The organism is Hyunsoonleella pacifica, from assembly GCF_004310335.1.
Taxonomy (GTDB): Bacteria; Bacteroidota; Bacteroidia; order Flavobacteriales; family Flavobacteriaceae; genus Jejuia; species Jejuia pacifica.
This window is the reverse complement of the sequence record NZ_SIRS01000006.1, coordinates 93968-307864: the sequence shown is the minus strand read 5'-3', so window position 1 is coordinate 307864 and position 213897 is coordinate 93968. Positions and strand designations below refer to the sequence as shown.

Here is a 213897-nt window from a genome sequence, read left to right as displayed (position 1 = left end):
TATCGTCTACGGCATTGACTGTGACATCAACTACGGCTGTAACACAATCGCCATCTGCATCACAGATCTCATAGGTAATCTGGTCAGGACCGTTATAATCTGCGGTTGGTGTGTAATCTATGGTATCGTCGGTTGGGTCGTTGGGGGTACCGCCATCATTTACTGTTGCTACTCCATTGGTTGGGCCACTTGTTATGCTTATGGTACCAGTACTTGGGCCGTCGCCTCCAAAATTGTCATCGTCTAATACATCGATGTTTACTGTATCGTCTTCATCTACACTGGCTGTATCGTCTACGGCCGTTGGCGTAGAATCCAAAAAACAAAAACTAATATCTTGAATAGCCGAGCCATGAACTGTTCCGGGATTACAAGCTGTACATTCATCCCAAATTAAAGTTATAGAATTTATACCATTACTACTTGAAAAATTAACCCCAACTTCATCATTATCTCCAACAGTACTATTATCATTTGAATCAACAAAACCTGAAGTATTAGTTGTGTATGATGGATTAGCAGATTCAGTAAAAACTGGAAAAAGTGTACCTCCTCCAACTTCAGAAGCAGTAATTGTATAAGAATCACCATTTGGTCCTTGTCCGTTTACATGAGCTAGGTTAAATTCTACTTCATTTACAGGTTGAGAAAAGGCTAATGTAATTGTAATACCTGTGGCATCGAACCCTGTAGTAAAAAACTGCAAAGCTTCCACTCCATTATCTGTGTTTACTTCTGGTGTATCTCCTGCACCAAAATTCCACCCAGCTAGAGTACCAGTATCCCCTGTAAAAGAAATAGTTGTATTTAAGCTTGTTCCAGAAATATTATTAAAAGTATTGGATAATGCTCCATCTGGTGTCCAATCAAATTCACTATTATTTGTTGGCACAGTTTCCCATACCAACGTTCCTGAAGTTCCTCCAACGCATGGATCAACAAGAGTTATTTGCAAATTGCCTTGATTTGAGCCTACGCCTAAATCATCTTCAACACTAAATAAAATAGAGGCGTCTCCAACATAATCTAGCTCTGGAACAAACACTACATTACCAGAAGTATCAACTGTATAAGTTCCCACTCCTGAAATAATAAGAGGATTTCCAACAGTACCTTGATTACTTGGGTTACTAGGATCTATTAAGCGTACTGTAGTTTGGTCTAAATTTCCATCTGGATCACTAGATCCATTCAGTACATTGCCATTGAATTGGGAATTGGAGCTAATTGTATTTCCTAGATTATCAACTACTACTGGAGGACTATTAAGTGTAGTGATAGACGGATTTATAAAATTAACTTCACCTAAAAAACTTACGGAGTTTTGACGTTGTCCTCCACTTGTTGCACGGCCATTTCTAAACCTAACCGTACTAATATTATTGTAAATAACAGAAACCACAAACTCTGTTCTAGCAGCGTTTATACCTGCTGAAAAATCTGAATCACTTTGAAAGCGTGTAAAAATACCATTTGTGGATACCACTAAATCCGTGGGGCAACCAATATTATTATTTGTGGCACCTGAACCTTGAGGGCAACCACCAGGAGTTGGCGTATTTCCTGCCTCAAGTGTATAGCTATCAGGAACTGCAACCTCAAAAAATTCATTACCATCAACATCAATCGCTTCCAAAGTATAAGAATCAACTAAAATTGGTACCCCATTGGTAGATGCATTAGCTGTGCCATCTTCTACAAATTGTATCTCCCATTCTACATAGCCACCCGCTGCTGTGGTTGTTGTTGAAGGTTCAAAGCGATTATCCACTCCTAACGTAGTATCTACATTATTGACTGTAATATTATTTAACTCTATTATGGTAACAACAGCATCAGCATTTGAAGCAGATCCATTTACATTTACAACAACATCCGTATATAAATACCGAGACCCTTGTTGGTTCTGTGTTCCAGAAAGTAATGTTGGACCTTGAGCCCCCCCAAATGTTGGTGTTGCCTGTGAAAAAACAGTTAAAGCACTAAAAAACATGCTTAATACTAAAAATAATTTCAAATTAATTCTTTTAGTCAGGTAAAGATTTGTCATGATATTCTTGAGCTATACATTAGTTTTCAATTCAATACAAAAATTTAGTATTTAAAAATGAGAGTTATGTTTTATTGAAAGTTTTGTTGAGATGATATTTGAGAGATATTTTGTAAAATTAACATTTGTTAACAAAAAAACAAGTTTTTTTATAATTTGATCAATGAAAAATATTTTGCCTTAATTTATAAAATTGAACAATTGTGAATAAGTGTTTCTGGTACTCAATTGCTACGCAAAGCAAAATATTAAAGATTACTTGTTTTATGCTTAGATACGACTTAATTAAAAACTGTTACCTTTCACTTAAACAAACACAATAAGTTTATCTAGTATTAGTATTTAATAACTTTTATATTTGCCGAAATTTAAATTTTTATGTCTTTCATTCAAGAAATACAACGTAGACGCACTTTTGGCATTATCTCTCATCCTGATGCTGGTAAAACTACTTTAACTGAAAAGCTATTACTTTTCGGTGGGGCCATTCAAGAGGCTGGTGCCGTAAAAAGCAACAAAATAAAAAAAGGAGCTACGAGTGATTTTATGGAAATTGAGCGCCAACGTGGAATTTCTGTTGCAACATCGGTTTTAGCTTTTGAATACAATGGCATAAAAATTAATATTCTTGACACACCTGGCCATAAAGATTTCGCTGAAGATACTTTTAGAACTTTAACTGCTGTGGACAGTGTTATTGTTGTTATAGATGTAGCAAAAGGTGTAGAAGAGCAAACTGAAAAATTAGTTGAAGTTTGTAGAATGCGTAACATTCCTATGATTGTTTTTATAAACAAACTGGATAGAGAAGGTAAAGATGCTTTTGATTTATTAGATGAAGTTGAACAAAAATTAGGATTGACAGTTACACCTTTAAGTTTCCCTATTGGTATGGGGTATGAGTTTAAAGGTATTTATAATATATGGGAAAAGAATATTAATCTATTTAGTGGAAATAATAGGAAGGATATTGAAGAAACTATAGAAATTTCTGATTTATCTTCTTCTGAGTTAGATAATTTAGTAGGAGAAGATTCTGCAACTACATTAAGAGAGGAAATTGAGTTAGTAGAAGGAATTTATCCTTCTTTTGATAAGAATGAGTATTTAAGCGGAAATCTCCAACCTGTATTTTTTGGTTCTGCTTTAAATAATTTTGGTGTTAGAGAACTATTGGATTGTTTTGTAGAAATTGCTCCAAAACCTAGACCTAAAAACAGTGAGGAGCGACTTGTTGAACCTGATGAGAAGAAATTTAGTGGTTTTGTATTTAAGATTCATGCCAATATGGACCCCAACCATAGAAATCGATTAGCCTTTGTTAAAATAGTTTCTGGAGAGTTTAAGAGAAATACACCTTACCTACATGTTAGACATAATAAGAAGGTGAAATTTTCAAGTCCGAATGCTTTTTTTGCTGAAAAGAAAGAAATTGTTGATGTATCTTATCCTGGTGATATTGTTGGCTTACAAGACACAGGTACTTTTAAAATTGGAGACACTCTAACTGAAGGAGAACTTCTTAGCTATAAAGGTATTCCCAGTTTCTCTCCTGAGCATTTTAGATATATTAATAATGCTGATCCTCTAAAATCAAAACAGCTTTATAAAGGTATCGATCAATTAATGGATGAAGGTGTTGCACAATTGTTTACTTTAGAATTAAACGGTAGAAAGGTAATTGGTACTGTAGGAGCACTTCAATATGAAGTAATTCAATATAGGTTAGTGCATGAGTACGGTGCGAAATGCACCTATGAAAATTTAAATGTACATAAGGCATGTTGGGTAGCTACTGAGGATGATAAAAATGAAGAGTATAAAGAGTTTTTAAGAGTAAAGCAACGCTTTTTAGCTAAAGACAAACAAAATCAACTTGTGTTTTTTGCAGACTCCGCTTTTTCTTTACAAATGACACAACAAAAGTATCCAAGTATAAAGTTTCATTTCACATCAGAGTTTGAATAAACCCCTTGTATTTCATCGAAAATCATTAGTTAGTCCCTCTTTTTAGACGATTTAACGATTTTTTAAATATTAAAAATGATGAATATATAATTTTAAACTAATCAACCCCAAATTGATATAACCATGGAAATAGAATCTAAAGAATTTAGTAACAAAGATATTACGGTTATTTACGACCCTTGTATATGTCAACTTTCAAGAAAATGTGCTAGAGAACTATCAAATGTATTTAGTGATAGTGTTATCCCTTGGGTAAATTTAGATGATGGCAAAACCGAAAATATTATTAAACAAATAAGAAAGTGCCCTTCTGGTGCATTACAATACCATGAAAAACACCAAAAACTAACTATTTAATTATAAATAAAAAATCCTTTGAAAATAATAATTCAAAGGATTTTTATTTTTTATATCATGCATCTCTCAACCTTAATGTTGTTAGGATAATATAAAGATATTAAGCTTGCCCAGTAGGCCCAAAATTAAGAGGGATTGGTGGCTGTTCATAATCTTTAATCTCTCCATGAGCATTTTCAAATCTCGCCACATTATCTCCTAAAGCTTTTAATAAACGTTTTGCATGTTGAGGAGTTAATATAATTCTAGACTTTACTTTATTCTTAGGAACTCCAGGCATAATATTAACAAAGTCTACAACAAACTCTGAAACAGAGTGGTTGATAATTGCTAAATTAGAATAGGTGCCTTCAGCAACTTTTTCATCTAACTCTATATTTATTTGCCCTTGTTTTTGATTATCTTTTTCGTCTGCCATAATTAAAATATGAAATAAAAAAGCCTTCAAGGTTTAATACACATGAAGGCTTTTTATGTTTTAAATTCCTGCCTTCGCAGGAATAATAATTAATTAAAATTCATTTCTTGTTTTACCTGCATCATCTCATCAAACTCTTCTTTAGAACCTACGATAATGTCAGTATAATTTCTCATACCTGTACCTGCTGGAATTCTATGCCCAACAATTACATTTTCTTTAAGTCCTTCTAAAGTATCAACTTTACCTGCAACTGCCGCTTCATTTAACACTTTTGTTGTTTCCTGGAACGATGCCGCAGAGATAAATGATTTCGTTTGAAGTGAAGCTCTAGTAATACCTTGTAATATAGGTGTTGCCGTTGCTGGCTTCGCATCTCTAGCTTCAACAAGTTTCTTATCTTCTCTACGTAAAATAGAGTTCTCATCTCTTAATTCACGAGGTGATATAATCTGACCCGCTTTTAAGTTAGCAGACTCACCAGCATCTTCAATAACTTTCATACCAAAAATTTCATCATTTTCAGTAATAAAGTCACTCTTATGTACTAACTGATCTTCTAAGAAAATGGTATCTCCAGAATCAATGATTCTAACTTTACGCATCATCTGTCTTACAACTACCTCAAAATGCTTGTCATTAATTTTCACACCTTGTAAACGATAGACTTCTTGTACTTCATTAACCAAATATTGCTGTACAGCAGATGGTCCTTTAATATTTAATATATCGTTTGGTGTAATAGAACCGTCAGATAAAGGCATTCCTGCTTTTACAAAATCATTTTCCTGTACTAAAATCTGGTTAGATAATTTTACTAGGTACTTTTTGATTTCTCCTAATTTAGATTCTACTATAATTTCACGATTACCTCTCTTAATTTTCCCGAAAGATACTACACCATCAATCTCACTTACCACAGCTGGATTAGATGGATTACGTGCTTCGAATAACTCAGTTACTCTAGGTAAACCACCAGTAATATCACCTGCTTTAGCTGATTTACGAGGTATTTTTACTAAGATTTTACCAACCTTAATTTCCTCACCATCATCAATCATTAAGTGTGCTCCAACTGGTAGGTTGTATGAACGAATAGTTTCGCCTTTACTATCTTCAATATGTAATGTTGGTATTAATTTCTTATTTCTAGATTCAGAAATTACTTTTTCTTGGAATCCAGTTTGCTCATCAATCTCAACTTGATATGTAACACCTTGTTCGATATTTTCATACTTCACTTTACCAGCAAATTCTGAAATAATTACACCATTATATGGATCCCATTGACAAACTACATCTCCTTTCTTTAATTCTTGACCATTCTTTATAAAAATAGTAGAACCATAAGGTATGTTGTTTGTACTTAGAGTAATACCTGTTTTCTTATCTACAAGTTTTACTTCAGAAGTTCGAGAAATTACAATATCTGCAATATTACCTTCACTATCTTCTCCCTTTACAGTTTTAAGATCTTCAATTTCAGCAATACCGTCAAATTTAACTGCAAGCTTATTATCTTCAGAAATGTTACCTGCAATACCACCTACGTGGAACGTACGTAATGTTAACTGAGTACCAGGTTCTCCAATAGATTGTGCTGCCACAACTCCTACTGCTTCTCCTCTTTGTACCATTTTACCTGTTGCTAGGTTACGTCCATAACACTTCGCACATATACCTTTAGTAGCTTCACAACTTAATGGAGAACGTACTTCTAAAGTTTCTATAGGAGAATCTCCAATAGCTTTAGCAATATCATCATCAATTAAATCTCCAGCTGCTACTATCAATTCATCTGTATGCGGATTGTAAGTATCATTTAAAGCTACACGCCCTACAATTCTTTCTTCTAAAGTCTCAACAACTTCATCATTTTTCTTTAAAGGCGCTACTTCAACTCCTCTTAATGTACCACAGTCTACACTGTTAATAATTACATCTTGTGATACATCTACTAAACGTCTTGTTAAGTAACCTGCATCTGCTGTTTTAAGAGCGGTATCTGCAAGACCTTTACGTGCACCGTGAGTAGAGATAAAATATTCTAAAATTGAAAGACCTTCTTTAAAGTTAGAAAGAATAGGGTTTTCAATAATCTCTCCTCCACCTGCATTAGATTTTTTAGGTTTTGCCATTAATCCACGCATACCTGTAAGCTGACGAATCTGTTCTTTAGATCCACGAGCTCCAGAATCAAGCATCATAAACACCGAGTTAAATCCTTGTTGATCTTCTCTAATACGCTTCATAGACAATTCTGTCAACTCTGCATTAGTTGATGTCCAAATATCAATTACCTGATTATAACGCTCGTTATTAGTGATAAGCCCCATGTTATAGTTTCCAGTAATACCGTCAACTAATCCATTAGCTTTATCAATCATCGATTGTTTTTCTTGAGGAATAATAATATCTCCTAAACTAAATGACAATCCACCTTGGAATGCAAATTTAAATCCTAACGTTCTAATTGCATCAAGGAATTCTGCTGTTTCAGGGACTGAAGTCACTTTTAAGATGTTTCCAATAATATCTCTTAATGACTTTTTAGTTAATACCTGATTGATATATCCTGCTGCTTGAGGTACGTGTTGATTAAATAACACACGCCCAACAGTGGTTTCAACAATCATTCTATCAAGCTTCCCATCTTCATTAATATCGATGGTTCTTACTTTTATTCCAGCATTAAGATCTACACGCTTTTCGTTAAACGCAATTTCCACTTCCTCTGGAGAATAGAATGTTAAGCCTTCTCCTTTAATTGGTAATTCTGGAGTAGACTTACGTTCTTTAGTCATGTAATACAATCCAAGTACCATATCCTGAGAAGGTACAGTAACTGGAGAACCATTTGCAGGATTTAGTATATTATGAGATGCTAACATTAACATTTGACACTCTAAAATAGCTTCAGGCCCAAGAGGTAAATGCACCGCCATTTGATCTCCATCAAAATCCGCATTAAATGCTGTACACACTAACGGGTGTAACTGTATTGCTTTACCTTCAATTAATTTAGGCTGAAATGCTTGAATACCTAAACGGTGTAATGTAGGCGCACGGTTTAGTAATACTGGATGTCCTTTAAGTACATTTTCCAAGATATCCCAAACCACTGGCTCTCTTTTGTCTATAATTTTCTTTGCAGACTTAACTGTTTTTACAATACCTCTTTCAATTAATTTTCTAATAACAAAAGGTTTGTATAACTCAGCTGCCATATTTTTTGGCAATCCACATTCAAATAATTTTAATTCTGGACCAACAACAATTACAGAACGTGCAGAATAATCAACACGCTTACCAAGTAAGTTTTGACGGAAACGTCCTTGCTTACCTTTAAGTGAATCTGATAACGATTTTAATGGTCTGTTAGAATCTGTTTTTACTGCTGAAGATTTACGTGTGTTATCAAATAATGAATCTACTGATTCTTGTAACATACGTTTTTCATTACGTAAAATTACTTCTGGTGCTTTTATCTCTACCAAACGCTTTAAACGGTTGTTACGGATAATAACACGACGGTATAAATCATTCAAATCAGATGTCGCAAAACGACCTCCATCTAGAGGTACTAACGGACGTAATTCTGGTGGAATGATTGGCACAACCTTCATTATCATCCACTCAGGACGATTTTCACGGTTGTTGTTAGACTCACGTAAAGATTCTACAACTTGAAGACGCTTTAAAGCTTCTGTTTTACGTTGCTTAGACGTTTCAGTATTAGCTTTATGACGTAATTCATAAGACAAGCCTTCTAAATCAATACGTGCTAATAAGTCTATTAAACATTCAGCACCCATTTTAGCAATAAACTTATTAGGGTCTGTATCTTCTAAATATTGATTGTCTTGAGGTAACTCCTCTAAGATATTCAAATACTCTTCTTCAGTAAGGAAATCCATTTTTTGTAATGGTTCTCCTTCTTCATTTTTAGCGTTACCTGGTTGAATTACTACATAACGTTCGTAGTAGATAATCATATCTAATTTCTTAGATGGCAGGCCTAATAAGTAACCTATTTTGTTAGGTAACGAACGGAAGTACCAAATATGTGCTACAGGAACTACTAAGTTAATATGTCCTACACGGTCTCTACGTACTTTCTTTTCAGTAACTTCTACACCACAACGGTCACATACAATACCTTTGTAGCGAATTCTTTTATATTTCCCACAAGCACATTCGTAATCCTTAACCGGACCAAAAATACGCTCACAGAACAAACCATCACGTTCTGGTTTGTGAGTTCGATAATTGATAGTTTCTGGTTTTAAAACCTCACCTCTAGATTCTGCTAAAATAGATTCTGGTGATGCTAAACCAATTGAGATTTTATTAAATCTCTTAACTGCATTTTTATCTTGTTTTCTTGCCATGTTTTTTAGTCTTTAGTCTTTAGTCTTTGGTCTTCAGGTTTAAGTTTTTCAACTGCTTACTGATGACTTATGACTGCCAACTTTTAATGTTTTACTCCTCTAATCTGATGTCTAATCCTAAACCTTTCAATTCATGCATTAATACATTGAAAGATTCTGGTAAACCTGGATCTGGCATTGGCTCGCCTTTAACTATACTTTCGTAAGTTTTAGCTCTACCAATTACATCATCAGATTTCACAGTTAAGATCTCACGTAAAGTACTTGATGCACCGTATGCTTCAAGTGCCCAAACTTCCATCTCACCAAAACGCTGACCACCAAATTGTGCTTTACCACCAAGAGGCTGTTGCGTAATTAATGAGTAAGGTCCAATAGAACGTGCGTGCATTTTATCATCTACCATGTGTCCTAATTTCAACATGTAGATTACACCAACAGTAGCGGGTTGATCGAAACGATCTCCTGTTCCACCATCATATAAATAGGTGTGACCATATCTTGGGATTCCAGCTTCATCTGTAAATCCATTAATTTGATCAATTGTAGCACCATCAAAAATCGGAGTAGCGTATTTGCGACCTAATTTTTGACCTGCCCATCCTAATACTGTTTCGTATATCTGCCCGATGTTCATACGAGATGGTACACCAAGTGGATTTAATACGATATCTACTGGAGTTCCATCTTCTAAGAATGGCATATCTTCTTGACGAACTATACGCGCAACAATACCTTTGTTACCGTGACGTCCTGCCATTTTATCACCTACTTTAAGCTTACGTTTCTTAGCTATGTAAACTTTAGCAAGCTTAATGATACCTGCTGGTAATTCATCTCCAACAGAAATGGTAAACTTCTCACGACGTAACGATCCTTGTAAATCGTTTTCCTTAATCTTGTAGTTGTGAATTAAATCAGCAACTAACTTGTTAGTATGTTCGTCAGTAGTCCATTTTCCTGATACCAAATGCGCATAATCATCAACAGCATTCAACATTTTTAAAGTGAACTTCTTACCTTTTGGTAATACTTCCTCGCCTAAATCGTTAAATATACCTTGAGCAGTTTTACCATTTACAATTGCAAAAAGTTTTTCAACTAAAACATCTTTTAATTCATCAAACTTTCTGTCATATTGTGCTTCAAGAGCCAAAATATCATCTTTATCTTGTGCTCTTTTACGCTTATCTTTTACTGCTCTTGCGAATAGTTTCTTATCAATTACAACCCCGTTTAATGAAGGAGAAGCTTTTAAAGAAGCATCTTTTACATCTCCTGCCTTATCTCCAAAGATTGCACGTAATAATTTCTCTTCTGGTGTTGGGTCAGATTCTCCTTTAGGCGTAATCTTACCAATAAGTATATCTCCAGGTTTAACTTCAGCTCCAACACGAATCATTCCATGCTCATCCAAGTCTTTCGTAGCCTCTTCAGAAACATTAGGAATGTCGTTAGTTAACTCTTCATTACCTAGTTTTGTATCTCTTACCTCAAGAGAATATTCATCAATATGAATAGATGTAAAGATATCTTCACGAACAACTTTTTCAGAAATTACAATTGCATCCTCAAAGTTATACCCTTTCCAAGGCATAAAGGCTACTTTCATATTTCTACCAAGTGCTAGTTCTCCTTTTTGAGTAGCATACCCTTCACATAAAACTTGACCTTTAGCTACCTTGTCTCCTTTAACAACAATTGGTTTAAGGTTGATAGAAGTACCTTGGTTTGTTTTTCTAAATTTTACTAATTGATACGTTTTTATATCAGAATCAAAACTTACTTTAGCTTCGTCATCAGTACGGTCGTAACGTATTTTAATTTCATTTGCATCTACATAAAGGACCTCTCCATTTCCTTCAGCATTAATTAATACTCTAGAATCTGATGCTACTTGACGCTCTAAACCTGTACCTACAATTGGAGCATCTACTCTTAATAATGGTACTGCCTGACGCATCATGTTAGATCCCATCAAGGCACGGTTCGCATCATCATGCTCCAAGAATGGAATTAATGAAGCCGAAATAGACGAGATTTGGTTTGGTGCTACATCAGTATAATGCAAATTATTTGGTTCAATCACTGGGAAATCCCCTTCCATACGTGCAATTACCTTGTCATGTAGTATCTTACCATCTCCATCAACTTTAACTGTTGCTTGAGCTATTAGCTTTTCTTCTTCTTCTTCTGCACTTAAATATGTTGGTGCATTTTTAATATCTACAACACCATCGGTTACTTTTCGGTAAGGCGTTTCAATGAAGCCCATTGAATTTACCTTAGCGAATACTGAAAGTGATGATATCAAACCAATATTTGGTCCTTCTGGTGTTTCAATAGGACAAAGTCTTCCGTAGTGTGTATAGTGTACATCACGTACCTCGAACCCTGCACGTTCTCTTGAAAGACCACCTGGCCCTAATGCCGATAAACGACGTTTGTGTGTGATCTCTGCTAATGGATTGGTTTGGTCCATAAACTGAGACAACTGGTTTGTACCAAAGAAAGAATTAATTACAGAAGATAAGGTCTTCGCATTAATCAAATCTATTGGTGTAAATACTTCGTTATCACGTACATTCATACGCTCACGAATAGTACGTGCCATACGTGCTAAACCAACACCAAATTGAGATGATAATTGCTCACCTACTGTACGTACACGACGGTTAGATAAGTGATCTATATCATCAATCTCTGCTTTAGAGTTGATTAACTCAATTAAATATTTTATGATGGTAATTATATCTTCTTTAGTAAGCACTTGCTTATCCATTCCAATATCAAGACCTAATTTTTTATTCATTCTATAACGACCTACTTCTCCTAAAGAGTAACGTTGGTCTGAGAAGAATAACTTATCTATAATACCACGCGCTGTTTCTTCATCTGGCGGCTCTGCATTACGTAATTGTCTATAGATATGTTCAACAGCCTCTTTTTCAGAGTTTGTTGGATCTTTTTGAAGCGTATTATGGATAATAGCATAATCTCCTTGCTCATTACTTTCTTTGTGTAATAAGATAGTTTTTACACCAGCTTCAAGAATTTCTTCTATATTTTCTTTATCTAAAATAGTATCACGATCAAGCACAATCTCATTACGCTCGATAGATACCACCTCACCTGTATCTTCATCAACAAAATCCTCATGCCATGTGTTTAACACACGTGCTGCTAATTTTCGCCCTAAATATTTCTTTAAACCTGTTTTAGAAACTTTAGCTTCTTCTGCTAAATCAAAAATTTCTAATATATCCTTATCACGCTCAAATCCGATAGCACGGAATAAGGTTGTAACTGGTAATTTCTTCTTTCTATCAATATAGGCATACATTACCTGATTGATATCTGTTGCAAATTCTATCCAAGAACCTTTGAATGGAATTACCCTAGCTGAATATAATTTTGTACCGTTAGCATGGAAAGATTGCCCGAAGAAAACCCCTGGAGAACGGTGTAATTGAGATACTACAACACGCTCTGCTCCATTTATAACAAAAGTCCCACTTGGCGTCATGTAAGGAATAGTACCTAGATATACATCTTGAACTATAGTCTCAAAATCCTCATGCTCAGGATCTGTACAATATAGTTTTAATCGTGCTTTTAAAGGCACACTGTAAGTTAATCCTCTTTCAATACACTCTTCAATAGCATATCTTGGTGGATCAATAAAGTAATCTAAAAATTCTAAAACGAATTGATTACGCGAATCTGTAATTGGAAAGTTTTCCATGAAGGTGTTATATAACCCTTCATCTCCTCTTTCTTCAGATTTTGTTTCTAATTGGAAAAAATCCTGGAAGGATTTAATCTGGATATCCAAGAAATCTGGATATTCCGTTCTATTTACAATAGAGGAGAAATTTAATCTTTCAGCTTGTGTTGACAACATCAATGGACGAAATTTTGATTAAAAAATATTTTGATAGTGCTTTTAAACACTAGGGAAACAGCCAAAATTTTAAACCTACTAAACAGACTGTTTTTGCAATTTATTTACGGATATGGTTATATACGCAAAATGGTCTAGGTGTTATCACGCCAATGGCGTGATAGACCTAAACCTTTGTATTGTTGAGTAATTAAGCTTACTTAAGCTCAACCTCTGCTCCTGCTTCTTCTAATTGAGATTTTAGAGCTTCAGCTTCATCTTTAGCTACACCTTCTTTAATTGGAGATGGTGCATCATCAACTAATCCTTTAGCTTCTTTTAAACCAAGACCAGTTAATTCCTTAACTAATTTTACAACTGCTAATTTAGAACCTCCTGCGGCTTTAAGAATTACATCGAATTCTGATTTTTCCTCAGCAGCTTCACCACCACCAGCAGCGCCTCCACCAGCAGCAACAGCTACAGCTGCAGCAGCAGGCTCGATACCATACTCATCTTTTAATATAGTAGCTAACTCATTAACTTCTTTTACTGTTAAGTTAACTAATTGTTCTGCGAAATCTTTTAAATCTGCCATTTTTCTATCGTTTTAAAAATGTTTTAATAATAATATAATTGTAAAAAGTGCGTACTTATTTGATTATCCTTCTTTTTCGGATAATGTTTTAATGATACCTGCTAATGTTCCTCCACCTGATTTAAGTGCAGAAATAACATTTTTAGCAGGAGATTGAAGCAACGTAACTATTTCTCCAATCAATTCATCTTTAGACTTAATGTCTACTAATGCATCTAACTGCTCATCACCAATGTAAATAGCTTCTTCTATAAAGGCACCTTTTAATAAAGGTTTCTCTGATTTTTTTCTAAAAGCTTTAATTACCTTAGCTGGTGCATTACCAGTTTCAGAATACATCACTGAAGTGTTCCCTTTTAAAACAGTAGCAAGGTCTCCAAATTCTTTATCTGAAGCTTCCATTGCCTTTTCAAGTAATGTGTTCTTTACAACTGCCATACTTACATTTGCTTTAAAGCAAGCACGACGTAAGTCTGAAGTAGATCCTGCATTTAATCCTGAAATATCAGTTAAATATATATTTGCATTTTCGGCTAATTGTGCAGTTAAGTCTTCAATTACTTGTGATTTTTCTTCTCTTGTCATAATAAAAGTTTTTAACTAATTAACCAATTTTAGGATCTACAGCAACACTAGGACTCATTGTAGAAGACATAAAAATGCTCTTTACATAAGTACCTTTTGCAGTAGTTGGTTTTAATTTCATTAATGTTTGTAATAATTCATTTGCATTACCTGCAATTTTATCAGCACTGAATGATGCTTTTCCTATAGCAGCATGAACGATACCTGTTTTATCAACTTTAAAGTCAATTTTACCAGCTTTAACTTCTGTTACTGCTTTTGCAACATCCATAGTTACCGTACCTGTTTTTGGGTTAGGCATTAAACCACGAGGACCTAATACACGTCCTAATGGACCTAATTTACCCATAACACTTGGCATAGTAATAATAACATCAACATCGGTCCATCCACCTTTAATTTTATCAAGGTATTCATCTAAACCAACGTAATCAGCTCCAGCTTCTTTAGCCTCAGCTTCTTTGTCTGGTGTTACTAATGCTAATACTTTCTTATCTTTACCAGTACCATGAGGAAGAGATACAACACCTCTTACCATTTGATTAGCTTTACGAGGATCTACTCCTAAACGTACAGCTAAGTCTACAGACGCATCAAATTTAGTATTGGTAATTTCTTTGATTAATGCAGACGCTTCATCAACAGAATACAGTTTACCTTTTTCTATTTTCGCTAAAGCCTCTTTTTGCTTTTTTGTTAATCTTGCCATTTTCTAATGTCTTTAATCGATTAAGAAGGGAATTTCCCTGTTACAGTTATTCCCATTGATCTTGCGGTACCAGCAACCATTTTCATAGCAGATTCAACTTCAAATGCATTTAAATCCTGCATTTTGTCTTCTGCGATTGCTCTTACTTGGTCCCAAGACACTTTAGCTACTTTTTTTCGGTTTGGTTCACCTGATCCTTTTTTCACTTTGGCCGCTTCTAATAATTGTACTGCAGCTGGAGGCGTCTTGATTACGAAATCGAAAGACTTGTCTTTGTAAACAGAGATAACAACTGGTAATACTTTACCTGCTTTATCTTGGGTTCTAGCATTAAATTGCTTACAGAACTCCATAATGTTTACACCAGCAGCACCTAGAGCGGGTCCAACCGGTGGCGATGGATTCGCTGCACCTCCCCTAACTTGTAGCTTAACTACTTTACCTAACTCTTTTGCCATTTTTTAAAATTTAAATTTGATAAGATTTAGTTTTGGAAGCTCTAAACTTATCTGGATATGTAACAATTATTAAATTTTCTCTACTTGCATGTAGCTTAACTCTAATGGTGTTTTTCTTCCAAAAATCTTAACCATTACTTCAAGCTTACGTTTTTCTTCATTAATGTTTTCAATAGTACCATCAAATCCGTTAAATGGTCCATCGATAACTTTAACTGTTTCTCCTTTAGTAAACGGAATAGCTACATGTACATTTTCATCAACTGCTAATTCATCAACCTTGCCTAACATTCTGTTTACTTCAGATTGTCTTAATGGTACTGGATCGCCGCCTTTAGTCTCTCCTAAAAACCCAATTACATTGGTTATACCTTTTATTATATGTGGTACTTCTCCAGTTAAATTCGCTTGAATCATAATATACCCTGGAAAGAACACTTTCTCTTTTTGAATTTTCTTTCCGTTACGAATCTGAATTACTTTTTCTGTAGGCACTAATACTTGATCCACATAATCTTGCATCCCTAATCGAGCTATTTCATTCTCAATGTAAGTTTTGATTTTGTTTTCTTGACCACTTACAGCCCTAACAACATACCATTTTTTCTCACTTACTTCTGACATAAATCTTATTTTTTATTCTTGTTTAAAAAAGAAGAAAGCCCGTAAAAAATAGCGCCTGTTAATACAACAAACCATACTATACGTAATACACCAAAAAAACCTTTTCCGATGTACTCTTCATATGTTGACATTTTAAATAGATCTCCAGTAATTAATTCAGAAAAATATATATCCAATCCCCATATGACCAAGGAGAATATAATTGAAAACATAGCTACTAAAACTGTTAAACTTTGTGCTTCTGCCCATGAAGGCCATGACACATTATTTTTTAGTTCGTCGAACGATTCTTTTACGTATGTTACAATTCCAGCCATTTATAATTTCTTTTTAGGATTACATCCTATTTAAACTCTTGGGTAAATTATTACCCGATTTTCTTCGCACGGGTTGAGAGACTCGAACTCCCGACACCTGGTTTTGGAGACCAGTGCTCTACCAACTGAGCTAAACCCGTAGACTTAGAAATTCTAAAACTCAAAAAAATAAATTTCAAAATTTCCAAACTCTTAAATATAAGTCAAAAGGCATTACGCCTATGGCGTAATACCTTGAGTCTTTATTTATATTAAACCAGTGTTTAGTCTAAAATCTCAGTTACCTGACCTGCACCTACAGTTCTACCACCTTCACGGATAGCGAAACGTAAACCAATATTCATTGCAATTGGTTGGATTAGCTCAACAGTAATTGTTAAGTTATCTCCAGGCATTACCATTTCAACACCATCAGGAAGCGCAATGTTTCCAGTTACATCAGTTGTACGAACGTAAAACTGTGGACGGTAGTTATTATGGAATGGAGTGTGACGTCCACCTTCTTCTTTTTTCAAGATATAAACCTCAGCTTTAAATTTAGCGTGAGGAGTTACTGAACCTGGTTTAGTAATAACCATACCTCTTGAGATTTGAGTTTTCTCAATACCTCTTAATAAGATACCAGCATTATCTCCAGCTTCACCTCTATCTAATATTTGACGGAACATTTCGATACCTGTAATAGTAGATGTTAATTTCTCAGCACCCATACCGATGATTTCTACAGGATCTCCAGTGTTTGCAACACCTGTTTCAATTCTACCAGTTGCTACAGTACCACGACCAGTAATAGAGAATACATCTTCAATAGGCATTAAGAATGGCTTATCCATATCACGAACTGGCTCTTCAATCCAAGAATCACAAGCTTCCATTAATTCTAATACAGTATCAACCCACTTTTGTTCTCCGTTTAATGCTCCAAGAGCAGAACCTGAAATTACAGGACCGTTATCTCCATCGTACTCATAGAAGTTTAATAAATCTCTAACTTCCATATCTACAAGCTCAAGAAGCTCTTCATCATCAACCATATCAACTTTGTTTAAGAAAACAACGATACGAGGAATTCCTACCTGACGACCTAATAAGATGTGCTCACGAGTTTGCGGCATAGGACCATCAGTTGCAGCAACAACTAAGATAGCACCGTCCATCTGAGCAGCACCAGTTACCATGTTCTTTACATAATCGGCGTGACCTGGACAGTCAACGTGAGCATAGTGACGGTTAGCTGTTTGATATTCTACGTGAGATGTATTAATTGTAATACCTCTTTCTTTTTCTTCTGGAGCGTTATCGATTTGATCGAAATCCTTAGCCTCAGATAAACCTGCATCAGCCAATACTTTTGTAATAGCAGCTGTTAAAGTTGTTTTACCGTGATCTACGTGTCCAATAGTACCTATATTTAAGTGCGGTTTTGAACGATCAAAAGTTCCCTTTGCCATGTTAAAATAATTTAATCTTAGTTATATAATAATATTAGTGTATTCTTTTTCTCTTTTTATTTTGAGCCAACGACGGGATTTGAACCCGTGGCCTCTTCCTTACCAAGGAAACGCTCTACCCCTGAGCTACGCCGGCGTAAAGTGTTTACATCCTCATTTAAACAAAATGAGATTCCTGCCTTCGCAGGAACTTTATTGAGCGGGAGACCAGGTTCGAACTGGCGACATTCAGCTTGGAAGGCTGACGCTCTACCAACTGAGCTACTCCCGCATTTTGCAAGCTTTGAACTTGCTTGGTTTTTATTGAGGATATCGTGTTGCGCACGATGATCCTGGATTGGTAACCCAATCCAAATAATTTCTAAACACAGCTTTACAAAAGTTAACTTTTGACAGCTCTTTATCAGAAATTATATGTGGGAAGAGCAGGATTCGAACCTGCGAAGGTAAAAACCAACAGATTTACAGTCTGTCCTCGTTGGCCGCTTGAGTATCTTCCCAAATGTTTAAAACTCCAATATTTTAAAGAACAAATTCCCAAAATAAAAATTTTGGGAATCCTGCTTTTGCAGGAATTTTAAGAGCCGATAGAGGGACTCGAACCCACGACCTGCTGATTACAAATCAGCTGCTCTAGCCAGCTGAGCTATATCGGCTTTTATTACTTTTTTAGCATAAAAAAGTCCGCTATTTCTAACGGACTGCAAATGTATATATTTATTTAATTATTCAAAACATTTTTTTAAAAAAAATTATCATGTGTGTGCTCTTAATTTTTCTTTACGCTTTTTTAACTGTCTTTCCAGAGATGCAACTGCTGTATCTGTTCCCTCTTCAAAGGTTTTACATTGCTTTTTTACAATAAAACTATCTCCAGGAACACTAACCCTTGCTTCAAATATTTTATTTTCTTTATCACTTGTGTTTTCAACCTTAAGATATACATCAGATTTTATAACCTTATCGTAATACATATCTAACTTGTCCATTCGCTTTTGAATAAAGTCTATTAACTTCCTATCTGCATTAAAATTAATGGATTGTGTGTTTACTTTCATGTGCTCATTACGTTTTTAAAAATAGTTTGAATGTAATTTGGCTTGATTTGAAATGATTTGAATACCATCTTTCGTACAAGACTCATTTCATATAATACTATTTTGGTTAGACAATGATTTAAAGGTGCTACTTTTTACTTCTAGGGTGCGCCTTTAAATGTACTTTTTTTAATTCGGCTATACTATTATGTGTATAAACCTGAGTTGCTGCTAAACTTGTATGACCAAGAAGCTCTTTAACAGCATTTAAGTCTGCTCCCTGATTTAATAAATGTGTGGCAAATGAGTGTCTTAGTATATGAGGACTCTTTTTTACCTTCGAAGAAGCCTGACTAAAATACTCATTTATAATTCTGTAAACAAGTGTTTCGTATATTTTAGCTCCTTTTTTAGTTAAAAATATATATTCTGAATCTTCAATATAGGTTAAACTGTTTCTTTTTTCTAAATACTTTTTTAGTGTTTCTTTTACTGAATTCAACAACGGTACTATGCGCTCCTTATTTCTTTTCCCGAGTACTTTAACAGTTTTTTGCTCAATATCTACAGTGTTTAATTTTAATTCAACAAGTTCTATACGCCGAATACCTGTTGAATAGAACAATTCTATTATTAACTTATCTCTTAAGCCTTCAAAAGAATCGTCAAAATTAAGCGTATTCAGCACTGTATCAATTTCTTGCTCTGAAAATGGTATCTGAACTTTTTTACTAGTTTTTAAAGCTTTATGTTTAATTAAAGGGTTTTGTTGAATATCGCCTACTTTTAACAAGAACTTATAATAGGTGTTTAAAGATGATATTTTTCTATTAATGCTCCGGTTGGTTAACCCTGATTCAACTAGATGTACAATCCACGACCGTATTAGAGTGTAATTAACTTGTTTAACAGATTCTGAATTATACTCTTCTTCTATAAAATCTTGAAATGTTTCTAAATCTGACTGATAGGCTTGTACTGTGAGTTTAGAATAGTTTTTCTCTAAAAGCAAGTAATCTATGAATGATTTGAATGACATACATTGGATTGAGGTTCTAATATACAATTTTTTGACCTTATGATGAAAGCATAATCTTATACCAAATTGAATCAATCATGCATTATCAAATATATAATAGAATTAAAAAATCCCGCGACTTGCGGGATTTTAATATTTAGTAAACAAAAAACTAGATGTTTTCTGCATCTCTTAATGTTTGAATGTATTGCGCTTTTTGAATTTGCGCTCTACGTTCTACAGAGGGTTTTAAAAACTGCTTACGAGACTGTAATGCACGTTTTCTTCCTGTTCTATCGAACTTTCTTTTGTAACGCTTTAGCGCTCTATCTATATTTTCTCCTGCTTTAATTGGTATAACTAACATAGACCTTAACCTCCTCTCTTTTAGAATTTTCGGGTGCAAATATAAAAACTATTTTAATTATTACAATTTGTAACTTCTATTTTTAAACAACACTAATTGAATATATAAAAATATTAAGAAATGTTTTTAAAAAAAGAAAACAGTTTAGGTTACGACAAGAGCTAGCAAATTTACCCGCTTTAGGGATTGAGGCGTTTATTTGAGCTGCTCGCAGAGAACGACCGCCAAAATCCTGTCTGCCGGCAGGCAAGCCCAACCCTCTTGTGGGTAACGCCCAAAACAACATTTCAAATTTAAGTTGCTGGTTTGTATGATTTCTTATCAATAATAATTTTAGCGATAATTTCTCTTAAAATTTCAGAAGTCCCTCCTCCTATAGGTCCTAACCTACTATCTCTAAACAGTCGTGCCATAGGATACTCTTCCATATAACCGTAACCACCTAAAAATTGCAAGCATTGGTAGATAACCTCATCGGCCATTTTGGTAGATTGTAGTTTTGATATTGTAGCTTCTTTAACTACATATTCGCCTTTATTTAAAGCATTGGCTACTGTGTAATTGTAATGCTTACACACATCCATTTCTGCGTACAAATCGGATAATTTGTGTCTCAGGGCCTGATACTTATCTATTGTTTTTCCGAAAGCTGTACGCTCGCTCATGTATTGCTGTGCATACTCTAAAGCAAATTCTGCACGAGCATGGGCATTTACCCCCATTATTAAACGTTCTAAAGAAAAATGCTGCATAATGTATGCAAAACCTTTATTTTCTTCGCCCATTAAATTACTTGCTGGGATAGTTACATTATCAAACGCTATTTCTCCTGTATCTGATGCTCGCCAGCCTAACTTATCTAGTTTAGTGGCAGACACCCCTGGAGTTTCTCTGTCTACAACAAAAATGCTGATACCTTTGTTACCTAATTCTGGGGTTGTTTTTGCTGCAATTACTAAATAATCACTACTAACTCCATTTGTAATGAAGGTTTTTGATCCGTTTATAACATAAGTATCTCCCTTTTTTACCGCTGTGGTACGCATGCCTGCCACATCACTCCCTCCAAAAGGTTCTGTAATACATAAGCATCCTATTTTTTTACCAGTGACGCTAGGAGCTAAATATTTTTCTTTAATAGCTGCATCGCCTTCTGCATTTAAATGCGTCATTGCCAAATATACATGTGCCCAAACTGCAGCTGCAAAGCCTCCTGAATTTATTTTTTGAAGCTCTTCTAATAAGATTACGGTATAAAATAGGTCTAAATCTAATCCGCCATAAGCTTCTGGATAGTTGATACCAAAAAAGCCCATTTCTCCAAACTTTAACCAAACAGATTTATCTATTTCTCCTGATTTTTCCCAATCTTCAATATGTGGGACTACTTCTTTTTTTAGGAAATCTTGTAAACTTTTTCTAAAGAGATTGTGCTCTTCAGTGAAGTACATACTTGTCATACTTTAATTTTTAAATAAACATTAAAACTCTGTTTGGTTTGTAAAGAGTAGGAAATTTTAATGTGCTCATTTATTGAAAGTGCAAAGATAATTTAATTATCTCTAATTTACTTATAGGAAAGTCTTTTACTTTTAACAATTCATTTAAGGATGAAAAGCCTTCGTGCAGCTTACGGTATTCTATAATATTATAGGCAATTTCATAGTCTATATGGTTAATTGTTACTAGTTTGTCAACCCCTGCCGTATTAATATTTATAGTCTTGATTGCTCTAGGTGTTTTTACCGTAAATTTAGATTTAATGTTTTCTATTACTTCTGGAGTTAATCCATAGACATCATGCAATTGTACATCTGCAATAAAACCGCCTTTAAATTTATTACGGTACTTTATAATCCGCTGTGATAACTTCTCCCCAATACCATTAACAAGTTGGAGTTGTTTTTCTGTTGCTTCATTTAAATCTATCTTTTGTGCATAGGAAAGAGGTTTGCCTTTGTTGGACTTGTCATACTTTCTGAAATCATCTGCTTGATAATTTTTTGATACTCGATTTGGGTTACTAACCCAATCAGGAAATTTAAAATAAGGAGATATTTGAGCTAAAAGCGAATCTGAAACTCCTGTTACTTCTTGAAATTGCCTTGTGGAGTTTATCCATTTATTGGCCTTTCTAAAAGCTAATAATCTATCAATTTCTTCATTACTCATTCCTAAAACCTCGCCTTTGTAATCTGTAATATAGTTTGGGTTAAAGGGATATAATTTTGGTTTGCTTTCTTCTATTGCTATGCGCCTTAGGGAATCTATTTCTGTTTCATATTGCTTTAGTTCTTCTTGGTTTATAGAAATATCATCTGAAGAAAAATCTACAAAAAAGTAAATGCACTGCAACGCTACTATAACTAGTACAAATAAAAAAATCCCATTTCGTTGTTCTTTAGTGAATAGGAAATGGGATTTCATTTGATATAAATATTTAATTATTCCTTATTCGCCTTAATCGCCTCTTGGTATTTATTCATTTCTTCTTTTACTTTAGGGAATAAGAAAAATAAGCCTATCATGTTAGGAAATACTAAAGCCAATATCATAGCATCAGAGAACTTTATTACTGCATCAAGAGTTGCAGCTGCCCCAATTACCACAAATAGCAAAAATAGAACCTTATAAACTAAATCCGCTGTTTTACCCTTACCAAATAAATATTTCCATGACTGTAAGCCATAATACGACCAAGAAATCATTGTAGAGAATGCAAACAAAACGATTGCAATTGTAAGTATATATGAAAATCCAGGAATAACAGAATCAAAGGCCATTGAAGTTAAATCTACTCCCCCTACCGAACTCCCATCAGCATTTAACAATACACTACTTGAAGAATCACCTGCAGCACCATATTGAAAAACACTTTGCATATTAGTACCATCTATATTAAAGAAAATAATTACTAATGCTGTCATAGTACAAATCACTACAGTATCAATAAATGGTTCTAGTAATGCCACAACACCTTCAGAAGCAGGATATTTAGTTTTTACTGCAGAATGCGCAATTGCAGCAGATCCAGCACCAGCTTCATTAGAGAATGCTGCTCTTTGAAAACCAACAATTAAAACTCCAACCAAACCACCAAGTCCTGCCATTGGCGTAAATGCGCCTGAAAATATTAATCCAAATGCATCTCCAATATGATTGATATTAGCAAAAATTATTATCAATGCAGCAAGTACATAAATACCTGCCATAAATGGGACTATTTTCTCAGTAATTTTTGCAATACGCTTAATACCTCCTATGATAACAATACCTACTAAGATTGCTAAAACAAATCCAATTATTAATCCTGTAGCTCCTCCTTCTAAATTAAACAATGAGCTTAATTGAACCGCAGCTTGGTTAGATTGAAATGCATTACCCCCTCCAAAAGATGCACCAACACATAGTATTGCAAATAGAACAGCTAATACCTTTCCTATTACTGAAAAACCTCTCTCTTGGAGCCCCTTTGACAAATAATACATTGGTCCTCCATACACAGTTCCATCTTCTCCAACGTCTCTATATTTTACACCTAAAGTACATTCCACAAATTTAGTTGCCATTCCAATTAATCCACAAACTATCATCCAAAATGTTGCACCAGGACCTCCTAATGCTATTGCCACTGCTACACCCGCAATGTTTCCTAAACCTACTGTACCAGAAACCGCTGTTGCTAATGCTTGAAAATGGGTAACTTCCCCTTCTTGACTTTCATCTCTAATTGTATCTGGTAAATCTCCATCTACAATGTTCACTGCTACTTTTTCTTCAATACCATGACCTTCAAGCTCATCATACTTGCCCCTAACTGTATTAATAGCTAAAGGGAATCTAGTGATACTTGGGATTTTAAAATAAAATGTAAAAAACAGCGCTCCCACTACGAGAAGTATAACTACAAATGGTACATTATATCCTGTAATAGGAACAGTTGTTAACACTAGACCTTCCCACCATACCGCAATTGGCATAAAGGCATCATTTATTTTTTCATCTAATCCTTTTTCTGCTTCTTGAGCAAAAGATAATAGTGGTAAAATTATTGTAAATAATGAAAGAAGATATTTCTTCATAGTTAAAATATGTTAGTGTTTTATTGAAAAATATGTATAAGAAGATAGCAAGATGCTAAAAAAAAACGATTTTTAAAACATATTATGCCAAATATGTTTATTCTTCTAACTCAATATCGTATTCGGAATTTAACTCTTCTATTTGTTCTGGCCTTCCTAATACTATAATTTTAGATTTTGGTGCTAGTGGTAACTCGGCTTCTGGGTTGACTGTGTATTCTCCATTTTCATCTTTGTAGCCAATAACAGTACAGCCTGTTTTTTTTCTTAAATCTAAATCCTTAATTGTGCGTCGTTTTTTATTTTTTATATTAAATAGCTTTTCTACCGCTACTTCTTCAATATTAATATTGGCATCACCAACAATGGAAAGGTTATCTATAAACTCCATTAAACCAGGCACAACCACTAATGAAGCCATGTGGTCTCCCCCAATCATATCTGGTAATATAACATTGTTTGCCCCAGCAAATTTTAGTTTTTGATATGACGATTCTTGAGATGCTCTACTAATAATGTTTATTTTTTTGTTGAGTTGCCTAGTGGATAGAACTACAAATAGATTGTCTGCATCGCTTGGAAGCGCAGATATAAAATTAGATGCTCTATCAACACCAGCTAGCAATAAGGTTTCATCTTCATTCGCATTACCAATAACATAAGGTACATCGTCATATTTTAATCGTTCTTCTACTTCCTTATCTTTTTCAATCACTACAAACGATTTGTTATATGCTTGTAACTTTCTGGCTGCTTGTTTACCATTTCTACCGTAACCACAAATAACAACATGATCTTTAAAAGCATCTATTTTCTTTTGCATCTTCTTATGTTTTAATTCTTCAATGTCATTTTTACTTAAAATATACTCTGTAATAATGGATAGCGCATACCCTACTATAATTACACTAGCCAAAATTAAAAATATAGTGAATATTTTAGATTGATCGTCTAAAGGTACTACCTCACCAAATCCTACAGTAGTCATTGTTATAACCGTCATGTATAGGGCATCTACCCAAGAATAACTAGAAATAAAACGATAACCTAACACCCCAGTTAGCATGATAAACACCAACAAAATTAGGGCGGTATATATTCGTGATCTAAAAAGTCTAACTATAGGATTACTCATTAATTATAGGTCAAAAACCGATGAACGCTTGGTGTAAATTAAATCTTTTATGCGCATCCAGAATGCTAAAAACATGTACACTGCAAAACCAAAACCTACGGTTACAAAAGTGATATACATAAACGATGTGCGTACTACTTTGGCTCTAATACCAAAACGGTCTGCAATACGCTGGCATACATGGTATCCATGTTTTTGTAAAAACAGTAATATTCTGTAAAATACATTCATTAGTGCAAGTTAACCTTTAGTTTATTCTTTTAAAAGTTTAACGGTTTAAAAGTTTATTACCAATAGCACATTTTAGGCATTGGTTTTTATTGCAATATTCATTTTTTAGCTGAATTAGTGCTTGCGACTGTAATGCGTTTTCTGATACTTTTTTTATAGTATTAAATTTTTCTACAATTTTATTTTTTTCTGAAGGAATTTGTGAAATTAATTCTAATATAGCCTCTTCGTTTGATCCTCCTTTATATTTTGAATAACTAAATTTTAAAGGTATCAAGGTGTTTATAATTAATAAATCTATAAATGATTTTGAGATTATTTTTTTTGAATCTTTTGAAGATTTGTAAAACGTGTAATGTGTATTCCAAAACGCTGAACTTCCTACATTAAATATATCTTTAATATCTTCTGAAGACGTTGCTTCTATAATTTTTGAAAATAAATTTTGATGATTTGCATACAAATTAGCCAGCTGCGATAGCCTTATTGTTGGAAAATTATTGGGGCGTAATCTAAAAAAAGAAGGTGCTACTACCAATTTATTATTTAATGAAAACTTTTGTTTTAAATATTGATATTCCTGTTGTAGTGTTTGATAATAAGGTTCTTCAATGGTGTCCTCCAATAATTTTGATTGTCCGAATAAAAGAGATTCTAACAATACAGGTTTTGACTGTGATTTTCTTAATATTGAAAAATCGAAAGAATTGGCTAAACTTAAAAATGCAGTACCATTAACTTTTAAACCAAAACTTTTTGCTAACATTTTAAACAGTACGGCTTCCCAGTTATTTTTGGAGGCTTCTAAAAGCTGAACAACTTCGATAGATTTTCGTTCTAAACGTTCCAAATACAAACGTTCTAACCAGTGGGTAATGGTAAAATCATCTACATTGTCAATATCATTTTCACAATTTATCCAATTTCTATTTGCATGTATAAGCTTATTGTAATTATTTAATGCCGTGACAGACACAACCTCTTTTAAAACCAATGTTGGTATTGTGGAATTATCTTTTCTAAATACATCTGCATCATGTTCCCATACTACATGTAAAATTACATTATCATAGTTTTTATCTTGTTCATGATTGTGTAAAAACCAGTCTGAAGATTTTACGTGAATCTCTACATTACCTGCCCAAAGTTGTGTTCCAATTCTAATTTGGGCATTAAAAAAGTCTGGACCTGCATTTAAGTTATGCTGTCCGTTTGATATGATATTTATGACTTCTTCATCTGAAGTTTTTAAATTGATTGTAGAAAACTTACTATGTTTCCAGATATAATGTAGAAAATCTTCTTGCACATGCCGAAAATATAAAATCTTAATTAACTTTGAAGTAGTTTTTTTACAGAAATTATGGAAGAATTGACACTTACTACACCTGCAGTACTATTTTCGGCTATTTCGTTAATTATGTTAGCATATACAAACCGGTTTTTAGCCTACACTGCGGTTGTTAGAACGTTATACGATAAATATTTACTAAATAAAGATGCTACACTAATTGCACAAATACAAAATATAAAAAAGCGTCTTTATCTTACAAGGACTATGCAAATATTGGGAATTAGCAGTCTTTTACTATGCGTTGTTACTATGTTTTTAATTTACATACAACAACAAACGATAGCAACATGGATATTTGGTATCGCTCTATTACTACTCATAGCATCGTTGTCGTTATTAATTTTAGAGATACAAATTTCGGTAAAAGCATTTGAACATCATATTAGTGATATTGAAGGGAAATAAGATTTTTTCATACAAAAAAACAGTAACTTTGTTAAAGAATCTAAGCCTATTAACCAAAAATATCTACAAAATTCTAGTTTATTAAAACAGCTATTAAGAAACATGATTGAAGAAAAACCAACAACTAGTACTCTAAAGTCCATTTCAAATAATTTGATGGTCGACAGTGTAGATAATACTCTTGATTTTTACACTAATATTGGATTTAACGTTTTATATAAATCTACTGAAAAAGGAATTGCTTATTGGGCATACGTTAAGAGAGATAATATTGAGTTATTCTTTCAAAGCAAAAAATCATTGACTAAAGAATTTCCAGAACTACAGGAGTATAATACAGGGGGAGCGCTAACTCTATGGTGCCGAGTAGACAATATTTCTGAGTGGTACGAAGAGATTAAGGATAAAACGGATATAATTAGACCTTTTGGAATTACTGAATATAATGGGGCAAAAGAATTTGTAATGAGAGATATTAATGGATTTATTCTACATTTCTCTGATTTTGATCTGATAAGTGAAATAAATAAACTAAAAGATGAATCAAACAAATAACAAAAGCCTAACTACACAAGTAATAATAAAACGAAATTATATGAATCGTTAACAAAACTCTTCAAAAATCATTCAAACCAAATCACTTTAACTGGAGAAATCTTAGTTATAATATAAGAAGACACTAAAAGTGTTTAAACATCATATTAGCGATATTGAAGGAAATTAGATCTTAACTTTACATAAATCTTCTCGCACTTTCTGTAACTTCATATATACATCACTTTAAAAGATGAATATCCAATAAAATCACCAAACATTAACAAGACTACATTTAAATTAAACCCTTTATAATGAAAGCCCTATTAACTATTTTTATAATACTTACTTACTGTAATACTTATTGCCAAGATATTATTGAACTTTACCAGATAGAAACCGAAAACAAAATTGATTATGGAAAAATTGTAAAAAGAAAAAATAAATATGGAACTGTAAACAAAAAAAACGAAACTTTAATTCCATTTATATACGATACCATTTATAAAACGACTAAAGACACTTTATACGTGGCTAAGAAAGGTAAATTAGGTTATATAAATTATCAAAATAAAGTATTAGTCCCTTTTAAATATGATGAAGTTATTGTTTCTGCATATTCTCGACATTTTGGCTACGACAAAACCTTAACAAACAAAGGTTATGGAATATTCGATCATCGTCGAATGAAAGAAGTTATAGAAAATAAATATGATAGTTTACACACCCCCAGCTATCACCTTAACTTTAAATCTTACATAAATGAAAAAGTTGGCTTAATTACAGATGAAGGAACAATTTTGGCAGATAATAAATATGAAGATGTTTTATTTCATAACAATTATTTATATACTTCTGCAAAAAAAAATGGTTTATGGGGAGTGGTTAAAAATCAAGTTGTATTAATACCTTTTAAATATGAAAAAATTAAACCTTCGTTTTTTATAAGAGACTTGTTTATAGTTTTTGATAAATCAGACAATTGTGGTCTTAAAAGTGTTAGTGACAAAAAAATAAATATATCTTGTAACTACCAACATTTGTTTCCTTTTAAGCATGGTTCTCTAGTTAGAGCAAAGCAAAATGGCAAATTTGGATTGTTAGATTATAATGAAAAAAAGATCCTTCCTTTTTTATATGACGATATAAAACAAATACAAAAAAGGGGCTATCCACAAATTATAGTTGAGAAAGAAAATAAATTCGCTATTCTTAATGTTAAAGGAGAATTTTTAACAGATATCATTTATGATTCTATAGATTACGAAACTAATGGTTTTTATCTTACCCAAAAAGACAGTGATTATGGTTTAATTAATAGTAAGGGAGAAAAAATTCTTAACACAGAATTTTCAAATTTATATGTGTCAAAATTTAATATAGTAGCAGAAAAAGACTCAAGATTTGCAATTTTTGATCTGAATGGGAAAAAAATTACGGATTACATCTTTGATGATTTTTATAACGCTAAGATATATGAAGGCTTTAAACGGTTTTATGGATTTAGAAAAAATAATAAGTATGGTTTATTAGATATAAAAACCTGCAAGCCTACAACAAAATTTATCTATGATTCTATTACTCATAGACGACCTAGATTTTCTCACAGCAAAATTTATGGCTATATTGATGGGAAAGAAGTTTTAATAGGTAAGGATTCCTACTATGATAAAGAGTAGTAAAGACTATTTATATTGATAAGATAGCGTTAAAACACTTATTATGGGTATATAGAATAACATCACATTACTTTCTAAACACTTATTAATGAGCTACATAAATCATAAAGGCATGAAGAATATCATTAACAAAACACACACAAACTACTCAAACCGAATAGCCTTCACAGGAGAAATTTTAGTAATAATATAAGAAGGCACCAAAAGCATTAATAAACATAATAATAACGTACCGATATTTAATCCTAAAATATAACTCCAATTAATATATACTGGAGCTTCTGTAACGTAATATACATCTGGATTCATTTCTAAAACTTTAAAATATTTTTGTGCTAAAAGTATACTCACACCTAAAACATTACCCCAAAACAAACCTAATACTATTAAGTAAGAGGCATTGTATAAAAATACTTTTCTTATACTCCAATTGGAACTTCCTAAGGCTTTTAAAATACCTATCATTTGGGTACGCTCTAGTATTAGAACCAGTAAAGCCGTAATCATATTAATACCTGCTACAAGAATCATGATACCAATAATACCATAGATGTTTTTATCAAATATTTTAACCCATTCTATAATGGAGTAAAACTTTTCGTTAATAGTAGAAGTATTTAATGTTGATGGTGTATTTTGAAAAATTTCTACACCCATACGTTCTATATCATTGTAGTCCTCAATAAACACTTCAAAATTCCCTATTTCGTCCTCCTTCCATTTATTTATCCGCTGTATGTGTCTTAAATTTCCAATAAGATAAGTTTCATCAAAATCCTGAAATCTGGAATTGTAAATTCCAACAATCTCAAAAGTGATGATATTTGGTGGTTTTTCAGTATCATCTTTCAAGAAATGCATTTGAAATTTATCGCCCAAACGAAGCCCTAAACGTTTAACTAAATATTCTGAAATTAACACCTCTTCACTCCATTTCTTCTCAAAACTTGGAATGCAACCTTCTACCAAAAACGCTTTAAAATATTGCCAATTATAATCACTACCTACACCTTTTAAAACGGCTCCTTCAAAATCGATTTCGGTTCTAATTACTCCAAATTTTGTAGCTACAGCTTGTATATGAGTTATACCTTCCACTGCCTTAAACTCAGGATAAAATTCTTGTGTTTTAGAGATGGGCACTATACTTTCTTGCGAGATATTACTATCATAATTAGTAATAGTGGCATGCCCATTAAAAGCCACTACTTTTTCCCGTATTTTTTCTTGTAGCCCAATTCCTGTAGCTATAGCAATCATCATTACTAACATACCAATTGCAATGGCTGCTATACCAATTTTTATTATTGGTGCCGAAATGCTACTTTTATACGCTTTACCACCAATAATGCGTTTTGCTATAAAATACTCGTAATTCAATGCTTTATATAACGTTTACTTGTTTCAAAAATACTGTTTTATTATTTGTTTTGATGTTAATTTCTTGTGGTAATGTAAAGAAAACAAATGACGGAAAACATGAAACAGAATTAGGATTTAACAATGAGATATCTAACTCCTCCCTTAATGATACTTTAGTTACTGTTGGAGCAAATCAAACGGTATTGTATTTACCGCTTTTAAAAGGAAAACGTGTTGGGGTTGTGGCAAATCAGACTTCAGTAATTTTTACTGACCATAGACTGAAAACTGAAATACCTAGCTATAAACATATAGTAGATTCTCTTTTGAGTTTAAATATTGATGTAAAAAAAGTATTTGCACCAGAACATGGGTTTCGTGGAAAGGCAGATGCGGGTGCTAATGTTGCTGATGGTATTGATACTAAAACGAAACTTCCTCTAATTTCTCTACATGGAAAGCACAAAAAACCAACCCTTGAAGCTTTAGATAATTTAGATATTATTGTATTTGATATTCAAGATGTTGGCGTTAGATTTTACACCTACATTTCTACATTACATAATGTCATGGAAGCTTGTGCTGAAGCTGGAATTCCAGTACTAGTATTAGATAGACCAAACCCTAATGGACATTATGTTGATGGACCTACGCTTAAAATTGAGCATCAAAGTTTTCTTGGCATGCATCCCATACCTTTAGTACACGGTATGACTATTGGCGAATATGCTAAAATGATTAATGGAGAGAAATGGTTAGCTAATGCATTACAATGCGATATTACTGTGATACCTATTAAAAACTACACACGCGATACTTTTTATAGTTTGCCTATTAGGCCTTCTCCTAACTTACCTAACAATCAGTCTATAAAACTATACCCCAGTTTGGGTTTATTTGAAGGTACTAATATAAATGCAGGTAGAGGTACTGAGTTTCAATTTCAAAGGTATGGCGCACCTTTTTTAGATAAAGACACCATGACTTTTGAGTATACTCCTGTTCCTAATTTTGGAGCGAAATACCCTAAACATAAAAACACCTTGTGCTATGGAGAAGATTTAAAAGATGCGGGTGTTGAAGGAATGACATTAAAATGGGTTATTAAAGCATATGAAAGCGCAACAGATAAATCCAAATTTTTTAATACTGCCAACTTTACAACACATGCAGGTACTACAATACTTCAAAAACAAATAGAATCTGGTTTATCTGAAAAAGATATAAAAGCATCATGGCAAGAGGATTTGGACGCCTTTAAAGTGACTCGTAGTAAATATTTAATTTATCCTTAGTTGCTTTTAGGCTTTACTTTATGGTAGTGACTAAATACCCGATTTATGTATCGGCATCCATAGTAGGCTTATCATATTTTTGAAAGGGCTGTTTTAACAACTCGCCAATATGTCCATTCTTTTTTTCGTCTGGAAATACATCTACGCCATACACTATTTTTTCAGGATCTAATTTCATAAACGTACCGCACAACCTATCCCAAACCGAAAAGATGTTACCATAATTAGAGTCTGTATAAGGTAACCGGTAATGGTGGTGTACCTTGTGCATATCTGGAGAAACAATAACATAGCTTAAAATATCATCCAACTTTTTAGGTAGTTTAATATTAGCATGATTAAATTGTGTGGCTACGACCGATAGGGATTGATACAGCATTACCAAGGCTATGGGCGTACCAATTACAAGCACCCCAACTAGAGTAAATACGTAACGAATTACACTCTCAAGTGGATGATGACGATTTGCTGTGGTGGTATCTACATTATGATCGGTGTGGTGTACCAAATGTACCATCCAAAGCGGTTTAACTTTATGTTCTACTAAATGAGGTAAATAGGCGCCTACAAAATCCATAAGAAACAAACCAATAATCGTATATAACCACAATGGTATTTCGGGCAACCAATTTAAAATACCAAAGTTATTTGCGGCTACCCAATCTGAAGTTTTTAAAAGAAAAAAAGCTAATGGTAAATTAACTAAAATCGTAGTTAACGTAAAGAAAATATTGGGTACAGCATGTTTCCATTTTTTATAGGGTTTACCAAACAGTGGCATAATACCCTCTAACAGCCAGAAAAAAGTTAGGCCTCCAACAATGATGAGCGCTCGATGGAGCGATGGTATGGTTTCGAAATAGTCAAAAATTGCCTCCATAGTAAAAATTAGTTTTGCTAAAGGTACAAATCTTAAATAAACTATGCGTGCATAGTTTATTTATAACTACTTAATTTGTTGTTTCATAGCCTCTACAATATTAAACGCTGCTGGGCAAATGGCTATGTTTTTTAATGTTAAATTTGAAATTTGTTGAAACTTTTTTCTATCAGTATGTGGAAATTCCCGGCATGCTTTGGGGCGCACATCATAAATAGAACAATAATTATCTGCCCCTAAAAACGTACATGGTACACTTTGCAGTACGTAATCGTTATCTTCGTCTACTCTCAAATATTGCGCTATAAATTGTTGTGGTTTTAGCTTAAAAAATTTAGAGATGCGTTCTATATCTTTATCTGTAAATAAAGGTCCAGTGGTTTTACAGCAGTTGGCACATTCTAAACAATCGGTGCGTCTAAATTCTTCTTCATGCAACTCCTGCATTATATAGTCTAAATTCTTTGGAGGTTTCTTTTTAAGTTTTGCAAAGAATTTTTTATTGGCGTTATGCTTATCTTTGGCGCGTTTTGGAAGGCTATTTATGATGTCTTGCATAGTACAAAATTAGACATTTAGATTTATTAGATGTTTTAGATAGGTTAGATTCTCATTTTAATCTATTTGAAACTTTAAACTTGTAACTTTCTACATTCAACTATTAATAATGAAAGATATTTTCGGAAAGGCCTTATTGGATTATCATAACGGAAATTACACTGAAGACATTGTTACTTCCACCAATATTTCTTCTGAAGATATACTACCACTATCCTATTTATTTCGTTGTTATGCTGAAATGCCTAAGCTGGAACAAAAGGCTTTACAACTAGCAAAAGGGAAGGTTTTAGATGTGGGCTGTGGTGCTGGCAACCATAGTTTGTATCTACAAGAAAAAGGTTTGGAAGTAAAAGCGATTGATATTTCACAAGGTGCTATTGCTGTTGCAAAACAAAGAGGTGTTTTGCTTGCTGAAGTTTTAAATATTCTTGATGAAACCGAAACGTTTGACACTGTTTTTCTCTTAATGAACGGCACTGGTGTTTTTCAAGAATTACAACAGGTTTCTAAACATTTGAAACACTTAAAATCTTTGTTGAACACTAACGGACAAATACTAATTGATTCTTCTGACATTACATATATGTATGAAGATGAAGATGGTGGTTTTTGGATGGATACTAATGCAAACTACCATGGCGAGTTAGATTATTTTATTAGCTACAAAGGCGAAAAGGAACTCCCAATGAAATGGTTGTATTTAGATTTTGATACTTTAAAATTGGCTTGTGAGTCTGTTGGGTTACAATGTAAACTAGTTTTAGAAGGGGAGCATTTTGATTATTTGGCGCGGTTAAGTTAGGAATATTTCTGTCATTCCTGCATAGGCAGGAATCTCTAGAAAACAGTACAACTCTTTTTATCACTAAATTTCAACTTTTATTTATCAGAAAAAAAATATAATTTCGTTTCTCATTGGATATGGGATATAAGCCATTAAAAAATAATTCTTATCCGTGATACTGCTATGAGTAATTAGAAAACGACTGAAAAATGCTACTATCCATACTATCCTTTCTTTTTGCTTTTGTAATTGCCTTTGGAAGACAATCAGCCGTATTTGGAAAGATAAAGCAATCACTTTGGTTTTTTTCAAATTATGAAGTGAAACGAATTTGGTTTTCCTGCATTTCAATACTGTTTGGCGTATTGGCTCTTTGGTTATATCCAACAAACTTAACAATCCTTGTAATTTTAGGATTGTCACTTTTATTAATAATTGCCTCTTTTCTTTTCGATTTTAAATTCATATTTCCAGAAATTAAAACTGTTGAAAGAAAACTTGGAGATGCCATTGAAATTAATCAAGGCACAGAAATTATTGGAGTGGTTAAAAACGGAATTGCAGTTGCCTATCCATTAGATGTTGTAATTCCAAGACATATTATTAACGACAAAATTTTAGGGTCGCACATAGTTGTCTCTTATTGTGCTATTTGTAGAAGTGCCCTAGCTTTTAATGCTGAAATTGATGGGGTTAGTCTCTATTTTAAAGTTTCGGCAGTTTGGAGAAGAAATATGGTAATGATTGATGACCAAACTAAAAGTTTGTGGCAACAAGCTACTGGTGAGTGCATACATGGAAAACTTAAAGGAAAGCGGTTGGAATTATTATCAGGAGAAAATACCAATTGGAATTCTTGGAAACAGAAACACCCTAAATCTGAGTTTGTATTTAACTGTATTGAAGCAAGAAAAGGCTATTTAAGTAGAGAACGTATGATTAAAGCATTGAATTTTGTTACTCCAAAAATAACACCTCCTGGATTTACAAATTTAAAGGGATTACCAACAAGGGCGACCGTTTTTGGTATTACCTATAATGGAATTTCAAGAGCATATCCTATATCTGAAATTGAAAACTTGCATATTTTTGAAGACCATTTTAATCACAAAAACGTCACATTAGAATACAATAAATCAAGTGAATATTTGATCGCTATTGTAACTGAAACCAAAAAACAAATAATTGTAGAAAAGCATTGGTGGTTAGGGTGGAAAGAATTTCACCCTGATACAGAAATATGGAAAAAAAGTACATAATATTGGATATAAGTCATTAAATAACGGCGTATATCCCTGACTCTGTTAAAAGAACCGCCCAAAAACAAAATAATTTTCTCGTTTGAAAATACAACTAGCTGATAAGTGCGTTAAGGATTGAGGCATTTGTTGAAGCTCCTCGACGCAGGAGAGAGCGACTGCCGAAAGCCTGACCCGATAAGGGGAACGCCCAAATAAAAATTATTTTATAACTATTTAATTGCTTTTATGCTAGTGAGATTCATGCCTTCGCAGGAATGACAAGAGACCCTGAAACAAGTTCAGTGTAACACTGTGTGTTAAAAATCAAACTTAAACGTAGCTCCCGCTAAAAACTGAATGCCCTGCACTGGAAAATTTTGCCAACGTTGATATTCGTTATTTGCAATGTTGTTTGCTTTAGCAAATACCGAAATTTGATCATTTATATGATACCCTACATGGGCATTGGCATCGAAAAAACTATCTAAAGTTACAGTAAACGGAGAAGTTACTGTTACTCCATCATTCAAAAAGAATTGGTCTTTACGTTCGCCTGTGTAAATTAAATTTGCGCCTGCAAACCAATGTTTATTAATTTGGTAATCTAAAAACAGAGAACCCATGATATCTGGTAAATTCCACGCTTCGGCTTCGTCATCTGTATTATAAGTAAAATACTCTGCTTTTATACCTAAAGTAAAGTTTCTGTTAACATCAACATTTAATTCTCCTGCTACACCAAAGGTTGTTACATCATCATAAACAATACCGTAAGAGTTTCCGTAAGAATAAGGCTGATCTGCCATTAAAGTAATCTCATTATTTCTAAACAATGCTCTGTTTCTATCTGCTTTATACATACCATTTATACTATAACTCATATTACTAGATAGTTTTCCTTTTAAGCCTACGTATGCATTATATTGCTCATCTGTAGGGATTACGAAAAGCGTTGGAGATACAAATGGATTTTCTGATGCAAAACTGTAATAAGAATTTTGAATTAGTCCGCCTTCTATACCCCCAAAGGCAATCAGTACATCATTAACTAATCTGTATGTTGCCGTTACATTTGGGTATATGTATAGTTTATTGTCGCCTGATGCTCTATCGTTTAAGTAATTTATTGTAGCACCCAAGTTTACAGTTAAATCGTCTTGTTTTAATTCATAGGATGGAGATACGCCTATTACAAAATTGCCATATTTTAACTCGTTATTTAGGGTATAGCTCCTATCAAATGAGCCGCCTAAATAATCAAAAATAATAGCTGTAGATACTTCTTCTCCATTTAAAGGAACATCAACTGTTGCTTTGGCTACAAAACGATTTTCTCCTGAGCCTTGATTATCTGCAAAACGTCTAAAAAAGAAACTTCCTGAATTAATGTATGTATCTTCAAAATTAATATCGCCTCCAAAATGTGCATTGGTAAAAGCATGTCTCACATCTATACCATCAGTTTGGGCTTGATTAATTTGAGATGTTGGTACGCCATACCAATTGTAAATTTGATTTTGGAAACCAGCTTCTACTGTCCACGCTAAATCTCTTAGTTGAGATGAGTAGTTGGCGTTTAGTTTTGTGTTTGAAAAATTATCATCAAACTGTATGCCTTCTATGCCACCTCCAGAGGAATGATGACTAAAATAGCCCCCTACACTTTCGGTTCTACTTATGGCATGGTTTAAATATACTTCCCCTAGAAACGTAGTATATGTACCAACACCAACAGTAGCATAATTATCAAATAGTTTTACGGGTTTTGCTTTTTCTACTGTTGCCGCTTTACCTTTAGCTGGTGTAAATGTTGAGGCTACTGGAAAAGAAAAGATATTGTATTTAATCTCTTTTTTCTGAATGGCTTTATCATCTTCTGTTGATGGTGTTTCTTTTACTTTAAAAGCATCAGAAATTGATGGCGTATATGGTTTTACTACATCAATAACACCTGTATTTATGGTATCTTTCTTTCTGTTTTGAGCAAATGAAAACGTGATGTTTAATACGATTAATAATGAAAATATATGTTTGATTTGCTTTCGCATAGGATTTAATTTTTGATTCTTTTGATTAACGAACAACGATTAACAGTTTTTGATTTCTAAATACTGTGATTACCAAACTAATTTAATCTTGCGGCGCTATTGATGAATTTGTTTTTGCTTCTTCTCGTTTTATTCGGTTTAATTCTGTTTGTGCCTCTTCTACAACATCATCAAACTGACTAAAATTTTCTATTACACTTTCTAAAATATAAGTGGCTTGATACGCGTCTTTTAGTGCATAAAAGTTTTGTGCCATGACCACTAAACCTTTAGCACCATAATATTTGTAACCTGAATAATCTTTTGCTAATTTTTGTGCTGCTATGTTGGATGCCTTAAACTTGCCATCTTTATTTTTAAAATAAGCATTATAATACAATGCTTCTGCTGCGGTTTCGCCTGTTGCTACTTTTTGTACATTTTTATACGCCGATTTTGCCTTAGCTTCATCGCCAGTTTTTATAGCTGAACGCGCAATAATAATATGTGCATCACTTTTAATCTTATTATCAATTTTAGAACTTTTTAATACCTTCTCTGCATAAGCGACAGCATTGCCGTAATCTTCTAATTGATAATTGGCTTTCATTAAATTAGATTGCGCAAAAACCACGTTCTGAGGAAAATTAGCCTCAATCTCTAAACGTTGTAATAATGGAATTGCTTCATTCCAACTTTTATTTTCTAAGTGATATTGAGATAATCTTGATAATGCTTCTTCTGTAAACTCACTTTGCGATGCTTCAACCACAAATTTATAATGCGGTGCTGCATTAGCAATTAAATTCTTTTTATAATACAGTTGCCCTAAATAAAAATGTGATTGCAGATTATGAATACCGTTAGGAAAACTATTTAAATAACTATTAAATTGTTTTATTGCTGCATCTGTATTGCCTTCTAAATATTGTTTTTCTGCTGCTTCATAAGACGTATTATCTAAATCAGCATCAGTAACCTCAACATAATCTAATTGCTTTACCCAAGCTGCATATTCATCTACACGTCCTAAATCAATATAAATTAATCTTGCTGTAGATACTGCTTGTACCGCTTCTGGAGTTCCAGGATATTTACTTGCTACATTTTTAAATTTACCTAAAGCTGCTTCATTTTTATTGGCATTATAATGAATTAAACCTTGACGCAACAACGATTTTGGAACAAATGAACTCATTCTATATTCTGAGTTCAATTTGTCATACCTCGCCATAGCCTTATCGGTTTGATTTGCTTTTACATAGGAATTTCCTAATTCATACAAAGCATCATCTCGTAATTTAGATTTTGGGTATTCTCCAACAAACACTTCTAGTTCTTTTATCTTTTTTGAAGGATTACCTGCGTAACCTGTACTTATTGCCTTTTGAAAAAATGCGTAGTCAGACTCTACTTCATTCATCTTAATGGCTTTTCCATACGCATTTATTGCTTGATTGTATTTGCTAGATACAAAATAACCATCTCCTAAACGTAAATATGAATCATTCAATCTTACTTTATCATCACTTCGTTTTGAAATAAATTGATTGAAATGGTTTGATGCTTGATCATAGTTTTTCAGTTTAAAATATGTGTATGCTAAATTATAATCAATATTATTTTGCTCTGGCACATCCATCCCTGTAGATTGTTGTATAAATTGTTTAAACCCTACTAAAGCGTCCTCATAATTAGTTAAATTATAATCTGCTTCGGCTTTCCAAAACGTTGCTCTAGCAGTAAATGTTTCATCTAAAGATTCGCCTAGAGACTTATCAAATAAACTTTCAGCTTCTAAATATTGATTTTCATTATACAACTCTAATCCTCTATAAAATGCTACTTTTTGGTAGGCTTTTTTATTTTCAAAGCTTTTTTTCTTTTCTAAAAGATTAAGTGCTTCCTCATAATTTTTTGAAGTGATATAAGAATCTATCAAAAGTGTTTCAATCTCCTCTTTGTATTTTGTTTTAGGATATTTATCTAAATAACCTGCCAATACTTGCGGCACAGACTGATATGGATTCCCTATTTCATAACTAATCTTCGCATAATTTAGCCATGCATCCTCCTGAATTTTTAAATCGAAATCCATTTCAGAGGCATTTCTAAACGCATTTAACGCTTCTTGTTTTTTATCAAGATTAATGTAACTCTCGCCTAAATGATAGTATGCATTTTGGGCAATATTATTATTTCCTCCAATAATCTTATTAAATTCTGAAATTGCACTTTCATAATCGCCCTGCTTGTAATGCGCATATCCTAATTGATAAAAGTCTGTATTATTCCACTTACCTGTTCTATCACGCTTTCCTTTTTTGCCTTTATAAGCTTGCAAATAAGGAATAGCTTCAGCATATTGCTCTAGATTGAAATAACTCTCTCCTATTATTTTTGAAAGCTCTGATACTTCATCCTCATCGCTAGAATCTAATCTTGCTTTGGCTAACGCAATAGCTTTTTCAAATTTCCCTAGTTTAAAGTTTAAATCAGCTTGATAATAAGATAACTTTTCTTTGTATCGCTCTTGATCTTCAACTTGTTCAAAATATTCAGTGGCCCTATCGTAATCGTCGCCTTCATAGGCCATAAACCCGATGTAATATTTTGCTTGAGAACCATATTCTGGAGAATTCTCTACTCTACTAAGATAGGTTTTAGCATCTTTATATTGTTTTGTTATGAATGCTGTATAACCATTATTAAAATAAAACTTCTGACGTTCTTTTCTCGATAATGCTGCTTCGTCAACTTTACTATACCATTTTCTAGCATAAGCATATTTTCCATTAGTAAAATAGTAATCTGCAACATCAACAAACGCTGTGTTTCGCTTGGTACTTGTAGGATATTCTTCAACAAAATTATTGATTAACTGATCTGCATTTTGTTGATTTAATCGTACAGCACAATTAGCTATATAATATGTGCAATCGCCTTTTACACCTTCTTTTTCTGTAGACTTTCTTATTTTAGAAAATAACGATTGTGCTGCTAAATATTGCTGATTATTATACAGGCTTAATGCCTTTTGATAATCTGCTAAACTATTAGTGTAAACCGCCGATGCTTGTGAAAAAACTTGTATTGAAACACATAATACAAGTATAGAAATACTATGCTTTAGCTTCATTTAGTATTTGGTTTTTGTTTGATGAAATTCAAAGATAAACAAAGGTTTGTGATTCCCACATTTGCGAGAATGACAAATTCAATGGAAACCAAAATATTCATTTTGGAAACTTTCACAACATATAACGCAACAATCGTGCTAGAATTATAAACTAACTTATTAAATATTAAAAAACGACTCTGGTCTAACGGTTTAAAAGCAATAAATATTAAGAAAAACTGTTTAATGGTTGTTCCATTAAACGATAAGCACTAAACTTGTATATTGAAATTACTATTTTATGTCTGAAACCATTCTAGAACTTAAAGATGCTTCTATTTACCAAGGCGAAAGTTTGGTGCTTTCTGGTGTTAATGTTGAAATTAGTAAGGGCGAATTTGTCTACTTAATTGGTAAAACTGGCACGGGGAAAAGTAGTTTTATGAAAACATTGTATGGTGATTTACCTTTAAGTGACGGAGAGGGTTCCATTGTTGATTATAATTTAAAAACATTAAAAGAAAAAGATATTCCCTTTTTAAGACGAAAATTAGGTGTTGTATTTCAGGATTTTAAATTATTAATTGATAGAACTATAAACGACAATTTACTTTTTGTTTTAAAAGCTACAGGCTGGAAAGATAAAGACAAAATGAATACTCGTGTTGAGGAAGTCCTAAGCAAAGTAGGGATGAAAACTAAAGGCTTTAAATTTCCTCATGAGCTTTCTGGTGGAGAACAACAAAGAGTGGCAATTGCTAGAGCTCTGCTAAACAACCCTGAACTTATTTTAGCTGATGAACCTACTGGAAACTTAGACCCGCAAACCAGCGTGGAAGTAATGGAAGTACTTCAAGACATTAATAAAAATGGTAATACCATACTTATGGCCACTCATGATTATGCTTTACTTTTAAAGTACCCAAGCAAAACACTAAAGTGTGATGAGAATCAGGTTTATGAGGTGGTACAAAGGAAAGGATAAGTATGCTTTCAATTTTAATTCCTGTTTATAATTATGATATTACTCAACTCGTAAGTGAGATCCACAAACAAGCTATCAAATCTAATGTAGATTTTGAAATTATTTGTTTGGATGACAAATCTAACTCAAGCATATCTCAGATAAATTCATCTATAAATGAACTTAGTTATACATCTTATCTATTCTCAGAAAGTAATAACGGTATTGCTATAACTAGACAACACCTCTGTAATTATTCTAAGTATGACTGGATATTACTACTCGATGCAGATGTAGAGCTAAGGGATGATTTATTTATAAGTAATTATTTAAACGCATTACAAACCTCTAAATATGATATTGTTTTTGGTGGTATTAGTTATAAAAACGAAAAACCACAACAAAAAAGTTTACTTCGTTGGAAATATGGAAAACAATGTGAAGGGGTAACTTCTAAAGAACGTAACAAAACCCCCTATAAGATAACTTCAGCAGCAAACATATTAATTAAAAAAGAGCAATATAACCGTTTTAGATTAGATTCTGTGGGAAACTCATATGGTATGGATATCTTCTTTGGCCCGCAATTAAAATTACATAAAGTTCCTGTATTACATATAGATAATAGTGTGTATCACTTAGGCTTAGAAGATAGTGAAACTTACATAAACAAAACAGAGTTTGCTGTAAACACCCTGTTAAACTTACACTATAACGGTAAAATTAAAATACACGAAAATGATTTACTTTCTAAATTTATCTTACTAAAGTCTATAAAACTTAATTTTCTTTTTTCGTTATTTTACAAAAGTTTAAAAAACATCTTGAGAAAGCACCTATTAAGCAGTAATCCATTAATTATTTTGTTTCAATTTTATAAAATATCCTATATGTGCTATTCTGATTTAAACAGAGAATAATACTATTATATTGACTGGAAGACATCATGCCATTGCTTCATGATTTTGTTAAGTTCGTATGCTTTCATAGTATCTTTTGCAGATTTTGAAATTCTTCTTCTTTCCTCTTTATTTTCTATAAGCAAACCAACTTTATTGGCATAATCTTCGTAATCACTACCTTGAGCTAGAAATCCATTTTCTCCATCATTTATATAGCTTTTTGGACCTTGTGTATTTTCAAAAGCCACAACAGGTAATCCACATGCCATTGCTTCAGTTACAGCCAACCCAAAAGGTTCGTATCTAGAAGTATTCAACAATATTGAAGCATCTAAATACACACTCTTTATATCCTTAACTGGTTTATAAAATTGCACTTTAGATATTATTCCTAGTTTTTTTGCAAGTTTTATCAGCTCACTATTATCTCCTTCTCCATATATATGTAGGTTCCAGTCTGAGTGTTTCTTACAAACTAAAGCCCATATCTTCATTAATTTATCATAACCTTTTTGGTATGATACTCTTCCTACTGCTATAGCAACTTTATTGTTAAGAGTACTACTACTATCTGCAATATTAAATCCTATAGGGTTTGGAATTACTTGATAGTTCTTTGTTTTTTTATTTGTATTGTCAAGTCTATATACTATCACTTTCCTGTAATTACTTGACAATAGAGAGAAAATAAAAAACGACAATTTAAGCTTAATATTATCTAAAACAGATGATGCTCTGGCATTCTTACTATTATGATTTTCATAAATTAAAGGACTCTCATTATCTTTTAATAAAAGTGGTAATAAAGCGCCTTTTAACCCATTATCACAATTAATAATTATATCTGGGTTAATAACCTTTATTTTTTTGTTTAGTTTTCCTTTATAACTAATAAAATCCTTTATTTTATTTCTTTCTCTTATCAATTCATGTATTTTGATTTTTCTATTAAAATCAAAAAATAAATTATCTGAACCCCCATGAGTATTTAAAATATGTATTTCATAAGGGTATTCTTCTACTAAATAATTTAATTTTACAGCAAGTACCCTTGCAACACCTCCTGAGGTATTTAAATTAGTAGCTATATAAAGTAGCTTTATCATTTTTCAATTCCCATTAACTCAAGCCACTGCTCGCCTATTCGCTCTAAAGAAAACTTTTCAATGGTAGATAATGCTTGAGATTTACATTTATCATATAACGCTTCATCGCTCACAAACAAACTCATAGAGTTCGATAATTCATCAATATTTTGATCTTCTACCAGTAACCCATTCTCTCCTTCAATAATTATCTCTCTTGGTCCAGTTTTACAGTTAAAGGCAACTACTGGGGTGCCACATGCTAAAGCTTCCAACATTACCATCGGCATACCTTCATGAGAACTTGATAATACAAAAAACCTTGCTCTTTTTATGTATTTATATGGATTATTTTTAAACCCAAGTAAATGCACCTTGTCCTTCACTCCGTTTTTTTCAGCAATACTTAAAAGTTTTTCTTTTCTAGAACCCTCTCCTAAAATAACTAATGCAACATTCTTACTGGGAAGTATTGATTTTGAATAGGCATATATAAGCTTATCAAATTGCTTTACATTGGTATCGTACTGCCCAACACCAATAATATATTCATAATCTAAAGAGACCTTATCTGATGCTTTTTCTTTAACTTCTTGAATATTTATTGGGTTGTAAATAGTCATTACATTCTTTAAATTATGCTTTTGCTCAATCATGTTTTGCATATCTTGAGTTATAGCAACAACTTTAAAGGCATCTGAGTACATCATTCTGGTTAAAAATGATTGGTCCGGCATGTAACTATTTAATTTTGCACTATGAACCGTGAAAATGGTTTTGGCATTGTAAACATACTTAGCTACTAGTAGCTCTTGGATAGGCTTTATTCTAAACCTGAAATCTATAATAAAATCAAAAGAATGTTTTTTAAGATACTTCCTAAGCGCAATTAATCGTTTAGCCTTATTAAACACTCCATTGGTTTTATTCTTTAATTTCCCCAGATTTTCAACAGTTCCAGCATAAGGGTATGCAATATCATCTATTACTATTATATTATGGACGTCTAATCCTTTTTCATGAAAAAAAACAGATAAGATAGCCGCTACCCGTTCTGCTCCTCCTCTATTTAACCTATATCCTACTAAAGCTATTTTCATTTTTTACAACAACTAATCAGCTAAAAATTAGCATCAAAAATAATCGATTATTTTAACTAACTTAAATATTTCTTAATTATAAGAATTACATTTGTGCCCATACAACTAATTGCTAAATGACACTCTTATCTGTTCATCTTCTAACTTATAATAATGAGAAGCACATAGAGATTACCCTTGAATCCATAGTTAACCAAAAGGTAAACTTTGAATATGAAATAGTTATTGGTGATGATTGTTCTACTGACAATACTACAGATATCCTAACAAAATACGAACTCCAATATCCAACCTTAATTAAATTAGAACGTAATGAAACGCAATTAGGTATTTTAAAAAATTTTAAAACTACACTTGATAGATGCAATGGAAAATATGTTTTTGATTTGGCTGGAGATGATATAATTCAATCTGAAAACGCACTCCAAAAAATGGTAGATGCATTACAAAAGGATACCAATATAGGTTTTGTTGATTGTGGGTACGACAGGCTTGATGATAAAAACGGCCGTATAATTCGCTTTAAAAACAGAAAAATAATAACCGCTTCAAAAACAGCATACTTAAATGCTGTTTTAATGGGAAAAATAATTCCAGTTGGGCTTTGTTACAACAAAGATTTATTATACCAATATGTTGATTTTGAAACTTACTTTAAGATGAACTTGACTATTGAAGATTATCCAATCTTGGTAGATATGATCATGAATACTAATTTTAGTAGAATTATCGAAAGTTTGGTTACCTACAGAGTTCATGACACTTCGTATTCTCACAAAAAAACATTCGAAAACCACTTTTTTCTGAACAATCAAATGCGAAATTTATTTGATTACATGGCTAAAAAGTATAGCTACCCTGAAAATATAAAACAGAGTTTTCACAACAATTCCCATAAAGAACTTCTATTTTTTGCAGGATATTTTGAAAAAAAAGAACTTGGGGAGGAAGTATTCCAAAACATTAAATCTAAAAACGTTAAGGATTACATACATTATTATGCAAGTCAGAACAAATTATTCAGAAAACTAATCGCTATTATTTGATTTATTATAAGCCACATAAGTATCAAAATCATCTATATAATCCTCCGCTTTATAAACATCAGATGCTACTACCAAACAAATAGCTCCAGATGAGAAATTTTCAAGTTCTCTCCATATACCTGGAGTTATCAGTAATCCCTTAGAGGGATTATTTAACGTAATACGTTTTTTGTGATTTCCATCTTTTAGTATAACATCAAAGCTCCCACTTACAGCTATTAAAAATTGACTTAACTCCTTGTGTGCATGTCCACCTCTGTACGAACCGCTGGGAACATCAAACAAATAATATATTCGCTTAATATCAAAAGGTATAATATCCTTTTCTATTACAGAAAGATTTCCTCGGGGGTCAGTTATTTTAGGAATATCAATTATCCTTAAATCCTCTATTTTAGCCTGTTTCATTTAATCTGGACTTTTTAAATATTCTTCTAATCAGCAAAGCTACAATTATTAAATAAACTACATATCTAAGAAAATGGGCAAATACTACTCCCTCTAATCCCATACTATCAATAAAATAAACGCCAAATATATATAATAACGTATATGATATCACTTCTGTTACTATAAAAATTTTCCAATGCTTACGAGCTATAAATTGATAAGCTAAAACTACGGCAATAATTTTAACCATATCTCCCAACAATTGCCATTTAAATAAAGTCCCCATGGGTAAAAACGCTTCAGTAAATAAGAGCTTAATAATAAATTCCCTAAAAAAAAATATCAAAACAAACACAGATCCAAACAGTGGAATTACCAATTTATATATCCTTTTCAGTTCAATTTTAAACTCTTTAAAACTGGTCATCTTTGCATATCTAGGCAAAATATATAGAGAATACACCCCAGTCATAAAAGACAAGTAATAATTAGACAAACTCGTCATCGAAGTCCAATACCCTGCTTCTTCTCCAGACAGTTGTTCTATTAAATAGTTTCTGATTTTAATATCTACACTATTACTCAAAATTACAGCAGCACATGACATTATTATAAAAACAAACAACGAATTTCTATAAAACTTATGAAATGTTATCCCTTGATCGAGAAATAATTTCAGACCATCCCTTGCAAAAAGTAGCAACGCTAAAAGTTGAGCCAATGGGGTCAAGGTTATCGCCAATAACACCCCTGAAAGCCTGTATGTAGATACCAAAAAAATAATTAACAATGTCACGAAAGCATATGTTGAAAAAGTAATTATGATCGCTTTTTTATAATTTGATTTACCATTAACTATGGCAAGATTTAAATTATAAAGTGATGTAAACGGCATTGTTAATGCCAGAATCATAAAAAGATATTTATACTCATTTGTTTTAAAAAGAAATTGACTCCAATATGAGGCGCCAAAAAATAATATAATACCTATTGTAATACTCCCTATTACTCCATAAGCGATAGAAGTACTATATAACTTTTTTAACTCATTTGGGCGATTTTCATATTCTGACTGATATTTCAAAACACCTTGATCGATTCCCATTGTTGTACCAAGACTAAACAACGCTAAAAAGTTTCTTAAATTCCCAACAAAAGCAAGGCCATTAGGTCCTAAATAAATAGCTATGAGTTTTTGAGAAATGATTCCTAATATAGACCTAAGTAAAACCCCTAAGGAGTTAACTGAAAATAGTTTTATCAAAAACAAATCCTTATGTCCTTTAAAAAACCTCAATTAAAAAGAATTAATTAGGGCACAAACCTTGTGAAGACTTTCTACACTTAAACGAGGATACAGTGGAAGACTAAGTACTTCATCGTGAATCTTTTCAGTATATGGAAAACGGAAATTTGTCCATTGCTTATAGGCGGGCTGTTTGTGAATTGGTAAAGGATAGTGAATTAATGTTTGAACATTATTTTTAAGCAAATACGCTTTGAGTAAATCTCTTTTTTCACTTCTTATCACGAAAAGATGGAATACATGTTGATTTATATCATTAAAAAACGGTAATACTACATCATTATTATCTATGTTATTTATATAAAGTTGTGCCAGTTTTTGCCTCTCTTTATTATCAAGCCTTAACTTCTTGAGTTTTATTCTCAAAAAAGTAGCTTGAAGTTCATCTAATCTACAATTATAGCCCTGTAGTTCGTTTTTATAAGTACTTATCCTTCCATAATTTCTTAGCTTAAAAATTACCTCGGCTAATTGCTTATCATTTGTTGTAACTGCTCCCGCATCTCCAAGCGCTCCTAAATTTTTAGTTGGATAAAAACTAAATGCTGCTACAGCTGATAAATTCCCTGCTACACGACCATCTGTATATGTAGCGCCATGAGCCTGTGCCGCATCTTCTATTAGCAACAAATTGTATTTCTTAGAAATATGCTCTAGTTCACTAACATTATACAACTGCCCATATAAATGAACTCCTAAAATGGCTTTTGTTTTAGCATTGATATTTGCTTCTATTTCTGAAGAATCTATATTGTAAGTTTTTAAACAAGGCTCTATTAAAACTGGTTTTAAGCCAGCATTACTAATCGCTAAAACAGATGCTATATATGTATTGGCAGGTACGAGAACTTCGTCTCCTACAGATAATCTTCCTATTACTTTATATGCTTCAAAAATTAATTGTAGTGCATCAAGCCCACTACTAACCCCTATACAATACTCTGTACCACAAAATGATGCAAACTCATTTTCAAATTCAGAAACCTGGTTTCCTAAAATATAATGCCCAGACTTTAAAAAATCTTTAAATGATTTTTTAAAGTCCGTTTCATAGACCTCATTAACTAAATTTAAATCTAAAAACTTAATCATATAAAAATGTTATCCAAAAGCTTATAATTAGTCGTTTCGATTTCATAAAAATCGTGAACCAAAGCAGAAGCCCCAAAGCTTTGTTTCCAATTTAATAGCCCTAAATTTATATTTTTTCCTTGATTTTCATTGGAAATCCCAAAATCAAAGTACTTCTTATTTTTATAGATATCTGATACTAACTTATGAATAAGAAATGATAAGGCTCCTTTTTTATTATTCTTTTTAGTTGAAATATATTGTAAATGCGCAACATTTTCAGACTCAAAAACCGTACAACCAGCAAGTATTTCTTCTTTACTATAAATACTATACTGTATTATATTACTAGGAAACTTTTCCTTTAAATAGTTTATTTCTGATAATGAATGTACAGGATCTACACCAAATTTCGCTTTCAAATTAGGTGTTAGAACAAAATTCCAAAATGCTGAAAAATCATCGTTTGCAACCAATTTCAAATCTGAGTTTTCAGCTTTTTTTATCTCTCTTTTTCTTAATTCAGAATAGTTTTGTTTAAGATCGTTAGAAAGAACCATTGAAACATCTTTACGAAATACTTTTGCTCTTAAAATAAATGCCAAATAGTCTAATTCATCAGCATTTTTTTTATTGTAAATTTTAGGAATCTGTTTTATTACTAATTTTTGTACATTATGCTCCAATAAGAATTTCAGTAACTCCAAAAATACTTGAAGAACAGATTTAAAAGGTAAATTATTTGGTAATACCAAGCCACCATAACTTAAACCTTTATGAGAATACACAGTATTTATTTCCTTATTAGCTGGGAATAGAGCTGCTAGTTTTTTTCCATTGTAAAGCATTAAGGAAAAATCTTGAAATCTGTTATTGTGATATTCAATAAACTCTCTTTGAAAAAGAAAAGTAGCATTTTTAGAATTTATAACAAATTCATTCCATACTTCAAGATATTGTTCAGAGTACCTAACAATTTTAAAATTATCCATAATACTTAAGTTAATCCTAAATATTTCAATTAAGGACTATTTCTTATCAGATTCAACTCCAAAAAGGGAGCTTCCAAAGATTAATAAAATTACGCCATAATACATTAAGTAGCTTACAAAATGTGCTATTGTAGCCCCTTTAACACCATAAATCTTAATAAAGTAAATACTTGTGGTATATAAAATAATAACCAAAAAAGCTTCAGTAATAATGTAATGCCAAAACATTTTTTTTGCCAAAAACTGATAAGCAATTATCATCGATAATACTTTAACAAAATCGCCTAAAAGTTGCCATAAAAACAAACCCTCAACAGGTTGAAACTCTTCAGTAAACACCAATGTAATTATAAATGGGCGTAATAAATATATTAACAACAACCCACCTGCGAAATAGGGTATAATAGTTTTATATAAGGAAAATACTTCCTTTTTAAATTCTCTTATATCATTTATTTCAGAAAATCTTGGAATGATATATAAGCCCAATAATGAACTTACCATCATTAGATAGTATTTAGAAATTCTAAGCATTGCTTCCCAGAAACCTGCATCTTTATAACCTATAGTATCTATAATATGAGAACGAATTGCTAAAATAACTAATGGTAAGATAATAGCCGAAAATAGTGCCATCCCAGAGTAAGAACTCAATTTTTTAAAATAGGTAAAACTTATACGTTCAACACTAATTAAAGGCAATAAACTTTTTCTATTAATTATTCCAACTAGTGTTATTAAGAATATAAGGGATTCTGATATGGCAACAGATATTAATGCCCCATCTAATTTGTTTTGATATATTAATAAAAGTGCAACACATAAGCTTAAAATTTGCCCTATTATATTTATTATGATTAGGATTTTATATTTTGAAAATCCATTCATAATTGAAAACGAAAACATATTTAAGGCATAAAAAGGCAATACAATTGCAAATATTTTTATGATATATTCATAGTTATTATATGTTGGAAAAATAAGATCATTAATAGTTTCTGCTTGAAAGTAACAGAAAAATGAAACCAGTATAGTAGTAACAAAACCAACATAATACACTGTTGATAGTGTTTTGCTAAGTTGCACTAAATCCTCTTTAAAATCATTTACATACTTTACCACTCCTTTGTAAAACCCCAAAGTAGCAAATGTTTGGGCTGAGGCCACAAAATTTCTTAGATTACCTACAAGAGCTAAACCTTCTGCTCCAATAATTACAGCAATAGCTTTTGAAGTAAGTAAACCTGCAATAATACGAGTAAACACCGCAGCCGTTTTCAATGGGCCAGCTTTCACTAATACCTTACTATTAATATAATTAATTAACTTTTTCAAAAGAAATGATTTGTAGTAGCGATAACTGAAAAACCTCTGTGCTTTATAGTCATAAAGTCCTCAAATATACAAAACGAATCATAAGAGAATTATTGCCTATTATACAGAAATTCTTTTGCTTTTTAAGACATAATACAAATTTATAATCAAAATTGCTGTATTAGTAATTATAATTGGTTTTGAAATAGGTTGTAAATAAACTCCATATAATATAAATAACAAACAGCCTAATGCATTTACAAGCCTTAACTTTATAATAGATTTCAAGAGAAAAGACATTAATACTGTAGTCATTGCAGCATATCCTAACCAATCTACAATGTCAATCCCTAAAAACATTACTATATAGTTTTGTTACGCTTACGCTCTACTTCAGTGAGGAATATTTTTCGTAACCTTAAGTGGTTAGGTGTTACCTCTACATATTCGTCCTTTTGAATATATTCCAAAGCTTCTTCTAAAGAGAACTTAATTGCTGGTACAATTTTAGCCTTATCATCGGCTCCTGCTGAACGTACATTACTAAGTTTTTTAGTTTTAGTAACATTTACCGTCATATCATCCCCTCTGGAATTTTCCCCAATTACCTGTCCTTCATAGATATCTTCTCCTGGATCGATAAAAAACTTACCACGTTCTTGTAATTTATCAATTGAATATGGAATGGCTGTACCGTTTTCCATAGATACTAAAGATCCATTTTGACGCTCAGGAATACCTCCTTTAACAGGTTGATACTCTTTAAAGCGATGTGCCATAATGGCTTCTCCTGCCGTAGCGGTTAATAACTGATTTCTTAAACCTATAATACCTCTAGATGGAATTATAAATTCGCAAACCATTCTATCGCCTTTAGCTTCCATACTTAGCATTTCTCCTTTACGCATGGTTACCATTTCAATAGCTTTACCTGAAACGTGTTCTGGTAAATCTATAGTCATTTCTTCAACTGGCTCACATTTAACGCCATCAACTTCTTTTATAATCACCTGAGGTTGACCAATTTGCAACTCGTATCCCTCACGACGCATGGTTTCAATTAAAACCGATAAATGCAATACACCTCTACCAAACACCATAAATTTATCGGCACTGTTTGTGTCCTCTACTCGTAATGCTAAGTTTTTTTCTAACTCTTTTGTTAAACGCTCTTTTATATGTCTAGATGTAACGTATTTACCATCTTTCCCAAAGAATGGAGAATCATTAATGGTAAACAACATACTCATTGTAGGTTCGTCTATAGCAATGGTTTTCAACCCTTCAGGATTTTCAAAATCAGCAACAGTATCTCCTATTTCAAAGCCTTCTAAACCTACAATAGCACAAATATCGCCTGCTTTTACCTCATCTACTTTTTTGCGTCCTAAGCCTTCAAACGTATGTAGTTCTTTTATTCTAGATTTTACAATCTTACCATCACGCTTTACTAAAGAAATATTTTGATTTACTTTTAATTCGCCCCTAGTTAAACGTCCTATTGCTATTCTTCCTGTAAACGAAGAAAAATCTAAAGAGGTAATCAACATTTGTGTTGTTCCCTCTTCTATTTTTGGAGAAGGAATATGCTCAATAACCATATCTAATAAAGGTTCGATATTCTCAGTTTCATTTTGCCAATCATCACTCATCCAATTGTTCTTTGCAGAACCATATACTGTTGGAAAATCTAATTGCCATTCCTCAGCACCTAATTCAAACATTAAATCAAACACTTTCTCATGCACCTCATCAGGTGTACAATTTTCTTTATCTACCTTGTTTACTACAACACAAGGTTTCAGTCCTAAATCGATAGCTTTTTGAAGTACAAAACGGGTTTGAGGCATAGGGCCTTCAAAAGCATCCACCAACAACAATACACCATCTGCCATATTTAAAACACGCTCTACTTCTCCTCCAAAATCGGCGTGACCCGGTGTATCTATGATATTAATTTTTGTGCCTTTGTAGATAACTGAAACGTTTTTGGACGTAATAGTGATACCTCTTTCTCGTTCCAAATCATTGTTATCCAATATTAAATCGCCTGTATTTTCATTCTCACGAAATAATTGACAATGGTACATAATTTTATCAACCAATGTAGTTTTTCCATGGTCTACGTGAGCGATTATAGCAATATTCTTTATGTTTGACATAACAACTTTTGTTTTAAGCCTGCAAATGTACATGTATTTATCAGATAGTTAAAACTTTATTGCAATTAAAAGTTTGCTTAATGGTTTGGTTTACACTCAGACTTTGGACTCAATTACAACATAAAAATAGCTCTTAATTTAATTACCTTTGTAGCTTTAATAAAACGTAAATGGCACTAAACGATATTCCAAAATTAAAACACACCAATTCTAATAACTTCTTTTTATTATGTGGTCCATGCGCCATTGAAGGCGAGAATATGGCTTTAAGAATTGCCGAAAAAGTAATTTCAATAACAGATAAGCTAAATATCCCTTATATATTTAAAGGGAGTTTTAAAAAGGCAAACCGTAGTAGAATTGATAGTTTTACAGGTATTGGAGACGAAAAAGCTTTAGAAATTCTACAGAAAGTATCAACTACTTTTGATGTACCCACTGTTACAGATATCCATGAGGTTTCTGATGCTGATAAAGCTGCTGAATATGTGGATGTTTTACAAATTCCTGCATTTTTGGTGAGACAAACAGATTTGGTAGTGGCTGCTGCTGAAACAGGTAAGGTGGTAAATTTAAAGAAAGGACAGTTTATGAGCCCAGAAGCCATGAAACATGCCGTGCAAAAAGTTAAAGATGCTGGTAACAATCAAGCTTGGATTACAGATAGAGGTACGATGTTTGGCTACCAAGATATGATTGTGGATTTTAGAGGCATCCCAACAATGCGAGCTTATGCTCCTACTGTTTTGGATGTAACACATTCTCTACAACAACCAAATCAATCTGCAGGTGTAACTGGAGGACGACCTGAAATGATAGAAACTATTGCCAGAGCTGGTGTTGTAAATAATGTAGACGGCTTATTTATTGAAACCCATTTTGACCCTGCCAATGCTAAAAGTGATGGAGCTAACATGCTGCATTTAGATAATTTAGAATCATTATTAACTAATTTGGTTTCTATTAGAAAAACCGTAAATAGCTTAAAATAATAGTATTTTAGTGAGAATTAATTACTAAAAACTATGGAAAATAATAAACGAGGTGGAGACGCACCGATACAATGCGAATTAGAAGCTAATAAAAACTATGCTTGGTGTACATGTAGGCATAGCGATGAGCAACCATTTTGTAACGGATCTCATAGAGCAGCAAAAGCAACACCATCTATGGTGTTTTCTGTAAATGAAGATAAAACAGCCTATTTATGTACTTGTAAACAAACTAAAAATCCGCCATATTGTGATGGTTCCCATAATTAAACTACAGAAGTAGTCGCTGTAAAATTTACTTATTGTAAAACGATTTCCCTTTTTGTTTTTTAGCTTCTTCCAGAATAGCGATGAAAACAGCATCATCTATTTCTTCTATTGATCGATATCGTAAAGACTTTACAACTTTACGATTCTCACTAACAAGGTATGCATCGAATTTAGATAAATATGCTGAATGCCAAAACCCAATATCTACAAATTGTTTTTTATGGCTGGCGTTTAAATAGCATACAGGTGTCTCCCCCATGTAATAACAGGGAATACGCCATTTGTACTTTAGCTCAACATTAGGAATCGTATGTTCAATTATAACTTGTACATGCATTAAAATAGACCGATACGGTTCAGGTTGGTTAAGGATATATTCTTCAGCTGGATGCATTAGTAAATTTTAATAATTATAAAATTAATAAAAATTTATGTGTCGATTTTCAATTTATTTTATTTACTTTGTATTTCAAAGTACTTTTATATGGAATCAAAAGATTATCTAAAAGACATTAGTGAGATTAAAAATATGATGCATAAATCCTCTCGATTTATTTCGTTGAGTGGTTTATCTGGAATTCTTGCTGGCATTTATGCTTTAATGGGTGCTACTATTGCTTATTGGTTGGTTACAACTTACAGCAATGGCTATTTAATTCTTGACGGATGGGTTTACCAGTACTGTCTTTTTACTTTAGCCATAGTAGCTTTGTTAAGTATTGGCACAGGTATTCTCCTAACAACCAGAAAGGCAAAAAAAGATGGTGCTAGTATTTGGGATAGTACTTCTCGTCGTTTAGTTTTTAATTTTTTAATTCCTTTGGTAGCTGGCGGTTTATATATTTTAATCATCTTAAGTCAAGGTAAATATGGACAATCTGGAGGTTTAATGCTAATTTTTTATGGTCTGGCTTTAATAAATGCTTCAAAATATAGTATCGGCGATATTCAATATTTAGGGTATATTCAAATTTTTTTAGGTCTAATTGGTGCTTGGAAACCTGGTTATGGATTCTGGCTATGGGTAATAGGTTTTGGCTTTATGCATATTATCTATGGCACTTGGATGCATTTTAAGTATGACTTAAAATAGTAAACAGTTTACAGTCGCAGTATATTCAGTAACTTTAATCTAGAAACCTTGAATTAATAGAGTGAGCATCATTAACAACATAAATAAACTATTCGACCACCGTATAAGACTAGGCATCATGTCTATTCTTATGGTAAACGAGTATGCTGATTTTAATATGTTGAAAGAACTTTTAGGAGCTACGGATGGTAATTTAGCAAGTCATACCAAAGCTTTAGAAAAAGCAGAATATATAAAAGTAGAAAAGCAATTTATTGGTAGAAAACCTAATACCCGTTACTCTACAACCAAGCTAGGAAGAGCTGCATTTAAAAAACATATTGATGCTCTTGAAGCTATCATAAATAAACAGAAATAAATTTTTTTACCAATATACTTTGAATTTCAAAGTACTTTAAACAAACAATAATGGAAGATCAAAAACACACACCACAACACAACAAATTCGGACATTGGCTTAAAACCTCCATAACAGCACGTATGCTTATGGTTGGATTTCTAGTCGTTATTTTATTAGTACCACTCTCATACATTAATAGTTTAATTAATGAACGTGCATATCGACAACAAGATGTGGTTAATGAAATAAACGGAAAATGGGGCAATAACGTTTTGGTATACGGACCAATTTTAAAAATTCCTTACAAAACTTACACTGAGACAAAAACATTCAACGAAAAAACAAAAACCTATTTAAAGGAAACCCAAACCCATATAAAAAACGCCTATATATTTCCTGAAAATCTAAACTCTGTGGTTGATGTAAATTCAAAAACACTAAAACGAGGCAACTTTGAATCTGCTGTGTTTACAACACAAATGGATTTCTCTGGACATTATATCCCTGTGGATTTATCAGCAAAAGGAATAAAGGCTGAAGATATTATTTGGAACAAAGCCTCAATCATTATAAAAACATCAAACCTTAAAGGCATTAAAAGTGAAGTACAAATCACATTAAAGGATAAGGCTTATAATTTCGAGACTAATTTTAATCAAAACAACAAGAGCAATCTTGATATTTTAGAATCAGCTTTTATTAAAGACGAAAATGTATTTAAAACACAAAACACAAATTTTACATTCTCAATAAAATTCAATGGGAGTAGAAAAATAGAATTAGTACCCATAGGTAAAACAACTACGATGCAAATGACATCTAATTGGGCAGACCCAAGTTTTATGGGTAATTATCTTCCTAATGATGAAACCAAAAAAATCTCAAAAGAAGGATTTAAAGCAGATTGGAAAGTATTACATATTAATCGCGCTTTTTCACAACAACATTTAAAAAACATTCCTAATTTAAGTCAATTTGCATTTGGTACCAAGTTCATGGTAATGGTAGACGAATATCAAAAAAGTGAGCGGTCTGCAAAATATGGTTTTTTAGTCATAGGGTTAACTTTTCTTGTGTTCTTTCTAATTCAAACTTTAAGTAAAATAAACATTCATCCATTTCAGTATCTTATGGTAGGGTTGGCACTTACCATGTTTTACACACTTTTGGTGTCCATATCAGAGCACAGTAATTTTCTTAGAGCATATTTAATTGCTGGAATTTCGGTAATAGTACTCATCACACTTTACTCAAAATCTATTTTAAAAACATTTAAGTTTCCACTATTTATTGGGACATCGTTAAGCGCATTATATGCCTTTATCTATGTAATTATACAACTTGAAAATTATGCATTATTGGTTGGCAGTATTGGCTTATTCCTCATTCTTGCCATCGTCATGTTTGTATCTCGAAAAATAGATTGGAACAACGGATAATTTTATTGGTTAGTGTTTTTTATGAGGGCGTTTCCCCCGCTCCCAAAAAGCGGGGGCCGCGCTTTCACTACTCGCTCTCTGCGAGGAGCTCAAACACACCGTTCAATCGCTAACGCAAAAGACACCTATGAAAAGTTTAATAACAACAAGCAAATCCATTGCCATTATCAGCTTTTTAATCGGAACTATACTATTCGCTTTACAATTGTATAATTCACCATCAGACTTATTAATAGGTCCAGGATTAGTATTCATATTTATAGCCACGATTGTAAACACTATTTCATTTCTAGCTCTAACATTTTCATTATTAAGTCCAAAAGGGTGTAAAATAAAAATTGTTAAAACTATTGGAATCGTAATATTAAACATACCTGTAGCTGTATTATACTTCTATATTTTAATTAAATCACTATGACATTTAAATTCAGCAAAACATATCTAATCTTCACATTAGCATTTTTCCTAGCAGAAGCCCTAATCGCCATATTCCTAAAAACAGGATTCATTCGCCATACTGTTGGCGACTTTCTAGTGGTTATTTTAATCTATTGCTTCTTTAAAAGTTTCTTTAAAATAGATTCTAAAATTCTAGCAATAGCTGTATTACTTTTTGCCCTATGTATCGAGTTGCTCCAATTACTAAATATACTTAGCCTACTGGATATGGCAGACAACTATAGCGCAAAATTAATCTTAGGAAGTACGTTTCAGTTTACCGACTTGGTTGCTTATGCATTAGGTGTATTGACAATCTTACTAGTTGATTTAAAATTCATATCAAATGGATAATATAAAACACCTCCTATTTAAACAATTTAAAATTGTAGCAATGCTAACGGTTGCAATGCTATTTAGCATTATTATTTTAATGATTAGAATGAAACTCACACACTCTTTCTTTTACCTGTTTTTGGTTTGGAATTTATTTTTAGCAGTCATTCCTTATGCTATAACCACATATTTAGTCAGCCTCCCCAAACTTAATAAATTGTGGTTAGGGTTTTGGTTTGGGGTTTGGCTGCTTTTTTTACCTAATGCGCCTTATCTTGTAACAGATTTAATCCATTTAAGATTAAGTACACCAAAACTTATCTGGTTAGATATTTTAACGGTCTTATCATTTGCACTCTCAGGACTATTACTTTTCTATTTCTCATTTATAGAGATGAAAGAAATACTCAAATTACATGTAAAAAAGCAAATACTTTCCTTTTTCACTCCTTTTATTGTTTTTCTTTCAGCTTTTGGTGTTTACCTAGGGAGATTTTTACGCTACAACTCTTGGGAGGTTATTCAAAACCCTTTGGACTTATTTGAAGATATATTTCAAATTCTATTGTATCCATCACAAAACTTAGAGCTATGGTTATTCATTTTAGTTTTCGGAGCTTTTTTGAATTTAGGTTTTTGGATGTTTAACAATATTAAAAGTTCGAATTGATATGAGAGAATTAAGAATTATTACTCAGGCACTCGTAGTTTTAATATTAGGAAGTATTGCTGTAGTATTACTTTGGAGTAAAATTCCAGGAAATGACGAAGTGTGTGATGCTGGCCAAGGTTATTATATAATTATTTGGGGAATTTTTTACATAGCTTGTTTATTATTCATTATAAATTCTTGGATATTTTATGAAAAAGATTCATGGAAAAGATTTCGATTAAAAGCCATTAGGGTTACCTTTCTAGTTATTCTTCTAAGTTTTTCTTTAAAAGGCATATTATTAACTACTCTTTACGGCATTAATAATCAAACCATTATTGAAAAACCAGAAAATGGCTTTTTTACCTGCTTAAAATTGAAATTATATAATAGTGGTAAATTCTTTTGCTATACCTATGACGCTAGTTGTGAACAAGAAACTTTTGGCACATACAGTATAAAAAATGACATAGTAACACTACAATTTAAAAGTGAAACCTCAGACTATTTAGGAACAAAGTTAAAAATAGACAATGAAGATATAGTTTGTCTTGACTGTGCGTATAAAATGAAACTGATGCTAAAAAAATAAATATATCATGAAAGTAAAACTCATTTTACCAGCCTTAGCAGAAGCCGAAAGTCCTTTTTGGAGACCAATAAAATATTCGCTCTTCCCTCCTTTGGGGCTAGCCACGTTAGCTGCTTTTTTAGGTCCAGATGATGATATTGATTTACAGGACCAGCATGTTGAAAAACTAAATCTTGACGACCAACCAGATTTGGTCATCATACAGGTTTACATTACAAATGCTTACAGATCTTATCAAATAGCAGATCTATACAGAGCAAAAGGCTGTTATGTAATCCTAGGTGGGTTACATGTTACTTCATTACCAAAAGAAGCTTCAAAACATGCCGACTCTATATTTTTAGGACCAGGAGAAGAAACGTTTCCTCAATTCTTGAAAGATTTCAAAAATAAAGTACCTAAAAAAGTTTATAGTTCCTCAATAAGGACATTAACCAAGTTACCTCCAATTAGAAGAGATTTAATAAAACGATACAAGTACCTTGTTCCAAACTCTATTGTAGTTACGCGAGGATGCCCACACCATTGTAGTTTCTGTTATAAAGATGCATTTTTTCAAGGTGGAAAATCATTCTACACTCAATTGGTTGATGATGCACTGGCTGAAATTGATAGGCTACCAGGGAAACACTTGTACTTTCTAGATGATCATTTACTAGGAAATGCAAAATTCGCAAGTGAATTATTTGAGGGTATGAAAGGCATGAACCGCGTATTCCAAGGTGCATCAACAGTGGATGCTATTTTAAGAGGTAATCTTATAGAAAAAGCCGCCGAAGCAGGTTTACGTAGTGTATTTGTTGGTTTTGAAACATTTTCTCCACAAAACCTAAAACAAAGTAATAAAAAACAAAATTTAAAAAAGGATTATGAAGCCGCAGTTAAGCGGTTACATTCTTTAGGCATCATGGTTAATGGCAGTTTTGTTTTTGGTTTAGATGATGACGATAAAGATGTCTTTAAACGCACTGTGGATTGGGGTGTACAAAACGCCATTACCACATCAACATATCATGTTTTAACACCTTACCCGGGAACAAAACTGTTTAAGGATATGGAACAACAAAATAGAATTATTACTAAAAACTGGGATTTATATGATACCCGTAACGTTGTTTACAAAACCACAAATTTATCTGCAACCCAACTAAAAGAAGGGTATAATTGGGCTTACAAAGAATTCTACAAGTGGTCAAATATTTTCGAAGCCAGTTTCAATCACGAGTCACACAAACACAAATTAAAACATTTGTTATACTCTGGTGGTTGGAAAAAATTTGAACCGCTGTGGAATTTTTTAATCAAAACAAAAAACTTGAATAATATGCTTCCTCTGCTCGAATCAATTTTAAGTAAAGTTAATTACAAACCTAATCTAATTGAAATTAACAGTAAAAGCCCTTTAAAAACACAGATGTAATTAAACCTTACATCGAATAGTAATTCATTTTAATACTACAGATAAAGAAAACTCCTATATTCACGGTTGAATTCACAAAAACCAAGTTATGGCAGAAGTTCTTTACCCTAAGAGCCCCACAGATGTGCCTAAAAATATCACATCATTACCTTCGTCTTATCAGCTAAGAGCTTTTTTAGCTGTTTTAGCCATACTTTTATTTTTCATTTTATACGCAGCTCTAGTTACAGCATTAGGGTATTTGGTATACTATGCCATCATATATGATATGGGACGTGTAAACAAACTTACAATCCTAATGAAAATTGGTGCAATTGCTGGTTCTATGATGCTCTTTGTTTTTACGTTGAAGTTTATCTTTAAATTAAAAAACAACAAACCTAATAATCGAATTAAACTTAAGAAACAAGACTACCCAAAACTATGGGAATTTGTAAATAAAATTTGTGAAGAAACAGGTGCACCAAAACCTAAAAACATCTATGTTGACCCTGATGTAAATGCTTATGTTGCTTACTCCAATATGTGGCTAAGTCTTTTTTTACCTGTAAGAAAGGAACTTACCATTGGTATGGGACTTGTGGATTGTTTAAATTTTTCTGAATTTAAAGCAGTTGTGGCGCATGAGTTTGGTCATTTTGCGCAACGTAGTATGAAAATTGGTAGCTACATAATTTCTGCTAACACCATAATTCATGATATGATTTTCTCTAGAGACAAATGGGATGATTTATTAGACCAATGGAGAGCATCAGATATTAGATTATCAGCAGCAGCTTGGGCTATTACTCCTATTATTTGGATTATTCGCCAAATTCTTAATTTGTTCTATCAGTTTTTAAATATTATGCATTCATCTCTCTCAAGAGAAATGGAATTTAATGCTGATAAAGTAGCCATAAGCACTTCAGGTAGCGACTCAATTATTTCTGCCCTTTGGAAATTAGAGAGCGGTTACACACATTGGAATGACACTATGAATCATGCTTATTTGGCTTCGCAGAAAAAATTATATACTGAAAACTTATACAACCATAATGCTTTGGCAATTGAAAAAAATCTGCCTCAGCAAGAAACATTACTTAATAATTTACCAACAGATTCTAGAGGTGGGAAAACTTTTTTTTCAAGTTCAGAACATTCTAAAGTAAACATGTATGCTAGCCATCCTCCTAACGATAAGCGACAAGACAATGCCAAAACACCTTTTATAAAGTGCGAGATAGACGAAAGAACACCGTGGCTATTATTTGACAAACAAGAACATCTACAAAAGGAAATGACAAAATTAATATATGATGTCTATTTTAATAAAAAAGATATGGTGTTTTCTGAAGCTGACACTTTTGACACCTTTATAGCTACAGAAAACCAAGGTAAAACACTTCTTGAAGATTACGACAACACCTTTGAAAATAGATATTTACAAATTCCTGAAGAACAAGAACTAAAAGAAAAATCAATTTTAATTGAAACTTCTACAACGTATTTAAAACAATTAAAAACAAAACTAAAAGACTTAATGCAACCTGTTAGAGATATTGAAGCGCTAATGACTAAAGCAAGTAATATTTCTCAAGGTACCACAAAGGAAACTTCATTTTCTTTTCACAATAAAACCTTTAAAAAGAAAAATTTACAAGAAGGTTATAACTTGCTTATTACAGAACGTGAAAAATTATTTAACGAGAGTTTTAAGGACTGGGACTCATCATTTTGCACTCTTCACTATGCTTTAGCTAAAAAAGCGTCCAAGACTGATACGCTTATTAATTTGTATAAGCAGCATACCCTATTATCTAACATCTACAGAAATTGCATTCAAACCAAGAGTACTATATACTCTGAATTAAATAGATTGCAAAATAACGAAGAAGTAACACATGCCGTTATTAACAGTTTTAAACATAGAATTAACGACTTATTTGATAATTTGAATGAGGATTTAGCTAAACTAGACCATATCAATTTTGTTAAACTCCCAAACATTGACACCGTAGATGAGCTAAAAGAAGTTATTATAGCTGGTGGCAGTTTTGAAAAAGGGAGTGGTGACATCTTTGAGAATGGTGCTTTTAATAAAATGATGACCAATCTTGAGAATGCAACAGTACACTGTCAACGCATAGATCAAAAAAGTGTTGGGGTAATTTTAGCATTTCATAATGAATTACAAGATAATTTAGATTGATACTATACACTCTACTCTACACCATCCACATAATCCTGTAAATAACTAAAACGGTTAGTCAATTTACCATTTTCAGTAATTTTTGCACGGGTAAGTATGCCGTCTTTATCGTTATTAAAAAACGCCGGAATTACATGTTCTAGAAACATCTCACCAAACCCCTCACTAGCATCTTGAGGAAGCTCGCAAGGCAAATTATCCACTGCCATCACAGTAATTGCTCTGTCATCCTTAAAATCTATTTCTGTTTCGGTTTCTGGGTCGTATCCATAAATAGGGTCTGCAATGGTTGAAGCCCTTAGTGTTGTTGCTACAGGCCCATCAACATCGCAACTTATATCTGCTACTACTTTTATATTAAAATCTAGAGATTTCACATCTTCTCTTGTATAAAGATAAGGTGCACTATCGCCGTAAAAATGACCTGCAATGTAATAATCTGTTACTTTTGCAAAACGCATGAAGTTGGATTCATACTTTTCGGGATGATTGAAAAAATCAAAAACATCGGTTACTTCTGTACCATCCAATCTTTTATTGTAATCTAAGACATCTATTTTACAATATACTGGTTCGTTAAAATCCTGACTCAAATAGTCATCAACAGAAACTAATTTGACATGCATAGCATCTAGCATTTCTTGGGCACCATTCGATACTTTTCCGCTGCCAGTTAGTAATATTTTGATGTTAGGCAGTTCAATTCTCTTTAATTCTTCAATTAAAGCAGCTTGATTTGGCAACGGTCCTGCTTTTGGCAAATTCCAAGCATCATACTTTAAACCCCAAGCTCTAAATCCGTTGTAGGCTCCAACAATTCCTGCGTATCTTCCAAACCCTATGAGGCGAAATCCTTTGTCGTTTACAATGGTTTCATGGTCGTATAGCTCAATATTTTTCTCAAGTATCGCCTGTAATAACTTTCTGTTATAAGGCTGTTTTTTTATGGTATGCGAAAAGAAAAAGTATGTTTTATTGGGTATCAAAGCCTTAATTGGCACTTCTTTTACACCTATCATTACGTCGCAGTCCGTCACATCTTCAGTTACCTCAAAACCTTTATTAGCATAAGCTTCATCTGAAAATACGCGAATATCTGATGACTCTACTACAAATTCTGCTTTTGGAAACTTTGTTTTGGCTTCAATCAATTTAGCGGGTGAGAATACAACCCGACGGTCTGGTGGATTTTTACGTTCTTTTATGATGGCAAACTTCATGTGGATGCGTTTAATTGTTGATTTGTTGAACCGTATACTGCCAACTAAAACTATTGGAATAATTTTTGCTCTAAATTAATTGGATTTGGCATGATTAACAAAGATTTTTCTAAATTTGCCCTCTGCGTTAGGGATAGAAGCGACATCCTTTTGCTTTTCGCAAAAGATATAGTGGATAGCTCGACCCCTTGTGGGTAACGCTCTTACTAAAATTAACACGGGGTCGACTGGTTTTGACAGCGAGATTAATTGAACGGTAAGCACGTCGTGTAATGGCATTGAAACACGTAAAAGGCTAGACCAAATTTTAAACGGCGAGAATAACTACGCTTTAGCTGCTTAATAACTGAATTATAGTAAGTTCAAGCCCCGGCACACAAGGTGTGCAAGCTAAATGTCTCCAGAAAGCCTTGGTTAATGGCGTTCTTTTTAGAGGCATCGTAAATATTAACTAAGATGGTGTAGCGCTTTGATGCGCCTTCGAGATTTAAAAGCTAAGTTGTAAATAGGTTGTCTTTAACCAGTTTACAATCGAAAACCCAAGAATAGACTAAACGTGTAGAAAGCTCTTTGGTTACTTGTTTGGACGAGAGTTCGATTCTCTCCGACTCCACAAAAACCTGCTAACAGTTTTATACTATAGCAGGTTTTTTTATTTCCAAAATGTTATTTTTTTATTAAAATTTAACACATCTGAAATCGCAATGGTTAAATTTGAAAAAAACTATTATGACTAGCTCAAAAACCATTTTTACCTCAATTCTTATACTGTTTTTACTCTTTAACCTTAACCTCAACGCACAGAAGAACACTGGCACTGAAAAGGATTCTATTGTAACAGGTTTAAAATTTAGAAGTATTGGTCCCGCTTTTATGTCTGGACGAATTGCGGATATTGTAATTCATCCTCATAACCAAAATATTTGGTATGTTGCTGTTGGTTCTGGTGGGGTTTGGAAAACTGAAAATGCTGGTACAACTTGGATACCTTTAACAGACAATCAACCTTTTTATTCTACAGGTTGCTTAACACTAGATCCTAATAACCCGAATACTATTTGGCTTGGCACTGGAGAAAATGTTGGGGGACGACATATTGGTATTGGTCATGGTATTTATGTGAGTTATGATGGTGGGAAAACTTGGATAGATAAAGGCTTAAAAAAGTCTGAACACATCTCTAAAATTATAGTTAACCCTAAAAACCCTAATGAAGTTTGGGTTGCTTCCCAAGGACCATTATGGAGTTCTGGAGGCGAACGTGGTTTATATAAAACTACTGATGGTGGTAATACTTGGAAATTGGTTTTAAGCGACAACGAATGGACGGGTGTAACAGATATAGTAATAGATCCAAGAAATGAAAAAATACTTTATGCTGCTACTTGGCAACGCCATAGAAATGTAGCGGCTTACATGGGCGGTGGTCCTGGAACCGCTATTTACAAAAGTACAGATGGTGGAGAGTCTTGGAGTAAGCTAAAAACCGGATTACCTAAAGGGGATATGGGTAAAATTGGGTTAGCTATTTCTCCTATTAACCCTGATGTAATTTATGCTGCCATTGAATTACAAAGACGTACTGGAGCAATTTACAGATCGGATAATCAAGGGGCGAGTTGGACAAAAATGTCCAGTACTGTTTCTGATGGTACTGGTCCTCATTACTACCAAGAACTTATAGCATCTCCTCATATTTTTGATAAGCTCTATTTAATGGATGTTAGAGCGCAAGTTTCTGAAGATGGCGGAAAGACATTTTATATTATGAATGAAAAGGATAAGCACTCTGATAATCATGCTCTAACTTTTAAACCTAACGACCCCAACTATATGTTGATTGGAACTGATGGAGGCATCTACGAATCTTTTGACGGTTCTAAAACTTGGAAATACATAAATAATTTACCACTTACCCAATTTTATAAATTAGCTGTTGATGATGCCGAACCTTTTTATAACATCTACGGTGGCACTCAGGATAACAACTCTCAAGGAGGACCTTCCAGAACATTTAAAACCAATGGAATTTCTAATGCTGATTGGTTTGTACTTTTGGGTGGTGATGGGCACCAACCAGCAACAGAACCCGGAAACCCTAATATTGTATATGCGCAATCGCAACAGGGATATTTAAATAGGGTAGATAGAACTACTGGTGAAGCTGTTTTTATAAGACCTCAGGAAGGCATTGATGAACCCTATGAACGCAATAATTGGGACTCTCCTATTTTGGTAAGCCATCATAACTCTAAACGTTTGTATTTTGGTACACAACGTGTATGGAGATCTAATGATAGAGGCGATAGTTGGACTCCTATTTCTAAAGATTTAACTAAAAACGAAGAGCGTTTATCACTACCCATTATGGGCAAACAACAAAGTTGGGATGCTGCTTGGGATGTTTATGCCATGTCAACCTATAACACTATTACGTCTTTGGCAGAATCTCCTATAGATGAAAATGTGTTGTATGCAGGAACAGATGATGGAATTATTCAATATACAAAAAATGGAGGCGACTCATGGACCAAATTAATGGTAGGCAATTTACCCAACGTACCTTCTACTGCTTTTGTAAATGATATTAAGGCTGATTTACATGATGTGAATATAGCTTATTTGGCACTTGACAATCACAAATTTGGAGATTATAAACCTTACCTATTAAAAAGTACCAATGGTGGTAAAACCTGGAAACCTATTACAAATGGTATTCCTAACAACACTCTTATCTGGCGAATAGTACAAGACCATATAAATCCAAATTTGATGTTTTTGGCAACCGAATATGGTATTTATGTAACGTTTAACCAAGGCGATAAATGGATTAAATTTAGCGAAGGTTTACCAACGATACCCTTTAGAGATTTGGCAATTCAAAAAAGAGAAAACGACTTAGTTGCTGCATCTTTTGGTCGTGGATTTTATGTTTTAGATGATTATAGCGCCTTAAGAAATTGGGATGTAAATTCCACTTCTGCAACTCTATTTAAACCCAAAAAAGCTTTACAATATAAGCCTATTAACGGTGGTACATCTAGTCAAGGCGCTTCGTTTTTTATGGCAAAAAACCCTGAATATGGTGCTGTTTTTACCTATTATTTACCTGACGGATTTAAAAGTTTAAAATCTAAACGCCAGAAATTAGAAAAACAGTTAAAGAAAAACAACCAAAATATTCCGTTTCCTGGTTGGGATACTCTAGATAAAGAAAATAATGAGGAAGGAGCTTCTATTATTTTGGTTATACATGATAATAAAGATAATTTTATAACCAGAATTAATGCCCCTTACAAAAAAGGATTTAACAGAGTGGCTTGGAATTTAAAAATCCCTAAAAGTTCCTCATTATATTTAAATAAAATTCCTAAAAGTTCTTCGCAAAATTATTACGACTTGTTTGCTGATGAAGGCACATACTCTGTATCAATGTTTTCAAAAATAAATGGTAGTGTTAATCCTTTATCAAAACCTCAAACCTTTGAAGTGGTTAGAATTAGAGAAAATGTTTTGGATAATCCTTTAAAAAATAAAATAGACGCGTACGCACAGGACTATAAATCTTTCAAAACATTATTTGAATCTAAATTAAGTCAGTTTACAAGAGCTACAAAAAAACTTGAAGCTTACGATAAAGCTTTAGTTTTTGCTAAAACAAATCCAGGTAAAATTGAACATAAAATAAGTGTTTTAAAACAAGAAATGAGTGCACTTAAACAGCTACTTTATGGTAATGCAGCAAAAAAAGAAATAAAAGAAAAAGATGTACAGTCTATTTCATCAAGACTATCTGTTGCCGGACGTGGTTTTGGTACTACTTACGGCCCTACAAAAACACACATGAAAAGTTTAGAAATGGCTAAAATTCTTTTTAATAAAATAAAACCTAAGCTTACACAATTTATTGATATGGATGTTCCTAAAATTGAGAACGCTTTATCAGAAGTTGGAGTCCCTACAATTTTGGATTAACTATGTGGAACTGAACTTGGTTTTTTGAAAATAAGTAAACCTCTATGAATTTCTAATCCATAGTTTTTATCAATGAATAAAAATATATTTTGAAACACTGAATTATCAGTACTGCACAGACAGGAATTCAATATACAAGACTGGATTCCACATCAAGTACAGTATTACAAATTAGTTAGGAAAATTTATAGAAACAAAAGTGATTTTAATCAAATTGAAGGATTATAATCTATAAACTAGATAATAAAAAAACCTCAACAAATTCGTTGAGGTTTTTTAGGACTAGTCGATAATTAGTTAGTTATTCAATACATTTTAACTTATCCATAAAAAACTCTCTATACTCTATTCTTGTTATTTCTAAAGAATCTGTAGTGCCTTTAAGAAGAATAGATTTAATTGGATATTTTAACAAACTTGATATTTTGGTTTTATTAAGGTTAGCCTTGAACAAAAAGCTTCCGCATTCTATATCCCAAGAGTGGTAAAATGAAACTACTTGACCATTATCAAGAGTAATCTTAACACTAGAACGCTGGTTAGGTAAATAACTTGCGCATCCTAAATTATATTTAGACAAATTAAAAAATACATTTGTTTTTAAACCTTGCTTATAAAGTTCAACCGTTAAATGTTCTGCAATAGTGTATGCTTCAGTCCTTATAGTTCTTATGTTGTAGAACCTATCATATTCATTAACTTGATAATGACAAGAGTCTCTAAACTTTAATCGCTCCTTAGCTTCTCTTTGCTTTTGCTCTAATTCTTGTTTATTTTTATCATCCTCTGAAAGCGTTCCTACTTGAGATGTAGCATCTGTTAACTTCTGTTTTTTAAGGGCTTCAATTTGTGCAATAGAATCTCTTAATTGTTTTTTCTTTAAATCTTCTAATTGCTTTCTTGCTAATTCTAATTCCCTTGCTAATTTTTGCTTTTCTAACTCTTTTACCTGAGCTATTGAATCTAATCTTCTCTTTTCTTTTAGTGCTGCTGAACGTTGACGCTCAAGTTCTCTTTCTCGCTCTAATTGCTTTTTAGCTTCTGATTCTACTCTTGCAATAGAATCTAAGCGACGCTGTTCTTTTAAAGCTGCTGCTCGTCGTCTTGCTTGTTCTCTTTCTCTTTCTATACTTTTAAGTTCTTCCTCAACCCTCACTATAGAGTCTAACCTCTTCTTTTCTTTTATTACTGCCAAACGTTGACGCTCTAGCTCTCTTTGTCGTTCTAATTGTTTTTTCGCCTCTGCCTCAACTCTAGCTATGGAATCCAATCGACGCTGTTCTTTTAATGCTGCTACTCGTTGTCTTGCTACTTCCTTTTCTCTTTCTATACGTTTAAGTTCTTCCTCAACCCTCGCTATAGAGTCTAACCTCTTCTTTTCTTTTATTGCTGCCAGACGCTGAAGCTCTAATTCTTTTATACGTTTTGCCTCAGCTATTTTGGCAATAGAATCTTTTATCCTTTTCTCTTTTTGTTCTACTATATCTCGAATTTTCTGCTGTCTATTTTCTTCCTCTGCGATTAACTTTTGCATTTCCTGCTCTTCATAATCGTAGAACAAATCCATCATACTTTCTGTAATATCCAAAAATTCATCTCCTACATAGCCTAAAAGTTCATCATATTTAACCTTATATGTATTTTGTCCTGAATATTCTAAAACTATACATTTCTGGTTCCTTTTGAAATGAATAACTACAGAAGAGTTAGCATCTACACTTTCATGAATGACACCACTTTCAATAAACTTAGTTTTTATAACCTCGTCTTGGGCCAATAAACCAATAGGTAGAATTAATAAGGTAATGAAGAAAATAAAATGTTTCACTTTAAGATTTGGGTTTACTTTTTAATAATTTAAACATCCCATTAGAATGCAAAGTACGAAGATCAAAATAAAAAAAACAGGTTGGCTCAACCAAAAAAAAGCTATTAACCACTTATTTAGAGCGACTAATAGCTTTTCGGTATTATTTATTGGATAAAATAAGTTACCTGGAATGTATAAAAAATCTATTTCCTAACTGCTTTTACAATAGCTAGTGCATTTCTTACATCTTGCTCCAGTTTTGCATAATCTTTATTTGCAATAATATCTTTTGATATTAATTTAGAGCCCATTCCTACGCATGTTACTCCTGCATCAAACCATGCTTTTAAATTTTCTTCAGTTGGAGAAACACCTCCTGTAGGCATAATAGAAGTCCATTGTTGAGGTCCTTTTATCCCTTTAACAAATTGCGGTCCATAAATATCTCCAGGGAACAACTTTACAATTTCACAACCTAATTCTTCTGCTCTAGTTATTTCAGTAAGTGTCCCACAACCTGGAGACCATAATACCTTTCTTCTATTACATACTATTGCAATATCTTCTCTTAATACAGGAGTTACTATAAAGTTGGCTCCTAATGCCATATACAGAGATGCTTGTCCTGCATCGGTTACAGAACCAACTCCCATGATCATTCCAGGTAATTCTGCTATAGCATATTTAGTTAATTCTCCAAAAACCTCGTGAGCAAAATCACCTCTAGCTGTAAACTCCATTAATCGAGCACCACCATCATAGCAGGCTTTTAGTACTTTTTTACTTAATTCTATATCTTGATTAAAAAACAAAGGAATCATCCCAGTTTCTTTCATTGCTGCTGCAACTTCTAATCTTGTAAACTGTGCCATTTTGTAAATGTTTAATTGTTGATTTGTGTAGTTGTTGAACTGCTAAACCGATATAACTAGCGATCTAACAGATCAACAATTAAACACTATTTTATCTTGCTACACGTCCTGAAGCATCTCCGCTCATTAATTTCTTCACTTCATCTATTGTAGATAAGTTTGCATCACCTTTAATTGTATGCTTTAAACATGAAGCTGCCACTGCAAAATTTAATGCTTTTTGGTCGTCCCCTTCATATTCAATCAATCCATATATTAAACCACCCATAAAACTATCTCCACCACCTACACGGTCAACAATATCTGTAATTTGATATTGAGGAGATTCAAATAACGTTTCTCCATCGTATAAGACCCCTGCCCATGTATTATGAGAAGCTGATATTGAACCTCTTAATGTTGTAATTACTTTTTTAGCACGTGGGAATTTTTTCAACATTTGGTCACATACTGATAAAAAAGCCGCTCCTTTTACATGCTCTCCTTGCGTTGTTATGTCTAAACCTTCTGGCTTAATTCCAAAATGCTTTTCTGCATCTTCTTCATTTCCTAAAATAATATCGCAATAAGATGTTAACTCAGTCATTACTGTTTCTCTATGTGCTTCATCGCAATATTTCCATAGCTTTTGACGATAATTAAGGTCTGTAGAAATGGTAAGGCCTTTTGCACTTGCTACTTTTAATGCCTCTAAACATGCATCCGCAGCACCTTGAGAAATAGCTGGTGTGATACCTGTCCAATGGAACCAATCTGCTCCTTCAAAAGCAGCATCCCAATCTACCATGCCTGCTTTAATTTCAGCCATTGCAGAATGTGCTCTATCATAAACCACTTTACTTCCACGGTTTACAGCTCCAGTTTCAAGAAAATAAATCCCCAAACGGTCTCCACCCCAAACAACTTTATCAACGCCAACACCTCTTTTTCTCATCTCCATAAATGCACATTCTCCTATATCATTCTTAGGTAAACGTGTTACAAAATCTACAGGAATACCATAATTTGCTAGTGATACTGCTACATTACTCTCACCTCCTCCATAAATTACATCAAATGATGTGGATTGTGAAAATCTTAAAAATCCGTGTGGAGCCAATCTTAACATGATTTCTCCAAATGTTACTACTTTTGCCATTGTACTTAATTAATATTAATTATTCTTAAATTGTTCCATCGATTGAACAAAAATAGAACCAAATAAAAATAAACTTAATTTTCTTTTAATAAGATGAAACACAAAACGTTACGAAGTCAATTAAAAAAAGGAAAGTGCTCAGTTATTTTTAGTTGGTCTAGTTATAATTTGAATAAAAACAGTATATTTGTTCAAACGTTGTAACAAAAGTAAATAAAAATTGGGATATAAAAAAAAAACTACTATAAAAGATATTGCTAATGTTTTAGGAATTACCCCTTCCGCCGTCTCAAAAGCTTTAAACAACCATCCTAGAATAAGTAAAAAAACGAAAGAAGCCGTTTTACAAGTTGCTGAAAACCTTAACTATCAACCCAACCATATTGCAACAGCTCTTAGAAAAGGTAAAAGCAATTTAGTTGGTGTTATTATACCTAAAGCTAATAGTAATTTCTTTTCTTCTGTTATTGAAACCATTGAAGCTATTTTAAATAAAAAAGGATACAATGTAATTATTACCCAATCTAACGAATCTTATGTAAAAGAGTGCAAGAATATTGAAGCACTCCTGTTTACACAAGTAGATGGTATTATTGCTTCAATGGCTAACGAAACTGTGAAACTTGATTATTATAATAAAATTAAACAGAAAGGTATTCCTTTGATATTATTTGATAGAGGAGAGAATGATCTTAATGTTGATTATGTCGGAATTGATGACTATATGAGTAGTCATATAGTAATAGATCATTTGGTTGAGCAAGGTTGTAAAAGAATTGCTCATATAAGTGGTTTTAGTCATACAAGAATATATAAAAATAGAATTAGAGGATACTTAGATGCTTTAAACAAGTACAACTTACCCTTTGAAGAAAATTTAATATATGAATGTAATTTAAGACAGAGTGATGGAAGAGAGTTAATGAAGAAAATACTGAAGCTTCCTAATAGACCTGATGGTATTTATGTATCCGGTGACTATGCTGCATTAGGCGCTCTTGAAGTTATGAAAGAAAACAACATAAATGTTCCAGAAGATATAGCATTAGTTGGTTTTAGTAATGAACCTTTTTCTGCGATTGCCACTCCTTCAATTTCATCGGTAGAACAGCATAGTGAGAGAATTGGAGAATTGGCTGCCAAAACGTTTCTAAAAAGAATAAAAAATCCTCAAGAAGAAGTTAGTCTCAACAAAATGATTTTAGATGCTGAACTTATAGTTAGAGCTTCTTCCAAAAGAAAATAGCAAAAAAAAAAAGACACCTTAAGTAAAGTGTCCATATATAATATATTCTTTATTGGCTTAGCTTGCTTGTTGCTTTTCTTCTATGCGCTGTTTCATTTTTTCAACTTTCTTTTGATCTTGAGTTGCGCCATGTAAGTTTACTTTTTCAAGTCTATTTAATTCCAGCCTTATTTCCTGACTACGCTTTCTTAACTTTTCTAATTTTTCGTCTCTAGCTTTTTGACGTGCAAGACGTTCTTCTTGTCTCTTAGCTTCTATTTCCTCTAATTCTTGTTGTTGTTTTTTAAGTTTACCTTTTTCTAAAGCAACAGTACCGTATGCATAACCATACATACATAAAAACAACAATGCTATCAATCCTATAATGAGTAAGCCATTTTCCATAATTCTAATATTTCAGGGTAAAAATTATTAAAATTTCAGAATGCTATTAATTAGCATTTAAAATTTTAAATAAAATTAGGGAAAAGAAGTACTTTCCTAAAAATATAAAAGGTAAAGTACTTAAAAAAAAGATAAAAAGCTTTAAGTAAGTTAGGTCAAAGGCTTTTTACGTTTTTTATTTATATCTACAGTTTTCAAACTGATTCATAAAGTTACAGCTTACTTAATCAAACCTTACCCAATTCTTTAAGTAAAACTATTGTTTTTAGTTTTTTTCTATAATATACCCTTTCGATTTCCATTTTAGAAATCCACCTTCTAATTGATAAATAGAGTCAAAACCTAAAGCCCTAAATGTGGCTGCACTTTTTGCACTACGTTTTCCAGAACGACAATATATAAATACAGGTAGTTTAGTACGAAGTAAACTGATACTATCTTGAAAATTCTTAGAAAAGTAATTAATATTTATAGCATTTTTGATATGCCCTGAATTGAATTCTTTTGGTGTTCTTACATCTATTAACTGGACTTCTGCACTTTTAATTTTACTTTTAAAAGCTTCAGGTTTTAGAACAACTGAATTATCGTGAGAAGAAATACAACCTATTAGTATAAATAAAGCTAAAAATACAATAAGATTGAATTTCATCGAAGATCTATTATTCAAAATCTACTACATCTCCCGTCCATTGAAGCATTCCTCCTTCAAGGTTATAAGCTTTTTCAAAACCCAACTCTTCCATAATTTGGCATGCTTGCCCACTTCGGTTTCCAGAACGACAGTATACATAATAACTTTTAGATTTATCAAGTGCTTCAATAGCATCAATAAACTCTTGACCTTTATATATGTCTATATGAATAGCTTCTGGAATAATACCATCTGCAACCTCATCATCTGTTCTGACATCAAGCACTACAGCATTCTCTTCATTTGCTAATTGATCAGCCCATTCATCTTGTGTTAAATCTTCCATTATATATGTGTTTTTTGCAAAGTTAAAACTTCTCAAAAATATAGACGAAAAAAAATCCGAAGTATTACACCTCGGACTTTTATCTATTTCTTTATTCGATTTATACTTTTATAGAACAACCTATTGCTTTTGTTTTTTGAAGTTTAATTTCTTCTCCATTGAGAAGTGCATCTACAGCATCCTCAAGATAAGTTTCGCTAACAGCATCTGGATTTCTGGAACTATCATCAATTGCTCCAATATACTTTACAACCATTCCCTTTTTAGTTTTTTGAACTAAATAATTATGAGGGGTTTTTGTAGCTCCGAATTTCGGATACACTTTTTGTCCTTCATCCACCAAGTAAGGAAACGTAAACCCTTTTTCTTTTGCTCTCTGCTGCATTGCTTCAAAATTATCTCCAGGTTTAGTATTAGGATTATTTGGATTTATCGCAATTACAGGGTATCCTTTAGAAGCATATTTTTTGTCTAATGCAATTATCCTATCCTCATAAGCAATTGCAAACGGGCATGTGTTACAAGTAAAAGTGATAATGAATCCTTTTGCTTCTTTATAATCTGCTAAAGAAATAAAACTTCCGTCAATATTCTTTAACTTGAAATCTTCAACAACATCTCCAACATCATAACCTTTACCGTGTTCTAAATTATTTGTAAAAGCACTTGCAAAAATCACAATTGCTATAACTGGAATTAATTTTAATAAACTTCTCATTTTATTCTATTTTAACTGTTTCACTTCTTGTTCTAATTCTTCATACGTAAACGATTTTTCAAAAAACTTACGTGCACTTTTATTATAGATAATAGTTGCTGGAATTGAGCCAGACCAAGATTTATCTATCTCATTAATCCATTTATTCTCATTATCGTCATTCAAAACTATTACTCTACTTTTTAAATCTTTCTTTTTGATGAAGGGTTTTAATTTAGACTCATAAACGTGAGGAAAATCTAAACTTACTAAAATTACCTCAACTCCATTTTTCTTGTATTCAGTATTTAGTTTTTCAAAATATGGTAATTCTTTAACACAAGGTCCACACCAAGTTGCCCAAAAATTGATAACATAAGTTTTGTCATCGGTTTTGTTTAAAAAAGTTTTAAATTCTTCAAAATCATAAACCTCTAGATTAATATCTGACACTATCTCCACTTCCTTTGTAACCTCAGTAAGAGGTTTCCCTTCAGTACTTACCTTTTCTTTACAAGAGAAAGTAACCAACACTATAATTATTAATAATCTCAATGTCTTTAAATTCAATTTTATGTATAAAATTAAACATTACGTTTAGAGCAATAGAAGGTTTAACAAAAATTTAAATAAAACCTTATGACGTTGATTATTTTACCTACATTTGTATATACAACAATTAAAAATGCGGATTGAAGATATTTTAAAATTAAACTCTAGTATTCCGCTATCCAAAAGTGTTGTAGTAAATATTTTATATACATCTGGATTCATTAATAGTGGACTAAATCAACTGTTAAAACCAAAAGATATATCATTACAGCAATTTAATGTTTTACGGATTTTAAGAGGACGAAAAGGGAATCCTGCAACATTAAGTATCATTCAAGAACGAATGATAAACAAAATGAGTAACACCACACGATTAGTGGATAAATTGATTAAAAAAGAGCTCGTAGAAAAGCAAATAAATAGAATTAACAAAAGGAAAGTAGATATAAATATTACAACTGAGGGGTTAAACTTCTTAAACCAAGTTGATAAATTAATTGACAGTAAAGAAGTAGAAATAGTAAGCCAACTCACAGATGATGAGGCTTTAGAGTTGATACGATTATTGGGTAAATTACGGTTAATAGCAGACTAACTCTCTCTTAACTCAATAATCAATACAAAACTACCATACTATAGTATGGTAGTTTTTTGTTTAAAAAAACACATAAAGCATTGTATAATTATATTTTCATTTTTATATTTGACCCATAGTTTAAGATTGAAATGAACAAAAAATTAAATAATACTTGGTGGTGGTGCTTTCGAAACTAACATTCGTGAAGTAAAACCCTAGTATATTTAAACTTAAAATATCGAAAAAGGCTTGTCATTCACGACAAGCCTTTTTTATATAGTTTTATTGTCATTTCCGCGAAGGCGGAAACCTTAAAACCTATTTAATGTTTAACGATGAAACATATTACATATACATTATAACAAATAAAAAAGATGGTATTTTGTATATAGGGATGACAGGAAATATAAAACAAAGAATGACACAATATAAAAAAAAATACACTAGAGGATTTGCTAACAAATATGGGCTAGATATATTAGTTTATTATGAAAAATTTGAATCTATAATTGAAGCAATAAAAAGAGAAAAGCAAATCAAGAAATGGAATAGACAATGGAAAATAAACCTTATTAACGATTTAAATCCCGATTGGAATGATCTATCACATTTCTTTATCTGAACTGAAAAATTTCCGCCTTCGCGGAAAAGACAACCACTGATTTTATGAAAAAATTTAGTCTTTACACACATCACAAACGTATCCTTACTGATACCATTACGCCAGTAACGGTATATTATAAAATACGTGACAAATATCCAAACAGTATTCTTTTAGAAAGTGGAGATTATCATAGAAATCACAAAAATTTCTCGTATATCTGCTTTAACCCTATAGCCACAATTAAGGTTGAAAACGAAGTGATTTCTGAAACATTTCCTGATGGAAGTTCAACATCTATTGCAATTACTGAAGAGATAAATGTTGTTGATGAAATTTACAATTTCACCAAAAAATTTGATACTTCATCAGAAGAGAATTTTAAATTCATCAACAATGGTATATTTGGATATACAGCTTATGATGCAGTACGTTATTTTGAAGATATTCAAGTAAGTAAAAAGAATGATTCAGTAGTTATTCCTGATATCTATTATGCGGTGTATCAAAACATCATTGCCATAAATCATTTTAAAAACGAAGCTTACATTTTTGCGCATTGTTATGAAGGTATTGAAAATAACATTGATGACATTGATAAACTGATTAATGTTCAAAACTTTGCTTCTTATAAATTCAATGCAAAAGGCGATATAAAATCCAACCTAACAGATGATGAATTCAGAGCCAATGTAGATATAGCAAAAAAACATTGCCAACGTGGAGACGTGTTTCAGCTTGTATTATCTAGACGTTTTTCTCAAGAATTTACTGGAGACGACTTTAATATCTATCGCGCATTAAGAAGCATCAATCCTTCTCCCTACTTGTTTTATTTTGATTATGGCGATTTCAAAATTTTTGGAAGTTCTCCTGAAGCACAACTCATTGTAGATGATGGATTAGCAGAGATACATCCTATTGCAGGAACATTTAAACGCACCGGAGATGAGGAAAAAGACGAAATTTTAGCTGATAAATTAAAAAAGGACGATAAAGAAAATGCAGAACATGTGATGCTGGTAGATTTGGCAAGAAACGATTTAAGTCGCCATGGTAGCCAAGTAAAAGTAGAAACTTATCGCGAAGTACAATTCTTTTCACATGTTATCCATTTAGTAAGTAAGGTTACAGGACAAAAACACGATACCACCTCAACCATGCAAGTCGTGGCCGATACCTTTCCAGCAGGAACATTAAGTGGAGCTCCCAAACATAGAGCAATGCAATTGATTGAAGATTACGAAAAAACAAGTAGAGCATTTTATGGAGGTGCCATCGGATTTATGGACTTTGACGGCAACTTTAACCACGCTATTATGATACGTACTTTTTTAAGTAAAGATTACAAACTATTCTGGCAAGCTGGTGCAGGCTTAGTCTCAAAATCAAATAAAGAAGATGAGTTACAAGAAGTATACAATAAGTTAGGAGCATTAACAAAAGCTATTACACTAGCAGAAGATATTTAATTATGAAAAAAGTATTAGTAATAGACAACTACGACAGTTTTACGTATAATTTAGTACACTATCTAGAGGACTTAAATTGTGATGTTACCGTATTTAGAAATGATAAATTAACCCTAGAAGATGTTGCGCCTTTTGACAAAATTGTGCTATCTCCAGGACCTGGCATTCCTGATGAAGCAGGGTTATTAAAACCAATTATTGAAACATACGCAGCAACTAAAAGTATTTTTGGTGTATGTTTAGGACAACAAGCTATTGGAGAGGTATTTGGTGGAGATCTTGTAAATCTAGATGACGTATATCATGGGGTTTCTACTAATGTAACTATTAGTGTAGATGACGAATACATTTTTAAAGATTTAGAAAAAGACATTGAAGTTGGCCGTTACCATTCTTGGGTAGTAAGTCCAGATTTACCAGAAAGTTTAGAAGCTACATCTTTTGATGCTAACGGACAAGTCATGTCCTTAAGACATAAAGAGTATGATGTAAGAGGTGTACAGTACCATCCGGAATCTGTATTAACACCAAATGGGAAAAAGATTTTGGAGAATTGGATAAACAACTAGTAAGCAGTTTGCAGTAGCAGTAAACAGTGCTTACTCAAATAAATAAAAAAAGTAACTAACACAGTTCCCTCTCCTTTAGAGAGGGTTAGGGAGAGGCTTATGAAAGACATATTAAACAGATTAATACATCACGAAACCCTATCAACAGAGGAAGCAAAACAAGTTATTGTCAACATATCTAATGATATGTACAACCCAAGTCAAATTGCATGTTTCCTTTCGGTATATATGATGCGTAGCATAACCATTGAAGAACTAACAGGTTTTAGAAATGCTCTTTTAGAGCTATGCGTTTCCATAGATTTAAGTGATTTTAATGCGATAGATATTGTTGGTACTGGAGGTGATGGCAAAAACACCTTCAATATCTCTACACTATCATCTTTTATAACTGCTGGAGCTGGTGTTCATGTTTCCAAACATGGTAATTACGGTGTATCCTCCACATCTGGATCATCCAATGTAATGGAAAATCTCGGTGTAAAATTCTCTAACGATGAAGATTTCTTAAAACGTTGCTTAGATAAAGCAGGTATTTGCATATTACATGCACCATTGTTTCATCCAGCTATGAAAAATGTAGCAGCTATTCGTCGTGAATTAGGCGTTAAAACCTTTTTCAATATGTTAGGGCCTATGGTAAATCCTTCATTTCCAAAAAATCATGTGCTTGGTGTTTTTAATTTAGAAGTTTTAAGACTTTACAGTTTTATACACCAAAACTCAGAACATAACTACAGCATTGTTTATGCTTTAGATGGTTATGATGAAATTTCATTAACAGGGAAAGCTAAAATAGTATCCAATCATTCTGAAAAATTATTTACTCCAGAAGATTTAGGGCTTTCAAAAATAAAACAAGATGCTATTTACGGAGGCGATACTGTAGAAGATGCTGCTAAAATATTTGTAGAGATCATCAGTGGAAAAGGGACAGCAGCACAAAACAATGTTGTTTGTGCCAATGCAGGGTTAGCTATTGCAACAAGTAAACAAATTACACATCAAGAAGGTTTCGAAATAGCAAAGGAATCTCTGTTTTCAGGAAAGGCAAAAGGGAGTTTGGATAAATTAATTGAACTAAGTAGTTAGTTGTTAAGATTGAAATAAAGTTAGAAACAATAAGAAAAATAGTAGAAAAGTCAAGTCCTCAATCAATTCGAAAGAATTGATAGTCAAGGCGCAGAATAGATGAAGAAAAGCTCCGAGAACAGGAGAACGCAGTTCGACGCGGAGTTTTCAAATCGGTTTTCTTCTGTAAATCAGAAGAAAAATTCCTCGACTTGATCTTGATTTTTTGGTTCGTTTTGCATCAAGGCAAAATGAACAGAAATAAAAATTATAATGGATATACTAGAAAAAATAGTAGCCGATAAAAGAAAAGAAGTAGAATTGAGAAAAGCTTTAATCCCAACCTCTCAATTAGAACAATCTGTTTTATTTGAAAGACCAACTGTTTCGCTTGCCAACAACTTACGCAACAGTGCATCTGGAATTATTGCAGAACACAAACGCAGGTCTCCATCAAAATCTATAATTAACAACAGCCTAAACGTTCAAGATGTAGCCAAAGGTTATGAGGATGCAGGTGTATGCGGTATGTCAGTTTTAACCGATGGTAAATATTTTGGAGGTTCTTTAGACGACCTATTAACAGCAAGAGCTAGCTGTAATTTACCGCTTCTTAGAAAAGAATTTATTATAGATGAATATCAAATACTAGAAGCTAAAGCTTATGGAGCAGATGTAATTTTACTTATTGCAGCAATTCTAACCAGAAATGAGATCAAACAATTTTCAGAGTTTGCTAAAAGTTTACATCTAGATGTGCTTTTAGAAGTTCATAACGAAGAAGAGTTACATAAATCTGTAATGCCAAGTCTGGATATGCTTGGAGTAAATAATAGAAACTTAAAAACCTTCGAGGTTAGCTTAGAAACCAGTAAACTATTAAGTACTATTATTCCTGATGATTTCGTGAAAGTTTCAGAAAGTGGTATTAGTAATATTAAAGCTATAAAGGAATTACAACCTTATGGTTATCAAGGCTTTTTAATTGGAGAAAACTTTATGAAAACTGATAATCCGGGAGAAAGCGCAACACAATTTATAAAAGAAATAGAGCTATGAAGCTAAAAGTTTGTGGTATGAAATACCAAGATAATATTGAAAGTATAGCAGCTTTAAAACCAGATTATCTTGGGTTTATTTTTTATGAAAAAACACCTCGTCATTTTGACACAAAAATCCCTGAGATTTCAGACAGTATCAAAAAAACTGGTGTTTTTGTTAATGCTGAAATAGGAACAATTGTTGAAAAAGTAAACGAATTTAAGCTTGATGCCGTGCAACTACATGGCGAAGAATTACCTTATTTCTGTAGCATATTGCGGTCTACAAGTTTGTTGTCTCGACCCATTGAGATTATTAAGGTGTTTTCAGTTAAAGAAGGATTCAACTTTGAAGTTTTAGAACCTTACGAAAATGTTTGCGACTATTATTTGTTTGATACCAAAGGAAAACTTCCAGGTGGAAATGGCTACACTTTTGATTGGAGCCTTTTAAACAATTATCCATCAACAAAACCTTTTTTTTTAAGTGGCGGTATTGGGATAGACCAAATAGATGCAATTAAAAAATTTAAAGAAAGTGATGCTTCAAAATACTGTTATGCCATTGACGTAAATAGTAAATTTGAAACGGAACCTGGGTTAAAAAACAGTTCTATTTTAAAAGAATTCATTAATAAATTGCATAATAAAAAAACAATGAATTATAACGTAGATGACAAAGGCTATTATGGCGAATTTGGTGGTGCATACATCCCAGAAATGCTATATCCAAATGTTGAGGAGTTACGCCAAAACTATTTAAAAGTGATGGCTGAACCGGAGTTTCAAAAAGAGTTCGATCAACTTTTAAAAGATTATGTTGGTAGACCGTCTCCGCTTTATTTTGCTAAACGCCTTTCAGAGAAATATAATACTAAAATTTATTTAAAACGTGAGGATTTAAATCACACGGGAGCACATAAAATAAACAACACCATTGGACAGATTTTAATGGCAAAACGTTTAGGTAAAACCAGAATTATTGCTGAAACAGGTGCAGGTCAACACGGTGTTGCAACTGCTACCGTTTGTGCTCTTATGGGTATGGAATGTATTGTGTATATGGGCGAAATTGATATTGCTAGACAAGCACCAAATGTAGCTAGAATGAAAATGTTGGGTGCACAAGTAGTGCCAGCGCTTTCAGGAAGTCGTACATTAAAAGATGCTACAAACGAAGCCATTCGCGATTGGATTAATAACCCTGTAAATACGCATTACATTATTGGCTCTGCCATTGGTCCTCATCCTTATCCAGATATGGTAACACGCTTTCAGGCAGTTATTTCAGAAGAAATAAAATGGCAATTAAGGGAGCAGGAAGGACGTGAAAACCCAGATTATGTGGTGGCTTGTATTGGTGGTGGTAGTAATGCTGCTGGAACATACTATCATTATTTACATGAACCTGATGTAGGTATTATTGCTGTAGAAGCTGCTGGTTTAGGTATAGATTCTGGCGAAAGTGCTGCTACATCTGTTTTAGGAAGAGAAGGTATCATTCATGGTTGTAAAACCTTGTTGATGCAAACGGCTGACGGACAAATTACGGAGCCCTACTCTATTTCGGCTGGGTTAGATTATCCTGGTGTTGGCCCAATGCATGCGCATTTATCTAAAACGGGACGCGCAGAATTTTTGTCTATTACAGATAGTGATGCTATGGAAGCTGGCTTGGAATTATCTAAACTAGAAGGTATTATTCCTGCTATTGAGACGTCTCATGCCTTTGCTATTTTTAAGCATAAAACCTTTAAACCTGATGATGTTGTAGTGATGAGTTTATCTGGAAGAGGTGATAAGGATTTACAGAATTATATTGACTATTTTAAAATTTAAAATTTGGGCGTTACCACAAGGGTCGGGCTTTCACGAGTCGCTCTCTGCGAGGAGCTCCAACAATCGCTCAATCCCTAACGCTTCACAATACTAAATGACATATAAAGAAGAATTCATATCATATTTAAAAAACACTTTTGGAAATCTCGATGCTGAATATTCAGAAGAAACCCATGTACAGAGTACTCTTTTCTGGAATGCAATTGAACTATCAAAAAGTAGAAATCAAAATGAAAGAGTTCTTTCTATTGTTCTCTGTCATCAATCATCTATTGAATTGATGAAGAGATTGATTGTTTATTCTAATTTTTTAGTCAAGCTTTTGGTTTACCCTAGTGAAATTAAATTCAAGAAAATTAAAGATAATGACTCGTATTCTACAATAATTAATGCATTAGAAAACCATATTTCTTTCGAAAAAAAAGAGAGTCTTTTGAATCAAATTAGAAAGTTAAATAAAGTCAGAACAAAAGTTTCTCATTATTTTTTCAAGGAAGATTTTGAGATTTTCTCCTTTGAAGAGGCAAACAAAAACAGTCAATTATTTGAATCAATATTCAAGACATTTGAAATAGGAATTTTAGATTTGGGAAATAAAATTAAGTCCGCAAAATCTCGGAAAGAGTTAACAGAATTATTAAGTAATGATGAACAGAATTAATCAAAAACTAATAGAAGACAAAAAATTATTGTCTATTTACTTTACAGCAGGTTACCCTAATATTGATGATACTGTTGGTATTATTCAAGATTTAGAAAAAAATGGGGTGGATATGATTGAAATTGGGTTGCCTTTTAGCGATCCATTAGCAGATGGACCAACCATTCAAGATAGTTCTACAGCAGCCTTAAAAAATGGTATGACTACCGAGCTGTTATTCAAACAATTAGAAAACATTCGTGAAACAGTTTCAATACCACTAATTATAATGGGGTATTTTAATCCGATGTTTCAATACGGTGTGAAAGCCTTTTGCAAGAAATGCCAAGAATTGGGTATAGATGGATTAATTATTCCTGATTTGCCAGTTGACGTATATCATGAAAAGTATCAAGCTATTTTCGAAAAGTACGGTTTAATCAATGTGTTTTTAATTACACCACAAACTAGCGATGAGCGTATTCGGTATATCGATTCTATTTCAAACGGATTTATTTATATGGTTAGCAGTGCCAGTACCACAGGTGCTAAATCTGGCTTTGGCGAAGAACAAACCGCTTATTTTGAGCGCATTGGTAACATGGACTTGAAAAACCCACAGATTATTGGTTTTGGTATAAGCAATAATGAAACATTTACACAAGCAACTAAATATGCTAAAGGCGCTATTATTGGCAGTGCGTTTGTTAAGCATGTTACTAAATATGGGGCTAATAATATTGATACTTTCGTAAAAAAAGTGCTTGATGACTAAATAAAGACATGGCGCTCTAAAATGGTATCTAACCGTTTTACTAGATAATTATGCTAACTTTTCGGGTAGAGCACGTAGACAAGAGTATTGGATGTATACCTTATTCTGGATACTAACAATTTTTGCTATCAACATAGTTGCAACTATTTTAGAGGATTTTGTGTCTTATGAATGGAGTCCAATGGTAATTGGAGTTTTTCTACTAGCAACTCTCATACCGTGGTTAGCTGTAAATGTACGTCGTCTACATGATCAAGGGAAAAGTGGTGGTTATTTCTTTATAAACTTTATCCCTATAGTAGGACGTATTTGGTATTTGGTTTTGATGTGCACAAATGGGGAATATGGACCAAACAAATATGGCCCAGACCCTAAAAGTCCAGATAACAATGATGAAATTGATGATATTGGTAAACCTTTGTTAGATCAGTAACTAATAATAATGATTACTAGCTGAAGGACAAGGTATAAACTTTAAGGATATTGAAATTAAGGTTATAGATTAGCGTTTGTTATTTTCAAGCATTCTTAAATATAGTTGCTCTACCTTTGTTCTTGCCCAAGGTGTACGTCTTAAAAACTTTAGACTCGATTTTACTGAAGGGTTATGAGTAAAACATCTAATTTTTATTTGATAGCCCACATATTCCCAACCATAATGTGCTACTAAATCATTTATAATTTGTTCTAGTTTAATACCATGTAATGGGTTGTTGGGTTGTGATTCCATTAAAACTTTTCAATAAGGTTTTTGATTTTCACAGCTTTTTCAAAATGATCTAACTTATGGGTTTCTATCCACCAAGTAGCTGCTTCCATTAATAACTCTGGATTTTCATTTTTATTTTTAAAAAAAGCATAAAAAGATACTCCTACATTTTCGCCTTTATCAGCAATTTTTTTATTGCAAATTTCAATAATCTTGTCTTTTAAGATCTTTTACATAAGGTTTAATTACGCCTATCGTTGCGTTTTCTAGATTTGTTTTTATTATTTCTATCTCTGCTATTCTTGTTTCCTCTTGAGCTATTAGAATTTCTAGATTTATTTCTACGCTGCCTATTTTGCCCTGGTTTAATTGATTCAGTAGAGGCATTCGGATCTGGCTCATAACCTTCAATAATTTCCACTTCAATTTTCTCACCTATTAGCTTTTCAATATCTTTTAAAAAAGAAGTTTCATCAGCACTTACCAGAGATATGGCTTGACCATTAGCTCCAGCTCTACCAGTTCTACCAATACGATGTACATAATCTTCAGAAATATTAGGTAATTCAAAGTTGATAACATATGGTAATAATGGAATATCTAAACCTCGCGCCGCAATATCTGTTGCTACTAAAACACGAACACGTCCGTTTTTAAAACCAGATAACGCTTTTGTTCTAGCGCCTTGACTTTTATTACCATGAATTGCTGCAGCTGTAATTCCTGCCTTTACCATCTTTTCACATAAACGATTTGCGCCATGTTTAGTTCTCGTAAATACTAAAACCTGTTTCCAATTACCTTCTGAAATTAACTTTATAATTAATCCTGTTTTTTTCACTTTTGCTACACGATATACTTTTTGCTTTATCGCTTCAACAGTAGTATTTTCTGGAGTAGCTTCAACTTGAACCGGATTGTTTAAAATACCATGTGCTAACTTCTTAATATCTTTTGAAAAGGTTGCAGAAAACATCAAATTTTGACGCTTATCTGGCATCAAATTAATGACCTTCTGAATATCTCTCAAAAACCCCATATCCAGCATACGATCGGCTTCATCTAAAACAAAAATCTCTATGCGTTTAATAGATAACACCCCTTGGCTTTGTAAATCTAACAAACGCCCGGGAGTGGCAACTAGAACATCAACACCTCGTCGGATTGTTGCTATTTGAGGTTTTTGATTAACACCCCCAAATATTACAGCGCTCCGTATGTTTAAAAACTCGCTATACGCTCTAACATTATCATAAACCTGAGCTGCTAATTCTCTAGTTGGAGTTAAAATTAAAGCACGAATAGGTCTGTATTTCTGTTTAGGATTTTCAGAAAGTAAGTGCAATAAAGGCAATGTAAAGCCTGCTGTTTTGCCTGTACCTGTTTGTGCAGATGCTAACACATCCTTACCTTCTAAAACTGGTGGAATTGCTTTTTGCTGAATGGGACTTGGGGTTGTATATCCTTTTTTGCTAACTGCTTTTAGCAAGGCTTTAGATAAGCCTAGAGATTGAAATGACATATATGATGTTTATGAAGATCCGTTATGGGTTTTTGAGATTACGAAACTTAATGCATTCTATCTCTTTCTAATTTTGAGTTCAAAGGTACGCCTATTTTTTAGGATATATATTAATACTTGACTTTGTAAATAATTTCAACTATTTTCGTGCCGCTTTAAATTATTTACTAGCTTACCCAAAACTATTAAAATATTAACTAAACTTACATTATAATGAGACACATTACATTACTATTAATTTTAGTATCTACTTTCATTCAAGCACAAAAGATAAAAGTAAAAAAAGGCGAAGTTTTTGTAGACGACAATAAAGTTGCCTTGATTGAAAAAGAAAAGGTTAAAGGTGCTAATAATTATTTAAAGATTTTTGATAACGAAAAAAAACATTTGCTAAATGCAAAATTAGTAAGTGAAGAATCCTCCTTTTTTGGATCAAAAAAAATAAGCAACTATTTTATTATAGAATGTCTAGAACAGAAAGATAGTATTGGTATAGAAAAGCTTGGATTTTATCTAGGAGAAAAGCAAGTTGTAAAATACTTAACAAGTATTGGTGTTTTAAATACTAATGGCTTTGATAGTGCAAAAATTAATACTGTGCTATCTGAAACAAAATCGAAACCGAGCTTTGCTGAGGAAAAATTTCAAGAAGATCTTAATTTTATAAAAAATGTTAATTATGTAGTTGATAGAGATACATCTAACCCTATCTTTATTGAAGAAATAAAAACAGGTACGGCTTACAGTGTTATAAACAATCTTAGTATTACTCAAACTAAGTATAACATATTTCAAGGAAAGGATTTAGCAAACAAAGTTCTTATTGGTTATGCATACATTGAAAAACCAGAAATAGGAAGTGTTAATTTAATAATCGCTAACTCTAAAGATACTCCTTTAGGTTACTTTGATGGTTTTAAATATTATACTTTTTATCCATTAACAAAATTAGATGTTGAGTTGTTTAAGGGCAACCCAACTGAATCAATAAAGTATTTTTCTAAAGTCCTTATTGAGAACAATAAGTTGTAACCTTTTAGTACTTCTTAAGCTAAGCTTATTTGATTAAATAACTACTCAACTTATACTTTAATTTTTCGTTATATATATTTTCTATGCCTCTTAGGTTGCCTTGTACAAGTATATGAGTTTATCAAAAAAACTCCCGATACTGTATAATGCGAAAATCAAAAGTTGTAAAATTGGAGTTTCTAGATTTTAACTGTTTATACAGTGGCATACTACCAATGGCACGGTTTGCTGAACCTGATGCTGATGTTAGAGATACGGTTTTTATAATTCTAGATGCTTCTTTTCGTTCTGATAGATAAAGTTCAAATTCATGAATTCTAGGAATTTCATTTGATACCAATTCTAATTTAAACCCATAATCTTTGATATGTTTTCTAAAGAAATATTCGGGGCCGTTTTTACTATTGCCGCCTGTAAAAAGTAAGGTGTCTATATTTGGATATTGCTTCAAATAGCTAACAACATCTCGAAGTATTATATTTTGCATCCCCAAATCTGAGGCATCAATTTTTTCGCGTTCGGCACGTTCTACAATATCGCAAACACCAATTTTATGTTGAATCAAAAATTGTTTTCGTTGTTTAATGGCTTCATCAGAATTATCAAACCGTAAATTCAAATTATGGATTTTATCAATATACAACCATAGCGAATTATAATAGCTACCATAACAAAAATCAACATCTTTTTCTAAAAGATTTCCTGTTGAAAATCGAGGTGGCGGTAACGTACCGACGATTAGTTTCTTGGTATTGTCTTTGATAAATGGTGGATATGGATGTTGATGGATAAACAAAACTTGATTTTAAATGCTTAAATGATTATATTATTTGGAAATATAAATATAATTGAAACCATGGGAAAAGGCGATAAAAAGACAAAACGTGGAAAAATAAATAGAGGCACTTTTGGTTCGCGCAGACCACGAATTAAAAAGAAACCTAGCGTTGAACAAAAAATAAATGTAGAAAAAAAAGCTAAAGCAAAATAGCTATAAAGTTTTTAATAACTTTTGAGCTTCGGTAATTGTAGTGCCATATATTTTTCTATTGAGTTTAGTCATATGTTGGCCTTCAGATATTAACGATTCTAGAATCTCTTTTGCCTCATCCTTTTTATTAATAATTCGCATAAACCAAACGCTCATTATAGAATGAAAACCTGATATCAATAGCTCTTAAATTGTCTTCAGCTTCAACTAAATTACCTTCCTTTTCAAGAGCTAATCCATACAAAAACTGAGTTCTCGATTTTGAAAATTCAGGATGTGATTTTATTTGCTCGCCATAAAACACAACACTTTTATTATCTTCTATAAGATGATAAGCTTCAATCATATTTTTAATCACATAAAAATCGTTTTGAGAATTACCCTCTAAAGCTTCTTTATAATGTTTTATGGCATTTTGGTAATCCTTATTTTCCAAATACGCATCAGCCAAGTTTACTCTATTTTGATATGATTCTGAAAAGGCTAGCTGCTTTTCTAAATCGCGAATCTTCTTTGTAGGATTAATGATTTGTGTAATTTCAGAAGTAATTTTCTCTGCATCTTTCTTATTATATACTTGGGTTATAAAGTATATGATACATCCAATTAAGGGCAGAAAAAAAATAAGAAATATCCAATAATAAGAACTCCTGTTTTTTATAGCATGATAAATACAAAATCCTTGGAGTGCAATAATTAAATAATACCACATAAAATAATCTGCAATTAAGTTTGAATCAAACTTAATAAATTCTTTATTTCTATGTTTATTTTATCCTTTCTTTTGGAAAGAAACTTCTGCAAGATATCCTACCTAATAAACACCAAATCAGTATCAGTAGATAGCTCCTCACTGAACCCATAATCCATATAGTTAAAACCTTTTACATCTTCTGTAGTTTGGGCATTAGTATCTATAATATATCTGGCCATAGCACCACGCGCCTCTTTGGCAAAGAAAGAGATCACTTTATATTGTCCGTTTTTAAAATCCTTAAAATTCGCGGTTATCACAGGCACTTTCAATACTTTTTTATCAACAGCTTTAAAATACTCGTTGCTTGCTAAATTTAGAAATAACTCATCATCTTGTAACTCGTCGTTCAAAACTTTAGTGATGTCTCTTTTCCAAAATTCGTATAAATTCTTTTTTGTTCCTACAGGTAGTTTTGTTCCCATTTCCAATCGATAAGGTTGCATTAAATCCATGGGCTTTAAAACACCATATAAACCAGAAAGAATACGTACTGTATTTTGTAATGTATCCACTTTTTCTTCTGGAATACTATAAGCATCTAATCCGCGATAAACATCGCCATTAAAAGCGTAAACAGCAGGCCTTGCATTATCCTTTGTAAATGGTAACTCCCATGATTGATTACGTTCATAATTTAACTGTCCCAAAGCGTCAGAAATACTCATTAGCTTTGACAAGCTTTTAGCAGATTTCTTTTTAAGCAATCTATTTAAACGCTCTGATTGTTTTAAAAACTGGGGTTCTGTATGTCTTGATGTTGGTAATTCTGTTTCAAAGTCTAAAGATTTTGCAGGAGAAATAACTAACTTCATTTTATTTTTTATTTATTTACACTTATTCAATAATAGTTCAAATTTACAACTCCTTTTTAGTAAATACAGTGTAAGTCTACTATTATTTACAATGAAATTATAATCTAAATTTATAACAATTTAAATTCACATCAGATTTATTTATTCAACAAAATATTCCAGTAATATGATTGCATTTTTACACACCAACAAAGCGCATATAAGTAATTTTGAAAACTTAGTACGAGCCCAGAATGACTCTGTTGAAACACAACATTACGTAAACAAAGACATATTAGATAGTGCATTAGAAACTGGAGTTACAGATACTGTTCAGTTTGAAAAAGAAATTGAAACTATTAGAAAAAATAAGCCTTCACTTATCATTTGTACCTGCTCCACTTATGGTGCAGAAAGTGATAAATATCCTGATGTTTATAGAATAGACCAACCAATTATTACTTATTTGGTAAATAATTATACCAAAATAGGATTAGCATACACTGCCAATTCTACTAAGACAGTAAGCGAAAATTTAATGCACAGCATAGCTCTTAAAACAAAAAAAACTATTGAAATAGTGGATATTGATTGTTCTGATTTATGGCAACATTTTGAGAAAGGCGATTTAGAAAGTTACAACAAAGGCATTGCAAAAAAGACTATTAACAAAGCTTCTGAAGTTGATGTGTTTTTCCTCGCACAGGCTTCAATGGCAGGTGCGAAAACATATTTAACAAATCTTGAAAAAGAGGTATTTACAAGTCCTGAGTTTGGTATAAAAAAGTTACTTAACAAAGTAAATACTTAATTACCAAAATATTACCCCAAATGTTTTGAGTAGTTACGCCACTTCTCTATACATAGTACTATATCTTCAGGTACTGGCGTTTCAAAACGCATAAACGCTCCTGTTTTAGGATGAACAAAACCTAAAGTTTTAGCATGTAAAGCTTGCCTAGGCAATACTTTAAAGCAATTATCTACAAACTGTTTGTATTTAGTAAACGTAGTGCCTTTTAAAATAACGTTACCACCATAACGTTCATCATTAAACAAGGTATGCCCAATGTGTTTCATGTGCACTCTTATTTGGTGTGTGCGCCCTGTTTCTAGCTTACAAGATACCAAAGTAACATAACCCAAACGCTCTAAAACCTTGTAATGCGTAACAGCAGGCTTTCCTTTCTCTGCTTCATCATCTAAAAATACAGTATTCTGCAATCTGTTTTTAGGATGTCTTCCTATATTACCTTCAATAGTTCCCTCATCAGCTTCTACATTACCCCAAACCAAAGCAACATATTCCCGTTCACTGGTTTTCTCTGCAAATTGTAAAGATAAATGCGCCATAGCTTGTTCAGTTTTAGCAACCACTAAAAGTCCGCTAGTATCTTTATCTATACGGTGTACTAATCCTGGACGATCGCTGGAATTATTTGGTAGACTATCAAAACGATATATCAATCCGTTTATTAAAGTCCCTGAGTAATTACCATGTCCGGGATGCACTACCATTCCTGCTGGCTTGTTAACAACTAATAGGTAATCGTCTTCAAAAATTATATCTAACGGCATATCTTCTCCTACCAATAACGCCTCATAAGTAGGGTGAGCAAACAATACACGTATAGTATCATTTGGTCTTACCTTGTAGTTAGATTTTACAGGTACATCATTTACTAATATACCATCGTTTTTTGCTGCATTCTGTATTTTACTACGTGTAATATTCTCAATATAGTTAAGTAAATATTTATCAATACGCAAAGGCGCTTGTCCCTTATCTACTGTAAAAGTAAAATGTTCGTGAAGGTTATCTTCTTCAGGTAATTGCGGTCCGTGTGATTCCATAATATTGCATTAGTTTTGGTGCTAATGCTAAGGGCGATTACCATTACCTAGAACTAAATCTATTTTAGATGTTTTTGGTAGCTTTTCGCCTGGGTTTAGGGTTTTACCTTTATATTTAAGTTCCAGTACAATATCTTTTCCTAGATTATCTACATAAGTAATATTACCCACTTTAAACCCTAAAGCTTCTAAATTAGGTTCAGCTTGTCTAAAGGTACGCTCTCTTAAATCTGGCACTTCTACTTTTCTGTATCCTGAAGGATTTAACGTTAAATATATTTTCCTATCTTCCTTCACTTTAGTGCCAGCTGCAGGCTCTTGATCTATAACTGAGAATTTAGGATAGTCAGGATTAAAATTTGCCGAATCTTGTATTTGCATTACCAAGTTATTTTCTTTCAATTCCATATCAGCAACACTAATAGACTTACCTTTTAGTTCAGGAACAGTCTCAAAATCTCCATGGTTTGTTGTAGACTTTAACCAAGTTAGCATTAAAAAACACAATACTACCATAGCCACTATAGCTAATGCTAATTGCTTTAAAAATGTTTTACTAAACAAAAACTTTAAGAAACTCATGTGAAGGTTTTTCGGTGTGACAAATATATAATATTTTGTTTTGCTGTTTATATGATTATTTTAGCTTAACTATAATAGATACGAATTATTGTTACGTTTAGATGAACCCTAAAGAAATAATATGATTGATAAGAAAAATATCGCCATTATCATGGGCGGGTATTCCAGTGAGTACAAAATATCATTAACTAGCGGTAATGTAGTTTTTGAAACTTTAAATAGAGACAAGTACAATCCCTATCGTATTCATATTTTTAAAGATAAATGGGTTTATGTAGATGAAGATAATACGGAATTTCCAATTGATAAAAATGACTTTTCTATAAATATAGATAGTTTTAAAATCAATTTCGATTGTGTGTTTAATGCCATTCACGGCTCACCTGGAGAAGATGGGTATATGCAAGGATATTTTGAGCTATTGGGAATTCCACATACAAGTTGTCCAATGTATCAAGCACAAATTACTTTTAACAAGCGCGACTGCTTAAGTATTTTAAAACCTTATGGTATTAAAACTGCAGCATCTTATTATCTTAATTTAGGAGATACCATTGATGAAAATGCTATTATCGGCAAAGTAGGGCTGCCTTGCTTTGTAAAAGCAAATAAAGCAGGTAGTAGTTTTGGTGTTACAAAAGTACATAAAAAAGAAGATTTACAATATGCTATTGATGTGGCGTTTAAAGAAGATGATGAAATTATTATTGAATCCTTTTTAGATGGTATAGAAGTCTCTGTGGGGGTAATAACCTATATGGGAGAAACTAAAGTGCTACCAATAACAGAGATAGTCTCTGAAAATGATTTTTTTGATTATGAAGCCAAATACTTAGGTAAATCTCAAGAAATCACACCAGCACGGTTAACTCCAGAACAAGAAGATAAAGTTAACGTACTCGCAAAAAAAGTCTATGAAGTTTTAAGAATGACAGGATTTTCTAGAAGCGAATATATATTTAAGGATGGTGTACCCCATTTATTAGAAATGAATACTGTCCCCGGACTCACTAAAGAAAGTATCTTACCCCAACAAGCTGAAGCGGCCGGTATCTCCCTTTCAGATTTGTTTGATAATGCGATTGAGGAAGCTCTCAAATAAATTGAAACAAGATATTTAAAAACAAGAAGCAAGAATAAAAAGGCATAATTTCAAAAATCTGCAAATTTGGCAAGAGAGCGTTGAAATAATTACCTTACAGATTACACATTTATTTGGTTATATTTGAAACACAACATAACCAAACTTATATGATTTTTTACGGTACAAATTCTTCTCGATTAAAAAATGGACAACTTAGAGGCGTAGAATGTCCTAATTGTAATGAGCAAAGCTCTATGAATTATAGTGTTTTTGGAAAATACTTCTACATCTATTGGATTCCTATTTTCCCTATTGGAAAAGAAAATATTTTAGAGTGTAATAGCTGTAAAAGAACATTCAAACTAAAAGAATTACCTCAAAAGATTAAAGATAAGTTTGAATTAGAAAAGCATAAAGGCATTCCTTTTTTACATTTTAGTGGTCTTGCAATAATTGCTTTAGTTATTGGATACTTTAGTTACTCTAATGCCCAACACAAAGAAGCTGAAGCAGAATACATAAAGGCGCCTGCTATTGGAGATATTTATTCTATAAAATCTGAATCTCCAGGACATTTTACAACAATGAAAATTACAAAAATAGAAGAAGATAGCATTTATGTAGTTTTTAATAATTATGAAATTGATAAACGTTCTGCCATAGACCAAATAGATAAAAGTGAAAATTACACCTTTCTTACTGATGTAACTACCTTAGAGAATCTTCAATTTCTTTATGAAGAAAAGGAGATATTTAATATAGAACGTGATGAGTAAAATTATCTACTTATAAGATTTGTATATTTACAACAAATTAGTTTCTCCCTAAGCGAGTATTAAATGCAGTCGAAATAGGGAGATAAAGAGGGCTTATGAAACGTGCAATTTTCCCAGGATCTTTTGATCCGTTAACTTTAGGACATTACGATATCATTAAACGTGGTGTGACGCTTTTTGATGAAATTATTGTCGCCATTGGCGTAAACTCATCAAAAAAATATATGTTTTCACTTGAAGAACGCCAACAATTTATAATTGATGCTTTTAAAGATGAACCCAAGGTAAAAGTGGTAAACTACAAAGGCTTAACTGTAGATTTCTGCCAACAGAACAATGTAGAATTTATTTTAAGAGGTTTGCGCAACCCAGCAGATTTTGAGTTTGAAAAAGCCATTGCACACACCAATAGAGATTTAGCTCCTATTGAAACTATTTTTTTACTTACCTCGGCAGACACCTCATATATTGCATCTTCAATTGTGAGAGAAGTGATTAGAAATAATGGAGATTATACAAAATTGGTTCCCGATAGTGTTCGCGTGAAATCATAAATTTCTATGAATACTATATTAAAACTCAGTAGTTTTCTTATTGTTTTATTTGTTGTTTCATCATGCAAGCATAAAAATCCTCCAATGAAAGACACCGATTTTTGTTCAAAAATTAAAAGAGACAAGAGTATCTCTCTTTCTAAAGAACTTAAGGAATTCTCTGATGTTATAGAAGAAAAAACAGGAGTGTATGTACTTGAAGATGGCAGTGGCTCTATGGTTGCCAGAGCTTGGTTAACCGAATATGCAGAAAAAACTATAGATATTCAATACTTTATATTTTCAACAGATAATATTGGTCTCATTGCTTGCGATTATTTGGTAAGAGCTGCAGATAGAGGCGTTAAAGTTAGGGTACTTGTCGATGATATTATGGTTGATGCTGAAGCTAGGGATATTCTCGTATTTAATTCTCATGAAAATATTTCGGTTAGAATATATAATCCTGGGGTTAATCTAGGAAAAAATATTTTTCAGAAAATAGGGAAGTTTGCAACAGATTTTAAATCTGCAAATCAACGTATGCATAACAAAACCTTTATCGTAGATGACCAAGTTGTGATTACAGGAGGTAGAAATATAGCGAATGAATATTTTGATTACGATCATGAATATAATTTTAGAGACAGAGATATTCTTTTGATAGGTAAAACATCAAAAACTGTTAAAACCTCGTTTGAAACATTTTGGAATAGTGAATTAAGTCAAGACATTACTAAAGTTATAAAAGACAAACCTGAAAATATAACAGATAAAAACAGGTTTAAAAAACTACATGAATATGCTTGTAACCCAGAAAATTTCTGGCCACAAGTGAGACAACGCATTGAAAACTTACCCGAAACATTTAATACTATTAAAACATCAGGAGATTTAGTTTGGCTCGATGATGTTAGTTTTGTTTCAGATGTGCCAGGAAAAAACAACAAAGCGCATAGTTTCTTTGGCGGTGGTATTTCTACATCTACATTAATTGATTTGGTAAATAATGCAACAACATCTATTACTATTCAAACCCCTTATTTAATTACTACTAAAAAAAGTAGAGGTTTATTTGAAGATGCTGTAAATCGTGGGGTAAACGTTAGAATATTAACCAATAGTCTAGCATCTACTGATAATGTTGAAGCCTTTAGCAGTTATCAAAGCGATAGAGAAGCTTTACTAAAAACAGGCGTTAGGATATTTGAATTTAAGCCTGATGCTGAAGAGCGAAAACGCATAATGACAGGAGAATTACAAACCGAATTAGATTATACACCAACCTTTGGTCTTCATGCAAAATCTATGGTTGTAGATAAAAAAACGACTATTATTGGTACGTTTAACCTAGATCCAAGAAGCGCTAATTTAAATACGGAATGTATTGTTATTGTGAAGTCTGAAAAGGTTTCTAAAGGTGTTTTAAAAGGTATGGAACTAGAATTTCAACCTGAAAATTCTTGGGAGACTACCTTAGATTTTAATCCTGACTCTGAAGTAAGCAACTATAAACGTTTGAAAACCTTGACGCGTAGAGTAATTCCTAAAGCCATTTTATAAATGTCAGCCTTAAGCCTTTAGTAAAATTGTAACATTTTGGTAAAATTAACTACATATACATAGTTAATAACCACAACCATGTTACACCATATCACATACTTACTTTTTAAATTGAATGTTGTGCAACCTTCTGAAACTATTATTGATTCTTGGATGGAACATAAAGATGTGCTAAAACTAGAGTATGCCTTAAAACACGGTAATTACCATACGCGTAAGTTAGCTGCTGAAGCTCTAGCACATGCAGGACAATGTTCTTCTGTACCTGTATTATTGCATGCCATGAATGACAAAGTACAAAATGTATCTATCGCTGCTTTAAATACTTTAGAGGCTCTGGGCTGTGGAGATGATTTAATTATTTCTATAACCAAAAAACGGTTTAATTGGGTAAAAGAAATTAGGGATAAAGAAGCTAAGCAAATAGCTAACAAAGACAAAAAATACACTATTTACCGTTGGGAGCGTGCCAGTAAAAAATCTTTTGAGCGTGTAAAAGAACAACTAAAACGGCCTATGCGATAGGAAGAATTAGAATGTCTACTCTTAGGTTTTATAATATCGAATTATATATTTTGTAGTAAAGCCTATTTGACTTTATAAATATTTTCAGCTAACTTCGTTTACTGGCAGTTGTGCTTAATACCCAAAAATGGAAATAAACAATAAAGTTAAACCAATTCAGGCTTATTCAAATGCTTTAAGAGAGGTTTGCCCTGATTTAAATTCTGATGAGATAAACTTCCATACTACTAAAGTTACCATAACTAGGTTAAAAGCTAAAAAAAATTATCTAATAGCTGGAGATATTCAGGAAAGTTTAGGATTTGTCTTTAATGGATTATTAAGAATCTTCTACATCAATAATACGGGAGAAGAAATAACAATTGCTTTTATAAAAGAGAATTTTTATGCAGCAGATTATAACGCATTTATCAATCAAAAACCTTCTAAATATTATATTCAAACCATAGAATCTTCGTTGTTAGTAAATGTTCCATTTAAGCTAATACAAGAATCCTATTCTAAATATAAAAATTTCGAAAAATTCGGTAGATTAATAGCCGAAAAGTATTTAAACTCAAGGCAAAATAGAATTGAAAGTTTTTTATTTGAAAATGCTGAACAAAGGTATATTAACTTTATTTCGAAAAACAAAGATTTACTAAATCGTGTATCACAGACCCACCTATCTTCTTTTTTGGGTATTAAACGCCAAACATTAACACGAATTAGAAAAAAATTGGTTTAATCATATTTTGACACAAATGTGTCATAGAATAAAGAATAAAATGATAGACATTTGTTAGATTACAAATAATCTAAAAATGAATGTAAAAAAAATATTTAAAGTTCTACAGAAAATATCTTCACGACTAACAGCTACAATTGCGTTTAATTTTTTATCAAAGCCCAAAAACAAAAAAATAAGAGCCTTTGAAAAATCAATACTTGAAATAGCTACAGAAAATATAATTCGATTTAAAAAATTTAATATTAGAACTTATAAATGGGGAGATGGAGATAAAAAAGCTTTACTTATACATGGTTGGGGAGGAAGAGCTTCTAACTTTGGAGCAATTATTCCAGAATTAACAAAAATTGGTTACAAAGTAACTAGTTTTGATGGCCCCTGTCATGGAGCAAGTACAAAGAGAAAAACAAGTTTTTTTGAAATGTCAGATTTGGTAAAATTGTTCTTAAAAAAAGAGAAATACGATTTAATTATTACCCATTCGATGGGTACAGTACTTACTTTTACGGCAATGAGCTCAATAAAGTATAAAGTGAACCAAATGATTATATTAACATCTCCAAGTAAATTTTTAGAATTTATTGACTTAGCTATTACTCAATTTGGCTTGACACCTAAAACAACCAAATTACTTATTAATAAAATACGAAAAACGACAACTGAATACGACCCTATAACACTTGATGCAGAAAGCATTTTGAAAGATATTGAAATGAAAAATGTTACATTTATTCACGATAAATTTGACAAAATAATTCCAATAGAGAAAACTAAAAATGTAAGTTCATTTATTAAGAATTCTAAACTTATTGAAATAGAAGGAACTGGACATTTTAAAATACTTTGGTCTAAAAAAGTTATCAAAATTATTGAGCAACTGATTTTAAGTCACAATACTAAAGAATATAGAATTAGTTAATAATAAGTAATAAGCACAACAAGCCGTGCATAATCATTGCTAGTTATAGCCACTTACGAAAGTCCTAGCAGACTTTCTATCTGTGTTTTATTTGCTAACTTTAAGGCTTAACTACGCAACGAAATCATACATTTTACCTTTAAATGAACTTCCCAAAACACAATTACGTCTTAGGTTAAAGAATGAAGTTAGCAAACTAGCCCGCTAGGGGTTGAGGTCACACCATGGCGTGATTGAAGCTCCTTGTAGAAAGCGAATGCAAAAACTTACCAGCAATCAAGCATCAAAACAAAAAACTTTATTGCTTAAAGTTTATACTCAGAAAGTGGTTTTGTAAATGCCTCTGGATTTTCGGCGAGATGATAACGTGGGTCATCAATATCTTCTATAATTACTTCTTTAAACTTAGGGCTTGCCTTGTAAAGCAATACTTTACAATCTTCGCTTAAATGTTTTAGTTTTATGGATTTCCCTGCGGCTTCATACTTCTCTACTAAATTATAAATAGCCTCGAAAGCAGAGTGGTCACTTACCCTAGACTCTACAAAGTCTATTTCTACATATTCAGGATCGTTTTTTACATCAAATTTCTCATTAAATGCCTTTATAGATCCAAAAAATAATGGTCCCCAAATTTCGTATACTTTAGTACCATCTTCTCTCATACGCTTTCTTGCTCTAATGCGCTTTGCATTTTCCCAAGAGAACACCAATGCACTAATAATAACACCTGCAATAACAGCTACTGCTAAATCTTTCCAAACGGTTATTAACGAAACCGCAATAAGTACAATGGCATCTGTGATAGGTATTTTTCGTAAAATTCTAAAACTACTCCAAGCGAACGTACCTATAACTACCATAAACATAACGCCTACTAATGCTGCAATTGGTACTTGTTCAATAAGTCCAGATGCAAATAAAATAAAGATTAACAAGGCCACTGCTGCTACAATTCCAGACAATCTGCCTCTTCCTCCGCCTTTTATATTGATTAAAGATTGCCCTATCATAGCACAACCTCCCATACCTCCAAAGAACCCTGTAATAATGTTTGCACTGCCTTGCGCCATACACTCACGGTTTGCGTTTCCTCTGGTTTCAGTAATTTCATCTACTAGATTCAGCGTCATAAGAGATTCTATAAGACCAATAGCTGCTAGAATGAGTGCATAAGGCCCAATAAACCATAGTGTTTTTAGTGTAAATGGTACTTTACTAAAAATATCTGTTTGAAATTGTGGTAAACCCCCTTTTAGGCCTTCCCCACCTCCATCTCGAATAAAACTGCCTACTGTAGCAACATCAAGATTTCCAAAAATAACTATAGCGGATACTACTAATATTGCTATTAATGCTTCAGGGAGTTTTTTAGTTAGTTTTGGTAATCCAAACATAATACCCATTGTTAACGCCACTAAACCTAACATTATCCACATAGGTGTTCCTGTAAACCAATCTCCGTTAGCATCTTTAAAAAGGTTTAATTGCGATAGGAAAATAACAATAGCTAAACCGTTTACAAACCCCATCATTACTGGATGTGGTATTAGTCTAACAAACTTTCCTAGTTTTAAAACACCTGCTAATACTTGTATTATACCCATAAGTATAACTGTAGCAAAAAGATAGTACAAACCAAGTTGTTCTGAGGGTTCACCCATAGCATTTCCTTCTGCAACTAAATTTACCATAACTACAGCTAGAGCCCCTGTTGCTCCACTTATCATTCCTGGTCTTCCTCCAAAAATTGAAGTGATTAAACCAATCATAAAAGCGGCATATAAACCCACTAAAGGATCCACTCCTGCAACAAATGCAAAGGCTACTGCCTCTGGCACTAATGCTAAAGCTACTGTTAATCCACTTAAAATATCGTTTTTTGCGTTTTTAGCACGCTTTCTAAAAAATGCCGTCATGGTTTGTTTATTGAGGCTGCAAATTTACAGTTTATAAAGCGATGTACAAGTAAAGCGCAAACAAATTGCACACAAGCAGTTAATGCTGCTCTTGAAGAGAATATTCATGTAAACTTTCAATCCACTCCAACGCTTCTGGTTTGGTTCTAAATAGTTTTATATTCCAATTATTAGATTCGTTAATCTGTATTAATGTTTTGGTTGACATTACCGCTGCATCGGTTCCAACAATAACAGCCATGGCGTGGATCTCCTTTAAATTGGCTATTATTTTTTGCGCTTCAAAGGTATAGCTATAGGAGTTTTTCTTATTTATGATTAAGGAAAAAGGTGCTTTGAGATAGCTTAATAAAAAATCATGATATAGGTCTACCATAATTTCGTTTATCACAACACCTTCATTAATGATGACTTCTGCCAAATCATCTTTTAGTACAGTTATAGTACCAAAAGAGAGTATATACTCTTTCATATAAATATGTGCTTTGAGAGAATTATACCTGACTTGAACAGCAATTACATCTAAAATTACTGTTTTTTTTCTAACTGAAGAAAAATTTTAAACTATTACAATCTTAATTTCATCTAAATAAACTAGTAATTATATTCAAGACCTGAACTTAATTGGTCAAAAACTAACCTTTAAGTATTGAAAACTTATATTAATCTATTAGAATTTTTATATTGGCATAAGAGTTTTCCATGGCTTTTTTAATCTTCTTTTTTCCTAGCCATTTTACTTTGGTAATGCCTTCTTTTTCCTGTGGATATAATTTTCCATCAAAAGATGTTGTCATTTCAAACCAATAGGTAATTTTTATACGATACCGTCCGCGACGCTTAAAAATATGATACGTGGTTTCTAAAGGTTTAGTGATTTTTAATCCTGTAACTCCTGTTTCCTCCTCAACTTCTCGTATGGCGGTTTCTTCTATACTTTCCTTTTTCTCAATTTTACCTTTTGGTAAATCCCATTTTCCATTTCTATATATAAAAAGCACTTTACCTTTTTCATTATATACTTTACCGCCACCTGCAATTACGTTTGGAGCCTTTTTCAAAAACCGTTTCAATAGTTTTTCTTCATTCTTATGTACTAAATATGCCTCTTTTATTGAAGAATTATTCAATTTTCTAATAACATTTCTAAGAATTACCCTCTTTAACTTATAATTTTTAACCCCTTTTTTTTCATTAGGCTTAGTACTTAAAATTATAGGCTTGTCTCCAACAAATATTTTGTACATACAGCGATGATTAGCTATTTCTGTTTGGTAAAAATATCATTTTTAAATACAAACTAACTATTGTTGAAAAAAATAATTTATTCGTTTAAAACTGATTATGTAATCCTAAATATATGTTTAATTTTACATCATGATTTTTAATAAAGATATTGCCAAAAAAACAGCAGAAGTTTTATTGCAAGTTAATGCTATAAAACTAAGTCCCAACGCACCTTTTACTTGGGCATCTGGATGGAAATCTCCCATTTATTGTGACAACCGTATTATTTTATCGTTTCCTGCCATTCGCAATTATATTAGGGAAACCATAGCCAAACATATTGAACGCCAATATGGAAAACCAGATGCTATTGCTGGTGTAGCTACAGGTGCCATTGGTATAGGAATGTTGGTTGCTGAGTATTTAAATCTGCCATTTATCTATGTAAGACCAGACGCCAAAGGCCATGGTAGAAAAAACCAAATTGAAGGTTTTATAGAGAAAGGACAAAATGTTGTTGTGGTTGAGGATTTAATCAGTACTGGAAAAAGTAGTTTAAATGCCGTTAAAGCTCTACGTGATGGTGGTATTAATGTTAAAGGCATGGTAGCTATTTTTACTTATGGTTTTGGAGTTTCAAAAGAAAATTTTGAAAAAGAAGACGTAGCGCTTCATACCTTAGGTAATTATGAATCTCTTTTAGAACAGGCACTACAAACTAATTATATTACAGCAAAAGAACTTGAAACTTTAACCGAATGGAATTCTAATCCTAGTGAATGGAATGCTATTTGATACAACTGTAAAGAAGTGACGTTGTTTATGGATAGGTTATTGGACCAAAAACAGCTGAACAACAAACAATTTAAAACATCATTATGAATTTAGAATCTCCAAAAGTTAGTGTATCAAAAACTCCTGAAGACACATTCAATTTTATATCAGACATCAAAAATTTTGAGGCTTTAATGCCCGAAAACATTAGTAAATTTGAAGTATTAGGCGAAGATAAATTCTTGTTTGCTTTAAAAGGGATGCCTGAAATCATTTTAAAAAAGAAAGAAGAAACACCTCCAAATAAAATTGTTTTTGGTGCTGCTGGTGGAAAAATAGATTTTGCTTTATCTGCTATGATTTCTGAAGGAGAGAATGGAAATAGTAATGTAAAACTAGAGTTTAGTGGAGACTTTAACCCTATGATGGCAATGATGGTTAAAGGCCCTATTTCAAAATTCATAGAAACCTTAGTTACTAATTTACCCAAGACAATTTAATACATCAATGTAATATCTTTAAGTGCAAAAGATTTAGTAACATTGTCTTCTATAAGCACCTGTAAATCTCCAGAATCTTGTATAGATTTAATATAGCCTGAGAATAAGTTACCTTTATCATCTTTAAATGTGGAGGGTTTATCTTTTCTAAATAAAAAAGACTCATATTCAGATTTGAGTGCTTTCAAATCTCCATTTTCCAATTTTAAGAAATATCTTTTCATATTAAGGATAATACTATCCAAAAGCTCATCTAGATTAAAAGTACGGCCCATTATTGTTTTTAAGGACGATGCATTTGGCAATTTTTCAAATTCAGTTTGGTTAACATTTAAGCCAATTCCTATAATTGAAGCATTTATACCGCCCTGTTTCATGACATTTTCAATTAAAACACCACATATTTTCTTGTTTTGTGACAAAATGTCGTTAGGCCATTTAATATATAATTGTGGAATTAAAAACGCGTTAAGGCTATGTCTCAATGCCAAGGCTGTTGCCATACTTATATAAAACGGATATTCTATCTCTAGTTTAGAAATATCAACAAACGTACTAAACATCAAGTTTTTCGATGCTTCTGAAGTCCAAATTGCCCCCATCTGCCCTTTTCCTTTTGTTTGGTACTTTGCTGTTACCACAGTAAAATTCTCAACCAATTGCGACCCAATCATTTCTTTTAAAAATGTATTAGTAGAATCAATGGCATCAAGTTTGATTATTGGCATTTAGAGGTTATTTTTATAGTTTTTAATCTTGTGAAAATTTTAAAGGTTAAAGAACCAAAAAAATAATAACTTTGCACAAATTAAATAAATTTAATGGCGAAAGAAAAAATAAACGCAGATCAGTTAATATCAGTTATAATTAGTGGAATTGAGGATGTAAAAGGTAAGGAAATTAGCATTTTAGACCTTAGAGAAATAGAAAATACAGTTTGCGATTATTTTATAATTTGTGAAGGAACTTCAAATACTCAAGTTAACGCCATAGTTAATTCCATTCAAAAAAAGGTAAGTAAAGAACTTAAAGACAACCCATGGCACGTTGAAGGTGCAGAAAATGCTGAATGGGTTTTATTAGATTATGTAAATATTGCTGTACATGTGTTTCAGAAACATATCAGAGAATATTACGACATAGAAAGTCTTTGGGGAGATGCAAAAACAACAGTAATAGAAACTAGTTACTAAAAACAGAAGATGGCAAAAGACAATAAAAATTCAAAAGATAAGAAACCAAGATTTAGCCCGTATTGGATTTACGGTATTATTCTATCCCTATTTTTAGTATTCACACTGTTTAATAATAGTGGACTAGACAGTGGAAACTCTACAAACCCTACTCAGTTTTTTAATTTCGTAAGAAATGGGGATGTTGATAAGGTTGAAATTGTTAACAGAAGACTAGCAAAAGTTTATTTGACTAAAGAAGCATCTCGAAAAGAAGTTCATAAAAAGTCAAAACCTAATAGCTTTAGTTTATCTACAGCTAGTGTTCCTAATTATAGATTTGAGTTTGGAGAGTTAGAGATTTTTCAAAATAAACTTAATACCATCATTGAGGAAGAAGGTTTAGGTTTAGAGCCTATTTACGTTACCGAGGAAAACCATCTAGCCGATTTTTTAATTGGAATTTTACCATTTGTACTTCTTATTGGCGTTTGGATTTTCATTATGCGTCGTATGTCTGGTGGTGCTGGTGGTGGCGCTGGTGGTCAAATTTTTAACATTGGAAAATCTAAAGCTAAGCTTTTTGATCAGAATACAGAGGTGAAAACTTCATTTAAGGATGTTGCTGGTTTAGAAGGCGCAAAAGAAGAAGTACAAGAGATTGTAGATTTTTTAAAATTCCCAGAAAAATACACAACGCTTGGAGGTAAAATCCCAAAAGGTGCGTTGCTTGTGGGACCTCCAGGAACAGGAAAAACCCTTCTTGCAAAAGCTGTTGCTGGCGAGGCTAAAGTACCTTTCTTTTCATTATCAGGTTCAGATTTTGTTGAAATGTTTGTGGGTGTTGGTGCTTCTCGTGTTAGAGATTTATTTAAACAAGCAAAAGAAAAGTCACCATCTATTATTTTTATTGACGAGATTGATGCTATAGGTAGAGCTCGTGGAAAAAATGCCATGTCTGGTAGTAATGATGAACGTGAAAATACTTTGAATCAGCTATTAACGGAAATGGACGGTTTTGGCACCAATACAAATGTAATTGTAATGGCTGCAACCAATAGAGCAGATATTTTAGATAAGGCCTTAATGCGTGCAGGACGTTTTGATAGACAAATTTTTGTTGATTTACCAGATGTTAGAGAACGTAAGGAAATTTTTGAGGTACACCTAAGACCTTTGAAAAAAACCAAAGACTTAGATACAGATTTCTTATCAAAGCAAACTCCTGGTTTTTCTGGTGCTGATATAGCAAACGTGTGTAATGAAGCTGCTTTAATCGCTGCTAGAAATGGTAAAAAAGCAGTTGATAAACAAGACTTTTTAGATGCTGTTGATAGAATTATTGGAGGTTTAGAAAAGAAAAACAAAATTATAACACAGAGTGAAAAACAAGCAGTAGCATATCATGAGGCAGGACATGCCGTTGTAAGCTGGATGCTAGAACATGCTGCACCATTAATAAAAGTGACTATAGTACCACGTGGAAGATCTCTAGGAGCTGCATGGTATTTGCCAGAAGAAAGACTTATTGTTAGACCTGAACAGATGCTAGATGAAATGTGTGCTACCATGGGAGGCCGTGCTGCAGAAAAAGTGATTTTTGATAAGATATCTACTGGTGCGTTAAGTGATTTAGAAAAAGTTACCAAACAAGCAAGAGCTATGGTTACCATCTATGGACTAAGCGATAAAATAGGTAATTTAACATACTACGACTCTTCTGGACAAAGCGAATATGGTTTCACAAAACCTTACAGTGAAACAACAGCTGAGTTAATTGATAAGGAAATATCAGATATTATTGAGGAACAATACAAGCGTGCTATTAAAATTCTAGAAGAGAATAAAGATAAACTAACAGAACTTGCTGAAGTTCTTCTAGAGAAGGAAGTAATTTTCAAAGATAATCTCGAAAAAATATTTGGTAAACGTCCTTTCGAAAAAGAGACTATAGAAGCTGATGAGGAAGATAAAAAACCGGAAGAATAGCACATTATCATTAAGATTTTTTATATTTGAAAAACTCTCAACTCAAAAAGGTTAATAGCGAACACCTGAATGAATCTTTTTAAGAAAATTTTCGGATCAAAATCAAAACAATCTGAAAACGAAATAAAGTCTGATGACCGTGGTAAATACATGCCCGAACTCAAATTGCCAATAGACGAAAAGTTTACTATAAATTTTAAGGCTAATGGCGGTAAGTTTCTTTATTGCGATGATTTAAATGAGGTTTTTCTAAACTACTCGAATATAGTTCAAGAAAATAAATGGGAGGAAAAATCTGCATTGGTTATTGATGATAATCTCTTAGAAAAGTTTAAATCTTGTAATATCAATGCTACTAAAAAGTCTAGTAAATCTACTTACTTTTTAACAACCTGTGAAAACCTAATTGCTACTGATGGTTCTTTATTAATTAGTTCTAACCAAATTGCTACCAAAAAGCTTCCTGAACTACCTTTTAATCTCATTGTATTTGCTACCACTAGTCAAATAGTTGATAATATTGGTGAGGGGCTCCGTGGTATAAAATCTAAAAACAGACAACACATCCCAACCAACATAACTACCATTAAGCATTTTAAATCTGGAGAGGATAAAGATTTTTTAAGTTATGGCAGTAGTGCAAAAAACTTATATTTGCTGCTGCTAGAGGATTTATAAATTTAAGCAAACTTAGAAAATGAAAGACATGTTATTGCGATCACTATCTGGTTTGCTTTATGTTGCTGTATTAATAATCGCGCTTACACTTACCACACCTCATGTATTCATAATTTTATTTTTTGTATTTGGAATACTTTCACTTTATGAATTCAATAAATTGATTCAACTAAATAGTATCATTCCTTATTTTATTTTTATAATTTTATATCTCGTTTTTGGATATTGGAAGATGGTACTAAATGCAAATACTGGTTTAGATGAAGCTATCCAAATACTAATAGTGATTACAATTTTTGTAAATCTTTTTTTAATTAAAGATTTATTTTCACGTAAAACCATTCCACTTTTTGTAACCAAACGCTTTATTATTACTACATTTTACCTTTCAAGTGGTTTTGTTTTTGCAGTGCTCACAGCCAGTGTATTTAGTCCAAAAATACTCTTAGGCTGTTTCATTTTAGTTTGGATTAATGACTCCTTTGCCTATTTAGTTGGGAAAAATTTTGGACGACAAAAATTATTTGAAAAGATATCTCCTAAGAAAACAGTTGAAGGATTTTTAGGTGGATTATTTTTTGCCTGTATTACTAGCTATTTTATCTCTAGCTTTACTGGTACATTAAATTTTACTAATTGGCTAATGTTAAGTATCACAGTAGCTGTTTTTGGAACCTTAGGCGACTTAATAGAATCTAAATTTAAACGTCAAGCCAATGTAAAAGACAGTGGCACTATTATGCCAGGACATGGAGGGTTGCTCGATCGTTTAGACAGTATCATTTTTGCTTCCCCATTTATTTATTTATTTTTAAGAATTTTACACTATGTTTCATAAAGAAGGTCACAAAATAATTCTCTTAACACTTATAATTGTAGTTGCTTGCTTTTTGTTGGCAGATAGTTATATTTCTATCTTTTGGCTACGCACATTAATCTTAGTTGCGCTCTTAATATTTTTAATTTTAATTCTGCAATTCTTTAGAAACCCCAAACGACATACGCAACAAAACGATGATACAGTAGTATCTCCTGTTGATGGGAAAGTTGTGGTAATTGAAGAAGTATTTGAAAAAGAATTTTTTAATGAAAAACGCTTGCAAGTAAGTGTTTTTATGTCACCTATAAATGTTCATGTAACTAGGTATCCAATAAGTGGAAATGTGGTTTTTAGCAAATATCATCCAGGAAAATATTTAGTAGCATGGCACCCAAAAGCCAGTGAGGAAAATGAGCGCACAACAGTTGTGGTTGAAAATAAAACTTATGGAAAAGTTCTATACCGTCAAATAGCTGGAGCTCTTGCCAAACGCATCGTTAATTATGCAAAAGTAGACGATAATGCTACCCAAGGTGCAGATTCGGGATTTATAAAATTTGGATCTAGGGTAGATTTATTTTTGCCCTTAGATACTAATATAAAAGTAGAATTAAATCAGAAAGTAAGAGGAGGCGAAACTGTTATAGCCCAAGTGTAATGACTAATGGAGATTTAGATAAAGAATTTGAAGAAGCGGTTGCTAGAGTGAATGCGCATAAAGAACCGTTTCCTGCAGACACACTTTTAAAACTCTATGCCTACTACAAAAAAGCTACGAACGATTACGGCAGACCAAGAAGCAGAGAAGCCCTTATAAATGCTTTTAAAACCAATGCGCTTTTTCAAGTAAAAAACTTAACTGAGGAAGAGGCTAAAAGAAGATATATAGATTTAGTTGACAAATATTTTCTATACAGAGAATAACTGGTTTTTTTAGAAAGTACTTTTTTATAAATAATTTACAATTTGAAGAACACCCAATTCAAATATCCTTTCACTTTTTTTCTAATGCTTAAACTATATTTATTTAATGTTAGATATAAGAAGTTTTATTAAACGATGCGTATTCTAATTGAAATGAAAATAAAAAACCCTACCCCAAACTAGCCAAACTAGCCTTTAACGTTTCAATCTTAGCTAAAGCATCAGCTTCCTTTTTCTTTTCGCTTGCCACCACTTGCTCTGGCGCATTATTTACAAAACGCTCGTTAGATAATTTTTTCTGCACAGACTTTAAGAATCCTTCAGTATAGTTTAATTCGTCTGTTAACTTTTTAATTTCAGCCTCAACATCAATAGCGCCCGCCATTGGAATAAAATATTCATTGGATTTCACACGATAAGTAAGAGCACCATCAATAGCTTCAGAAACATAAGCAACACTTTCCAAATTCCCCAACTTCTTGATAACAGCATCAAATGTATCAGCTACATTTTCGTTATTTATTACAGAAAACGCAATCGCATCTTTAAACGCAATATTCTTTTCTTTTCTAATAGTTCTTACCCCAGAAATTACATCAGCAGCAAAATCGAATTCAGAAATTAAACTTTCGTTAGTAGATTTCAACTCAGGCCATTTAGCTACTATTAAGGCTTCTTCTGGTGTTCTTTCAGAAATTAACTGCCATATTTCTTCAGTAATAAATGGCATAAACGGATGTAAAATCTTCAAGTTCTCTTCTAGTAGACTAATAACTGCATTGTAAGTTTTAGCATCTATTGGTTGTTGATATGCTGGTTTTACAATTTCTAATAACCATCCACAGAAATCGTCATAAATTAGCTTGTAAATAGCCATAATAGCATCACTTAAACGGTATTTACTAAAATGGTCTTCAATTTCTGTTAAAGCCTTTTGAAACTTAGCTTCATACCACTCTAATGCTATTTTACTAGATTGTGGTTGTTCAATAGTTTCTGACACCTCCCATAAAGTGGTTAGATAAAATGCACTCCAAATTTTGTTTCCTAGTCCTTTTCCTTGTTGACAAAGCGCCTCGTCAAACATCAAATCATTACCGGCAGCTGCACTTAGTAACAAGCCAACACGCACACCTCCTGCTCCGTATTCCTCTATTAATTTTAATGCATCAGGAGAATTCCCTAGAGATTTGCTCATTTTACGGCGTTGCTTATCACGTACTAAACCCGTTAAATACACATTTTTAAAAGGCTTATCGTTTTTGTACTCATATCCAGCAATAATCATACGTGCAACCCAAAAGAATAAAATATCTGGCCCTGTAACTAAATCATTTGTAGGATAATAATATTTTATCTCTTCATTTTCTGGATTTCTTATACCGTCAAAAACTGACATTGGCCATAACCACGAAGAAAACCAAGTATCTAGTGCATCTGTTTCTTGAGTTAAATCTGAAGCTTTAAGCTCAACGTTTGATGTTTTTTCTTGTGCTAACTTTACAGCGTTCTCAATGTTTTCGGCTACCACAAAGTCTTCTTTACCATCGCCGTAGTAGTATGCAGGAATTTGTTGTCCCCATAATAACTGACGAGAAATATTCCAATCGCGAATATTCTCCATCCAGTGGCGGTAAGTATTCTCAAATTTCTTTGGAAATAATTGAATATCGTTGTTTTCTCCCAAAACTGCCTTTATAGCTGGTTTTACCAACTCTTCCATCTTTAAAAACCACTGATCTGATAATCTTGGTTCTATAATAGCTTTCGTTCTTTCTGAAATACCAACGCGGTTGTTATGATCTTCAATTTTAGAAATTAAACCAAGACTGTCAAGTTCTTTTACAATAGCCTTTCTAACTTCAAAACGATCTTGCCCCTCGTAATGTAACCCATAACTGTTTAATGTAGCATCTTCATTAAAGATGTCTATGACTTCCAAATTATGCTTATCTCCTAAAACCTTATCATTTTCGTCATGTGCAGGAGTTACTTTTAAACATCCTGTACCAAATTCCAAATCTACATACTCATCTTCTATAATAGGAATAACACGATTGCAAATAGGCACAATCGCTTTTTTACCTTTTAAATGTGTGTGACGTTCATCATTAGGATTGATACAAATAGCTGTATCTCCCAAAATGGTTTCTGGTCGTGTTGTAGCTATAGTGAGTTCTTCATCTGAACCTTCTATCTTGTAATTTACATGGTATAATTTACCCTGTTTATCAATATACTCTACTTCTTCGTCAGACAAGGTAGTTTTTGCCTCAGGGTCCCAATTTACCATACGATAACCACGATAAATCAAGCCTTTTTTGTACAAATCCACAAAAACTTTAATTACTGCTTCTGACATATCGTCATCCATAGTAAACTTAGTACGATCCCAGTCACAAGAACAGCCTAATTTTTTAAGTTGTTCTAAAATCACACCCCCATATTCATGCGTCCACTCCCATGCGTGCTTTAAAAATTCCTTTCTTGTCAAGTCATTTTTATCAATACCTTGTTCCTTTAACTTTGTTACAACTTTGGCCTCTGTAGCAATAGAAGCATGATCTGTTCCAGGCACCCAGCATGCATTCTTTCCTTGCAACCTTGCTCTTCTAATCAAAACATCTTGAATAGTATTATTGAGCATATGCCCCATGTGCAACACACCAGTAACATTTGGTGGTGGAATTACTATAGTATAAGGCTCTCTTTCATCTGGTTTAGAATGAAAATAATTATGTTTCATCCAGTAATCATACCACTTCTCTTCTACCTTACTAGCATCGTATTTTGATGGGATTTGCATACTTTGGAACAGTTTTTGACTTTTAATGTGCAAAAGTACTTATATTTCTTAATCTGTGAAAGGTTGATAGAAAAATGCTAAATGTTAAGATTACGGTAATTCGTCTATTAATTTTGCTCGTTGTAGAAAAAGTACCTATGTTTGAATTAAATTATAACCAATAAATACGAAAAAGATGAAACATTTATTTACACTTTTATTTGTAGGGTTAATTAGCTTTTCACTCAATGCACAAGAAAAAGTTGCTAAAATTGAGTTTAAAGAAACTACCATAGATTATGGTACTATTGAAAAAGGCGCTGATGGTGTAAGAATTTTTGAATTTACAAATACAGGAGATGCTCCTCTAATTATATCTAAAGTAAGTTCTAGTTGTGGATGTACTATTCCTAAAAAACCAGATGCTCCAATAATGCCTGGTAAAGCTGGACAAATTGAAGTAAAATATGATACTAATAGAGTGAATCCTATTAGAAAAACCATTACGGTAATGTCTAATGCTGAGACACCTACTGTAGCCCTAAAAATTAAAGGCTTAGTTGTAGACCCTTCTAAAAACAATGTTTTAGAGAAGAAAAGTAAAAGTATGGCAGAACAATAGTTCTACTTTCTTATAATATTGTAAAAAACCTAGATCAACTTGTCTAGGTTTTTTTATTTAACGATTTTACTGACTTAAAAGTACAGATACTAAAAAAGCATGATATGGAGACTTCTCCCTTAGTCATTTTAAGTCATAAATAAGAAGTTGAAATTCTTTGTAATCGCTTTGTAAATTAACCTTAGGTTTTTAAGATAATTTTTGCAACTTTGCGCACTAATTGCAATAAAGATGCCTTCAATATCTAAAAAAGGGCGAGATATGCCCGAATCACCGATACGCAAGCTTGTTCCTTTTGCTGAACAAGCTGAAGCTGATGGTAAATCTATATACTATCTTAATATTGGACAACCGGATATAAAAACTCCTGAGATAGCACTAAAAGCTGTTAAAGATAATAATGTACAAATTTTATCGTATTCTCGTTCTGAAGGTTCTGACACCTACAGAAAAAAAATTGCAGATTATTATGCCTATCATAATATAGAGGTTTCACATAAAGATATTATAGTAACCACAGGAGCCAGTGAAGCAATAGCTTTTATTTTTGGCAGCATTATGGATCCAGATGATGAAGTTATTATTTGCGAACCATTTTATGCTAACTATATCGCTTTTGCAACAGCAGCAAGCGTAAAAGTAAAGCCTATTATTTCTAAGATAGAAGACAATTTTGCGCTTCCACCAATATCTGAATTTGAAAAACTGATTACCTCTCGAACTAAAGCTATAATGATTTGCAATCCTGGCAACCCAACAGGATACCTATATTCAAAAGAAGAAATTGAACAGCTTGCCGCTTTGGTTAAAGCGCATGACTTGTTTTTAATCTCGGATGAAGTATACAGAGAATTTACTTATGATGGTAATTCTCACTACTCTATTTTAGAATTAGAGGGATTAAATGACCACACTATTATGATTGATAGCGTATCAAAGCGTTACAGCATGTGCGGTGCAAGAATTGGTTGTTTAGTTACCAGAAATGAAACTATAAGGCATACGGTTTTAAAATTTGCACAAGCTAGATTAAGTCCTCCTACTTATGCGCAAATAGCAAGTGAAGCTGCTTTAAGTACTCCACACAGCTATTTTGAAGATGTAAAACACGAATACATAACGCGTAGAGACACTTTAATTTCTGAATTAAATAAAATTGAAGGTGTTAAAGTAGCAGTTCCTAAAGGTGCTTTTTATTGTATAGCCGAACTTCCTATAAAAAATGCCGATAAATTTGCCCAGTGGCTTTTAGAATCTTTTAGTATTGATAATGAAACTGTTATGGTAGCTCCAGCTGAAGGGTTTTATTCTACCAAAGGCATCGGAGTAAACCAAATCAGAATTGCCTACGTACTTAATAAACAACACTTAATTAAAGCTGTTAATATTATAAAAGGGGCTTTAAAAGTTTATCAAGATTAATGCAACTGCAGCAAAACATATCCTTAAAAAAATACAATACTTTTGGTATAGATGTAACTGCAGCGCATTTTATATCTGTATCAAAATTAGATGAGCTAAAAAACGTTTTATCACTTAAAAACTATCCCAATAAATTAATTTTAGGTGGTGGTAGTAATATGTTATTAACACAACATCAAGATAAATTAGTAGTTCATGTAAATTTAAAAGGTATATCTATTGAAAAAGAAGATAGTAACTATGTTTATGTTAAAGCAAATGCAGGCGAAAACTGGCATGAGTTTGTGCTTTGGTGTTTAAAGCACGATTTTGGCGGCTTAGAAAATTTATCGCTTATACCTGGAAATGTTGGGACATCACCTATACAAAATATTGGAGCTTATGGCGTAGAGTTAAAAGACGCTTTTGTATCGTGCGATGCCATTAATATTGATACTTTAGAAACCATCACATTTACTAAGGACGAATGTAATTTTGGCTATAGAAATTCTATTTTTAAGAATGAAGTAAAAGGTAAATATGTGATCACTTCTGTTATTTTTAAATTAACAAAAGAGCATCATGAATTAAATATGAATTATGGTGCTATAACTACAGAATTGGAAGCTCAAGGTATTAAAACACCTACTATTCAAAGTATTTCAAAAGCTGTTATAGCCATTAGACAAAGTAAATTACCAAACCCTGATGATATTGGAAATAGTGGAAGTTTCTTTAAAAATCCAGTAATTTCAAAAGTGAAATTTGAAAAACTTCAAAAAAATTTCAAAAATATACCAAACTACCCTATTTCTGAAAATGAAGTGAAGATTCCTGCGGGATGGCTTATAGAAACATCAGGTTTTAAAGGTAAACGTTTTGGAAATTATGGTGTTCACAAAAACCAAGCTTTAGTACTTGTAAATTATGGTGGCGCCAAGGGCTCTGATATTTTAGAGCTTTCTAAATTAATTCAAAAAACAGTTTTAAAGCTGTTTGATATTTCTATTGAAGCTGAAGTAAATATCTTGTAATTTAAATAAATTTCTAACTTTGACGTTTATCAGTACTTACTAACAATCAACTTATAAACCAACTTTACATTGATTTCGAATATAGAAAGAGAAATAGTTAACTTATTAAAAAATAGTGATAAAAGAGCTATATCTCTACTCTATGAAAATTATGCTGATGCACTTTATGGCGTTATAAGAAAAGTAATTACAGACGAAGACACGGCCCAGGATGTATTGCAGGAAACATTTGTAAAAATTTGGCGTTATGCTAAAAAATATGACGCATCCAAAGCAAAACTGTTCACTTGGTTATATAGAATTGCGTATAATACAGCAATTGATAAAACCAGATCTTTAAAAAATAAAACAGAGAAAGAAGTCCAAATTGATAATTCTAGCGTATATAAAATTACAACGAACGCTTTAAACCAAGATGTTCTAGATATAAAGAAACACTTAGGCACCTTGGATGAAAAGTATCAAATAGTGATAAATGCACTATTTTTTGAAGGAATGACGCAACAGGAAGCAAGTGATGAGCTTGATATTCCGTTGGGGACTATAAAATCGAGATTAAAAATTGGATTGAGAGAATTAAAAAAGATTTACAATCCTTAATAAAACCAAGTCATGAATGAGAAAATAACTACTTTTTTAAATTCTGGTCTTTTAGATAAATATCTAATGGGAAAGACAACCGTTGCCGAAACGGAACAAGTTGAAACCTACATATCAAAATATCCTGAGGTACAAAATGCCTATAACACGCTACAGTACAACTTAGAAATTGTTGCTAAAAGTAATGCTATAGAAGCACCTAAACATATTTTAGACTCTGTTTTAGAAGAACTTGACGATGCTCCTGTAGTAACTCTTAATCAAAAAGGCAAATACAAGAAATGGTATAAATTTAGTATTGCGGCAAGTGTGACTGCTATACTATTTGCAGCTACCTCTGTTTATTTTTACAATCAAAATCAAAAATTACAAAGCGATACACTTATTGTTGATGAAGAAATTTTTGATTTAAGAAGTGATATTGAGGAAAATAACAAAAAGCTTGATGCCATTATGGAACAGTTTAAGCGTTTAAATGACCCTGAAACTTATAAATATATAATTCAAGGTAATGAGCGCGCAAGAGATCTTAAAACTGTAGCTTACATTAACCCTAAGGAAAAAACATCAATGATAGATGTGGTTTCTTTACCGCAGCTACCTGAAGAACAATGTTACCAAATTTGGGCAGATTTACAAGGTAAAATGGTTAGTTTAGGTATTTTAAGTGAAGCAGATAGGCAGCTTAAAAGAATCCCCTTTACTGAAAATGCAAAAAGCTTAAATATTACAATAGAACCAAAAGGAGGAAACGCCGTGGCATCTATAGAAAACACCGTAGCAGAAATAAGCTTACAGTAAAATATATTAGAGTATGATATTGAAAAAGCCTCTTTCCTAAAACGGAAGAGGCTTTTTACTTGCTATTAATAACTCTTATTAAAGGTTATTCTCTTTATTCCTTATTGAAAAATGCTTTATGTATTAATCCTGCTACAATAGCTCCTGCTATTGGTGCTAACCAAAACAACCATAATTGCGTAGTAAAATCTCCTCCTGCAAATAAGGCTTGGCTTGTAGATCTTGCTGGATTTACTGATGTATTTGAAATTGGAATACTTATTAAATGAATTAAAGTTAGTGCTAAACCTATAGCAATTCCTGCAAACCCTTTAGGTGCCTTAGGATAAGTACTTCCTAAAATAATTAGCAAGAAAAATAAAGTAAGTACAAATTCTGCAACAAGTACTGAAATCATATTATACCCACCTGGAGACAATTCCCCATAACCATTTGCAGCAAAACCTCCAATATCTGTAAAATCAGACTTACCAGAAATGATAAGATATAATACTCCCGCAGCAGTAATAGCGCCAATAAGTTGAGCGATAATATAACCTACCAAATGTTTTCCTTCAAATTTTCCAGCAGCCCATAAACCCAAAGAAACAGCAGGATTAAAATGTGCTCCAGAAACGTGACCAACTGCATAAGCCATAGTTAAAACAGTTAAACCAAAGGCCAATGAAACCCCTAAAAGACCAATACCAACTTCTGGAAAAGCAGCAGCATAAATAGCACTACCACAACCTCCAAAAACCAGCCAAAAAGTTCCAAAAAATTCAGCTAATAATTTTTTCATAATATAAATAGTTTAATTGATTAGTAATGAAAAATGTATCTCATTAGTAATGAGACACCTAAAAAACAGCTAAGTCACACATCCATAATTAAAAACCGAATTGCATCGTGGTTTTTTTCAAAACTTGTATCTTTGTTCAAAATTTTCACATGAAACTTCTTTTGATTACTTTAGTGTTGTTAGGTCTTGGTATTGCAGGAATCGCCATTAAAATATGGGCAAAAAAAGACGGAAAATTTGCTGGTACCTGTGCTAGTCAAAATCCTATGCTAAATAGCGAAGGAGAAGCTTGTGGTTTTTGTGGAAAAACTCCAGATCAATTTAGCGAATGTAACGAACCACAACATTCAAAATAGTTGATGATTATACTTGATATTGCTCTCTATGCTCTTATTATAGTTGTCTTAATTCAAGTTTTTTTCTTTTTACACATCTTTGGAAAATTTGCTTTTAGCAAATCAAAAAATGTAACAAACACTTCAAAAACTTCAGTTTCTGTAATTATTTGTGCTAAAAACGAAGCAGATAATCTTAGCTCTTTTTTACCTTATATTATAGAACAAGAATATGAAGATTTTGAGATTGTCTTAATTAATGATGCTTCAAAGGATAATACTTTAGAGGTTATGAAAACCTTTTCTGAAGCACATCAAAACATTAAAATTGTTGATGTAGAACCCGTTGAAACGTTTTGGGGGAACAAAAAATACCCTTTAACCTTAGGCATAAAAGCAGCAAAACATAACGTATTACTATTTACAGATGCTGATTGTAAACCATTGTCTAAATACTGGATTAAAGATATGGTCTCAAACTTTAATTCCCAAACCTCCATTGTATTAGGTTACGGTGCTTATTCAAAAGTTAAAAACTCCCTTATTAATAAGCTTATTAGATTTGAAACTTTACACGCTGCAATGTGCTATCTATCTTTTGCTAAACTGGGAATGCCGTATATGGGAGTAGGCAGAAACTTGGCATATACTAAAAGACAATTTTTTGAGGTAAATGGTTTTATGAAACATATGCGTATTCGTTCTGGTGATGACGATTTATTCGTTAATGAAGCTGCTACATCAGATAACACAAGTATTTGCGTAACTGCTAATAGTTTTACCACATCCAAACCAAAAACCTCTTTAAAAACTTGGTTTAAACAGAAAAGAAGACACGTTTCAACCGCTAAACACTATAAGTTAAATCACAAAATTACTTTAGGCTTGCTTTACATATCTTGTCTGTTATTTTGGATATTATCAATTACACTTTTAGCATTTTGGCATTTACCTATCTTAGTTGGTGCTTTAGTTTTAACAAGAATAATCGTTATTATAGCCACGTACGGCTTTTCTGCAAAAAAGCTTCGTGAAAAAGATCTAATTTTACTCTCTCCATTTTTGGAAATCTTTTTAATTATTGCTCAATTAGCTATCTTTATAAATAATATTATCTCAAAACCAAACTATTGGAAATAGACGAAGCTATCTCTCGTGCCAAGAACAACGACCAAAAGGCCTTTAATTTTTTATTGGATTTATATTGGGATAGCGTTTATGGTTTTCAGTTAAAACGTGTGCAGAATGAAAATGATGCTGAAGACATTACCATACAAACATTCTCTCGTGCCTTTGATAGAATAGACACTTTTAATGCAAAATACAAATTTAAAACATGGTTAATTACTATCTCTAAAAACATTCATATAGATTTAGTCCGAAAGGAAAAAAACTCAATAGAGCATGTTATTTCAAAAGACGATAGTAAAGCTTACCAAATTTTAGATGAATCTCCTACTGTTGAAGATAAACTTATTACAGAACAAAATTTAGCAAATCTACTTAGAGATATAAAAAAGCTAAAACCGCATTATCAAAAAGTAATTAATTTAAGATATTTTCAAGAGTTAAGCTATAAAGAAATTTCTAAGGAATTAGATGAACCTATAAACAATGTAAAGGTTAAACTTTTAAGAGCTAAAAAATTACTTGCAGAGGTAATTACTAATAAAAATGATTAAAAAACTAAAAAACCTAGGCCCAGGTTTATTATTTGCTGGTGCAGCTATTGGTGTATCGCATTTGGTACAATCTACAAGAGCTGGGGCAGATTTTGGTTTAGGCTTAATCTGGGCACTAATTTTGGTAACACTCTTTAAATACCCATTCTTTCAATATGGTCCCAGATATGCAGCTGCAACCAACGAAAGTCTTCTAGATGGTTATAAAAAATTAGGCAAAGGTACTTTAGTAGCCTACTACATACTTACCTTAGGTACAATGTTTGTTATACAAATGGCAGTTACTATTGTTACTGCAGGTATAGCATCGTCTTTATTTTACGAATTCAACCCTCTTGAAATTGGACCAATTACCATCAATAGCGTGCAGATTTGGTCTGTTATAATATTGGGCATTTGTATTTGTTTATTACTCTTAGGTAAATATAAACTACTGGATAATCTCATAAAAGTTATAATAGTAACATTATCAGTTAGTACTATTCTAGCTGTAATAATGGCGTTTCTCAACAATACATCGGCTCTTTCAATAGCGCAAGTTTTACCAGAAAACAGTATTGAAATTGCTTTTTTAATAGCCTTTATGGGCTGGATGCCAGGACCTCTTGACATATCTGTATGGCATTCACTTTGGACGTTAGAAAAAAAGAAAAATCAAACTGAATTTTCTACCAAGGGTGCTCTTTTCGATTTTAATGTAGGTTATATTGGCACCATCATATTAGGTATTGGTTTTGTACTTCTAGGTGCATTAGTAATGTTTAGTAGTGGAGAAACCTTTAGTGGATCTGCCGGTATTTTTGCTGGTCAACTTATAGATATGTATACAACTAGTCTTGGTAATTGGGCATATATAGTTATAGGAGTAGCTGCATTTACAACTATGTTTAGCACTACACTTACTACACTTGATGCGTCTCCCCGTTCTATGGACAGAACTTCCGAATTACTTGTTAATAAGAGTTTTAAAAATGGCTATTTATTTTGGATTATTTTACTTTCAATGGGTACGATATACATATTCTTGTTTTTAGCTTCTGAAATGGGGTTACTTATTAAAATCGCCACTATACTATCCTTTATCACTGCACCATTCTATGCCATCATTAATTACATACTAATTTCAGGAACACACACACCTAAAGAATGGAGACCCTCAATAATACTACACGTTTTAAGCTGGTTGGGAATTCTTTTTTTAATAGGATTTAGTATATGGTACCTTACTACTTTATAAAGAAGATTTAATAGAATACTTCGTATCTTTGTACTTCAATTTGTTTTATGGAAAAGGAAATAATTTCTAACGTATTACCTGAGCGACAAGCAAAACCAAAATGGTTACGCGTTAAGCTACCTACTGGAAAGAAGTATACCGAGTTAAGAGGATTAGTAGATAAATATAAATTGAATACCATTTGCACCTCAGGAAGCTGCCCTAATATGGGTGAATGCTGGGGAGAAGGTACGGCTACCTTTATGATACTAGGTAATATTTGTACACGCTCTTGTGGTTTTTGTGGTGTGAAAACTGGTAGACCAGAAACAGTGGATTGGGATGAACCTGAAAAAGTAGCCCGTTCCATAAAGATAATGAACATAAAACATGCTGTACTTACTAGTGTTGATAGAGATGATTTAAAGGACATGGGAAGCATTATGTGGGCTGAAACCGTTAATGCTGTTAGAAGAATGAATCCTGAAACAACTCTAGAAACTCTAATTCCCGATTTTCAAGGTATAGAAAGACATATTGATCGTATTATTAATGTAGCACCAGAAGTAGTCTCTCATAATATAGAAACTGTGAGAAGGTTAACACGTGAAGTACGCATACAAGCTAAATATGATAGAAGTATGGGCGTGCTAAAATACTTGAAGCAGCAAGGACAGAGAAGAACTAAATCTGGAATAATGCTTGGCTTAGGTGAAACCAAAGAAGAAGTAATAGAAACACTTCATGACTTAAAGAAGAACGATGTTGATGTTGTTACTATTGGTCAGTATTTACAACCAAGTAAAAAACACCTCCCTGTAAAACGTTTTGTTAATCCTGATGAGTTTGATGAGTATAAGCAAATTGGGCTTGATTTAGGTTTTAAACACGTTGAAAGTAGTGCTTTGGTACGTTCATCATATAAAGCGCAAAAGCATATAAATTAAATAAATATGCGATTTATCGATAAAAATATGTATTTTGTCGAATAAATATTTATATTTGTCGACCTATTGAATTTAAAATGTCCCAAATAAAACAGTACATATTTATTGTTTTGATGTCATTATCAATCAGTTTATTCTCTCAAAATACTATTGAGAAGGATCCTGAAATTATTCAAAATAATATAAACTACCGTATAGAACAATCTCAAAAAGATATTGAAAGCTTCAATTATTTTGAAGCTCAAAAAACACTTGATGAGGCTTTAGAACTTGCTCAAAATTCAGACAACAAAAAAAGCATTGGATTAATTCAATATATAAAAGGTAAACTACATTTAATTATTGAGGAAGAAGATGTTGCCATAAAAGCACTTACCTCTGCTATTGAAATGCAACGTATTATAAATGATAATAAAAACCTTGGTCGTTCGTATAAAACTTTTGGTGATGTTTACATGGCCAAAAATAATATATACCAAGCATTAGATTCTTACAGAGCTGCTAGATCTAAGTTTCAAGAAGAGGAAATGGATACTGAACTTGCAGAAATTTTATTGGCCGAAGGTAATGCTTATTTAGAGCTTAAAAATTATAGAAAAGCTAGAGAACTCACAGAACAAGCAGTAGCTCTTGCCAGAAAAGAAGAACTAAATAATACTTTAAGTAATGCATTAGTTAATCATGGAAAAATACATAATATTCTCAATGAGCATCAAAAAGCTTTAGATTTTACTAAAGAAGGCTTACAAATAGCAAAATCTAATGGTTTTAAATCTATTCAAAATAAAGGTCTTTTAGTATTGAGTAATATTTATGAGAGTACAAAAAACTTTGAGTTATCAACTAACTATCTTAAAGATCACATAAAATTATCTGATTCTCTAAGAGCAGTAAAAAGATCAAATTTATCACCTGAAAAAAGAATTAAGTTTTTAATTAATGATCAAATTGAAAATAATAAAAAGCAACAAGCTGAACTAGAAGAAGCAAATAGTAAAAATGATTTAAGTACTTTAATTTCAATTCTTAGTGTAGCTCTTATCACAATTCTTTCATTACTCACACTTTCTCTTTATAAGAATAATAATATTAGGTTAAAGACCAACAATATGCTTCACAAGAAAAACAACGAACTTATTGTTGCTAAAGAAAAAGCCGAATTGGCTTCTAAAACAAAAGCAAATTTCTTATCCACTGTAACTCATGAATTAAGAACACCGCTTTACGCTGTTACAGGATTAAGTAATATGTTACTTGATGAAAATCCAAAACCAGAACAAATTCAACATCTAAAATCATTAAAATTCTCTGGAGATTATTTGTTAACTTTTATAAATGACATTCTTCAAATTAATAAAATTGAAGCAAATAAAGTTGAAGTAGAGTCAGAACCTTTTAATCTTAAAAAGAAGATTAATAATATAATTTTAGCATTAAACAATTCTGCATTAGATAATAACATTACCATCCATTTTGAATACGATAAAGATTTACCTGAGAACTTTGTGGCAGATCAATTAAAGATTTCTCAGATACTTATAAACTTAATAGGTAATTCTATTAAGTTTACTAAAGACGGAGATATTTGGATAAGAGTATATAAAATAGAGCAAGAAAAAGATATTTATAATCTTAGATTTGAAGTTGAAGATAACGGAATAGGTATCACAAAAGAGAAACAAGATAATATGTTTGAAAGTTTTTCTCAGGGCTCTATACAAATTAACCGCAAATATGGTGGTACAGGATTAGGTCTCTCTATTGTAAAAGGATTAATAGAAATATTAAAAGGTAAAATTTATTTACAAAGTGAATTAGGGAAAGGTACAACTTTCTTCTTCGAAATTCCTTTAGAATATAACGAAGCAAAAGAAAAATCAGCTAATAAAGAAATTGAAAAGCTTGATACAAAACCTAATATTGATTTAAGTTTAGTTAAAATTTTAGTGGTTGAAGACAACAAAATCAATCAAATGATTACTAAAAAGATATTAACCAAAATGGGGCTCGCCTGTGATGTCGTAGATAATGGAGAATCCGCGGTTGATATGATAAAGACTAACAAATATGATATCATTTTGATGGATATCCATATGCCAGGTATAAGTGGTATTGAAGCTACAAAAATTGTTAGAACATTTGATAAAGAATTAACCATTTTTGCGCTTACTGCTGTCACAATTGAAGATAAAATGCATGAGTTTGAAGAGGCTGGTTTTACTGATATTATTCCAAAGCCTTTCAAGCAAGAAGAATTTGAGAAAAAATTATTCAATGCTTTGTCTGACAAAAAATCTGCTACTGCTTAATATTTAGCAACAAAGGCTTTTACCAAACTATCAAATTTATTATTTTCTTCTACTTTAACCTTTATTGGTAAGTAGTATAGTTTATCCTCTAAAGACTTATACTGTCTTAAACGCATAAAATCTTTCTCTGTAGTAAGTATTATTTTTTTAGATTCAAATTTAGAAATATCCTCTTTTGAAAATTCATGATGATCTTTAAAATTTAAATGTTCAAAACTTAAGTTTTTAGATTTTAAATATTTTACCAAAGGCGTTGCATTAGCAATTCCTGTTACCAGTGAAAAATCTTCTAAATCTGTTAAATTCATTTTAGAAGCTATGGATACTATCTCTTCAGAATAAGAAATAGAGCTAAAAAAAACATGCTGCTCATGCTTTGCATTAATCTGTTTTAAAAAAAGAGATTTTTCTTTTTTTGTGATACCAGAAGGACATTTTGTAACCACAATGATATTGGCACGCTTGGCTCCATTTTTAGGTTCTCGTAAATCTCCTGTAGGTAACACTATATCTTTAAAATATGGTTTTTGATATGTAGTTAATAAAATATTAAATCCGGCTTTTACTTTTCTATGCTGAAACGCATCATCTAAAAGAACGACCTCAGGAGTATTAGTATTCTGTAATAATTGTGTAATACCATTAACACGATTACTATCAACCGCTACTTGAGTTTCACTTCCAAATTTACTATAGAATTGATATGGTTCATCCCCTATATCTTCTGAAGTTACATGTTCATTAGCTAATAGAAACCCTTTAGTTTTTCGTTTATACCCCCTACTTAGAGTAGCTATTTTATAATCATCTTTTAAAAGCTGTATTAAATATTCAATCATAGGGGTTTTTCCAGTACCACCGGTACTTAAATTGCCCACACAAATTACTGGAATAGGAAATAACACAGATGTCTTAACACCAAAATCATAGAGTAAATTACGTAACCAAGTTATCAGATAATATACTGGAACTATTGGAATCAATATTTTTCTTAGGAGCTTCACAACAACGAATGTAATTATTTTATCTTTGATACTAAATACAAACCGTATGATTGTACAAGATGTTATAAATCATTTAGAAGCACTCGCACCTATAGCCTATGCCGAAGATTTTGATAATGTAGGTCTCTTAGTTGGAGATAAAAACGCAAAGTTAAAAGGTGTTTTAGTTACTCTAGATACTCTGGAAAGTGTTGTTGACGAAGCCATATTAAAAAAATGCAACCTCATTGTAAGCTTTCATCCTATTATTTTTAAAGGTTTAAAAAAACTAAATGGCAAAACCTATGTAGAACGTGTGGTAATGAAAGCTATTAAACACGATATAGCAATTTACAGTATGCATACAGCATTAGATAATGCTTATCTAGGTGTAAATGATATGATATGTAATCAACTCGAATTAAAAAACAAAAATATATTAATACCACAAAATGGTACCATAAAAAAACTAACAACTTATGTTCCCAAAAATGAAGCTGAAAAATTAAGAACTGCTCTTTTTAATGCTGGTGCAGGGAGTATTGGAAATTATGACAACTGCAGTTTTAATACTGAAGGTTATGGTACATTTAAAGGGAACGATACATCATCTCCAACTATTGGTAATAAAAATGAAGTTCATGTAGAATTAGAAACTAAAGTTACGGTAACATTTGCTAAACACCTAGAAGCTAAAATTCTAAAAACACTTTTCAATACACATTCTTATGAAGAAGTAGCATATGAAATTATTACCATTGAAAACAAAAACCAACATATTGGTATGGGTATGATTGGCGAATTAACCACTCCGCTTTCCGAAGCTGATTTTCTCAATCATCTTAAAACTAAAATGTACACAGGCTGCATCCGACATTCTACATTTTTAAACAAAAACATTAAAAAAGTAGCTGTTTTAGGAGGATCAGGAAGTTTTGCTATTAGTGCCGCCAAAGCTAATGGTGCAGATGCATTTGTAACTGCAGATTTAAAATATCACGACTTTTTCTCTGCTGAAAACACCATTCTTCTGGCAGACATTGGACATTACGAAAGCGAACAATTCACAAAAACACTTTTAGTAGAGTATCTTACAAAAAAAATTACTAATTTTGCAATCATTTTATCAAACACAAATACAAATCCTGTTAAGTATTTTTAAAGTATGGCTAAAAAGAAAGAAGTTAGTGTAGAAGAGCGTTTAAGAGCGCTTTACGATTTACAACTTATAGATTCTCGTATTGACGAAATAAGAAATGTTAGAGGGGAGTTACCTTTAGAAGTAAGAGATTTAGAAGATGAAGTTGCTGGATTAAACATCAGATTAGAAAAATTAGTAAACGACCTTGCTACAATTGATAATGATATTTCTTCAAGAAAAAACTTAATCGAAGAATCTAAAGCACTTATCAAAAAATACGGCGAACAACAAAAAAATGTTAGAAATAATAGAGAATTTAACTCTCTTTCTAAAGAAGTTGAATTTCAAGAATTAGAAATTCAATTAGCTGAAAAGCATATTAAAGAATTCAAAGCTCAAATTGAGCAAAAGAAAGAAGTAATAGCTACAACTAAAGATCAGCTTAAAGAACGTGAAACTCACTTAAAGCATAAAAAGGGAGAGCTAGACGCTATATTAGCCGAAACAGAAAAAGAAGAACAAACGCTACTTGATAAGTCTGAAGAATACAAAACTCAGATTGAAGATCGTTTGGTTGCTGCTTATGATAGAATTCGTAAAAATGTAAAAAATGGATTAGCCGTTGTACCTATTGAAAGAGGTGCTTCTGGAGGTTCTTTCTTTACTATTCCCCCTCAAGTACAGGTGGAAATTGCATCACGCACTAAGGTAATTACCGATGAGCACAGTGGAAGAATTTTAGTAGATGCCGTTTTAGCAGAAGAACAAAAGGCTAAAATGGAAAAAATGTTTGCAAAACTGTAAACTAATGTCAAAAAATATTTAAGAGCCTTCAGTTTCCTGAAGGCTTTTTTTATTTCTTATTGGGAAAGTTAAGTTCAATTTTTAGGCAAAATGAGCATTTATAATAAATTTTACATTTTACTATATAAGGTTTCCTATTTTTATACGTCTATTAGAAAAAGAAATACAATGAAAAATTACATCATCCTTTTAATTATTACACTTACTTTTAGTTGTCAAAACACAGCACAAACTAACAAAAAACAAGAAGCTGTTATAAATGCTAAACCCATTGAATTACCTCTTGAAAACGGAAAAGCAAAAGCATATTTTGCTAGTGGTTGTTTTTGGTGTGTAGAAGCTGTTTACGAAAGTATAAAAGGGGTTGATGAAGTAATAAATGGTTATTCTGGAGGCCATACAGACAACCCAACTTATGCTGCTAGTAACACGGGAAGTACAGGACATGCTGAAGCTGTAGAGGTTATTTACGATCCTAAAGTAGTTAGTTTTGCAACGCTAGTTGATGCTTATTTTGCATCACAAAACCCTACACAGGTTAACGGACAAGGACCAGATAGAGGTTCTCAATACCGCTCTATTATTTTTTATCAAAATGACTCACAAAAGAAAATAATTTTAGAAAAAAAAGAGGCACTTGCTAAAAAATTAGATGCTAAAATTGCAGCCGAAGTATATCCTTTTCAAAAATTTTGGATTGGAGAAGACTACCATCAAAATTACGAAAGGCTTCATCCTAATAATAGTTACATTCGTAATGTATCTATTCCAAGATTAAAACGGTTTCAGGCTAATTTTCCTAAAGCGTTATTAAAGGAAAAACATTAATATAGAATATTACCCTAAGTAACAACAAACTAAAAAATCACTTAGGATATTTTTCTTTAATTTCTCGCACTAAACTCTCCAACCCATTTATTTTTAACTCATAAACTTGTAAAAGCATAGTACCCAATTTACCTTTAGGAAACCCTTTACCATGATACCAAACCACGTAATATTCTGGTAGATCAATTAAATAGCGATCTTTATATTTCCCATAGGGCATTTTGGTATGCGCTAAGTCTATTAAAAATTGTTTATCAGGTAACATTTAGTCTACAGATTTAAAATAATCTAACTTTTTCAATTCCTTTTTAATAAATGCTTCCCATGATAGCTGTATCTCTATATTTCTGGAAAAATCAGTCTCAGTATCATATTTATTTTGAAACGCAGCGAGTTCCTTATTGATATTTTTATGTATTTCCCTTAAGCGTTTAGCGACATCATTGGTAGTTTTTAATAAGCTTATACGCTTTCTAAATTTTCGGGCAAATAATTCAGTAATATCAAAGTGTAACTGTTCATGGCCTAGTACATGATCATTTACACTTTCAGGCTTATACCAGGATTGTTCTGGGTAAAAATGTGCATGCACCTCTGTTGAAAAGCTTATTACACGATTATCACTCTCTCTAATTGAAAAACCAAAAGTAATCCCAGAAGCCGTTATTGCAACTGCATTAATAGTATACTTTGGCTTTGCTTTAAAATCATTCCATACTAAACGGTAGTTATCATGCCAGGACATTACTGGTTCATCATTATACTGTACAAATAATAACAAACATATTACTAAAACAATCTTATGCACAGGGTTTAAAGTTTATAACTAAACGTCAAATACAATTGCCTTATTGCTTTAGCTCTACAACCTTAAGATTGTTATACCTTACAAGATAAACAGCATCGTTGTAGAAACCTCCAAACAATTTCTTCTTATAAGCAAATTTGTTTTCCACGTAAGCTGTTAATGGAGTATCATTAACAGACATGAATAAGTCTTCAGATGTTACCATTCTAAGCACAACATCCATAGTTAAATCAAACCCCTTTACTGCACGTCTTCCTGGAGTGATATTATAGAGTTTCTTATAATTCTTAATAAAAGTATTCTCATCATCTTCACTATAACTTTTAGAGGATGTAGCGAAAGTAAATTGTAATTTTGAAAGATGTGTATTATTTACCTCATCGCCTTCAAAAGCACCATTAAATTTGGTGGTAGCCAAGATAATTTCTGATTTTTCCACTTCAGGTTTTTCAGGATCTACTTTCAAATTCAAAGCTGCTAAAATACTAGTAGCTCCAGAGATAAAGCTTTCATTTTGTGTTTCTAAAAATACCAGATTCAAACCAGGTTTTAGTGCCGTTTCAATATCTTCTTTAGTTACAAAATACTCATCTTTACCCTCTTTATTTTTTCTAGAATACACAACTGTGCTCGTATTAAACTCCTGCTTTAAAGCATTAGCAATAGGCATATTTTTAGAATCTGCAATTATTATAATATTCTTTGGTAAGCTATCGGTTTTCACATAATGGATGATTTTTGCTTTAAGTAAATCATCAGAAGGTCTAGACTGAAACACATTATCATGAAGTTTAAGTTTCGTGCCAATTGGAGATACAACAGGAACATGATATTGTCTCAATTCATTCGAAACAATATTAAAATTCTTAGTAGTTAGCGGGCCAATTACAGCATCCACATTTTCAAAATTATTTTCCAATAGTATTCTAGATACAGCCGTATTTTGATACTTGGTATCATACACATCTAACTTAATAGAAACTCCAAGTTTTTTTAAAGAATCTACTGCAAGTAAAACCCCAGAATAAAAATCTAAAGAAGCATCTAAATAAGGATCTTTCTCAATACTTTTTTTAGTTCCAGATATTGAATCAAAATCAACACGATTCAGCCTAAACGGTAACATTAAAGCAACGTGTTTTGTATCAAAATCCTTAATACTATTTGCTAAATTAATAGCACCTGCTTCTTCTGCAATAATTCCCTCGGTAGCATCAGTAAACGGTATCTTTAATATCATCCCTACCTTTAAGCCGCTTTCTGCTAAACCTGGATTTAACTCTTCTAACGTTTCTTGTTCTAAACCTAACTTAAGTTTTAAACGGTAAAATCCTTCCTTAGGTAAAACTTTATAATAACTGTATTGCTCATCAATTGCTTTCTCCTCAGTCTTTTCAATATTAGGCACCTTAATTTCTTGTCCCTCTTGCAATACCTCCCCCATATCTGGGTTAATAGTTTCTAACTCAGCAACAGTAATTCCAAATTTATACGCTATACGCCATTTTCCTTCTTTAGGAAGTACTGTGTACATCTTGTATGCTTCAACCTCTTCTTCAACCTTAGTAATTTTAAAAATTGGTATTTGCAGTTTATCCCCTTTTCTTAAATTATTTGCATATAAAAATGTATTGTGCTTTTTTATATCTTCAATCTCTACATCATATTTTTGCGAAATTCCAAAAAGCGTTTCCTTACGTTTAGTTTTATGTTTTTTAAACCCTTGTAACTCCTTAGTTTCAGTAATCTTTGGTTTTTTTGCTTTAGAAATAGGAATTATTAAAATAGTGTTAGGCTTTAAACCTTTTTTGGCATCAGGATTTAAACCATAGATATCAGAAGGCGTTACATAATAGCGTTTAGCAATTCCCTCAATAGTTTCTCCTTTTTTTACCTGATGTGTACTGTAGTTTTGTGCATTTACAGAAGTTATTCCAAAAAATAATGAAACAATTAAAACTAATAAAAATCTATGCATTGTATTGTTTGTTTAATAGCTAACCTATACTAAATAGTTTATATACGTTATTTATTGTGTAAAAAGATTAATAACCTTTAAAATATTATTACATATAACATGCCAAATTTTTATGTGGGCGTTCCCCTCCTTAGGTCGGGTCGGGCTTTTCGTTGCAAGTCCTCGCACCTCCTTCGTCGGGCTGTGGGCTTTTCTCTACAATCCCTAACGCAGTTCAATCAGCAATTATCAGTTCAAAATCCAAGATATCAGATATTCAAGCTACCAAATCACTTAAGTGTACTACTCCCACTCTATAGTAGCAGGAGGTTTAGAACTTATATCGTAGACCACCCTATTTACACCTTTTACCTTGTTAATAATTTCATTTGATGTTTTTTGAAGGAACTCATAAGGTAAGTTTACCCAATCAGCCGTCATACCATCCGTACTTTCTACAGCTCTCAAAGCTACACATTTTTCATAAGTACGCTCATCTCCCATAACACCAACACTATTAACGGGCAATAACATAGCTCCTGCTTGCCATACTTTATCATATAAGCCCCATTCTTTTAACCCGTTAATAAAAATATAATCTACTTCTTGAAGCATCTTAACTTTTTCAGCAGTAATATCACCTAAAATCCTAATACCTAAACCAGGTCCTGGGAAAGGATGACGTCCTAACAATTCAGGGTCGATACCTAAAGTAGCACCAACACGCCTTACCTCATCCTTAAAAATTGCCCTTAAAGGCTCCACAATTTTAAGTTTCATAAAATCAGGTAAACCACCAACATTATGATGGCTCTTTATAGTTGCAGAAGGTCCCCCAGTAGCAGAGACACTTTCTATAACATCTGGATATATAGTGCCTTGTGCTAACCATTTTACATCTTCTAGCTTATTAGCCTCATCATCAAAAACTTCAATAAAAGCATTACCAATGGCTTTACGCTTTTTCTCAGGGTCTTCAACACCTTTTAAAGCAGCCAAAAATCGATCAGAAGCATCAACACCTTTAACGTTAAGTCCCATACCCTCGTACTGGTTTAAAACGCTTTCAAATTCATTTTTACGCAGTAAGCCGTTGTTCACAAAAATACAGTACAAGTTTTTACCAATAGCTTTATTTAATAAAACAGCAGCTACAGTAGAATCTACACCTCCAGACAACCCTAAAACAACTTTATCGTTGCCAACTTTTTCCTGAATAGCCTCAACAGTTTCCTCAACAAAAGACTGTGGTGTCCAATCTTGATGCAAACCAGCTATGTTCACTAAAAAGTTTTCTAACACTTGCTTACCATCAGTAGAATGGTATACTTCAGGGTGGAATTGAATAGCATAAGTCTCTTCCCCATCAATTCTGTAAGCTGCATTTTCAACATCATGCGTACTAGCAATTAAAACCCCATTTTCAGGAAGCTTCTTAATAGTGTCTGAATGACTCATCCAAACCTGACTACCTGTATTCACGTGTGCAAAAAACGGCTCATTGCCTTTAATAAAAGATAAATTAGCACGTCCGTACTCCCTAGTATTAGAAGGTGCCACCTCTCCACCAGAAAAATGCGCTAAATATTGAGCACCATAACATACAGCTAAAACTGGTTTTTTACCTCTAATATTAGATAAGTCTGGATGCAATGCATCCTCGCCTCTTACAGAATTTGGACTACCCGACAGAATCACTGCCTTGTACTCTTCTAAATTTATTGGAATTTTATTAAATGGATGAATTTCGGAATATATGTTGAGTTCTCTAACCCTACGCCCAATAAGCTGTGTGTATTGGCTCCCGAAGTCTAAAATTAGTACCTTATCATGTTGCATGCGCAAAAATAGGAATTGATTTTTTATTGGAAAGTTTGGGCAGTTTATTTTTTCAACAATTATTAAATATTATTTTTATTAAAAATAAATTGTTGCCCAATATGAAAAAGTTCATTTGTTCTACGCTTTTATTACTTATTCAATTTTACTTTCTACAAGCTCAAGATAAAAAGCTTATTGACAGTTTAAAGTATGAACTTGAACAAAGAAAAACTGATGACTCTACAAAAATTAGCATCTTAATAAATCTTAATAAAAATCTTAAATACTCTAAACCTGAAGAGGCAAAAGCCTATGCTTTAAAAGGTATAAAAATCTCAAATAGAATTGATAATAAGTTTGGTATTGCTGCATGCAACATGCATATAGGCGATTATTTTTTAAACAAAAGTGAAAATGATTCTGCTTTACACTATTACGCCATTGCAAAAAGAAACTTTCAAGATATTTCATACACAAGAGGGTTAATATTTATTAATCATGCCATTTCTATTGTTAAAGAAACATCGGGAGACTTAGATGAAGCAATTGCTATTACCAAAGAAAATTTAAAACTAATTGAAGAAACCGAAGATGATGATGACCCTTCTAAAATTAAGTTTATTGGATCACATCATGATGCGTTATCCATCCGTTATGCAGAAAAAGGTAACTACAAAATAGCCTTAAAAGAAGCTCTAAAAGCTTTAGAATGTTTTGAAAAAGCAAAAGATCCTAGAAGAGCTGGTGCCTTGGAACAAATTGGTATCATTCAATCTACTCAAAAAAATTATGAATCTGCACTAAAATATTATAAGCAAGCTGCAAAAATCTATGAGACAGAACATCAGGAATGGTCGCTAACTTATGTTAATACATCTTTAGGGTCTACATATAAAAACTTAGATGATTACGTTAATGCAAAAAAACATTACGATTTAGCTATAAAATATGCTAAAGAATTTGAAGATAAATTTGCACTTTCTGATGCACTAAATGCTGTGGCGGAATTAGAAATAGAAAATGAAAACTATGCTAAAGCGAAATCACTTTTTCTAGAAGTTAAAACTATTGCAGAGGAAGAAAGCTATCAACTTAACTTAGCTAATGCACTTCACGGATTATCTAAAATTTCATATAAGAACAAAAACTACGATACAGCACTAAAGTATAATTATGAAGCTATAGAACTTGCTAAACCTAACGACGCTCTCGCCTATTTAAAGCGCTTTTATCCTTACCGAGCTAAGATTCTACAAGCACAAAACAAGCACAAAGAAGCTATAGTATACCTTGATGCATCCCGAGAAGTTAATGACAGTTTATATTCCATTACTAAAACACAACAAATTGAAGAGTTAAAAACCATTTATGAAACCGAGAAAAAAGAACAACAAATAGCCTTACAGGAAGCAGAGATTAATCTATTAGAAAAAAAAGGAGAAGTTAATACGTTATATACTATCCTATTGGGATTAGGTTTATTACTAGCATTAATTGGTTTTTATGCCTTAAGGCAAAAGTTGAAAAGAAGTAAAACCGAAAAAGAAAAACTAAATCTTGAACTTGATTACAAAAAGAAAGAATTAACTATACATGCATTGCACTTAGCAAAGAAGAATGAACTTTTAGAAAACTTAAAACAGCAAGCTAAAACTTTTAAAACTTCTGAAAACTCTCTAAAAGGGTATAATCAATTAATTCGTACCATAAATTTTGATTTAAAAGGCGACAATAATTGGGATAATTTTTCTCGTTATTTTGAGCAAGTACATACGGATTTTAATACTAATGTTAAGCAGAAATTCCCAGAAGTAACATCAAATGAATTGCGATTAATGGCTTTATTAAAGATGAATTTATCTTCTAAAGAGATAGCTAACATCTTAAACATTTCTCCAGAAGGGGTTAAAAAAGCACGCTACCGATTACGTAAAAAATTAGACATAACCACTGAAGATTCTTTACAAGATTTAGTTCTTAATCTTTAGTGTACTAAATGGTTAGAATTGAAAACTCGCCATCTAACGGTTTTAAATTTTCTATTAGCCTTGGGATTAGCGATTGTCCATACTCCAAATAAAACTCTGAAAAATTAGCGTTACGTTCCTGCAAACTCCTATTAGGAAACAACTCATTTTGAAGTTCTGTCATTCTAGACACCTCATCGGAGAGTGCTTTCTTTTGTGCTTTTAACAACCGTTTTTCCAATTTCTCAAGCCCTTTTTGCTGTTTCTTCTCTTGTGCCTTAACAGCTCCGATAAAAGACTTATCGGTTTGTTCTGCAAGTGTAAGTAGATCTTCAAATTGAGCTTTTAAATACTCTTTTTGAGACGCAAAACTCAAATCAATATTAGAAATTTCACGCACTTTTTTATTGATAAAAGAATTTCGTTTCAAGAAAATATCTTCATCAGAAATATGCAAATTTTGAAGTTTTTTAGATTGTTTCTCTGTTTTAATTAAAACAGAGTTTCTCAACAATAATATAGGAAAAGAAACGCCTACTGCTTCAAAATAAGATTTTAACTGCATCCAATAGGCCAACTCTCCTCCACCTCCAATGTAACATAGATTTGGCAAAATTACTTCTTGGTATAAGGGACGCATAATCACATTTGGCGAAAATCGCTCAGGGTGGTCTTTAAGCTCTTTTTCTATCTCACTCTTGCTCCAAACTATTTGTGTGTTTAAAACTTTATAAACATCATCCTCTAAAACAATGCGCTCTCTTAAATTTTTATTTAGATAAAATAAGTTAATCTCTCTTGGGTTTACTTGAATCTTGTAGGAGTCATCAACTTGCGTAAGGCTATCATTTGAGGCGCTAACCGTTTTATACGACACCTGATTTAGGAGCTCCTTTTCAACATATGGTATAAACATATGTTTTAAACTAGCCTCGTTTGCATCCACAATAACCAAACCATAGTTCTTGAATAATTCATTGGCCAAATATCTCGTTGCATCTGCAAGATTGGTATGGTTTACATACGCATTTTTAAAAAGTTGCTTTAAATCCTTTGCATTGTTACTACTCCCCAAATCTTGTGAGAACAATTTTAAAACCTCATCTAAACCTTCGGTAGACAACTCTCCTACAGCTCCACTAGCCTTTTTATTCCATTGGAATTTTTTTCCTTTAAAATTAAAGTAGTTAATTTCCTCAAAATCATGATCTTCTGTGGCCATCCAATAAACTGGTACAAAATTATATTCTGGATATACTTCCTTTAGTTGATTTGTAAGGTTAATTGTTGAAACTATTTTATATAAGAAATAAAGCGGTCCTGTAAATAAGTTGAGTTGATGTCCTGTGGTTATCGTAAATGTATTTTCAGAATTTAAGCTTTCAATATTGTGGCTTGTAGATTCTGAAACTTTAAGATTTTGATACTGCTGCTTCAAAGCGTTTACTAAAGTAATTCTCGACTGTACCTGAACAGATTGCTTTTTCTCTTCAATTTGAGATTTAAAATTATCAATGGATGGAAAACGATGATAAAACGATTTTAGCTCGTCTTTTTCATCTAAATAATCACAAATTAATGATGAAAAATAACCAGTAGCTCGAAATGGTATGTACTCTTGCTGCATATATCACGTAATAGTCGTGTAAATATACAGTTATTACATTTTTTAAAATCTAAAAATTAAGTTAAGGCTTTTTTAAAGCACTCTAAATTGAAATAAACTAGACTCTGAAGTGTTTCCTGTAGCATCTCTAGTAACTATTTTCCAATGATAAATAGCTCCTGAACTTACAGTAACATCTAGCTGAGTTGCAGTAACGGCACTAGCATGAATATCTGGTGTATTACTTGTTCCTAAATATACATCGTAATTAACTATATCATCATCAACATCACTACCAGACCATATAAGAGTAACCGTACCTGCATTTACAGAAGCTGCCATGTCTGGAGCATTAATTGTAGCAGGAAAAGGTGCGTATGTCTCAACCCCTGGTCCTGAATTATAGAATTTCCAAGTTTCACTCTCTGCTGTTATAGTACCGCGTTTAGATTGTACATACCAAGAATATGGAGTTGCTCTATTTATTACAATTCCTATTTTATCTTCGGTAGTTTCTTCTTCAATAGTTGATCCATCAATTAAATTTGTGACAAAAATTCTATAACCATCTGCAACATCACTCGCTTCCCATTCAAAAAAGACAGTACTTTGTGTTGGTGTTATATTTGCTCCTGTATTACACAATTCATCCTTGTGAGGAAACTGTAAACTTACAGTTAGTTTATCTATTTCGCTAGGTTCTTCTGGGTCTACACTAATTGGATCTGGCTCTATAGTGGAAGGGTTGCTACATGCAAACACTAAAAAACTAAAACAAATTACATAAATTATCTTTTTCATTTCTTAACAATTTTAAAGTTAGAAATTGAATTTTTAGATGTTATAATCACAGTATACAAACCTGTTTTAAAATGCTGAGTATTTATAGTAACACTTCTCTTATCTTTCCGCTCTATTTGTCTATTTAAAACCATTTGCCCTATATAAGAAAAGACCTGTATCTCTACAACATCACTATCCATTTCTCCCAAGTAAATATTGATATTTTCTTGAAATGGATTTGGATATACTAACATTTCATCAGACAATAAAATACTTTCCTCATGAAAACCTTGACAAGGTAAATCTGTTGAAATTCTTATTGTGTTTTCTCCCTGTTCTAATTGTAGCGTTATAGAGGAATCTATGGTTGAAAATTGTAAACCATTAAAATCAATATTATAATTACTACTTCCAGACATAGTAAACGTTACTTCCTTACCTTTTTTACTTTTACCAGTAATGACATCCAAATTTTCAGGGTGATTAATTACAACATCAAAACACCTCTCAAAATTTGGTAACTCATCCGATGTAATACATAATCTATACGTTCCCGCAAGTAAGTTTAAAATATCTATTTCGTTAGTAAAGCTATATTCTCTATCAAAATCATCTCCAACTAAATGTGCTTTATATTGATAAAATTCTTTAGTAGTTATTCTTATTTTTCCATCGTTATTATTTAAACATGTTTCACTTGTAATTAGAATGGTAAAATTATCTTCTGGTAATGCTGAAAAGGTACAGCCAAATAAATCTACTGGTTCTCCAAATGGTGTTCCAGGACATAAGTCGTCCTCATTGGCTACGCCATCATTATCGGCATCGTCACAAACCGTTTGATAATTTGTTGTAGCATCCTTAAACCAATTATCATACAAACCATTAACATTGGAGATTACAGCAACAGGATCATCAACCAAAATACAGCTTAAGTCTGGATTATCCGAAGCATTAAATATCCTAAGAGTTTCATTGGCACCATTTTGAATATTCAATTTATCTTGGAATAACAAATTTGAAATACAAATCAGCTCGGTGAGTTTCGTATTCGAAGTAAAATCTAACTCTGTTAGTAGATTAAAAGAACAATTCAACTTTTCTAAATCTAAAAGTAAACTAACATCTAATGTTGCGAATTGATTATCAGCAATATTTAAATCTATTAAACCTAAATTCGAAGCTGTATTTATTTGGGTAATATTATTACCAGCTATATTTAGATAATTTAAATCTAAAAGATTTGAGGTATCTAAATCTGTGAGTTGATTTCCTGAAGCATCAATACCTACCAACTGTACATTATTACTCAAATCGACTACTTCAATTAAATTATTACTAAAGCTTAATGTTGTTAATGCTTCAAAATCTTCTATACCAGTTAAGTCTAAAATAGCCTTACCTTCTACATCTAGTGACTGTCTGTTTTTAATATTTGCAGTGGGTACGTAATCATCTAAGGGTGCTGTATCGTAACCCAAATCTATTAAAGCCTGCTCAAAATTATCATCCGGCACATAAGTTTCTCCAAAATGACAGTTTATAGCATACTGTGTAGTTACATCTTTTAACCACGTTACTCCTCCAGGAACCGTGCCATCGTCGGTTTGGATACAAGTTAAAACTGTATTGTTCTGGGCATTTAGATTCGTTAGATTACCATTTTGCCCATTTTGTAAATTTAAAACCTCCAATGCATTTGAAGCACAATTTAGATTTGTAATTGCAGGATTAGTACTGAAATCAAGTTCTACAATCTCGTTTTGATTACAGTCCAATACTTCAAGTGCTGGGATTAGACTAACATCAAATTCAGTAAAATCATTTTCGGAGATATTCACACTAACAACACCTGCGTTATTGGTTAAATCTAGATGCGTTAAAGTATTATTAGAACAGTTAATTTCAGTTAAATTTATATTACTACCCACATCTATGGTACTTATGGTATTGTTAGAGCAATTAAAAACCCGTAAAGCAGTAAAATCTTCTATACCTGTTAAGTCTATAATGTTGTTTCCGCTTATATCTAAATCAGTTACCACTTCTATAATTATGGTTGGTACATAGTCGTCTAAAGGAGCTATATCGTAACCTAAATCAATTAATGCTTGTTCAAAATTATCATCAGGTACATAGGTTTCTCCAAATTTACAGTCTATACTATATTCAGCGCTTATATCCTTTATCCAACTTGTCCCAATATTATTTACATCATCTACTTGAATACAGGTAAGATTAGGGTTATTGGTTGCCGAGAAATTAGATATATCATTATTTATTCCATTTTGGATATTTACGAATTCTATTTGGTTACCCGACACATTTATAGTGATGGTATCTGGACAAAAGTCTAGTGGATTGTTTAAGTTCTGCGCAGGACAGGTTCCTGTTCCCAACGTAGATAAATCCAAACCACCATTAATTCCATTATTGCTACAATTAAAGTTTTTAAGCTGATTTAAATTCGAGGCAAGCTCTAAAGATGTGAGTGCATTATTACTCACGTTTAATTCTATTAAACTTACATTTATACTTGTATTTAAATCTGTGAGAGTATTGCTGCTAACTGATAAATGCTTAAGCAAGGGTAAGCTATTTAATACTGTGTTTAATTGACTTATTTGATTATTGTCTAAAATTAAACTTTCCAGAACTACTGATGATAAATCATCTACTTCGGTTAGCTGATTTTGTGATCCTGAAAGTGCTATGAGGTTAGAATTGGCAGATAGGTTTATATCAGCTAGTTCATTATCTGAAAAATCTAAAACTTCCAGGGCCGTATTAGCGCCTATATCCAGCAAGCTTAACGCATTACTTCTACAATTTAAAGTTGTTAGTGCTAAGCATCTATTTACTTGTAGGGTAGAGAGCTCATTATTGTTACAGCTTATTGTGATTAACGTAGAGTTATCAGCTACATAACTAACAAAGCTTGATATTTTATTATTGTCGCAAACAACCTCTATTAAATTAGTGTTATTACTAATATCCATTACCCCTAATTTGTTGTTTGAGCATTCCAATATTTCTAAATTAGAATGTAATGAGATATCCAAATCGGCCAAATTGTTATCCGGACAAAATAGTTTGGTTAAATTAGGTGTAGCTGAAATATTTAATACACCGTTTGGGTTAGTTGTATTTGTGGTAAGGAAAAAATTTGAACCACAGAACAAGTTTTCCAGATTAACCATACCACTCACATCCAATTCATCTAAAAAATTATCACTACAATCTAGTTCTGTAAGTGACAAGAATGCCTGTATACCCTCCAGACTTTCAATATTTTTACCGCTTATACTTAAAGATGTTAAATATTCTATATTAGCAGTTAATACCTGATTATCCAATGGGCCAGCATCTATCCCTAAATCAATTAAAGCTTGTTCAAAATTATCATCTGGAATAGGCGTAAATCTATTAGTATCACAATCAGAGTTATAATTTGAAATGGGATCAATCGTCCAGCCTGCCGGAATATTACCTATCACAGCAGCATCAACATTAATACAAAACAAACTGGAATTAATGGTGGCATCAAAAAACGTGATGCTGGCGTTATTTCCATTTCTTATATCAACAAACTCTAAGGCATTATCACTACAGTTAATACTTGTTAATAACATATTTGCCACTAAGTTTAGCTCAACAATGGTATTATTTGCACAGTTAAAGGTTTGCAGGGCATCAAAGTCCTGAATTCCTGTTACATCAGCAATATCTCTACCACTAATATCTAAATCAGTTACCCCTAAAATATTACCTGTAGGCACATAATTATCTAATGGGGCTACATCATATCCCAAATCAATTAAAGCTTGTTCAAAGTTACCATCTGGAACATAAGTCCCACAATTCGTCGCATAATTTGCCGTTGCATCTATAGCCCAATTTACTCCAGCTGGCACTCCCCCCGTATCTGTTTCAACACAAGAAAGATTAGGATTATTCACAGCTGTAAAATTTGCTAAATTCCCATTTTGTCCGTTTTGAATATTTAATACTTCCAAAGCATTAGATTCGCAATTAAAATCTGTAATTGATGGATGATTGCTTAAATCTAAAAGCTGGATGGTGTTGCTGGAACAGTTTAAATCTTCTAGAGATACGTTTGTAGTGATATCTACACTGCTTATATTATTATTTGAAATATTTAAAACGGTTAATGCTGTATTAGCACTTAAATCTAGATGCTCTATATTATTACCAGAAGCATCTAAATTGGTTAAGAGTATATTATTTGAAATATCTAATTCTAAAATATTATTACCTCCACAATTTAGGGTTGTAAGTCCTGTAAAATCTTCAATACCCAAAAGAGTATCAATATTTAAATTAAATACATCTAGATTGTTAACAGCTACAATATTTGATGTTAAAACCAGATTATCTAAAACATCATCTAGAGCTAAATCGATTAAAGCCTGTTCAAAATTACCGTCTGGTACAAACGTGTAGTCATCTGTACAGGTAGCTTCAGAATAGTAGGTCCAATCATCCTTTACCCAATTAGTATTTGGTGTAAAACCAGAATCTACCTGTATACATGATAAATCTGGATTTCCTTCGGAAGTGAACGATGTCACTAAATCATTAAAACCATTAGCTACTATTAAAGACGATAATTGATTATTTGACACATTGATAATAGAGTTACCTTGGCAAATAGTTACAGGATCAGTTTGAGGGTCTGGGCAAATAGTTGTATTGATAGTACTTAAATCTAAACCCGTAATGGCATTATTTGAAGCATCTAATACTTTTAAATCCTCATTAGAGGATAAATTTAATGTTGATATTTGATTTGATGCACAATAAAGCCTTTCTAAATCTGAGTTATTATTGACAAGTAAAGTAGATATTCTATTACCTGAAACCCTCAATGATGTTAATGCCATGTTTTCACTAACATCTATATCTAAAATTCTATTGTTAGAACAGTTTACATCCTTTAATTGGGTGTTATTTCTAATATTAATTGAGGTAATTTGATTGTTTGAACAATCTAAATCCAGTAAATCTGTATTGGGAGCAATAATTAATTCTGATAATTGATTGAAACTACACACTAAAGATTTTAGGTTGACATTTCCAGAAACATCAATATCTAACATACTATTATTGCTACATATTAATACCTCTAAACTACTAAAATCTTCAATACCTGTTAAATCTACAATACCTAAATCGCTTATTATTAAAGATGTAACTCCTTCTATCCTATCCGTAAACACAGTACTATTGTTAGCTATACCATCTCCCATACTTGTTTCATCCCCAACATCAACCATTAAGCCATTGGCTGCATGTGTTTCGAGATAATTTTCGAAGTTAGCATCAAGAACAGTTGTGGTTTGCGACCACGATAAAAAAGTTGCACTAAATATTGACAAAAAAAACAGTAAAGTGGATCTACACATAATTTTCTATTGAAACTTTAAACATGTTTAATGTTTACCTCCTTTATCAATACCTTTATGATAATGTATCTTTTTATGTAGATCGCTCTTTAGTTTATTGAAAAACTTACTTTTAAAAGTAGCATCATTTTTAAGTCTTTCTAATGGTTCTTTATATCTTTCGTACTCGCCAGAGTCACGAATCATTTCTTCAGCTAAGACCAACCCTTTTTCAAAATCATCTTCAGTAAGTTCAAAATATATTATATCCGTTTCATGAGATTCAACAATATTATATTTCCGTTGAATATGCTTTTTTGAGGTTTGTCCATTTTCATGAGTCTCTTCAATGTTATCGGCACCCATAACCTTGCCCTGCTCTAACTTAGAAATACTTGATAATATATCTTGTATTTGGTTCTTTAAATAAGCAATTTCAGCTGCTTGGTTGCGTACTTCCTCGTTTAGATTTTGTACGATAATGTTATTATCATTTCTGTTTAGCCCAACCGCTACATTAATCATATTAAAACCTGTAGTATTTTCACTTTTAGTCCACGCTAAACCTACTATGCTTTTAATCTGATTTATTTCAATTTTAGATTGAGGTATAGCAATACCTATACCATCATTTTTACCGCTTGGTATGATATAGTCACCTATATTTACTTTACCAAAAACCTTAACAGGAACCTGCCCCATAAAGGCTACTTTTTCGTATAGATGCTCTTGACTCTTTTGTGGTAATGCCCCCAATACAATTGGCTTATGAGAAATAACCATAATTTTTTCGGCTCCAGTAAGGTTTTTGGAGATTTTCCCTCCTTTAACACCAACTATATCCCCATAACTCATAGCTTCATTTGTATTTTCCCTTAACAAATACTCTGCATAATCTCCAGCTCCAGAAGCATAGGTTACCCCTCGAAATCTATTTTTATTGTAATTATATTTTACCTTATTATTTGCTGCAATACCTACACCTACTCCAGCAGCTACTACTTGAAGACCAGCTGCGATAGATTGTGCTGTACTACTAACGATAAAAGAAGGTATTGGTGCGGTTACACAGGTTCCTAAACCAACACATGGTGTAGACGATGTAGAAGAAGCTGTAACTTGTACAAATGAAGCCGCCAAATCGTAGAGTGCAAAGGCAACATCAAAACCAGCATCATAAATGTCATAATTTAATGAGGTTTGATCAAAATTATAATCTGCATTATTATCATACTCTGATGGGGTTTCCCCTTCAATACGTCCCCACATAGTTGGAGTAGCCGTTGGCAGATCTACTCCAGATATTGTTTGTCCTGGTTGTCTCCTAACACCTCCTCCTAGAGGATCTCCTCCTTCTCCATAAAGCCCATCAAGCACCGACTGTTCAAGATCAAAAGCATAACGTGTCTCACTTGTATCCCAAAAAGATATAAAGTTATTAGAATTATTTCTACCACCCTCTACTTTAATTGCTATACCTTGATTACCACCCTCAACCAATAAAGGGTAGTTATTAATATCTAAATCAGAACCATTTAATGTAGTAGTAATTTTTACCTGATTATCCTCAGAGTTTATAGCTACAACTCCTTTTAATTCTGTACTATCATTAACTACTAATGTTCTTGATTCCAAAGCTCCAAAAGTAGATTTACCTTTTACCTCTAAACTACCATTAAGTATTGTAGGGGCATCTACATCCCAATTAGGAGGGCCTGTTAATGAATCCCCAACTATTAAGGCTCCAGATAAATTAGTAATACTTTTGTTGTTTACATTTAAACCATTGTTAAAATTGGCTAAACTATCTACCTCAAGTCTTCCTGATAAATATGCTGTGTTTCCCCCATTAACATTAAACGTTCCCCCTAGATTTGTTGGTTGACTTACAACTGTTAAATCTCCTTTTAATTCAGTATTACCATCAACTATTAATGAATCTGAAGCTTTTATTGTTCTATGTTGAATATAAGGCACATAGGTTAGTTTTTCTATACTCAAATCCATAAAGCCTTCTCCATTTTTAAAATCTATTTCAACTTTTAAAGATTTTGGTCTACCATCCCAATATATCTTTTCAAAATCATCATAGTTCCCTGCTCCAATAATTAAATTTATTCTACCAAACTCATCGGTAGTTGTCTCTTGCTCTTCAGTAAACTCAACGTCCCCACTTCCTGGAGCAATTATTGAAAATCTCACAGTTATATCTGTTGTTGGCAGATAGTTACCCTCTGAATCTACACCAGGTAATTCCAAATCATCTGGTCCAATAATAACAGCTTGATAACTAATACCTTCAGTTTGCGCAAAAGTATTTATTGAAATAAATAAAAATAAAACTAGGGTAATTATGCGTTTCATAACATTTGGTTTTTTATTGGTGCTATATTTTAATAAGTTTTGAATTAAGAATTTTATCATCGGTATGCGCCTTTAAAATATACGAACCTGTGGATAGACTATTTAAATTTAATTGTATTGTTTTAGATGGAAGAAATTGACTCTTATAAACTAACTTCCCACTTACATCATGAATTTCAACAATAACTTTAGTTTTAATAGTTTCTTTAAATGAGATGGTTACACGTTCTTCAAACGGGTTAGGAAATACTAACGCTTTTAAGCTACTACTTTCCTTACTCGTTTTAATTACTATTTTACTATGAGGTTGCTGAAAACCTTGACGCAAATAGTAACCACTGGTAGAAGCTGTACCTATAACACTAGCTTGCCCAATACTTTGGCTAATAGTATACTTTCCTTTAGATGTTTGAAATGTTTTAGAAGAACCTCCAATACCCACACTAGATCTTACAACTCTATACTCTGAATTTTGAGTTTTAGACTGCCCAATAACTGATGGGGCTATAAAAATCATCAAAACTAAAATTGAAATATATCTAATTAGTTTTTTTATCATTTGTTGTTTTTTGATGCTTCGCTTTACCGAAACTATATTAAATATTACTTACATACTATAGTGTCCATACTTTGTCCACCCTAAAAATCGCAATAACACTTGGGTAAGTTAATGATGAAACCAATGCCGAATTGATGTGCGTTTAGTTTTAGTTTTTCAGCACTAATACCACTACTTATTAGAATAGAACTACCGTAATTATAGCTAGCAACAATGGCAGTACTCCTTGAAATAGGATATTGCATACTTATACCAGCCCTTAAAAACAAAATATTATTATTAAACTCTTCTTCTCCTACCAAATTAAACACATCATTATTTATAGTTTGGTTTCCCCTTACCAGAAACTCTGAAGCAACAGAACCATTGGCAAAAAACACCAAATCGTTCCATTGAAATAATTTTACATCAGTACCTCCTTTTATTCCTAAGTAGCTTATATCCCAAGCAAAATAATTATCTACACTACTCTCACTACCAATAGCTCCATAGTTATTATAATTAATACCTCCTCTTAGAAAAATAGTTTTAGCCTTATTTAAAGGATGTCTATACCCCATCCCAAAATAGGATTTAGATTGTGCTAACAAATTATTTAAACGCTGGCCTCTTGAGTTTTTATAATCAAATGAAGAAATAGTGGAGCCATATTCCATATATAATTGTTGGCAATACACTAGGGAAGTAAAACCCATAATAATTGAAAAAAGAAAAATCTTCTTCATATCTAGATACTAAAGTGTGAATTAAAATTAAACTTAATTGTTTGTCCTGATGTTGAATACGTGAAACTGGACAAAAGGGAAAAACAAAAAAACAATAGTACTAGTGTAATACTATGCATATCAACGGTTGGCATATAAATCATGTTAAGTAATACCAATGTATACATATAGACACAATAAAAAAAATAAAACTGATTATGTCCACCTTTTGTCCATTAAAAAACACATTAATTTATATTGGCTAATTAATGAAATTTTAAAAATTAACCATCTCATAACAATTCTTAACACTGTAATAACCATCGTAATATTTAGATAATATTGATAACCTTTCTATAACCCTAACTTAATAAAAGCACAGTAATCATTTAACGAAATTCTTGGAATACCATTCTAATTTTGAAAGGAAATAATAACTAAAAACAATCTAAAAAAATTATGAAAAAATTATTTAGCTTTTTATCGCTAGTAATTGCTTTAGCAATTATTCCTTTATCAATAATAAGTTGCGATATTGAAGACGGCAAAGATGGGAAAGACGGTATTGACGGTATTGATGGGCAAGACGGAGAGGACGGACAAGATGGAGAAGATTTTATGCCACCAAATCTAGACCCATTAACCACTTCAGTTGTAGATGCTAACAAAGTATTTGACGTTAAAGACGCTTCTGTGAATGTTGAAATGCTATTAACATCACAAGACATTTTGCCTTCAGACCCTAGTTTTGTTTATGGCTCTTATACTGATGGTTGCGCATTATTTGACAATGGAGATGACACCTACTCTTTCATTGTAAATTTAGAAAGAGATTTCTCTATAGCCAGAATTAAAGTGAACAAGGAATTACAACCTATGGAAGGAGACTATATTGTAAACTCTACAGCAACTGCATTTACTGCCATGTGCTCTGGTTCTGGTATTTCTAAAGAAGAGCATGGTTTTGGTCCGATGTATCTTTCAGGAGGAGAATGGGTAGGTCAAGGAGCTGGTGCTCAAGGTGTATATGTTGTTGATCCTTACAAGGATCCAGGTTTAGCGTCTTTCGCTACAAGATCTGCTGCTATGGGAGAGTGGGCTACTGAAAATGCCGTTGTTATAGGCAAAAATGCATATCCAGGAAAAACCGTAGCTATCATTGGAGATGATGATAGTAACAATTCGTACCCAGAAGGTCACTTGGGTATGTATGTTGGGGCAAGAGGAGATTTATTTGCCGGAGACTTATTTGTTTTAAAAGGAAAAAACCCTGTTGAATCTGAGCCTGGTCAAGGAGGTCTTTTATTTGAAATGGGGATGGCTGAAGGAGTAACTTATGATGCTGAGTGGGTAGAAATGACAGAAAGAACGAAAGATGAATTAAATCAAGAAGCTATAGACGCTTCTGTAATAGGTTTTCAAAGAATTGAGGATATAGATTGGAGAAAAGGTTCTGCTGATAACGAAAGAGCATTATTTTTCTGTGTTACCGGACGTTACAGAAGTGATAATCCAGATTTAGCTAAAAGAGGTACAACTTTTGGTCGCATTTATATGGTTGAATTAAATGATGATGACCCTACTGGAGATTGTAAAATAACTTGTATTCTTGATGGAGATAAAGTTGGTGGTATAGCTGATGGTTTCCATAGTCCTGACAACATTCTTGTTACAGAAAATTACGTATATATCCAAGAAGACCCTAACGGTTATTTTAACCAAAATACAGCAATTCAAGGTTGGGCAAAATTATATAAGTATGAAATAGCTACTGGAGCCCTTTCTACAGTTTTAGAGTGTGATGAAGATAACAACCCGGAGTACGGCGGAGGCGGTAAATGGGAGATTACTGGTATGATTGATGTTACAGATATTATTAACGCTTCTGAACCAACATATTTGTGTGGTGTTCAAGTTCATGGATGGGAAGTTGATAAAATTGATACTGCAATAAGAGCAGATGGTCAAGCATTCTTTGATCCTACGGCTATCGCTGAAGGTCTTTCAGATTTTGAAGGCTCTTTTTTATTCAAAATCACTGGTTTACCAAGATAGTTGTATATGATTAACATATATTTCTATAAGAGAAATAGAAGAGGAATCCTTAAAGGGTTCCTCTTTCTTATTGTAACAATGAGCATATTTTCTTGTAAAAAAGAAAGCAACATTGTTGGCCATACAATGGTAAAAACAAATTCTGCTTTTACAAAAGATTTAAGAGACTACTATTTGCAAAATTTAGACAGCTTATCTACTTACTTAAATAAACTAAACCCCACAAAAAGTTTAGAAGAAAACAAGGTTATTTTTAAACAGATAAGAAAATGGTATAAATATGCTGAGCCTTTTATGATAGCTTTTGACAACAACAGTTATCTTACCATTAACGGACCTAATCTACTCATAGTACATGCCGAAGATTATACTGATGTAAAAAAAATTAAACCTAAAAGTTTACAGGTTGTAGAAGAACTATTATATGCTGATGAAGGTCTAGACATAGATGAACTAGAATTACAGTTAACATTTTTAAGGTCTAGAGTGCCTTTTATGGCGCATAACCATATTATATATAAGCAAAAAGATAGACACTATCTTAAAATGATTAGAGATGAAATCATAACAGTTGCTACAAAAGGTATTACAGGTTTTGATTCTCCAATGCAACTGAATTCTACTGAAGAATCGGCTTATGTTTACCAGTCTTTATGGAATATCCTCAACTACATGAAAGACTCTTTTGGAAAAACTGAAGTATATAAGCAATTGCAAAATGCGTTTAAAGCTGCAGAACAATCATTGATTTCTTCAAACTTTGAAACTTTCGATCGTTATGCTTTTATCAAAAACCATACAAATAAACAATTAGTATTACTTGCTAAGGCTTTTAAAGAATGGGATATCGATATGGCAGAGAACTATGAACTCAACCCTTATGGTGAAAACTTATTTCAAAACGATTTTTTCAACCTATCTCATTTTGCTCCTCAAGGTTCGCCATCAATTTCGAAGGAACGAATTGCACTCGGTAAAAGCTTATTCAATGATGCTTCTTTATCTAATGGAAACGATATGAGTTGTGCTACGTGCCATATTAAAGAAAAAGCGTTTACAGATGGGCATAAAGTAGCTATTGGAAGAAATGGAATTAAACTTCAACGTAATTCCCCAACTCTATCTTATGCTGTTTATCAACGTACATTTTTTTATGATGGTAGAGGAGATGGACTTGAAGGACAAATTGTAGGGGTTACAAATAATAAAAATGAATTTCATACAGATTTAATTACAGTTGAAAAACGAGTAAAAGAAAATCCAAAATACTTAAAAGCCTTTCACTCCTTATATGAAGGTAAGATTACTAACAAAAATGTGAGACATGCTATTGCAACCTATATTAGAAGTTTAGCTCCGTTCAATTCAAAATTTGATAGAAATATGCAGGGTTTGGAAAATACAATCACTGAAAAGGAAGTTTTAGGTTTTAACCTATTTATGGGTAAGGCGGCTTGTGCTACTTGTCACTTCCCTCCTACATTTAATGGTACGGTACCTCCAAAATATGCTGAAACTGAATTTGAGAATTTAGGTCTAACTAAAAATGCTAATTTCAAACACCCAGTTTTAGATGACGACCCAGGCATGTACTATCCATACGAAGTTGAGGAAAGGCGAGGTTTCTTTAAAACATCATCTGTTAGAAATGTAGAATTAACAGCTCCTTACATGCATAATGGTGCTTTTAAAACTTTAGAACAAGTTTTAGAGTTCTATAACTTGGGAGGGGGACAAGGTATGGGACTAGATGTACCTTACCAAACTTTACCTCCAGATCCGTTAGAACTGAATGACAATGAAATAAATTCTATTATTGCTTTCATGAAATCATTAACCGATAGTGAATATAACTAGTAAAAAAAGTTAATTTTATTGTTAAAAAACACTGACAATTAAAACCTTACATCATTTTTTTGTACTTTTAGATTAGAACCATAACACCAAAAATTATGAAAAGAGTAATTTACTTAAGGCTAAGTTTAGCTTGTATGTTATTGTTTTGTTTTTTTATTACCCATGCGCAAAACACACAAGCTTTTAAAGAAGTAAATGGTAAAATTATTGATAAGGACACCAAAGATGAACTTGTTTTTACTGATATAGTTGTGGATGGCACTAACATTAGTACCGTTACAAATTCTGATGGCGAATTTTTATTAAAAATTCCTTATAAATATTTAGATGCAAAATTAGTTATTACCCATTTGGGGTATGAAAGAAAATTGATAAACATTGTAGATTTGGGAGATTACGAAAAAATTGTGCTTACGCCCAGTGTAACAAAACTAAACCCAGTAAGTCTAGTAGCATCTCCTAGATATGATGCCCGAACGTTAGTAGAAAAAACTTTGGCAAATAAAAGCACTGCCTACAATGATAAAAATGCTTTAATGACAGCGTTTTACAGAGAAACCATAAAGAAGAGACGTAAAAATGCATCATTATCAGAAGCTGTTGTTAAAATCCATAAACAGCCATATAGTAGTCTTCGTAACGATCATATTGAATTAATTAAGTCTAGAAAAAATATTGATTATTCCAGACTAGATACACTTGCATTAAAATTACAAGGAGGTCCGTTTAGTAATCTATATACAGATTTAGTAAAATATCCTGAATACATTTTTAATAAAGACGATATTGACTTCTACGATTTTAATTATGAAAATTCTACTAATATTAATAAAAATTTGGTGTATGTAGTTAATTTTAAACAAAAGCCCCATGTAAAATCTCCTTTGTATTACGGTAGATTATACATAGATGCAAATACGCTTGCTTTAACTAATGCTGAATACAACTTAAATGTTAAAAATAAGGAATTGTCTAGCTCTATATTTGTTAGAAAAAAACCAAGAAAGGTTGATGTATATCCTACAGAAGCTTCTTATAAAGTTAAGTATAGAACGCAAAACGGTAGATGGCACTATGCATATAGCAATATTGGTTTAACATTTAAGGTTAACTGGGAAGGAAAACTTTTTAATAGCATTTATACACTTAATAGTGAAATGGCTATCACAGATTGGGAAATTCCAAATACAAAGATTACCAAAACAAAAGACAGAATGCTAAGACCTACTACTATACTTACAGAACAAACATCTGGTTTTTCAGACCCAGAATTTTGGGGTACATACAATATTATAGAACCAGAAAAATCTATAGAAAACGCAATAAGAAAAATAAAGAAGCAACTTGACAAAAAAGAAGAAAGGAAAGAATCTTAAAACTTATCATTTGCTTTAAAAACAAAAAAGCCGATAACTAACACAATTAGTTATCGGCTTTTTTTATTTCCAATTTATCATACTACTACCTCAGCATACAAATCAAAATCCTCAGCTTCGATAATTTTAACTTTTGCAAATTCACCTGTTTTAAGATAAGTTGTTGTAGCATTAATTAACACCTCGTTGTCAACATCTGGAGAATCAAACTCTGTACGTCCTATAAAGTGATTACCTTCTTTTCTATCTATCACAACATTAAACACTCTACCTATTTTCTCTTGATTGAGTTCCCAAGAAATTTGAGATTGAAGCTCCATAATTTGATTAGCTCTATCTATCTTAACTTCCTCAGGTACATCATCTTCTAAATTATATGCATGTGTGTTCTCTTCATGAGAATAAGCAAAACAACCTAAACGTTCAAAACGCATATCTTTTACCCAATCTTTCAAAGTTTCAAAATCATCTTCAGTTTCTCCAGGATATCCAACAATTAATGTTGTTCTAATGGTTATTTCAGGTACTTTTGCTCTAAATTCTTTAAGCAATTGTGTAGTTTTCTCTTTGGTTGTACCACGACGCATGCTCTTTAAAATAGTATCTGAAATGTGCTGTAATGGAATATCTAAATAATTACAGATTTTTGGCTCACGTTTCATAACATCCAAAACATCCACAGGAAAACCTGTTGGAAATGCATAATGCAAACGAATCCATTCAATACCTTCAACTTTAACTAAAGATTCCAGTAACTCTGCTAAATTTCGTTTTTTATATAAATCTAAGCCATAATACGTTAAATCTTGAGCAATTAAAATCAACTCTTTAACGCCATTAGCAGCTAGTTTTTCTGCTTCAACTACCAATTCTTCAATTGGTTTAGATTTATGTTTCCCTCTCATTAAAGGAATAGCGCAAAATGAACATGGTCTATCACAACCCTCAGCAATTTTAAGATACGCGTAGTTTTTAGGTGTGGTAGTTAAACGCTCACCTATCAACTCGTGTTTATAATCTGCTCCAAGTGCTTTTAAAAGTCCAGGCAATTCGGTTGTACCAAAATATTGATCTACATTAGGAATTTCCTTTTGTAAATCCGGTTTATATCGTTCACTTAAACATCCCGTAACAAACACTTTATCTACATCTCCAGCTTCTTTTTTTTGCATGAATTCTAAAATAGTATTCACACTTTCTTCTTTAGCATTATTAATAAACCCACAAGTATTTATCACAACAATATTACCTTCCTCTTCATGAACCACATCTTTTCCACTAGCTTTAAGCTGTCCCATAAGTACTTCACTATCGTAAACATTCTTACTACAACCTAAAGTAACTACGTTTATTCTATTCTTTTTAAGTGATTTTGTGCGCATAACTGTTTAAAGGAGGTGCAAAGATAGGTAATGATTTACGAATTATAGAAAAATCCTTTTCCTCTCTTATGGTTAGGTTTTTAGTTTTTAAATATAAGATTCCCATTTCCACAGGAATGACAATATCAACTGAAGCTTCTATAATAAATATCGAGGAATTTCTTTTCAATTAAACCTTTTATATATTTGTATGTCCTAAATTGAAAACCTACAGTTATGAAAATCAACATTTTCTACCTTCTTATAACGATCTTTTCTCTATGTAGTTGCTCTTCAGAAGATACAAATAGTGATACACCAGAAATTATTAACGATAGCATATATTTCCCACCATTAAGCTCTGATGTTTGGGAAAACAAAGCCATTGAAACCCTGGGTTGGAATCAAAGTGAATTGCAACCACTGCTAAACTTCCTTGAAGAAAAAGACACCAAAAGTTTCATGATACTGCATGAGGGTAAAATTGTAGTTGAGGCATATATGAATGGACACGACATTACAAAACCATGGTACTGGGCAAGTGCTGGTAAAACGTTAACTACAGCAGTTTCAGGAATTGCACAAGAAGAAGGTATCATAAACATCGGTAATAAGGTATCTGATTACTTAGGTAAAGGATGGACGAGTACAGCTTTAGAAAAAGAAAACTTAATTACATGTAAGCATTTATTATCCATGAATTCTGGATTGGACGATAGCTTAGGGGATAATGTTTCTAAAGAAAATTTGCAATACAAAGCAGATGCAGGAACGCGTTGGGCATATCATAATGTATATAAAAAAATGCAAGATGTAGTTTCTGCTGCCAGCAATACTTCATGGAATTCTTATTTTGAAAGTAAGCTAAAAAGTAGAATTGGAATTAATGGTGCTTGGATTCAAAGTTCAGGCTTTAATGTATATTGGAGTAATACACGAAGTATGGCGCGTTTTGGGCTTATGATTTATGCTAAAGGTAAATGGAATAATACTCAAATTGTTCCTAAAACATTTTTAGAAGACGCGACAAACACCTCACAAGATATAAATTTATCTTATGGATATCTATGGTGGCTCAACGGAAAAAACAGTTACCATTTACCAGCAAGTCAATTAAAGTTTAATGGTAGTTTAATTCCTAATGCTCCAATGGATACTTATGCAGCTTTAGGCAAAAACGATCAAAAAATTTATGTAGTACCAAGTAAAAAATTGGTTATTATTAGAATGGGAAATAAGGCTAATAGTGGTACCCTTGCACTTTCTAGTTTTGATAATGAGTTATGGAGGAAAATTAATGCACTTATAAATTAGTTATAATTTTTGGATAGTTACACTTTTAATTTTTTATTAATAATTAAGATTACTGAAATCGCAAAATTAAATACTCTTTTACTGTTATAATCAGTTGAAATACTTACTGAGTTAACATTAAAATCAAATACCTTTAATAGCGTATCAAAATATCATATTCTATTACGTCTTTCCATAAAATTAAATATTATAGAAAAAAAATCAACACTAATGTTTGATTTTCAACAACCTATAACAAAAAATAAGTCTTTTAGTAACTAAAATTTACTAAAAAAATTGTATTTTGAGCATCCGCTTTTTATATAATTTCCCTAAATCTATAAATTAAAAATTTTTAGATATATGAGTAAGTTAGTTAATGAAATTGTAAAAATAGACAGGGATAATAACTTCCAATTCTTATTAAAACCAACAAAATTTATTTACACAAACTATTTAGGTTTAAAATCAAATATTTCTATACTAAAAGAAAGGTTAAAAGGGTTAGATTTTACCAAACAAGAAAGTTTAGAAAAACTAGGCTTATCTAAAAATAATTCTCATCATTATATGGCCGGTAGCAGTGGCAGGGTAAAGCATGTTTTAAACAACTTAAATATTTCAGAAACTGATGCTATTTTAGATTTTGGTTGTGGTAAGGGCAAAATGCTTTATGTAATATCTAAATATCCTTTTAGAAAAGTTGATGGTGTAGAAATATCTGAAACACTATCAAAAACAGCCAAAAAAAACTTAACAAAATTAAGTATAGATAAGTCTACAATATATAATTATGACGCCAGAGATTTTAAAGACTTAAGTCGCTATAACTACTTCTACTTTTTTAATCCATTCCCAAAAAACGTTATGGCAGAGGTAATTAAAAACATAGAAGATAGCTATACAGAGCTTCCAAGGGAAATTACTATTATCTATTACGTACCTTTATACGAAAATGAAATTTTAAAATCAGGTCGTTTTAAAAAGAAATTTGGCTATTGGGATGTATTTGTTTATAAAAATTTTGATTCGTAAATATTAACTTTTTCTATAAATAGGCAATAAGACTTCTGCAAGTAATGCTCGACAAATAAAAATTTTAAAAAAGTTTACCACGTTATTATAATTGAATTGTTTTATTCTTAAAACTTTGCAATATTATTTTTTCTATTCGTTAAATCTCGACTTATTCATAAAAGCAGACTCCTGTTTTCACAGGGATTGGATTACTTGAAAAACGAATCTACAAACTCATATTTATTAAACACTTGTAAATCGTCAATACCTTCTCCAACGCCTATATATTTCACAGGGATTTGAAATTGATCTGAAATACCTATTACAACCCCTCCTTTTGCTGTTCCATCTAGTTTGGTAACTGCGAGTGATGTTACCTCTGTGGCTGCTGTGAATTGTTTGGCTTGCTCAAAAGCATTTTGTCCTGTGGAGCCATCTAAAACTAAAAGTACATCATGCGGCGCATTACCCACCACTTTTTGCATTACGCGCTTTACCTTAGTAAGCTCGTTCATTAAATTAACTTTATTGTGTAAACGACCAGCTGTATCAATAATTACCACATCGGCATCTTGGGTTACTGCACTTTTCAACGTATCAAAAGCTACGGATGCAGGATCACTACCCATGGATTGTTTTACAATAGGCACATCCACTCTGTCTGCCCAAACTTGTAGCTGATCTATGGCTGCTGCTCTAAAGGTATCAGCTGCGCCTAGAACCACTTTTAAGCCTTGCTTTTTAAACTGACTTGCTAACTTACCAATGGTTGTGGTTTTACCAACACCATTTACACCAACCACCATCATCACATAAGGTTTTTTACCTTCTGGGATGGTAAAGTCAGATTCTTCTCCTGAGTTAGTCTCTGAAAGCAGATTTGCTATTTCTTCACGAAGAATTTGATTAAGTTCATCTGTGCCTAAATATTTATCTTTTGCTACACGCTCTTCTATGCGCTCAATAACTTTTAACGTAGTATTTACACCTACATCACTGGTTACCAAAACCTCTTCTAAATTATCTAAAACTTCATCGTCTACTTTAGATTTTCCTGCTACGGCCTTACTTAACTTCCCAAAAAAGCTTGATTTTGATTTTTCTAAACCTTTATCTAAAGTTTCCTTTTTTTCTGAAGAGAATATTTTTTTGAAAAAACTCATGTTTGTTGTTTACTCGTTATGGTTTACTAAAAAAGCCGTTATCGCGTTAGGGATTGAGGTATTTGTTGAAGCTCCTCGCAGAGAGCGACTGCCGAAAGCCCGACCCTTGTGGTAACGCCCAAATAATTTATAACAACTTTCCTGCCTTTAATTGGAATCGGAAATATTGTCATTTTTCTTGAGTATAAATATAAAAAAAGCTGCTGTCTTTACAGACAGCAGCTTTATATATTGTAATAATAAACGTTTATTTCTTATTTAAGAAATCGTTTACTAGGTCTGGACTCATTACTGATTCTACAAACATGTATGCTCCAGTTTTTGGAGATTTAACCATTTTTATAGCTTTGGTTAATCTTTTAGATCCTGTTTGTAACGATGCTACTGCTTTTTTTGCCATGGCTTATTTTTTTTAGCTTACGGTTTGAAGCTTATTACTTAATTTCTTTATGAACTGTCATACGCTTAAGGATTGGGTTAAATTTCTTTAACTCCATTCTGTCTGGCGTATTCTTTTTGTTTTTAGTAGTAATGTACCTTGAAGTTCCTGGTTGTCCAGACTCTTTATGCTCTGTACATTCTAATATTACCTGTATTCTATTGCCTTTCTTTGCCATTTTATACTACTTTAAGCTGCGTATTATTTTAAAAAACCTTTAGATTTTGCTTCTTTAATAGCAGCAGAAATTCCTATTTTATTGATAGTCTTTAAAGCAGAAGTTGACACTTTTAAAGTTATCCACTTGTCTTCTTCTGGAATGTAAAAACGTTTCTTTACTAAGTTAGCATCAAATCTACGCTTAGTTTTATTCATTGCATGAGACACGTTGTTACCAACCATTGCCTTTTTCCCTGTAAGTTCACAAACTCTTGACATTACTTTTAACTTTTAAATGTTGTTGCTTAAAAACGAGGTGCAAATATACTTAAATTTTGAATTATGGCAATTAAAATTTTATCAATTTTTCAAAATTTCTTTTTCTAGCATTTCTAAGGCTTTATTAACAGCTTTTTTAATAACACGTTTCCTTGCAGAGCCTAGCATAAACGATTCCGAAATCACTTTATCTTTCGTGGCAATAGCAATAAAAACAGTGCCTACTTCAGCATCTGAATCTCCTTTTGAAGGACCTGCATTTCCCGTTGTAGCTAAACCATAATCTGAATTGAATAACTCACGAACATTTTTTGCCATAGCCTCAACAACTTCTTTACTAACAACCGAATGCTTTTTAATAACATCTTCTGAAACTCCTAATACCTTAATTTTAGATACTGTAGCGTAAGTAACAACGCCACCATTAAAATACGCTGATGCTCCTGCATTTTGAGTGAATTGTTCTGCTACGTTACCGCCTGTACAACTTTCGGCAATTGCTAGAGTTTTCCCAGATTGTGTTAATCTATTAGCAATAATAATTTCAAGAGATTCAGCTTCATCTTCAAACCCAACAAATGCATCTTCTATTAAAGGCAATACTTTTTCTACTTCCTTATCAATATTTTGCCGTACCTCTTTCTCATTAAACCCTTTAGAGGATAAGCGCAATCTTACACTACCTAGTTTTGGCAAATAGGCTAACTTAACTGTTTCTGGAAGTGCTTCTTCCCAAGCTTCAATGCGTTTAGCTATTGTACTTTCACCTAAACCATAAGTAAGCAAGGTTTTATGTAAAATAAATGGAAATTGATATTTTTCCTTTAACATAGGAATTACCTTATCCACTATAAGCTTTTTCATTTCAAAAGGTACACCTGGCAAAGACACAAATGTTTTGTTACCTTTATCTAACCACATACCCGGAGCCGTACCCAATTCATTCATCAACACTGTGGCTTGCGAAGGTACCAATGCTTGGTCTTTATTTATCTGAAGCAAAGTTTGTCTAACATACTTCTTCCAGATGTTTTCTATATTTTGTGTTACATCAGCATTGCGTACTAAGGTATCGTTAAAATATTCAGCGATAGTTTTTTTGGTAATATCATCTTTTGTTGGCCCTAAACCTCCAGTTAAAATGATAATATCAACACGACTCTCAGCATCTTTTAGCGCTTGAAGAATATGTGCTCTATCATCTTGCACAGAAGTAATCTGATAGATAGATGCCCCAATACTATTAAATGTTTTAGCAATAAAAGCAGAATTGGTGTCTATAACCTGACCTATAAGAAGTTCGTCGCCAATGGTTATAATTTCTGCTAACATAGTTACAATCCAAAATCTGACTTAATCTCTGCAGTAGCATTATCTACAGCAGTAATTACGATATCTAACTTGTCTGTAATATCCATATCAGTTTTAGTAAATTTACCCCAATCCTGTACTTCAATTAAGTCTTGTAAAACGCCCAACTCAAATAAATCTATTGTTGGTTTCATTTTATGAGCCGCTTGGTAAGCTGTATGATAGTCTTTTTCAGCAACTGCTTTTTTTAAACGCTCTGCATCCTCAGGCACTTCCTCTAAAAATGTAGCGGCCAGTGCCATAATAAAATCATCATCATTATCAGCTAATTCCTTTACTCTAAATAATTTATAATGTTGTTCCATGTTATTTAACAGTTATAGAAAATAATTCGGTGTCTCCTATAAAACCTTTTAATTTGTCATTAGCAACAACCCTACCAACTCCAGCAGGTGTGCCCGTAAATATAATATCTCCAATCTTTAAAGTGAAATATTTAGAAACATATTCTATTAATTCATCAATTTTCCAAAGCATATGGCTTGTATTTCCTTTTTGTACAATAATTTCGTTCTTTTTTAGAGAAAAATTAATTTTATTAATGTCTTCAAATTCTGTTTTTGACATCCATTTACCAACGACAGCAGCACCATCAAATGCTTTAGCTTTTTCCCAAGGCAACCCTTTGGCTTTTAGTTTGCTCTGTAAATCACGAGCTGTAAAATCAATACCAAGCCCAATTTCGCTATAATATTTATGTGCAAATTTTTTGTCAATATGCTTACCAACTCTATTAATCTTTACTAAAACCTCTACCTCATGATGCACATCTTCAGAAAAATCAGGAATAAAAAATGGTTGCTTTTTTAATAAAATAGCTGTGTCTGGCTTTAAAAACACCACAGGATCTGTGGGTTTCTCGTTTTCTAACTCTTCAATATGTTCGGTATAATTTCTGCCTATGCAAATTAGTTTCATATCAAGCCTCTCCTAACCTCTCCAAAGGAGAGGAACTCTTAACGTTAAATTATAAACTTTCAATTCTGTACTCATGAGTACATTATATTTTATTTGGGCGTTACCCACAAGGGGTCGGGCTTTCTCTACTCAACCCCTCCTGCGTCAGGGATTTCAAACATGCCGTTCAATCCCTAACGCGTCACTCTTGCTCTAATAACCCGCTCCTAGCCTATTTAAGGAGGGGAACTCATACTTATAAAAAGTTATGTTTTCTCAGTTACATAGCCCAATATTACATACTCTATCTACTGCCTACTAAAACTTATTATTAAAACTTCGCAACTTAATAGCTGTAAGTACCTTTTTGGTATATAACGGAAAATCAGCATTTAACAGCCATCCAAAATAACCAGGTTCCTTTTCCAATATTTCGATAACCAATTTCCCTTTATGCTTTCCAAAGGAAAAACATTCTTCTCCTTTTTTATTATATGCAATAAAACCAGCAAAATCAGCAAACTTCTTTCTAGAACTAAACTCTGCTAAAAATTTAGCATCATTTTCTAATTCGTCATATTTTTCTATCTGTGCTTTTAACACTTCATAGGTGGCATTAGTATCAGCTTCTGCACTATGCGCATCATCTAAACTTTTATTACAATAAAATTTATAGGCAGCACTTAACGTGCGCTGTTCCATTTTATGAAAAATTGTTTGCACATCAATAGCTTGGCGGTTTTTCATATCAAAATCTATATCGGCACGCAACATCTCTTCTGCTAAAAGCGGAATATCAAATCTATTAGAATTAAACCCTCCTAAATCTGAATCCTTTATCATATTATAAATTTCCTTAGCTAATTCCTTAAACGTGGGTTTATCAGCTATATCTTCATCATAAATGCCATGTATTTCAGAAACTTCTTTTGGAATAGGCATTTCAGGATTCACTCGCCATGTCTTGCGTTCCTCATTTCCATTAGGAAACACTTTTAATATGGAAATCTCTACAATTCTATCTGAAGTTATATTGATACCCGTAGTTTCTAAATCGAAAAAACAAATGGGTTTAGTAAGGTTTAGTTGCATTAAATCTTGTTTTTACTATTTTCTTGATTGATGTTACAAAAATAAAAAACCCAACCATTAATGGTTGGGTTTCCAATTATATTTTAAACTTTCTAAATTTCTCTATCACTATCCCAAGCTTCCAAATAGTCTTTCACTGCTTTAACAAACATCCCGCCAAGTGCTCCATTAACAACACGGTGGTCGTAAGAATGTGATAAAAACATACGATAACGAATACCAATAAAATCCCCTTCCGAGGTTTCAATAACCGCAGGTACTTTTCTAATTGCTCCCAATGCTAAAATACCAACTTGAGGTTGATTGATTATAGGTGTACCCATAATGCTTCCAAAAGAGCCTACGTTGGTAACTGTATACGTACCATCACTAATATCATCAGGGTTTAATTGGTTATTTCTTGCTCTACTTGCTAAATCATTAACTTGCTTAGTTATTCCAACCAAATTTAATTGGTCTGCATTTTTTATTACGGGTACAATAAGGTTGCCATCAGCAAGAGCTGTTGCCATACCTAGATTAATATTTTTCTTTTTAATGATTTTGTCTCCATCAACAGAGATATTCAATAAAGGGTAATCACGTAAGGCTTTAGCAACAGCTTCCATAAAAATTGGGGTAAATGTCAATTTTTCACCTTCTCGCTTTTCAAACTCATCCTTTACTTTATTACGCCAGTTCCATATTTTTGTTACATCTGCCTCAATAAAACTTTGTACGTGAGCAGAAGTTTGTAAAGAATCTGTCATGTGTTGGGAAATTAATTTCCCCATACGTGTCATTTCAATAATTTCATCCTCCCCACTTACTACCATTGGTTTAGATTCAGCTTTTGATACAACAGGCTTTGGTGGACTGGATGTTTTTTGTTTAGACTCTATATTTTGCGTAGGAGTTATTCCTCTACTCTCAATGTAACTTAAAATATCATTCTTAGTAACTCTTCCGCCTTTTCCTGTGCCAGGAATACCATCTAATTCGTCTTGAGAAATCCCTTCTTGTTTGGCAATATTTTTAACTAATGGCGAATAAAAACGTTCGTTATTTGATACCAATGGTACAGTAGAACTAACGGCAGTCTTTGCTATTTCAATCTTTTCGGTAAGTTCTTTAACCACTGCTGTTGTTTCTTCTGTTTTAGAAGTTTTGATAGTTTCTGTAATAGGCATATCATCTCCTTCTGTTTCAATGATAGCTAAAACCTGACCCACTTGCACGATATCATCAACTTCAAAACGTTTTTCAATCAAAACACCTTCCACTTCACTAGGCACTTCACTATCTACCTTATCAGTAGCTATTTCTAATACAGCTTCATCCAATTCAATAGTATCACCAACATCTTTTAACCAAGATGTGATTGTTGCTTCAGCAACACTTTCTCCCATTTTCGGTAATATCAATTCAAACTTTGCCATTTATTTAAACTAAAGCCTTTATTTGTTATTTCAATTGCAAAATTAATTAAAAAACATTAATTTTTTTGAATTAAATTCAATATTTAACCTTAAAAATTTATAACCTCCCCTCTACTTATAGCATCGTCACTCCCCACAATAAAACTAGAGTTATTAGGTAATATTTTATAAGTCCATTTTTTTTGACCGGCATATTTATGCATAATCTCTATAATATTAGCATAACTTAAATAGTTAGCATCCAGTATGATTTCTGTGTCTTTTTGAAAATCACTCATAACATCTCTAACATTAAAATTTTCAGATAAAACAGCACTTAATCTTTCATTCACTTTATCTGAAATTAATATATATTGATAAATAGACTTTACTTTCTCAATCTTAGTGCCTCTAAAAAAATACACTATTCTTATCCCTAATCTTACTACTAAATCAAATAAAATATTTTTCTTAAAGTGCTTCTTATAAAAAATCTGCATTGCCCCATAAAACCTACGTGCATAATGCTTATCTCTTAATGTACTTTCTCCCTTGAAATGTACTGCCTTTATGTTTCCTAAGTAATAATTTTGAAAACCAGCCTTTATTAATTTATAAGACAGATCGATATCCTCTCCATACATGAAATAGTCTTCATCAAAACCATCAACCTTAACATAAACTTCTTTCCTTAAGAACATAAAAGCTCCTACTAAAATATTAACTTTACCAATATCATCTTTAGAGAGATGATTTGCGTAATAATCGGAGGCATCTCCAAATATTTTTTTAAAAGCGGCTCTTACATAAGGGATATTCCGTTTACTTTCTGGTAAAAAGCAACCTCTACCATCTACTAGTTTACACCCTATTGCTCCTAAATTATGCTTTCCTTCACTAAACTCTAATAACTTTTCAAAAGTATCTTCAGCAACTACTGTATCTGGGTTTAAAATACAAATGTATTCTCCTTTCGCATGTGAAACACCTATATTATTGCCTTTTGAAAAACCATAATTGTTTTTATTTTCAATTAATTTTACATCAGAGAACCTCTGCTTTACCATATCACAGCTATCATCTTGTGAATTATTATCCACCACAATAATTTCAGCATCAATATTAGCAATAGCAGCTTGTACACTTTTTAAACAGAGCTCTAAAAAGTAACATACATTATAATTTAATATAACTACAGATAGTTTCAAAAAAATAAAATTATAGTTTTAAAGAAGATTCAAATGGCACACGATTTAAGATGCTTCTACCTAAGGTAACCTCATCGGTATATTCCAATTCGTCTCCTACAGAAACACCTCTTGCAATGGTAGATGTAGTTATATTATATTCTTTAATCTGTTTAAAAATGTAAAAATTAGTTGTATCTCCTTCCATAGTAGAACTCAAAGCAAAAATAATTTCATCAATATCTCCTGATTTTACTTTTTCAACCAGAGGCGTAATGTTTAAGTCATGCGGTCCAATACCATCAATTGGAGAAATCTTACCTCCTAATACATGATAGAAGCCTTTAAAAGAACTTGTATTTTCTATAGCAATAACATCTCTAATATCTTCAACAACGCAAATCACACGACTATTACGATTAGGGTTAGCGCATATTTCACACAACTCTACATCACTAATATTATTGCATGATTTACAAAACTTAATATTCATTCTCATATCAAGTAATGCTTGAGATAATGCATTTGTTTGTTCTTTAGGCTGACGCAACAAATGTAATACCAAACGCAATGCCGTGCGCTTACCAATACCTGGTAATTGAGAGATTTCATTCACAGCATTTTCTAACAACTTTGAGGAGAATTCCATAAATGCGAAAATAGTACTTACACATCAATTTCGCTAATTTTAGAACCTGCAATCAAAATACCTATTATCACATTTTGATTTTGAATTTGAATAGTTGTATTTTCAAAACTTGAAAATTAATTTTATGAGTGTTACTCAAATCCTACTTTTAATAGCAGCTTACTTTATTGTTCTAATTTTAATCTCTTACTTCACTGGAAAAGAGGATTCTAACGATGCCTTTTTTAAAGCCAACAAATCGGCACCATGGTATTTGGTAGCTTTTGGAATGATTGGTGCTTCACTTTCTGGTGTTACTTTTATTTCAGTACCTGGTGCTGTAGAAACAAAACAGTTTGGTTACCTACAAGTTGTTTTTGGTTACTTTTTTGGGTATTTAGTTATAGCATACCTGCTCTTACCATTATATTATAAGCTTAATTTAACCTCTATATACTCTTATTTAAAAGATAGATTTGGAATTTTAAGTTATAAAACAGGATCTATAGCCTTCCTAATTTCTAGAACAATAGGTGCTGCCTTTAGATTGTTTTTAGTAGCAAAAGTGTTACAACTTTTAGTTTTTGATAAGATTGGAATCCCATTTTTCATTACAGTTATTATTACTATTGTTCTTATATGGCTTTACACTTTTAAGGGTGGTATTAAAACTATTATTTTTACAGATACACTCCAAACACTATTTATGCTAGTATCAGTAGTTATAACGATAACGTTTCTTGCATCTGCTCTTGATTTAAATAGCGTTTCTGAAATTTACACTAATGTTACCAAAAGCGCATTGAGTAAAACTTTCTTTTTAGAAGACATAAATGATTCCCAGTATTTTATAAAAAGTTTTTTAGCTGGAATGTTTATTACAATTACGATGACAGGGTTAGACCAAGACATGATGCAAAAAAACTTAACCTGCAAAAATTTAAAAGAAGCTCAAAAAAATATGGTTTCGTTTAGCATAGTTTTAATCTTTGTTAATATTTTGTTTTTGGTTTTAGGTTTATTGCTAACACAATATGCTAATCAACATGGTATAACAGCTAAAAAAGATGATTTGTTTCCAACTATAGCCATGCTGCCAGAAATTGGTACTTTAACCTCAGCATTCTTTCTTTTGGGACTTATAGCAGCAGCCTATTCTAGTGCTGACTCTGCCCTAACATCCTTAACTACCTCATTCTGCATAGATATTATTGAATTGGATAAAAAACCTAAAAAGATTCAAAAAAAGATTAGAAAAAGAACTCACGTATTAATTAGTATACTTCTAATAATAGTTATCATTCTATTTGATTTAATCTTCAAAGACGTTTCCGTTATTTGGGAATTATTTAAAGCTGCAGGCTATACTTATGGTCCTCTTTTAGGTCTTTTTGCCTTTGGCATATTTACCAAACAGAATATAAAAGATCGTTATGTTTGGATTATTGCTATTATCGCACCAATACTTTCCTATATTTTAAACAAATACTCCGTGGATTTATTTAACGGCTATCAAATAGGGTTTGAAATTTTAATTATAAATGGTTTATTTACTTTCCTAGGGTTAATATTGATTCGTAGAAAGCAAGACTAAAGTACATGCTGCTTCAAATGCAATATTATTTTCTTTTAAAATTTCATAAAACTCTGGATTTTCAGTACCCGGATTAAAAATAACACGCTTTGGATTTAAAGAAACTATGTAACTGTAATATTCTTTTTGTCGTTTTGGATTTAAATATAAAGTTACTGTGTGAATATTTTCATAATTCAATAATTCTGTATCTATAACTATACCAGATACTTCTCCTTCTCTTAATCCAAAGGCCACAGTTTCAACTTTATTTGCCACTAACCGTTGTATGGCATAATTAGAATACCTATTAGGTTTTAAAGAGGCTCCTAACACCAAAGTTTTTTTATTCATTATGTTAAAAAATTTAATTTTTTGTTAAAACAAGTAACATTATTCTAAAAGAGACGTCTCTTTGTTATCTATAATCATCATCAATCAAATCTAATCAATCCAAATGAAACGTTTTTTTTCATTAAGCATTCTCTTGTTTGCTTTATTTTCATTTTCAGCTCATGCTAATTCCACAGATCCTAACGACGTTAAAAGAGGAACTATCTCGGGTAGAGTTTTAGACGCAAAACTAAAACAACCCTTACCTTATGTAAACGTTATTATCAAAAACACTAAAGGAGAAACTTTAACTGGAGGTATTACTCTAGATGACGGCTCTTTTAAAGTCGAAAAAATAGAAGAAGGCAATATTACTGTTAGCATACAATATATAGGCTACAAGACTTATAACAAGACTGTTGCATTAAAAAAGGGCAACTACAAAGTTTATCTTGGAGATATTTATCTTGAAGAAGCGCTCGAAAGTTTAGAGGCTGTTACTGTAGTTGCCGAAGTTTCTACCATACAGCAAAAAGTAGATCGTAAAGTAATTACTGTAGGTAAAGACCTTACCACTGCTGGTCCTACCGCTAGTGATATTATGAACAATCTACCTTCTGTAAATGTTGACCAACAAACAGGTAATATTAGTTTAAGAGGCAACGAAAATGTACGTGTTATGGTAGATGGCAAATTAAGTAATGTTCCTGTCGCACAACTTTTGCGCCAGATACCTTCTACATCTATTAAATCTATTGAACTTATTACAAATCCTTCAGCAAAATATAACCCTGAGGGCATGAGTGGGATTATAAACATTAAACTTCATAAAAACACTCAAATTGGGTTTAACGGAAATTTAAATGTTGGTGTTACTAAAGAGATTTTTGCAAAATTCAATAGTTCTATAGACATGAACTATCGTAACGGAAAATTTAATTTTTATGCTAATTATGGTAATAATATTGGTAAATATGACAATTTTGGCAATATAAACAGACTTGATGATGATTCTCGTCAAGATTTCAAATTCGGAAATGACAACAAATCGCACCTTTACAAGTTTGGTGTAGATTTCTATATGAATGATAAAAATACCATTTCGGTGTTTACTAATCAAAATACATTTGATGGAAATGGTTTTGGTAATACCTTAATCGCATTCCCCGGATCTATAAATCAGACTCAATTATTTAGCAATGTAACAGATAACATATCAAGCCAATACAATTTGGCTTACAAACATATTTTTAACGAAGAGGAGGATGAAACTTTAGATGTAGAGATAGACCATAATAGTTTTGAAAATGATGAAATTGCAAATTTCAATTTTAGAAACTTCAGCTTTCCTCCAAATTATGTTGATATGGTGGACACCAAAAGAGACCAAACATTTATTAATGTGGATTACGTAAAACCTCTGAATGAAACATCTAAGTTGGAAGCTGGATTAGAAGCACGTTTTTTTAATTCTGATGTGAATTATAGTTCTACAGGACAAACCTTCGACGGACAAGGCAATGTTATTGCAACACCAAGCACAGATTTTGAGTACAACAGAGATATTTTCTCAGCTTATGTAACTTTTGCAAAAACCATTAATGAAAAATGGAACTACCAAATAGGAGCACGGTTTGAACAGGTAATAGAAGAAGCTGATGCGCTTCAATTTTTTACGGACAATACAACAACATCTATTCCTTTTGAAAATGATTACTTTCAAGTGTATCCTTCTATTTTTGTAAGTTTTAAAGCTTCGGATAAAAACACATATCAATTTAGTGCTAGCCGTCGCGTAGACAGACCTGGCTTACAACAAGTAAATCCAATAAGGGAATGGGCTACACCAAGAGTATCCTCCTTTGGAAACCCACAATTGTTCCCGCAATTCACAAATTCGGTTGAGCTAAATTACACTCGGAAATTAAAAAAGGGCAGTGTTACTGGTGGCATGTTTTTTAGATTAATTGAAGATAATATTAACCGTTTTGTACGTGTTGACAGAAATAATATCCCAGCAGGAAACGCTATTTTAACTTTTGATAATTTTGATAATACTACAGCGTATGGTGTGGAATTATCAAGTAATTATAGACCAACAAAATGGTGGAGCTTAAACGGTAGTTTTGATTTATATTCTCAAGAACAAAGAGGTATAACAGAAATAATAGATACTGATGATTTACCCAACGCAACAGAAGCAGATATCGTTACACAAAACACGAAAGTTGATAATTTGGTATGGAACTTAAGGCTTTTTAACAACTTTAAAGCTTCTAAAAAGTTAAGTTTTTCTTTATTTACAATGTATCGGGGTAAAGAAAAAGGCATACAATTTACTAGAGAACCTATGTTTATGCTTAATACAGGGATGCGCTATTCATTTTTGGAGCAGCAACGTGCTACACTCAGCTTTAATTATAGTGATATCTTTAATACTATGAATTTTGAGTTTAATAGTACCACACCTTATCCTGCAATGGGACAATTTAACTGGGAAAGCAATACATGGAATATCGCCTTATCTTACCGATTTGGAGGTGGAAAATACAGAGCATTACGTAGAAAACAAAGAGACAACAACACCAAACAAGGTAGTGGAGGTTTCTTATAAAAGACATTTTAGTAATCTAATAATAGTTGATGGTTAGTGTTATATTTAGATTATTAAATAGAACCCCCAAAGTTTAAACTTTGAGGGTTTGGTTTATAATTAAATTTGTTAAAAATGTTAAAATCAAAAACTACAGCAATATAATTTGATTCAAAACGTTATTAAGTAACCAAAAACCGTATTTAGTAATTATTTGAGTTAGTCGCTTTTTAAAAGATTCATTAAAAACGGTTAATGTGTCTAGACACATTTAAAACTCGGAATTCTACAAATTTCGAGTTTTGTTTTCATAAGAACTAGAAGAATATATAGATCTTAAAACATTTGTTTAGCTATTATCATCTTACTAAGCCATAAGAGCTTGTCTTTTCAAAATTTGTGTTAATTGAAACCAGTTGATTAATAGCATTTAAAAAACCCGAAACTGTATGTAAAATATCGGTTTCGGGTTTTTGTTTTATATAATTATTATAATAAGTGCGATATCTAAATTTAAACTGGATTCTTATTTTCTATTAGATTACCATTTCATAATTACACTTCCCCAAGTAAACCCGCTACCAAAAGCTGCTAACACAACTGTATCTCCTTCATTAATTTTACCTTCTTCCCAAGCCTCGGTTAATGCAATTATAACAGATGCTGCAGTAGTATTACCATATTTTTGAATATTATTAAAGACTTGATCATCTCTTAAACCAAACTTTTTCTGTATAAACTGTGATATCCTTAAATTAGCCTGATGAGGAATTAACATATCTATATCTTCCTTTTGCAGACTATTAGCCTTTAACCCTTCTACAATAGCTTCACTAAAACGTACAACTGCATGCTTAAACACAAATTGCCCATTCATATAAGGGTAATAGGACGTATCATTAGGATCATTAGCTTCTAAGATTTCAGGAACCCAATGTTTAATACTTGGGCCTTCAACCACAAGTTCCTCAGCATATTTACCTTCAGAATGTAAATGAGATGAGAGTACACCTTTAGAGTTATCTTCAGTTCTACTCATAACGGCAGCTCCTGCTCCATCTCCAAAAATAACGGTTACTCCCCTACCTCGTGTAGATTTTTCTAATCCTCCAGAATGATATTCTGCACCAATTACCAAAATGTTTTTATACATCCCTGTTTTTATAAATTGGTCTGCCACAGATACTGCATATATAAAACCAGAACATTGATTTCTTATATCTAGAGCTCCAACTGTAGGCATCTCCAGCATATCTTGAATTTGCACACCACACCCTGGAAAATAATAATCTGGACTTAATGTAGCAAATACTATAAAATCTATATCATCTTTGGTTAATCCTGCACGTTCTATAGCTATTCTAGCAGCCTTGGCTCCCATAACTGCTGATGTATCTGCAGATCCCTCTTTTATCCATCTACGCTCTTTTATTCCTGTACGTTCTTGAATCCATGCATCATTAGTGTCCATAATTTTAGATAAATCATCATTTGTTACCACATTATCTGGCACATATTTACCTAAACCTATTATTCTTGAATTGTACATAATTAGTTCTATTTAGTTTAACCAAATTACAAAATTAATTGCTTCTAATTTAAATATCTGGTAGCTATCTGTATTATATAAACACTAAAGAGATTCTATTTACAGCACTGTATATTACGGATTTGATTGTCTTAGGGATTGAAATAGCAGCTTTTGGTTCGGCAACAGCGAGAAACCAAAGCTATTAACGGAAAGCCTACTTTCTGGCAGGCAGGCAGTCCCTAGTGGGATAAATTACTTTATTATAAAATAATGCCAGTTTGTCATATTTACCGCCTTGGTACTTTTTTTGTCCTAAAGTCCAAAGTAAACTAGAATTAAAATTAATCAGTTTCCCTCCTTCGAGGGAATGACAAATAAATTATTTATCATGACAAAAGGAAACATTAATGTATCGGTAGAAAATATCTTTCCGTTAATTAAAAAGTTTTTATACAGCGACCACGAAATATTTTTACGAGAGTTAATTAGTAATGCTACAGATGCTACACTGAAATTAAAACATTTAACTAATGTTGGCGAGGCGAAAGTAGAGTATGGTAGCCCTCAAATAGAAGTGAAAATTGATAAAGACAATAAAAAACTTCATATTGTAGATCAAGGCTTAGGTATGACAGCTGAAGAAGTTGAAAAATACATAAACCAAGTGGCATTTTCTGGTGCTGAAGAGTTCTTGGATAAATACAAAGATTCTGCAAAAGATGCTGGGATTATTGGGCATTTTGGTCTTGGTTTCTATTCTGCATTTATGGTAGCTGATAAAGTTGAAATTATCACAAAATCTTTTAAGGATGAGCCTGCTGCACATTGGACTTGTGATGGTTCGCCTGAGTTCACTTTAGAACCAGCTAAAAAAACTGATAGAGGTACAGAAATCATTCTTCATATTGCTGAAGATTCGACTGAATTCCTTGAAGAATCGCGTATTCGTGAGCTACTAAACAAATACAATAAGTTTATGCCTATTCCAATTAAGTTTGGAACTAAAGAAGTAAACGACCCAGAGCACGAGCCAAAAACTACAAAAGATAAAGACGGTAAAGAAACTACAGAACCGCATCGTCAAATTACTGTAGATGATATCATTAATAATCCAAACCCTGCTTGGACGAAACAACCAACTGATTTAAAAGATGAGGATTATAGTGGTTTCTACAGAGAGTTATACCCAATGCAATTTGAAGAGCCGTTATTCAATATTCATTTAAATGTGGATTATCCGTTCAACTTAACTGGGATTTTATATTTCCCTAAGATGTCGAACGATATGCAAATTCAGAAAGACAAAATTCAACTCTATCAAAATCAAGTATTTGTAACTGACAACGTTGAGGGAATTGTTCCTGAATTCTTAACAATGCTTCGTGGTGTGATAGATTCTCCAGATATTCCGTTAAACGTATCACGTAGTTATTTACAGGCTGATGGTGCTGTTAAAAAGATTTCTTCTTACATCACTAGAAAAGTAGCTGACAAGTTAAAATCGTTATTCAACAATAACCGTGAGGATTTTGAATCTAAATGGGATGATATTAAAATTGTAATTGAATACGGTATGCTTTCTGAAGAAAAATTCTTTGAAAAAGCAGATGCCTTTGCATTATACCCAACGGTTGATGGTAAGTATTATACGTACCAAGAATTATACGATAAAATAAAAGCGAACCAAACGGATAAAGATGATAAACTGGTAATTCTTTATGCTTCTGATAAAGATGCGCAGCATAGTTATATTGAAGCTGCTAAAACTAAAGATTACGAGGTATTATTGTTAGACTCTCCTATTGTATCTCACCTAATCCAAAAATTAGAAACATCCAAAGAAAACATTTCTTTTGCACGTGTAGATGGCGATCACATTGATAACTTAATTAAGAAAGACGATACTAAAATCTCAAAACTTGATGAAGATCAAAAGAAAGCTTTAGATGAGTTATTAAAAGAAGTCATTCCTTCTGAAAAATTCATGGTACAATTAGAGGCTATGGATAGTAATGCAAACCCTTTCATTATTACCCAACCAGAATTTATGCGTCGTATGAAAGAGATGCAGCAAACTGGCGGCGGCGGTATGTTTGGTATGGGTAATATGCCAGAAATGTACAATTTAATAGTAAACACAAACTCTGATTTGGTTGGGGAAATTCTAAATACCAAAACCAAAAAGAAACAAGAACGCTTAATTAACCAAAGTTTAGATTTGGCAAGGTTATCCCAAGGCTTATTAAAAGGTGAAGAATTAACTAACTTTATTAAGCGTAGCTACGATATGATAAAATAGTTGATGCGCTGAAGATTCAGCAACTACTATAAATTTAAAAACCACTTTGTTTACTCAAGGTGGTTTTTTTCGTTAAAATAAAAACCGCATAATTTTGACAGAAAAATTAGTGATTAATTTTATGACTTTTATATTTTTGAACTTAAAACTAAACTATGAAGTATTTACCTATTTTATTTGTCTTTTTAATACTTTCATCATGCTCTAATGATGATAGCATCAAAGATTTTAGAGAAGAAAACGATCAAGAAATTCAAGCTTTTATTGAGAGTAATAATTTAAACGCTCAAAAAAGTAGTACTGGGCTATATTATGTTATAGACAACCCTGGTACTGGAGAAAACCCAATTCCAACTGATAGAGTTAAAGTAGTGTATAAAGGCTATTATACTAACGGAGATGTTTTTGATGAAAGTGATGCAGAGGGCTTATCTTTTAATTTACAAAATGTGATTATTGGATGGGTTGAAGGCATTTCATATTTTAAAGAAGGGGGTAGCGGAAAATTATTAATCCCTTCTCACTTAGCTTATGGCAGCAGCGACTATAGAGACATCCCAGGTGGCTCTGTTCTTATTTTCGACATAGAACTAATTTATGTGAATTATAAGACTGAAAATGAAGAACAAATTCAAGCCTACATAACAGAAAATAATATTACCACCCAAAAAACAGAAACTGGTTTACACTATGTGATGCATACTGAAGGTACTGGTAATAAACCCACTACAACAGATAATGTAACTGTAACTTACACTGGATATTTTTTAAATGAGGCTATTTTTGATGAAAGCTCAGAAGAAGTAAACTTTAATTTAAATAGTTTAATTGCAGGATTTTCAGAAGGTATGACCTACCTAAATGAAGGAGGTAGTGCTACTTTCTATATCCCAGCACATTTAGCATATGGTAATAATGGAACTTCTGGGATACCAGGTGGTGCAGTAGTAATTTTTGATGTTGAACTCATAAAAATCAACTAAACAACACTACGTTTTTAGACTATACACAAAACCACTTTGTTGCAACAAAGTGGTTTTTTTATGTAATATTGACTTTCTAAAGGTTTTCAGTTAACTTCGTTTTACCAAACATTTACTTTTACTAAAATGCAAACCAAACCTAACAACCTCAATACATTTAGAATCTTATACCTTATCAAAGGTATTCTAACCATGTGTTTTTCTTTATTTTTTATGCTTTACGCCGGCATGGGGTTTTTCTTTAACCAAGTTATTGAACATTCGCAACAGAACACCGAACTACCTTTTAATTTTGGATGGATATTTACAATTATAGGCGGTATTGGTATTGTATTCTGTATTGTTCTAGGCATCTTAAATTTATTAGCTTCTAAGTATATAAAAGACCTAAAAAACTACAATTTTATTTTTGGACTAGCTATAGTAAATTGCCTTACAGGTATACTTGGAATTCTACTAGGAGTGTTCACTTTAATAGAACTAACCAAACCAGATATAAAAGCACTTTTTAATAAATAAGTTTGGCATCTTTTTAAGCCTCACTTCATTTCAAAGGGCCAGTATCAATAAGAAAAGTATAAAACGAGTTAAAAAATTAAAACTAAAAAACACCCCTGACATAACTTGTCACTAGTCCAGATAAATTTGCATATAAGTTTAATAAACAAATCAATTTAAAAATGAAAAATGCAATTAACTGGTTTGAAATTCCAGTAAAAAATTACGACAGGGCAAAGCAATTTTACACTACTGTTATGGGTTCTGAAATCACAGACCATCATATGCCAGAGCAAAACATGAAATATGGAATGTTTGCTTATGACAATGATAATAATGGTGTTGGTGGTGGCCTTGTGGAAGGCGAAGGACAAACCCCAACAACAGATGGTCCTACAGTATACCTAAACGGTGGCGATGATTTAAGCGTGCCTTTAAATAAGGTAGAAACTGCTGGAGGGAAAATAATTATGCCAAAAACCGATATTGGCGAAAATGGCTTTATGGCACAATTTATAGATACCGAAGGCAACCGCATTGCCTTGCATTCTTGGATGTAAAACGTATAGATTATCAAAAAACGAGCAGATAGTGAATTGCTGGTCAGTTCACTATCTTTGTTTCTTATGTCACAGCTATCCCGCCTCATATCAATACTCACACTCTTAAGATCTAAACGTCTCTTAACAGCTAGCGAGCTTGCAAAAAAATATGAAGTTAGCATAAGAACCATTTACAGGGATATAAGAAAGTTAGAAGACGCTGGAATCCCTGTTACTACGATTGAAGGGCGTGGTTATTCCCTAATGGAAGGCTATGCTGTAGCTCCTGTACAATTTACAGAGCAACAGGCCAATGCTTTAATTACTGCTCAGCACCTGATTAAGCAAACCCAAGATGCATCATTTGTCAAAGACTTTGATGAAGCTCTTACCAAAATAAAATCAGTATTCCGTACTTCCGTTCAACAAAAAAGTGAACTTCTAGAGCGAAATATCTATGTCTTTAATTCTAGTCATTATGAGGATATTTCGAGTAATGCTTTATCTGAAATTCAGTTAGCAATCACAAACTTTAATTATGTAGAAATAAATTACAAAAAAGCAGAAGCTACTGAAGTATCATTTAGAAAAATTGAACCTTATGCCCTATACGCTACAAACCATAAATGGATACTGATAGCATGGTGCTACTTGAGAAATGACTATCGTGCTTTTAGAATAGACAGAATTCAAAATTTTAAAATTCTAAATAATACTTTTGAAGATAGAAAGTTTGATTTATTGACCTATTTTAGGTCTTGCCCGTATGAAGATAAATAGTATTTAATGCTGTGCGTTATGATTCAAAAGAAAATCTCTTAGTTTATCTAATACAACTACCTATGCAGTTGGTAAGCCTTAAAGTATCACGGCAGAGTATATGGGTATTGATAGTGAGACCAGCCTGTTTCAATTACTTCCAAAATCTATTTTATCAAAGATTAATGTAGTGCTTATAAGCTAAGACGATGTAGTACAAAAAATGAGGATACTACTCTTAGGAGAATTAATCGTATTCCTTTTGGTATTATAAATACTTTAAATAACGAGAATTCCGTTGTAGAATACATATATTAGCAAAAATCGAGACATTCTCTTTTCATACGTAATAAATAGTATATGAATTTTACAAACCCATTAGTCTATGGGATTCCTTGTTTTTTGGGATTAATATTAGTTGAACTCACATATAGCAAAACTCACGACCATAAAAATCTTTACAACTGGAAAGATCTAGCATCTAGCCTTACTATGGGAATTGGCTCTGTAGTACTAGCTCCTTTAATCAAGACAATCTCAGCAATTATTATCTTTAATTATTTGTATGAATTGTTTAATCCTATGGTTGATGGTGTTAGAACCAACATTATGGGATGGAAATCTTTCGGCTATACATGGCCCGTTTGGTTAGCATGCCAATTTTTGGATGACTTCACGTATTATTGGTTTCATCGTCAAAACCATATGATTCGTTTTTTATGGGCAGCACATATTGTACACCATTCTTCAGAAAATTATAACCTTGGCACCGCAGTTAGAAACGGTTGGTTTACTATTTTATATAAGCCTTTGTTTTATATGTGGTTGCCTGCTATTGGTTTTCCTCCAGAAATGGTAATTGTGTGTTTAGGTATTGAAGCGCTATGGCAATTTCAGCTACACTCATCTTATATTCCCAAAATGGGAATTATTGAAAAAATATTCAATACGCACACCATGCATCAAGTACATCACGCTAAAAACATAGAATATATGGATAAAAACCATGGCGGGTTTTTAAATATTTTTGATAAACTATTTGGTACTTGGAAAGAGTTAGATGAAGATATAGATATTGCTTACGGTGTTACTAAACCACCTAACTCCTATAACCCGTTAGTAATTTTAACACATGAGTACAAAGATATTTGGAACGACATGAAAAAGAGTTCTAATCCTTATCATAAATTCATGTATGCGTTTGGACCTCCAGGATGGAGTCATGACGGAAGCACCTTAACTATAAAACAAATGAGAGCAGTGGCTGCGAAACAAAAATCTGATTGATTTATTTTATATGAGTGCAGTTCAAAAAATTATTAATCAATTACAACTTCAGCCGCATCCTGAAGGTGGATATTTCAAGGAAACTTACAGGAGTAAAGGTATAATTACCCAAGAACATTTAAGTAAAGAATTCACTGGAAATCGAAATTATTCTACTGGAATATACTTTCTTTTAACTTCAGATACATTTTCTGCATTTCATAAAATTAATCAAGATGAAATGTGGCATTTTTATAATGGACAGCCATTAACGCTACATATAATTTCTCCTAAAGGCACATATTCAAAAATAGTAATAGGAAACAATTTAGAGCAAAACGAAGTTCCTCAATTTACAGTACCAGCTAAATATTGGTTTGCTGCAGAAGTACTAAAAAATAACAGTTTTGCACTTGTAGGTTGTACTGTATCTCCTGGTTTTGATTTTAGAGATTTTAAGATGCCTGAAAGAGCCTTTTTATTATCCAAGTTCCCACAACATTCTCAAATCATAACAAAACTTACACGCTAAATTAAAATAGAACTAAAACTTTAGAAGTAAATTAGGATCAGGACAATTCCTGATATAAAACTCCAAATCTTTCTTAGAACAAACCCCAGGATAATCTCCAAAACTATCTTGTATATCTCTAATAATCTGAAAATGTAAATGTGGTGGATAATCGCCATTTACAGAAATATTCCCCAAAGTAGCTATTTGTTCTCCCTTTACAAACTTCTGCCCTATTTTTAAAGATGTTATAGACGCTAAGCTTAAATGCCCATAAAGTGTATAGAATTTTGTGTTACTAATTTTATGTTCTAAGATAATTGTTGGCCCATAATCCCCAAGATTTTTATTGTTTTTAAAACTATGTACAATGCCATCTAAAGGTGTAAAAATTGGGGTAGCTGCATCACACCAAAAATCTAAGCCCAAATGAATATTTCGTTTTTCTCCAACAACACTAAAATGACTACTTCTGTCATAAATATTGCGAACTTCTTTATATCCACCATAAGCTACAACAGCTTCGTGCTTTTTTAAATACGCGTTAATGTATTTTGAAAATACTAATGATGAAGACGTATCTATAGTTTTTAACTCAGCATTACGTTCTGTTAAATCTATAGCAATGTATTTTTCTTTTGGTAAGGAAGCATCTAAAACGTGAAGTGATTGAGAAGAGATGCTTTTAAGAACGTTATTAAATTCACTTGAGGTCATTCATTTAAAATTTCCTCAAAGTTAAAACATCTACTCCATAATTACCTTACTGTATTTTGCGTTTACAGTAACTGTTTTATTACTCTCAGTATTACTCATAGAAAAAGAACTCGTCCCATTTTTATTATCAGTACTATTAGGGTGTGCTAAATAAGAATGTGTGCCCTTGTAATTCATATTATAATCTACATCTGGCATTACAATATAAGCCTTATTGTTTTGTAAGATAAAATTTAAATTAGTAAACGTATCAGCCACATTAAGTATTTTCACATCACCAATATTACTATCTATAATAGCGCTACTTATTACATTGTTTATCTTAACATTAGACGAGGTACAGTTAAGTACCAAATGCTTTACTGTTTTTAATTGAGCCTCTTTTACGTGATTTAGGTTTAACTCTCCCAAATTCCAATTACTAACATATACTGGTGCATAAGATGCATTAATGGAAGAATTGCTTCCATTAATGCCTTCTGCTTTAAATATAGTATGAGATAAATCTGCTTGTACATCGTCTAAAACCGATGCAAACTCTAATTCTCCATGACGTACATCTGCTTTAACCTTTGCCTTTTTGGGTATTTTAATAATAATAGTCTTCTTTAACTGTAAATGCCTACTTTTGCTTCTTAGTTTCTGCATTATCTCAGCTCTCTCTTTTGCTTGCATTGCTTGTTTTTCAGCCACTTTTTCTCTTAACTCTGCTTGCCTTTCTTGCTGCTCTACAATACGTTCAGCTTGTTTTTCTGCCTGCTCTGCTTGTCGTTCCATTTGAGCAGCAAAACGCTCACCCCAAGCCTCCATTTTTTCGGCATATTTTTCTCCCCATTCTTCACCAAACTTCTCTCCCCATTTTTCCATTTCCTTCCCGTATTTCTCACTCCAAGCCTTACCAAATTTTTCTCCCCAAGCTTCCATCTTTTTAGCATAATCTTTTCCATATTTAGACTCGAATTTTTCAGACCATTTCTCCAAATATTTATTTCCATCCTTTTTGTAAGCATCATAATCAAAAGCTACTGCTCCAGCTCCTTCTGGTAATTCTGGAAGTTCTGGCATTTCAGGCAACTCAGGCATTTCAGGAAATTCTACAACATGAACATCTTCGAAATCAAAGTCGAAATCAAAATTCATTTCTGGTAAATCGGCTAGTTCATATTTTAAACTTTGTAGTGCACGTTGCACTTCATCTGAATAATCACTTGCTGCACCAACACTAGATAAAAGTGGTGCATGCGTACCTAGTGTTTTTATAGATACTCTCCCTAAAGAACCATCTACATCTAAATGCCACGCCTTAGCAATTTCTTCTAATTCTTCTTTTGTAAGGGCATCACTCTCAAGATAAGCCTCAACACTTACTTCATTTTTATTCCAAGTATCAAATATTATATTACAATGGCTTGTACTTAAATTTATAGTAGCATCTTTATCTACTTTAAAACTCTGCGATACTTTGGCTACTCTTTCTTGCGCTCCAAGTGCTACTATTGTAAAACAACTTAGCACTAGTAATTTTAACTTTATAATTGTTCTGTTCATTTTTTGATTTTTTTACGTTGATTGTTTTACCTCGGTTGATTCGTCCGAAGTATTTAAAGTTTGTAATTGCTCTTTTAAGCGATACAATAAATCTAAACGAAATCTTAAATTATCTATTAATGCATTTATGGTTAACTCTGAAGTGTTTTCATTTAACTCTAAAGACAACCGTTTGTATTCTTGATTTAATTCTTCTAATTGTTCTAGGTATCCATCAAAAACAGCTTTAGTTTCAGTGGTAGGTTTTATTTTAGATAGCTCTAAATTAATACTAGCTAAATAATAGTCTTCCACCTTCTTTAATTCTGGAGACACTTTACCCAACCCTGAATTTTCAGTTTCAGCAAGCTGTATAGTTTGCTCCTCTCCACCTTTATTAATACCCATAAATTTGTAAGCACCAAAACTCAAACCAATTAATAACACCACACTAGCAGCAATATTTAACCAACTAAATCTTGATGGTTTTTGCGTTTCTTCAGGAAAAGCATTTTCTAGCTTATTCAAAAAACGAGCTTCATGATTTTTTGGCATTTCTTCGTGCTTCAAGTTTTCTTCTTTAAATAAATCTCTAATATCCTGTGCCATTTTTTTCAGCTTTTAATAATTCTTGTAATTTCACTCTACCTCTGGATAATTGTGTACGGGATGCTACTTCAGTAATTTTTAAAATTTCTGATATTTCCTGATGATCATACCCTTCAATTAAATACAACATTAATACATATTGATACTTTTCCGGCAGTTGATTAATTGCCTTTTTCACATCGTTTACTGTAATTGTATCATCTACTAACCATTTGCCATTATCTCCAGTATCAACAACTTTAAGGTGCACCTCTTCTAGTTCCACTAACTGATGTCGTTTTGATTTTAGAAAGTCAATACTCTTGTTCACAACAATACGTTTTAACCAAGCACCAAAAGTTACTTCTGCCTTGTATTGATGTAGTTTAGAAAACGCTTTAATAAACGCTTCTTGTACTACATCTTCGGCATCATTTGCATCCTTCAAAAATCGCTTCGCCACAATATACATCCCATTGCAGTATTGGTTGTACAACTGCATTTGCGCCTTGCGATTGTTTTGTTTACATTGTTCAATAATGTCAACTTGAAACATGCTTATACTTTTGGTTAATACCAAATGGATTTAAAATAATTGATAAAAAATTTAAGTTATCTGTTCTTTAAACAAAAGAGAAAACTTCAGCATAGTTTTAACTATAGTTACATTTTATCTTGAAGCATAAAGTGAATAGAAACAAATTTAATCCATTATTTTAAAATTTATATGGTATCCTAGTTAGTTCATTTATAAAGACGATCAAAAAAATAGAGTGTGGCAAAAAACGTTGCTTTTATTAAAAAAATGTACAGAATAACATTTCAACACAAGTAAAAACGAAAGAATAAACTTTCTTTTTTGAATATATTTATGCGTTTCAACCTTATTTATTGGTATTTCATAGATTAGTTTACTATTTTGGCACCACAATTGAATAGGTAACCAAAACCTTAAAATTTAAACCCCATGAAAAAAATATTACTTACATTATTAGTATTTGGTTTTCTACTATCCTGTAGTACTCGCAGGCAAATGGAAAAAACCATAAGCTATGGTAATTACGATCGTGCTATTAACGATGCCATTGGTAAACTAAAAATAAATAAAGACCGAAGAGGAAAAGCTGATATTATTATGCTTTTAGAAGAAGCTTATGCTAAAGCTACAGCTAGAGATTTAGAAAACATCAGTTTTTTAAAGAAAGATAACAATCCTGAAAGCTACCTGCGTATTTTTGATGCTTATACAAGTTTAGATAATAGACAAGAAGCCATTAAACCTTTATTGCCTTTATACATTAAAGGTAACGAAGTACGATTTGATTTTAACGATTACAGTAATGAGATTATTACCTACAGAAACAGTGCATCGTTGCAATTATACAATAACGCGCAAGGGTTATTAAATTCTAATAATAAGTTTGATATTAGAGCTGCTTACAATCAACTTAGGGAAATAGAAGACATTAACCCAAATTACAAAGATACACGTGAGTTGATGAACATAGCTCACCAAAGAGGTACCGATTTTGTACTTGTGGATATGATTAACGATTCTGGAAAAATTATTCCAGCACGTTTAGAAAACGATTTATTAAACTTTAGCAGCTATGGTTTAAACAACTTTTGGCTACAATTTCATAGCACGCCAGAGGAAAAGGTAAATTATGATTTTAACATGAAAGTTAACCTAAGAGACATTAACATTTCTCCAGAGCAAATTAGAGAACGCCAAATTATTAAGGAAAAACAAATTGCTGATGGTAAAGAAGATTTAATTGAAAACGGAAAAGTGGTAAAAGATAGTTTAGGTAATGCTATTAAAGTAGACCGTTTAAAAACTGTACGTTGCGAATATTACGAATTCACACAGTTCAAAGCTTCTCAAATTACAGGAAATGTGGAGTATTATAACTTAAGCAACAACCAGTTGGTAGATGCTTTCCCGATAAGCAGTGAATTTATTTTCGAACATATATACGCTACTTCCAGAGGAGACAGAAGAGCTTTAGATACGAGCCTAATTCCATTTTTAGAGCTTCGCGCAGTACCATTCCCTACCGAAGAACAGATGATTTTTGATACAGGCGAGGATTTAAAAATGCAATTGAAACAGATTATTAATTCTTATTCCTCTGATATTGCTGGTATTTAGAAAAACAAAAAACTCCCAAATAATATTGGGAGTTTTTTTATTTTTTTGGGATATGCTTATTGGTTTTGTATGAGGCTTGTTGCATTTGGTTTAGCTTAAAGTTAATAATAAGGTTTATACTTTCATTGGCAATAGTTATTTTTTTGTCAATGCCAATTTAATTCCTAGTGCAATAAATATTCCTCCTGTTGTTTTATCTAACCATTTTTTTATCATATAGTTTTTTCTTATTGTATTAGATAATTTAGATGAGAATACTGCTAAAGTCAAACACCAAATTGTTCCAGTTGTTACAAAAGTAAGCCCTAAAAATAAAAAAGGAAGAAAACTTTGCGAATAATCGGGGTTGATAAATTGAGGTAAAAAAGCAAGAAAAAATAGAGCTACTTTAGGATTTAAAACATTCGTAAGAATTCCAGAAAGATATATTTTTCTATAGTTAATTTTTTCATCATTACTTTTAAGTTTAAAATTTTCGTCCGTTTTTGAAATTAACATTTTTATTCCTAGATAAATTAAGTAAACAGCTCCCGCATATTTTAAAATTTCAAAAGCTAATGCAGATTTAGCTAGAATTACAGAAAGTCCTAATGAAGCAAAAATGCAATGAATAAGTGCTCCTGTTGCAATCCCTAACGCAGATAAAACCCCTGCTTTTTTTCCTTGGGAAATACTTCTTCCGAGAATATACATTGTATCTGCTCCAGGTGTCAGATTTAAAATAATTCCAGCTAAAATAAATGCTTCAAAATTGGTTATTCCAAACATAGTTTTTTAATTTTAATTTATATTGTGAAATTATGTTGAAAAATATTAATACTGCAATGGATTCAGTTGGCTAAGTATTATATTTTAGCGAAAACAATGGTATATAACAATTAAAACAACTGGTTATGGTTAAAGATGATTTTGATTGGAAAATAATAAACTTACTTCAGAAAAATTCACGATTCTCTTTTGCTCAAATTAGTCGTGAAATCGGGCTATCTCCATCTGCAGTAGGAGAACGAGTTCAGCGTCTTGAAGATGAAAATGTAATTACAAAATACATTAGTATAATAAACTACAAAAAGGCGGGTTATTCATTACAAGCATATATTACTTTGGCTTTTAAAGAATTTCAATACTATCAACGATTTTTAAAATTTATTGATAATTTTCCGGAAATAATTGATTGTTCTAGAATAACAGGTAATGATTGTTTAATTATGAAAGTTGTTCTAGTGGATAATTCTCATTTAGAAAATTTAGTAAATCGTTTAGCTATTTATGGAAGCCCATCCACATCAGTTGTATTATCAGATGTTATAAGTAATAATTCGTTAAAGTTTCCAGAGTTTCGTGAGTCCTAATTATTGCCAACCGTTAGATAAGGTTACGCTTTAATATTTAATAAACTATACCGTTCGATAAGCGAAGTTCGTATTTTCCTATCATAAAACAATATATACTTATAAGTAGTCATAAAGTTCTTTTACACAGAAAATTACATATATCAGAGTTTACTTTGTAGATGAAGTTTTTAAGAGTGAAGATTAAGGTTTAATACTTGATGGCTTTATCTCATCCAATATTTGAACCCATATAGTGTCTTTAAATTTTTCTTTAAAAATGCCGAAGTGACCAATTGTATTAACTTTAAAATCTATTGGTTTTAGGTGTATTGATCTCTTTTTTGCACTTTTATATTGACTCGTCATCCACTTAACCGCACTTACCGGGGCAAACTTATCATCTTCAATACTAAATGCTGTTACATCTGCACTTATGCTATCATAATACTTTTGATGTATTGACGTGTCACTTAAAATATAATCTTTGTTTTTACCCCAAGTACTCCATTGTTTGGCAACATGTCTTGGAAGGTTTTCCATCCCGCTGATTTTTTTGGACTTTAAATATCCAAATATGTTTAGAAGAATAGGAAAAAGTAGATGCCAACTACACCACATTTTTATTCTCCCAATGCCATTCCAATATTTCCAATAGCCAGATTGTGATGCAACTAATACTATTTTATCAAGTTGCATTGAGGCCTTAGAAAGCCCAATCAGTTGACCACCTATACTGTGCCCTAGAACTATTTTCTTTAATTTTGGGTATTTCGTAATTGTATATTGTATGATACTTTCCAAATCATTTTTACCCCAATCTGCTGCATTATTAATGTATTTTTTTATTGGTTTTTTTAAAGATCTACCAATCCCAGTATAATCAAATGTGAGAACCGAAACCCCGTTGTTCGCTATAAATTGAGCAAACTTTTGATAATATTCTTGCTTAACACCTGTAGCCGAAGCAATAATCAGGATTGTATCATTATGAACGCCTTCAAAAAAAGTTGCTGATAGAATTTCAGAATTAGATTTTATTTCAATTTTTTTCATTTGACGGTAATAATCTGCAATCTTCTAATGCAGCAGTTCGGTGTCCTGCATTTTTTAGATAATCTGGGTTTTGTGCAAATTCTATAAATTTCAAAACCGATTCGTGTTCAACCAATACAACAGCATCCCATTTTTCATTGTCAGGTCCAATTAGAAAATTTTGGCTCATTCCAAAATAGATAATCCTAGACCCTGCTTTCTCTAATTCTGGTAACGTACTGTCCATATACAATTGATAAGCTTTTTCTCCACTGATTTCGTTAGAAGGTTTTATTTCTTCCAAATTAGTATAGTCAGCGGTTGCTTTAAATTTCAATAAGTTCAACATCACAATCTTTCCTTTGTCGTTGAACTTTTGATAAAATTCTTTTCCTGCTTCAAAAGTTGCATCGATGTGTTTAGTCATTATTCTCCTATTTTAAGTTTTTTTAAAATTACATTTAACAGGGGCTTCTATGGTTAGCTAGAATCCCGAAAGGGTACTACGCAAGATACTAATTGTTGCGTTCTGTATTCCTGTTTTCAAATATCGATATCTATTATTTCCCTAAACCTTCCATTATAACGGCATTAAACTCTCCTGATGTATGCCTTAATGCCTTCAATGTTTTATAATCTTCACAATCGTACCACCTATTAGCCTGTTCTAAACTAGAGAATTTAATTATTACCAAAGATTGAGGATTCCATTGCCCTTCAAGAGTTCTTGGCTTTCCTGCAACAATGTATTTTCCACCAAATTTCTCTACAATAGAGGATACGCTTTTCTTGTACGTATCAAATTTTACAGAATCTGTAATTTTTACATTTTCGAATAAACAATACACAGGTTTTGATGTAGATGTATTTGAGGTGCAAGAAGCTGACATTATCATAGTACTTGTAACTAATAGGACGAATAGGAAATGAAAAAAAGTTCTTAAATTCATAAAATATAGTTTTTGATTATCGCTATCCTATTTATCATTCAAAACTTGTTCAAATAGATGGATTTTATCAATTAATTCTAGTTTTAATTCTACATTAGTAATTTGATTTTCTAAAAAAGTATCATAAAAGTTAGGTAAAGAAAAGCCTGCAATTACATTACCACCTAAAAAAGGAAAATAAGTTTTGGCAGATTCTAAAACAATAGTTCCACCCCTAGCACCTGGAGAAGTTGCTAAAAGCAATATGGGTTTATCTTTCCATACTTTAATATCAATTCTAGACATCCAGTCTAGGGCGTTTTTAAAAGCGACCGTGTATGAGCCATTATGTTCTGCTAATGCTATAACTAACCCATCCGCATCTTCTATTTGATGACTTAGTTTTACTGCATTTTCAGGAATTCCATGTGCCGTTTCATAATCAATTCCATAAAGAGGTAATTCAAAATTATTTAAATCTATAATGCTTACTTCTGTATTTTCAATTTTGTTAGCTGCATAAATGGCCAGTGTCTTATTTATGGAGTTTTTACTATTACTTCCTCCTAAAGCTATTATTTTTTTCATCTTATTTGTTGTTTAAGGATTTTTAAAATTTGATTATCTACTGAAAGTTTACCTGCACCATTTATTACCCCAGTAATTGCTAATCCAATAATTAGTAGCGAGTATTCATAACCTTCTCCTTTTTGGGCACCAAACCAATTCATAAAAAATCCATGCTCAAATTGTGCTGTAAAAATGATGCCCATGAATAGAAATAGTATCGCTAATGACCAAACTCTAGTAGCAAAACCTAGGATTAAGAAAATTGCTCCAAAAAACTCTATTATGATAACCAAAAATGCTATGATTGAAGGGAGTTGCATTTGATTGGTTAAAGCATCCATAGTTGCGGTATATCCATACCCGCCAAATAGACCCAGCATTTTTTGTGCGCCATGAGGAAATAAGACTAAGCCTAGTGTTAAACGAGCAATTAATTGCCCCCAATTTTCATTTGTTTTTAAAATTTTACGTATCATTTTTATGTTTATTTGTTAATGAATATTTTTCTAACAAAAAGCCCTACTGAGGTTTTTGTAATTGGTGTTTTGCCATATTGATCAAAATCGACAGCTAAACCGAATTGTGTTGACTTATAGGAAATTCCTGTTCTTACTTGCTGAAAACTTCTAGCGTGTATCGAAAATTTATCCCAATGGGTAAGCATTAGAGCGCTCAATAATGCGTTCCAATCGTTTTTTAAAGGTTGAAGAAATTGCATTTGGAGAAATAGCTCTCCGTTAATAAAATTAGTTAACTCCATATGAGCAATAGAAGGAATAGCAGCTATGGAAAATCGTTTTGTTTTTGTAGAAAAGAATACAGAGATTCTTTCAGAAAAACCTGCAACACTATTATAATATAGAGAAGGACCTACTGCTATGAATTTACTAAAATTCCATAGTGCAGTTGTTTGCACACCCAACTCATCAAAAACTTCATGTTCTTTTTCATGATATTTTTGAAAAAAAGCTAAAGTTGCAATAGAAAATGTTTTCTTATCGTCTATTGGTCGAATTGAAAAAGAAGTAAAATCAGTTTTCGAGATACCAGAAGCAAATTCTAATTGTGTGATTTGGGCGCATATCTTTTGACTAAAAATCAAAAGAAAGAGCATTAAAATAGCATTCGTTTTTTTCATACTACAAAGAACATGCTACTTGTAGTAGATAAAAATAATGTACATTAAGAAAATTACATTGAGGCCATTTTTTTTCGCAATACACTCAAAAATTCTGGAGTAACCCCTAAGTATGCAGCAATGTTTTTTTGAGAAATTCGATTAATTAAGGTTGGATATTTTTTGATAAAATTACGATAACGCTCTTCGGCGTTTAATGAAATATTTTGATCTGATTGTTGGATGTATGAAACCAATGACCTTTGGTATAAGATTCTATAAAAACGCTCAAACTTTGGTATTTTTTCAAATAGTAAATCAAAATTTTCTTTTGACATTAATAGTACTTCAGAATCTTCAAGTGCTTGTATAAAATAATTCCCTGGTTTTTGGGTTAAGAAGCTTGCCATATCTCCAGACCACCAGTCCTTAATGGCAAACATAGAAATATGTTCTGAGCCACTATCGTCTATTTTATAGATTTTTAAGCACCCTTTGGTAGTAAAATAATCGTATCGCGCTATTTCTCCTTGTCTAAGTAAAAATTCCTTTTTTTTAAGCTTTCTTTCTGTTAATAGAGAAATATATAATTCCTCTTCTTCTTGATTTAAATCTATAAACCGACTAATGTTTTTTAATATTAATTCGTAGTTCATTATTAATTTTATGGTCGATTTAATCTTTCTTATATTCTAACATTGCTCTTCCTTGATTAAAGAACTCTAATGTCAAATATGGTTAATTTTTTTAACTTTAAAATATTAAGTTTATAGGAAGGTTCGTTTATCGGCTCTGTATAAAGTTTGTTGCGTTGTTTACAAGCTAAAAGTAAGTAAAATATTACTGATTAGAAAGTCTGCGAAGACTTTCGCAAGTAATCAAAAAGCTAGCAATAAAATTTATACGTTGTTGTGTGGCGTTGTTATATATTACTTTAGTTTAGCTTTTAACGCATACTTTAACTCTTTGACTAAATTAGGATGGCTATCCGCTATGTTTTTGGTTTCCTTATCAACAGTTGTATGGTCATATAACTCTACAAACCCATCCTGATGAAGTGTCATTCGATGTGTTGATGTTCTAATGGTTGTAGCTTTATTTGTGTATGCTATGGCAGTATGACCAGAGGTACTAGGATTTTCCAATATTTTTTTTAGCGATTCACCATGGGTATATTGAGGAATTTCAATGCCTGTTAAATCGCACAAGGTAGGAAAGATATCTAGTGTTTCCACTATGGCATTTGTGTTAAATCCTTGATGCTTCATTTTAGGAAAGTGAATTATTAAAGGTGCATGTAAGGATTCTTCGAACAAACTATGCTTTCCCCAGATTGCGTGTTCTCCCAAGTGCCAACCATGGTCGCCCCAAAGTACAACAATGGTGTTTTTATCTGCACCTGTTCTTTTCAACTCTGCAAGGATTTTACCTACTTGAGCATCTGCATAACTAACACTTGCAGCATAATGACGACGTACTTCATTAGCAAAATCAATATCTTTGTTAGGATTTTTACCCCAACGATTATATTTCATAAACTCATTAGACCCGTGCCATGTGGTTTTTCCTGTTGGTTTTTGAGGATGTTTTATTTCTGGAAGCTCAATTCTATCGTATTTATCATAGTAAGATTTTGGTGCACCAAAAGGTAGGTGTGGTTTTATAATTCCGAAGGCAAGAAAAAAAGGTTTTTCGTTTTTGGTAGCAAGTTTTCTTAGTTGTTTCACGGCTTCATCTGTAATAGCACCGTCGGGATAGATATTATCGTCTCCTTCTGCAGACTGAAAAACATCCATATCACTTGATTTTATTCGAATCTCTCCATTCGCTAGTCCGTGCATCATTCCCCGCGGATGTTCCCATTCCCCTACTGGCATAAGATGTTTATCCCAAGCATTTGGCATTTCGATTTTAGTACTATCATTCCAATTTTTGCCACCTCTCCCCCCTGGGTGATGAGAAACTTTACCAACTGAAACTGTTGTATAACCATTTTTTTTAAACCACTCAGGCATACTTTTATCTATTTCTTGAGTGTCTTTGTTTATTTTCCTTGCTCTACGAAAAAGGGCGTCGTTTGTTGCTGGACCAAACTTACCTGTTAACAAGGTATATCTAGACGGTCCACAGCTAGGAGCATTGACGAAATGTTTCTGAAATGTCATTCCCTTTGTGGCTAATGAGTCAATGTTTGGTGAGCTAATATAATTTGTTCCAAAGCTTTTCAATTCTGGACGAAGGTCGTCTATACAAATTAGTAGAACATTAAGTCTTTCAGATTCTTGTGCATTTTTACAACTCATGATGATAAAAAAAGATAACACCGTAAAAAAAGAAGGTATTGTTTTTCCAACTCTAATATTCATATATTTTATTTATTAGTTATTCACTTCGCTAATGCCACACAACGGTTAGATATGGTTCCGTTCATAAATAACTACAGCGATTGGTAAACGAAGGTAGATGAAAACTTTTACAAATTCAAGTTCAGGAAAAATATAAAAACTCCCATATGGTATTGGGAGTTTTTGTTGAAACTTTAGTTCGTTTAGCCACCAACTACAGTAATAAATAACAAACAATGATTTATGTATTAATAGACTTATGGTAAAAATGACTATTAAAGCTATCATCAGTAAAATATTCTAAGGGTGTCTTACTAGTCAAGGATTTAAACTCTTTAATAAAATGACTTTGGTCAAAATACCCATACTTTAAAATAAGATCCAAATAATCAGAACTTTTATTGAGAAGTAAACGCTTTGTGACTTCTTGAAATCTTGTGATTTTCTGAAACTCTTTAGCTGTTATTCCAAATTGTTTTTTAAACGCTCTTTCAAACTGACGCAGACTTAAATTAGCTTTTTGAGAAATTTTTTCGATTGTATTATCACTAAAATTATAATACAAATCGTCAATAATGAAATCCCACTTATCATTTTTTATATTATGATAGTCATGAAATACATGCTCTAAGAACAATTCTATGTGTTTTATTTTATCATCAATATTGGTAAGGTCTTTTAATTTACTTAGTAATTGCTCTCCTTTTGTTTTCCATAAAGAGGTAACCGAATAATAATTATCATTAAGTTCTGAAAACGGAATTGATGTAAAATGCCTAAATGCCCCACTTTTGAAACGCACTGATATAAATGAAACCGTTTTCTCTTTATCAAAACTAAACATGTTTCGCGGACAAACAGTATGAGCTATTGGCAACTCTTTATTATTAACAGACAAAGGCTTACCCAGATAAAACACAAGTTCTAGCCCTGTTCCTGGAAGAACTGCTGGAAGTTCAAAATAATCAAAACTGGATTTTTCAAAAACATAAAGCCTGTCTATGTATTTTGATAGAAAAGAAATTGGTTTATATGACGTATTCTTACACCTCAAAATTTTCTATTAATGGTTCATTTATCAATAATGGCATTGCAGAATCTATAAAATTTTTAAAATGCTCAGATAAATAGTGGTTTTCAACAGCTTTTTCATTTTCATATTTCTCGTAAAAAACAAATTCATTGTCCTTTTTTAAATCTCTAGACAGCTTGTAAATTAAACAACCATTTTCAGATAGACTTTCGTCAACCATATTTTTAGCTAGTTTTAAAAAACTTTTTACTTTTTTTTCTTTTACACGTACTTGTACTACTATTACTTTTTTCATATTCATATATTTTATTTGGCAAATATGAAAAAGAAGAATATTATAGTATTGTAAAAAAACGACATTAATAATTTGACGTATTTACTTATCTAGCAAATAATATTGTTGGATAAACTAAGGTATAATTTCACAATTTAAAAAACAATTTATACTCGTAAACACTCCTATCCTAACTCAACTCTAAACCTTTTATAGTGCTAGAAAAGCATTCCTATACTTGAGTTACCGTCCAAGTATCTTGTCCATACTCTCTTGTGTAAACCACACCATTAACTAAATCCTTAACTATTTGTATTTGGGTATAAATAGGCTTACCTGTGGCACTAGAGCCACAATCAATGCCTTTTATTAAGCTTGCTGAATCGATTATTCGTTTACTTAAATAAACAGCCTCAGAAACTGAAGTGGGTAGATTTGCTGAATATTTTAACATCGTAGTTACTCTAGTAAATCTGGAAGTAGACATCCAATCTCCAGGTATACCATACATACCTTGCCCATGAAATTGATCCCCAGTATCTGGAAGTGTTGCACCTGGAAACCAATTTTTACAATTAGCGTAGTTGTTTTGATTTTCTAATTGAAAATTTAAATTGGGATTATTGGTTAAAACAAAAGTCTTGTTTGCAGTACAAATAACGTCTCCGTTTGCAAACTCCACAACCATACTATTGCCACTACTATCAAATAATATGTAATGGTATTGCCAATTACTTTTTATGTTTAAATTTTGGAGTAACGACGGTACAAGTTGTAAACTAGAAACCTGAGCCAACATATAATTAACAAAATCGTCTGATGAAATTGTTGAGCCACTTTTACCACTAGGATATTGTGCATTTGCCAAATTACCACTTATAGAAATTCCAACTGAGTTCATTCCTTCAAATGGTATGGGGTACGACGAACCACTTACTACTGAATCAACAGTTACCATATCGTAAGACGAAGTCCATGAAACCCCATTATTAAGTACCGAATGAAACACAGTGCCTTTTGGAGTTGATACAGTTTTATAGCTATTATCTTGATCATAGTCAAGAGATCGTCCTGTAATTGCAAATTGATTGCTTTTGAATGCTAAAAATGAGGTACACATGGTTTTTATATTTATTTTTTTCTAATGATAAGCAAGTTCGGGTTTTATTGTAAAAAAATAAATACGTATATGTACGTAATTTTACAAATTATCCTTATTTGTTTTAAAAAGTAGTTATGAAAACATCTTAAATCAAATTCAGAATACTAAAAAGTTAAAATGGGGTCTTACAAACCACCTCTAAAACTTCTTGTGTTACGGGATGATTAAACTTAAGCGATTCTGCATGTAAATATAAACGGTCTGCTTTTGTGCCGTATAAATCATCGCCAACAATGGGTATATTTAAACCATTGGAATGTGCTGCATGCACACGCAGTTGATGTGTACGACCAGAAATAGGATAAAAATGTATGCGGGTTTTACCATTTTTAGCACCAACAACTTCGTATTTTGTTTTAGCTGGCTTACCATATTCGTAACATACCAATTGTTGCGGACGATTATCTAAATCTACACGCAATGGCAAATCTACAGTCCCTGATTTGGTGGGTATTTCTCCATCTAAAATTGCTACATATCGTTTTTTAACGGTACGATCTATAAATTGCTTTTGAAGGTTTTTGTGTGTTTTTTCATTTTTAGCTACTAAAATAAGTCCAGATGTAGACATATCTAATCGATGCACTAACAATGGTCCTTTGGCTTTTGGCAAGTAACGCTTCATTCTTGTTAATACTGATTCCTGAATGTGTTTTCCTGGCACCGATAGAAATTCATGAGGTTTATTTACAAGCAATACATACTCGTCTTCGTATACAATATCTAAAGGTTTGTTATGTATAGGTATTTGAGCTATTGGACTTTCTTCAACATCTAAACCCTGCATCATATGTCCTAAAATGGGTTCACACTTGCTTCTACAAGACGGATAAAACTGTTTGTGTTTTCGTACCATAGACTTTGGCGATGTGCCCCACCAAAACTCTGCCATAGCTATAGGTTTTAGCTCGTTTTCATAAGCATATTGAAATAGTTTTGGAGCGGCACACTCACCAGACCCTGCAGGTGGTGGCACTTGCGCATCATCAAAAATATCTAACAAATCTTTGGTACTACCTTTAGCATTTAAAAAACGATATTGCTCATGCAAACGCTTCTGTAGTGATGCTGAAAGTTTTGCTCGCTTTTCTTTAAGGTTTGTTATAGGTACTTGAAAATTACTAAGGGCTATTTTTGCATTATCAATTTTAGCTTCCCATTCTTGTTTTAAATCTTTTAACCTATAATGATAGTAAATGCTTTGACTTTTTAAATCTTCCAATAACAGCTCATAGTCTTTTGAAGACAACTTATGTAAGGCTGATTCTCGCTGTTGTTTACGTTCTTTTTTTTGGGTTTTTATTTTTTGTTTATACGCTTCTAGTTCTGTTTTATAGCTTTGTTCGCATTGCTTTAAACTTGCTTCTGCTTTTAAAAACCCCGTTGCTTGTTCCAATGCTTTAATTTCAGCATTTAAACTATTTAATTCTGCTTCACCTTTTTTATAAAACCCGTGTTCATCAAGGGTATTGTATACTGTGGGCACAAAACCTTTATGGTAATTACTTTCGGCAAGTTTTCCTGAAAATGCTGCTAAATAACCCAATTTTCCGTTAGTATTCTCTACAACCATAACCCCAAACATCTTACCTATAATAAGCCCTTCTGCATAAAGTTGCAATCCAAAATTATGTTTAAAATCCGTTTGGCATTCTAAATAGTTTTGTAAATCATTAGCTGCCAGAATACTCAGTTTATGTGGCTCGTAATAAAAAGGAAATGTAAATTTTTCAGGCAAAGTGATAGCCTCGTTACCCTTCAATGGATGAAAAAAAGTATCAGTAAATTTAGGTGTTGGCATCTTTCAAAAAATCCCCTGAGATAATTTGCGGTTCATTAGTAATCTTCTGGTTGTAAAGATACACCCAAGCATTTATTCTACTACCATTTTCTAAAAAAACTTCAATTTGTTGTCTTACAAATAAACTAGACACTGTATCGTTTTCATAAAATCCCTCGTATTGATCTAGAATTTTAAAAGCATCAGGAATAGATCTCAATTTAAAAACAGTTCCATAAACTTTATCTGTAATAGCCGCACTCAAAATAGCTCCAGGAAACCAAGATACCTTGTACAATTTACCATTAAAATACCCCTTGTCGACTACTTTAGCGTTAGATAAAAGAAACCTAGACATTTCATTATCTGCCTTTGCTTGTAATGTACCATAAACAAATAAGTAATCAGACTTCAAGGTATAATACTAAACGAATCTACTTAAATCTACTTGATTAATTTGCCCATGAGAAGCATTTGCTACTAAAGTACCATTCTTAATAACAAGAAGCTGTGGAGACTCATGTATTAATTGGAATTTATATCCAACTTCATCAGAAACTTGTCTATAACTTAAAATATCTAAGTAATATAAATCTAAGTCTTTTTCGCTAAAATTATACTCACTAATAAACTGGCGTTGCACCATGTTACTAATACCACAACGTGTGGAATGCTTAAAAATAACTTGTGCTTTTATACTAGATTTTTTCTCAATATAATCTAACTGTTTTACATCGCTTAAAGGAATCCATGGTAAGACTTTTTCCTCTCGTTCTACTTTTTCTCCTCCTCCAAATAATTTATTTAGTAATCCCATGCTATGCTATTAATTCTTTTTAATTGAAACGTTAATCTTTGATTTTCATTGCTTTATAAGTCGATGTTACCTTATACATCTTACACCTGACTAAAAGTCATTCATTTTCGGGATATTACAGACATTTTGTCTTAAATTTTAGTGCTATTATAATTGGTAAGATAATTGACCTAATGAAAGCGTAAAGTTAACGAAAAAGAAAACATTATAATATAACTATGAATTTTAATAATTATACCATAAAATCTCAAGAAGCCATACAACAAGCGCAACAAATTGCGCAAGGTTATGGACACCAACAAATTGAAAATGAACACATAATTAAGGGAATTTTTGAAGTTGACGAAAATGTATTACCCTACATATTAAAGAAACTTAATGTAAACCTTTCTATACTTAAACAAGCTTTAGACAAACAATTGGAAAGTTTTGCAAAAGTTTCAGGAACAGATTTAATGCTATCTCGTGAAGCTGGTAAAAGTTTAAACGAAGCTGCCGTTATTGCTAAAAAAATGAAAGACGAATTTGTATCTGTAGAGCATTTACTTTTAGCTGTATTTAAATCTAATAGTAAAATTGCTCAGATGCTGAAAGATCAAGGGGTAACAGAAAAAAGCTTAAAAGCAGCTATTGATGAACTACGTAAAGGAGAAAATGTAACTTCACAAAGTCAAGAAGAGACATATAACGCCTTAGCAAAATATGCTAAAAACTTAAATCAATTAGCAAAAGACGGAAAGTTAGACCCTGTAATTGGTAGGGATGAGGAAATACGAAGAATTCTTCAAATTTTATCACGTCGTACTAAAAACAACCCTATTTTGGTTGGAGAACCTGGAACTGGTAAAACAGCTATAGCAGAAGGTTTAGCACACAGAATTATAGATGGTGACATTCCAGAAAACCTAAAAGATAAGCAGATTTTTGCATTAGATATGGGTGCACTTATTGCAGGTGCAAAATATAAAGGTGAGTTTGAAGAACGCCTAAAAGCTGTGGTTAAAGAAGTTACTACTAGTGATGGCGACATTGTACTGTTTATTGACGAAATACATACTCTCGTTGGTGCAGGAGGCGGGCAAGGCGCTATGGATGCAGCTAATATTTTAAAGCCAGCCTTAGCCAGAGGCGAACTAAGAGCCATAGGTGCTACAACTTTAGATGAATACCAAAAATACTTTGAAAAGGACAAAGCCTTAGAGCGGAGATTCCAAAAGGTATTGGTGGATGAACCTGATACTGAAAGTGCTATTTCTATATTAAGAGGTATTAAAGAAAAGTATGAAACTCACCACAAGGTAAGAATCAAGGATGAAGCTATTATTGGGGCTGTAGAATTATCGCAGCGCTACATTACCAACAGGTTTTTACCTGATAAAGCTATAGACCTTATGGATGAGGCTGCTTCTAAATTACGCATGGAAATCAATTCAAAACCTGAAGAATTGGACGTTTTGGATAGAAAAATCATGCAATTGGAAATTGAAATTGAAGCAATTAAACGCGAAAAAGACGAAACTAAATTAAAATCTTTACGTTCTGATTTAGCAAATTTAAAGGAGCAACGCAATGACATTAATGCGAAATGGAAAAGCGAAAAAGAAGTAGTAGACCATATACAAAACACAAAACAAGATATTGAAAACTACAAGTTAGAAGCTGAAAAAGCTGAACGCGAAGGCGATTATGGAAAGGTAGCAGAATTGCGTTACGGAAAAATTAAAGAAGCCCAAGAACAATTGGAAATTTTCCAAAAGCAATTACAAGAACAATCTGAAAACTCTTTAATAAAAGAAGAAGTAACACATGACGACATTGCTGAAGTTGTAGCAAAATGGACAGGTATTCCAGTTACTAAAATGCTACAAAGTGAGCGTGAAAAACTGCTAAAACTAGAAGATGAACTACACAAACGTGTGGTAGGTCAAGAAGAGGCTATTGAAGCAGTAAGTGATGCTGTAAGACGCAGTAGAGCTGGTTTACAAAACCCGCAAAAACCAATTGGCACATTCTTATTTCTAGGTACAACTGGAGTTGGTAAAACTGAGTTAGCAAAGGCCCTAGCAGAATATTTATTTGATGATGAAAATGCCATGACTAGAATTGATATGAGTGAATATCAAGAACGTCATGCAGTAAGCAGATTAGTTGGTGCACCTCCTGGATATGTAGGTTATGATGAAGGCGGGCAACTTACTGAAGCTGTTAGAAGAAAGCCATATTCTGTAGTGTTGTTAGATGAAATTGAAAAAGCGCATCCAGACACCTTTAACATTTTGTTACAAGTGCTAGATGAAGGTCATTTAACTGATAATAAAGGACGTGTTGCTGATTTTAAAAACACTATTATAATTATGACATCAAACATGGGTAGTCAAATTATACAAGAACGTTTTGAAGCTACAAAAGATATTGAATCTGCAATTGAAGCAGCAAAAGTGGATGTTTTAGGTTTGTTAAAACAAAGTGTACGTCCTGAGTTTTTAAATAGAATAGATGATACTGTAATGTTTACACCTTTAACAAAGAAAAACATAGTAGACATTGTTGGACTACAGCTGAAAAGCGTAACTAAAATGTTAGGACAACAAAATATTACATTTGATGCCACTAAAGAAGCCATAAGTTATTTAGCTGATAAGGGTTATAACCCTGAATATGGAGCACGTCCAGTAAAGCGTGTAATACAAAAAGAAGTGTTAAACGCTCTGAGTAAAGAGATTTTAGCAGGAAAAGTTACTACGGATAGTATTATTTTACTAGATGCTTTTGATAATATGTTAGTTTTTAGAAATCAAAGCGACTTAGTAGAAGAAATATAATGTTTAGTTTGGTTGGTTAGTTTGAAAAGCAACGGATGTTAATTTTTGACAAACGTTGCTTTTTCTTTATAATAAAATATACCGTTTGGTATATTTTATTATATTTGTAATGATGATAACTAAATCAGAGCTCACAAAACAACATATTATTGAAGTTTCTGCACCTATTTTTAATAAAAATGGCTATGCAGCTACATCGCTATCAGATATAACTAATGCTACCGGATTAACTAAGGGTGCTATTTATGGTAATTTTAAAAACAAGGAAGATTTATCTTTCTCTTGTTTTAAGTATATGGTAAAATATTTAATGCAGCCTTTATCTAACCATTTAAAATTAAGTGATTCTCCAATTCAAAAATTATTTCTCATCACTGATTTTTACCGTAATTACTATACTTTTAGTAAAAAATTAGGAGGCTGTCCTGTTATAAATATTGGAGTAGATGCCAATAATAGTAATTCAGAATTACTAAAAAAAGTAAGAGATCTTATTCAACGTATTCAGGACAATTTATGTACTATTATTGAAAATGGTATTGAAGCTAATGAAATATCTCCTGATATAAACGCTATGGTTTATGCAAAACGTATAGATACAATTATTCAAGGTGCTATATTTATGACCTATACTATGAATGATGAATTATATATGAAAGACACTATGAATTATCTAGATAGAATCATCCATAATCAACTGAAAATTTAAAAAATTTTATTATAAATTATACCAATTGGTATATTAAAACAATCAAAAAAATGAATGCATTACCGAAAGTACTTCAAAGTAAAGCTAAAATCAGATTTCAACATTGCGATCCTTTCAATCATTTAAACAATGGCAACTATATAGATTATTTTATGAATCATAGAGAAGACATGCTTATAGAGCATTACGATTTAGATATTTATAAAATAGCAAAACAAACTGGCAAAAGCTGGGTATCTGGAAGTAACCAAATTGTATACTTAAAACCTGCTTTACTAATGGAAACTGTAACTGTTGAGTCGCAACTTATTGGATATAACGATAGTGAACTATGTGTGGAAATGCGAATGTATGATGAACATAAATCCTATCTAAAATCAATGATATGGTGTAGTTTTGTGCATTTTAATTTATTAGAACAAAAGAGAGAACAACACTCAGATAGTTTCATGACAATTTTTGAGGAAGTAAACAATCCAGTACCTGAAACTACCTTTGAAGAGCGTATTAAACACTTTAAAACAAAACGAGTATATTCTTAAATTGTGATAGACTTAAAAGCTTAAAATCTTAATTGTACTTCCATTCATCGAATATTGTCTTAAAAAACATCCATAAAATATAATATTGTTTACTTTTAATGTTTATTAATATGTTGATAAAAATGTAAAACGGTTTCTCCCCGTTATAACATAAATTTTTATTTTCACAGTGCTCTTATAGTCCCTAGTAAGAACAGAAAAATATATTAATGTTTAAAGGAAACCTACTTTTATTTTATGAATTTATCTAACTACATAGACTATACGTTTTTAAAGCCAACGGCTACAGAAAGAGACATCATCAATATATGCAAAATAGCAAAAGCTAATCAATATTTTTCAGTATGTGTAAATGGTTCTTACGTTAAACTAGCAAAAGAACTTCTTATGAATACTGATGTAAAAATATGTACTGTAGTTGGTTTTCCGTTAGGGGCAATGTCCACACAAAGTAAAATTTCTGAAGCACAAAATGCTATTGAAGATGGAGCTGATGAAATAGATATGGTAATAAATCTAGGCTACTTAAAAAGTAGAAATTACGTTTCTGTTTTAAGGGATATTTCTGATGTTAAACGTGCTGTAGGGGATACTACATTAAAAGTAATCATTGAAATTTCTGAGCTTAATAAGAATGAAATTGTTAAAGCATGTGAAATTGCAGTTGATGCTAATGCTGATTTTGTAAAAACGTCTACTGGATTTGCTTCTGGTGGGGCGACATTTACAGCAGTTAAAATCATGAAAAAAACTGTAAAAGACAGTGCAAAAATAAAAGCTTCAGGCGGTGTTACTGATTTTGAAACAGCCGTAAAATATCTAGAATCTGGTGCAGATAGAATTGGTACATCAACCGTTTTAAAACCAGAAAAAGACACACTACAAAAAAGAAATTCTAAAATATATAGACGCTACATGGAAACTTCCCAAAAAAGTGAAGTTTCTCTAGATGTACTAAAAGATATAAGGGTTAATCTTTAAGCTTAAAACTAATAGTGTTTCCAGTAAATTTTTGAGCTAATACATTGATTGCAGATGTTGTTAGTTGCAATATTCTTGGATAACCTCCCGTAGTTTGGCAATCTCGCATTAGAATAATTATTTTTCCCGAAGGGGTTAATTGCACAGTGCCTGGTATAACTGGAGACGTAATTATTGGTTTTAGATTATTCTCAATATGTTCTTCAAGTTGATATGCCATTCTGTTGTTATCTTTTGATACTTTAAATGTTTTTGATAATAATTTTTCTTTTTGAATAGTAGTTAAACTATCAAATTCCAACCCTTTTAAAACTTCTAGTGTTGAGGATTTTAAATACGAATCATTAACCTTTAATCCCGAAAACTGTTTTTCATTTGAAATATCACTTTTAACAGTACTAAAAAAATCATTTTTTTTAATAATATCATATTGAGTTATACCGCTATACATACTTTTGCTTCCTAAAACAATTCGGGTTTGCAAACCTCCTGAAACAGCTAAATAACAACGAAATCCTGAAACCAAATTCCCAAAACTTAAAATATCGCTCTCACTTACTTTTAATAAACGATTATTTAAAATTTCCTTACTATTCAATTTTGGATTTAAATTAGCGCCCGTAATAGCTATTATAGCCTCTGTTTGAAACTCTAGCTTTGGCCCACTCATTGTAATTTCTAAAACAGCTTCATTTTCATTATTCCCTACAAGTGCATTAGCTATTTTTGCAGCCCTTTGGTCCATAACTCCAGATTTTGGCACCCCAAAATGTTGGTAGTTTGTCCTTCCTAAATCTTGTATTGTGGTGTAAAACCCTGGATGTAACACCTTAATCATTTATTATCTCGCTTTTTAATTGGTATACTCCAGCTGCAACTAAAGTTTTTATATCATTATACTCTTTTAGTGAAATGGCATAAAATTGAAGACGATCTCCTGATCTAGAAAAGCAAGGTTCTTCTTTTGAAACATCAAAAAAATTAATTGGAGAATTACCAATAATATGCCATCCTCCAGGGCTTTCAGATGGATAAATTCCTGTTTGTTGCCCTCCAATGGCAACAGAACCACTTGGTATTTTTAATCTAGGCACAGCTCTCCTAGGTACAAAAAGAGATGTATCTAAACCTCCTAAATACAGGAAACCAGGAAGAAAGCCTATAAAAAATATAGTGTAAACTGGTGTGGTATGACGTTTAACCAACTCTTCTATTTCAATATTTTTTCCTTTCGATATGTCATCCAAATCAATTCCAAAACGCTTATCGTAGCACACAGGTATTCTCCATAATCTGCTATTTAGATTATTCTTTATGTTTGGCTGCTTGTATAACCCATTAAGTTCTTCAATTTTTAAAGCAAAATCGAAAACGGCATCATTAAAATTCAAAAGCAATGAAGCATACGCATGATTTATAAATCCATTTGAAAATAAGTCCGATTGTTCTATTTTTTCTTTAAACACTAGAATATCATCTAAAATAGATTTTTCAATCTTTTGTGGCCATTCTATGAGAATTGAAGTTTCACTAAATCGTTTGTATTTCAATTTGTATTTCATAACTAAAGAACACTAACACCTTTAGATTCCAAACTGTATTTTAATCTATTTACCAATCCAATAGCTTTTGGATTATCACCGTGAATACAAAATGTATGGGCTTTTATTTCTAATTCTTTACCCGAAATAGACTTTACCTTTTTTTGAGAAATCATTGTGTACACATGTTGAAACACCTCATCTTCATCATGAAGTACTGCATTTTTTTTTGATCTTGAAACTAAGGTTAAATCATCATTATACCTTCTGTCTGCAAAGGCTTCATAAATTATAGGAATCTTATACTCTATTGCTAACCTTGCGATTACTGACTTGTAGGGGACATATAAATACACAGGTAAATGCATACTCTTCATTACCTCAATAATTACATTTGCAATTTTTGCATCCTTTACCGCTTTATTATATAAAGCTCCATGAGGTTTAACATGGTGTAAAACTGTATTTTCTTCATCTACTATATCAACTAAAGTATTTATTTGATCTTTTATTGATTTAAATAATGCTGCGTAAGGCATTTCCATTGGAAGTCGTCCAAAATTTTCTGGGTCAGGAAATGAAGGGTGAGCACCAATTTTTACCTTATATGCCTTAGCAAGCTTTACAACTTCTCTAATGGTATTTTTATCTCCCGCATGCCCTCCACAAGCAATGTTACAAGAAGATATTAAAGGCATTAACTGTTCTTCATTACCAATACCTTCTCCTAAATCTGCGTTTATATCAATAGAAAACTCTCTCACTAAAACACATTTAAATTAAATACTTTACTTAAACCAGCTACAGCTAAAAGCAAACTAATCAAAACAATACATCCACCCAAAATATTATTCATAACAGAATTCTTGTGAACTCCAAGTAATTTCTTTCTATTCATTATCCATAATAAAAGTACAGCTATAATAGGAAGCAACAAACCATTGGCTACTTGCGCAAATTTAATAACTTGTATGGGCTTAAATCCTGATGATGCTATAACCACACCTAATACTAAAATTAGCATCCAAATACTTCTAAACTTAAAGGACTTTAGATTTGTATCCCACCCAAAACACCCTGAAGCTACATAGGCAGCAGCTAGTGGTGCTGTAATGGCACTTGTTATTCCTGCAGAAAATAATCCAATAGCTAAAAAATACTTTGAAAAACTCCCAAATAAAGGTTCTAACCCAAGCGCTAAATCAGTCGCATTTTTCACTTCTAAATTATGAATAGCAGCACCACAAATAATGATGCTCATGGAAACTACTCCACCTAAAGTAATGGCTATAAATGTATCTTTTCTTGCATATTTTAAATCATCAATAGTATGCCACTTTTCTTTAACTAATGAAGCATGTAAAAATAAGTTGTAAGGCACAACCGTAGTTCCTATTAATCCCAATACAAGAAGTGTGCTATCTTCTGGAAAATTTGGTAAAAAAGCACCTTTGAATATTTCAGAAACATCAGGCTTAGTGAGTATAGCTGTGATTAAAAATGCCAAACTCATAAGAATTACAAGAATTACTAATACACGCTCTAGAACTTTATAGTTACCTAAAAAGAGTAAAACAAATGCAATTACTCCAATTAACAAACTGAAAATAATTTTATTACCTCCTAAAAGAGTTTCTAAACCAAGCACACCTCCGCTTATATTACCGCCTTCATAAGCAGCATTACCAACTACAATAGCTGAAAGCACTAAAAAAACAACTATATACTTAAAAAAGGAATCTTTTATCTCGGATGTTAAGACTTCAGCTAATCCTTGTTGTGATACTAACCCTAAACGAGCTGTCATTTCTTGAAGAATAATTGTGGCACCAACTGACAATACCATAGCCCAAAGCAGATTAAAACCAAATTGCACCCCGGCAAGTGTACATACTGTAACTGTACCAGGACCTATAAAAGCAGCTGCAATTAAAGGTCCTGGACCAATATATTTAAAAAGCTTATTCAAATTAAGTTAGTTCTTAAACTAAAGATACTATTTTAATTGACTTAGCAGTTCATCTACTGCCTTTTTAAGCTGCGTATCTTTATTTTTAGCTTTATCATCAGGATTATTATGTACTATGATGTCTGGTACTGCTGGACCTAACTCCATATTAGATTGAGTTGCCTTTACGTACCAACCTCTAAAAGGCATTCTAACATAGGATCCATCAATTAAACCTGTGCCTCCAGTTGAAATTACTGCTCCAAATGTTGGTATTCCTACCAATGTTCCAATTCCTAGATTTTTATAAGCATGTGAAAAGATTTCAGCATTAGAATAACTATTTTGATTACAAAGCGCAATAGATGGCTTTGTCCATGAGGCTAGAGGCAAACGTTCACTGTAGGGGTAATTTTTTATAAATTTAGTATGTTCTGTTTCTAAATTTTTAGCTGCCCCCCTTGGTACAGTATATGCATGCTGTTTTACATTCAAAACGGCCATTAAATAATCGGTAGTCCAACCACCTCCATTAAACCTTACATCTATTACAACACCTTCTTTACCTAATCCCGCAGCTGTTAATTCACGTTCAAAACGCTCAAAACTTGTCCAGTTCATACCTTGGATGTGAATGTAACCTAAACGTCCGTTTGAATATTTATCAGTTAAATGCTTTCGCGCTTTAACCCAAGCATTGTAATTTTCTGCACGATTACTGCTCTTTGGCCTGATGATAATTTCTTTTGAATTTCCCTTTCTATCTACTTCTAAGTATATTTTTTCATTCGCTGTACCTTCCAAGAATTCGTAAACGTTAGAGGATTTATCTAAATCGTTTCCATTTACCGAAGTTATAATATCTCCAATATTTATTTGACTCGCGTTTCTATCTGCAGGCATTGTAGATACCACCGATACTACTTTTAAATGCCCATTGGAAGTTGGCTCAAACTCTATTCCTAGCAAACCTGTTCTTTCACTTTGAAGGTCCTCTCTTGTTTCTACACGATACAATCCCATGTGGCTTGCATTTATTTGACCTAACATCCAATTAAAAACAGTTTGAAAATCATCCCTTGTTGATGCGTTTAACGCTAAAGGCTCGTATTTTTTTCTTAAACTCTCCCAGTCTTGCCCATGAAAATTAGGGTCGTAAAACCCATCGTTTATTGCCTTCCAAGCTTCATTAAATATTTGTTGTGATTCCTTGTTGTAATCAATATCCATCTTTGCAGAAAATGATAATGATTCACTTTTATCATTTGATAGATTAATACTAGAAAGGCTTCCTCCTCTTTTAGTGAAGTAAAGCATTGATTGCTTTTTATTAATAGAAATATTTGATGGTCGTGTACTATTCGATGTTAATGCTTTTCTATCTTCTCCGTTCCATTTTATTTTAAACAAATCAGAATCTGTATTTGCATTACCTCTACTACCATTACCTGTTGTATAATATATAGTTTTTGAATCTTTAGAAAATAATTGTCCGAACTCACCTCCAACATAAGACGTGACTTGGACTTGACGTTCGTGAATATCATCAAAATCTATAGCAACAGGTTTTACTTTTGGAGTTTTATCTTTTTTATCCTTGTCTGCTTTTTTATCTTCTTTCGTATTTTTTTCTTTAGAATCATCAATATCTTCTTCCCAATCTTCTTTAGTTTTTTCCCAATCTGCTTTGGTTAACCATGTAAACCACACATCATAATCGCTATTATTTCTGTTTGAAGAAAACATTAATTTTTTTCCATCCTGACTCCACACAGGCACTCTATCCTGTTTTGGATGCATTGAAATATTTACTGGTTTAGTGCTATTATCTGCTTGATGAATATAGATTTCAGAATTAAAATCTAAATCGCTTAAACTATATGCTAACCATTTAGAATCTGGAGACCATGATACACCTCGCGCAGTTGCCCAACCATCTAGCAACGTTTTTGTGTTTGACATTTTCCCCTTATTATCAATATTTGCAACAACCAATTGCCCTCTACCTACTGTATAAGCAATAGATTTACCATCTGGAGATAATACTAAGTTGTTTTTATCATCTTTTGTTTTAGTTAATCTTTCTATCTTATGTTTTAAGGTTTTAAACAAATCGGATTCGTTTTCATTATCAGATTTTACCAAATACATATCTTTCTGTCCATCTCTATCAGAAATAAACAGTACTGTACTATCGTTTAGCCATGTTGCATTACCATCCCTAAAAGACGATTTTGTTATATTTACTGTACGTTTTTTATCTTTTGAAGTTTCCCTAATAAAAATCTCTCCTCGTATAGTAATTGCTGCATGTTTTCCATTTGGAGAAACAGCAATATCATCAATATTACTGCTGTATGTCTTATGTACAACGGGGTCGAATCTATAATCTGAAGCAATATTTATTTTAACCTCTGTTTGGGATTTGGTATTTGCATTAATAACATAAACGCTGTTTCCTTTATTAGTTACTAAATCAGTTCCATTTCTACTAATTTGAAATGAAAAAATCCCCATATCTGAGAAGTTTGTAATTTGATATACGTCTCCCTGCTTTACACCTGAATCACTTATAGTTAACTTATAAATGTTGTACTTACCACTTCTAGAGGATTGGAAATAAATTGTGTTGTTGTCTCCCCACTGCGGATAAAAATCGTTTCCATCATAATCGGTAAGTTTTGAATAGCTATCATTTTTAATATTATATAACCACACATCTCTATTTGCAGGCCCTCTATACGCTTCTCTTTCTAATCTACAACTTCCTTTTACAAAAACCACGAATTTACCATTTGGTGAGAGTGTTGCATCAAAACCAGTAGCATCTAGATAGCGTTTTGGCGTTCCTCCACTAGCACTTACAATATGGGTTTCATATTCACGCTCTACTTGCACAAAATTTCTCCTTGTAGAAAATAGTATATCGCCATTAGGTGTGTAATCGGTAATAATATCTCTAGCAGAATGATATGTTATTCGTTTTGGAGTCCCACCATTGGTTGGCATCACATAAACATCATTATTACCAAATCGCTCACTAATAAAAGCTATAGACTTACCATCTGCACTCCAAACAGGTTTTGTATCGTAAGCTTCGTGTACTGTTAATCTTTTTGGATTTTGACCATTAACAGTTGCTGTCCAAATATCACCTTGATAGTTAAATGCAATCGTTTGCCCATCAGGGCTTATTGCTGGGAAATTAATTAAAGGGTTTTGAGCCATCCCGAAGCTTACAAACACTAGAGCAACTAGTGTAAACAGCCTTGAAGTACATTTCATTTTTATGGGTTATTTTAGTTATTCCCGTAAAAATAGAACTTGTGTACTTTAGATATGTATAAATTAAAATATGTTTAACAAAAAACAATTACAAATTGGAAGCATTCAATGCGTAAATAGCAAAACTACCTAACCAATGTCCGCCCATATAATCATCACCAAAAATACTTGGAAGCGAATAATTGATGTGCTGGTTTGCAACATGTTTTAAATGACTATATTCAGGTATATCTTCTGCTATTTTATACAAATTCCAAGCTCTAGAAAAGTTAACACCATCTAAATGCACCAAATGCCCATCTGTTCTATCAGAAACTAATCCAACTTCAATATTAAAATTTTTATTTTTCAATTGTGGTAAAAAATTATCTAACCAAACTTTATAATCTTCAAGGGGCAGCAAACGCTTCATTAATGCTGCTTCTTCTAAACAAGGTGATAAAAAATCACTCCCACTAGGTTCCCATGATATAGGACAATTTTTATCATTCTTAAAGAAAAATAATGCTCTATCTTTTATTGCTTTTTTTAAACCATCATGTCCAACAGTTTGGGCATAATCATAGGCAAAGGATAACCCAAAAGCTGTATTAGTATGTGTGCCCACTCGTAATGAGTAATTCAACTTAGGTAAATAGTCTATATATTTTTCCACGATCAAATTTGTAAGTGGCTGTAAATTTGCTTCTAACTGTTTTGCAGTTTTATCATCCCAAGTATGTAATTCTTCGGCTAGTTTTAGCAACCACGCCCAACCATAAGTACGCTCATAAGATGTATTGTGTTTCCCTTTAAAATAGGATACTTCAGCTTCTATATTTTCTTTTGAAATATTATGAAGTAATCGTTTCTTTATCTCTTCTGCATGCTCAATATCAGGAAAAGATTTTAACAAACTTACCAAACTCCAGTGCCCATGTACCGCTGAATGCCAATCAAAACAACCATAAAATGCTGGATGTAAAATTATTGGAGACTTTAAATCTTCGTCACTACCCAAAGTTTGCGAAAGTTTATTGGGATATTCTATATTGATACAATGTAAAGGTAATTCTGCTAGTTTTTTGGCTTGTTCCAAATCTAGCTTTGGTGTTTTTGTACTTATTTCAGAATTAATACTAGGTATTTCTATCGGACTGTCTTCCTTTTTTCTGGTATTGCAACTCAGCAATACAAATACTAATAATATGTAGCATACTTTCATAAGTTAAAGATAGGTATTATTGAAATTAATTGGATTAACAATTTGAGTTTAAAATAAAAGCACTTGTTTTTTAAAATGTTACCAGAAAGCATTTTATCAATTTCTTACTTTTCGACATTGTTTTTTAGTTTGTTTTTATTTACATAAAATGAATATATGTAATGACACAACAATCATAAATAATTCAACGTTCTACTTCACAAATACTATAGCATCAAGTATCTTTACGCATATTAAACCCTCAGATTTCATGAATACCTTTTTAAAGCGCATCATTTTCATATTAATAGTAGTTGCAGCTGGTATTTGCATATATTCATATTTTAACGACGGACTCCAAAAAAGAAAAAGCCCAAAGAAGAATGTAGCCTTTAAAGTTGATGACTTAAAGCTGAATGTGTTTTATAACAGACCATCAAAACGGGGAAGAGAAATATTTGGAGCCTTAGTACCTTATAATGACGTTTGGCGTACAGGCGCAAATGAAGCTACAACTTTTGAAACCAACAAACCTCTTAAAATAGGTAAAGGTTATATACAAGCTGGAAAATACACACTTTGGACAATACCAAACGATACTGCGTGGACGGTAATTTTCAACTCAAAACAATACCCTTGGGGTGTAGACCATGTAACACACAAACCTCTTAGAGAGGCGCAATTTGATGTTATTAATTATATAGCTCCTGTAGAAAATCTAGATACAACCGTAGAACAGTTTACTATAGCTTTTGATAATTCTACCGATAAACTGTTCATGACTATGGCTTGGGACGATATACGTATCAAGGTACCATTACGACAATAAAAAACACTCCTAGATTAAAATGTATTTCCTGTTAAATTATCTTCTCGTAAATACAAAAAACTAAATAAAATACTATCTTAGAGACACATACTCTTAACTTGTGGCAAACAGAAAAAAAACAGCTTTAAAACAAACCGTTGGTGTTTCTAACTTTGAAACAGTTAACACAACTTCTACATCTAAGTTTAAATCTAAACGTACGAAATTGTTGGATTCTGATAAGTTGGTTAAAAGTATATTAAATCGTAACACTACAGATTTAAGTAGAGCCATTACCTTGATAGAAAGTACAAACCCCAAGCATCAGGAACAAGCTAATACGATTTTAAAGCAGTGTTTACCACATTCAAACAAATCTATAAGAATAGGTATAACAGGAGTACCTGGTGTTGGCAAAAGTACTTTTATAGAGGCATTAGGAAAATATTTGACCAAACAAGGCAAACATGTTGCAGTTTTAGCTATAGACCCGAGTAGTTCTGTAACTAAAGGAAGTATTTTAGGTGATAAAACAAGAATGTCATCCTTAGTAAAGGATAAAAATGCCTATATACGTCCTTCCGCTTCAGGAGATTCTCTAGGTGGTGTTGCCAGAAAAACTAGAGAAACTATTATTTTATGTGAAGCTGCTGGTTTTGATATTATTTTAATTGAAACCGTTGGAGTTGGGCAAAGCGAAACTGTAGTACACAGTATGGTAGATTTCTTTTTATTACTTAAGCTAGCTGGTGCTGGAGATGAGTTGCAAGGTATTAAACGTGGTATTATTGAAATGGCTGATGCTATTGCCATAAACAAAACCGATGGCGACAATAAAAAAGCTGCAAATTTAGCTAAAGTTGAGTTTAGTAAAGCATTACATTTATATCCACAAAAAGTTTCAGGATGGACGCCAAAAGTTGCTTTATGCAGTGCATTACATAATGAAGGTATTACTAGTATATGGCAACTAGTTTCAGATTACATAGAACTTACCAAAAGCAATACCTATTTTGATAAAAAAAGAAATGAACAAAATAAGTATTGGCTCATTCAAACTATTGAAAATCGATTGAAATCAGACTTTTTTGGTAAGGAAGATGTAAAAACCGCTCTTAAAAATCAATTAAGGCTTATTGAAAATAATGAAGTTACACCTTTTGCTGCCGCTGAACTTATTTTAAACCTTAACAAATCGCTCTAAAAGGTATTGTGATAATTTATAAAACAGAAAACCTGAAATGGCTCCAAAGGTTAAGCCACAAACAATATCTAAGGGATAGTGTACTCCAACATAAATACGACTGTAGGCTACAATAGCACTCCAAAACAATAGTACAAAAATTAAATTCTTGTAATAAGACCGTAAAGCTAAACCTGCAAAAACTGCTGCTGCCATAGAATTTGATGAATGCCCAGAGAAAAAACCATATTTACCACACCGTACAGCAATAAATCGTAATTGATCTGCCAAGTCTGAAACACCACAGGGTCTTGGTCTTTCAAAACCTCTTTTAAACATATTAGTTACTTGATCTGTAAACGTTATCATTAAAGCTACAACAACCACAAAAACTAATAATGATTTTGCTCCAAACTTTTTATAAAGTAAAAATAAAAGTATAGCATACAAAGGGATAAATGTAAGCTTATCAGTTATTATCAACCAAAGCGTATCCCAAGGTTCAGATCCAAGGTTATTTAAAAATAAGAAAAGTTCGGTGTCGTATTCTAAAAGTTGCTCTATCATAAATTAAAGCTATTCGTCATATTTTGCTATTTCTGAATCATAAAAATCAGTTGCTAGTTTAATAGCATTTTCTGTCTCAGTTGCTAATTCGTTTTGGTCTTCAGCATCAAAATCCTCAAACCATTCCACTTCATCATTTTCAAGATTAATAATAAATCTTGGAAACTCAGTGTGAATTACAAAAATAGAATTTGGATACTCTGTATTATCTCCTAATATAAATTTTGGAAGTGTCATTTATTTAAATTTATTCTAGCAAAATTAGCTTTTTCGTCAAAAAATTAAATCGAATATACAATAAAATTGCTGCTGCAGTTAATCCTGCCAGTAATCCAATCCAAACACCTATACTACCATAGACATCAGCTTTTCCTAAAAACCATGAAACCGGAAAACCAATTACCCAATATGCTACAAATAATAATAGCATTGGAACTTTTACATCTTGTAATCCTCTTAATGCCCCTAAAACCATAACTTGAATACTATCACTTATTTGAAAAACTGCTGCAACAAGCAATAACTTTGCTGCAATTTTTAGTACTTCTATATTATCTAAAGCATTCTCAACATCATTATAATCTAAATATAGTTTTGGTAATTGATTATGAAATATTAAAAATAAAACAGCAAAACTAACCGCTATAATTAATCCAAATAAAAAAATTGAAAATGCTATACGTCGTAACTCCTTATATTGTTTTAACCCTTTTTGATTACCCACACGAATCATAGCTGTAACACTTAATCCCATAGCTACCATAAACGTCATGGAAGCTAGGTTTAAAGCAATTTGATTAGCTGCTTGCGGGTTCTTGCCTAACAAACCGCTTAACCAAATAGCAGCAGTAAATATTGCTACTTCAAAAAACATTTGCATTGCACTTGGGAAACCTAAATTGAATATTTTTTTAAGCATTACCTTTTCTAAAACAAAAAACTTTATGCTAGAAACGTAATATCTAGAATTTTCATCTTTCTTTAATAAAAACCATAAATAACCAACCATTATAATTCTAGAAGCCAATGTGCCATAAGCTGCACCTACAATACCTAATTGTGGTACTCCAAATTTCCCAAAAATCAATACATAATTTAATACTATGTTAACAAGATTTGCTATTAGGGTAGCATACATAGGGTATTTTGTCATGGATAGTCCATCACTAAATTGTTTAATACCTTGAAAAATAATTAATGGGATTAATGAGAATGCAACCAAATCTAAATATGGAATAGCTAGTTCTACAACTTCAATTGGCTGTTTCATAAAATACATAAGTGGTTTGGCAAAAAGCACCATTCCAAATAAAACCACACCTAGAACTGTACACAAAAACAAACCATGTTTAACGTATGATTTTCCTATTTTAAAATTTTGTCCTGTATCCGCTTCAGCTATCAATGGCGTTATTGCTGTTGAAAAGCCTATACCTAAAGACATGGCAATAAACATAAAACTATTCCCTAATGAAACAGCTGCTAATTCTGCAGTACCTAGTTGCCCAACCATAATATTGTCGATAAAACTCACGAAGGTATGCCCTAACATTCCTAGCATTACGGGAGATGCCAATTTCCAATTGTACTTAAACTCTTTAGTATAGTTTTTTAATTGCATTATGCAAAAGTAAAATTTCCAAATTTCAATACCCAATTATAGTTTATTAACAAATGTTAATAAAATTTATTTAAAAAATCTTATTTAAATTGAAGTATATTCATACATTTGAAATCAAAATAATCCTATTCTTTTTTTTAGGGTAAAGGAATATGGGTTATTGAGAAACATTTTATTTTTAGATTAGGGATTAAAGAATTAATGAACATGTTTCTAAAACTAAAAGGGGAAATTTAAATTTCCCCTTTTTAATTAACATTTTTTTCTGAAGAACAGACCTCCACTTTTTATATATTGCTTCATACCAAATTCATTTTTTATGAAGGCACATTTTATGTTTCTGTCAATATTTCTGTGTAGCATAAACTTCTTTCTGGCACAGCAAAAACCACAGCCATTTCTATCAAAAATTGTAAAACAATTTCCTAATGTTAGAGACATTGCTATTTCTCCAGATGGTAGTGAAGTTTTGTTCTCCGCCCAAAGTGTTATGGGAAACCTTTCTGCAATCATAGAGGTAAAAAAGAAAAACAATGAGTGGAGTTTACCAAAAATCACTTCTTTTTCTGGCCAATATTTTGATTTAGAACCTTTTTTCTCGAAAGATGGACTAACACTTTATTTTGTGTCAACAAGACCAAAACCAAATTCTAAAAATGAAGAAAAAGATTTTGATATATGGTATGTAACAAGAGATACGTTAAGCGATTCATGGTCTGTACCAATAAATATAGGGTATCCAATAAATACAGTACACGGAGAATTTTATCCTTCAATTGCAGAGAATGGTAATTTTTACTTTACACGAGATAACCCAGAACTTAAACGAAAAGACGATATTTATGTAAGTAAGAAAGTTGATGGAGTATATACTGAGGCGATAGCATTATCAGATAGTATTAATACTGTAAGTTATGAATACAATGCGTTTGTTGCTCCTGACGAGTCTTATCTTATTTTTGGAGGATACAATCGTAAAGATGGCTTTGGTAGTGGAGACTTGTATATTAGTTACAATACAAAAAGCGGATGGAGTAAGGCTGAAAATTTAGGTAAACAAATAAATTCTAATAAAATGGACTATTGTCCTTTTGTTGATGTTAACAATAAAACACTTTATTTTACTAGTAAAAGAGATGCTACAAATGTTGAACTAGATAAAGCACTTACTACTAAAGAATTATTATCTGAGCTCTATAAATATGAAAATGGATTGAGTAGGTTGTATATAGTTAATTTTGAAAATAAACTATAGTCTTTTATAGTTTAGACATTTCAATTTTAGCAAGCTCAAATTCATTAACTATATTAGAAACTATAGTTTTTACTGGTTTAATATCATGAATTAATCCAGATATCTGACCAATTTCTAACTCGCCCTCATCTAAATCTCCCTCAAACATACCTTTTTTCGCTCGTGCTCTTCCTAAAAGTACTTTTAGCTCTTCTACTGATGCCCCTTTTTTATAAAGTTCTTGTACATCATTGTAAAACTTATTTTTTATAAGTCTTACGGGAGTTAATTCTTTCAAGGTTAACTGAGTGCTTCCTTCTTTTGCATCAACAACAACATTTTTAAACGCACTGTGTGCGGAACTCTCTTCACTGGCTACAAATCTACTACCAATTTGTACACCATCTGCACCTAAAACCATACATGCTAACATAGCTCTTCCTGTGGCTATACCTCCTGCAGCTATCAAAGGTGTATCAATCTTTTCTTTTACCATGGGTATTAGCGTTAGTGTAGTTGTCTCATCTCTACCATTATGTCCACCAGCCTCAAAGCCTTCTGCTACAATAGCATCTACACCGGCTTCCTGTGCTTTTAATGCAAACTTAATGCTACTTACAACATGTACTACTATAACGCCTCTGTCTTGTAACCACTTTGTCCAAGTTTTAGGGCTCCCTGCTGCTGTAAAGACAATTTTCACACCTTCTTCAATTATAATATCCATTATTTTTTCAATATCTGGATATAACATCGGCACATTTACTCCAAATGGATGTCCTGTTGCTTTTTTACATTTCTGGATATGGGTTTTAAGTACTTCAGGATACATAGAGCCTGCTCCTATTAAACCCAAAATTCCAGAATTACTTGCTGCGGATGCCAAACGCCAACCACTATTCCAAACCATACCTGCTTGAATAATTGGGTATCTTATATTAAAGAGTTCTGTAATCCTATTTGGCATTATTGTTTTATAATTTTTATGGTTTTCGACACATTATTCATATCAATTTTTGCTATGTATAGTCCGCTGGAAATAGAAGATATATCAATTTTATTATTCTCAGCAGAGACTAAAAAAGAGTTTACCCTTCTTCCTAATATACTATAAATGCTAATTATAGCTGAAGCATCTTCAGAGGAAAGGTTTACAAAAAGAACATCTTCAACTGGATTTGGGTATAAACTAATATTTAAATCATCTTCTGTTTCAGATTCATCTGAAAGTGAGACATTTAAAGCTGACTGTAGATTAGGAATGCCGTATCCTAAAAAATTATCTGGTGTATTATATTGTGAAGCTGAAGCTCTTACCAACTCCATGAGCTCTGCATTGGTTTTATCAGGAAGTGCTTGCCATAAACACGCTATACCTCCAGCCAAAATTGGCGCACTAAATGATGTTCCATTAGCTCTAGCAATAGTATTGTTCTCTGTAATCACATAGCTTAAACCTCCTTGAGCTACCACATCTGGTTTTTGAGTAATCTGGAATTGTGTTCCAACAGAACTAAAACTTACGTAATTACCAGATTCATCCACCGCTCCAACAGATAGTACATTAGGCGAATCTGCAGGAGCTGTAACTCCCCAATTACCTGAATTACCTGCTGAAGTTACTAGTAAAAGCCCTTTCTCAAACGCTATATTTGCGCCTTTGGTTATAAATGCTGTATTACCATTCATATCTGATGGTTCATAATCGTATTTAGTACCATCAAAATCTGAATATCCTAAAGATGTATTTATAATATCTACCCCTAAACTATCTGCTACTTCTGCTGCTTCAACCCAATAACTCTCTTCTGCAGGAGTTTCACTAGTAGCATCTTCAGTAATAAACAAATAGTATGAAGCATCTGGAGCTGTGCCTACAAACTGGTTTTCTATGTAACCAGCTATATCACTTAACACTAAGGTCCCATGGTTACTTGTTGTTGCTGTATAGACATTATCATCTCTATTTACAAAATCATACGTTCCTAAAATAAGACCTTCATCTCTAGCTCTTTGAAACGCTGTTATTGTATTTACATTTGGAAAACCTGAATCTAATATTGCTATAGTAATACCAGAACCAGTATAATTGAGTTCATGTAACTTATCTCCGTTAAACATTTCAATTTGATTAGCAGCATTACCATAATTGAAATTTGTTAAAACACCTTCCAATTTTAATTCTTGCTTTTGATTTAAAACTTTTGTTGTATTTAAATCTCTACTTGCAAAATCAATAGTACTCACAAAACTTAAATTTGTTAGTGCTTCAATATTTATTTGGCTTCCTCTAACATGTACTGCATTAAACCACTTAGATTTAGCCAAAACAGTAATTCCATTTGCACTCTTTATTTGATCTATGTAGTTTTCATTTACTGGAACATCACGAACGTCAATTAAAATATTGTGTCTTTGCTTTCTATTTATAGCTTTTTGGGAAAGGATAGTTATAGGATTCGCTATGGAGCTGGCAACATTTTCCTTATCTGTGAAAAATACCCAAGCATCTTCTTGAGCATATAGAAACAGTTGCACAAAAAACAAC

The 213897-nt window shown here is 32.3% G+C and carries 202 protein-coding genes, 5 tRNA genes, 1 other RNA gene and 2 pseudogenes (1 of these 210 running past the window's edge); 91 read left to right on the top strand and 119 right to left on the bottom strand.

Features of this window, described 5'->3' with window-relative positions; translation table 11 throughout:
• Nucleotides 1-2017, bottom strand: a 2017-nt coding sequence (locus tag EYD46_RS15870) for an Ig-like domain-containing protein (RefSeq protein ID WP_165454399.1), incomplete at its 3' end; no start/stop codon positions are given.
• A 411-nt stretch (nucleotides 2018-2428) separates the two neighbouring features.
• Here EYD46_RS15870 and EYD46_RS15865 point away from each other — a divergent pair.
• Nucleotides 2429-4018, top strand: a complete 1590-nt coding sequence (locus EYD46_RS15865; protein ID WP_130938144.1) for a peptide chain release factor 3 — start codon at nucleotides 2429-2431, stop codon at nucleotides 4016-4018.
• A gap of 123 nt (nucleotides 4019-4141) precedes the next feature.
• Nucleotides 4142-4375 (top strand): (4Fe-4S)-binding protein, encoded by a 234-nt coding sequence (locus EYD46_RS15860; protein WP_130938143.1) that lies wholly within the window; start codon nucleotides 4142-4144, stop codon nucleotides 4373-4375.
• Between the two features lie 100 nt (nucleotides 4376-4475).
• On the opposite strand, the gene EYD46_RS15855 is transcribed toward EYD46_RS15860, so the two are convergent.
• The 24 genes and pseudogenes from EYD46_RS15855 to EYD46_RS15740 all read right to left on the bottom strand — a co-directional run bounded on the left by EYD46_RS15855 (nucleotide 4476) and on the right by EYD46_RS15740 (nucleotide 26988).
• Nucleotides 4476-4793, bottom strand: coding sequence for a DUF3467 domain-containing protein (locus tag EYD46_RS15855; RefSeq protein ID WP_130938142.1), 318 nt, complete (start codon nucleotides 4791-4793; stop codon nucleotides 4476-4478).
• A gap of 89 nt (nucleotides 4794-4882) precedes the next feature.
• Complete coding sequence (rpoC, locus tag EYD46_RS15850; protein ID WP_130938141.1) at nucleotides 4883-9184, bottom strand: DNA-directed RNA polymerase subunit beta'; 4302 nt, start codon at nucleotides 9182-9184, stop codon at nucleotides 4883-4885.
• Between the two features lie 91 nt (nucleotides 9185-9275).
• The gene (rpoB, locus tag EYD46_RS15845; RefSeq protein ID WP_130938140.1) at nucleotides 9276-13088 is read right to left on the bottom strand and encodes a DNA-directed RNA polymerase subunit beta; all 3813 of its coding nucleotides are present in this window, start codon (nucleotides 13086-13088) and stop codon (nucleotides 9276-9278) included.
• 196 nt (nucleotides 13089-13284) lie between these two features.
• Nucleotides 13285-13665, bottom strand: a complete 381-nt coding sequence (gene rplL, locus EYD46_RS15840) for a 50S ribosomal protein L7/L12 (protein WP_130938139.1) — start codon at nucleotides 13663-13665, stop codon at nucleotides 13285-13287.
• A 63-nt stretch (nucleotides 13666-13728) separates the two neighbouring features.
• Complete coding sequence (gene rplJ, locus EYD46_RS15835; protein WP_130938138.1) at nucleotides 13729-14250, bottom strand: 50S ribosomal protein L10; 522 nt, start codon at nucleotides 14248-14250, stop codon at nucleotides 13729-13731.
• A 19-nt stretch (nucleotides 14251-14269) separates the two neighbouring features.
• The gene (gene rplA / locus EYD46_RS15830) at nucleotides 14270-14959 is read right to left on the bottom strand and encodes a 50S ribosomal protein L1 (protein ID WP_130938137.1); all 690 of its coding nucleotides are present in this window, start codon (nucleotides 14957-14959) and stop codon (nucleotides 14270-14272) included.
• A 20-nt stretch (nucleotides 14960-14979) separates the two neighbouring features.
• Entirely contained in the window at nucleotides 14980-15417 is a 438-nt protein-coding gene (gene rplK, locus EYD46_RS15825) for a 50S ribosomal protein L11 (protein WP_130938136.1), read from the bottom strand.
• Between the two features lie 69 nt (nucleotides 15418-15486).
• Nucleotides 15487-16041, bottom strand: coding sequence for a transcription termination/antitermination protein NusG (nusG, locus tag EYD46_RS15820; protein ID WP_130938135.1), 555 nt, complete (start codon nucleotides 16039-16041; stop codon nucleotides 15487-15489).
• Nucleotides 16042-16190: 149 nt separating this feature from the next.
• Nucleotides 16191-16358: pseudogene (gene secE / locus EYD46_RS18030) on the bottom strand (preprotein translocase subunit SecE); the annotation flags it as partial.
• A gap of 67 nt (nucleotides 16359-16425) precedes the next feature.
• Nucleotides 16426-16498: transfer RNA gene (locus EYD46_RS15810), tRNA-Trp, on the bottom strand.
• A 123-nt stretch (nucleotides 16499-16621) separates the two neighbouring features.
• Nucleotides 16622-17809 carry an elongation factor Tu gene (gene tuf / locus EYD46_RS15805; protein WP_130938133.1) on the bottom strand — a complete coding sequence of 396 codons (1188 nt, stop codon included), beginning with the start codon at nucleotides 17807-17809 and terminating at the stop codon, nucleotides 16622-16624.
• Between the two features lie 64 nt (nucleotides 17810-17873).
• Nucleotides 17874-17945 (bottom strand) — tRNA-Thr (locus EYD46_RS15800).
• 62 nt (nucleotides 17946-18007) lie between these two features.
• Nucleotides 18008-18080 (bottom strand) — tRNA-Gly (locus EYD46_RS15795).
• A gap of 146 nt (nucleotides 18081-18226) precedes the next feature.
• Nucleotides 18227-18309 (bottom strand) — tRNA-Tyr (locus EYD46_RS15790).
• An 82-nt stretch (nucleotides 18310-18391) separates the two neighbouring features.
• Nucleotides 18392-18465: transfer RNA gene (locus tag EYD46_RS15785), tRNA-Thr, on the bottom strand.
• Between the two features lie 99 nt (nucleotides 18466-18564).
• Complete coding sequence (gene hpf, locus EYD46_RS15780; protein WP_130938132.1) at nucleotides 18565-18867, bottom strand: ribosome hibernation-promoting factor, HPF/YfiA family; 303 nt, start codon at nucleotides 18865-18867, stop codon at nucleotides 18565-18567.
• A gap of 127 nt (nucleotides 18868-18994) precedes the next feature.
• Nucleotides 18995-19885 carry a tyrosine-type recombinase/integrase gene (locus EYD46_RS15775; RefSeq protein WP_130938131.1) on the bottom strand — a complete coding sequence of 297 codons (891 nt, stop codon included), beginning with the start codon at nucleotides 19883-19885 and terminating at the stop codon, nucleotides 18995-18997.
• Nucleotides 19886-20036: 151 nt separating this feature from the next.
• Nucleotides 20037-20231 carry a 30S ribosomal protein S21 gene (gene rpsU, locus EYD46_RS15770; RefSeq protein WP_130938130.1) on the bottom strand — a complete coding sequence of 65 codons (195 nt, stop codon included), beginning with the start codon at nucleotides 20229-20231 and terminating at the stop codon, nucleotides 20037-20039.
• Nucleotides 20232-20524: 293 nt separating this feature from the next.
• Nucleotides 20525-21691: an acyl-CoA dehydrogenase family protein gene (locus EYD46_RS15765; RefSeq protein ID WP_130938129.1), complete on the bottom strand. Its 1167-nt coding sequence runs from the start codon at nucleotides 21689-21691 to the stop codon at nucleotides 20525-20527.
• Nucleotides 21692-21761: 70 nt separating this feature from the next.
• The gene (locus tag EYD46_RS15760) at nucleotides 21762-22658 is read right to left on the bottom strand and encodes a ComEA family DNA-binding protein (RefSeq protein WP_130938128.1); all 897 of its coding nucleotides are present in this window, start codon (nucleotides 22656-22658) and stop codon (nucleotides 21762-21764) included.
• Nucleotides 22659-22675: 17 nt separating this feature from the next.
• On the bottom strand, nucleotides 22676-24313 hold the full coding sequence (locus EYD46_RS15755; RefSeq protein ID WP_130938127.1) for an alanine/glycine:cation symporter family protein: 1638 nt from the start codon (nucleotides 24311-24313) through the stop codon (nucleotides 22676-22678).
• 97 nt (nucleotides 24314-24410) lie between these two features.
• Nucleotides 24411-25448 (bottom strand): potassium channel family protein, encoded by a 1038-nt coding sequence (locus EYD46_RS15750; RefSeq protein WP_130938126.1) that lies wholly within the window; start codon nucleotides 25446-25448, stop codon nucleotides 24411-24413.
• A 3-nt stretch (nucleotides 25449-25451) separates the two neighbouring features.
• Nucleotides 25452-25679 (bottom strand): PspC domain-containing protein, encoded by a 228-nt coding sequence (locus EYD46_RS15745; RefSeq protein ID WP_130938125.1) that lies wholly within the window; start codon nucleotides 25677-25679, stop codon nucleotides 25452-25454.
• Nucleotides 25680-25716: 37 nt separating this feature from the next.
• Nucleotides 25717-26988 carry a DUF2851 family protein gene (locus tag EYD46_RS15740; RefSeq protein WP_130938124.1) on the bottom strand — a complete coding sequence of 424 codons (1272 nt, stop codon included), beginning with the start codon at nucleotides 26986-26988 and terminating at the stop codon, nucleotides 25717-25719.
• Between the two features lie 54 nt (nucleotides 26989-27042).
• Between EYD46_RS15740 and EYD46_RS15735 the strand changes: the two genes are divergently transcribed.
• The 3 genes from EYD46_RS15735 to EYD46_RS15725 all read left to right on the top strand — a co-directional run bounded on the left by EYD46_RS15735 (nucleotide 27043) and on the right by EYD46_RS15725 (nucleotide 29651).
• Nucleotides 27043-27438, top strand: a complete 396-nt coding sequence (locus EYD46_RS15735; protein ID WP_130938123.1) for a DUF2721 domain-containing protein — start codon at nucleotides 27043-27045, stop codon at nucleotides 27436-27438.
• 102 nt (nucleotides 27439-27540) lie between these two features.
• Nucleotides 27541-27993, top strand: coding sequence for a VOC family protein (locus tag EYD46_RS15730; protein WP_130938122.1), 453 nt, complete (start codon nucleotides 27541-27543; stop codon nucleotides 27991-27993).
• Between the two features lie 293 nt (nucleotides 27994-28286).
• A complete protein-coding gene (locus EYD46_RS15725) occupies nucleotides 28287-29651 on the top strand; it encodes a WG repeat-containing protein (RefSeq protein ID WP_130938121.1) in 1365 nt (454 codons plus the stop codon).
• Between the two features lie 144 nt (nucleotides 29652-29795).
• On the opposite strand, the gene EYD46_RS15720 is transcribed toward EYD46_RS15725, so the two are convergent.
• On the bottom strand, nucleotides 29796-31031 hold the full coding sequence (locus EYD46_RS15720) for an ABC transporter permease (RefSeq protein WP_130938120.1): 1236 nt from the start codon (nucleotides 31029-31031) through the stop codon (nucleotides 29796-29798).
• On the opposite strand from EYD46_RS15720, the gene EYD46_RS15715 reads away from it, so the two are divergent.
• Nucleotides 31031-32308, top strand: a complete 1278-nt coding sequence (locus tag EYD46_RS15715; protein WP_130938119.1) for an exo-beta-N-acetylmuramidase NamZ family protein — start codon at nucleotides 31031-31033, stop codon at nucleotides 32306-32308. The two genes, EYD46_RS15720 and EYD46_RS15715, sit on opposite strands and share 1 nt — an antisense overlap.
• 43 nt (nucleotides 32309-32351) lie before the next feature.
• On the opposite strand, the gene EYD46_RS15710 is transcribed toward EYD46_RS15715, so the two are convergent.
• Both EYD46_RS15710 and EYD46_RS15705 read right to left on the bottom strand, forming a co-directional pair.
• Complete coding sequence (locus EYD46_RS15710) at nucleotides 32352-33188, bottom strand: sterol desaturase family protein (RefSeq protein ID WP_130938118.1); 837 nt, start codon at nucleotides 33186-33188, stop codon at nucleotides 32352-32354.
• A 66-nt stretch (nucleotides 33189-33254) separates the two neighbouring features.
• Nucleotides 33255-33746 carry a YkgJ family cysteine cluster protein gene (locus EYD46_RS15705; protein ID WP_130938117.1) on the bottom strand — a complete coding sequence of 164 codons (492 nt, stop codon included), beginning with the start codon at nucleotides 33744-33746 and terminating at the stop codon, nucleotides 33255-33257.
• 109 nt (nucleotides 33747-33855) lie between these two features.
• Between EYD46_RS15705 and EYD46_RS15700 the strand changes: the two genes are divergently transcribed.
• Together EYD46_RS15700 and EYD46_RS15695 are read left to right on the top strand one after the other, a co-directional pair.
• Complete coding sequence (locus EYD46_RS15700) at nucleotides 33856-34551, top strand: class I SAM-dependent methyltransferase (RefSeq protein WP_130938116.1); 696 nt, start codon at nucleotides 33856-33858, stop codon at nucleotides 34549-34551.
• Between the two features lie 191 nt (nucleotides 34552-34742).
• The gene (locus EYD46_RS15695; RefSeq protein ID WP_130938115.1) at nucleotides 34743-35792 is read left to right on the top strand and encodes a DUF3179 domain-containing (seleno)protein; all 1050 of its coding nucleotides are present in this window, start codon (nucleotides 34743-34745) and stop codon (nucleotides 35790-35792) included.
• Nucleotides 35793-36091: 299 nt separating this feature from the next.
• On the opposite strand, the gene EYD46_RS15690 is transcribed toward EYD46_RS15695, so the two are convergent.
• Together EYD46_RS15690 and EYD46_RS15685 are read right to left on the bottom strand one after the other, a co-directional pair.
• On the bottom strand, nucleotides 36092-37822 hold the full coding sequence (locus EYD46_RS15690; RefSeq protein WP_130938114.1) for a TonB-dependent receptor: 1731 nt from the start codon (nucleotides 37820-37822) through the stop codon (nucleotides 36092-36094).
• An 82-nt stretch (nucleotides 37823-37904) separates the two neighbouring features.
• Nucleotides 37905-40940 carry a tetratricopeptide repeat protein gene (locus EYD46_RS15685; RefSeq protein WP_130938113.1) on the bottom strand — a complete coding sequence of 1012 codons (3036 nt, stop codon included), beginning with the start codon at nucleotides 40938-40940 and terminating at the stop codon, nucleotides 37905-37907.
• Between the two features lie 280 nt (nucleotides 40941-41220).
• On the opposite strand from EYD46_RS15685, the gene EYD46_RS15680 reads away from it, so the two are divergent.
• Nucleotides 41221-41904, top strand: coding sequence for a cell division ATP-binding protein FtsE (locus tag EYD46_RS15680; protein ID WP_130938112.1), 684 nt, complete (start codon nucleotides 41221-41223; stop codon nucleotides 41902-41904).
• 2 nt (nucleotides 41905-41906) lie between these two features.
• Nucleotides 41907-42803: a glycosyltransferase family 2 protein gene (locus EYD46_RS15675; protein WP_130938111.1), complete on the top strand. Its 897-nt coding sequence runs from the start codon at nucleotides 41907-41909 to the stop codon at nucleotides 42801-42803.
• 5 nt (nucleotides 42804-42808) lie between these two features.
• On the opposite strand, the gene EYD46_RS15670 is transcribed toward EYD46_RS15675, so the two are convergent.
• Together EYD46_RS15670 and EYD46_RS15665 are read right to left on the bottom strand one after the other, a co-directional pair.
• Nucleotides 42809-43891, bottom strand: coding sequence for a glycosyltransferase (locus tag EYD46_RS15670; protein WP_130938110.1), 1083 nt, complete (start codon nucleotides 43889-43891; stop codon nucleotides 42809-42811).
• Nucleotides 43888-44970: a glycosyltransferase gene (locus tag EYD46_RS15665; RefSeq protein ID WP_130938109.1), complete on the bottom strand. Its 1083-nt coding sequence runs from the start codon at nucleotides 44968-44970 to the stop codon at nucleotides 43888-43890. The genes EYD46_RS15670 and EYD46_RS15665 overlap by 4 nt, the downstream gene beginning before the upstream one ends.
• A gap of 116 nt (nucleotides 44971-45086) precedes the next feature.
• On the opposite strand from EYD46_RS15665, the gene EYD46_RS15660 reads away from it, so the two are divergent.
• Nucleotides 45087-46016 (top strand): glycosyltransferase family 2 protein, encoded by a 930-nt coding sequence (locus EYD46_RS15660; protein WP_130938108.1) that lies wholly within the window; start codon nucleotides 45087-45089, stop codon nucleotides 46014-46016.
• On the opposite strand, the gene EYD46_RS15655 is transcribed toward EYD46_RS15660, so the two are convergent.
• The 7 genes from EYD46_RS15655 to typA form a co-directional block, all read right to left on the bottom strand.
• Complete coding sequence (locus tag EYD46_RS15655) at nucleotides 45999-46424, bottom strand: sugar 3,4-ketoisomerase (protein ID WP_130938107.1); 426 nt, start codon at nucleotides 46422-46424, stop codon at nucleotides 45999-46001. The genes EYD46_RS15660 and EYD46_RS15655 overlap by 18 nt on opposite strands.
• Nucleotides 46411-47670, bottom strand: a complete 1260-nt coding sequence (locus EYD46_RS15650) for an O-antigen translocase (protein ID WP_165454398.1) — start codon at nucleotides 47668-47670, stop codon at nucleotides 46411-46413. Before EYD46_RS15650 ends, EYD46_RS15655 begins: the two co-directional genes overlap by 14 nt.
• 33 nt (nucleotides 47671-47703) lie before the next feature.
• Entirely contained in the window at nucleotides 47704-48804 is a 1101-nt protein-coding gene (locus EYD46_RS15645) for a DegT/DnrJ/EryC1/StrS family aminotransferase (RefSeq protein ID WP_130938105.1), read from the bottom strand.
• Nucleotides 48801-49775, bottom strand: a complete 975-nt coding sequence (locus tag EYD46_RS15640) for a GNAT family N-acetyltransferase (protein ID WP_130938104.1) — start codon at nucleotides 49773-49775, stop codon at nucleotides 48801-48803. Before EYD46_RS15640 ends, EYD46_RS15645 begins: the two co-directional genes overlap by 4 nt.
• Nucleotides 49776-49811: 36 nt before the next feature.
• Nucleotides 49812-51110 carry an O-antigen translocase gene (locus EYD46_RS15635; protein ID WP_130938103.1) on the bottom strand — a complete coding sequence of 433 codons (1299 nt, stop codon included), beginning with the start codon at nucleotides 51108-51110 and terminating at the stop codon, nucleotides 49812-49814.
• A gap of 99 nt (nucleotides 51111-51209) precedes the next feature.
• On the bottom strand, nucleotides 51210-51449 hold the full coding sequence (locus EYD46_RS15630; protein ID WP_130938102.1) for a uroporphyrinogen decarboxylase: 240 nt from the start codon (nucleotides 51447-51449) through the stop codon (nucleotides 51210-51212).
• 2 nt (nucleotides 51450-51451) lie between these two features.
• Nucleotides 51452-53251 (bottom strand): translational GTPase TypA, encoded by a 1800-nt coding sequence (gene typA / locus EYD46_RS15625; RefSeq protein WP_130938101.1) that lies wholly within the window; start codon nucleotides 53249-53251, stop codon nucleotides 51452-51454.
• Between the two features lie 170 nt (nucleotides 53252-53421).
• Here typA and kdsA point away from each other — a divergent pair, with 170 nt between their 5' ends.
• Nucleotides 53422-54243 (top strand): 3-deoxy-8-phosphooctulonate synthase, encoded by an 822-nt coding sequence (gene kdsA, locus EYD46_RS15620; protein ID WP_130938100.1) that lies wholly within the window; start codon nucleotides 53422-53424, stop codon nucleotides 54241-54243.
• A 33-nt stretch (nucleotides 54244-54276) separates the two neighbouring features.
• Nucleotides 54277-54513 (top strand): CDGSH iron-sulfur domain-containing protein, encoded by a 237-nt coding sequence (locus EYD46_RS15615; RefSeq protein ID WP_130938099.1) that lies wholly within the window; start codon nucleotides 54277-54279, stop codon nucleotides 54511-54513.
• 25 nt (nucleotides 54514-54538) lie between these two features.
• Here the strand turns inward: EYD46_RS15615 and EYD46_RS15610 are convergent, their stop codons facing one another.
• Entirely contained in the window at nucleotides 54539-54907 is a 369-nt protein-coding gene (locus EYD46_RS15610) for a DUF1801 domain-containing protein (protein ID WP_130938098.1), read from the bottom strand.
• Between the two features lie 90 nt (nucleotides 54908-54997).
• Here EYD46_RS15610 and EYD46_RS15605 point away from each other — a divergent pair, with 90 nt between their 5' ends.
• From EYD46_RS15605 to EYD46_RS15570, 8 genes are all read left to right on the top strand, one after another.
• Nucleotides 54998-55606, top strand: a complete 609-nt coding sequence (locus EYD46_RS15605; protein WP_130938097.1) for a hypothetical protein — start codon at nucleotides 54998-55000, stop codon at nucleotides 55604-55606.
• Nucleotides 55607-55667: 61 nt separating this feature from the next.
• A complete protein-coding gene (locus EYD46_RS15600; RefSeq protein WP_130938096.1) occupies nucleotides 55668-55964 on the top strand; it encodes a winged helix-turn-helix domain-containing protein in 297 nt (98 codons plus the stop codon).
• A gap of 50 nt (nucleotides 55965-56014) precedes the next feature.
• Complete coding sequence (creD, locus tag EYD46_RS15595; protein WP_130938095.1) at nucleotides 56015-57385, top strand: cell envelope integrity protein CreD; 1371 nt, start codon at nucleotides 56015-56017, stop codon at nucleotides 57383-57385.
• 414 nt (nucleotides 57386-57799) lie between these two features.
• The gene (locus tag EYD46_RS15590; protein WP_130938094.1) at nucleotides 57800-58177 is read left to right on the top strand and encodes a ribosomal maturation YjgA family protein; all 378 of its coding nucleotides are present in this window, start codon (nucleotides 57800-57802) and stop codon (nucleotides 58175-58177) included.
• Nucleotides 58170-58829 (top strand): DUF1361 domain-containing protein, encoded by a 660-nt coding sequence (locus EYD46_RS15585; RefSeq protein ID WP_130938093.1) that lies wholly within the window; start codon nucleotides 58170-58172, stop codon nucleotides 58827-58829. Before EYD46_RS15590 ends, EYD46_RS15585 begins: the two co-directional genes overlap by 8 nt.
• 1 nt (nucleotide 58830) lies before the next feature.
• Nucleotides 58831-59403, top strand: a complete 573-nt coding sequence (locus EYD46_RS15580) for a hypothetical protein (protein WP_130938092.1) — start codon at nucleotides 58831-58833, stop codon at nucleotides 59401-59403.
• Nucleotides 59404-59410: 7 nt separating this feature from the next.
• A complete protein-coding gene (locus EYD46_RS15575; protein WP_130938091.1) occupies nucleotides 59411-60823 on the top strand; it encodes a B12-binding domain-containing radical SAM protein in 1413 nt (470 codons plus the stop codon).
• 88 nt (nucleotides 60824-60911) lie between these two features.
• A complete protein-coding gene (locus EYD46_RS15570) occupies nucleotides 60912-63014 on the top strand; it encodes a M48 family metallopeptidase (RefSeq protein WP_130938090.1) in 2103 nt (700 codons plus the stop codon).
• Nucleotides 63015-63025: 11 nt separating this feature from the next.
• On the opposite strand, the gene EYD46_RS15565 is transcribed toward EYD46_RS15570, so the two are convergent.
• Nucleotides 63026-64234 (bottom strand): NAD(P)-dependent oxidoreductase, encoded by a 1209-nt coding sequence (locus EYD46_RS15565; RefSeq protein ID WP_130938089.1) that lies wholly within the window; start codon nucleotides 64232-64234, stop codon nucleotides 63026-63028.
• Nucleotides 64235-64453: 219 nt separating this feature from the next.
• Between EYD46_RS15565 and ssrA the strand changes: the two genes are divergently transcribed.
• Nucleotides 64454-64850: a transfer-messenger RNA gene (ssrA, locus tag EYD46_RS15560) on the top strand.
• 113 nt (nucleotides 64851-64963) lie between these two features.
• Entirely contained in the window at nucleotides 64964-68209 is a 3246-nt protein-coding gene (locus tag EYD46_RS15555) for a WD40/YVTN/BNR-like repeat-containing protein (RefSeq protein ID WP_130938088.1), read from the top strand.
• Between the two features lie 301 nt (nucleotides 68210-68510).
• On the opposite strand, the gene EYD46_RS15550 is transcribed toward EYD46_RS15555, so the two are convergent.
• The 3 genes from EYD46_RS15550 to EYD46_RS15540 form a co-directional block, all read right to left on the bottom strand.
• Nucleotides 68511-70037, bottom strand: a complete 1527-nt coding sequence (locus EYD46_RS15550) for a coiled-coil domain-containing protein (protein ID WP_130938087.1) — start codon at nucleotides 70035-70037, stop codon at nucleotides 68511-68513.
• 185 nt (nucleotides 70038-70222) lie between these two features.
• A complete protein-coding gene (locus EYD46_RS15545) occupies nucleotides 70223-70891 on the bottom strand; it encodes a bifunctional 4-hydroxy-2-oxoglutarate aldolase/2-dehydro-3-deoxy-phosphogluconate aldolase (protein ID WP_130938086.1) in 669 nt (222 codons plus the stop codon).
• A 91-nt stretch (nucleotides 70892-70982) separates the two neighbouring features.
• Nucleotides 70983-72029, bottom strand: a complete 1047-nt coding sequence (locus EYD46_RS15540; protein WP_130938085.1) for a sugar kinase — start codon at nucleotides 72027-72029, stop codon at nucleotides 70983-70985.
• Nucleotides 72030-72249: 220 nt separating this feature from the next.
• Here EYD46_RS15540 and EYD46_RS15535 point away from each other — a divergent pair, with 220 nt between their 5' ends.
• Nucleotides 72250-73275, top strand: coding sequence for a LacI family DNA-binding transcriptional regulator (locus tag EYD46_RS15535; RefSeq protein ID WP_130938084.1), 1026 nt, complete (start codon nucleotides 72250-72252; stop codon nucleotides 73273-73275).
• Nucleotides 73276-73332: 57 nt separating this feature from the next.
• Here the strand turns inward: EYD46_RS15535 and EYD46_RS15530 are convergent, their stop codons facing one another.
• The 5 genes from EYD46_RS15530 to EYD46_RS15510 form a co-directional block, all read right to left on the bottom strand.
• A complete protein-coding gene (locus EYD46_RS15530; RefSeq protein WP_130938083.1) occupies nucleotides 73333-73659 on the bottom strand; it encodes a hypothetical protein in 327 nt (108 codons plus the stop codon).
• A 265-nt stretch (nucleotides 73660-73924) separates the two neighbouring features.
• Nucleotides 73925-74311, bottom strand: coding sequence for a rhodanese-like domain-containing protein (locus EYD46_RS15525; protein WP_130938082.1), 387 nt, complete (start codon nucleotides 74309-74311; stop codon nucleotides 73925-73927).
• A 10-nt stretch (nucleotides 74312-74321) separates the two neighbouring features.
• Complete coding sequence (locus EYD46_RS15520) at nucleotides 74322-74639, bottom strand: rhodanese-like domain-containing protein (protein WP_174719910.1); 318 nt, start codon at nucleotides 74637-74639, stop codon at nucleotides 74322-74324.
• A 100-nt stretch (nucleotides 74640-74739) separates the two neighbouring features.
• Nucleotides 74740-75357: a thioredoxin family protein gene (locus EYD46_RS15515; protein ID WP_130938081.1), complete on the bottom strand. Its 618-nt coding sequence runs from the start codon at nucleotides 75355-75357 to the stop codon at nucleotides 74740-74742.
• A gap of 6 nt (nucleotides 75358-75363) precedes the next feature.
• Nucleotides 75364-75891 (bottom strand): TlpA disulfide reductase family protein, encoded by a 528-nt coding sequence (locus tag EYD46_RS15510; RefSeq protein WP_130938080.1) that lies wholly within the window; start codon nucleotides 75889-75891, stop codon nucleotides 75364-75366.
• Nucleotides 75892-76021: 130 nt separating this feature from the next.
• Between EYD46_RS15510 and EYD46_RS15505 the strand changes: the two genes are divergently transcribed.
• The 11 genes and pseudogenes from EYD46_RS15505 to EYD46_RS15460 all read left to right on the top strand — a co-directional run bounded on the left by EYD46_RS15505 (nucleotide 76022) and on the right by EYD46_RS15460 (nucleotide 84905).
• Entirely contained in the window at nucleotides 76022-76483 is a 462-nt protein-coding gene (locus tag EYD46_RS15505) for a MarR family winged helix-turn-helix transcriptional regulator (RefSeq protein ID WP_130938079.1), read from the top strand.
• A 307-nt stretch (nucleotides 76484-76790) separates the two neighbouring features.
• Complete coding sequence (locus tag EYD46_RS15500) at nucleotides 76791-77087, top strand: GIY-YIG nuclease family protein (protein ID WP_130938078.1); 297 nt, start codon at nucleotides 76791-76793, stop codon at nucleotides 77085-77087.
• 44 nt (nucleotides 77088-77131) lie between these two features.
• Entirely contained in the window at nucleotides 77132-78538 is a 1407-nt protein-coding gene (locus tag EYD46_RS15495; protein ID WP_130938077.1) for an anthranilate synthase component I family protein, read from the top strand.
• Nucleotides 78539-78540: 2 nt separating this feature from the next.
• The gene (locus EYD46_RS15490) at nucleotides 78541-79107 is read left to right on the top strand and encodes an anthranilate synthase component II (protein ID WP_130938076.1); all 567 of its coding nucleotides are present in this window, start codon (nucleotides 78541-78543) and stop codon (nucleotides 79105-79107) included.
• Between the two features lie 99 nt (nucleotides 79108-79206).
• On the top strand, nucleotides 79207-80199 hold the full coding sequence (gene trpD, locus EYD46_RS15485; protein ID WP_130938075.1) for an anthranilate phosphoribosyltransferase: 993 nt from the start codon (nucleotides 79207-79209) through the stop codon (nucleotides 80197-80199).
• Nucleotides 80200-80451: 252 nt separating this feature from the next.
• Entirely contained in the window at nucleotides 80452-81237 is a 786-nt protein-coding gene (trpC, locus tag EYD46_RS15480) for an indole-3-glycerol phosphate synthase TrpC (RefSeq protein WP_130938074.1), read from the top strand.
• Nucleotides 81234-81842, top strand: a pseudogene (locus EYD46_RS18100) (phosphoribosylanthranilate isomerase); the annotation flags it as partial. The gene trpC and the pseudogene EYD46_RS18100, both read left to right, overlap by 4 nt.
• A gap of 33 nt (nucleotides 81843-81875) precedes the next feature.
• Nucleotides 81876-83057, top strand: a complete 1182-nt coding sequence (gene trpB, locus EYD46_RS18095) for a tryptophan synthase subunit beta (RefSeq protein ID WP_308807870.1) — start codon at nucleotides 81876-81878, stop codon at nucleotides 83055-83057.
• Between the two features lie 94 nt (nucleotides 83058-83151).
• Entirely contained in the window at nucleotides 83152-83718 is a 567-nt protein-coding gene (locus EYD46_RS15470) for a hypothetical protein (protein ID WP_130938073.1), read from the top strand.
• Nucleotides 83705-84472, top strand: a complete 768-nt coding sequence (trpA, locus tag EYD46_RS15465) for a tryptophan synthase subunit alpha (RefSeq protein ID WP_130938156.1) — start codon at nucleotides 83705-83707, stop codon at nucleotides 84470-84472. Before EYD46_RS15470 ends, trpA begins: the two co-directional genes overlap by 14 nt.
• Before the next feature lie 91 nt (nucleotides 84473-84563).
• A complete protein-coding gene (locus tag EYD46_RS15460) occupies nucleotides 84564-84905 on the top strand; it encodes a DUF805 domain-containing protein (protein WP_130938072.1) in 342 nt (113 codons plus the stop codon).
• A gap of 69 nt (nucleotides 84906-84974) precedes the next feature.
• Here the strand turns inward: EYD46_RS15460 and EYD46_RS15455 are convergent, their stop codons facing one another.
• The 3 genes from EYD46_RS15455 to EYD46_RS15445 are packed head-to-tail and all read right to left on the bottom strand — an operon-like array spanning nucleotide 84975 to nucleotide 86703.
• A complete protein-coding gene (locus EYD46_RS15455; protein ID WP_130938071.1) occupies nucleotides 84975-85202 on the bottom strand; it encodes a VF530 family protein in 228 nt (75 codons plus the stop codon).
• Nucleotides 85202-85369: a DUF6500 family protein gene (locus tag EYD46_RS15450; RefSeq protein WP_229731366.1), complete on the bottom strand. Its 168-nt coding sequence runs from the start codon at nucleotides 85367-85369 to the stop codon at nucleotides 85202-85204. Before EYD46_RS15450 ends, EYD46_RS15455 begins: the two co-directional genes overlap by 1 nt.
• A 53-nt stretch (nucleotides 85370-85422) precedes the next feature.
• The gene (locus EYD46_RS15445; protein ID WP_130938070.1) at nucleotides 85423-86703 is read right to left on the bottom strand and encodes a DEAD/DEAH box helicase; all 1281 of its coding nucleotides are present in this window, start codon (nucleotides 86701-86703) and stop codon (nucleotides 85423-85425) included.
• Nucleotides 86704-86916: 213 nt separating this feature from the next.
• On the opposite strand from EYD46_RS15445, the gene EYD46_RS15440 reads away from it, so the two are divergent.
• The gene (locus EYD46_RS15440; RefSeq protein ID WP_130938069.1) at nucleotides 86917-87735 is read left to right on the top strand and encodes a hypothetical protein; all 819 of its coding nucleotides are present in this window, start codon (nucleotides 86917-86919) and stop codon (nucleotides 87733-87735) included.
• 121 nt (nucleotides 87736-87856) lie between these two features.
• Here EYD46_RS15440 and EYD46_RS15435 read toward each other — a convergent pair whose 3' ends face one another.
• Nucleotides 87857-88531, bottom strand: a complete 675-nt coding sequence (locus tag EYD46_RS15435; RefSeq protein WP_130938068.1) for a uracil-DNA glycosylase family protein — start codon at nucleotides 88529-88531, stop codon at nucleotides 87857-87859.
• A 60-nt stretch (nucleotides 88532-88591) separates the two neighbouring features.
• Between EYD46_RS15435 and EYD46_RS15430 the strand changes: the two genes are divergently transcribed.
• Nucleotides 88592-88726 carry a 30S ribosomal protein THX gene (locus EYD46_RS15430; protein WP_130938155.1) on the top strand — a complete coding sequence of 45 codons (135 nt, stop codon included), beginning with the start codon at nucleotides 88592-88594 and terminating at the stop codon, nucleotides 88724-88726.
• Between the two features lie 127 nt (nucleotides 88727-88853).
• Here EYD46_RS15430 and EYD46_RS15425 read toward each other — a convergent pair whose 3' ends face one another.
• Nucleotides 88854-89438, bottom strand: coding sequence for a tetratricopeptide repeat protein (locus tag EYD46_RS15425; protein ID WP_130938067.1), 585 nt, complete (start codon nucleotides 89436-89438; stop codon nucleotides 88854-88856).
• A gap of 98 nt (nucleotides 89439-89536) precedes the next feature.
• A complete protein-coding gene (yaaA, locus tag EYD46_RS15420) occupies nucleotides 89537-90295 on the bottom strand; it encodes a peroxide stress protein YaaA (RefSeq protein WP_130938066.1) in 759 nt (252 codons plus the stop codon).
• A gap of 166 nt (nucleotides 90296-90461) precedes the next feature.
• On the opposite strand from yaaA, the gene EYD46_RS15415 reads away from it, so the two are divergent.
• Nucleotides 90462-91085: a hypothetical protein gene (locus EYD46_RS15415; protein ID WP_130938065.1), complete on the top strand. Its 624-nt coding sequence runs from the start codon at nucleotides 90462-90464 to the stop codon at nucleotides 91083-91085.
• Between the two features lie 11 nt (nucleotides 91086-91096).
• Here EYD46_RS15415 and EYD46_RS15410 read toward each other — a convergent pair whose 3' ends face one another.
• Nucleotides 91097-92128 carry an RluA family pseudouridine synthase gene (locus EYD46_RS15410; protein ID WP_130938064.1) on the bottom strand — a complete coding sequence of 344 codons (1032 nt, stop codon included), beginning with the start codon at nucleotides 92126-92128 and terminating at the stop codon, nucleotides 91097-91099.
• Nucleotides 92129-92155: 27 nt separating this feature from the next.
• Entirely contained in the window at nucleotides 92156-92710 is a 555-nt protein-coding gene (locus tag EYD46_RS15405) for a PASTA domain-containing protein (protein ID WP_130938063.1), read from the bottom strand.
• Between the two features lie 121 nt (nucleotides 92711-92831).
• Here EYD46_RS15405 and EYD46_RS15400 point away from each other — a divergent pair, with 121 nt between their 5' ends.
• The 7 genes from EYD46_RS15400 to EYD46_RS15370 all read left to right on the top strand — a co-directional run bounded on the left by EYD46_RS15400 (nucleotide 92832) and on the right by EYD46_RS15370 (nucleotide 98840).
• Complete coding sequence (locus EYD46_RS15400; protein WP_130938062.1) at nucleotides 92832-93812, top strand: D-alanine--D-alanine ligase; 981 nt, start codon at nucleotides 92832-92834, stop codon at nucleotides 93810-93812.
• Between the two features lie 149 nt (nucleotides 93813-93961).
• Nucleotides 93962-94570 carry a zinc-ribbon domain-containing protein gene (locus EYD46_RS15395; protein WP_130938061.1) on the top strand — a complete coding sequence of 203 codons (609 nt, stop codon included), beginning with the start codon at nucleotides 93962-93964 and terminating at the stop codon, nucleotides 94568-94570.
• Between the two features lie 95 nt (nucleotides 94571-94665).
• The gene (gene coaD, locus EYD46_RS15390; RefSeq protein ID WP_130938060.1) at nucleotides 94666-95124 is read left to right on the top strand and encodes a pantetheine-phosphate adenylyltransferase; all 459 of its coding nucleotides are present in this window, start codon (nucleotides 94666-94668) and stop codon (nucleotides 95122-95124) included.
• Between the two features lie 84 nt (nucleotides 95125-95208).
• Entirely contained in the window at nucleotides 95209-96666 is a 1458-nt protein-coding gene (locus EYD46_RS15385; protein WP_229731362.1) for a phospholipase D family protein, read from the top strand.
• Between the two features lie 78 nt (nucleotides 96667-96744).
• Nucleotides 96745-97191 (top strand): HEAT repeat domain-containing protein, encoded by a 447-nt coding sequence (locus tag EYD46_RS15380; protein ID WP_229731361.1) that lies wholly within the window; start codon nucleotides 96745-96747, stop codon nucleotides 97189-97191.
• Nucleotides 97192-97318: 127 nt separating this feature from the next.
• Nucleotides 97319-97918, top strand: a complete 600-nt coding sequence (locus tag EYD46_RS15375) for a Crp/Fnr family transcriptional regulator (protein ID WP_130938058.1) — start codon at nucleotides 97319-97321, stop codon at nucleotides 97916-97918.
• Between the two features lie 76 nt (nucleotides 97919-97994).
• Nucleotides 97995-98840, top strand: a complete 846-nt coding sequence (locus tag EYD46_RS15370; RefSeq protein ID WP_130938057.1) for an alpha/beta fold hydrolase — start codon at nucleotides 97995-97997, stop codon at nucleotides 98838-98840.
• Nucleotides 98841-99145: 305 nt separating this feature from the next.
• On the opposite strand, the gene EYD46_RS15365 is transcribed toward EYD46_RS15370, so the two are convergent.
• From EYD46_RS15365 to EYD46_RS15355, 3 genes are all read right to left on the bottom strand, one after another.
• Complete coding sequence (locus EYD46_RS15365) at nucleotides 99146-100759, bottom strand: SulP family inorganic anion transporter (RefSeq protein WP_130938056.1); 1614 nt, start codon at nucleotides 100757-100759, stop codon at nucleotides 99146-99148.
• 79 nt (nucleotides 100760-100838) lie between these two features.
• Entirely contained in the window at nucleotides 100839-101231 is a 393-nt protein-coding gene (locus EYD46_RS15360; RefSeq protein WP_130938055.1) for a DUF7793 family protein, read from the bottom strand.
• A 190-nt stretch (nucleotides 101232-101421) separates the two neighbouring features.
• Nucleotides 101422-102006 (bottom strand): NUDIX hydrolase, encoded by a 585-nt coding sequence (locus EYD46_RS15355; RefSeq protein WP_130938054.1) that lies wholly within the window; start codon nucleotides 102004-102006, stop codon nucleotides 101422-101424.
• Between the two features lie 130 nt (nucleotides 102007-102136).
• Here EYD46_RS15355 and pyrE point away from each other — a divergent pair, with 130 nt between their 5' ends.
• The gene (gene pyrE / locus EYD46_RS15350; protein WP_130938053.1) at nucleotides 102137-102781 is read left to right on the top strand and encodes an orotate phosphoribosyltransferase; all 645 of its coding nucleotides are present in this window, start codon (nucleotides 102137-102139) and stop codon (nucleotides 102779-102781) included.
• 83 nt (nucleotides 102782-102864) lie between these two features.
• Nucleotides 102865-103260 (top strand): SRPBCC family protein, encoded by a 396-nt coding sequence (locus EYD46_RS15345; RefSeq protein WP_130938052.1) that lies wholly within the window; start codon nucleotides 102865-102867, stop codon nucleotides 103258-103260.
• On the opposite strand, the gene EYD46_RS15340 is transcribed toward EYD46_RS15345, so the two are convergent.
• Complete coding sequence (locus tag EYD46_RS15340; protein ID WP_130938051.1) at nucleotides 103257-103988, bottom strand: biotin--[acetyl-CoA-carboxylase] ligase; 732 nt, start codon at nucleotides 103986-103988, stop codon at nucleotides 103257-103259. The two genes, EYD46_RS15345 and EYD46_RS15340, sit on opposite strands and share 4 nt — an antisense overlap.
• A 93-nt stretch (nucleotides 103989-104081) precedes the next feature.
• Between EYD46_RS15340 and rsfS the strand changes: the two genes are divergently transcribed.
• From rsfS to EYD46_RS15310, 6 genes are all read left to right on the top strand, one after another.
• Nucleotides 104082-104453: a ribosome silencing factor gene (gene rsfS, locus EYD46_RS15335; protein WP_130938050.1), complete on the top strand. Its 372-nt coding sequence runs from the start codon at nucleotides 104082-104084 to the stop codon at nucleotides 104451-104453.
• Between the two features lie 9 nt (nucleotides 104454-104462).
• Nucleotides 104463-106421, top strand: a complete 1959-nt coding sequence (gene ftsH, locus EYD46_RS15330) for an ATP-dependent zinc metalloprotease FtsH (RefSeq protein ID WP_130938049.1) — start codon at nucleotides 104463-104465, stop codon at nucleotides 106419-106421.
• A gap of 69 nt (nucleotides 106422-106490) precedes the next feature.
• On the top strand, nucleotides 106491-107099 hold the full coding sequence (locus EYD46_RS15325) for an LUD domain-containing protein (protein WP_130938048.1): 609 nt from the start codon (nucleotides 106491-106493) through the stop codon (nucleotides 107097-107099).
• A 19-nt stretch (nucleotides 107100-107118) separates the two neighbouring features.
• Nucleotides 107119-107937 (top strand): phosphatidate cytidylyltransferase, encoded by an 819-nt coding sequence (locus EYD46_RS15320; RefSeq protein ID WP_130938047.1) that lies wholly within the window; start codon nucleotides 107119-107121, stop codon nucleotides 107935-107937.
• Nucleotides 107927-108577, top strand: coding sequence for a phosphatidylserine decarboxylase family protein (locus EYD46_RS15315; protein WP_130938046.1), 651 nt, complete (start codon nucleotides 107927-107929; stop codon nucleotides 108575-108577). Before EYD46_RS15320 ends, EYD46_RS15315 begins: the two co-directional genes overlap by 11 nt.
• The gene (locus tag EYD46_RS15310) at nucleotides 108577-108843 is read left to right on the top strand and encodes an acyl-CoA-binding protein (RefSeq protein ID WP_130938045.1); all 267 of its coding nucleotides are present in this window, start codon (nucleotides 108577-108579) and stop codon (nucleotides 108841-108843) included. The genes EYD46_RS15315 and EYD46_RS15310 overlap by 1 nt, the downstream gene beginning before the upstream one ends.
• A 169-nt stretch (nucleotides 108844-109012) precedes the next feature.
• Here the strand turns inward: EYD46_RS15310 and EYD46_RS15305 are convergent, their stop codons facing one another.
• Nucleotides 109013-111649, bottom strand: a complete 2637-nt coding sequence (locus EYD46_RS15305) for a valine--tRNA ligase (RefSeq protein WP_130938044.1) — start codon at nucleotides 111647-111649, stop codon at nucleotides 109013-109015.
• A gap of 175 nt (nucleotides 111650-111824) precedes the next feature.
• Between EYD46_RS15305 and EYD46_RS15300 the strand changes: the two genes are divergently transcribed.
• The 5 genes from EYD46_RS15300 to EYD46_RS15280 all read left to right on the top strand — a co-directional run bounded on the left by EYD46_RS15300 (nucleotide 111825) and on the right by EYD46_RS15280 (nucleotide 116086).
• Nucleotides 111825-112250 (top strand): DUF1573 domain-containing protein, encoded by a 426-nt coding sequence (locus EYD46_RS15300; RefSeq protein ID WP_130938043.1) that lies wholly within the window; start codon nucleotides 111825-111827, stop codon nucleotides 112248-112250.
• A gap of 231 nt (nucleotides 112251-112481) precedes the next feature.
• Nucleotides 112482-113672, top strand: a complete 1191-nt coding sequence (locus tag EYD46_RS15295; RefSeq protein WP_130938042.1) for a pyridoxal phosphate-dependent aminotransferase — start codon at nucleotides 112482-112484, stop codon at nucleotides 113670-113672.
• On the top strand, nucleotides 113672-114685 hold the full coding sequence (murB, locus tag EYD46_RS15290; protein ID WP_130938041.1) for a UDP-N-acetylmuramate dehydrogenase: 1014 nt from the start codon (nucleotides 113672-113674) through the stop codon (nucleotides 114683-114685). The genes EYD46_RS15295 and murB overlap by 1 nt, the downstream gene beginning before the upstream one ends.
• Nucleotides 114686-114754: 69 nt before the next feature.
• The gene (locus EYD46_RS15285) at nucleotides 114755-115285 is read left to right on the top strand and encodes an RNA polymerase sigma factor (RefSeq protein ID WP_130938040.1); all 531 of its coding nucleotides are present in this window, start codon (nucleotides 114755-114757) and stop codon (nucleotides 115283-115285) included.
• Nucleotides 115286-115297: 12 nt separating this feature from the next.
• Complete coding sequence (locus tag EYD46_RS15280) at nucleotides 115298-116086, top strand: anti-sigma factor (RefSeq protein WP_130938039.1); 789 nt, start codon at nucleotides 115298-115300, stop codon at nucleotides 116084-116086.
• Between the two features lie 94 nt (nucleotides 116087-116180).
• Here the strand turns inward: EYD46_RS15280 and aqpZ are convergent, their stop codons facing one another.
• Entirely contained in the window at nucleotides 116181-116867 is a 687-nt protein-coding gene (aqpZ, locus tag EYD46_RS15275; protein WP_174719909.1) for an aquaporin Z, read from the bottom strand.
• Nucleotides 116868-117016: 149 nt separating this feature from the next.
• On the opposite strand from aqpZ, the gene EYD46_RS15270 reads away from it, so the two are divergent.
• The 6 genes from EYD46_RS15270 (at nucleotide 117017) to EYD46_RS15245 (ending at nucleotide 123356) form a co-directional block, all read left to right on the top strand.
• A complete protein-coding gene (locus EYD46_RS15270) occupies nucleotides 117017-117223 on the top strand; it encodes a membrane or secreted protein (RefSeq protein ID WP_130938037.1) in 207 nt (68 codons plus the stop codon).
• Between the two features lie 3 nt (nucleotides 117224-117226).
• On the top strand, nucleotides 117227-118342 hold the full coding sequence (locus EYD46_RS15265; RefSeq protein ID WP_130938036.1) for a glycosyltransferase: 1116 nt from the start codon (nucleotides 117227-117229) through the stop codon (nucleotides 118340-118342).
• The gene (locus EYD46_RS15260; RefSeq protein ID WP_130938035.1) at nucleotides 118333-118884 is read left to right on the top strand and encodes an RNA polymerase sigma factor; all 552 of its coding nucleotides are present in this window, start codon (nucleotides 118333-118335) and stop codon (nucleotides 118882-118884) included. The genes EYD46_RS15265 and EYD46_RS15260 overlap by 10 nt, the downstream gene beginning before the upstream one ends.
• Complete coding sequence (locus EYD46_RS15255) at nucleotides 118877-120121, top strand: NRAMP family divalent metal transporter (protein WP_174719908.1); 1245 nt, start codon at nucleotides 118877-118879, stop codon at nucleotides 120119-120121. The genes EYD46_RS15260 and EYD46_RS15255 overlap by 8 nt, the downstream gene beginning before the upstream one ends.
• A 47-nt stretch (nucleotides 120122-120168) precedes the next feature.
• Entirely contained in the window at nucleotides 120169-121047 is an 879-nt protein-coding gene (gene lipA / locus EYD46_RS15250) for a lipoyl synthase (RefSeq protein ID WP_130938034.1), read from the top strand.
• A gap of 113 nt (nucleotides 121048-121160) precedes the next feature.
• Entirely contained in the window at nucleotides 121161-123356 is a 2196-nt protein-coding gene (locus EYD46_RS15245) for a tetratricopeptide repeat-containing hybrid sensor histidine kinase/response regulator (protein ID WP_229731360.1), read from the top strand.
• Here the strand turns inward: EYD46_RS15245 and lpxK are convergent.
• Nucleotides 123353-124360, bottom strand: a complete 1008-nt coding sequence (gene lpxK, locus EYD46_RS15240) for a tetraacyldisaccharide 4'-kinase (protein WP_130938032.1) — start codon at nucleotides 124358-124360, stop codon at nucleotides 123353-123355. The two genes, EYD46_RS15245 and lpxK, sit on opposite strands and share 4 nt — an antisense overlap.
• Before the next feature lie 46 nt (nucleotides 124361-124406).
• Here lpxK and EYD46_RS15235 point away from each other — a divergent pair, with 46 nt between their 5' ends.
• From EYD46_RS15235 to msrA, 3 genes are all read left to right on the top strand, one after another.
• The gene (locus tag EYD46_RS15235) at nucleotides 124407-125501 is read left to right on the top strand and encodes a Nif3-like dinuclear metal center hexameric protein (RefSeq protein ID WP_130938031.1); all 1095 of its coding nucleotides are present in this window, start codon (nucleotides 124407-124409) and stop codon (nucleotides 125499-125501) included.
• 3 nt (nucleotides 125502-125504) lie between these two features.
• On the top strand, nucleotides 125505-126284 hold the full coding sequence (locus tag EYD46_RS15230) for a zinc ribbon domain-containing protein (protein WP_130938030.1): 780 nt from the start codon (nucleotides 125505-125507) through the stop codon (nucleotides 126282-126284).
• 168 nt (nucleotides 126285-126452) lie between these two features.
• Nucleotides 126453-127112 carry a peptide-methionine (S)-S-oxide reductase MsrA gene (msrA, locus tag EYD46_RS15225; protein WP_130938029.1) on the top strand — a complete coding sequence of 220 codons (660 nt, stop codon included), beginning with the start codon at nucleotides 126453-126455 and terminating at the stop codon, nucleotides 127110-127112.
• Between the two features lie 37 nt (nucleotides 127113-127149).
• Here msrA and EYD46_RS15220 read toward each other — a convergent pair whose 3' ends face one another.
• The 4 genes from EYD46_RS15220 to guaA form a co-directional block, all read right to left on the bottom strand.
• Nucleotides 127150-127377 (bottom strand): DUF3820 family protein, encoded by a 228-nt coding sequence (locus EYD46_RS15220; RefSeq protein ID WP_130938028.1) that lies wholly within the window; start codon nucleotides 127375-127377, stop codon nucleotides 127150-127152.
• Complete coding sequence (locus EYD46_RS15215; RefSeq protein WP_130938027.1) at nucleotides 127378-127920, bottom strand: DUF922 domain-containing protein; 543 nt, start codon at nucleotides 127918-127920, stop codon at nucleotides 127378-127380. It lies immediately after the preceding gene.
• A 40-nt stretch (nucleotides 127921-127960) separates the two neighbouring features.
• A complete protein-coding gene (locus tag EYD46_RS15210) occupies nucleotides 127961-129898 on the bottom strand; it encodes a PBP1 and LysM peptidoglycan-binding domain-containing protein (protein WP_130938026.1) in 1938 nt (645 codons plus the stop codon).
• A gap of 282 nt (nucleotides 129899-130180) precedes the next feature.
• Nucleotides 130181-131716, bottom strand: coding sequence for a glutamine-hydrolyzing GMP synthase (gene guaA / locus EYD46_RS15205; protein ID WP_130938025.1), 1536 nt, complete (start codon nucleotides 131714-131716; stop codon nucleotides 130181-130183).
• A gap of 101 nt (nucleotides 131717-131817) precedes the next feature.
• On the opposite strand from guaA, the gene EYD46_RS15200 reads away from it, so the two are divergent.
• Complete coding sequence (locus tag EYD46_RS15200) at nucleotides 131818-133686, top strand: tetratricopeptide repeat protein (protein ID WP_130938024.1); 1869 nt, start codon at nucleotides 131818-131820, stop codon at nucleotides 133684-133686.
• Nucleotides 133687-133690: 4 nt separating this feature from the next.
• Here the strand turns inward: EYD46_RS15200 and bshC are convergent, their stop codons facing one another.
• The 6 genes from bshC to EYD46_RS15170 form a co-directional block, all read right to left on the bottom strand.
• Nucleotides 133691-135292 (bottom strand): bacillithiol biosynthesis cysteine-adding enzyme BshC, encoded by a 1602-nt coding sequence (gene bshC / locus EYD46_RS15195; protein WP_130938023.1) that lies wholly within the window; start codon nucleotides 135290-135292, stop codon nucleotides 133691-133693.
• A gap of 72 nt (nucleotides 135293-135364) precedes the next feature.
• On the bottom strand, nucleotides 135365-136072 hold the full coding sequence (locus EYD46_RS15190; protein ID WP_130938022.1) for a hypothetical protein: 708 nt from the start codon (nucleotides 136070-136072) through the stop codon (nucleotides 135365-135367).
• On the bottom strand, nucleotides 136069-141480 hold the full coding sequence (locus EYD46_RS15185; RefSeq protein ID WP_130938021.1) for a T9SS type A sorting domain-containing protein: 5412 nt from the start codon (nucleotides 141478-141480) through the stop codon (nucleotides 136069-136071). The genes EYD46_RS15190 and EYD46_RS15185 overlap by 4 nt, the downstream gene beginning before the upstream one ends.
• Before the next feature lie 27 nt (nucleotides 141481-141507).
• Entirely contained in the window at nucleotides 141508-143823 is a 2316-nt protein-coding gene (locus tag EYD46_RS15180) for a hypothetical protein (protein WP_130938020.1), read from the bottom strand.
• Between the two features lie 22 nt (nucleotides 143824-143845).
• Nucleotides 143846-144382, bottom strand: a complete 537-nt coding sequence (locus EYD46_RS15175; protein ID WP_130938019.1) for a T9SS type A sorting domain-containing protein — start codon at nucleotides 144380-144382, stop codon at nucleotides 143846-143848.
• Between the two features lie 80 nt (nucleotides 144383-144462).
• Nucleotides 144463-145107 (bottom strand): hypothetical protein, encoded by a 645-nt coding sequence (locus tag EYD46_RS15170; RefSeq protein WP_130938018.1) that lies wholly within the window; start codon nucleotides 145105-145107, stop codon nucleotides 144463-144465.
• A 438-nt stretch (nucleotides 145108-145545) separates the two neighbouring features.
• Between EYD46_RS15170 and EYD46_RS15160 the strand changes: the two genes are divergently transcribed.
• The 3 genes from EYD46_RS15160 to EYD46_RS15150 all read left to right on the top strand — a co-directional run bounded on the left by EYD46_RS15160 (nucleotide 145546) and on the right by EYD46_RS15150 (nucleotide 150374).
• Nucleotides 145546-147141 (top strand): PhoX family protein, encoded by a 1596-nt coding sequence (locus tag EYD46_RS15160; RefSeq protein WP_174719907.1) that lies wholly within the window; start codon nucleotides 145546-145548, stop codon nucleotides 147139-147141.
• A 78-nt stretch (nucleotides 147142-147219) separates the two neighbouring features.
• The gene (locus EYD46_RS15155; protein ID WP_165454396.1) at nucleotides 147220-148998 is read left to right on the top strand and encodes a cytochrome-c peroxidase; all 1779 of its coding nucleotides are present in this window, start codon (nucleotides 147220-147222) and stop codon (nucleotides 148996-148998) included.
• A gap of 95 nt (nucleotides 148999-149093) precedes the next feature.
• Nucleotides 149094-150374 carry a carboxypeptidase-like regulatory domain-containing protein gene (locus EYD46_RS15150; protein ID WP_130938015.1) on the top strand — a complete coding sequence of 427 codons (1281 nt, stop codon included), beginning with the start codon at nucleotides 149094-149096 and terminating at the stop codon, nucleotides 150372-150374.
• Between the two features lie 77 nt (nucleotides 150375-150451).
• Here the strand turns inward: EYD46_RS15150 and rimO are convergent, their stop codons facing one another.
• Together rimO and EYD46_RS15140 are read right to left on the bottom strand one after the other, a co-directional pair.
• On the bottom strand, nucleotides 150452-151756 hold the full coding sequence (rimO, locus tag EYD46_RS15145) for a 30S ribosomal protein S12 methylthiotransferase RimO (RefSeq protein ID WP_130938014.1): 1305 nt from the start codon (nucleotides 151754-151756) through the stop codon (nucleotides 150452-150454).
• Nucleotides 151737-151925, bottom strand: a complete 189-nt coding sequence (locus EYD46_RS15140; protein WP_130938013.1) for a hypothetical protein — start codon at nucleotides 151923-151925, stop codon at nucleotides 151737-151739. Before EYD46_RS15140 ends, rimO begins: the two co-directional genes overlap by 20 nt.
• A 47-nt stretch (nucleotides 151926-151972) precedes the next feature.
• On the opposite strand from EYD46_RS15140, the gene EYD46_RS15135 reads away from it, so the two are divergent.
• Both EYD46_RS15135 and EYD46_RS15130 read left to right on the top strand, forming a co-directional pair.
• The gene (locus tag EYD46_RS15135; protein WP_130938012.1) at nucleotides 151973-153049 is read left to right on the top strand and encodes a serine hydrolase domain-containing protein; all 1077 of its coding nucleotides are present in this window, start codon (nucleotides 151973-151975) and stop codon (nucleotides 153047-153049) included.
• 342 nt (nucleotides 153050-153391) lie between these two features.
• Nucleotides 153392-154063 (top strand): class I SAM-dependent methyltransferase, encoded by a 672-nt coding sequence (locus EYD46_RS15130; protein WP_130938011.1) that lies wholly within the window; start codon nucleotides 153392-153394, stop codon nucleotides 154061-154063.
• Nucleotides 154064-154254: 191 nt separating this feature from the next.
• Here EYD46_RS15130 and ftsY read toward each other — a convergent pair whose 3' ends face one another.
• The 11 genes from ftsY to recR form a co-directional block, all read right to left on the bottom strand.
• Nucleotides 154255-155208 (bottom strand): signal recognition particle-docking protein FtsY, encoded by a 954-nt coding sequence (gene ftsY / locus EYD46_RS15125; protein ID WP_130938010.1) that lies wholly within the window; start codon nucleotides 155206-155208, stop codon nucleotides 154255-154257.
• 247 nt (nucleotides 155209-155455) lie between these two features.
• Nucleotides 155456-155608, bottom strand: coding sequence for a DUF4295 domain-containing protein (locus tag EYD46_RS15120; protein ID WP_092579066.1), 153 nt, complete (start codon nucleotides 155606-155608; stop codon nucleotides 155456-155458).
• Between the two features lie 34 nt (nucleotides 155609-155642).
• Entirely contained in the window at nucleotides 155643-155825 is a 183-nt protein-coding gene (rpmG, locus tag EYD46_RS15115; RefSeq protein ID WP_092579068.1) for a 50S ribosomal protein L33, read from the bottom strand.
• A 23-nt stretch (nucleotides 155826-155848) separates the two neighbouring features.
• Nucleotides 155849-156085, bottom strand: a complete 237-nt coding sequence (rpmB, locus tag EYD46_RS15110) for a 50S ribosomal protein L28 (RefSeq protein WP_057778512.1) — start codon at nucleotides 156083-156085, stop codon at nucleotides 155849-155851.
• Nucleotides 156086-156166: 81 nt separating this feature from the next.
• The gene (locus tag EYD46_RS15105) at nucleotides 156167-157417 is read right to left on the bottom strand and encodes a competence/damage-inducible protein A (RefSeq protein ID WP_130938009.1); all 1251 of its coding nucleotides are present in this window, start codon (nucleotides 157415-157417) and stop codon (nucleotides 156167-156169) included.
• Nucleotides 157418-157419: 2 nt separating this feature from the next.
• Nucleotides 157420-157761: an Hpt domain-containing protein gene (locus tag EYD46_RS15100; protein WP_130938008.1), complete on the bottom strand. Its 342-nt coding sequence runs from the start codon at nucleotides 157759-157761 to the stop codon at nucleotides 157420-157422.
• A gap of 1 nt (nucleotide 157762) precedes the next feature.
• Nucleotides 157763-158374: a fumarylacetoacetate hydrolase family protein gene (locus EYD46_RS15095; RefSeq protein WP_130938007.1), complete on the bottom strand. Its 612-nt coding sequence runs from the start codon at nucleotides 158372-158374 to the stop codon at nucleotides 157763-157765.
• A 297-nt stretch (nucleotides 158375-158671) separates the two neighbouring features.
• Nucleotides 158672-159445: a 3'-5' exonuclease gene (locus EYD46_RS15090; protein WP_130938006.1), complete on the bottom strand. Its 774-nt coding sequence runs from the start codon at nucleotides 159443-159445 to the stop codon at nucleotides 158672-158674.
• A gap of 92 nt (nucleotides 159446-159537) precedes the next feature.
• Nucleotides 159538-160863 carry a dihydrolipoamide acetyltransferase family protein gene (locus EYD46_RS15085; protein ID WP_130938005.1) on the bottom strand — a complete coding sequence of 442 codons (1326 nt, stop codon included), beginning with the start codon at nucleotides 160861-160863 and terminating at the stop codon, nucleotides 159538-159540.
• Between the two features lie 89 nt (nucleotides 160864-160952).
• Entirely contained in the window at nucleotides 160953-162050 is a 1098-nt protein-coding gene (locus tag EYD46_RS15080; protein ID WP_130938004.1) for a glycosyltransferase family 2 protein, read from the bottom strand.
• 10 nt (nucleotides 162051-162060) lie between these two features.
• Nucleotides 162061-162678 carry a recombination mediator RecR gene (recR, locus tag EYD46_RS15075; protein ID WP_130938003.1) on the bottom strand — a complete coding sequence of 206 codons (618 nt, stop codon included), beginning with the start codon at nucleotides 162676-162678 and terminating at the stop codon, nucleotides 162061-162063.
• 124 nt (nucleotides 162679-162802) lie between these two features.
• Between recR and EYD46_RS15070 the strand changes: the two genes are divergently transcribed.
• Nucleotides 162803-164251 carry a sodium:solute symporter gene (locus tag EYD46_RS15070; protein WP_130938002.1) on the top strand — a complete coding sequence of 483 codons (1449 nt, stop codon included), beginning with the start codon at nucleotides 162803-162805 and terminating at the stop codon, nucleotides 164249-164251.
• Here the strand turns inward: EYD46_RS15070 and EYD46_RS15065 are convergent.
• The gene (locus tag EYD46_RS15065; protein WP_130938001.1) at nucleotides 164222-164584 is read right to left on the bottom strand and encodes a CoA-binding protein; all 363 of its coding nucleotides are present in this window, start codon (nucleotides 164582-164584) and stop codon (nucleotides 164222-164224) included. The genes EYD46_RS15070 and EYD46_RS15065 overlap by 30 nt on opposite strands.
• A gap of 103 nt (nucleotides 164585-164687) precedes the next feature.
• Between EYD46_RS15065 and EYD46_RS15060 the strand changes: the two genes are divergently transcribed.
• The gene (locus EYD46_RS15060; protein WP_130938000.1) at nucleotides 164688-167177 is read left to right on the top strand and encodes an outer membrane beta-barrel family protein; all 2490 of its coding nucleotides are present in this window, start codon (nucleotides 164688-164690) and stop codon (nucleotides 167175-167177) included.
• A gap of 520 nt (nucleotides 167178-167697) precedes the next feature.
• On the opposite strand, the gene EYD46_RS15055 is transcribed toward EYD46_RS15060, so the two are convergent.
• The gene (locus tag EYD46_RS15055; RefSeq protein ID WP_130937999.1) at nucleotides 167698-168705 is read right to left on the bottom strand and encodes a 3-oxoacyl-ACP synthase III family protein; all 1008 of its coding nucleotides are present in this window, start codon (nucleotides 168703-168705) and stop codon (nucleotides 167698-167700) included.
• A gap of 370 nt (nucleotides 168706-169075) precedes the next feature.
• Here EYD46_RS15055 and htpG point away from each other — a divergent pair, with 370 nt between their 5' ends.
• The 7 genes from htpG (at nucleotide 169076) to EYD46_RS15020 (ending at nucleotide 175566) form a co-directional block, all read left to right on the top strand.
• Nucleotides 169076-170986 (top strand): molecular chaperone HtpG, encoded by a 1911-nt coding sequence (htpG, locus tag EYD46_RS15050; RefSeq protein ID WP_130937998.1) that lies wholly within the window; start codon nucleotides 169076-169078, stop codon nucleotides 170984-170986.
• Nucleotides 170987-171141: 155 nt separating this feature from the next.
• On the top strand, nucleotides 171142-171969 hold the full coding sequence (locus EYD46_RS18090) for an FKBP-type peptidyl-prolyl cis-trans isomerase (RefSeq protein WP_130937997.1): 828 nt from the start codon (nucleotides 171142-171144) through the stop codon (nucleotides 171967-171969).
• 126 nt (nucleotides 171970-172095) lie between these two features.
• On the top strand, nucleotides 172096-172488 hold the full coding sequence (locus tag EYD46_RS15040) for a hypothetical protein (protein WP_130937996.1): 393 nt from the start codon (nucleotides 172096-172098) through the stop codon (nucleotides 172486-172488).
• A gap of 161 nt (nucleotides 172489-172649) precedes the next feature.
• Nucleotides 172650-173027: a VOC family protein gene (locus EYD46_RS15035; RefSeq protein ID WP_130937995.1), complete on the top strand. Its 378-nt coding sequence runs from the start codon at nucleotides 172650-172652 to the stop codon at nucleotides 173025-173027.
• A gap of 66 nt (nucleotides 173028-173093) precedes the next feature.
• Nucleotides 173094-173789 (top strand): helix-turn-helix transcriptional regulator, encoded by a 696-nt coding sequence (locus tag EYD46_RS15030; protein ID WP_130937994.1) that lies wholly within the window; start codon nucleotides 173094-173096, stop codon nucleotides 173787-173789.
• A 339-nt stretch (nucleotides 173790-174128) separates the two neighbouring features.
• The gene (locus tag EYD46_RS15025) at nucleotides 174129-175055 is read left to right on the top strand and encodes a sterol desaturase family protein (RefSeq protein WP_130937993.1); all 927 of its coding nucleotides are present in this window, start codon (nucleotides 174129-174131) and stop codon (nucleotides 175053-175055) included.
• Nucleotides 175056-175065: 10 nt separating this feature from the next.
• Nucleotides 175066-175566, top strand: coding sequence for a cupin domain-containing protein (locus EYD46_RS15020; protein WP_130937992.1), 501 nt, complete (start codon nucleotides 175066-175068; stop codon nucleotides 175564-175566).
• A 12-nt stretch (nucleotides 175567-175578) separates the two neighbouring features.
• On the opposite strand, the gene EYD46_RS15015 is transcribed toward EYD46_RS15020, so the two are convergent.
• From EYD46_RS15015 to EYD46_RS15000, 4 genes are read right to left on the bottom strand one after another with little or no spacing between them, the layout of a single operon-like run.
• The gene (locus EYD46_RS15015; RefSeq protein ID WP_130937991.1) at nucleotides 175579-176262 is read right to left on the bottom strand and encodes a peptidoglycan DD-metalloendopeptidase family protein; all 684 of its coding nucleotides are present in this window, start codon (nucleotides 176260-176262) and stop codon (nucleotides 175579-175581) included.
• 30 nt (nucleotides 176263-176292) lie between these two features.
• Nucleotides 176293-177810, bottom strand: coding sequence for a hypothetical protein (locus EYD46_RS15010; protein ID WP_130937990.1), 1518 nt, complete (start codon nucleotides 177808-177810; stop codon nucleotides 176293-176295).
• 12 nt (nucleotides 177811-177822) lie between these two features.
• Nucleotides 177823-178398, bottom strand: a complete 576-nt coding sequence (locus EYD46_RS15005; RefSeq protein WP_130937989.1) for a hypothetical protein — start codon at nucleotides 178396-178398, stop codon at nucleotides 177823-177825.
• Nucleotides 178382-178933: an RNA polymerase sigma factor gene (locus tag EYD46_RS15000; RefSeq protein ID WP_130937988.1), complete on the bottom strand. Its 552-nt coding sequence runs from the start codon at nucleotides 178931-178933 to the stop codon at nucleotides 178382-178384. The genes EYD46_RS15005 and EYD46_RS15000 overlap by 17 nt, the downstream gene beginning before the upstream one ends.
• Before the next feature lie 411 nt (nucleotides 178934-179344).
• Here EYD46_RS15000 and EYD46_RS14995 point away from each other — a divergent pair, with 411 nt between their 5' ends.
• A complete protein-coding gene (locus EYD46_RS14995; protein ID WP_130937987.1) occupies nucleotides 179345-180532 on the top strand; it encodes a hypothetical protein in 1188 nt (395 codons plus the stop codon).
• Between the two features lie 135 nt (nucleotides 180533-180667).
• Here the strand turns inward: EYD46_RS14995 and EYD46_RS14990 are convergent, their stop codons facing one another.
• Nucleotides 180668-181300, bottom strand: a complete 633-nt coding sequence (locus EYD46_RS14990; RefSeq protein ID WP_130937986.1) for a LysE family translocator — start codon at nucleotides 181298-181300, stop codon at nucleotides 180668-180670.
• 125 nt (nucleotides 181301-181425) lie between these two features.
• Between EYD46_RS14990 and EYD46_RS14985 the strand changes: the two genes are divergently transcribed.
• A complete protein-coding gene (locus tag EYD46_RS14985) occupies nucleotides 181426-181884 on the top strand; it encodes an Lrp/AsnC family transcriptional regulator (protein ID WP_130937985.1) in 459 nt (152 codons plus the stop codon).
• 183 nt (nucleotides 181885-182067) lie between these two features.
• Here the strand turns inward: EYD46_RS14985 and EYD46_RS14980 are convergent, their stop codons facing one another.
• The 14 genes from EYD46_RS14980 to ytxJ form a co-directional block, all read right to left on the bottom strand.
• Nucleotides 182068-182919 (bottom strand): alpha/beta hydrolase family protein, encoded by an 852-nt coding sequence (locus EYD46_RS14980; RefSeq protein ID WP_130937984.1) that lies wholly within the window; start codon nucleotides 182917-182919, stop codon nucleotides 182068-182070.
• The gene (locus EYD46_RS14975; RefSeq protein WP_130937983.1) at nucleotides 182906-183325 is read right to left on the bottom strand and encodes a DUF1330 domain-containing protein; all 420 of its coding nucleotides are present in this window, start codon (nucleotides 183323-183325) and stop codon (nucleotides 182906-182908) included. The genes EYD46_RS14980 and EYD46_RS14975 overlap by 14 nt, the downstream gene beginning before the upstream one ends.
• A gap of 133 nt (nucleotides 183326-183458) precedes the next feature.
• On the bottom strand, nucleotides 183459-183848 hold the full coding sequence (locus EYD46_RS14970) for a DUF1330 domain-containing protein (protein WP_206662898.1): 390 nt from the start codon (nucleotides 183846-183848) through the stop codon (nucleotides 183459-183461).
• 27 nt (nucleotides 183849-183875) lie between these two features.
• Nucleotides 183876-184415, bottom strand: coding sequence for an NADPH-dependent FMN reductase (locus EYD46_RS14965; protein WP_130937981.1), 540 nt, complete (start codon nucleotides 184413-184415; stop codon nucleotides 183876-183878).
• Nucleotides 184412-184873, bottom strand: coding sequence for a DoxX family protein (locus EYD46_RS14960; RefSeq protein WP_130937980.1), 462 nt, complete (start codon nucleotides 184871-184873; stop codon nucleotides 184412-184414). The genes EYD46_RS14965 and EYD46_RS14960 overlap by 4 nt, the downstream gene beginning before the upstream one ends.
• 8 nt (nucleotides 184874-184881) lie before the next feature.
• A complete protein-coding gene (locus EYD46_RS14955; RefSeq protein ID WP_130937979.1) occupies nucleotides 184882-185535 on the bottom strand; it encodes a hypothetical protein in 654 nt (217 codons plus the stop codon).
• Nucleotides 185536-185588: 53 nt separating this feature from the next.
• Complete coding sequence (locus tag EYD46_RS14950; protein ID WP_130937978.1) at nucleotides 185589-186170, bottom strand: Crp/Fnr family transcriptional regulator; 582 nt, start codon at nucleotides 186168-186170, stop codon at nucleotides 185589-185591.
• Between the two features lie 273 nt (nucleotides 186171-186443).
• Complete coding sequence (locus EYD46_RS14945; protein WP_130937977.1) at nucleotides 186444-187880, bottom strand: sulfatase; 1437 nt, start codon at nucleotides 187878-187880, stop codon at nucleotides 186444-186446.
• 220 nt (nucleotides 187881-188100) lie between these two features.
• Nucleotides 188101-188913 (bottom strand): helix-turn-helix domain-containing protein, encoded by an 813-nt coding sequence (locus EYD46_RS14940; protein ID WP_130937976.1) that lies wholly within the window; start codon nucleotides 188911-188913, stop codon nucleotides 188101-188103.
• Nucleotides 188903-189187, bottom strand: coding sequence for a putative quinol monooxygenase (locus EYD46_RS14935; protein WP_165454395.1), 285 nt, complete (start codon nucleotides 189185-189187; stop codon nucleotides 188903-188905). Before EYD46_RS14935 ends, EYD46_RS14940 begins: the two co-directional genes overlap by 11 nt.
• 211 nt (nucleotides 189188-189398) lie before the next feature.
• Nucleotides 189399-190286 (bottom strand): linear amide C-N hydrolase, encoded by an 888-nt coding sequence (locus EYD46_RS14930; RefSeq protein ID WP_130937974.1) that lies wholly within the window; start codon nucleotides 190284-190286, stop codon nucleotides 189399-189401.
• A 154-nt stretch (nucleotides 190287-190440) separates the two neighbouring features.
• A complete protein-coding gene (locus EYD46_RS14925) occupies nucleotides 190441-192129 on the bottom strand; it encodes an RluA family pseudouridine synthase (protein WP_130937973.1) in 1689 nt (562 codons plus the stop codon).
• Nucleotides 192116-192523: a gamma-glutamylcyclotransferase family protein gene (locus tag EYD46_RS14920; protein WP_130937972.1), complete on the bottom strand. Its 408-nt coding sequence runs from the start codon at nucleotides 192521-192523 to the stop codon at nucleotides 192116-192118. The genes EYD46_RS14925 and EYD46_RS14920 overlap by 14 nt, the downstream gene beginning before the upstream one ends.
• Nucleotides 192524-192532: 9 nt before the next feature.
• Nucleotides 192533-192925 (bottom strand): bacillithiol system redox-active protein YtxJ, encoded by a 393-nt coding sequence (ytxJ, locus tag EYD46_RS14915; protein WP_130937971.1) that lies wholly within the window; start codon nucleotides 192923-192925, stop codon nucleotides 192533-192535.
• Between the two features lie 218 nt (nucleotides 192926-193143).
• On the opposite strand from ytxJ, the gene clpB reads away from it, so the two are divergent.
• The 4 genes from clpB (at nucleotide 193144) to deoC (ending at nucleotide 197979) form a co-directional block, all read left to right on the top strand.
• Nucleotides 193144-195747: an ATP-dependent chaperone ClpB gene (gene clpB / locus EYD46_RS14910; protein WP_130937970.1), complete on the top strand. Its 2604-nt coding sequence runs from the start codon at nucleotides 193144-193146 to the stop codon at nucleotides 195745-195747.
• A 109-nt stretch (nucleotides 195748-195856) separates the two neighbouring features.
• On the top strand, nucleotides 195857-196456 hold the full coding sequence (locus EYD46_RS14905) for a TetR/AcrR family transcriptional regulator (RefSeq protein ID WP_229731359.1): 600 nt from the start codon (nucleotides 195857-195859) through the stop codon (nucleotides 196454-196456).
• Between the two features lie 50 nt (nucleotides 196457-196506).
• Nucleotides 196507-196998, top strand: coding sequence for an acyl-CoA thioesterase (locus EYD46_RS14900; protein WP_130937969.1), 492 nt, complete (start codon nucleotides 196507-196509; stop codon nucleotides 196996-196998).
• 237 nt (nucleotides 196999-197235) lie between these two features.
• The gene (gene deoC, locus EYD46_RS14895) at nucleotides 197236-197979 is read left to right on the top strand and encodes a deoxyribose-phosphate aldolase (protein WP_130937968.1); all 744 of its coding nucleotides are present in this window, start codon (nucleotides 197236-197238) and stop codon (nucleotides 197977-197979) included.
• On the opposite strand, the gene EYD46_RS14890 is transcribed toward deoC, so the two are convergent.
• The 6 genes from EYD46_RS14890 to EYD46_RS14865 all read right to left on the bottom strand — a co-directional run bounded on the left by EYD46_RS14890 (nucleotide 197969) and on the right by EYD46_RS14865 (nucleotide 205957).
• A complete protein-coding gene (locus EYD46_RS14890) occupies nucleotides 197969-198817 on the bottom strand; it encodes a 5-oxoprolinase subunit C family protein (protein WP_130937967.1) in 849 nt (282 codons plus the stop codon). The two genes, deoC and EYD46_RS14890, sit on opposite strands and share 11 nt — an antisense overlap.
• Nucleotides 198810-199541 carry a 5-oxoprolinase subunit PxpB gene (gene pxpB / locus EYD46_RS14885; RefSeq protein ID WP_130937966.1) on the bottom strand — a complete coding sequence of 244 codons (732 nt, stop codon included), beginning with the start codon at nucleotides 199539-199541 and terminating at the stop codon, nucleotides 198810-198812. The genes EYD46_RS14890 and pxpB overlap by 8 nt, the downstream gene beginning before the upstream one ends.
• A 2-nt stretch (nucleotides 199542-199543) precedes the next feature.
• Complete coding sequence (gene pxpA / locus EYD46_RS14880) at nucleotides 199544-200284, bottom strand: 5-oxoprolinase subunit PxpA (RefSeq protein ID WP_130937965.1); 741 nt, start codon at nucleotides 200282-200284, stop codon at nucleotides 199544-199546.
• Complete coding sequence (locus tag EYD46_RS14875) at nucleotides 200284-201489, bottom strand: Nramp family divalent metal transporter (RefSeq protein WP_130937964.1); 1206 nt, start codon at nucleotides 201487-201489, stop codon at nucleotides 200284-200286. Before EYD46_RS14875 ends, pxpA begins: the two co-directional genes overlap by 1 nt.
• A 27-nt stretch (nucleotides 201490-201516) precedes the next feature.
• Nucleotides 201517-204753 carry a S41 family peptidase gene (locus EYD46_RS14870; RefSeq protein WP_130937963.1) on the bottom strand — a complete coding sequence of 1079 codons (3237 nt, stop codon included), beginning with the start codon at nucleotides 204751-204753 and terminating at the stop codon, nucleotides 201517-201519.
• 88 nt (nucleotides 204754-204841) lie between these two features.
• On the bottom strand, nucleotides 204842-205957 hold the full coding sequence (locus tag EYD46_RS14865; protein WP_130937962.1) for a DUF2891 domain-containing protein: 1116 nt from the start codon (nucleotides 205955-205957) through the stop codon (nucleotides 204842-204844).
• Nucleotides 205958-206207: 250 nt separating this feature from the next.
• On the opposite strand from EYD46_RS14865, the gene EYD46_RS14860 reads away from it, so the two are divergent.
• Complete coding sequence (locus EYD46_RS14860; RefSeq protein WP_130937961.1) at nucleotides 206208-206765, top strand: DUF2911 domain-containing protein; 558 nt, start codon at nucleotides 206208-206210, stop codon at nucleotides 206763-206765.
• 100 nt (nucleotides 206766-206865) lie between these two features.
• On the top strand, nucleotides 206866-207948 hold the full coding sequence (meaB, locus tag EYD46_RS14855; RefSeq protein WP_130937960.1) for a methylmalonyl Co-A mutase-associated GTPase MeaB: 1083 nt from the start codon (nucleotides 206866-206868) through the stop codon (nucleotides 207946-207948).
• On the opposite strand, the gene EYD46_RS14850 is transcribed toward meaB, so the two are convergent.
• The 3 genes from EYD46_RS14850 to EYD46_RS14840 are packed head-to-tail and all read right to left on the bottom strand — an operon-like array spanning nucleotide 207925 to nucleotide 210115.
• Complete coding sequence (locus EYD46_RS14850; protein WP_130937959.1) at nucleotides 207925-208494, bottom strand: phosphatase PAP2 family protein; 570 nt, start codon at nucleotides 208492-208494, stop codon at nucleotides 207925-207927. The genes meaB and EYD46_RS14850 overlap by 24 nt on opposite strands.
• Nucleotides 208495-208503: 9 nt before the next feature.
• Nucleotides 208504-208731 (bottom strand): hypothetical protein, encoded by a 228-nt coding sequence (locus tag EYD46_RS14845; protein ID WP_130937958.1) that lies wholly within the window; start codon nucleotides 208729-208731, stop codon nucleotides 208504-208506.
• Nucleotides 208732-208741: 10 nt separating this feature from the next.
• A complete protein-coding gene (locus tag EYD46_RS14840; RefSeq protein WP_130937957.1) occupies nucleotides 208742-210115 on the bottom strand; it encodes an MATE family efflux transporter in 1374 nt (457 codons plus the stop codon).
• 319 nt (nucleotides 210116-210434) lie between these two features.
• Here EYD46_RS14840 and EYD46_RS14835 point away from each other — a divergent pair, with 319 nt between their 5' ends.
• Nucleotides 210435-211370 (top strand): TolB-like translocation protein, encoded by a 936-nt coding sequence (locus tag EYD46_RS14835; protein ID WP_130937956.1) that lies wholly within the window; start codon nucleotides 210435-210437, stop codon nucleotides 211368-211370.
• A 4-nt stretch (nucleotides 211371-211374) separates the two neighbouring features.
• On the opposite strand, the gene EYD46_RS14830 is transcribed toward EYD46_RS14835, so the two are convergent.
• Both EYD46_RS14830 and EYD46_RS14825 read right to left on the bottom strand, forming a co-directional pair.
• Complete coding sequence (locus EYD46_RS14830) at nucleotides 211375-212316, bottom strand: NAD(P)H-dependent flavin oxidoreductase (protein WP_130937955.1); 942 nt, start codon at nucleotides 212314-212316, stop codon at nucleotides 211375-211377.
• On the bottom strand, nucleotides 212316-213897 hold the 3' portion of the coding sequence (locus EYD46_RS14825; protein WP_130937954.1) for a S8 family serine peptidase. 26 nt of this gene lie beyond the right edge of the window; only the last 1582 of its 1608 coding nucleotides appear in the window; its start codon lies off the right edge, out of view — the gene reads right to left on this strand; it ends in the stop codon at nucleotides 212316-212318. The genes EYD46_RS14830 and EYD46_RS14825 overlap by 1 nt, the downstream gene beginning before the upstream one ends.

Coding starts and splice junctions, on each gene's coding strand:
- EYD46_RS15865 (WP_130938144.1), top strand. CDS start 2,429: ATGTCTTTCATTCAAGAAATACAACGTAGACGCACTTTTGGCATTATC.
- EYD46_RS15860 (WP_130938143.1), top strand. CDS start 4,142: ATGGAAATAGAATCTAAAGAATTTAGTAACAAAGATATTACGGTTATT.
- EYD46_RS15855 (WP_130938142.1), bottom strand. CDS start 4,793: ATGGCAGACGAAAAAGATAATCAAAAACAAGGGCAAATAAATATAGAG.
- rpoC (WP_130938141.1), bottom strand. CDS start 9,184: ATGGCAAGAAAACAAGATAAAAATGCAGTTAAGAGATTTAATAAAATC.
- rpoB (WP_130938140.1), bottom strand. CDS start 13,088: ATGTTGTCAACACAAGCTGAAAGATTAAATTTCTCCTCTATTGTAAAT.
- rplL (WP_130938139.1), bottom strand. CDS start 13,665: ATGGCAGATTTAAAAGATTTCGCAGAACAATTAGTTAACTTAACAGTA.
- rplJ (WP_130938138.1), bottom strand. CDS start 14,250: ATGACAAGAGAAGAAAAATCACAAGTAATTGAAGACTTAACTGCACAA.
- rplA (WP_130938137.1), bottom strand. CDS start 14,959: ATGGCAAGATTAACAAAAAAGCAAAAAGAGGCTTTAGCGAAAATAGAA.
- rplK (WP_130938136.1), bottom strand. CDS start 15,417: ATGGCAAAAGAGTTAGGTAAAGTAGTTAAGCTACAAGTTAGGGGAGGT.
- nusG (WP_130938135.1), bottom strand. CDS start 16,041: ATGTCAGAAGTAAGTGAGAAAAAATGGTATGTTGTTAGGGCTGTAAGT.
- tuf (WP_130938133.1), bottom strand. CDS start 17,809: ATGGCAAAGGGAACTTTTGATCGTTCAAAACCGCACTTAAATATAGGT.
- hpf (WP_130938132.1), bottom strand. CDS start 18,867: ATGAAAGTAAACACACAATCCATTAATTTTAATGCAGATAGGAAGTTA.
- EYD46_RS15775 (WP_130938131.1), bottom strand. CDS start 19,885: ATGTCATTCAAATCATTCATAGATTACTTGCTTTTAGAGAAAAACTAT.
- rpsU (WP_130938130.1), bottom strand. CDS start 20,231: ATGTTAGTTATACCAATTAAAGCAGGAGAAAATATAGATAGAGCGCTA.
- EYD46_RS15765 (WP_130938129.1), bottom strand. CDS start 21,691: ATGACAAGTATGTACTTCACTGAAGAGCACAATCTCTTTAGAAAAAGT.
- EYD46_RS15760 (WP_130938128.1), bottom strand. CDS start 22,658: ATGAAATCCCATTTCCTATTCACTAAAGAACAACGAAATGGGATTTTT.
- EYD46_RS15755 (WP_130938127.1), bottom strand. CDS start 24,313: ATGAAGAAATATCTTCTTTCATTATTTACAATAATTTTACCACTATTA.
- EYD46_RS15750 (WP_130938126.1), bottom strand. CDS start 25,448: ATGAGTAATCCTATAGTTAGACTTTTTAGATCACGAATATATACCGCC.
- EYD46_RS15745 (WP_130938125.1), bottom strand. CDS start 25,679: ATGAATGTATTTTACAGAATATTACTGTTTTTACAAAAACATGGATAC.
- EYD46_RS15735 (WP_130938123.1), top strand. CDS start 27,043: ATGGAAGAATTGACACTTACTACACCTGCAGTACTATTTTCGGCTATT.
- EYD46_RS15730 (WP_130938122.1), top strand. CDS start 27,541: ATGATTGAAGAAAAACCAACAACTAGTACTCTAAAGTCCATTTCAAAT.
- EYD46_RS15725 (WP_130938121.1), top strand. CDS start 28,287: ATGAAAGCCCTATTAACTATTTTTATAATACTTACTTACTGTAATACT.
- EYD46_RS15715 (WP_130938119.1), top strand. CDS start 31,031: ATGCTTTATATAACGTTTACTTGTTTCAAAAATACTGTTTTATTATTT.
- EYD46_RS15710 (WP_130938118.1), bottom strand. CDS start 33,188: ATGGAGGCAATTTTTGACTATTTCGAAACCATACCATCGCTCCATCGA.
- EYD46_RS15705 (WP_130938117.1), bottom strand. CDS start 33,746: ATGCAAGACATCATAAATAGCCTTCCAAAACGCGCCAAAGATAAGCAT.
- EYD46_RS15700 (WP_130938116.1), top strand. CDS start 33,856: ATGAAAGATATTTTCGGAAAGGCCTTATTGGATTATCATAACGGAAAT.
- EYD46_RS15695 (WP_130938115.1), top strand. CDS start 34,743: ATGCTACTATCCATACTATCCTTTCTTTTTGCTTTTGTAATTGCCTTT.
- EYD46_RS15690 (WP_130938114.1), bottom strand. CDS start 37,822: ATGCGAAAGCAAATCAAACATATATTTTCATTATTAATCGTATTAAAC.
- EYD46_RS15685 (WP_130938113.1), bottom strand. CDS start 40,940: ATGAAGCTAAAGCATAGTATTTCTATACTTGTATTATGTGTTTCAATA.
- EYD46_RS15680 (WP_130938112.1), top strand. CDS start 41,221: ATGTCTGAAACCATTCTAGAACTTAAAGATGCTTCTATTTACCAAGGC.
- EYD46_RS15675 (WP_130938111.1), top strand. CDS start 41,907: ATGCTTTCAATTTTAATTCCTGTTTATAATTATGATATTACTCAACTC.
- EYD46_RS15670 (WP_130938110.1), bottom strand. CDS start 43,891: ATGATAAAGCTACTTTATATAGCTACTAATTTAAATACCTCAGGAGGT.
- EYD46_RS15665 (WP_130938109.1), bottom strand. CDS start 44,970: ATGAAAATAGCTTTAGTAGGATATAGGTTAAATAGAGGAGGAGCAGAA.
- EYD46_RS15660 (WP_130938108.1), top strand. CDS start 45,087: ATGACACTCTTATCTGTTCATCTTCTAACTTATAATAATGAGAAGCAC.
- EYD46_RS15655 (WP_130938107.1), bottom strand. CDS start 46,424: ATGAAACAGGCTAAAATAGAGGATTTAAGGATAATTGATATTCCTAAA.
- EYD46_RS15645 (WP_130938105.1), bottom strand. CDS start 48,804: ATGATTAAGTTTTTAGATTTAAATTTAGTTAATGAGGTCTATGAAACG.
- EYD46_RS15640 (WP_130938104.1), bottom strand. CDS start 49,775: ATGGATAATTTTAAAATTGTTAGGTACTCTGAACAATATCTTGAAGTA.
- EYD46_RS15630 (WP_130938102.1), bottom strand. CDS start 51,449: ATGTTTTTAGGGATTGACATTGTAGATTGGTTAGGATATGCTGCAATG.
- typA (WP_130938101.1), bottom strand. CDS start 53,251: ATGTCAAACATAAAGAATATTGCTATAATCGCTCACGTAGACCATGGA.
- kdsA (WP_130938100.1), top strand. CDS start 53,422: ATGGCACTAAACGATATTCCAAAATTAAAACACACCAATTCTAATAAC.
- EYD46_RS15615 (WP_130938099.1), top strand. CDS start 54,277: ATGGAAAATAATAAACGAGGTGGAGACGCACCGATACAATGCGAATTA.
- EYD46_RS15610 (WP_130938098.1), bottom strand. CDS start 54,907: ATGCATCCAGCTGAAGAATATATCCTTAACCAACCTGAACCGTATCGG.
- EYD46_RS15605 (WP_130938097.1), top strand. CDS start 54,998: ATGGAATCAAAAGATTATCTAAAAGACATTAGTGAGATTAAAAATATG.
- creD (WP_130938095.1), top strand. CDS start 56,015: ATGGAAGATCAAAAACACACACCACAACACAACAAATTCGGACATTGG.
- EYD46_RS15590 (WP_130938094.1), top strand. CDS start 57,800: ATGACATTTAAATTCAGCAAAACATATCTAATCTTCACATTAGCATTT.
- EYD46_RS15585 (WP_130938093.1), top strand. CDS start 58,170: ATGGATAATATAAAACACCTCCTATTTAAACAATTTAAAATTGTAGCA.
- EYD46_RS15580 (WP_130938092.1), top strand. CDS start 58,831: ATGAGAGAATTAAGAATTATTACTCAGGCACTCGTAGTTTTAATATTA.
- EYD46_RS15575 (WP_130938091.1), top strand. CDS start 59,411: ATGAAAGTAAAACTCATTTTACCAGCCTTAGCAGAAGCCGAAAGTCCT.
- EYD46_RS15570 (WP_130938090.1), top strand. CDS start 60,912: ATGGCAGAAGTTCTTTACCCTAAGAGCCCCACAGATGTGCCTAAAAAT.
- EYD46_RS15565 (WP_130938089.1), bottom strand. CDS start 64,234: ATGAAGTTTGCCATCATAAAAGAACGTAAAAATCCACCAGACCGTCGG.
- EYD46_RS15555 (WP_130938088.1), top strand. CDS start 64,964: ATGACTAGCTCAAAAACCATTTTTACCTCAATTCTTATACTGTTTTTA.
- EYD46_RS15545 (WP_130938086.1), bottom strand. CDS start 70,891: ATGGCACAGTTTACAAGATTAGAAGTTGCAGCAGCAATGAAAGAAACT.
- EYD46_RS15540 (WP_130938085.1), bottom strand. CDS start 72,029: ATGGCAAAAGTAGTAACATTTGGAGAAATCATGTTAAGATTGGCTCCA.
- EYD46_RS15530 (WP_130938083.1), bottom strand. CDS start 73,659: ATGGAAAATGGCTTACTCATTATAGGATTGATAGCATTGTTGTTTTTA.
- EYD46_RS15525 (WP_130938082.1), bottom strand. CDS start 74,311: ATGAAATTCAATCTTATTGTATTTTTAGCTTTATTTATACTAATAGGT.
- EYD46_RS15520 (WP_174719910.1), bottom strand. CDS start 74,639: ATGGAAGATTTAACACAAGATGAATGGGCTGATCAATTAGCAAATGAA.
- EYD46_RS15515 (WP_130938081.1), bottom strand. CDS start 75,357: ATGAGAAGTTTATTAAAATTAATTCCAGTTATAGCAATTGTGATTTTT.
- EYD46_RS15505 (WP_130938079.1), top strand. CDS start 76,022: ATGCGGATTGAAGATATTTTAAAATTAAACTCTAGTATTCCGCTATCC.
- EYD46_RS15500 (WP_130938078.1), top strand. CDS start 76,791: ATGTTTAACGATGAAACATATTACATATACATTATAACAAATAAAAAA.
- EYD46_RS15495 (WP_130938077.1), top strand. CDS start 77,132: ATGAAAAAATTTAGTCTTTACACACATCACAAACGTATCCTTACTGAT.
- EYD46_RS15490 (WP_130938076.1), top strand. CDS start 78,541: ATGAAAAAAGTATTAGTAATAGACAACTACGACAGTTTTACGTATAAT.
- trpD (WP_130938075.1), top strand. CDS start 79,207: ATGAAAGACATATTAAACAGATTAATACATCACGAAACCCTATCAACA.
- trpC (WP_130938074.1), top strand. CDS start 80,452: ATGGATATACTAGAAAAAATAGTAGCCGATAAAAGAAAAGAAGTAGAA.
- trpB (WP_308807870.1), top strand. CDS start 81,876: ATGAATTATAACGTAGATGACAAAGGCTATTATGGCGAATTTGGTGGT.
- EYD46_RS15470 (WP_130938073.1), top strand. CDS start 83,152: ATGACATATAAAGAAGAATTCATATCATATTTAAAAAACACTTTTGGA.
- trpA (WP_130938156.1), top strand. CDS start 83,705: ATGAACAGAATTAATCAAAAACTAATAGAAGACAAAAAATTATTGTCT.
- EYD46_RS15460 (WP_130938072.1), top strand. CDS start 84,564: ATGTATACCTTATTCTGGATACTAACAATTTTTGCTATCAACATAGTT.
- EYD46_RS15455 (WP_130938071.1), bottom strand. CDS start 85,202: ATGGAATCACAACCCAACAACCCATTACATGGTATTAAACTAGAACAA.
- EYD46_RS15445 (WP_130938070.1), bottom strand. CDS start 86,703: ATGTCATTTCAATCTCTAGGCTTATCTAAAGCCTTGCTAAAAGCAGTT.
- EYD46_RS15440 (WP_130938069.1), top strand. CDS start 86,917: ATGAGACACATTACATTACTATTAATTTTAGTATCTACTTTCATTCAA.
- EYD46_RS15430 (WP_130938155.1), top strand. CDS start 88,592: ATGGGAAAAGGCGATAAAAAGACAAAACGTGGAAAAATAAATAGAGGC.
- EYD46_RS15425 (WP_130938067.1), bottom strand. CDS start 89,438: ATGTGGTATTATTTAATTATTGCACTCCAAGGATTTTGTATTTATCAT.
- yaaA (WP_130938066.1), bottom strand. CDS start 90,295: ATGAAGTTAGTTATTTCTCCTGCAAAATCTTTAGACTTTGAAACAGAA.
- EYD46_RS15415 (WP_130938065.1), top strand. CDS start 90,462: ATGATTGCATTTTTACACACCAACAAAGCGCATATAAGTAATTTTGAA.
- EYD46_RS15410 (WP_130938064.1), bottom strand. CDS start 92,128: ATGGAATCACACGGACCGCAATTACCTGAAGAAGATAACCTTCACGAA.
- EYD46_RS15405 (WP_130938063.1), bottom strand. CDS start 92,710: ATGAGTTTCTTAAAGTTTTTGTTTAGTAAAACATTTTTAAAGCAATTA.
- EYD46_RS15400 (WP_130938062.1), top strand. CDS start 92,832: ATGATTGATAAGAAAAATATCGCCATTATCATGGGCGGGTATTCCAGT.
- EYD46_RS15395 (WP_130938061.1), top strand. CDS start 93,962: ATGATTTTTTACGGTACAAATTCTTCTCGATTAAAAAATGGACAACTT.
- coaD (WP_130938060.1), top strand. CDS start 94,666: ATGAAACGTGCAATTTTCCCAGGATCTTTTGATCCGTTAACTTTAGGA.
- EYD46_RS15385 (WP_229731362.1), top strand. CDS start 95,209: ATGAAAGACACCGATTTTTGTTCAAAAATTAAAAGAGACAAGAGTATC.
- EYD46_RS15380 (WP_229731361.1), top strand. CDS start 96,745: ATGTTACACCATATCACATACTTACTTTTTAAATTGAATGTTGTGCAA.
- EYD46_RS15375 (WP_130938058.1), top strand. CDS start 97,319: ATGGAAATAAACAATAAAGTTAAACCAATTCAGGCTTATTCAAATGCT.
- EYD46_RS15370 (WP_130938057.1), top strand. CDS start 97,995: ATGAATGTAAAAAAAATATTTAAAGTTCTACAGAAAATATCTTCACGA.
- EYD46_RS15365 (WP_130938056.1), bottom strand. CDS start 100,759: ATGACGGCATTTTTTAGAAAGCGTGCTAAAAACGCAAAAAACGATATT.
- EYD46_RS15360 (WP_130938055.1), bottom strand. CDS start 101,231: ATGAAAGAGTATATACTCTCTTTTGGTACTATAACTGTACTAAAAGAT.
- EYD46_RS15355 (WP_130938054.1), bottom strand. CDS start 102,006: ATGTACAAAATATTTGTTGGAGACAAGCCTATAATTTTAAGTACTAAG.
- pyrE (WP_130938053.1), top strand. CDS start 102,137: ATGATTTTTAATAAAGATATTGCCAAAAAAACAGCAGAAGTTTTATTG.
- EYD46_RS15345 (WP_130938052.1), top strand. CDS start 102,865: ATGAATTTAGAATCTCCAAAAGTTAGTGTATCAAAAACTCCTGAAGAC.
- EYD46_RS15340 (WP_130938051.1), bottom strand. CDS start 103,988: ATGCCAATAATCAAACTTGATGCCATTGATTCTACTAATACATTTTTA.
- rsfS (WP_130938050.1), top strand. CDS start 104,082: ATGGCGAAAGAAAAAATAAACGCAGATCAGTTAATATCAGTTATAATT.
- ftsH (WP_130938049.1), top strand. CDS start 104,463: ATGGCAAAAGACAATAAAAATTCAAAAGATAAGAAACCAAGATTTAGC.
- EYD46_RS15325 (WP_130938048.1), top strand. CDS start 106,491: ATGAATCTTTTTAAGAAAATTTTCGGATCAAAATCAAAACAATCTGAA.
- EYD46_RS15320 (WP_130938047.1), top strand. CDS start 107,119: ATGAAAGACATGTTATTGCGATCACTATCTGGTTTGCTTTATGTTGCT.
- EYD46_RS15315 (WP_130938046.1), top strand. CDS start 107,927: ATGTTTCATAAAGAAGGTCACAAAATAATTCTCTTAACACTTATAATT.
- EYD46_RS15310 (WP_130938045.1), top strand. CDS start 108,577: ATGACTAATGGAGATTTAGATAAAGAATTTGAAGAAGCGGTTGCTAGA.
- EYD46_RS15305 (WP_130938044.1), bottom strand. CDS start 111,649: ATGCAAATCCCATCAAAATACGATGCTAGTAAGGTAGAAGAGAAGTGG.
- EYD46_RS15300 (WP_130938043.1), top strand. CDS start 111,825: ATGAAACATTTATTTACACTTTTATTTGTAGGGTTAATTAGCTTTTCA.
- EYD46_RS15295 (WP_130938042.1), top strand. CDS start 112,482: ATGCCTTCAATATCTAAAAAAGGGCGAGATATGCCCGAATCACCGATA.
- murB (WP_130938041.1), top strand. CDS start 113,672: ATGCAACTGCAGCAAAACATATCCTTAAAAAAATACAATACTTTTGGT.
- EYD46_RS15280 (WP_130938039.1), top strand. CDS start 115,298: ATGAATGAGAAAATAACTACTTTTTTAAATTCTGGTCTTTTAGATAAA.
- aqpZ (WP_174719909.1), bottom strand. CDS start 116,867: ATGAAAAAATTATTAGCTGAATTTTTTGGAACTTTTTGGCTGGTTTTT.
- EYD46_RS15270 (WP_130938037.1), top strand. CDS start 117,017: ATGAAACTTCTTTTGATTACTTTAGTGTTGTTAGGTCTTGGTATTGCA.
- EYD46_RS15265 (WP_130938036.1), top strand. CDS start 117,227: ATGATTATACTTGATATTGCTCTCTATGCTCTTATTATAGTTGTCTTA.
- EYD46_RS15255 (WP_174719908.1), top strand. CDS start 118,877: ATGATTAAAAAACTAAAAAACCTAGGCCCAGGTTTATTATTTGCTGGT.
- lipA (WP_130938034.1), top strand. CDS start 120,169: ATGGAAAAGGAAATAATTTCTAACGTATTACCTGAGCGACAAGCAAAA.
- EYD46_RS15245 (WP_229731360.1), top strand. CDS start 121,161: ATGTCATTATCAATCAGTTTATTCTCTCAAAATACTATTGAGAAGGAT.
- EYD46_RS15235 (WP_130938031.1), top strand. CDS start 124,407: ATGATTGTACAAGATGTTATAAATCATTTAGAAGCACTCGCACCTATA.
- EYD46_RS15230 (WP_130938030.1), top strand. CDS start 125,505: ATGGCTAAAAAGAAAGAAGTTAGTGTAGAAGAGCGTTTAAGAGCGCTT.
- msrA (WP_130938029.1), top strand. CDS start 126,453: ATGAAAAATTACATCATCCTTTTAATTATTACACTTACTTTTAGTTGT.
- EYD46_RS15220 (WP_130938028.1), bottom strand. CDS start 127,377: ATGTTACCTGATAAACAATTTTTAATAGACTTAGCGCATACCAAAATG.
- EYD46_RS15210 (WP_130938026.1), bottom strand. CDS start 129,898: ATGCATAGATTTTTATTAGTTTTAATTGTTTCATTATTTTTTGGAATA.
- guaA (WP_130938025.1), bottom strand. CDS start 131,716: ATGCAACATGATAAGGTACTAATTTTAGACTTCGGGAGCCAATACACA.
- EYD46_RS15200 (WP_130938024.1), top strand. CDS start 131,818: ATGAAAAAGTTCATTTGTTCTACGCTTTTATTACTTATTCAATTTTAC.
- bshC (WP_130938023.1), bottom strand. CDS start 135,292: ATGCAGCAAGAGTACATACCATTTCGAGCTACTGGTTATTTTTCATCA.
- EYD46_RS15190 (WP_130938022.1), bottom strand. CDS start 136,072: ATGAAAAAGATAATTTATGTAATTTGTTTTAGTTTTTTAGTGTTTGCA.
- EYD46_RS15185 (WP_130938021.1), bottom strand. CDS start 141,480: ATGTGTAGATCCACTTTACTGTTTTTTTTGTCAATATTTAGTGCAACT.
- EYD46_RS15180 (WP_130938020.1), bottom strand. CDS start 143,823: ATGAAACGCATAATTACCCTAGTTTTATTTTTATTTATTTCAATAAAT.
- EYD46_RS15175 (WP_130938019.1), bottom strand. CDS start 144,382: ATGATAAAAAAACTAATTAGATATATTTCAATTTTAGTTTTGATGATT.
- EYD46_RS15170 (WP_130938018.1), bottom strand. CDS start 145,107: ATGAAGAAGATTTTTCTTTTTTCAATTATTATGGGTTTTACTTCCCTA.
- EYD46_RS15160 (WP_174719907.1), top strand. CDS start 145,546: ATGAAAAAATTATTTAGCTTTTTATCGCTAGTAATTGCTTTAGCAATT.
- EYD46_RS15155 (WP_165454396.1), top strand. CDS start 147,220: ATGAGCATATTTTCTTGTAAAAAAGAAAGCAACATTGTTGGCCATACA.
- EYD46_RS15150 (WP_130938015.1), top strand. CDS start 149,094: ATGAAAAGAGTAATTTACTTAAGGCTAAGTTTAGCTTGTATGTTATTG.
- rimO (WP_130938014.1), bottom strand. CDS start 151,756: ATGCGCACAAAATCACTTAAAAAGAATAGAATAAACGTAGTTACTTTA.
- EYD46_RS15135 (WP_130938012.1), top strand. CDS start 151,973: ATGAAAATCAACATTTTCTACCTTCTTATAACGATCTTTTCTCTATGT.
- EYD46_RS15130 (WP_130938011.1), top strand. CDS start 153,392: ATGAGTAAGTTAGTTAATGAAATTGTAAAAATAGACAGGGATAATAAC.
- ftsY (WP_130938010.1), bottom strand. CDS start 155,208: ATGAGTTTTTTCAAAAAAATATTCTCTTCAGAAAAAAAGGAAACTTTA.
- EYD46_RS15120 (WP_092579066.1), bottom strand. CDS start 155,608: ATGGCAAAAAAAGCAGTAGCATCGTTACAAACAGGATCTAAAAGATTA.
- rpmG (WP_092579068.1), bottom strand. CDS start 155,825: ATGGCAAAGAAAGGCAATAGAATACAGGTAATATTAGAATGTACAGAG.
- rpmB (WP_057778512.1), bottom strand. CDS start 156,085: ATGTCAAGAGTTTGTGAACTTACAGGGAAAAAGGCAATGGTTGGTAAC.
- EYD46_RS15105 (WP_130938009.1), bottom strand. CDS start 157,417: ATGTTAGCAGAAATTATAACCATTGGCGACGAACTTCTTATAGGTCAG.
- EYD46_RS15100 (WP_130938008.1), bottom strand. CDS start 157,761: ATGGAACAACATTATAAATTATTTAGAGTAAAGGAATTAGCTGATAAT.
- EYD46_RS15095 (WP_130938007.1), bottom strand. CDS start 158,374: ATGAAACTAATTTGCATAGGCAGAAATTATACCGAACATATTGAAGAG.
- EYD46_RS15090 (WP_130938006.1), bottom strand. CDS start 159,445: ATGCAACTAAACCTTACTAAACCCATTTGTTTTTTCGATTTAGAAACT.
- EYD46_RS15085 (WP_130938005.1), bottom strand. CDS start 160,863: ATGGCAAAGTTTGAATTGATATTACCGAAAATGGGAGAAAGTGTTGCT.
- recR (WP_130938003.1), bottom strand. CDS start 162,678: ATGGAATTCTCCTCAAAGTTGTTAGAAAATGCTGTGAATGAAATCTCT.
- EYD46_RS15070 (WP_130938002.1), top strand. CDS start 162,803: ATGAGTGTTACTCAAATCCTACTTTTAATAGCAGCTTACTTTATTGTT.
- EYD46_RS15065 (WP_130938001.1), bottom strand. CDS start 164,584: ATGAATAAAAAAACTTTGGTGTTAGGAGCCTCTTTAAAACCTAATAGG.
- EYD46_RS15060 (WP_130938000.1), top strand. CDS start 164,688: ATGAAACGTTTTTTTTCATTAAGCATTCTCTTGTTTGCTTTATTTTCA.
- EYD46_RS15055 (WP_130937999.1), bottom strand. CDS start 168,705: ATGTACAATTCAAGAATAATAGGTTTAGGTAAATATGTGCCAGATAAT.
- htpG (WP_130937998.1), top strand. CDS start 169,076: ATGACAAAAGGAAACATTAATGTATCGGTAGAAAATATCTTTCCGTTA.
- EYD46_RS18090 (WP_130937997.1), top strand. CDS start 171,142: ATGAAGTATTTACCTATTTTATTTGTCTTTTTAATACTTTCATCATGC.
- EYD46_RS15040 (WP_130937996.1), top strand. CDS start 172,096: ATGCAAACCAAACCTAACAACCTCAATACATTTAGAATCTTATACCTT.
- EYD46_RS15035 (WP_130937995.1), top strand. CDS start 172,650: ATGAAAAATGCAATTAACTGGTTTGAAATTCCAGTAAAAAATTACGAC.
- EYD46_RS15030 (WP_130937994.1), top strand. CDS start 173,094: ATGTCACAGCTATCCCGCCTCATATCAATACTCACACTCTTAAGATCT.
- EYD46_RS15025 (WP_130937993.1), top strand. CDS start 174,129: ATGAATTTTACAAACCCATTAGTCTATGGGATTCCTTGTTTTTTGGGA.
- EYD46_RS15020 (WP_130937992.1), top strand. CDS start 175,066: ATGAGTGCAGTTCAAAAAATTATTAATCAATTACAACTTCAGCCGCAT.
- EYD46_RS15015 (WP_130937991.1), bottom strand. CDS start 176,262: ATGACCTCAAGTGAATTTAATAACGTTCTTAAAAGCATCTCTTCTCAA.
- EYD46_RS15010 (WP_130937990.1), bottom strand. CDS start 177,810: ATGAACAGAACAATTATAAAGTTAAAATTACTAGTGCTAAGTTGTTTT.
- EYD46_RS15005 (WP_130937989.1), bottom strand. CDS start 178,398: ATGGCACAGGATATTAGAGATTTATTTAAAGAAGAAAACTTGAAGCAC.
- EYD46_RS15000 (WP_130937988.1), bottom strand. CDS start 178,933: ATGTTTCAAGTTGACATTATTGAACAATGTAAACAAAACAATCGCAAG.
- EYD46_RS14995 (WP_130937987.1), top strand. CDS start 179,345: ATGAAAAAAATATTACTTACATTATTAGTATTTGGTTTTCTACTATCC.
- EYD46_RS14990 (WP_130937986.1), bottom strand. CDS start 181,300: ATGTTTGGAATAACCAATTTTGAAGCATTTATTTTAGCTGGAATTATT.
- EYD46_RS14985 (WP_130937985.1), top strand. CDS start 181,426: ATGGTTAAAGATGATTTTGATTGGAAAATAATAAACTTACTTCAGAAA.
- EYD46_RS14980 (WP_130937984.1), bottom strand. CDS start 182,919: ATGAAAAAAATTGAAATAAAATCTAATTCTGAAATTCTATCAGCAACT.
- EYD46_RS14975 (WP_130937983.1), bottom strand. CDS start 183,325: ATGACTAAACACATCGATGCAACTTTTGAAGCAGGAAAAGAATTTTAT.
- EYD46_RS14970 (WP_206662898.1), bottom strand. CDS start 183,848: ATGAATTTAAGAACTTTTTTTCATTTCCTATTCGTCCTATTAGTTACA.
- EYD46_RS14965 (WP_130937981.1), bottom strand. CDS start 184,415: ATGAAAAAAATAATAGCTTTAGGAGGAAGTAATAGTAAAAACTCCATA.
- EYD46_RS14960 (WP_130937980.1), bottom strand. CDS start 184,873: ATGATACGTAAAATTTTAAAAACAAATGAAAATTGGGGGCAATTAATT.
- EYD46_RS14955 (WP_130937979.1), bottom strand. CDS start 185,535: ATGAAAAAAACGAATGCTATTTTAATGCTCTTTCTTTTGATTTTTAGT.
- EYD46_RS14950 (WP_130937978.1), bottom strand. CDS start 186,170: ATGAACTACGAATTAATATTAAAAAACATTAGTCGGTTTATAGATTTA.
- EYD46_RS14945 (WP_130937977.1), bottom strand. CDS start 187,880: ATGAATATTAGAGTTGGAAAAACAATACCTTCTTTTTTTACGGTGTTA.
- EYD46_RS14935 (WP_165454395.1), bottom strand. CDS start 189,187: ATGAAAAAAGTAATAGTAGTACAAGTACGTGTAAAAGAAAAAAAAGTA.
- EYD46_RS14930 (WP_130937974.1), bottom strand. CDS start 190,286: ATGTGTACCTCATTTTTAGCATTCAAAAGCAATCAATTTGCAATTACA.
- EYD46_RS14925 (WP_130937973.1), bottom strand. CDS start 192,129: ATGCCAACACCTAAATTTACTGATACTTTTTTTCATCCATTGAAGGGT.
- ytxJ (WP_130937971.1), bottom strand. CDS start 192,925: ATGGGATTACTAAATAAATTATTTGGAGGAGGAGAAAAAGTAGAACGA.
- clpB (WP_130937970.1), top strand. CDS start 193,144: ATGAATTTTAATAATTATACCATAAAATCTCAAGAAGCCATACAACAA.
- EYD46_RS14905 (WP_229731359.1), top strand. CDS start 195,857: ATGATGATAACTAAATCAGAGCTCACAAAACAACATATTATTGAAGTT.
- EYD46_RS14900 (WP_130937969.1), top strand. CDS start 196,507: ATGAATGCATTACCGAAAGTACTTCAAAGTAAAGCTAAAATCAGATTT.
- deoC (WP_130937968.1), top strand. CDS start 197,236: ATGAATTTATCTAACTACATAGACTATACGTTTTTAAAGCCAACGGCT.
- EYD46_RS14890 (WP_130937967.1), bottom strand. CDS start 198,817: ATGATTAAGGTGTTACATCCAGGGTTTTACACCACAATACAAGATTTA.
- pxpB (WP_130937966.1), bottom strand. CDS start 199,541: ATGAAATACAAATTGAAATACAAACGATTTAGTGAAACTTCAATTCTC.
- EYD46_RS14870 (WP_130937963.1), bottom strand. CDS start 204,753: ATGAAATGTACTTCAAGGCTGTTTACACTAGTTGCTCTAGTGTTTGTA.
- EYD46_RS14865 (WP_130937962.1), bottom strand. CDS start 205,957: ATGAAAGTATGCTACATATTATTAGTATTTGTATTGCTGAGTTGCAAT.
- EYD46_RS14860 (WP_130937961.1), top strand. CDS start 206,208: ATGAATACCTTTTTAAAGCGCATCATTTTCATATTAATAGTAGTTGCA.
- EYD46_RS14850 (WP_130937959.1), bottom strand. CDS start 208,494: ATGATAGAGCAACTTTTAGAATACGACACCGAACTTTTCTTATTTTTA.
- EYD46_RS14845 (WP_130937958.1), bottom strand. CDS start 208,731: ATGACACTTCCAAAATTTATATTAGGAGATAATACAGAGTATCCAAAT.
- EYD46_RS14840 (WP_130937957.1), bottom strand. CDS start 210,115: ATGCAATTAAAAAACTATACTAAAGAGTTTAAGTACAATTGGAAATTG.
- EYD46_RS14835 (WP_130937956.1), top strand. CDS start 210,435: ATGAAGGCACATTTTATGTTTCTGTCAATATTTCTGTGTAGCATAAAC.
- EYD46_RS14830 (WP_130937955.1), bottom strand. CDS start 212,316: ATGCCAAATAGGATTACAGAACTCTTTAATATAAGATACCCAATTATT.